This window comes from Roseburia sp. 499 (assembly GCF_001940225.2).
Lineage (GTDB): Bacteria > Bacillota > Clostridia > Lachnospirales > Lachnospiraceae > Petralouisia.
The window spans coordinates 1,903,158-2,133,843 of the sequence record NZ_CP135164.1; the positions used below are offsets into that span (position 1 = coordinate 1,903,158).

The 230,686-nt window shown below is 39.0% G+C and carries 199 protein-coding genes, 6 tRNA genes, 3 rRNA genes and 1 other annotated feature (2 of these 209 only partly in view); of the genes, 18 read left to right on the top strand and 190 right to left on the bottom strand.

Translation table 11 applies throughout. The features are described from left to right. The 11 genes from ung to BIV20_RS09505 form a co-directional block, all read right to left on the bottom strand. Positions 1–394: the 5' portion of a uracil-DNA glycosylase gene (gene ung, locus BIV20_RS09455; RefSeq protein WP_075720397.1), read on the bottom strand. Its footprint begins 281 nt before the window's first position; only the first 394 of its 675 coding nucleotides appear in the window; it begins with the start codon at positions 392–394; the stop codon falls past the left edge of the window. A gap of 10 nt (positions 395–404) precedes the next feature. Continuing rightward, on the bottom strand, positions 405–1,166 hold the full coding sequence (hisF, locus tag BIV20_RS09460; RefSeq protein ID WP_075720399.1) for an imidazole glycerol phosphate synthase subunit HisF: 762 nt from the start codon (positions 1,164–1,166) through the stop codon (positions 405–407). Between the two features lie 2 nt (positions 1,167–1,168). After that, the gene (gene hisH, locus BIV20_RS09465; RefSeq protein WP_075720401.1) at positions 1,169–1,783 is read right to left on the bottom strand and encodes an imidazole glycerol phosphate synthase subunit HisH; all 615 of its coding nucleotides are present in this window, start codon (positions 1,781–1,783) and stop codon (positions 1,169–1,171) included. 17 nt (positions 1,784–1,800) lie between these two features. Further along, positions 1,801–3,291 carry a hypothetical protein gene (locus tag BIV20_RS09470; RefSeq protein ID WP_075720403.1) on the bottom strand — a complete coding sequence of 497 codons (1,491 nt, stop codon included), beginning with the start codon at positions 3,289–3,291 and terminating at the stop codon, positions 1,801–1,803. Positions 3,292–3,357: 66 nt separating this feature from the next. Continuing rightward, entirely contained in the window at positions 3,358–4,722 is a 1,365-nt protein-coding gene (locus BIV20_RS09475; RefSeq protein ID WP_075720405.1) for a PFL family protein, read from the bottom strand. A 14-nt stretch (positions 4,723–4,736) separates the two neighbouring features. After that, complete coding sequence (locus tag BIV20_RS09480; RefSeq protein WP_075720407.1) at positions 4,737–5,021, bottom strand: ACT domain-containing protein; 285 nt, start codon at positions 5,019–5,021, stop codon at positions 4,737–4,739. Between the two features lie 76 nt (positions 5,022–5,097). Then, positions 5,098–5,895, bottom strand: coding sequence for an MBL fold metallo-hydrolase (locus BIV20_RS09485; protein ID WP_075720409.1), 798 nt, complete (start codon positions 5,893–5,895; stop codon positions 5,098–5,100). Then, the gene (coaE, locus tag BIV20_RS09490; RefSeq protein WP_075720411.1) at positions 5,892–8,753 is read right to left on the bottom strand and encodes a dephospho-CoA kinase; all 2,862 of its coding nucleotides are present in this window, start codon (positions 8,751–8,753) and stop codon (positions 5,892–5,894) included. Before coaE ends, BIV20_RS09485 begins: the two co-directional genes overlap by 4 nt. An 18-nt stretch (positions 8,754–8,771) precedes the next feature. Then, the gene (gene polA / locus BIV20_RS09495; protein ID WP_075720413.1) at positions 8,772–11,495 is read right to left on the bottom strand and encodes a DNA polymerase I; all 2,724 of its coding nucleotides are present in this window, start codon (positions 11,493–11,495) and stop codon (positions 8,772–8,774) included. A 19-nt stretch (positions 11,496–11,514) separates the two neighbouring features. Then, entirely contained in the window at positions 11,515–13,305 is a 1,791-nt protein-coding gene (locus tag BIV20_RS09500) for an aminopeptidase P family protein (RefSeq protein ID WP_075720415.1), read from the bottom strand. A 14-nt stretch (positions 13,306–13,319) separates the two neighbouring features. Then, positions 13,320–13,703, bottom strand: coding sequence for a RidA family protein (locus BIV20_RS09505; protein ID WP_075720417.1), 384 nt, complete (start codon positions 13,701–13,703; stop codon positions 13,320–13,322). 184 nt (positions 13,704–13,887) lie between these two features. Between BIV20_RS09505 and BIV20_RS09510 the strand changes: the two genes are divergently transcribed. Further along, positions 13,888–13,970: transfer RNA gene (locus BIV20_RS09510), tRNA-Leu, on the top strand. 231 nt (positions 13,971–14,201) lie between these two features. Here BIV20_RS09510 and BIV20_RS09515 read toward each other — a convergent pair. From BIV20_RS09515 to BIV20_RS09530, 4 genes are all read right to left on the bottom strand, one after another. Next, a complete protein-coding gene (locus BIV20_RS09515) occupies positions 14,202–14,492 on the bottom strand; it encodes a hypothetical protein (protein ID WP_075720419.1) in 291 nt (96 codons plus the stop codon). Next, on the bottom strand, positions 14,492–15,763 hold the full coding sequence (locus BIV20_RS09520; RefSeq protein ID WP_075720421.1) for a diaminopimelate decarboxylase: 1,272 nt from the start codon (positions 15,761–15,763) through the stop codon (positions 14,492–14,494). The genes BIV20_RS09515 and BIV20_RS09520 overlap by 1 nt, the downstream gene beginning before the upstream one ends. A gap of 22 nt (positions 15,764–15,785) precedes the next feature. After that, positions 15,786–16,496, bottom strand: coding sequence for a TrmB family transcriptional regulator (locus BIV20_RS09525; protein ID WP_075720423.1), 711 nt, complete (start codon positions 16,494–16,496; stop codon positions 15,786–15,788). Between the two features lie 98 nt (positions 16,497–16,594). Further along, positions 16,595–17,119, bottom strand: a complete 525-nt coding sequence (locus BIV20_RS09530) for a CarD family transcriptional regulator (RefSeq protein WP_075720425.1) — start codon at positions 17,117–17,119, stop codon at positions 16,595–16,597. Positions 17,120–17,387: 268 nt separating this feature from the next. On the opposite strand from BIV20_RS09530, the gene BIV20_RS09535 reads away from it, so the two are divergent. Next, entirely contained in the window at positions 17,388–17,936 is a 549-nt protein-coding gene (locus BIV20_RS09535; protein WP_075720427.1) for a prolyl-tRNA synthetase associated domain-containing protein, read from the top strand. A gap of 13 nt (positions 17,937–17,949) precedes the next feature. Here the strand turns inward: BIV20_RS09535 and BIV20_RS09540 are convergent, their stop codons facing one another. The 12 genes from BIV20_RS09540 to BIV20_RS09595 all read right to left on the bottom strand — a co-directional run bounded on the left by BIV20_RS09540 (position 17,950) and on the right by BIV20_RS09595 (position 30,941). Then, complete coding sequence (locus BIV20_RS09540; RefSeq protein WP_075720429.1) at positions 17,950–18,924, bottom strand: serine hydrolase domain-containing protein; 975 nt, start codon at positions 18,922–18,924, stop codon at positions 17,950–17,952. Beyond that, positions 18,921–21,209 carry an excinuclease ABC subunit UvrA gene (locus tag BIV20_RS09545; protein ID WP_075720431.1) on the bottom strand — a complete coding sequence of 763 codons (2,289 nt, stop codon included), beginning with the start codon at positions 21,207–21,209 and terminating at the stop codon, positions 18,921–18,923. Before BIV20_RS09545 ends, BIV20_RS09540 begins: the two co-directional genes overlap by 4 nt. A gap of 45 nt (positions 21,210–21,254) precedes the next feature. Further along, positions 21,255–22,184, bottom strand: coding sequence for an AraC family transcriptional regulator (locus tag BIV20_RS09550; RefSeq protein WP_075720433.1), 930 nt, complete (start codon positions 22,182–22,184; stop codon positions 21,255–21,257). A 12-nt stretch (positions 22,185–22,196) separates the two neighbouring features. Further along, positions 22,197–22,841 carry a helix-turn-helix domain-containing protein gene (locus BIV20_RS09555; protein ID WP_075720435.1) on the bottom strand — a complete coding sequence of 215 codons (645 nt, stop codon included), beginning with the start codon at positions 22,839–22,841 and terminating at the stop codon, positions 22,197–22,199. Then, a complete protein-coding gene (locus BIV20_RS09560) occupies positions 22,822–23,496 on the bottom strand; it encodes a DUF3990 domain-containing protein (RefSeq protein WP_075720437.1) in 675 nt (224 codons plus the stop codon). Before BIV20_RS09560 ends, BIV20_RS09555 begins: the two co-directional genes overlap by 20 nt. Positions 23,497–23,616: 120 nt before the next feature. Next, entirely contained in the window at positions 23,617–25,458 is a 1,842-nt protein-coding gene (locus BIV20_RS09565) for an ABC transporter ATP-binding protein (RefSeq protein WP_075720439.1), read from the bottom strand. Continuing rightward, on the bottom strand, positions 25,458–27,602 hold the full coding sequence (locus BIV20_RS09570; protein WP_075720441.1) for an ABC transporter ATP-binding protein: 2,145 nt from the start codon (positions 27,600–27,602) through the stop codon (positions 25,458–25,460). The genes BIV20_RS09565 and BIV20_RS09570 overlap by 1 nt, the downstream gene beginning before the upstream one ends. Before the next feature lie 15 nt (positions 27,603–27,617). Then, positions 27,618–28,100 carry a MarR family winged helix-turn-helix transcriptional regulator gene (locus BIV20_RS09575; RefSeq protein WP_075720443.1) on the bottom strand — a complete coding sequence of 161 codons (483 nt, stop codon included), beginning with the start codon at positions 28,098–28,100 and terminating at the stop codon, positions 27,618–27,620. Positions 28,101–28,223: 123 nt separating this feature from the next. Beyond that, a complete protein-coding gene (locus BIV20_RS09580; protein WP_075720445.1) occupies positions 28,224–28,694 on the bottom strand; it encodes a hypothetical protein in 471 nt (156 codons plus the stop codon). After that, a complete protein-coding gene (locus BIV20_RS09585) occupies positions 28,687–29,184 on the bottom strand; it encodes a PadR family transcriptional regulator (protein ID WP_083655163.1) in 498 nt (165 codons plus the stop codon). The genes BIV20_RS09580 and BIV20_RS09585 overlap by 8 nt, the downstream gene beginning before the upstream one ends. A gap of 71 nt (positions 29,185–29,255) precedes the next feature. Next, a complete protein-coding gene (locus BIV20_RS09590; protein ID WP_075720449.1) occupies positions 29,256–30,041 on the bottom strand; it encodes a Cof-type HAD-IIB family hydrolase in 786 nt (261 codons plus the stop codon). Positions 30,042–30,044: 3 nt separating this feature from the next. Further along, complete coding sequence (locus BIV20_RS09595) at positions 30,045–30,941, bottom strand: LysR family transcriptional regulator (protein WP_075720451.1); 897 nt, start codon at positions 30,939–30,941, stop codon at positions 30,045–30,047. Positions 30,942–31,097: 156 nt separating this feature from the next. Between BIV20_RS09595 and BIV20_RS09600 the strand changes: the two genes are divergently transcribed. Next, on the top strand, positions 31,098–32,633 hold the full coding sequence (locus BIV20_RS09600; RefSeq protein ID WP_075720453.1) for a nitrite/sulfite reductase: 1,536 nt from the start codon (positions 31,098–31,100) through the stop codon (positions 32,631–32,633). Positions 32,634–32,720: 87 nt separating this feature from the next. Here the strand turns inward: BIV20_RS09600 and rbr are convergent, their stop codons facing one another. From rbr to BIV20_RS09675, 15 genes are all read right to left on the bottom strand, one after another. Then, positions 32,721–33,260: a rubrerythrin gene (rbr, locus tag BIV20_RS09605; RefSeq protein WP_075720455.1), complete on the bottom strand. Its 540-nt coding sequence runs from the start codon at positions 33,258–33,260 to the stop codon at positions 32,721–32,723. 121 nt (positions 33,261–33,381) lie between these two features. Further along, positions 33,382–34,872: a glutamate synthase subunit beta gene (locus BIV20_RS09610; RefSeq protein WP_075720457.1), complete on the bottom strand. Its 1,491-nt coding sequence runs from the start codon at positions 34,870–34,872 to the stop codon at positions 33,382–33,384. 14 nt (positions 34,873–34,886) lie between these two features. Next, positions 34,887–39,428 carry a glutamate synthase large subunit gene (gene gltB, locus BIV20_RS09615; protein ID WP_075720459.1) on the bottom strand — a complete coding sequence of 1,514 codons (4,542 nt, stop codon included), beginning with the start codon at positions 39,426–39,428 and terminating at the stop codon, positions 34,887–34,889. A gap of 278 nt (positions 39,429–39,706) precedes the next feature. Beyond that, entirely contained in the window at positions 39,707–40,612 is a 906-nt protein-coding gene (locus tag BIV20_RS09620; RefSeq protein ID WP_075720461.1) for a CPBP family intramembrane glutamic endopeptidase, read from the bottom strand. 26 nt (positions 40,613–40,638) lie between these two features. Further along, the gene (locus BIV20_RS09625; protein WP_075720463.1) at positions 40,639–41,388 is read right to left on the bottom strand and encodes a hypothetical protein; all 750 of its coding nucleotides are present in this window, start codon (positions 41,386–41,388) and stop codon (positions 40,639–40,641) included. Positions 41,389–41,551: 163 nt separating this feature from the next. Beyond that, positions 41,552–42,202: an HAD-IA family hydrolase gene (locus BIV20_RS09630; protein ID WP_075720465.1), complete on the bottom strand. Its 651-nt coding sequence runs from the start codon at positions 42,200–42,202 to the stop codon at positions 41,552–41,554. A gap of 23 nt (positions 42,203–42,225) precedes the next feature. Beyond that, complete coding sequence (locus BIV20_RS09635; protein WP_075720467.1) at positions 42,226–43,731, bottom strand: ATP-binding protein; 1,506 nt, start codon at positions 43,729–43,731, stop codon at positions 42,226–42,228. Next, entirely contained in the window at positions 43,728–45,053 is a 1,326-nt protein-coding gene (locus BIV20_RS09640) for a vWA domain-containing protein (RefSeq protein WP_075720581.1), read from the bottom strand. The genes BIV20_RS09635 and BIV20_RS09640 overlap by 4 nt, the downstream gene beginning before the upstream one ends. Positions 45,054–45,078: 25 nt before the next feature. Beyond that, positions 45,079–46,008, bottom strand: coding sequence for a leucine-rich repeat protein (locus BIV20_RS09645; protein WP_075720469.1), 930 nt, complete (start codon positions 46,006–46,008; stop codon positions 45,079–45,081). A 10-nt stretch (positions 46,009–46,018) separates the two neighbouring features. Beyond that, complete coding sequence (locus tag BIV20_RS09650; protein WP_075720471.1) at positions 46,019–46,372, bottom strand: hypothetical protein; 354 nt, start codon at positions 46,370–46,372, stop codon at positions 46,019–46,021. Between the two features lie 103 nt (positions 46,373–46,475). Continuing rightward, positions 46,476–47,306 (bottom strand): 2-amino-4-hydroxy-6-hydroxymethyldihydropteridine diphosphokinase, encoded by an 831-nt coding sequence (folK, locus tag BIV20_RS09655; RefSeq protein ID WP_242939813.1) that lies wholly within the window; start codon positions 47,304–47,306, stop codon positions 46,476–46,478. Beyond that, positions 47,306–48,118: a dihydropteroate synthase gene (gene folP / locus BIV20_RS09660; protein WP_075720475.1), complete on the bottom strand. Its 813-nt coding sequence runs from the start codon at positions 48,116–48,118 to the stop codon at positions 47,306–47,308. The genes folK and folP overlap by 1 nt, the downstream gene beginning before the upstream one ends. 24 nt (positions 48,119–48,142) lie before the next feature. Beyond that, the gene (locus BIV20_RS09665) at positions 48,143–48,640 is read right to left on the bottom strand and encodes an HD domain-containing protein (protein WP_083655165.1); all 498 of its coding nucleotides are present in this window, start codon (positions 48,638–48,640) and stop codon (positions 48,143–48,145) included. 5 nt (positions 48,641–48,645) lie between these two features. Next, positions 48,646–49,203: a GTP cyclohydrolase I FolE gene (folE, locus tag BIV20_RS09670; RefSeq protein WP_075720477.1), complete on the bottom strand. Its 558-nt coding sequence runs from the start codon at positions 49,201–49,203 to the stop codon at positions 48,646–48,648. After that, complete coding sequence (locus BIV20_RS09675; protein WP_083655166.1) at positions 49,193–50,509, bottom strand: bifunctional folylpolyglutamate synthase/dihydrofolate synthase; 1,317 nt, start codon at positions 50,507–50,509, stop codon at positions 49,193–49,195. Before BIV20_RS09675 ends, folE begins: the two co-directional genes overlap by 11 nt. Positions 50,510–51,015: 506 nt before the next feature. Here BIV20_RS09675 and BIV20_RS09680 point away from each other — a divergent pair. Further along, positions 51,016–52,905 carry an LTA synthase family protein gene (locus BIV20_RS09680; RefSeq protein WP_242939814.1) on the top strand — a complete coding sequence of 630 codons (1,890 nt, stop codon included), beginning with the start codon at positions 51,016–51,018 and terminating at the stop codon, positions 52,903–52,905. Between the two features lie 59 nt (positions 52,906–52,964). Here the strand turns inward: BIV20_RS09680 and BIV20_RS09685 are convergent, their stop codons facing one another. The 30 genes from BIV20_RS09685 to BIV20_RS09830 form a co-directional block, all read right to left on the bottom strand. Further along, entirely contained in the window at positions 52,965–54,746 is a 1,782-nt protein-coding gene (locus BIV20_RS09685) for a methyl-accepting chemotaxis protein (protein ID WP_075720479.1), read from the bottom strand. Between the two features lie 182 nt (positions 54,747–54,928). Continuing rightward, complete coding sequence (locus tag BIV20_RS09690; RefSeq protein ID WP_143524528.1) at positions 54,929–56,071, bottom strand: MBL fold metallo-hydrolase; 1,143 nt, start codon at positions 56,069–56,071, stop codon at positions 54,929–54,931. A gap of 39 nt (positions 56,072–56,110) precedes the next feature. Further along, positions 56,111–57,205, bottom strand: coding sequence for an ArsR/SmtB family transcription factor (locus BIV20_RS09695; RefSeq protein ID WP_075720481.1), 1,095 nt, complete (start codon positions 57,203–57,205; stop codon positions 56,111–56,113). A gap of 16 nt (positions 57,206–57,221) precedes the next feature. After that, a complete protein-coding gene (locus BIV20_RS09700) occupies positions 57,222–58,472 on the bottom strand; it encodes an MFS transporter (protein ID WP_075720483.1) in 1,251 nt (416 codons plus the stop codon). A 171-nt stretch (positions 58,473–58,643) separates the two neighbouring features. Next, the gene (locus tag BIV20_RS09705) at positions 58,644–59,534 is read right to left on the bottom strand and encodes a hypothetical protein (protein WP_075720485.1); all 891 of its coding nucleotides are present in this window, start codon (positions 59,532–59,534) and stop codon (positions 58,644–58,646) included. 146 nt (positions 59,535–59,680) lie between these two features. After that, positions 59,681–61,108, bottom strand: coding sequence for a carbon starvation CstA family protein (locus BIV20_RS09710; RefSeq protein WP_075720487.1), 1,428 nt, complete (start codon positions 61,106–61,108; stop codon positions 59,681–59,683). A 146-nt stretch (positions 61,109–61,254) separates the two neighbouring features. Then, positions 61,255–61,974: a LytR/AlgR family response regulator transcription factor gene (locus BIV20_RS09715; protein WP_075720489.1), complete on the bottom strand. Its 720-nt coding sequence runs from the start codon at positions 61,972–61,974 to the stop codon at positions 61,255–61,257. 24 nt (positions 61,975–61,998) lie between these two features. Beyond that, positions 61,999–63,687, bottom strand: coding sequence for a LytS/YhcK type 5TM receptor domain-containing protein (locus BIV20_RS09720; RefSeq protein ID WP_083655168.1), 1,689 nt, complete (start codon positions 63,685–63,687; stop codon positions 61,999–62,001). 30 nt (positions 63,688–63,717) lie between these two features. After that, positions 63,718–64,155, bottom strand: a complete 438-nt coding sequence (locus BIV20_RS09725) for an RrF2 family transcriptional regulator (RefSeq protein WP_075720491.1) — start codon at positions 64,153–64,155, stop codon at positions 63,718–63,720. After that, on the bottom strand, positions 64,152–65,336 hold the full coding sequence (locus BIV20_RS09730) for a YibE/F family protein (protein ID WP_075720493.1): 1,185 nt from the start codon (positions 65,334–65,336) through the stop codon (positions 64,152–64,154). Before BIV20_RS09730 ends, BIV20_RS09725 begins: the two co-directional genes overlap by 4 nt. 4 nt (positions 65,337–65,340) lie before the next feature. Continuing rightward, positions 65,341–71,808 (bottom strand): CehA/McbA family metallohydrolase, encoded by a 6,468-nt coding sequence (locus tag BIV20_RS09735; RefSeq protein WP_083655169.1) that lies wholly within the window; start codon positions 71,806–71,808, stop codon positions 65,341–65,343. A 182-nt stretch (positions 71,809–71,990) separates the two neighbouring features. Next, positions 71,991–73,091, bottom strand: a complete 1,101-nt coding sequence (locus BIV20_RS09740; RefSeq protein ID WP_075720495.1) for a PucR family transcriptional regulator — start codon at positions 73,089–73,091, stop codon at positions 71,991–71,993. Positions 73,092–73,376: 285 nt separating this feature from the next. Then, the gene (locus BIV20_RS09745) at positions 73,377–74,489 is read right to left on the bottom strand and encodes an ABC transporter ATP-binding protein (RefSeq protein ID WP_075720497.1); all 1,113 of its coding nucleotides are present in this window, start codon (positions 74,487–74,489) and stop codon (positions 73,377–73,379) included. A 205-nt stretch (positions 74,490–74,694) separates the two neighbouring features. Beyond that, positions 74,695–75,339 (bottom strand): hypothetical protein, encoded by a 645-nt coding sequence (locus tag BIV20_RS09750; RefSeq protein WP_075720499.1) that lies wholly within the window; start codon positions 75,337–75,339, stop codon positions 74,695–74,697. 28 nt (positions 75,340–75,367) lie between these two features. Further along, positions 75,368–75,802 carry a dUTP diphosphatase gene (locus BIV20_RS09755; RefSeq protein ID WP_075720501.1) on the bottom strand — a complete coding sequence of 145 codons (435 nt, stop codon included), beginning with the start codon at positions 75,800–75,802 and terminating at the stop codon, positions 75,368–75,370. A gap of 13 nt (positions 75,803–75,815) precedes the next feature. After that, the gene (locus BIV20_RS09760) at positions 75,816–76,631 is read right to left on the bottom strand and encodes a lytic transglycosylase domain-containing protein (RefSeq protein ID WP_075720503.1); all 816 of its coding nucleotides are present in this window, start codon (positions 76,629–76,631) and stop codon (positions 75,816–75,818) included. Positions 76,632–76,644: 13 nt separating this feature from the next. Beyond that, positions 76,645–77,547, bottom strand: a complete 903-nt coding sequence (locus BIV20_RS09765) for a 30S ribosomal protein S1 (protein WP_075720505.1) — start codon at positions 77,545–77,547, stop codon at positions 76,645–76,647. Between the two features lie 109 nt (positions 77,548–77,656). After that, positions 77,657–78,709: a methyl-accepting chemotaxis protein gene (locus BIV20_RS09770; RefSeq protein ID WP_075720507.1), complete on the bottom strand. Its 1,053-nt coding sequence runs from the start codon at positions 78,707–78,709 to the stop codon at positions 77,657–77,659. Between the two features lie 113 nt (positions 78,710–78,822). After that, positions 78,823–79,533: a tRNA (N6-threonylcarbamoyladenosine(37)-N6)-methyltransferase TrmO gene (gene tsaA, locus BIV20_RS09775; protein WP_075720509.1), complete on the bottom strand. Its 711-nt coding sequence runs from the start codon at positions 79,531–79,533 to the stop codon at positions 78,823–78,825. Between the two features lie 85 nt (positions 79,534–79,618). Next, positions 79,619–79,691 (bottom strand) — tRNA-Thr (locus tag BIV20_RS09780). Between the two features lie 78 nt (positions 79,692–79,769). Further along, positions 79,770–80,381 carry an RNA polymerase sporulation sigma factor SigH gene (sigH, locus tag BIV20_RS09785; RefSeq protein WP_075720511.1) on the bottom strand — a complete coding sequence of 204 codons (612 nt, stop codon included), beginning with the start codon at positions 80,379–80,381 and terminating at the stop codon, positions 79,770–79,772. An 18-nt stretch (positions 80,382–80,399) separates the two neighbouring features. Next, complete coding sequence (rlmB, locus tag BIV20_RS09790) at positions 80,400–81,140, bottom strand: 23S rRNA (guanosine(2251)-2'-O)-methyltransferase RlmB (RefSeq protein WP_075720513.1); 741 nt, start codon at positions 81,138–81,140, stop codon at positions 80,400–80,402. Continuing rightward, complete coding sequence (locus BIV20_RS09795; RefSeq protein ID WP_075720515.1) at positions 81,140–81,574, bottom strand: Mini-ribonuclease 3; 435 nt, start codon at positions 81,572–81,574, stop codon at positions 81,140–81,142. The genes rlmB and BIV20_RS09795 overlap by 1 nt, the downstream gene beginning before the upstream one ends. After that, positions 81,559–82,977 (bottom strand): cysteine--tRNA ligase, encoded by a 1,419-nt coding sequence (gene cysS, locus BIV20_RS09800; protein WP_075720586.1) that lies wholly within the window; start codon positions 82,975–82,977, stop codon positions 81,559–81,561. The genes BIV20_RS09795 and cysS overlap by 16 nt, the downstream gene beginning before the upstream one ends. A 26-nt stretch (positions 82,978–83,003) precedes the next feature. Further along, a complete protein-coding gene (gene epsC / locus BIV20_RS09805; protein ID WP_075720517.1) occupies positions 83,004–83,705 on the bottom strand; it encodes a serine O-acetyltransferase EpsC in 702 nt (233 codons plus the stop codon). A gap of 182 nt (positions 83,706–83,887) precedes the next feature. Continuing rightward, positions 83,888–84,106, bottom strand: a binding site (T-box leader). Positions 84,107–84,153: 47 nt separating this feature from the next. Then, positions 84,154–85,179, bottom strand: a complete 1,026-nt coding sequence (locus BIV20_RS09810) for a GNAT family N-acetyltransferase (protein WP_075720519.1) — start codon at positions 85,177–85,179, stop codon at positions 84,154–84,156. Between the two features lie 44 nt (positions 85,180–85,223). Further along, positions 85,224–85,766, bottom strand: a complete 543-nt coding sequence (ispF, locus tag BIV20_RS09815) for a 2-C-methyl-D-erythritol 2,4-cyclodiphosphate synthase (protein WP_075720521.1) — start codon at positions 85,764–85,766, stop codon at positions 85,224–85,226. 87 nt (positions 85,767–85,853) lie between these two features. Then, a complete protein-coding gene (locus tag BIV20_RS09820) occupies positions 85,854–86,378 on the bottom strand; it encodes an adenine phosphoribosyltransferase (RefSeq protein ID WP_075720523.1) in 525 nt (174 codons plus the stop codon). A gap of 89 nt (positions 86,379–86,467) precedes the next feature. After that, the gene (glf, locus tag BIV20_RS09825; RefSeq protein ID WP_075720525.1) at positions 86,468–87,574 is read right to left on the bottom strand and encodes a UDP-galactopyranose mutase; all 1,107 of its coding nucleotides are present in this window, start codon (positions 87,572–87,574) and stop codon (positions 86,468–86,470) included. 451 nt (positions 87,575–88,025) lie between these two features. Beyond that, entirely contained in the window at positions 88,026–88,829 is an 804-nt protein-coding gene (locus BIV20_RS09830; RefSeq protein WP_075720528.1) for an NYN domain-containing protein, read from the bottom strand. A gap of 186 nt (positions 88,830–89,015) precedes the next feature. Here BIV20_RS09830 and BIV20_RS16685 point away from each other — a divergent pair, with 186 nt between their 5' ends. After that, positions 89,016–89,108, top strand: a complete 93-nt coding sequence (locus tag BIV20_RS16685; protein ID WP_242939815.1) for a putative holin-like toxin — start codon at positions 89,016–89,018, stop codon at positions 89,106–89,108. Between the two features lie 109 nt (positions 89,109–89,217). Further along, entirely contained in the window at positions 89,218–89,388 is a 171-nt protein-coding gene (locus tag BIV20_RS09835) for a DUF6774 domain-containing protein (protein WP_192848879.1), read from the top strand. A 64-nt stretch (positions 89,389–89,452) separates the two neighbouring features. Here the strand turns inward: BIV20_RS09835 and BIV20_RS09840 are convergent, their stop codons facing one another. From BIV20_RS09840 to BIV20_RS09890, 11 genes are all read right to left on the bottom strand, one after another. After that, positions 89,453–89,920: a hypothetical protein gene (locus BIV20_RS09840; protein WP_075720530.1), complete on the bottom strand. Its 468-nt coding sequence runs from the start codon at positions 89,918–89,920 to the stop codon at positions 89,453–89,455. Position 89,921: 1 nt separating this feature from the next. Beyond that, positions 89,922–90,275, bottom strand: a complete 354-nt coding sequence (locus tag BIV20_RS09845) for a hypothetical protein (RefSeq protein WP_143524529.1) — start codon at positions 90,273–90,275, stop codon at positions 89,922–89,924. A 60-nt stretch (positions 90,276–90,335) separates the two neighbouring features. Beyond that, positions 90,336–90,554 carry a hypothetical protein gene (locus BIV20_RS09850; RefSeq protein WP_075720534.1) on the bottom strand — a complete coding sequence of 73 codons (219 nt, stop codon included), beginning with the start codon at positions 90,552–90,554 and terminating at the stop codon, positions 90,336–90,338. Between the two features lie 14 nt (positions 90,555–90,568). Continuing rightward, positions 90,569–91,192, bottom strand: a complete 624-nt coding sequence (locus BIV20_RS09855) for a hypothetical protein (protein WP_075720536.1) — start codon at positions 91,190–91,192, stop codon at positions 90,569–90,571. 9 nt (positions 91,193–91,201) lie between these two features. Then, positions 91,202–92,089, bottom strand: a complete 888-nt coding sequence (locus tag BIV20_RS09860) for a hypothetical protein (RefSeq protein ID WP_075720538.1) — start codon at positions 92,087–92,089, stop codon at positions 91,202–91,204. 33 nt (positions 92,090–92,122) lie between these two features. After that, a complete protein-coding gene (locus BIV20_RS09865; protein ID WP_075720540.1) occupies positions 92,123–92,335 on the bottom strand; it encodes a hypothetical protein in 213 nt (70 codons plus the stop codon). Positions 92,336–92,355: 20 nt separating this feature from the next. Next, positions 92,356–92,634 (bottom strand): hypothetical protein, encoded by a 279-nt coding sequence (locus tag BIV20_RS09870; protein WP_075720542.1) that lies wholly within the window; start codon positions 92,632–92,634, stop codon positions 92,356–92,358. A 12-nt stretch (positions 92,635–92,646) separates the two neighbouring features. Then, positions 92,647–92,934: a hypothetical protein gene (locus BIV20_RS09875; protein ID WP_075720544.1), complete on the bottom strand. Its 288-nt coding sequence runs from the start codon at positions 92,932–92,934 to the stop codon at positions 92,647–92,649. Between the two features lie 28 nt (positions 92,935–92,962). After that, positions 92,963–93,376 (bottom strand): hypothetical protein, encoded by a 414-nt coding sequence (locus BIV20_RS09880; RefSeq protein ID WP_075720546.1) that lies wholly within the window; start codon positions 93,374–93,376, stop codon positions 92,963–92,965. A 79-nt stretch (positions 93,377–93,455) separates the two neighbouring features. Next, positions 93,456–93,529, bottom strand: a tRNA-Met gene (locus tag BIV20_RS09885). A gap of 14 nt (positions 93,530–93,543) precedes the next feature. Further along, a tRNA-Val gene (locus BIV20_RS09890) sits at positions 93,544–93,616 on the bottom strand. A gap of 192 nt (positions 93,617–93,808) precedes the next feature. Here BIV20_RS09890 and BIV20_RS09895 point away from each other — a divergent pair. Beyond that, positions 93,809–94,681: a Cof-type HAD-IIB family hydrolase gene (locus BIV20_RS09895; RefSeq protein ID WP_083655171.1), complete on the top strand. Its 873-nt coding sequence runs from the start codon at positions 93,809–93,811 to the stop codon at positions 94,679–94,681. 52 nt (positions 94,682–94,733) lie between these two features. Here BIV20_RS09895 and BIV20_RS09900 read toward each other — a convergent pair whose 3' ends face one another. Beyond that, positions 94,734–98,570 carry a phosphoribosylformylglycinamidine synthase gene (locus tag BIV20_RS09900; protein ID WP_075720548.1) on the bottom strand — a complete coding sequence of 1,279 codons (3,837 nt, stop codon included), beginning with the start codon at positions 98,568–98,570 and terminating at the stop codon, positions 94,734–94,736. A gap of 221 nt (positions 98,571–98,791) precedes the next feature. On the opposite strand from BIV20_RS09900, the gene BIV20_RS09905 reads away from it, so the two are divergent. Beyond that, positions 98,792–99,682, top strand: coding sequence for a LysR family transcriptional regulator (locus tag BIV20_RS09905; RefSeq protein ID WP_075720550.1), 891 nt, complete (start codon positions 98,792–98,794; stop codon positions 99,680–99,682). 21 nt (positions 99,683–99,703) lie between these two features. Here the strand turns inward: BIV20_RS09905 and BIV20_RS09910 are convergent, their stop codons facing one another. Both BIV20_RS09910 and BIV20_RS09915 read right to left on the bottom strand, forming a co-directional pair. Next, positions 99,704–102,043 carry an ATP-dependent DNA helicase gene (locus BIV20_RS09910; protein ID WP_075720552.1) on the bottom strand — a complete coding sequence of 780 codons (2,340 nt, stop codon included), beginning with the start codon at positions 102,041–102,043 and terminating at the stop codon, positions 99,704–99,706. Positions 102,044–102,153: 110 nt separating this feature from the next. Then, complete coding sequence (locus tag BIV20_RS09915; protein ID WP_075720554.1) at positions 102,154–102,381, bottom strand: HPr family phosphocarrier protein; 228 nt, start codon at positions 102,379–102,381, stop codon at positions 102,154–102,156. A 384-nt stretch (positions 102,382–102,765) separates the two neighbouring features. On the opposite strand from BIV20_RS09915, the gene larC reads away from it, so the two are divergent. Continuing rightward, complete coding sequence (larC, locus tag BIV20_RS09920) at positions 102,766–104,043, top strand: nickel pincer cofactor biosynthesis protein LarC (RefSeq protein WP_075720556.1); 1,278 nt, start codon at positions 102,766–102,768, stop codon at positions 104,041–104,043. A gap of 391 nt (positions 104,044–104,434) precedes the next feature. Here the strand turns inward: larC and BIV20_RS09925 are convergent. The 20 genes from BIV20_RS09925 to BIV20_RS10020 form a co-directional block, all read right to left on the bottom strand. Beyond that, positions 104,435–104,505, bottom strand: a tRNA-Trp gene (locus BIV20_RS09925). Between the two features lie 106 nt (positions 104,506–104,611). Next, positions 104,612–107,501 (bottom strand): 23S ribosomal RNA (locus BIV20_RS09930). 183 nt (positions 107,502–107,684) lie between these two features. Continuing rightward, a tRNA-Ala gene (locus BIV20_RS09935) sits at positions 107,685–107,757 on the bottom strand. A 7-nt stretch (positions 107,758–107,764) separates the two neighbouring features. After that, positions 107,765–107,882 (bottom strand): 5S ribosomal RNA (rrf, locus tag BIV20_RS09940). Between the two features lie 187 nt (positions 107,883–108,069). Continuing rightward, positions 108,070–109,602 (bottom strand): 16S ribosomal RNA (locus BIV20_RS09945). The 16S, 23S and 5S rRNA genes sit together here with 2 tRNA genes alongside, the layout of an rRNA operon. Before the next feature lie 460 nt (positions 109,603–110,062). Then, entirely contained in the window at positions 110,063–110,830 is a 768-nt protein-coding gene (gene map / locus BIV20_RS09950; protein WP_083655176.1) for a type I methionyl aminopeptidase, read from the bottom strand. A 17-nt stretch (positions 110,831–110,847) separates the two neighbouring features. Further along, a complete protein-coding gene (gene deoC / locus BIV20_RS09955; protein ID WP_075720588.1) occupies positions 110,848–111,513 on the bottom strand; it encodes a deoxyribose-phosphate aldolase in 666 nt (221 codons plus the stop codon). A gap of 16 nt (positions 111,514–111,529) precedes the next feature. Further along, positions 111,530–112,897, bottom strand: coding sequence for a DNA repair protein RadA (gene radA, locus BIV20_RS09960; RefSeq protein WP_075720589.1), 1,368 nt, complete (start codon positions 112,895–112,897; stop codon positions 111,530–111,532). An 81-nt stretch (positions 112,898–112,978) separates the two neighbouring features. After that, a complete protein-coding gene (locus tag BIV20_RS09965) occupies positions 112,979–113,395 on the bottom strand; it encodes an endosialidase (protein ID WP_075720590.1) in 417 nt (138 codons plus the stop codon). A 62-nt stretch (positions 113,396–113,457) separates the two neighbouring features. After that, entirely contained in the window at positions 113,458–115,905 is a 2,448-nt protein-coding gene (locus tag BIV20_RS09970; protein WP_075720591.1) for an ATP-dependent Clp protease ATP-binding subunit, read from the bottom strand. A 10-nt stretch (positions 115,906–115,915) separates the two neighbouring features. After that, positions 115,916–116,284: a GntR family transcriptional regulator gene (locus tag BIV20_RS09975; protein ID WP_075720592.1), complete on the bottom strand. Its 369-nt coding sequence runs from the start codon at positions 116,282–116,284 to the stop codon at positions 115,916–115,918. An 11-nt stretch (positions 116,285–116,295) separates the two neighbouring features. Further along, positions 116,296–117,978 (bottom strand): cadherin-like beta sandwich domain-containing protein, encoded by a 1,683-nt coding sequence (locus BIV20_RS09980; protein ID WP_075720593.1) that lies wholly within the window; start codon positions 117,976–117,978, stop codon positions 116,296–116,298. 245 nt (positions 117,979–118,223) lie between these two features. Beyond that, entirely contained in the window at positions 118,224–118,502 is a 279-nt protein-coding gene (locus BIV20_RS09985) for a hypothetical protein (RefSeq protein ID WP_075720594.1), read from the bottom strand. Continuing rightward, positions 118,495–119,502 carry an ABC transporter ATP-binding protein gene (locus BIV20_RS09990; RefSeq protein WP_075720595.1) on the bottom strand — a complete coding sequence of 336 codons (1,008 nt, stop codon included), beginning with the start codon at positions 119,500–119,502 and terminating at the stop codon, positions 118,495–118,497. The genes BIV20_RS09985 and BIV20_RS09990 overlap by 8 nt, the downstream gene beginning before the upstream one ends. Before the next feature lies 1 nt (position 119,503). After that, positions 119,504–120,670, bottom strand: coding sequence for an ABC transporter ATP-binding protein (locus BIV20_RS09995; protein ID WP_075720596.1), 1,167 nt, complete (start codon positions 120,668–120,670; stop codon positions 119,504–119,506). A gap of 9 nt (positions 120,671–120,679) precedes the next feature. Continuing rightward, the gene (locus BIV20_RS10000) at positions 120,680–122,413 is read right to left on the bottom strand and encodes an ABC transporter permease (RefSeq protein ID WP_075720597.1); all 1,734 of its coding nucleotides are present in this window, start codon (positions 122,411–122,413) and stop codon (positions 120,680–120,682) included. A 14-nt stretch (positions 122,414–122,427) separates the two neighbouring features. Next, positions 122,428–123,414, bottom strand: a complete 987-nt coding sequence (locus BIV20_RS10005; protein WP_075720598.1) for an ABC transporter permease — start codon at positions 123,412–123,414, stop codon at positions 122,428–122,430. A gap of 152 nt (positions 123,415–123,566) precedes the next feature. After that, positions 123,567–125,888 (bottom strand): ABC transporter substrate-binding protein, encoded by a 2,322-nt coding sequence (locus BIV20_RS10010; RefSeq protein ID WP_075720599.1) that lies wholly within the window; start codon positions 125,886–125,888, stop codon positions 123,567–123,569. 55 nt (positions 125,889–125,943) lie between these two features. Continuing rightward, a complete protein-coding gene (locus BIV20_RS10015) occupies positions 125,944–126,489 on the bottom strand; it encodes a hypothetical protein (protein WP_075720600.1) in 546 nt (181 codons plus the stop codon). 459 nt (positions 126,490–126,948) lie between these two features. Then, positions 126,949–127,185 carry a hypothetical protein gene (locus BIV20_RS10020; RefSeq protein WP_075720601.1) on the bottom strand — a complete coding sequence of 79 codons (237 nt, stop codon included), beginning with the start codon at positions 127,183–127,185 and terminating at the stop codon, positions 126,949–126,951. Between the two features lie 185 nt (positions 127,186–127,370). On the opposite strand from BIV20_RS10020, the gene BIV20_RS10025 reads away from it, so the two are divergent. Beyond that, the gene (locus BIV20_RS10025; protein WP_075720602.1) at positions 127,371–128,594 is read left to right on the top strand and encodes a 6-phosphofructokinase; all 1,224 of its coding nucleotides are present in this window, start codon (positions 127,371–127,373) and stop codon (positions 128,592–128,594) included. Positions 128,595–128,662: 68 nt separating this feature from the next. Here the strand turns inward: BIV20_RS10025 and BIV20_RS10030 are convergent, their stop codons facing one another. The 8 genes from BIV20_RS10030 to BIV20_RS10065 form a co-directional block, all read right to left on the bottom strand. Then, the gene (locus BIV20_RS10030) at positions 128,663–129,577 is read right to left on the bottom strand and encodes an alpha/beta hydrolase (RefSeq protein WP_075720603.1); all 915 of its coding nucleotides are present in this window, start codon (positions 129,575–129,577) and stop codon (positions 128,663–128,665) included. A gap of 8 nt (positions 129,578–129,585) precedes the next feature. Continuing rightward, positions 129,586–130,257 carry a DUF6320 domain-containing protein gene (locus tag BIV20_RS10035; RefSeq protein WP_075720604.1) on the bottom strand — a complete coding sequence of 224 codons (672 nt, stop codon included), beginning with the start codon at positions 130,255–130,257 and terminating at the stop codon, positions 129,586–129,588. After that, positions 130,254–131,540 (bottom strand): hypothetical protein, encoded by a 1,287-nt coding sequence (locus BIV20_RS10040; protein WP_075720605.1) that lies wholly within the window; start codon positions 131,538–131,540, stop codon positions 130,254–130,256. Before BIV20_RS10040 ends, BIV20_RS10035 begins: the two co-directional genes overlap by 4 nt. Further along, a complete protein-coding gene (locus BIV20_RS10045; RefSeq protein WP_075720606.1) occupies positions 131,537–133,537 on the bottom strand; it encodes a TIM-barrel domain-containing protein in 2,001 nt (666 codons plus the stop codon). The genes BIV20_RS10040 and BIV20_RS10045 overlap by 4 nt, the downstream gene beginning before the upstream one ends. Positions 133,538–133,613: 76 nt before the next feature. Then, positions 133,614–134,939, bottom strand: a complete 1,326-nt coding sequence (locus BIV20_RS10050; RefSeq protein ID WP_075720607.1) for an alanine/glycine:cation symporter family protein — start codon at positions 134,937–134,939, stop codon at positions 133,614–133,616. A gap of 71 nt (positions 134,940–135,010) precedes the next feature. After that, a complete protein-coding gene (locus BIV20_RS10055) occupies positions 135,011–135,799 on the bottom strand; it encodes an aminoglycoside N(3)-acetyltransferase (RefSeq protein WP_075720608.1) in 789 nt (262 codons plus the stop codon). Continuing rightward, on the bottom strand, positions 135,778–137,172 hold the full coding sequence (locus BIV20_RS10060) for an MATE family efflux transporter (protein ID WP_075720609.1): 1,395 nt from the start codon (positions 137,170–137,172) through the stop codon (positions 135,778–135,780). The genes BIV20_RS10055 and BIV20_RS10060 overlap by 22 nt, the downstream gene beginning before the upstream one ends. Positions 137,173–137,312: 140 nt before the next feature. Then, positions 137,313–138,320, bottom strand: coding sequence for a LacI family DNA-binding transcriptional regulator (locus BIV20_RS10065; RefSeq protein WP_075720610.1), 1,008 nt, complete (start codon positions 138,318–138,320; stop codon positions 137,313–137,315). A gap of 110 nt (positions 138,321–138,430) precedes the next feature. On the opposite strand from BIV20_RS10065, the gene BIV20_RS10070 reads away from it, so the two are divergent. Beyond that, on the top strand, positions 138,431–138,769 hold the full coding sequence (locus tag BIV20_RS10070; protein WP_075720611.1) for a PqqD family protein: 339 nt from the start codon (positions 138,431–138,433) through the stop codon (positions 138,767–138,769). Between the two features lie 24 nt (positions 138,770–138,793). On the opposite strand, the gene BIV20_RS10075 is transcribed toward BIV20_RS10070, so the two are convergent. From BIV20_RS10075 to BIV20_RS10110, 8 genes are all read right to left on the bottom strand, one after another. After that, a complete protein-coding gene (locus BIV20_RS10075) occupies positions 138,794–139,900 on the bottom strand; it encodes an HD-GYP domain-containing protein (RefSeq protein ID WP_075720612.1) in 1,107 nt (368 codons plus the stop codon). Positions 139,901–139,907: 7 nt separating this feature from the next. Further along, positions 139,908–140,480, bottom strand: a complete 573-nt coding sequence (locus BIV20_RS10080) for a PilZ domain-containing protein (protein WP_075720613.1) — start codon at positions 140,478–140,480, stop codon at positions 139,908–139,910. Positions 140,481–140,501: 21 nt separating this feature from the next. Further along, positions 140,502–142,514 carry a methyl-accepting chemotaxis protein gene (locus BIV20_RS10085; RefSeq protein WP_158024926.1) on the bottom strand — a complete coding sequence of 671 codons (2,013 nt, stop codon included), beginning with the start codon at positions 142,512–142,514 and terminating at the stop codon, positions 140,502–140,504. 98 nt (positions 142,515–142,612) lie between these two features. Further along, a complete protein-coding gene (locus tag BIV20_RS10090) occupies positions 142,613–142,927 on the bottom strand; it encodes a hypothetical protein (RefSeq protein ID WP_075720615.1) in 315 nt (104 codons plus the stop codon). A 356-nt stretch (positions 142,928–143,283) separates the two neighbouring features. Further along, entirely contained in the window at positions 143,284–144,963 is a 1,680-nt protein-coding gene (locus BIV20_RS10095; protein ID WP_075720616.1) for a recombinase family protein, read from the bottom strand. 12 nt (positions 144,964–144,975) lie between these two features. Further along, a complete protein-coding gene (locus BIV20_RS10100) occupies positions 144,976–145,758 on the bottom strand; it encodes a YecA family protein (RefSeq protein ID WP_075720617.1) in 783 nt (260 codons plus the stop codon). 2 nt (positions 145,759–145,760) lie between these two features. Next, the gene (locus BIV20_RS10105; protein WP_075720618.1) at positions 145,761–146,315 is read right to left on the bottom strand and encodes a hypothetical protein; all 555 of its coding nucleotides are present in this window, start codon (positions 146,313–146,315) and stop codon (positions 145,761–145,763) included. A 1-nt stretch (position 146,316) separates the two neighbouring features. After that, positions 146,317–146,637, bottom strand: coding sequence for a multidrug transporter (locus tag BIV20_RS10110; protein ID WP_075720619.1), 321 nt, complete (start codon positions 146,635–146,637; stop codon positions 146,317–146,319). A 318-nt stretch (positions 146,638–146,955) separates the two neighbouring features. Between BIV20_RS10110 and BIV20_RS10115 the strand changes: the two genes are divergently transcribed. Beyond that, complete coding sequence (locus BIV20_RS10115) at positions 146,956–147,903, top strand: Abi family protein (RefSeq protein WP_075720620.1); 948 nt, start codon at positions 146,956–146,958, stop codon at positions 147,901–147,903. Between the two features lie 169 nt (positions 147,904–148,072). Here the strand turns inward: BIV20_RS10115 and BIV20_RS10120 are convergent, their stop codons facing one another. From BIV20_RS10120 to BIV20_RS10150, 7 genes are all read right to left on the bottom strand, one after another. After that, on the bottom strand, positions 148,073–148,267 hold the full coding sequence (locus BIV20_RS10120; protein WP_075720621.1) for a hypothetical protein: 195 nt from the start codon (positions 148,265–148,267) through the stop codon (positions 148,073–148,075). A gap of 765 nt (positions 148,268–149,032) precedes the next feature. Further along, positions 149,033–149,203: a hypothetical protein gene (locus BIV20_RS10125; RefSeq protein ID WP_202817014.1), complete on the bottom strand. Its 171-nt coding sequence runs from the start codon at positions 149,201–149,203 to the stop codon at positions 149,033–149,035. Positions 149,204–149,316: 113 nt separating this feature from the next. Continuing rightward, entirely contained in the window at positions 149,317–150,543 is a 1,227-nt protein-coding gene (mef(A), locus tag BIV20_RS10130) for a macrolide efflux MFS transporter Mef(A) (RefSeq protein ID WP_075720623.1), read from the bottom strand. A 356-nt stretch (positions 150,544–150,899) separates the two neighbouring features. Beyond that, the gene (locus BIV20_RS10135) at positions 150,900–151,277 is read right to left on the bottom strand and encodes a TnpV protein (protein WP_009288846.1); all 378 of its coding nucleotides are present in this window, start codon (positions 151,275–151,277) and stop codon (positions 150,900–150,902) included. A 300-nt stretch (positions 151,278–151,577) separates the two neighbouring features. After that, a complete protein-coding gene (gene lnu(C) / locus BIV20_RS10140; RefSeq protein WP_075720624.1) occupies positions 151,578–152,072 on the bottom strand; it encodes a lincosamide nucleotidyltransferase Lnu(C) in 495 nt (164 codons plus the stop codon). A gap of 66 nt (positions 152,073–152,138) precedes the next feature. Next, positions 152,139–152,768 carry a hypothetical protein gene (locus BIV20_RS10145; protein ID WP_075720625.1) on the bottom strand — a complete coding sequence of 210 codons (630 nt, stop codon included), beginning with the start codon at positions 152,766–152,768 and terminating at the stop codon, positions 152,139–152,141. 47 nt (positions 152,769–152,815) lie between these two features. After that, entirely contained in the window at positions 152,816–153,019 is a 204-nt protein-coding gene (locus BIV20_RS10150) for a hypothetical protein (RefSeq protein ID WP_075720626.1), read from the bottom strand. Between the two features lie 214 nt (positions 153,020–153,233). On the opposite strand from BIV20_RS10150, the gene BIV20_RS10155 reads away from it, so the two are divergent. Both BIV20_RS10155 and BIV20_RS10160 read left to right on the top strand, forming a co-directional pair. After that, positions 153,234–153,533, top strand: a complete 300-nt coding sequence (locus BIV20_RS10155; protein ID WP_075720627.1) for a transposase — start codon at positions 153,234–153,236, stop codon at positions 153,531–153,533. A gap of 8 nt (positions 153,534–153,541) precedes the next feature. After that, positions 153,542–154,435: an IS3 family transposase gene (locus BIV20_RS10160; RefSeq protein WP_143524533.1), complete on the top strand. Its 894-nt coding sequence runs from the start codon at positions 153,542–153,544 to the stop codon at positions 154,433–154,435. Here BIV20_RS10160 and BIV20_RS10165 read toward each other — a convergent pair. From BIV20_RS10165 to BIV20_RS10230, 14 genes are all read right to left on the bottom strand, one after another. After that, positions 154,432–154,635 carry a hypothetical protein gene (locus tag BIV20_RS10165; RefSeq protein ID WP_075720629.1) on the bottom strand — a complete coding sequence of 68 codons (204 nt, stop codon included), beginning with the start codon at positions 154,633–154,635 and terminating at the stop codon, positions 154,432–154,434. The genes BIV20_RS10160 and BIV20_RS10165 overlap by 4 nt on opposite strands. 148 nt (positions 154,636–154,783) lie before the next feature. Further along, a complete protein-coding gene (locus tag BIV20_RS10170) occupies positions 154,784–155,614 on the bottom strand; it encodes a methyltransferase domain-containing protein (RefSeq protein ID WP_083655179.1) in 831 nt (276 codons plus the stop codon). Positions 155,615–155,859: 245 nt separating this feature from the next. Further along, positions 155,860–157,434, bottom strand: a complete 1,575-nt coding sequence (locus tag BIV20_RS10175; protein WP_075720631.1) for a recombinase family protein — start codon at positions 157,432–157,434, stop codon at positions 155,860–155,862. Further along, positions 157,419–158,690 (bottom strand): recombinase family protein, encoded by a 1,272-nt coding sequence (locus tag BIV20_RS10180; RefSeq protein ID WP_242939818.1) that lies wholly within the window; start codon positions 158,688–158,690, stop codon positions 157,419–157,421. Before BIV20_RS10180 ends, BIV20_RS10175 begins: the two co-directional genes overlap by 16 nt. After that, positions 158,690–158,905 (bottom strand): hypothetical protein, encoded by a 216-nt coding sequence (locus BIV20_RS10185; protein ID WP_242939819.1) that lies wholly within the window; start codon positions 158,903–158,905, stop codon positions 158,690–158,692. The genes BIV20_RS10180 and BIV20_RS10185 overlap by 1 nt, the downstream gene beginning before the upstream one ends. Positions 158,906–158,919: 14 nt before the next feature. Further along, positions 158,920–159,819, bottom strand: a complete 900-nt coding sequence (locus tag BIV20_RS10190) for a phage tail protein (RefSeq protein ID WP_075720633.1) — start codon at positions 159,817–159,819, stop codon at positions 158,920–158,922. Further along, positions 159,804–160,184: a putative minor capsid protein gene (locus BIV20_RS10195; RefSeq protein WP_242939844.1), complete on the bottom strand. Its 381-nt coding sequence runs from the start codon at positions 160,182–160,184 to the stop codon at positions 159,804–159,806. Before BIV20_RS10195 ends, BIV20_RS10190 begins: the two co-directional genes overlap by 16 nt. Continuing rightward, positions 160,117–160,506: a hypothetical protein gene (locus tag BIV20_RS10200; RefSeq protein ID WP_075720635.1), complete on the bottom strand. Its 390-nt coding sequence runs from the start codon at positions 160,504–160,506 to the stop codon at positions 160,117–160,119. Before BIV20_RS10200 ends, BIV20_RS10195 begins: the two co-directional genes overlap by 68 nt. Before the next feature lie 12 nt (positions 160,507–160,518). Beyond that, complete coding sequence (locus BIV20_RS10205) at positions 160,519–160,917, bottom strand: hypothetical protein (RefSeq protein WP_330554291.1); 399 nt, start codon at positions 160,915–160,917, stop codon at positions 160,519–160,521. Positions 160,918–161,040: 123 nt separating this feature from the next. Further along, positions 161,041–161,412, bottom strand: a complete 372-nt coding sequence (locus BIV20_RS10210) for a hypothetical protein (RefSeq protein ID WP_242939820.1) — start codon at positions 161,410–161,412, stop codon at positions 161,041–161,043. A 14-nt stretch (positions 161,413–161,426) separates the two neighbouring features. Beyond that, positions 161,427–162,038 carry a hypothetical protein gene (locus BIV20_RS10215; protein ID WP_075720636.1) on the bottom strand — a complete coding sequence of 204 codons (612 nt, stop codon included), beginning with the start codon at positions 162,036–162,038 and terminating at the stop codon, positions 161,427–161,429. Positions 162,039–162,087: 49 nt separating this feature from the next. Next, a complete protein-coding gene (locus tag BIV20_RS10220) occupies positions 162,088–162,369 on the bottom strand; it encodes a ribosomal-processing cysteine protease Prp (RefSeq protein WP_242939846.1) in 282 nt (93 codons plus the stop codon). Positions 162,370–162,439: 70 nt separating this feature from the next. Further along, positions 162,440–162,664 (bottom strand): hypothetical protein, encoded by a 225-nt coding sequence (locus BIV20_RS10225; RefSeq protein WP_075720638.1) that lies wholly within the window; start codon positions 162,662–162,664, stop codon positions 162,440–162,442. Then, a complete protein-coding gene (locus BIV20_RS10230) occupies positions 162,661–163,659 on the bottom strand; it encodes a phage minor capsid protein (RefSeq protein WP_075720639.1) in 999 nt (332 codons plus the stop codon). Before BIV20_RS10230 ends, BIV20_RS10225 begins: the two co-directional genes overlap by 4 nt. A 247-nt stretch (positions 163,660–163,906) precedes the next feature. On the opposite strand from BIV20_RS10230, the gene BIV20_RS10235 reads away from it, so the two are divergent. Continuing rightward, positions 163,907–164,809 carry a tyrosine-type recombinase/integrase gene (locus tag BIV20_RS10235; RefSeq protein WP_083655212.1) on the top strand — a complete coding sequence of 301 codons (903 nt, stop codon included), beginning with the start codon at positions 163,907–163,909 and terminating at the stop codon, positions 164,807–164,809. A gap of 79 nt (positions 164,810–164,888) precedes the next feature. On the opposite strand, the gene rlmD is transcribed toward BIV20_RS10235, so the two are convergent. The 3 genes from rlmD to pcrA all read right to left on the bottom strand — a co-directional run bounded on the left by rlmD (position 164,889) and on the right by pcrA (position 168,994). Continuing rightward, positions 164,889–166,286 (bottom strand): 23S rRNA (uracil(1939)-C(5))-methyltransferase RlmD, encoded by a 1,398-nt coding sequence (gene rlmD, locus BIV20_RS10240; RefSeq protein WP_075720641.1) that lies wholly within the window; start codon positions 166,284–166,286, stop codon positions 164,889–164,891. 100 nt (positions 166,287–166,386) lie between these two features. Beyond that, complete coding sequence (locus BIV20_RS10245; RefSeq protein ID WP_083655213.1) at positions 166,387–166,641, bottom strand: hypothetical protein; 255 nt, start codon at positions 166,639–166,641, stop codon at positions 166,387–166,389. A gap of 103 nt (positions 166,642–166,744) precedes the next feature. Further along, positions 166,745–168,994 (bottom strand): DNA helicase PcrA, encoded by a 2,250-nt coding sequence (pcrA, locus tag BIV20_RS10250; protein WP_075720643.1) that lies wholly within the window; start codon positions 168,992–168,994, stop codon positions 166,745–166,747. Positions 168,995–169,164: 170 nt separating this feature from the next. On the opposite strand from pcrA, the gene BIV20_RS10255 reads away from it, so the two are divergent. Beyond that, positions 169,165–169,845, top strand: a complete 681-nt coding sequence (locus tag BIV20_RS10255) for a DUF1836 domain-containing protein (protein WP_075720644.1) — start codon at positions 169,165–169,167, stop codon at positions 169,843–169,845. Between the two features lie 146 nt (positions 169,846–169,991). Beyond that, the gene (locus BIV20_RS10260) at positions 169,992–170,858 is read left to right on the top strand and encodes a CPBP family intramembrane glutamic endopeptidase (RefSeq protein ID WP_075720645.1); all 867 of its coding nucleotides are present in this window, start codon (positions 169,992–169,994) and stop codon (positions 170,856–170,858) included. Between the two features lie 72 nt (positions 170,859–170,930). Here the strand turns inward: BIV20_RS10260 and ychF are convergent, their stop codons facing one another. From ychF to gap, 33 genes are all read right to left on the bottom strand, one after another. Next, positions 170,931–172,028 carry a redox-regulated ATPase YchF gene (ychF, locus tag BIV20_RS10265; protein WP_075720646.1) on the bottom strand — a complete coding sequence of 366 codons (1,098 nt, stop codon included), beginning with the start codon at positions 172,026–172,028 and terminating at the stop codon, positions 170,931–170,933. A 146-nt stretch (positions 172,029–172,174) separates the two neighbouring features. Further along, a complete protein-coding gene (locus tag BIV20_RS10270) occupies positions 172,175–173,374 on the bottom strand; it encodes an ATP-binding protein (protein ID WP_075720647.1) in 1,200 nt (399 codons plus the stop codon). 556 nt (positions 173,375–173,930) lie between these two features. Further along, complete coding sequence (locus BIV20_RS10275) at positions 173,931–174,566, bottom strand: hypothetical protein (protein ID WP_075720648.1); 636 nt, start codon at positions 174,564–174,566, stop codon at positions 173,931–173,933. 14 nt (positions 174,567–174,580) lie between these two features. After that, positions 174,581–176,494 (bottom strand): hypothetical protein, encoded by a 1,914-nt coding sequence (locus BIV20_RS10280; protein ID WP_075720649.1) that lies wholly within the window; start codon positions 176,492–176,494, stop codon positions 174,581–174,583. A gap of 192 nt (positions 176,495–176,686) precedes the next feature. Then, entirely contained in the window at positions 176,687–177,337 is a 651-nt protein-coding gene (locus BIV20_RS10285) for a thiamine diphosphokinase (protein ID WP_075720650.1), read from the bottom strand. Positions 177,338–177,499: 162 nt separating this feature from the next. Next, complete coding sequence (gene rpe, locus BIV20_RS10290) at positions 177,500–178,153, bottom strand: ribulose-phosphate 3-epimerase (RefSeq protein WP_075720651.1); 654 nt, start codon at positions 178,151–178,153, stop codon at positions 177,500–177,502. 9 nt (positions 178,154–178,162) lie between these two features. After that, the gene (gene rsgA, locus BIV20_RS10295) at positions 178,163–179,041 is read right to left on the bottom strand and encodes a ribosome small subunit-dependent GTPase A (protein WP_075720652.1); all 879 of its coding nucleotides are present in this window, start codon (positions 179,039–179,041) and stop codon (positions 178,163–178,165) included. A gap of 27 nt (positions 179,042–179,068) precedes the next feature. Continuing rightward, a complete protein-coding gene (gene pknB / locus BIV20_RS10300; protein ID WP_075720653.1) occupies positions 179,069–181,132 on the bottom strand; it encodes a Stk1 family PASTA domain-containing Ser/Thr kinase in 2,064 nt (687 codons plus the stop codon). Next, on the bottom strand, positions 181,126–181,869 hold the full coding sequence (locus BIV20_RS10305) for a Stp1/IreP family PP2C-type Ser/Thr phosphatase (RefSeq protein ID WP_075720654.1): 744 nt from the start codon (positions 181,867–181,869) through the stop codon (positions 181,126–181,128). Before BIV20_RS10305 ends, pknB begins: the two co-directional genes overlap by 7 nt. Then, positions 181,866–182,921, bottom strand: coding sequence for a 23S rRNA (adenine(2503)-C(2))-methyltransferase RlmN (gene rlmN, locus BIV20_RS10310; RefSeq protein WP_075720655.1), 1,056 nt, complete (start codon positions 182,919–182,921; stop codon positions 181,866–181,868). The genes BIV20_RS10305 and rlmN overlap by 4 nt, the downstream gene beginning before the upstream one ends. 9 nt (positions 182,922–182,930) lie before the next feature. After that, positions 182,931–184,238, bottom strand: coding sequence for a 16S rRNA (cytosine(967)-C(5))-methyltransferase RsmB (rsmB, locus tag BIV20_RS10315; protein WP_075720656.1), 1,308 nt, complete (start codon positions 184,236–184,238; stop codon positions 182,931–182,933). Beyond that, on the bottom strand, positions 184,231–184,947 hold the full coding sequence (locus BIV20_RS10320; RefSeq protein ID WP_075720657.1) for a zinc metallopeptidase: 717 nt from the start codon (positions 184,945–184,947) through the stop codon (positions 184,231–184,233). Before BIV20_RS10320 ends, rsmB begins: the two co-directional genes overlap by 8 nt. Before the next feature lie 29 nt (positions 184,948–184,976). Then, a complete protein-coding gene (gene fmt / locus BIV20_RS10325; RefSeq protein WP_075720658.1) occupies positions 184,977–185,906 on the bottom strand; it encodes a methionyl-tRNA formyltransferase in 930 nt (309 codons plus the stop codon). A gap of 20 nt (positions 185,907–185,926) precedes the next feature. Further along, positions 185,927–186,406: a peptide deformylase gene (gene def / locus BIV20_RS10330; RefSeq protein ID WP_075720659.1), complete on the bottom strand. Its 480-nt coding sequence runs from the start codon at positions 186,404–186,406 to the stop codon at positions 185,927–185,929. A gap of 25 nt (positions 186,407–186,431) precedes the next feature. Then, positions 186,432–188,675: a replication restart helicase PriA gene (gene priA / locus BIV20_RS10335; RefSeq protein ID WP_075720660.1), complete on the bottom strand. Its 2,244-nt coding sequence runs from the start codon at positions 188,673–188,675 to the stop codon at positions 186,432–186,434. 65 nt (positions 188,676–188,740) lie between these two features. Next, positions 188,741–190,207: a UDP-N-acetylmuramoyl-L-alanyl-D-glutamate--2,6-diaminopimelate ligase gene (locus BIV20_RS10340; RefSeq protein WP_083655181.1), complete on the bottom strand. Its 1,467-nt coding sequence runs from the start codon at positions 190,205–190,207 to the stop codon at positions 188,741–188,743. Positions 190,208–190,620: 413 nt separating this feature from the next. Further along, positions 190,621–193,440: an ATP-binding protein gene (locus tag BIV20_RS10345; protein WP_075720662.1), complete on the bottom strand. Its 2,820-nt coding sequence runs from the start codon at positions 193,438–193,440 to the stop codon at positions 190,621–190,623. Positions 193,441–193,442: 2 nt separating this feature from the next. After that, positions 193,443–193,835 (bottom strand): response regulator, encoded by a 393-nt coding sequence (locus tag BIV20_RS10350; RefSeq protein ID WP_075720663.1) that lies wholly within the window; start codon positions 193,833–193,835, stop codon positions 193,443–193,445. Positions 193,836–193,979: 144 nt separating this feature from the next. After that, positions 193,980–198,500, bottom strand: coding sequence for an alpha-amylase family glycosyl hydrolase (locus BIV20_RS10355; RefSeq protein WP_242939821.1), 4,521 nt, complete (start codon positions 198,498–198,500; stop codon positions 193,980–193,982). A 263-nt stretch (positions 198,501–198,763) separates the two neighbouring features. Next, on the bottom strand, positions 198,764–200,083 hold the full coding sequence (locus BIV20_RS10360) for an aspartate kinase (RefSeq protein WP_075720664.1): 1,320 nt from the start codon (positions 200,081–200,083) through the stop codon (positions 198,764–198,766). Between the two features lie 199 nt (positions 200,084–200,282). After that, positions 200,283–201,182: a sensor histidine kinase gene (locus tag BIV20_RS10365; protein WP_075720665.1), complete on the bottom strand. Its 900-nt coding sequence runs from the start codon at positions 201,180–201,182 to the stop codon at positions 200,283–200,285. A gap of 9 nt (positions 201,183–201,191) precedes the next feature. Further along, the gene (locus BIV20_RS10370; protein ID WP_075720666.1) at positions 201,192–201,965 is read right to left on the bottom strand and encodes a hypothetical protein; all 774 of its coding nucleotides are present in this window, start codon (positions 201,963–201,965) and stop codon (positions 201,192–201,194) included. Then, complete coding sequence (locus BIV20_RS10375; RefSeq protein WP_075720667.1) at positions 201,959–202,903, bottom strand: ATP-binding cassette domain-containing protein; 945 nt, start codon at positions 202,901–202,903, stop codon at positions 201,959–201,961. The genes BIV20_RS10370 and BIV20_RS10375 overlap by 7 nt, the downstream gene beginning before the upstream one ends. An 83-nt stretch (positions 202,904–202,986) precedes the next feature. Continuing rightward, positions 202,987–203,682, bottom strand: coding sequence for a response regulator transcription factor (locus BIV20_RS10380; protein WP_075720668.1), 696 nt, complete (start codon positions 203,680–203,682; stop codon positions 202,987–202,989). Positions 203,683–203,764: 82 nt separating this feature from the next. Then, on the bottom strand, positions 203,765–205,504 hold the full coding sequence (locus BIV20_RS10385) for a methyl-accepting chemotaxis protein (protein WP_075720669.1): 1,740 nt from the start codon (positions 205,502–205,504) through the stop codon (positions 203,765–203,767). Between the two features lie 106 nt (positions 205,505–205,610). After that, positions 205,611–206,231, bottom strand: a complete 621-nt coding sequence (locus BIV20_RS10390; protein ID WP_075720670.1) for a hypothetical protein — start codon at positions 206,229–206,231, stop codon at positions 205,611–205,613. Continuing rightward, entirely contained in the window at positions 206,203–207,447 is a 1,245-nt protein-coding gene (locus tag BIV20_RS10395; protein WP_075720671.1) for a hypothetical protein, read from the bottom strand. Before BIV20_RS10395 ends, BIV20_RS10390 begins: the two co-directional genes overlap by 29 nt. A gap of 11 nt (positions 207,448–207,458) precedes the next feature. Continuing rightward, on the bottom strand, positions 207,459–208,349 hold the full coding sequence (locus BIV20_RS10400) for an ABC transporter ATP-binding protein (protein ID WP_075720672.1): 891 nt from the start codon (positions 208,347–208,349) through the stop codon (positions 207,459–207,461). 72 nt (positions 208,350–208,421) lie between these two features. Further along, on the bottom strand, positions 208,422–209,624 hold the full coding sequence (locus BIV20_RS10405) for a HAMP domain-containing sensor histidine kinase (RefSeq protein WP_075720673.1): 1,203 nt from the start codon (positions 209,622–209,624) through the stop codon (positions 208,422–208,424). Beyond that, positions 209,612–210,283 (bottom strand): response regulator transcription factor, encoded by a 672-nt coding sequence (locus BIV20_RS10410; protein WP_075721052.1) that lies wholly within the window; start codon positions 210,281–210,283, stop codon positions 209,612–209,614. The genes BIV20_RS10405 and BIV20_RS10410 overlap by 13 nt, the downstream gene beginning before the upstream one ends. Before the next feature lie 147 nt (positions 210,284–210,430). Then, positions 210,431–211,180 carry a triose-phosphate isomerase gene (gene tpiA, locus BIV20_RS10415; RefSeq protein ID WP_075720674.1) on the bottom strand — a complete coding sequence of 250 codons (750 nt, stop codon included), beginning with the start codon at positions 211,178–211,180 and terminating at the stop codon, positions 210,431–210,433. 218 nt (positions 211,181–211,398) lie between these two features. Beyond that, positions 211,399–212,610: a phosphoglycerate kinase gene (locus BIV20_RS10420; protein ID WP_075720675.1), complete on the bottom strand. Its 1,212-nt coding sequence runs from the start codon at positions 212,608–212,610 to the stop codon at positions 211,399–211,401. Between the two features lie 265 nt (positions 212,611–212,875). Then, entirely contained in the window at positions 212,876–213,892 is a 1,017-nt protein-coding gene (gene gap, locus BIV20_RS10425; protein WP_075720676.1) for a type I glyceraldehyde-3-phosphate dehydrogenase, read from the bottom strand. A 274-nt stretch (positions 213,893–214,166) separates the two neighbouring features. Between gap and BIV20_RS10430 the strand changes: the two genes are divergently transcribed. Then, positions 214,167–214,967, top strand: a complete 801-nt coding sequence (locus BIV20_RS10430) for a histidinol-phosphatase HisJ family protein (RefSeq protein ID WP_075720677.1) — start codon at positions 214,167–214,169, stop codon at positions 214,965–214,967. Positions 214,968–215,001: 34 nt separating this feature from the next. Here the strand turns inward: BIV20_RS10430 and BIV20_RS10435 are convergent, their stop codons facing one another. From BIV20_RS10435 to BIV20_RS10485, 11 genes are all read right to left on the bottom strand, one after another. Continuing rightward, entirely contained in the window at positions 215,002–217,386 is a 2,385-nt protein-coding gene (locus tag BIV20_RS10435) for a LuxR C-terminal-related transcriptional regulator (protein ID WP_075720678.1), read from the bottom strand. A gap of 102 nt (positions 217,387–217,488) precedes the next feature. Next, the gene (locus tag BIV20_RS10440) at positions 217,489–219,483 is read right to left on the bottom strand and encodes a beta-propeller domain-containing protein (RefSeq protein ID WP_075720679.1); all 1,995 of its coding nucleotides are present in this window, start codon (positions 219,481–219,483) and stop codon (positions 217,489–217,491) included. A 3-nt stretch (positions 219,484–219,486) separates the two neighbouring features. After that, positions 219,487–219,963: an RNA polymerase sigma factor gene (locus tag BIV20_RS10445; RefSeq protein ID WP_158024927.1), complete on the bottom strand. Its 477-nt coding sequence runs from the start codon at positions 219,961–219,963 to the stop codon at positions 219,487–219,489. Between the two features lie 155 nt (positions 219,964–220,118). Next, positions 220,119–221,414, bottom strand: coding sequence for a methyl-accepting chemotaxis protein (locus tag BIV20_RS10450; protein ID WP_075720680.1), 1,296 nt, complete (start codon positions 221,412–221,414; stop codon positions 220,119–220,121). 133 nt (positions 221,415–221,547) lie between these two features. Continuing rightward, on the bottom strand, positions 221,548–223,458 hold the full coding sequence (locus BIV20_RS10455; RefSeq protein ID WP_075720681.1) for an ABC transporter ATP-binding protein: 1,911 nt from the start codon (positions 223,456–223,458) through the stop codon (positions 221,548–221,550). Then, the gene (locus tag BIV20_RS10460; RefSeq protein WP_075720682.1) at positions 223,458–225,209 is read right to left on the bottom strand and encodes an ABC transporter ATP-binding protein; all 1,752 of its coding nucleotides are present in this window, start codon (positions 225,207–225,209) and stop codon (positions 223,458–223,460) included. The genes BIV20_RS10455 and BIV20_RS10460 overlap by 1 nt, the downstream gene beginning before the upstream one ends. Before the next feature lie 2 nt (positions 225,210–225,211). Next, positions 225,212–225,694 (bottom strand): MarR family winged helix-turn-helix transcriptional regulator, encoded by a 483-nt coding sequence (locus tag BIV20_RS10465; protein WP_075720683.1) that lies wholly within the window; start codon positions 225,692–225,694, stop codon positions 225,212–225,214. 102 nt (positions 225,695–225,796) lie between these two features. After that, a complete protein-coding gene (locus BIV20_RS10470) occupies positions 225,797–227,050 on the bottom strand; it encodes a sensor histidine kinase (RefSeq protein ID WP_075720684.1) in 1,254 nt (417 codons plus the stop codon). Between the two features lie 16 nt (positions 227,051–227,066). Next, positions 227,067–227,729, bottom strand: a complete 663-nt coding sequence (locus BIV20_RS10475) for a response regulator transcription factor (RefSeq protein ID WP_075720685.1) — start codon at positions 227,727–227,729, stop codon at positions 227,067–227,069. Positions 227,730–227,740: 11 nt separating this feature from the next. Continuing rightward, on the bottom strand, positions 227,741–228,514 hold the full coding sequence (locus tag BIV20_RS10480; RefSeq protein WP_075720686.1) for an ABC transporter ATP-binding protein: 774 nt from the start codon (positions 228,512–228,514) through the stop codon (positions 227,741–227,743). A 33-nt stretch (positions 228,515–228,547) separates the two neighbouring features. Then, a protein-coding gene (locus BIV20_RS10485; RefSeq protein ID WP_075720687.1) for an ABC transporter permease crosses the window boundary here: on the bottom strand, positions 228,548–230,686 show its 3' portion. Its footprint extends 231 nt past the window's final position; 2,139 of the gene's 2,370 nt are visible here — the last part of the coding sequence; its start codon lies off the right edge, out of view; its stop codon occupies positions 228,548–228,550.

Here is a 230,686-nt window from a genome sequence, read left to right on the forward strand (position 1 = left end):
CCTGATGTGCACGTACCGTCAACACTGTATTCAGCATTAGAACGCCCTGCTCTGCCCACTTTACAAGATAGCCATTATTAGGAATTTTGCACCCCAAATCTTCGTGAAGTTCTTTATAAATATTGTCCAATGATGGTGGTATTTCCACATCTGGTTTTACAGAAAAGCAAAGTCCATGTGCCTGTCCCTGATTATGATAGGGATCTTGTCCTAATATCAATACCTTTACCTGACTCAATGGTGTCAGATGTAACGCATTAAAAATATCATCTGCCGGCGGATAAATTACTTTCGTATTATATTCTTCTTTTACAAACTTATACAGCTGAGCATAATACGGCTTCTTAAATTCATCGCCGATTGCCTGTAGCCAATCATTGTCTATCATTCCCATGTCTTGCCTTCTATCTTCTAACTGGTATTTTACACTCAGCCAGATAATTCTTTAATTCCATAATTTCCAATTCCTTATAATGGAACAATGATGCTGCCAAAGCTGCATCTGCCTTTCCATCTGTAAGGGCTTCTTTAAAATGCTCCATAGTTCCGGCACCACCTGATGCAATCACCGGAATAGATACATTCTCTGCAATAGTTCTAGTCAGTTCTAAATCATATCCTGCCTTCGTTCCATCACAATCCATACTAGTCAAAAGAATCTCTCCTGCGCCAAGCTGATTTGCCTTTATTGCCCATTCTACAGCGTCCAGACCAGTATCGATTCTACCACCGTTTTTATATACATTCCAGCCGCTTCCATCCTCTCGTCTTCTAGCATCAATGGCAACTACCACACACTGACTACCAAACTTATCCGCTGCATCACTGATAAGACGCGGCGTATTGATTGCAGAGGAATTGATAGAAATCTTATCCGCACCTTCTCGCAACAATGCCTTAAAATCATCTACTGTACGAATTCCTCCACCTACGGTAAACGGAATGAACACCTTTTCGGCTACCTTTCGTACCATATCTACTACCGTATTTCTGGCATCAGAAGACGCTGTAATGTCTAAGAACACCACCTCATCTGCACCAGCCTTGTCATAAGCTGCTGCTATCTCAACCGGATCTCCTGCATCACGCAGATTTACAAAATTTACACCTTTTACTACCCGTCCGTTATTTACATCAAGACAGGGAATGATTCTCTTCGTAAACATCCTTATACCTCCCCTATCTTTGCAAAATTCTCTAAAATCTTAAGACCTACACTGCTGCTTTTTTCCGGATGGAACTGACATGCAAAAACATTTTCTTTCTCTACAGATGCATGAATGTTCACACCATACTCCGTTACTGCCTTTACAATGCTTTCTTCTCTTGCCTTCAAATAGTAAGAGTGAACAAAATAGACAAAAGCTTCCTGGGAAATCCCCTGAAACAATCTCCCATTATTCTGCAGTTTCAATGAATTCCAACCAATATGCGGAATCTTAAGTCCCGGCTCCTCCGGAATCTTTACAATCTCACCATCCAAAATATGTAAACCTTCAACACCGCTGCTCTCTTCACTTCCTTCAAACAACAGCTGAAGTCCTAAACAAATACCAAGAAACGGCGTCTTTTTTTCTGCCACCTCTTTGATTACTTTGTCCAACTCATATTTTTTCAAGTTCTCCATTGCAACCCCAAAAGCACCTACTCCCGGCAAAATCACCTTATCTGCCGCAAGAATTTCTTTTCTGTCACGCGTTATCACACTTTCCTGACCAAGAAAATTTAATGCCTTTTCCACGCTTTTGAGATTTCCTGCATCATAATCCACAATTGCTATCATGTCCTGTTTCTCCTGTCCTAATCTTCTTCTGGTTCCAACCCTAACTCACTTATCACATCATATACAGCATATGTAAATTCCTGCTTATCCTCCAGAGCGTATATCGCTCTAGCTTCATCAACAGACATCTGATAATTACTGCTCAACTTCTCTTCCATACTCTGTAGCATCTTGTTGTATTCATTATCTACACCTGCCTCTGTAGCATCAGAAATAAAACGATCATATCTGCCAACACCGCAAATCAAAGCTGCCAATGCTTCACTATACATATTCTGACTCTGATATGCATCATAACTGTTTAATTGTTGTTGCAAATAAGCGGTCAGTTTCACCTTATTGTAAAATTCTAAATCTGCCTCTTTCATGTCCTTCTCATTTAAGCAACCATAGGCTTCTACATATTCTCCCTGGGCATAATAATCCTTAGCCTCAGAAAGAGCAGTACTATATCCTGTCAGATTACTCAACAGATTTACCAAAACTACAATAGACAGACCAAATAGCACAATTAGAACTACCGGCTTTTTCGGAAGAGGCTTTGACTTTACAACCGGTTCTTGATTCTGCAGTTTCAAGGCTTTCTTTTCGGCTTTTTCTTTTGCCTTTTGTTCCTTTAATGCTTGTTTTGCAGCTTTCTTTTCCGCCTTTTCCTGTGCTTTTTGCTCTTTTAATGCCTTCTTTTCCTCTTCTTTTTCTTTCTTTTTCTTTGCTGCTTCCTCTTCTTCTGATGAAGTATTCTGATTCTCTAATTCCAGCAAAGCGCTCATTTCTTCTTCCGAGAGGTTTTCAATCTCACTAGGCGCTATTTCAACGGCAGGCTTTTTCACAACCTCTTCTTCCTCTTCTCCAAATAAGGCAGCAGAAAGTCTTGCAAAAAATCCTTTCTTTTTCGCTTTCTTTATGTCTTCTTCCAATGAATTTTCTTCCTCTATCGAACTCTCTTTTTTCGGTTCCGCTTCCTTTTTTCCGCTTTCTTCGACATCCAGATTCAGACCTTCAATCTCTCTTGCCAGTTTTTCCGCCTCTGAAATATCTTCCGATTCTCCCAGTTCATCCATTCCTTCTAGCGTATTTACGATATGGGAATCATCTGACGCATATCCCTGACCAATTTCATCTAGTGCCGGGTCATCTTCACTAAAATTTTTCAAAGATTCTTCAATGGATAAATCCCCATCTCCAAGTCCATCATCTAAATTACCATTTTTTACATTGTTTACGATAGAATCAATGCTGTCCATAAAATCGGGTGAGGTACTGTCGTCCATTCCAAATTCTGTTTCCAATTCACTATCACTTGTGTCTGCCTTTGAAAACTCTGTTTCCATATTGGAATCCAAATCGTCTCCAAGACTTTTCTCAAATTCTTTCAAAAAATCTTCTTCATCGATTCCTGCCAACTCCTTATCGAAATCATCCCATACCTCTGCTGTTTTTCCTTCTTGATCCTTCTCATCATCAATTTCTTTCAGCAATTCGTCCAGATATTCTTCTCTTTCGCCCAACTGCCGCACCTCCCGTATTTATTCTCTGACAATATTCTACCATATACCCAAATATTACACAATATTCTAATTCTTGAAGCTGTGAATTGGTGCCGGAATACGGCCTCCTCTATTTACAAAATCATCACATGAATACTTATTTACCGGCATAATTGGTGCATAACCAAATAATCCACCAAATTCTACAGTATCTCCTACATCCTTTCCAATAACCGGAATCAGACGTGCTGCTGTTGTCTTTTGATTTACCATTCCAAGTGCCATTTCATCTGCAATAATACCAGAGATAGTAGTTGCCTTTGTATCTCCCGGAATTGCAATCATATCAAGTCCTACGGAACATACACAAGTCATAGCTTCTAATTTTTCTAATGTAATAGCACCTGCTTCTACTGCATTAATCATACCTTGGTCTTCACTGACAGGAATGAAGGCTCCGCTTAAACCACCTACATAAGAAGATGCCATAACACCACCTTTTTTCACCTGGTCATTTAACAGAGCAAGTGCTGCTGTAGTTCCCGGTGCACCTGCATATTCAAGACCGATTTCGCACAAACAATCCGCCACACTATCACCAATTGCCGGTGTTGGAGCTAATGACAAATCTACAATACCAAATGGAATTCCAAGCAATCTGGAAGCTTCCTGTGCTACTAACTGTCCTACACGAGTAACCTTAAAAGCCGTCTTTTTAATTGTCTCGCATAATACCTCAAAATTCTCACCGCGCACTTTTTCTAACGCTGTCTTTACAACACCAGGTCCACTAACACCTACATTAATAATTGCATCTGCTTCTGTTACTCCATGGAAAGCACCTGCCATAAACGGGTTATCATCCGGTGCATTACAAAATACTACCAGTTTCATACAGTCTACGGAATCACGATCCTTAGAAAGTTCTGCCAGTTCTAACAGAATCTCACCCATTAATTTGACGCCATCCATATTGATACCGGTTTTTGTGGATGCAAGGTTTACGGAACTACATACACGCTCCGTACGACAAAGAGCCATAGGAATAGAACGAATCAATAACTCATCTGCCTTTGTCATTCCCTTAGAAACTAATGCAGAATATCCTCCAATCAGGTTCACGCCTACTGCTTTTGCTGCTGCATCTAAAGTGTCTGCAATTGTTGCAAAATCTTCCGATGTCTTACATGCTGCTCCACCTATCAACGCAATAGGAGTTACAGAGATACGTTTATTCACAATTGGAATACCAAATTCATTTTCAATGGTTGTTCCAACAGATACTAAATCCTTTGCTACTGTTGTAATCTTATTATAAATATTTTCATTTAACTTTTTTAAGTCAGAATCAATGCAGTCTAACAGACTAATACCTATGGTAATGGTACGTACATCCAAATTCTCCTGCTCTATCATCTTATTGGTTTCATTAACTTCCCATCTATTTATCATGTCTGTACCACTCCTTAAATTCTGTGCATTTTATTAAAAATTTCTTCTTTCTGGCATTTGATTGTTACACCGATTTCTTCTCCAACCTGCTCTAATTCTTTGGAAATCTGGTCAAAGGACTTAGAAGCTCTCTGAAAATCTGCAATCATCATCATATTAAAGAAATCCTGTACGATAGTCTGACTGATATCCAATACGTTAATCTGATTATCTGAAAGGTATGTACATACCTTTGCAATAATTCCTACAGTATCTTTTCCAACTACAGTAATAATGGTCTTGTCTGCTCTTTTTTCCATAATGGTTCTCCTCTTTTTCAAATATTCTTCTTTTTCTTTTTACTATACTAAAGTAAGTTTCTTAAACTTGCAAGTACTAAATTTCTACAATTTGAGATACACTATCCCTTTTTGCTACCTGAATCGGAAAATCAGATGCTTTATATGGATTATCTGCCATATCTACTTCCAATCGCACCGTTTCATAGGCAAGCTTTTCGTAATTGTTTTCTTTACTTAAATGTCCTAATATAACTGTCTTAAAATTATCATGAAGCACTTCACTTAACAACTGTCCGGACAATTCATTGGACAAATGCCCCTTGTCTCCTAAAATTCGCTGTTTCAAATAGTAAGGATATGTTCCAACCTGAAGCATATGTACATCATGATTTGCCTCCAACAATAAAACATCCAGATGTTGCAGTTTTTCTACGATATAGTTATCATACCTTCCTAAATCTGTCATAACCGCCATGGATTTTCCCGGCTGCCTAAGAATATATGCGGTAGGCTGCGCTGCGTCATGGGAAATTGCCACAGGACTTACCGTAATATCACCAATGGTAAAGTCCACGTCCGGCTCAATCTCCACAAACAAATCTTCCGGTATCTTTCCTACATTCTTTGTGTTCAATATGGCTTCCTTAGTACCTTTCGTTGTATAAATAGGAATCCCGTATTTTCTGGATACCACTCCAAGTCCACTGATATGGTCAGAGTGTTCATGTGTTACAAGAATTCCATCAACATCTTTTGTAGTATGTCCAATAAAATTAAGTCCTTCCTCAATTCGTTTTCCGCTGATTCCGGTATCAATCATCAGACTTGTTGTTTCGGAAGCTGCGAAAATACAGTTTCCGCTACTTCCGCTTGCAATGCTACACAATTTCATAAAGTTTCATTCTCCCAGTATATTTCAATTACATCACCTTCACCTAGCACTGCTGTGTAAGCTGGCATCTCACCATTTAACTTGGTAACAATTGCTCTTCCTCTTCCTTCATTTAGATTAAAATTGATTTTATCAAATACATCTACAAAAATATAAGAAGACTTTCCTGTCATGGTTATTGGCATACCATTTACCATAACATTTATTGTAGTAACTGCCTGTTCCGGTGCTTTTTCTTGTACTTCCGGCTTTTTCTGAATCGTTGGACGTATATCATTGTCTGATACCCGTTGAGATTCTAAGAACTTTGCCTCTAATTCTTCTTGCGTCAGTTCCCGCTCCTCTTCTTCCGTTTCTTCCTCTATCCAAGAAGTTCTTTCTGAAGCGTTCGTCATTACTTTCTGCTCTGTATCTTGTTCGACAACTTCTACATTACCGCTCTCTGCTGCTTCAGTCTCTTCTTTTGTTTCATCTTCCTGTGCAGTCCGATAGGACAACACTGCCCAATCAATAGAAAAGTTCTCATAGACCAACGTTCCCATATCTGCAGGCTTATTATTTACCAAAATCTCCTGGTCCATATCAACCTCTACATCCATGAACTCCATAACCTGACTAACAGTATAGAAACCTCTCATTTCAATATCATCATTTTCCTGAATCTCATAATATGGTGGTTCCAGACTGCCATTTACTTCTGCAAACTTTGGACAGGTAACCATTTTCCCATTCACCTCAAAAGTAAGTGTTGCTGTTCCATATTCTTCCAGTTGTTCCAATCGGTAAGTTGCTGCATCTCCTGTAGTGGATGGTTCAATGGTAATCTCCATATTTGGTTCAAGCGGTGTATTAATATTTCCCAATCTTCCATTCACACGAATGATTGCGGCATCTCCCGCATCTCCTCTTGCAATCCGCTTTCTTCCATTTACCGTAAAGTTAATTTCTTTTCCTCTCCGCGGGAACAACTGCTCTTTTGGAAATCCGGCCTGCAATGCCGCATCTACCACGGTCAGTTTGTTATTGTCATATAACTTAATTCTTTCTCCGTTAAAACGAACAAAGATGAAATTATTTTTCTGATCATAATAATTCAAACAGATTCCGATTGGAGTTACCAGAAGAGGGTCTTTCTTAATCTCCGGCTGTTCAAAGTGAATCTCCTGAAGCACCTCTTCACCACGAAGTGCCACACGTTCTTTCGGAAGTTCCAGTTCTTCTGCCAGATGTTCTACAAACCCATGCACTTTACCACCGCCACCTACTACAAAGGTAGCACTTACAGACTTATCACCGTTTAATTCCTTAATCTTATCCGCAATATCCGTGGTAAGCTTTTCTACCAGAGGCGCCACCAATTCCCATACCTCTGTGGCCGGAATAGTATGCTGAATCATCATAATATCCTGATATTCAATGGTCTCGTCTGTGGTAGACGCCAATTTAATATGTTCTGCAGTTTTAAAATCTACCAAGTAATGCTGTACAATAGCTTCTGTAATCTCATCTCCTGCACTCGGTATCATTCCGTAAGCGATAATACTTCCGTCTCTGGTAATAGAAATATCGCTTGTTCCTGCTCCTACATCCACCAATGCAATATTCAGCATACGAAATGCCTCCGGAATTGCAACATTGATAGCTGCGATAGGCTCTAATGTCAGATTTGCCACTTGCATTCCCGCAAATTCTACCGCAGAATACAAACCATCTACTACGTCCTCAGGCAAGAAGGTTGCTATAAGTTCTTCGCTGATAACCTCTGCTTTATGACCTTCCAAATTAGAAATCACATCGCCGTTCAAATAATATTTTACGACAGAATATCCTACACAATAAAACTTAAACTTAGTATCATTGTTCTCATTTAAAATTCTTTGTGCTTTTTCCACTCCCAACAAATCCATTGTATGAACATCTTCTCCGGTTACTACTGTTTCTTCCGGATACTCATATTCTACTGTAGTGTTTACCGTCTTTAACACACGTCCAGCGGCAGCAATACAGGTTTCTTCCAATTTTATATGGAGCTGCTCCTCTAACTGACGCTTCACTGCATGAATAGTTCTTCCTACTCTTCGGATATCATGAATCTGTCCGTCCAACATAGACCGGGTTTCATGCTGTTTTATACACTGCGCTGACACGATAAATTCGTTTTCTTCCTTATAGCCTACAGTTCCTACTACATTTCTTGTTCCAATATCAAGTCCAAATACCAATGGGACTCCGTTTAGCTGTTGTTCCATCTGTTTTGTATCTCCCTTACTTTTCATTACCTGTGCAATCTGATAAAAAGTCTCTTCTCTGGTACCATTATTATCAATCACTACCTGACATTTTTGCCGATATACTTCTTCGGAAAGCTGACTACTAAAAATCTGTTCCACCTTTTCTTCCGAATAACCTCTGGTTTCCATCAAGCGAGCCTTCCGATTCTCCTTCGATGTATAAATATACCACAATTCATCACATATTTCATCATAATGGTCTTCAATCAGAAGCGCAGCCTCAATCACAAGGTAATCCAATGATTCCATTTTTCTCTGTTCTGCAATCTCTTCCCGAATAAATTGCTTCACTGCCGGATGCACGATACCATTTACCTTTTTTCGCAATTCTTCGGAAGAAAAAAGTTCCTTCGCCAATGCCTTGCGGTCTATATTCTCGTTATCTTCCTCATACACATCTGCCGGAAGAACACGAAGCAGTTTCTCATAGCATTCTGTTCCCGGCTTCATCAAATCATGTGCGATTTTATCCGCAATGAGATTTTTTACTTTATAATTTTTTTCTAAATAATCCAGAATGGCGGACTTTCCTGCTCCTACTCCGCCGGTAATTCCAATTACCTGCATAGGCCAAACTCCTTCTCCTTAATGTGCTTCATACCAATCTTTTCCATGTTTCATGTCTATTTCCAATTTTACAGCCAAGTCTGCTGCCTGCTCCATTTCTTTTTCTAACAGTGCTTCCACTTGTTCTACTTCGTCTTTCCATGCTTCAATCAAAAGTTCATCGTGCACCTGCAAAATAAGTCTAGACTTAAGTCCTTGTTTTTTCAATCCTTCGTTGACTCGTATCATAGCTATTTTAATAATATCTGCTGCTGTTCCCTGAATTGGTGAATTCATGGCAACACGTTCCCCAAAGGAACGTTGCATAAAATTACTGGAAGAAAGCTCCGGTACCGGACGTCTTCGTCCAAACATGGTGGTAACATATCCCTGTTTCTTTCCATCCTCCACCAATTTATCTAAAAACACTTTGATATTCGGATATGTTTCAAAGTATCTTTCAATATATTCAGAAGCCTCTTTTCTTGTAATACTTAAATCCTGACTCAAACCAAAGGAGCTGATACCATAGACAATACCAAAATTTACCGCTTTTGCATTTCTTCTCTGTAGTTCTGTAACCTCATCAAAAGGAACATGAAATACCTGTGAAGCTGTCATACGGTGGATATCCTGCGCTTCCTGATATGCCGCAATGAGGTTCTTATCACCGGACATATGCGCCAGAACCCTTAATTCAATCTGAGAATAATCGGCATCTATCAATACACAACCTTCCTTCGGAATAAACACCTTGCGAATCTGTCTTCCCAATTCCATACGAATCGGAATATTCTGCAAGTTCGGTTCTGTACTGCTGATTCTTCCTGTTGCTGTAATGGTCTGATTGAAAGTAGAACGAATTCTGCCATCCTCTTCGATATAATTGGCAAGTCCATCTGCATAGGTAGATTTTAACTTCGTCAATTGACGGTACTCTAAAATCTTAGATACTAACGGATATTCCGGTGCCAGTTTTTCCAAAACATCGGCTGCTGTAGAATACCCTGTCTTCGTCTTTTTCCCATAAGGCATCTGAAGTTTTTCAAAAAGAATGACGCCTAACTGCTTCGGTGAATTAATGTTAAATTCTTCTCCCGCATCCTGGTAGATTTCCTGTTCCAGTTCCACAATCTTGCCCTGTAATGCAGTTCCATATTCCTTCAAGGCTCCTGCATCCACCAAAACGCCCTCTTGCTCCATATCAAACAGAGTATATACCAACGGCATCTCTATTTCACCATAAAGCTTGTCCATACCGCTTTCTTTCAGCTTTTCTGCTAAAACCGAAGCTGCTGCAAAACAGGTATAAGCTCCGAAGCACACAAAAGACATAAAGGCGTCTTCTTTTTCTCGAATTGCCTGTCCATCTGTTAATTTTCCAAGTAAATCCTGTCTGGAAGGAATCAACAAATCAAGATGTTCCTTTGCCACATCATCAATGGCATAATCATTTTTCAAAGGATTTAAAAGATATGCGCCAATCAGCACATCATCTATCCTACTTCGTTCCTCCTGTTTCGGGGTAATATAGGGTAACTGCGCTTTCAAATCAAAACATGCTGTCCTTCCCGGCTGTTCCAACAGTCTTTGCAACTGCTCTAACAAATATTCTCCCGTCAGTTCTGTTCCTGCCTGTAGGAAAAATATCTGCTCTCTGCCATAAGAAAGTCCCAATCCTAATACCTTTTCTGCACCATTTGCATTGTCGCTCCCTACATTACCGTTTAGCAGACTGTCCAGGGTTAACTGTCCCTCCGGTTGTTCTGCCTCCGGGTCTACGGACAACCAAAAACCTCTGTATTCTGCTTTTCCTGCTTCTGCAAAAATCTTATCTGCTTCTTTTTTGTCTGTAATTTTCTTAAAATACTGCTCTACCGGATTGACAGGTGCCTCCACCTGAAAACGATTCAGCATATTTTTAAATTCCAGCTTCTTCATCCAGACATATGCTTCCGGTGTAAAAAGGTTCCCGATTTTTGCATTTTCTATCTCACAAGAAATAGGCGCATTGGTCTCAATCGTAGCAAGAGTCTTACTCATCTGCGCCATGTCATAATACTCTCTTAAATTATTCTGAGCCCTTGGTGGCTTTATTTCGTCCACATGAGCGTATGCATTTTCGATACTTCCATACTGTACGATTAATGCCGTTGCGGTCTTTTCTCCGATTCCCGGCACTCCCGGAATATTATCTGCGGTATCTCCCATCAAAGCCTTTACATCAATAAATTCTGTCGGAGTTACCTGATACTTTTCCTTTACATCTACTGCATAATAGTCTTCAATTTCTGTTCCGGTTCGCTTTGTCTTTGGAATTCTTATTTTGATATGCTCACTGGCAAGCTGTAACAAGTCACGGTCTCCTGATACCAAAGACACTTCCATTCCCTGTGCTTCACTGCGCTTTGCTATTGTTCCTAAAATATCATCTGCCTCGTAACCTTCCTGCTCGACAATGGTGATTCCCATTGATTTCAGGACTTCCTTCATGACAGGAACCTGCTGGCGCAGTTCGTCCGTCATTGGCTTTCTTGTTCCCTTATAGGCATCATACATCTTATGTCGGAATGTAGGTGCATGTACGTCAAATGCAACCGTCAGATATTCCGGTTTTTCTTCTTCTAATATCTTAAATAAAATATTTAAAAATCCATACACCGCATTGGTATGAAGTCCTTCTGCATTGGTAAGGTCGGGAATTCCAAAAAATGCCCGGTTTAATATACTATGTCCATCTATTAAAACTATTTTCTCGCTCATGAGGTTCTGCTTTCCTTTTTTAAATTGCTCTGGTATATTCCTTCAACCATTCCTTTTCTTCCGTTGTTAGGTACGGAGAAATTTTTTCGTATACCATCTTATGATAATCATTGAGAAGTTTTCTCTCTGTTCCTGTCATTTCTTCCGGAATAATCGCATCCAAATCAATTGGTACATAGGTAATGGTCTCAAATTCCATAAATTGTCCGTACTCATTCTTCTCTGCTTTTTTACAAATCAGTTCGTTTTCCGTACGGATTCCATACTTTCCTTCCAGATATACGCCCGGTTCATCTGTGGTAACCATGCCTTCCTCAAGCACACAGCTATCGTTTCGTTCCGGTACGATTTTCCAACGAAAACCATTTGGTCCTTCATGGACATTCAATAAATATCCAATTCCATGTCCGGTTCCACATTTGTAATCCAATCCCAGATTCCACAATGGCCCTCTGGAAAGGATATCCAGATTGGTTCCACGGCATCCGTATAGGAACTTAGCAGCTGCCAGATTCAGATTAGAACGGCAAACTGTGGTAAAGTGGAATTTTTCTTCTTCTGTAAGTTTTCCCAGTGCTATGGTTCTGGTAATATCGGTACTTCCATCCAGATAATGTCCACCGGAATCCACCAATAAAAATCCCTCCGGTTTTAACTCTGCATCTGATTCCGGAGTTGCACAGTAATGCATCATAGCCGCGTTTGCTCCATATGCACTAATGGTTTCAAAACTCAAATCTACAAACAAATCCTGTTCTCTTCTTCTGGCTTCCAGATAATCGGAAGCAGAAATCTCTGTAATTTTCTGCTTTCCAATATTAGTTTTTAACCAATATAAGAACTTAGTGACTGCCACACCATCCTTAATATGGGCATTTCGGATATTTTTAAGCTCTGTTTCATTTTTTATTGCTTTCATAAGCTCTGTTGGGTTACTATCAGTAACAACTGTTACTTCCGGTTTCAAGCTGTGACAAATACGATAATTTACAATATTTTTATCTAATAATACTGTCTCTCCTGCCGGAATCTCTGCCGCATACTGATAAATCTCTTCATAAGGACGAATCACAATATGATTCTTCTCACAATATGATTTCAGTTTATCATCCAATACTTCCTCATGAATAAACCAATATGCTTCCTGCATAGTTACTGCTGCAAAAGACAATACCACCGGCACACATTCAATATCACCACCGCGAATATTAAAGAGCCATGCAATGTCATAAAGGGATGTCAGGATATGCACTCCTGCCTGCTTCTCCTGCATTTTTTCTCTTACCCGTGTCAGTTTACTCTGTGCACTTTCTCCAGCATATTTTTCTTCTAAAATAAAAACCGGATTCATTGGAAGTTGTGGGCGCTCTTTCCAAATAATTCCCACTAAATCTTCTGTTACATATACAGAGCCATTTTTCTTACCAACGATTTCTTCATAGCATGCACCGTCTGCGGCATTAATGACTCTTCCATCAAATCCCAGACATGCGCCTTCCGGAAGATTCTTCTCCACATATTCTTGAACGGTAGGCACTCCCTCTTCTCCCATTTTAAAAAGAGTAACCGGTGTTCCCTTCAACTGTTTTTCTGCCTGTATAAAATATCTTCCGTCTGTCCAAAGATCTGCCTCCGTCATGGTAATCACGGCTGTTCCGGCAGAACCTGTAAATCCGGTAATATATTTTCTCGCTTTAAAATAATCACCTACATACTCTGATTCATGAAAATCCGAAGTAGGAACGATATACATATCAATGCTTCTTTTTTTCATCTCTGCCCGTAAAGCATCGATTCTTTCTGCTATCATTACAAAATATCTCCTTATGCTTCTTTCTTCACTGCAATTACTTCAATCTCTACTAATGCGCCCTTTGGAAGCTTTGCTACTTCTACACAGGAACGTGCCGGAGTATCACCTGTAAAATACTCTGCATAAATTTCATTTACTTTTGCAAAATCATTAATATCATCAATAAATACACTAGTCTTTACTGCATGGTCTAAATCAGAACCCGCTGCTTCTAATACTGCCTGAAGATTCTTAAATACCTGATGTGTCTGTGCCTCAATTCCATTCTGAAGCTCTCCTGTTTCCGGAATTAACCCAATCTGTCCAGAAGTAAAAATCAATCCGTTTGCTTCTACAGCATGTACATAAGGTCCTACTGCTGCTGGTGCTTTTGGTGCGTTAATTGTTTTTTTCATAATTTATTTCCTCTTTTCTCTTTTTTATAGATTTACTGTTTTTTATTGTAACATTTTCACACCCAGTCTTCAATAGTTGTAACCAAAGATAATGAAACAAATCAAAATATTCTTAAAAAAATGCTTGCTTTTTCCATTTCCATATGATATTATATTATTCGTTCGAGCGATACGTTCGACAGATGCCGGTGTGGCGGAATGGCAGACGCACCAGACTCAAAATCTGGCGGTGGCAACATCGTGTGGGTTCAAGTCCCACCGCCGGCATTCTATTGAAACGCCGAAATCCTAGCAAACTTAAGGATTTCGGCGTTTTTACTTTTCTTAATTGTTCACCTAAAATCGAAATGGGGGAAGATTTATGATTAAATTATTATTAGAACTTGTTTGTTTACCATTTATCATTATAGGAAAATTATTGATAGGAATTTTAAAGTTGCTAGGTCTTACAGATATTTTCGGCGGCAAGGATTAAACCTGCCGCTTTATTTTTTTATCTCACCAATTTGTTTTCGCTTTTTTCCAGCGGTCCGGCTCTTTCTGCCAAACTTCATTTAACCATTCTACTCCCTGACAGATTCCTTCTTCGCTGAACTCCACGTTTGTTCTCTGCTTTTTTTCTTCCGGAGTAGAATCATACGCATAAGGCGCATCCCACGCGCAAACTTCCAAGTGTTCTTCCTCTTCTGTTTTTATTAAGGCAAACCGGAAGCGCATGCCTTCATAGCTTCCGGTAAATGTTGTTTTTTTCAAATATGGTATACTTAAAATATCTTTTCTTTCAATCATTAGTATTTCATATCCTTTAAAATATCAAAGCAGTCAAAGGTTGCAAAATAATCCTTCGGTGTTTCTGCACGTCGAATCAACTGAGTGCTTCCATCTTCCTTTAATAATACTTCTGCTGACTTCAATTTTCCGTTATAGTTATATCCCATTGCAAAGCCATGTGCTCCGGTATCATGAATAACTAGTAAATCTCCCATATCAATCTTTGGAAGCATACGGTCAATTGCAAATTTGTCATTATTTTCACAAAGAGAACCGGTAACGTCATACTTATGGTCGCAAACACTGTTATCCTTGCCCATAACGGTAATATGATGATATGCTCCATACATCGCAGGACGCATCAAGTTTACTGCACAAGCATCTACTCCTATGTACTCTTTGTGTGTATGTTTTTCATGAATTGCTGTGGTTACCAGACAGCCATAAGGTCCCATCATGAAACGTCCCATCTCTGTATAAATTGCCACGTCTCCCATTCCTGCCGGAACTAAAACTTCTTCGTATACTTTTCTTACACCTTCACCGATAGCACGAATATCATTCGGCTCTTGATCTGGTTTATAAGGGATTCCTACACCACCGGACAAGTTAATGAAACGAATATCTGCTCCTGTTTCTTCTTTTAATTTAACTGCAACTTCAAAGAGTTCTTTTGCAAGCATTGGATAATATTCATTTGTTACAGTATTACTTGCTAAAAATGCATGGATTCCGAAGTGCTTTGCACCTTTTTCTTTCAGCACTTTGAAGCCTTCAAAAAGCTGCTCTGTGGTAAATCCATATTTTGCATCTCCAGGGTTGTCCATAATGCTATTGCTGATTTTGAACAATCCGCCCGGATTGTAACGGCAACTAATGGTTTCCGGAATATGTCCAATCGTCTCTTCTAAGAAATCAATGTGTGTAAAATCATCTAAATTGATGATTGCTCCAATTTCATCTGCGAACTTAAATTCAGATGCCGGTGTATCGTTGGAAGAAAACATGATATCCTTTCCATCAAAATGCAGTGCATCTGCCATCATCAACTCTGTCATGGAAGAACAGTCGCAACCACAACCGTATTCCTTTAAGATGTTAATCAAATATGGGTTTGGTGTTGCTTTTACTGCAAAATATTCTTTAAACCCTTTATTCCATGAAAATGCTTCTTTTACTGCCTGAGCATTGGCACGAATTCCTTTTTCATCATATAAATGAAACGGAGTTGGGTATTCTTTCACAATTTCTTTTAACTGTTCATAGGTTACAAATGGTTCTTTTTTCATAATGACTGCTCCTTCTTCTCACTTATTTCTTATCTTTTACGCCTAATTCTATTAAACGTATCTCATTCTTCATGGAATCCTTAAATACTTGTACAAAATTCACTTGTCCGGAATACAGGCAAGTACTTTCCTTGCCTCTCCCCAGTTCACCAGTCAGTACATATCTGGAATCTGTAATAATTCCAATCTGATTTTTCTTATTCTGTGTCTGATAGACCTTTGCTCCACTTAATACAAAGGACTTGTCTGTCAAAATAACTACTTTTATCTTTTTTTCTACAAGAGCTTCTAACTCCGTTTTTATTCCTGCCAATAAATTCTGTGCCATAGAAATATAAACACGTTTTTCCGCTCTTTCCAGCATATTTTTTACCTTATCAGAAATATTTTCATCAGAACGGATAGTAATATACCCTTCCGTGTCTTCTTTTTCTCTCGGCATATGCTCAATCAGATATTCTTTTCGTTCCTGTAAGGTTCTTATCTTATTCTGACAAAATTCTTCAATTCCTACCGCCGTGTACTTTTTGGCAGTTCCCTCACTGACACAGGCAGCGCCCTTATCCACCAATCCTTCCAGTGCTTTATAGGCATTGGAACGAGAAATTCCAGTAACCTTAGAGACTTCATATCCTGTACTTTTTCCGGAACGATTCAGTTCCAAGTATACCAAAGCCTCTTGACCTGTCAAGCCAAAAGCAACCAGATATTCAATCAGATTCTTCGTATCCATAGGTTTCCTTTCATTAGTGGTACTTTTTAGGAACACTATAATATGTTTTATAGGAAATGTCAATATGATTTAATGAGATTATTTATCACAAAAAACTTTTATTTTACGATTTCCATCGCTTTTCTCTGCATTCGCTCAGTAATAAATTCTTCTACCTTTTCTTTTTCCATATCCAGTACAATTGCCAGTTCTCCATATAGGCTATCCTGTGCTATCTTGAAATACTTTCGGTCACTGTTGGTAATCTTCTTTCCTTCCGCCAGTCTTTCCTGCATTCTCTGATATACTGTCTTGATAATCTTTATCAATTCTTTGCAATCACAGGTTGCCAGTTCTTCCTTATATACTTCTTCACGCTGTTTTTCATTGCTTATCCACAAGGTTTCAATTTCTTCAATTCCATCTATCAGCTGCATTGCTTCCTCTTTTAAAATCAATGGACGAATCAAAACTTTCTGATTATCCACCGGGGTATATATGGTACTTCCTTTGATATAGAGAGGCTTTAGCGTATAATATATTTTATCCTTAGGAATGCCCGGAATGGTATCTATCGTACCTACGCTTTCTACCTGACATACTCCACTATTTCCATATATCATGTAATCACCTGTCTGAAACATGGCTTTCACTCCTTCTACACACTTGTACAATTGTTACTTTTATTTTAGCACCGAAAAATTTTTTTCGTCAGCGTTTTCTTCCGGATTGTAAAATTTTTGTAACAAATTACAATATATGCGTAGAAGGAAATTGTGCACTTTTATATAACTTTTTTCCATTTATATTATAGCCAAATCTTTCCTTCGCCCTTGACTTTCTTCCCGAACACCTTCAAAATAAAACTATTAAAATCTCAAAACATTACCATACCCTAAAGGAGAATGACTTATGGATATTTTACATACACCAATTTTTGAAGGACGACCAGAAAATACCACAAATCGTTTGGACAAGGAAATCCGTACATATGATTTATTGGATTCTCTTCATATCCCCTATCAACGTATTGACCACGAAGCTATGCCAACTATCGAGGCATGTCATGACGTAGATAAAAGGCTTGGAATCCACGTTTGCAAAAATCTTTTCCTGTGCAATACACAGAAAACTAATTTTTACCTGTTGATGATGCCTGGAGAGAAAAAATTCCAAACTAAAGTTGTATCGAAACAGCTCGGCGTTGCAAGACTTTCCTTTGCACCGGAAGAATATATGTTAGAACTTTTAGACATCACTCCCGGCTCTGTCAGTGTCATGGGACTGATGAATGATTCTGAAAATAAAATACAGCTTCTGATGGACCGGGATTTGCTGAAAGAAGAATATCTTGGATGTCATCCTTGCATCAACACTTCCAGTTTGAAACTTTCCACAAAGGATATTTTGGAAAAATTTCTGCCTGCGGTTCACCACGAAGCTGTATTTGTAGATTTATAATTTCTTATGCTACCTAATCCTCAAAAACTGGTTCGACATACGCTCGAATCAGTTTTATTCTATCTTTGGCATGTGGTACAAAAAGAGAAGCAATCGAAACTACCATTTCCTTCTCTTCATTAACATAAATCACATTTCCTCCATCTCCCATAGCTGCATAAGCACGTTCTTTCTCATCGATAATCCACCACAAATAACCATAGGATAGTTTCCATTGGTTACATCTGCTCTGTTCCCTGGTACTCTCTTCTATCCAATGGGACGATACAATTTGCTTTCCTTCCCACATTCCGTCATCTAAGTACAGCTGACCTATTTTTGCCATATCCATCGTGGTCAGATTGAGCCCCCAACCTGCTGTATTTATTCCGGTTGGGTCAGCCACCCAGCCACTCACATTTTTTGCTTTATAAAATGCCAGTTGTTCCTCTTCATCATGAAAAATAATATTATTCTCCACATGAATCCCCAATGGAGTGAATAAATATTCTGTTGCAAACTCAAGTACAGACTGCCCGGTTGCTTTTGTGAGAATCCCTGACAAAATATCCGGTCCAATGACTGGTGCATATCTGAATTCTCCTATTTTCCCCTTACCTCCCAATAAATCAAGGGCAGCTTTCACCCAACTATCACTTGAAAAATATTCCTTGTAAGGTTCTGACTTATATCTATATGGAGCTGTCATTGTCAGCATATCTTTCAACGTAACACTCTGTATTGTTTTTTCTCCTTTTTTCACCGTATAATCCGGAAAAAATTCCAATACTTTCTGTTCAACACTTTCGATGTACCCTTTCTCGATGGCAATACCGATTAATATTGAAACGATGCTTTTGGTTACTGAGAAAACATGAAATGTAGTATCTGCACTACATTCATTAAAGTAGTTTTCATATACGGTTTTCCCTTTTTTCTGTACAATGATACCTCCCATGTTTTTGTAACTGCTACTTATGATTCTTTCCATCTTTGTTTTTGGTGTCATATCAGATACCTCCCTGTCTTAGAATTGGCATTATTCCGTAGTTGCTCCGGTGTTCCCTCTGCAATAATTTCGCCACCTTTGTCTCCCCCTTCCGGTCCCAGTTCGATAATATAATCACAATTCTTTAAGACCTCTGTATTTTGCTCAATAACAATCACGGAATTTCCGCTGATAACCAGCTGTTCCAATAGCCTTAACAGCAATGCCGTATCATACATACTAAGTCCGGTTGTTGGCTCGTCCAGTACATAAAGCATATTTCCTCTGCGTTGTTTTCCAAGTTCTTTAGCAAGTTTAACCCTCTGTGCCTCACCGCCGCTTAAAGAAGAAGTTGGCTGTCCAAGCGTTAAGTATCCCATCCCCATCTGTTCTAAAATACGCAGCGGTTTTACAATACTGCTTTGGTCTGCAAAGAAAATGACTGCTTCAGCAATACTCATCTCTAATACATCGGCAATATTTTTCCCTCTATATTCCACCAAAAGACTCTCTTCCTGAAAACGCTTGCCATGGCACTCGGGACAGACCTTATCTACGGAAAAATCCGCTGTCAGAAAAATTCTTTCATAACCACTTCCGCCACACTCCGGACATGCTCCCTTCGAATGGAAGGAAAAGTGTCCTGCATCCATATCTCTATCCCGTGCTTCCGGTTGCTTGGCAAAAAGTTCCCGGATTTTATCCCAGATTCCTATATACGAAGCGGGTGTCGAACTGGCACTCTTTCCAATAGGCTCCTGCGATATCTTGACAAAACCATTGATTCGTTCTACTCCTGATATGCCATCCACATGACCATATTTTTTTGCGCTGGCAAGACGCTTTAAGAGCGTCTCCTCAATCAACGAACTTTTTCCACTTCCTGATAATCCGGCAATTCCAACCATCGCATGAAGTGGAAATTCTACTGCTAAATCCTTTAAATAATGGGTATTGGCATGTATTAACTTCAGACAATCTTCCTTTTCAAAGACCGTCTTATGCCCCTTTCGTTCCGGTACCACGCCTTTCACAAAAAGATACTTACTAAGTAGTGTATCCGCTTTCTCATATTCCTGACAGTCTCCCTGATAAACTACCCTTCCACCTTCAATTCCTGCTTTCGGTCCAATCTCTATGATATGATCAGCCTGACAAATCATCTCTTTATCATGTTCTACCACAATCACTGTATTCCACAAATCCCTTAATCTTTTTACGGCCTCTATCATACTCTGCTTCTCCGAGGGATGCAATCCTGCCATAGGCTCATCAAAAACATAAATCAGAGAATCCAGTCCCGATTCCATATGAAGATGTAGAAAAATACGTTGTACCTCACCGCCGCTTAAAGACGACATCTCTCGGTAAAGATTCAAATGTCCTAAACGAAATTCGATAAGATGCCTTAACTTTTTCCTCACATTTTTTACTACATTTCTTCCAAACTGGGACAGTTCCTCTTCCGCTATTCCATCTAGAAATTCAAGCAAACTGTTCAAAGTCATCTGTCCCAATTCCCCAATCCGTTTTCCACAAAAAAGGACTTCTCTCGCCTCATCACCCACTCTTTCCCCATGGCACTCCGGACAAATTGTTTTGACATAGACTTCCTCTACATCTTCCCCTTTTTCATATGCATTTCTCAGTGCCCGTTCCAGACAATAGCTCTGTTTTCCATTGTCATAAGTTCCATACACTACTTCGTCCCTAACATCTTCCGGAAGCTGCCAGAATGGTGTTTCAAAATGAATACCATATTTTTTCTTTAAAATCCGTAAAAAACCTGAAGTCACCTTTAGATTATCATAAACTTCTGCCAGAGTTGTTGTTTTGTCCGGGATTAACTTTTCCAGATTGACATCATAATAAGAACCTCTCCCCTGACAGTTGATGCACATACCGTCAGCTGTTGTATACAAAAAATCCCCCGGTGAAAGGTGCTCCCTATCCTCATCTAAGTTTTTTCCGTCACTGGCATAAACAAATGCCAATTGATTAAGAATTCCGGTCTTGGTGCCAACCGTAGAACGTGGATTACTCTGTCGAATGGTATTCTGGCGTACTGCTACCGTCGGACCAATACCTTCAATCATATCGAACCGGTCTTCGTTATCCAGTCCTGCCAGAATGCCAATCGACCGCAAATACTGGTTCTTGCCTTCTTCAAACAGAACATCAAATGCAAGGCTGGATTTTCCGGAACCACTCATACCAGTGATAACTACTAATTGATTTTTAGGAATGACTAGATTGATATTTTTTAGATTATGAATTCGCGCTCCCTGAATCTTGATTTCTTCCATATGCTTACCTCCGAATGATAAAATCAATCCGCAGCGTATTGTAATTTAGAAAGAAATGGGCTCAATTGGAACGTAGATATCCACCACATTGATATGTTTTTCATCCTCTTCAGGATTGTTACAATACACTTCAAAAGGATAAGAATTTCTCGGAACGTAACCACTGCAGGTAAGCCATTCCTGATACATATAATTCCATGCATCAGGATACTGTTCCGGTTGAATCCGAAAATGCCCAACCGCATACAGACCACCCTCTAACTTCATCTTTCCAAGAATCTCATCTTCATGCACTGCCACATCATCCGGAACTGTCAGACACAAACTGGTACGAAACTGACTTTCCTCTCCAAATTCCGGATTGTCATGATAAATCGCAAGCACCCAGTTCTGTCCATCCCAAAGAAGATTCTGTTTCTTTGCATGAGCAAATAGCTTCTGTATCAGCCCTGCATACTCTTGCGCTAAGGTCTCATAAGTACCGGTATGTCTGACGTAAACCAGTTGCTTCTCTTCCAGACTTTCTATGGTAATCTGCCCAGTCACCGGAAATGGATTATCTGCCACTTCTTTCTTTGCTGCCTTCTTATTGTATTCGGATAATAAAAAAGTTTCTTTGCAATTCTTGCTATATTCCTGCCGATATTCTCTTGGGCTGATGCCATAATAATTTTTGAATGTCCGGGAAAACACTGCAGAATCCGAAAAACCAAGTTCATAGGCAATATCCGTCATATTTTTATCTACCCGATGTGCCAGCAAAAACAATGCCAACTCCATACGAATGCGATTCACATAATGTGCCGGCGACTCATGTAACATTCCCTGAAAAATGCGGCTAAAATGATACTTCGAAAAACCGGCAGCTTCTGAAAGATCCTCAATAGACATTGACTGTCCAATATGTTGTTCAATATAATCCTGAACTTTATGAATTCTTCGCATGTATTCTTCCCTACATCTCTGATCTGACATATGGTTTCCTCCTCAATCAGTATGCTCTAGCAAATCTTCCGGTTCACAAACTAAAACTTTTGAAAGAGAAATTACATACTCAGCAGAAGCTTTGTTGATATTTTTCTGTCTTTGCTCGTACTGTTGAATGGTACGAAGTGGAATTTCCGACTGCTCTGCCAGTTCTTTCTGACTAAGACCTGCCCGCTTTCTCAACATTTTTAGATTTGTATCCGGCTTTGCTACTCTATACAGTTCGTTCATCTTATCTGCAAACTGTTGAATATCCATTTCATGGTATGGTGTATACATTTTTACTATTTTCTCAATCGAGATATATGTTACAATTTCAGAAAATGAAAGTGCTGTTTTCCACTGATAATATGCCAATGCCCAGCCCGTCCAATATTCTTCACTACGGTTGCCCGCATATCGTGGTTTTACCCTTTCTTCCATTTTCCCAACCTTTTCTAAAACCTCATACGCAAGTTCCACACCAGACTTTCCTACAAGAATTGTCGTATCTCCTTTTTCAAAACGCTCTGCCAGACCGGACTCTAAAAACATTTCAAAAAAATCCGAAATATTATAATGCAAATCATAGACTGCAAAATCAAGCATTCTTGCCAGAGAGGCTCTTGCCTTTTCAAGATATATCTTATCGTAAGCGTGAATCATCTGCCTTCATCTCCTCATCCATTATCTGTGTAATGTATAGATCACCTTTTTGACGCTTATTTCGCTCTATGTCAAAATATTCTCTTCTTGCCGACTTGTCACGAAGTTCTTTTTTTGCAAACCACTCATTACTGTCTGCCACTTCATATCCAACAAATTGAATTCTCTCAAATGCTTTCTCGCTTTTTAAGACAAATTGCTGTCCCTGCCTTCCAAAATGCATTGCATTATTTAACTGACGATACGAAATTGTACCATTGACAAAATCCTGTGCAAAAGAAAAATAACTGTCATCTGCCCGATACCCAATTATAATATCACTTCTTTTATAATCCACCTGAAAATATTTTAAAATGTATTCTTTTGCTTCTACCGCCAAGGCAGATGGCATATCAAATTCCCTGTTTTCAAGCAAAACCGCAAGCCAATGCAAAATACAATATTCTTCACTATTTAAATCAAGAATAGTCAGTCCATCACACTCAATCTCATACGCATTAGCATAACCATTCCTATTCCAACCTACACCCCATTCCTTTGCTAATTCCAAACTATCTGTGCAATAAAAACCCAAACCATAGTCATTATATTTTTTTCCTAAACCAAATATGGGTTTTTCAATAATATCTTTTGAACCATGATATATTTTTTTCATTGTGATTCCCTCTTTCCTGTTGTTTTCAACATACTCCCTTAGGAGTATATTGTCAAGTGATATAAAAAATCTCCATGCACCTCAAATTGACACATGGAGATTTTTCTCACACACTATTTCTTATGCTGTTGCTTCCTCAAACTGAGAATTATAAAGTTCTGCGTAAAATCCGCCCTGTTCAAGCAGTTCTTCATGATTTCCCTGTTCAATGATGTCTCCATCTTTCATTACCAGAATGATGTCTGCATCCTTAATAGTAGAAAGACGATGTGCTATAACGAAGCTGGTTCTTCCCTTCATCAGGTTATTCATTGCCTTCTGAATTCGTTCTTCGGTACGGGTATCTACAGAAGATGTCGCTTCATCCAGAATCAAAATAGGATTATCGGCTAAGATTGCTCTTGCAATAGTAAGCAACTGTTTCTGCCCCTGAGATACATTACTTGCATCTTCATTCAATTCCATATTATAGCCACCCGGCAATGTAGTAATGAAGTGGTGAGCATGCGCTGCCTTAGCTGCTGCAATGACCTCTTCTTCTGTAGCATCCAATCTGCCGTAACGGATATTTTCCATAATAGTTCCTTTGAACAACCAGGTATCCTGCAATACCATACCAAAGTTTTCTCTCAAATCTGCTCGATTGAAATTTCTCAAATCATGTCCATCTACCTTGATACTTCCACCGTTGACATCATAAAAACGCATCAACAATTTTACCATGGTAGTCTTACCTGCTCCGGTAGGCCCTACAATTGCTACCATCTGTCCCGGCTCAACCTTACAGTTGAAATCGTTTACAATAATTTTATCCGGATTGTATCCGAACTTAACATGCTCAAAGGATACATTTCCTTCCATATGTTCCAGTTTTACCGGCTGTTCTACCGTCAAATCCTCTTCCTCTTCGTCAAGGAATTCAAAGACACGTTCTGCTGCCGCTGCCGTAGACTGAAGCATGTTAGATACCTGTGCCACTTGTGAAATCGGCTGTGTAAAATTCTTTACATACTGAATAAACGACTGAATATCTCCTACTTCAATATGTCCGTTGATTACCTGAATTCCACCAACTACTGCAACTGCCACATATCCAAGATTTCCCACAAAGTTCATAATTGGCATCATCATTCCTGACAAAAACTGCGACTTCCATGCAGATTGGAACAAAATTCCGTTGGTCTCATCGAATTCTTTCAGCATATCTTCTTCTTTATTAAATGCCTTTACAATATTATGACCGCTATATACTTCTTCCACCTGACTGTTGATTTTTCCTAAGTATTTCTGCTGCGAAACGAAATACTTCTGGGAATGTTTTACTACAACACCTATCATGATACCGGATACCGGAAGAATAATTACTGCAATTAATGTCATCAGGGGGCTAATCGTCAGCATCATAATCAAAATACCGATAAGAGTCGTCACCGAAGTTATCAACTGTGTTACACTCTGATTCATTCCCTGTCCCAGTGTATCTACGTCATTCGTAATTCTGGATAACACTTCTCCGACTGTTCTGGATTCAAAATATTTCATTGGCATCCGATTGATTTTCTTTGAAATATCTTCACGGAATCTGAAACAAATCTTCTGTGTAATTCCACTCATAATCCATCCCTGTACAAAGGAGCATATTGCACTAATCAGGTAAACACCTAACAAGAACAACAAAATCTTTCCGATTTTATCAAAATCAATACCTCCAGCACCGGAAACCTTGGATACCAGTCCATTAAAAAGCTCTGTAGTAGCCTTTCCTAAGATTTTGGGTCCTGCGATACTAAACACGGTAGATGCAACCGCAAATACAAAAACTACCAGCACACCCAGTTTATATTTTCCCATATATTTTAACAGCTGTGCTACCGTTCCTTTAAAATTCTTTGCCTTTTCTCCCGGTGCCATTCCTGCTCCCGGTCCGTGTCCCATTCCAGAACGTCTCTTATGTTCGCTCATTATACAAGACCTCCTTTCAGTTCCTTTTCAGACAACTGGGACTTTGCAATTTCCTGATATGTTTCACAGGACTGCATCAGTTCCTCATGAGTTCCTTTTCCAACAACTTTTCCTTCATCCAACACAATAATCTGGTCAGCATGAAGAATTGTACTGATTCTCTGAGCTACAATAATCACAGTAGCATCTGATATTTTCTCATTTAATGCTTTTCTTAAGACCACGTCCGTCTTATAATCTAATGCTGAAAAACTGTCATCAAATAAAAATACTTTTGGATTCTTTGCAATGGCTCTTGCAATGGACAAACGTTGTTTCTGTCCACCGGATACATTCGTTCCGCCCTGTGCAATCGGGCTCTCATATCCCTCTTCTTTTGCAGAAATAAATTCTTCTGCTTGTGCAATTTGTGCGGCCTCCTGTATCTTTTCTTCTGATACCTCTCCCGCAAATCCGATATTCGTGGCAATCGTTCCGGAGAACAATACCCCTTTCTGCGGAACATATCCAAGTAAACTCCTCAGCTTGTTCTGAGTAATATCGCGAATATCCACGCCATCAACTGTAATTTTTCCTTCTGTCACATCATAGAATCTTGGAATCAGATTTAGCAATGTAGACTTACCACATCCTGTACTTCCAATAATAGCTGTAGTTTTGCCCGGCTCTGCCTTAAAAGAAATATGTTCAATTGCATTTTCATCTGCTCCCGGATACTGGAAGCATACATCATCAAATACAATTTCTCCCTTCCACTGCTCATTGACACCGTCCTTAGGTTCCTTCGGATCTAAAATCTCTGCTTCTGTATTTAAAACTTCATCAATACGATTTGCTGCAACTCCTGCTCTTGGAAGCATAACAGATACCATAGTAATCATCAAAAATGACATGACAATTATCATCGTATAAGTGATAAATGCCATCATGTCGCCTACCTGAAGATTTCCAAGGTCTACGCCCTTAGAACCAAACCACACAATTGCAACCGTAATACAGTTCATAATCATCATCATAAGCGGCATCATCATAGACATAACACGGTTGGTGAACAACTGTGTTTTCATCAATTCCTTATTCGCTCCTTCAAAACGCTTTTCCTCAAATTTTTCTCGGGAAAAAGCTCTGATGACAGGAACTCCTGTTAATATTTCTCTGGATACCAGATTCAAACGGTCTACCAAAGTCTGCATTTTCTTAAATTTTGGCATAGCAACAACCATTAATAATCCTACAACGAGAATGATTACTCCCACTGCTACTCCAATAATCCAGCTCATCCCTGTTCTGGTATTTGCCACTTTAATCACGCCACCAATACCAATGATTGGTGCATAAATTACCATACGAAGCAGCATAACCTCCACCATCTGTATCTGTTGAATATCATTAGTACTTCTTGTAATCAAAGATGCGGTGGAAAAACGTTCTATTTCACTATTTGAAAAAGAAACTACTTTTTTAAATACCTTATCTCTTAAATCTCTACCAACACCGGCTGATACATAGGATGCAAGCATACCTGCAAAAATCGCTGCTGCCATCATAATAACAGACATAGCAATCATCTTTCCACCGGTGCGAAGCATATAACTATTCTGGTAATCTCCCATATCCCAGCCTAATGCCTCATACTCTGATTTCACTCCCAGTAATGCCTTTTGATTAATAATGGTATCACTCATATCCCCGAGTTGTTCTTCTACTGCATCTTCCTGCTGCAGAATCTGCTCTTTGGTCATCATACCACTTTCCAATGCCGCCCGAATGGTTTCCATATCCATTCCTTCCTGTTCCTCCATCGAAGACATTACTAACATTGGCAAGCCCAGAATCTCATCCAGTTTTTCTATCTCATCCTTCTTTACTGTCAGTTCATAGTTTCCTTCTTCATTTTTTTCATAAGCTCCCTTTACTGTTTCAGCATCTTCATCAGACATAAATACACAGAGATTTTCCAATGTCTCTTCTCGCATCTCCTCTGGTGCTACATGTTCAATTCCTCCCTGCTGTATACCAATATCCACGATATCGGACATATACTGCGGCAGGGATAAATCACAGTATGCCTGTACAATCAGTAAAAGAATTATACCTGCAACAATCGCTTTATATTCCTTTAAGTATTTGAATATCTTTCCCATGCGTTTCTTCCTTTCTTAATTATTTTTTCTGTTTTCCTTCACTTGTTCTTTCAATTCCTTCTCCATAACATCAGATAATTCTCTACATAACCCAATCAACTCTTTCATTCTTTCCTCACCCATCTGGTTCAAAACCCCTTCAAAATAAACCTGCATTTTCTCATGAACACGTTGACAGACTTCTTTTCCATTTTCCGTTAAAAAAACATATGTATTTCTCCGATCTTTGGTATCAACGCTCCTTCCTATGAGTTCACGTTCTTCCAGATTCTTTAGCATTCTGGAAGTTTGGGATGATGCAATCCGCAAATTTCCTGCTATTTCTGACACATAAATTCCTTCCCGTTCCGGATACTTTTTCTGATACACTCCAATAATCTGTAATGCTAAAAATTCACCCTTTGATACTTCCATCATAGAAGAAATATTAACCTTCTGAATCCGGTGGAATGCTTCCATTAATTCGGTATGCATGATTTTTAAATTGTCATTTTCCATAGGCTCATCCCCTAAAAATATTTAACATTGTTATCTATTTACAAGATAACATATTATTCTTGTAACGACTATTTGTCAATGGGAGTAATTCTAAACTTTTTATAAAAATTATAAAAACAATATTTACTTATTATATAGCGAAATATACGATACGATATTATGTGCAATTCCGAAAATCACCATAAAAATTACAGCCACATAATTATGTAACCAAATTGCTGCAAACAGGTAATACAGTACAGGAAATATTGCTAAGGGCAGAGGAATAAACAAAAAGGATTTCCCCAAAAGTTTCACGTCGCGTCCTCCAATAAAATATCGCATCCACACAATGTAATACAAAATCAAAAACACCAATCCCAAAATAAACCATGGACTCTTAAAATTGATTTTCTGATTGCTTACTAAAATACAGATAGCAATTGCATACAAAACTCTTGTAATACCCTCTATGCTTTCCCAAATCTTATTTACATTTGTAGCTTCTTCTACCGCATTTATTGGTGGAAAGATTACATACACAATATTTATCAACATCGGAATCATAAAAACAATAAACCCAAAAAAAGAAAACTTAAACCGTAAATCACACATCTTTCTTACCTCCTGCTTTTAATACCTCTTCTACCTCTTTACACCATTCCAAATATGTTTCATATACCTTTACTCCAAATAATGCTGTCAACATAATGTATTTATGCTCCTCTTCCAAATCAGGTTCCTTAAGTTGGCTCACAGACGTTTTTAGAAATGGGAGTTCCTTTTCTATTTTTTCTCCAAACCTATGAATATGCTCCAATGTCATATTCTCCCCTATTTCACTCCCGAAAAAGAGTTTTAGTAAAGTTTCATACCTTAGTTCATCCTTTACAGCAGGTTTTTTCAGCCACTCCTTTAAAACATCTCTTCCATCTTCTGTAATTGTGTATCGGATTTTATCACGCCCTTTTTCCTCTAATTCTTCCTTTTTTACTAAACCCTCTTTTTCCAACTCATTTAATGTAGGATAAATACTCCCATAACTAGCATTCCAAAACAACCTCAACCGTGTATCCAATCTCTTCTTAATTTCATAACCTGTCAATGATTCTAATATATCAATCTGATATATTTGTCAAGAAAAAAAATTTCACAAGATAAGTAAAAAGGGTTGACCTAAATCAACCCATAATGTTTCAAACCGTTATAAATTCCATCTTCCCACAATGCTGTAGTCACATATTCTGCTGCATCCTTGGCTTCCTGCATCCCATCGCCCATTGCTACGGAATGTGCTACATACTGCAACATGTCTAAATCATTGGTACTATCACCAAACGCATAAGTATCTTCATGTGCAATTCCTAGAATCTTGCACATCTCCTGAATTCCGGTCGCCTTATTAAATCCCTTTGGCACAATTTCCATAAAACCGCCATCTCTATGAATAATAAAATAATCCTGTTCCAATTCCTGCTCTAACTCTTTCTGCCCCTGTTTTACATAATTGACGCAGAATTTACTAATCTCTATATTATCTTCATTTTCACTAACCCGAAGAAGCTTGTCCCCAAGTTCCTTGCTTATCTGATCATAAAATCTGTAATCCGGGTGAAAACATTCCCTATCCATGTAAAGGGCGTATCTTCCCTCAAGAACAAATCCTGTATTTAACTTTTTCAGATAGCCGCACAGTCTTTCCACCTGTTCCTTTTCTAACTTGTGATAAAACTTTGTCTCTCCCTGAAACTCTCCGTATGTACCACATCCTGCCACTATTCCGTCAAACCCAAGAGGCATTAACTCCTTATCCGGAATAAACACCCTAGTTCTTCCGCTACATATAAACAGATAATGTCCATTTTCTTTTAATAACCTAAGTGCTTCTCTCGTGCTATCCGGTATCTGCTGTTTTTCATCCCAAAGAGTTCCATCAATATCAAAAAATACTGCTTTTTTCATTTGCTATCCTCTCCATCTCTCAAAGTACTTGCTTATTGTATCATATTTTTTCGAAAAAATGCTATTTTTTAAATACACAAAGTTAAATTCTCTCTGAATCACAAAATCTTCTACCGGTATCTCAAAAATTCTTTCTAGCTCTAAATCTTCTTCCACTACCGCTTTATACAAAAAACTAATGCCACATTCTGCCATTACAAGTTTACGGATTGTCTCCATATTAGAAACCTCCAATACCCCTGCAAACTTATCTACAGACTGTTTATGCTCTTTTAAAAATTGTTCTAAAATCCCTCTGGTTCCGGACCCTTCTTCTCTTACAATAAGCCGCTCTTTCATTAATTCTTCCACGGATACATATCTTTTCTCCTTATGTTTTTCATAAAAATCCCTTCCACACACACCGATGTATTTTTCTTCTGAAATCCTGTGATATTCATAAGCACTTTTGTCGAATCTTCCCTCTATTACAGCAAATTCTATCTCGCCAGCCTCCAACATTTTCAGCAATATTTCTGTATTCTGAACCGTCACTGATATATCTGTTTCGGGAAAATCTTTTAAATATTCCGGTAACACCACAGGCACTACAAACTCTCCTACCGTAAGTGTAGCACCAAATCGAATGGTTTTCTTCTCTTGAACACTATCCCTTAGTTCTTTATGAATCTGCTGCTCATCCACACACATAGCCGATGCCATCTGCCGTAAAAGTTCTCCCTGCCTGGTCGGAAACATCTTCTTCCCTTTCATTTCAAATAATTTAACTTCATAAATCTCCTCCAGATAATGAATCTGTTGTGTCACTGCCGGCTGGGTAATATGAAGGTTTTCAGCAGTTCTGGTATAATTTAAAGTTTTACATACATCCAAAAATGTATATATCCTATTATCTATCATTTTCATCGCTCCTTATCCTGACTTCCTAATCATAACATATTTTTATTATTTTATAAATATTTATAATTTCATTTTATGCATTATTCATGCTACTATATCAATAGAATAAGAAAACAAACTTTTGCAAATACTATTATTATTTTTCAGGAGGTTATCATGGTAAAGGATTATGTAGCAGAGTTCCGCGAGGATTTAAAAGAATTTCATGAAATGACACAGAAATTTTATAAAAAGGAAATTACGGTTCCACAATATAAGGGATTTTCCGGTGGATTCGGTAGTTATGCACAGCGGGGTGGCAAAGCCAGTATGCTACGTCTGCGTCTTACAGGTGGTGAAGTAGATAAAGAGCAGCTTTCCTTCATTGCTGACAGCATCGAAAAATACAATATCAATCTGGCGCATCTTACCACCTGCGAAAGCATTCAACTTCATAACTTAAATGAATTACAGGTATGTTCCTTGATTGAAGAGGCCTTTGACCATGGTATTATTACCCGTGGAGGCGGGGGAGACTTTCCACGCAATGTAATGTGCTCACCTCTTTCCGGAGTACAAACAGACGAATATCTCGATGTGCTTCCCTATGCAAAAGCTGCCGGAGATTATCTCCTTGGCTTCATTAAAACGGTAAAACTGCCTCGAAAATTAAAAGTATGTTTTTCCAATGGTATTGATAACAGCATCCATGCTACTTTCCGTGATTTAGGATTTGTCGCTGAAAAGGATGGCACATTCACTGTCTACAGTGCCGGCGGACTTGGACGTAATCCTCGTATGGGTGCAAAAGTTGCAGAACATGTAGAACCTTCTAAAATTCTATATTATATCAAGGCAATGGTAGAGACTTTTATTGCTTATGGAAATTACGAAAATCGTGCTGCTGCAAGAACTCGTTTCATGCAGGAAACCCTTGGTACAGATGGCTATATCAAGGCTTATCAGGAAAAACTGACACAAGTTCTTGCTACTGAAAAACTGGATATTGAAATCACTCCCTCTACTGTTGCAAAGACTGGTGAAGGCAACATTAGCCACCCAAGAGCAATTGCACAAAAACAGCCGGGACTTTACGCAGTTGCTTATCATCCTCTTGGTGGCAATCCTGACCCTGAATTCTTCCGTAATCTCTCTAATACTATAAAGGATATGGAAGATGTAAAAGTACGAATTGCACCGGATGAAAGCCTTTACATTATCAATCTGACTGCTTCCGAAGCAGAAAAAATACTTGCCTTGACGAATGACGGTGCCAACACTTTATTCGAGACCTCTGTTGCCTGCATTGGTGCTTCTATCTGCCAGGTAGGCGCCAGAGATTCCCAAGGTCTTTTAGACGCATGCATTAAACGTGTTCGTCAGGAGAACTTTATGAATGGGGTGCTTCCTAAAATTCACATTTCCGGATGTCCTTCTTCCTGTTCTGCTCACCAGATTGGTGCCTTAGGCTTCCGTGGCGGTGTAAAACAGACTCCTGACGGTCCAAAACCTGCCTTTGCTGTATATGAAAAAGGCTCTGACTCCTTTGGAACTGAAACTTTCGGTACAGACTTGGGGGTTATGTTAGAAGAAGAAATTCCTGAATTTCTTGTGGAGCTTGGAAAAGCCATTACTGCTGTCGGAACTACTTATGATTCTTTCGCAAAAAATAATCGCGATGCATTTATGGCCATTGTTGAGAAATATATCTAAATCAAAAAGGGTATCCTTGCCATTTGTTTTACATACAACATCTGACTTAGGATACCCTTTCTTGTACTACTTTCTATTCTATTTTTTCTAATAATTCTCTGCCTTCACCTGGAAATATGCCTGTGGATGATTACATACCGGGCAAACCTCCGGTGCCTTCTTACCAATGCAGATATGTCCGCAGTTGGTACACTGCCAGATAACATCTCCATCTTTTGAAAATACTAAATCCCCTTGAATATTTGCCAGAAGCTTACGGTATCTTTCTTCATGTTCTTTTTCAATAGCAGCTACTCCTTCAAATAAGTCTGCAATCTCATCAAATCCTTCTTCTCTTGCTTCTTTTGCAAAGGTTGCATACATATCTGTCCATTCGTAGTTTTCACCATTTGCTGCCTCTACTAAGTTCTCCGGGGTACTCTTGATCGCCCCACCATTTAACAGCTTATACCACATCTTCGCATGTTCTTTTTCGTTATTTGCAGTTTCTTCAAAAATATTAGCAATCTGAACATAACCATCCTTTTTGGCCTTACTTGCAAAATAAGTATACTTATTTCTTGCCTCTGATTCTCCTGCAAACGCAGTCTTTAAATTTGCCTCTGTCTTGCTGCCTTTTAATTCCATAAGTCCTTCCTCCTTTATAGTAATTCCCATTTCAACCAATACACAAAAATGGTTTAATATTAGTAACTTTCACTAATATTAAACCATTTTTTCTTTTACTTGTCAACAATGTGCACAATCGTTATGCTTTCAGATTTGTATATCCCATTAAGCTTGCATCCACTTCGCGTGCAACCTCACGTCCTTCATGAATTGCCCATACGACCAGAGACTGTCCTCTATGCATATCTCCTGCAGTAAATACATTTTTTACATTTGTCTCATACTGTTCTTTTGCAGTTTCCACGTTAGTTCTTTCATTTAGCTTCAATCCAAATGCATCTGCAACATACTTCTCTGTTCCTAAGAATCCAGCTGCAATGAGTACCATATCTGCTTCCATTTTAGTTTCAGAACCAGGTACTTCTACCATCATCATACGTCCGGTCTTTTCATCCTTCTTGCTCTCTAACTTTACAATTACAAGACCACTTAAGTTACCATTCTTATCCTTTAAGAATTCTTTTACAGTAGTCTGATAGATTCTTGGATCATTGCCGAATACTGCAATAGCTTCTTCCTGACCATAATCTGTCTTGCAGACCTTTGGCCACTCTGGCCATGGATTGTTCTCTGCGCGGCTATCCGGCAGCTTTGGCATCATCTCTAACTGTACTACAGATGCTGCACCATGACGGATGGAAGTACCCACACAGTCATTTCCGGTATCTCCACCACCGATGATTACTACTTTCTTACCTTTTGCAGAAATATATTTGTTATCCTTAAGGTTAGAATCTAGCAAGCTCTTTGTTGTTGCTGCAAGGAAATCCACTGCAAAGTAAATACCCTTTGCATCACGTCCCGGAGCCTTGATATCTCTTGGATTTTTTGCACCACATGCTAAAATCACACGATCATAGTCCTTCAATAACTTTGCAGCCTTAATGTCTTTTCCTACATTCACACCTGTGATGAATTCAATACCTTCTTCCTTCATCACATTGATTTTACGGTCAATTATCTGTTTTTCCAATTTCATATTTGGAATACCATACATCAAAAGTCCACCTACACGGTCATCTCTTTCATATACAGTTACAGAATGTCCACGTTTATTCAGCTGGTCTGCTGCTGCAAGTCCGGCAGGACCCGAACCAATAACCGCTACCTTCTTGCCGGTTCTTACCTTTGGTGGTTTTGCTGCTGCATATCCCTGTTCGTACGCATTTTCAATGATTCCATGCTCATTTTCCTTTACGGAAACAGATTCACCGTAATGTCCGCAGGTACACGCTGCCTCACAAAGTGCCGGACATACTCTTGAAGTAAATTCCGGGAAGTTATTTGTTTTTGTAAGACGGTTATAAGCCTGCTCCCAATTTCCTGTGTATACCAGATCATTCCATTCCGGTACCAGATTGTGTAATGGGCAGCCGGAGGTCATTCCCATGATCTCCATGCCTGCCTGGCAGAAAGGTACACCACATGCCATACAACGTGCACCCTGCTTCTGCTGCTCTTCCTTTGACAGAGGGGTATGGAACTCGTTAAAGTTCTTAATACGCTCTTTTGGTGCTACCGCCTCTGCTGTCTGTCTATTATATTCCATAAATCCTGTTGGTTTTCCCATTTTGCGTTCCCTCCTTAATTCTTTGTATTTGCGTAAAACGCTTCAATCTGTGCCTGTTCAGAGCTTAATCCCTTTTCTTCCATCTGAACAATTGCCATCATCATTCTGTTGTAATCGTAAGGAACGATTTTCTTAAACTTCGGCAGATATTCACTGAAGTTGTCCAAAATCTCTTTTCCCTTCACGGAATTTGTCAAAGATACATGTTCCTTAATCATATCTTTTAATTCCATAACATCATATTTCGATGTAATTTCCTCAGAGAATACCATCTCTTTATTAATTCTGGTATACAGGTCATTATCTTCATCCAGCACATATGCGATACCACCGCTCATACCTGCTGCGAAGTTCTTTCCGGTTTTTCCAAGAACAACGACACGTCCACCTGTCATATATTCACAACCATGATCACCAACACCTTCTACGACTGCATTGGCACCAGAGTTACGAACACAGAAACGTTCTCCTGCTACACCATTGATAAATGCTTTACCACTGGTTGCTCCATACATTGCAACGTTACCAATGATAATATTTTCATCCTGCTTATATGTTACTCCTGTTGGCGGATATACTACCAGCTTACCACCGGAAAGTCCTTTTCCGAAGTAGTCATTACTGTCTCCTACCAGTTCCAGAGTCAATCCCTTTGGAATGAATGCTCCAAAACTCTGTCCACCTGCTCCTGTACATTTTACGATAAAGGTATCTTCTTCTAATGTATCATCATATCTCTTCGTAATCTCTGAACCGAAAATAGTACCAAAGGAACGGTCTGTATTGGTTACTTCCACATCAATACTTCTCTTCTGTCCACTTTCTAACGCTGGCTTTAACTGCTTCATCAGTACAGTTTCATCCTTTGTCTTCTCCAGTTCAAAATCATATACCTGTCTTGGATCAAAGGTTACTTTTTCCTTTGGTCCTGCAAATGGATTATTGATGATTCTGGATAAATCCAGTTCTTTTTCTCTTTCATTCAGGTCATCGCGTACCTTTAACAAGTCGCCTCTTCCTACCAGTTCATCTACGGTACGAACGCCAAGTCTTGCCATGTATTCTCTCAAATCCTGCGCAATGAACTTCATAAAGTTAATAACGTATTCCGGCTTTCCGCTGAAACGTTTTCTTAACTCCGGATTCTGAGTTGCAATACCTGCCGGACAGGTATCCAGATTACATACACGCATCATAACACATCCCAGTGTTACCAATGGAGCGGTTGCAAATCCGAACTCTTCTGCTCCCAGCATTGCTGCTACTGCTACATCACGTCCGGTCATGAGCTTACCATCTGTTTCAATTCTTACCTTATTACGAAGTCCATTCATAATTAAGGTCTGATGTGTCTCAGAAAGGCCTAACTCCCATGGAAGTCCTGCATTATGGATGGAACTGCTTGGTGCTGCACCGGTTCCTCCGTCATATCCGGAAATCAATACAACCTGTGCTCCTGCTTTTGCAACACCTGCTGCTACCGTACCTACTCCAGCCTCAGATACCAGTTTTACTGAAATTCTTGCATCCTTATTGGAGTTTTTCAAATCGTAGATTAACTGCTCCAAGTCTTCGATGGAATAAATATCATGGTGTGGCGGCGGTGAAATCAATGACACACCCGGAGTAGAAAGTCTGGTCTTTGCAATCCACGGATATACTTTCTTTCCTGGAAGATGTCCACCTTCACCTGGTTTTGCTCCCTGTGCCATCTTAATCTGGATTTCTTTTGCACTTACCAGATAACGGCTGGTTACACCAAATCGTCCGGAAGCTACCTGTTTGATAGCAGAACAACGATTCAATCCGTCTTTTCCAACAGTAAGACGTTCCGGGCTTTCTCCACCTTCACCACTATTTGACTTACCATGAAGTGTATTCATCGCAATTGCCAATGTCTCATGTGCTTCCTGAGAAATAGAACCGTAAGACATCGCGCCTGTTTTAAAACGTGTTACGATAGAATCTACACTTTCTACTTCTTCTAACGGAATTCCCTTTTTCGGGAAGTTAAAGTCTAACATACCACGGATATTTGCATTCTTCTCTTCTGCATTTACCGCATCTGTATACTGTTTGAACAGTTCATAATCTCCACGTCTGGTTGCTTCCTGCAACAGATGAATGGTCTTAGGATTATATAAATGACTGTCTGCACCACTTCTCATCTTGTGACGTCCGCGGCTTTCCAGTGTCAAGTCTGTCTCTAATCCAAGTGGGTCATATGCACTGGAATGTAATGCATTCACATCATTTTCAATATCTTTCATAGTAATTCCGCCAATACGACTTACTGTATCGGTGAAATATTTGTTAATTACATCAGAGTCAATTCCGATTGCCTCAAAAATCTTAGAACCCTGATAAGACTGGATAGTGGAAATACCCATCTTTGCTGCAATCTTTACAATTCCGTGAAGAATTGCATTGTTATAATCGGACACAGCTGCGTAATAATCCTTGTCCAACATATGCTCGTCTATCAGCTGTTTTACAGTATCCTGTGCCAGATACGGGTTAATAGCACAGGCTCCGTATCCTAACAATGTTGCAAAATGATGTACCTCTCTTGGTTCACCGGATTCCAGAATCATTGCTACTGCAGTTCTCTTCTTTGTCTTAATCAGATGCTGCTGTAATGCAGATACTGCTAATAAGGAAGGAATCGGTACATGGTTTTCATCCACACCACGGTCAGAAAGAATCAAAATGTTAGCTCCGTCACGGTATGCACGGTCTGCTTCTACATACAAATGCTCGATTGCTTTTTCCAGGCTGGTGTTTTTGTAATATATAATAGGAAGTTCTACTACTTTGAATCCTTCCACTTTCATATTCTTGATTTTCATCAGGTCTGTATTGGTCAAAATTGGATTGTTAACCTTTAATACCTGACAGTTGATTGCCTTTTCCTCTAATAAGTTACCGTCTTCTCCAATGTATACGGTAGTGGATGTTACCACTTCCTCACGAATAGAGTCGATTGGTGGGTTGGTTACCTGTGCAAACAACTGTTTAAAATAGTTAAATAATGGCTGATGGTCTCCTGCCAATGCTGCTAACGGTGTATCAATACCCATAGCTGCGGTACTTTCAGCACCATTCTGTGCCATCGGAAGAATCGCTTCCTTCAAAGATTCATAGGTATATCCAAAAGCCTTCTGCATTCTCTGACGTTCTTCTTTGGTATACTCCGGTACACGCTGATTTGGAATCTTTAAGTCTTCCAAATTAATTAGATTACGGTCTAACCATTCACCATAAGGCTGTCTACCTGCATATCTTTCTTTTAATTCATCATCATCAATGACTCTTCCCTGAACGGTATCTACCAAAAGCATTTTTCCCGGACGAAGACGTTCTTTTACTACAATCTTAGTTGGGTCGATATCTAACACTCCGACTTCGGAAGAAAGAATCAGGTAATCGTCATTGGTAATGTAATAACGGGAAGGACGTAATCCGTTACGGTCTAATACCGCACCCATTAAGTCACCATCACTAAATACGATAGAAGCCGGTCCATCCCATGGCTCCATCATAGTTGCATAATACTGATAGAAATCCTTCTTCTTCTGGCTCATGATACCATTGTTTGCCCATGGCTCCGGAATGGTAATCATAACTGCTAATGGAAGCTCCATACCACTCATTACTAAGAATTCCAAGGTGTTATCTAACATTGCAGAGTCAGAACCTTCGGTATTTACTACCGGAAGTACCTTCTGAAGTTCTCCCTCTAAATGTTCAGACTCCATGGTCTCCTCACGTGCTAACATCTTATCTGCATTACCGCGAATGGTATTAATCTCTCCGTTATGTACAATGAAACGGTTCGGATGTGCACGTTCCCAACTTGGATTCGTGTTAGTAGAGAATCTGGAATGTACTGTTGCAATTGCAGATACATAATCCTTATCCTGTAAATCTGCAAAGAACAGACGTAGCTGCTCTACTAAGAACATTCCTTTGTATACGATAGTTCTGCTGGATAAAGACACTACATAAGTATCATCATTAGACTGTTCAAATACACGGCGTGCCACATAGAGTTTACGGTCAAAATCCAGGCCTTTATTTACATTCGCCGGACGTTTTACAAATCCCTGCATAATATAAGGCATGCAATCTACTGCCTTCTGTCCCAACTGTGTTGGATCAATCGGTACTTCTCTCCAACCGAGGAACTCCATACCTTCCTTCTCTATGATAACTTCAAACATCTTCTTCGCCTGATTACGCTTCAATTCATCCTGTGGGAAGAAGAACATTCCGATACCATAATCTCTCTCTTCTCCGATTTCAATTCCTGCTTCCTTAGCAGCCTTACTGAAAAACTTATGAGAAATCTGTAACAGGATACCTACACCGTCTCCTGTCTTTCCCTCTGCATCCTTACCTGCTCTGTGTTTCAGGTTTTCAACAATCTTCAATGCATTTTCTACTGTTTCGTGGGTTTTGATACCTTTAATGTTTACAACAGCTCCAATACCACAGTTATCATGCTCAAACCGTGGGTCATACATACCTACTGCTGTTCTGTCCTTTTCCTGCATCTTCTCATCCTTTCTAAGCTATACGTTTTTCTGCTGTATACCCTATATATTGCTAAAATACTGTGTTGAAATAAATATACACCTATTTTTTCGTCTTGTAAACAACTTTTTTTGCTATATTGTCAGATAATTCGACTATTCAATATTTAACATCTTATTTTCTGTATTTTATATTATTTTTTTGCATCAAAATAGGCTGACAGAAACAATTTTAATTTGTTTTCAAAAAAACTTTTTAAAATTATTTTCTATCAGCCTTGTCAATTCTTTGATTTTTATTAAATTGTTTGGAAATTGTTTTCTACTTCTTTTGTACCATTCTTACTATATTTTCCAATAATGACCAGAAGTAATATTGTTATAACCACACAGATAACCGTTGACATAATAAAGCATGTCTTGCTGCTTTCCATCCACTTAAGTATTGGCGTTTCCATGCGTAATACAGACATAAGATTCGCACCAATATGCGCTATCACCGCTCCATACAAATGTCCTGACTTTTCTACGAACCACGACAACATGATTCCAAGAATCGTCGCATATATAAACTGGACAATATTCATATGCATCATACCGAAAATTAATGCTGTAAAGACGATTGCCATAATACGACTATTTCGATTCCGTTTCTTCTTCGCCTCCGTATCTTCCACCTGATACGGAATAAAAATATCACAGATTCTTCCATATAATACGCTTCGATAAAGCATCTCCTCTAAAATCGGTATTAATAGACACGAGCCTATCACTTCAAACAAAACTCCCCCGCCGAAGAATTGGCTTTCCACCTCCTGATACCCCTTAGACAGTTCCTCCAAAGCAGTCATTGCCATCAGATTATTTAAGGTAACTCCTGCCACTGCTCCTGTCAGGAACATCATAATTCCATCCCAAAGTTTTTCCTTTGTGGACTTCCCTTCAAATATCTCTGAAAGATGTTGTTGACATGCAGTAGGCTCCAACCTGTCCTTACGATAAAAATAAAAAACAAATGGAATAGTTACTGCTGTTGCTATTGTCTGCAACGCCATATACTGCTCTTTAGGATCTACTCCCATTTTCATTGCAATGGCGGTACAAATATTCATTGCAATGGTAATTACTACAAAATAAACTAACATTGGGTACACCACACCCGCTGCGGAGAATAAGCCTCCGTACATTGTGTTTTTCTGATTCATATTGTCTCCTTCTTCTTGTCCTTTTGTTATGCATAAAATGCCACGTCTTCACCTTTTTTCAGTACCTGAAGTCCACTGGTCTCATCCTCAATCTGCTGCTGAATCTGTTTTAGTTTGTTATACTGGGCAAGGGCGCGCATAATACGGTTCTGATCTTCCGGTGAAAACATTCCGATTGCCTTTGACAAACTATCAAGATTATCCAGATTCACCTTTAAATATCCTCCATCCGATAATTGTATCGTAAGTACATTATCAGGATTCGTCATATCCCCCAAACATAAGGAATTACTGTCCATATCTCCTACAAAGGTCACACCATTATATTCAATGATACCATTTTCATCAGCCAATGTAGAATACGGCATTTTACCACGATTTCCCACAATCTTTTGAATGGCCTCTTCAGAAACAAAATCATTTACGGAATTCTCCATATCTATGTTTTCTTCCTCTTCCTGCTCCGACGAAAACATACTTTCATTCAAACGTTGAAAGCGCATGCTCTGCAATACACCGCCACGCATGACATTTTGTTCAAATTCTTCATTAACATTTCTACATAAGGCAGCTGTTTCCGCTTTTTTCTTCTGTTGCTCTTTTGCTTCCTCTTCTCGTTCCTTTAAGTCCTCTTTATAAGCCTCCAGTGCATTATCTACTTTGCTTAACAGCTTGTCCCATTCTTCATTGGAGAATTCTCCGATTGTCTTACCCTTGGTTTCTCCAAAATCTGTACTAAATACGCTTCTTCCAGAATTTAACTTATCTAATAACATAATTTTCCTCCCACATCTTAAAGCAATATGCAGCCGCAAATTGACTTCTTGTTAATTGTATCATATAACCTGATAACACGCAAAAGGCACTTATATCTCTCCATAGAAATAAGTGCCATCCGTAGCTATTGTTTATATCGGTAATTTATGGAAAATCTTTACATTATTGTTCCAAGTACTCCACTACTTCCTCCAACGTCTCGCAAATATACGCTCCTGCCTCCCGCATGGTATCCATATCATGTTCAAAACCATAAGTAATTCCAATACAATCAATTCCAACTTCTTTTGCACCTTGCGCATCATATCTGGTATCTCCAATTAACAATACTTCTTCCTTATTCTCAACACCAAAACGTTTCAATGCATCTGTCAGAACCGCTGACTTTGTTCCTGCCTTTCCGTCGGACACTGCGCCGGCAATCACTTCAAAATACTGGTCAATCCCAAAATGTTTCATCAAAATCGGGCAAAACTTCTGAGGTTTAGAGGATGCTACTCCAATCCGATAACCTTTTTCAGACAAAAGTTCCAATGTTTCTTTCACATCCGGATAAAGTTCACACTCCCATACCCCAATATCATCATATCTTTCCCTATAATATGCAACTGCCTTCCAGGCATCTTCTTCCGAAAATCCATACTCACGCTGAAAAGAATCAGCAAGAGGCGGACCAATAAAACGTCTTATTTTTTTCTGGTCGTTCTCTTCAATTCCAAATTTTTCAAGGGCATATCTTACGCATTTTGAGATTCCCTCTTCTGTATTCAACAATGTTCCATCTAAATCAAATAGTATCACTTTCTTTTTCATGTCTTTCTCCTCATACTAGTCTTCTACTGCATACGTTCCAACAGTTTTTTTCTTTTATCATCAAAGAGCAGTTCCTTATTATACTGATAATAACGCTCGCAGTCTGTTTCCTGTAAAAATGCTACGCTATTGGCATTGGAATTCAATTCCGTAATAAACATTACCATCTCTTGACTATTGCCAAAAGCACCTTCCATAAAGTCAAAGGCATATTCTAACTTTTCTTCCGCTTCTTGCTGTTTTTTCTCATACTGCTCATTTTCTTGTTCAAACATTTCCTTTGCCTTGCAAAAACACTCACTTGCACCTTCTATGGATAGCAACTTCATTTCCTGCAGTATCTTTTCCAACATCCGAATTACCTGACGATACCGGTAATCCTCTTCTCTTGTCAACAATTCTGCTGTTTTCTTCCTCTTGTATTCCACAGATGCCTTCTGGCAAATGTTAAAAAACAACTGCTGACCATCCAACCCTTCTGTTATATTTTCCGTCACTTCCTTATATTCCAACAAGTAGGACTGTAACAATTCCATATAAGATTCTTTTCGTACCGCATTGCTGACTGCCTCATTTACTTTAGATAAAATCAGACCTACTACACTTAATTTTTCATCGAAGGAAGCATGAGATATCTTTTTCAACAGCACTTCGTCCAGTTTTCCCTGAAAAATCTCTTCTAGCTGATAATCTGTCTGGTATTTATAATAAAGTTCCAGATAATTAGCAAAGTCTTTTGCAATCTTCGGAAACTGAATATACTGTTCCACCACTTCCCGGTCTACGCATTTTTCCAGTTTTTCATAAACCTGAATGATATTAGACAAATCTTCCCATCCACGGGGGGTTGCAAAATGCATGCCATCTACCGTATTTTCCATCTGATAAAAATTTTGTTTTCTGGTATTTAAATAAGAAATCACTGCTCCATGCAGCTGGTGCTCATAAGCATATTCTTTCCATACACTAAAGTCTGCTTCTACCTCAATTTTCTTCACACGGTCCATGGTTACTACGTCAAATTCCCGCACAGACTTGTTGTATTCCGGCGGATTTCCAGCCGCTACAATCACCCACCCCTCCGGAATCTTGTGATTTCCAAAGGATTTACACTGTAAAAACTGTAACATAGCAGGTGCCAGAGTTTCCGATACGCAGTTAATTTCATCAATAAAAAGGATTCCTTCTTTTAATCCGGTCTCCTCCATTTTTTCATAAATGGAACCTACAATTTCACTCATAGTATACTCTGTAACAGCATACTCTTTGTCTCCAAACTGCTTTTTTGAAATAAAAGGAAGTCCTATTGCGCTCTGTCTGGTGTGGTGTGTAATCGTATACGCCACCAACCCGATACCACACTCCTTGGATATCTGTTCCATAATCTGTGTTTTTCCGATTCCGGGCGAACCTAATAAAAATACCGGTCGCTGGCGAATGGACGGTATCTGATAATTTCCGAATTCATCTTTTAACAAGTAAGCGGAAATAGTATTTTTAATTTCTTCCTTCGTTCGTTTTATATTCATGTTCTACTTGCCTCCACCGTATTTCCAATGTCTTCTTCACCTAATATCAACTTAATTGCCCAAGCCGGTACATCTACATCCAGATAGTCTTCTTTAAAAAACACAAATGCCACATCATATAATGGCTTCTTTAAGGGAAATGTTCCATATCCATCCGTAAAATAAATCAATCCACGCAGCTTCTGAAAAGCTTTTTCTGTCAGCAAGCGATTTACATATTCAAATGCCGGACGAAAATCCGTACCACCCATGCCTTTCACTTCGAACTGTTCCATATAGTCCCGCAACTGTTGCGCTTTCTCAATCACCACATCTGACTGCACCCGCTCATCACACTGAATTATATGAATCCGAAAACGACGGTAAAAAGATTCTGCCTGACTTAAAATACTATAGGTTTCTTCCAAAAATTTCTGTACCAGCTCTGTCTTACATGACATTGAGGTATCAATCACAATTACAAAATCTTCGATTTTCTTGACCTCTTTTGTCTCCTGCGGCTCAATCAATGGCATGTTTCCATACATCTCCATGCCGTAATTATAAAAAATATAGTCAAAGCTGTCCATATCTACCTGCATTTCTTCTTTTAAAACACAGAATTTTTTTAAGAAAGTCCGATAATCGTATCGTTCCCGATTTTCTACTTTCAACTGTTCCACCAGGCTTTTAGAGTCCTCCGCTGCTTCCTTGGAAAAAGTTTCAAGCTCCGTTTCCATCTTATCCCGAATATCCTTCCACTGGTTCTGCTGTTCCATTGGAGCATTAGGTGCATTTTCCTGTCTTTGCCACAAATCATGTTCATCCACCAGAAACTCCAGCATCAACCTTGCCTGCGCTCTGGGATCCATGGAATTTTTCTCTAATACATGGAACACTGCCTCTGCATTAATGACCGGCATCTGCTCCAGCAAATTATTGTACACCAACTTACGATAGGGATTAGAATGGTTTCTCAGACAACGATAATACAAATTATCCATAATGTATTCCACTGTAATATCACAAGCAAGATTCCATAAATCTTCCTTTTCTTTCTCTACCGGATGCCAAAGATGACCAAAAAGACAATGTAACACACTATGTAGATAACAACGATTTGTTTTCTGGCTACTCTCCTTGTACTGTTCTATCAAATATTCCGGATTAAAATAATATCCTACTCCGTCTGTTGCAGTACGCTCCCGTTCCATAGTAGACTGCAAAGAAAAGGTATTCAACGCCACATCCAGAAAACGCATATTCAGATATAATTCATTTTTCGTATCTCGTAAAATTTCCTGACAAATATTTACTTTTTCCAGTAACTGCTCTTCAAACATAGTAACCTCTTCTACTACACACTTTTTATAGGGAAAATTTCTTCTTTTTTTCTTGAAATCTGCCATGTTGAATATCCATCAACATACTTACTGCTTCCGTCTGTTCCTGGTCCATTGCCGCCTTCACAAAAACTTCCACCTGTTCCTTTGTAACAGCAAATTCTTCTGCCATCCAGCGAACTTTTTCCTTTTCTTCCTTTTCTAGTAACACACTTGCCGCCTGTTCCAAATGTTGTAGCAAAAATTCCCGATAACACTTTTCTACTTTTTCTTCCAATTCAATCGGATACATAAGCCTTGCTATTGAAATCTCTATTCCACTAATTAAATCAACATTATATTTTCCACTTTCAAACAATTTATCATATTCTCGAAAAATCACCTTCGTATCACGAAAAGCATTTCGATACTGAATCCCCATTCCATGAGTAACCGTATTGATAATCCTTGCAGGTGTATTCTCTTCTGCTTCTTCAAAGAATTCCGGATAAATCAATTCATACTGACAAACTTCTCCCCGATATACCTTTACCTGTACTGCCTGTTTTAAGTCCGAAAGAATTTCCCGAAGGCATGACTTTTCTTCCGGTACTTCTTGCATTCTCAAATAAGAAAGCCTTTCGCAACCGGTAAACGCTCCAGCTCCCATAAATGCAATATTACTATAAAAAAACAATTTCTGAAACTGGGTACAATTATAGAAAATATATCTGCCCAACCTTTTTATCGTTTCCGGCAAATGCAATTCCTGCAAATCTTCTCCACAAATACAGGACAGCCCACTGTTATTTTCCGGCTCACTGTCTATCTCTCTTGCAAAAGCATAATCAGCAAGCTCTGTTACGGGCTGTCCTTCTATCTGTTCCGGTATTCGTACACAGCCATTTCTTCCATAGCAACGTAGAATCCGAATTCCATATTCTGTTTTTTCATATGCAAATTTCTGATGTTCCATTTCTAATTACCTATTCTCTTCCATACGCCATAGCCATCTGATGTTTCCTCATCCTGCTTTCCTGTGCTTTTTTTTGATATGCAAGCTGCTCTTGACGTTCTTCTATAGAAACATTGCGTCCCTTCATCATTTCCATCTGCGTCAACAATGAGGAATAGGTATGAGTTCTATCTGCTTCCTTCGAAACACATTCTTCTGAAATTACCGAAGTCTGCTTTTTCTGCGTAGACGCATAATGCTCTACCTGTTTTTCCGCTTCTTGATAATTCCCCTGCTGCATTCTTCCTTTTTCCACACGAAACACTCGTATTTCTTTTTCACGATGCTTCTCTACAGGACTTACGATAAAATAGAATTCTCTCATACCTATTCCTCCTTCCCTGGATGGAATCTGTATTATTAGTTCCTCTTATCTATTTTATCGGTTAATTTTATATTTTACTTTAGTATTTTCTGTTAATTTCTTTCTATTGAACTAATTCTTCTAACAGTTTTTTCACCGTTTTTCCTAAAATCGGATGACGATACCATGGTGCTAATTCTGCTAAAGGTTCCAGAACAAATTTACGATTCTGCATATCAGCATGTGGGATGGTAAGCTTCGGAGTATCCAAAACCAAATCATCATAAAAAATAATATCCATATCCAATGTTCGTGGTCCCCAGTGAATGTTACGTTCCCGTTTAGCCTCTGCCTCTATTTCATTTAGCTTATTTAATAATTCTAACGGACGAAATAATGTTCTTACCTGAAGCATTCCATTCAAAAAATCCGGCTGATCCGTGACACCATAAGGTGCTGTTACAATCAGTTCCGATTCCTTTTCCACCACACAGTCCTCGCACGCTTTTAACGCTTCTATGCCCTTGCTAATATACTCTCCCCGGTCTCCCAGATTAGAACCGGTTGCAATAAAAGCCTGATGCCATCCTCTGCTGATTTCCACTGATACGGATTCCAATGGAAGTCCAATCGGCGCCCATGGTTTTTGAATCTCCAAATCAATCCACTTAAGATGTTCAAACTGCAATAGTAACGCCTTTGCAAGCTGTTCCGCCACAGTCTCAATCAATTGAAAGGTATGTTCCATCATATATTTCGTGATAAAATGAGATACCTCACCATAGTGAATAGATTTCGTCAAATCATCTGTTCTTCCCGCTTCTCTGGTACTTGTATAAAGCACTGCATTCACTAGAAATTTCTGTCCAAGCTTGTTTTCTTCCGGAAATACACCATGTTTTCCGAAAACCTCAAGATTCTTGATATGAATCTTGTCCCATGCTTCCTTTTCCACTATCTCCATCCCTCCCGGATTGCTTCTGCCATCTGAATTGCCCGTTTGTTTTCCTTTACGTCATGTACTCTTACAAAAGAATATTTCTTCATTACTGCTAACACTGTTGTTACAAGAGTTCCTTCTACGCGTTCTGTTACCGGAAGGTCCAGTGTCAATCCTATTACAGACTTTCTGGATGTTCCAAGCAACAACGGGTAGCCCAATTCGTCCAATTCTTCTAACTTATAAATTGTCTCCAGATTATGTTCATAAGTCTTTCCGAATCCCACTCCGGGATCTAACATAATCTTCTCATCTGCAATACCTGCCTTTTTGGCTAAAGCAATCGTCTCACGCAAATCCTGCTTCATATCCTCTATAAAGTTCTGATAATCATGGTTATCACGATTGTGCATCAAACAACATGCTACACCAGACTTTGCAATAACATCTGCTATTTTTTCATCATACTTAAGTCCCCAGATATCGTTCACCAAATCAGCTCCTGCATCTACTGCTGCCTGCGCCACCTTAGCCTTATATGTATCAATGGATATAGGTATATCAAATTCAGATTTAATTATTTCTATTATCGGTGCAGTACGCTCAATTTCTTCCTCTTCCGTTATCTGCACATGCCCCGGTCTGGTAGACTCTCCACCAATATCAATAATATCAGCTCCTTCTTCCATCATCTGCTCTGTATGCGCCAAAGCCGCATCTAAATGATTGAACTTTCCTCCATCAGAAAAGGAGTCTGGAGTTACGTTTAATATTCCCATAATATAAGTGTGTTTGTCTGTCTCAAAGTTCCTGTTTCCAATCTTCATTTTCTGTCTCCTCTATATCCATGCTTAATCTACAATTGTATCGTTCTTCCGTTCCTCACTCCACTTACATTCTTTCGTCACTTCGCAAAAAAAGCAATTTCGTGAGCTGTTATCTGCCTTCCTAATTGTATTTATAAAATCTTCATTTAATTTATTCTTATTTCGATGTTCTTCTATGGTTTCATAAATAAGTGCACATTTTTCTTTCGGATACCCAATCTGCTCTAAATACATTCTCGCCATAGTTACCCCTGCCTCATGATGCGGAATCCCTTTCTGATACTCTGCGATTCTTCCCAAATCATGCAGTAACGCCGTTAGATAAACCATTTCTTTTTCTAATGAAAGCTGTTCTTCCAGCACCTGTATCCACGCGATTCTTGCCACATCCAACACATGATTCAGACCATGCCGGCAAAATTTTCTCTCTTTTTCCAGCTCTTCTAACTGTTTCATCTGTTCCAGATAATCCGTTTCCTGAATCAGCCTTCTCACATACTCCATTTCATTCTGTCTTTCCATTTATTTTATCGTCCTAACATATGCCAGAAAGTATTTTGCAGTTTCTCATCTTCTGCAAATACTCCTCTTGTCACACAGGTTACAGTCTGTGCGCCGGGCTTTTTGATTCCCCGCATGGTCATACACATATGCTCTGCCTCAATCACAACCATAGCCCCCTGCGGTCCTAAATATTCCATCAGGGCATCTGCAATCTGGGCTGTTAACTGCTCCTGCAATTGCGGGCGCTTTGCGTATACCTCTACGGTCCTTGCCAATTTACTTAACCCAACCACTTTGCCATTTGGTATGTATGCTACATGTGCCTTACCATAAAAGGGCAGTAAATGATGTTCACATGTGGAATAGAATACAATATCCTTTTCCAACACCATATTGTTGTCCTTTACAGAAAAAGTTTTTGAAAGATGTTCTTCCGGAGTCTGTTCCAATCCGCCAAAAATTTCTTCATACATTCGGGCAATCCGCTGGGGCGTCTCCACCAGACCTTCTCGATTTATGTCTTCTCCCATTCCTTCTAGCAAAAGTTTTACACCTGCTTCTATTTTTTTCTTATCTACCATGTATTTTTATCTCCTTAAGAGCATTTTTTACTTCGCCAAGGTAAGACAACGATCCAAAAGAAAGTACCATTCCCTGTTCTTTATCTGCTGCTTCCATTGCCAGGCTTACTGCCTCTTTTATCTCCGAAACAAAAGTAACGTCCTTATGATATTTACCGGCTTCTTCTGCTAACAGCTTTCCATTCAGCGCCCTTGGATTATGTGGCGTAACCGTAAATACCTTTTCTGCAAGCGGAAGCATGAGTCTTAACATTTTTTCATGCTCTTTATCTGCAAGTACCCCTATTATATATATAATTTTGCATTTTGTAAAACCCATTTCCAAAGTTTCCCGTAATTTTTTTGCCGCATCCTCATTATGGGCCCCATCTATCACAAAAAAAGGTTTCTCCGAAAGAACAGAAAAACGCCCTTCCCACTCTGCCTGTTCTAGTCCTTTTTTTAACTGTTCCGCAGAAATAGCATACCCCTGTTTCACCAATTGTTTCACTGTTTCTATGGCACACAGCGCGTTCTGAACCTGATAGTTTCCTATCATTTTCAATTTTATCTCTCCTAATTCATCATGAAAGAAACACAGCTTATTCTCTGCAATATGTACATTATCAACCTGCTCTGACTTTGTATAAACTACAGATGCTTTTTTTCTCTTACAAGTTTCATCTATGACACGACGTACTCCTTCTTCCGGACATAGGGCAACAACTCTTCCATTTTCCTTCACAATTCCTGCCTTAACTGCTGCGATTTCTTCTAAGGTATCTCCCAAAAATCCCATATGATCCCGACTAATGGAAGTCAATACACTGACCAAAGACTTCCTTATTATATTAGTCGCATCTGTTGCTCCTCCCATTCCAGTTTCCAAAATGACAATTTCACAGTTTTCCCGGTAAAAATGCAAAAATGCTGCTGCTGTCTCCACTTCAAATACTGTAGGCTGATTCAAACCTCGTTCCACCATTCGGTCACAAGCTGCTTTCACTTGACTGATTACCTCTATATAGTCTCTCTCACCAATATTTCTTCCATTGACCCGATACCGCTCTGTATTCTCAAATACTGCCGGTGAAGTATACTTTCCGACCCGATACCCAGCCTCCATGAGAATAGACTCTAACATAGCGCATACGGAACCCTTTCCATTCGTTCCTGCCACATGAATGACAGACAGTTCATTCTGCACATTTGACAACTCTTTCATCAATTCACGGATACTGTCTAAACCAAGAATACTTCCTGTCTTTTCAATTTCCCTTATATAGTTATTTAGCTCCTTTTTGCTCAATATCTTGTATTTTTCCATTTCTTTACATGCCCTTTACTTATAATTTTCACCAATTTTTAAAGACTTTCTTAATTTTTATTATAATAAACGTAAATTTTCCCCCATTCTAGTTGACTTTTCCCCCATTTTGAGCTAATCTTTGCTATGGTAAACGAGATTATTTATTATTTTAACCACATATAATAATAGAGGATGAGGAGAATATGTACAAGAGTATAAAAGAAACTTTACACAATTTTTATTTAAATTACAAGTCATGGAAGGAGAAACGGGCTGCAAGGGGGAAAAAACATCTCCTGAAGCCACAGCAAAAAGAACGGCTGCTATACATACTAAATCGCTATTCCTTGATTTTTCATTACCTGTTAGCATGCCTTGTATGCTTTTTCATTGAAGTGATTTCCAGACATTCTTTTGCAGATGCATTTTCATTCATGTTTGACCGGAGTCTTGTATTCCTATACAACTCTCTGATTGTTTTCACTTCACTGCATTTGGTATATTTCTTCCGCAGAAGAGCCTTGATGCGTACATTGATTAGTGTCATCTGGCTGTTCCTTGGAACCATTAACGGATGTGTACTTTTAAAGCGTGTTACACCTTTTAGCTATACTGATTTGAAACTGGTAAATGATTTGTTTACCATGAAAAGTAACTACTTTACCAATACCGAAGCGTTTATTGTTATCACTTTAGTTATAGCTGTTATTTTATCCTTGATTGTTTTTTGGAAAAAGGGACCGAAATACACCGGAAAACAACATCGTGTCTTAAGCATTGTGTCTGTTGGCGCCTTTGCTTTGCTTATTCCAATGGTAACTCAAGCTGCTGTTAGCAACAACATTTTAGCAAGCTACTTTGAGAATATTGCACAAGGTTACAAAGATTACGGATTCGTATACAGCTTTTCCGCCAGTGTTGTTGACCGCGGTATGAGTGCTCCTGATGATTATTCTAATAAAACCGTTCAGGCTGCTCTGGATAAAGTAATAACACAGGAAACAGATGCTTCCGTGGAAAAGCCGAACATTATTTGTGTATTGCTGGAATCTTTTGTTGACCCAAATGAAATCAACTTCTTGGAATGTTCTGAGAATCCGGTTCCTAACTTTGAGAATCTGGCTGCTAACTACTCTTCCGGTTACCTTACCGTTCCGGTAGTAGGTGCAGGTACTGCCAATACAGAATTTGAAATTTTAACCGGTATGGGAATGCAATACTTTGGACTTGGTGAATATCCATACAAAACCATCTTAAAGACAAATTCTTGTGAAAGTATTGCCAGTGATCTTAAAAACCTTGGTTATGGTACAGAAGTTGTCCACAATAACGGTGGAAATTTCTACAGCCGTGCAAATGCCTTTTCTCAAATGGGATTTGATAACTTTACAAGTAAGGAAATGATGAATATTACAGAATATACACCACTTGGCACATGGCCAACCGATGATATTCTGGTAAGCGAAGTAGCAAAAGCTCTGGACTCTACTCCACAGCAGGACTTTGTATATACCATTACCGTACAGGGACATGGAGCATATCCAACCGAAAAAGTGATTGAAAATCCTGAAATCACTGTAACCGGTGCTGAAACAGAAGAGGCTAATAACGAATGGGAATATTATGTAAACGAAATTCACGAAGTAGATAAGTTTATTGCAAACTTAACCAATATGTTATCTCAGCGTGATGAAAAAACAATTGTTGTTTTCTTTGGTGACCACCTCCCTACTATGGGACTGGAAGAAAGTGATATGAAGAGTGGAAGTATCTTCAAGACAAGATATGTTACTTGGAACAATTTTGGTCTGGAAAAGGTTGACCGTGACCTTACTTCTTATCAGTTGCTTGCAGCTGTAACAAACCAGCTCGGCATCCACGAAGGTACTATGTTCCGTCTCCATCAGAACAATAACTTCCAAGATATTGACACTTACTCAAGCGATATGGAATTATTACAATATGATATTCTTTATGGTGATCGCTATACTTATGGTCAAAAAGACCTCTATCCTGCCTCTGACTTAATCATGGGTGTACAGGATGTCGTCATTGAGAATCTTTCTGTAGACAATAACGTTTTATATTTGACCGGACAGAACTTCACTCGTTGGAGTAAAGTATTTGTAAATGGAGAAAAGGTTTCCACCACTTATCTTGATGGAACCCACTTAAAGATTTCTCTCAACTCCCTTGATGAGGGAACAAACAGTATTATGGTAAATCAGATGGGCTCCTCGGATACAATATTCCGAAGCTCCAATGAAATAAGCTTTGATAAGCCAGAGATTGTAGAATCCGATACCACAGAAAATACCATAGAAGATTCTGATATCTTAAACGATGCAGAATCTGCCGATGAAACTTTAGAAAATAATATTTCCGGCGAAGTAGAAGATACACCTTTAGATTAGAACTAAAAAAGGATTGCTGTAACCCAGCAATCCTTTTTGTTTTTCGAAATATTGGCAATTTAAATATTGAACTTTTCAATTTCGTTTTTAAGAAGTTCTGCACTCTTTCGTGTTTTTGTTACCTGCTGTAATACTGCTTCTGATTCCTGTGCAATATCAGATGCCTTCTGTGCAATATCTGTAGTTCCTAAAGCTCCCTCATCCGCTGCTTTTGAAATATCCTGCATAGAAGTACGGATACCCTCCATATTGGCAAATAACTGCTGTGCGGTAGCACTGAAATCACTTACCAAACTTTCAATATAAATCGCATCCTGACTGTACTGTTCTCCGATTTCAAGAAACTCTTCATAATCCGCTGCCACATCAGTTACTACGAAATCCAATAACTTCTTTGCATTATCTGACAGATTTCCTACCGCTTCCGTTACACCCTGAGTAACGTTTTGAATCTTCATTACAGTTTCTCTGGACTGGTCTGCAAGATTTCCAATTTCTCCTGCCACTACAGCAAATCCTTTTCCTGCTTCTCCTGCTCTTGCCGCTTCAATAGAAGCATTTAATGCCAACAGATTTGTCTGTGAGGTAATCTCCATAATTGCATCTGCCAATTCGTATATCTGCTCTACTACTTTTACATTTTCTAAAGAGTTCTCCAATTCCTGCTGTATTTCTTTTCTAAGTATTGAAGTCTTTTCCTTTGCATCTATAACCTTCTGTTTTGTTTCCTCTGCCCGATTATTAATTTCTGCTGCCTTTTCTGCTCCATCCTGAGAACGCTGTGCAATATTTTGTACTGCCGCATGCATTTCCTCAGAAGATTCATTTACTACTGTTGTTGTGGCTGCAGTTTCTTCCATACCTGCCGATAACTCTTCAGTGGTAGCAGATACGCCTTCAATACCACCATTTAACTCAATTACCCGCTCATTTACCACACCTACTACCTGATTAATAGTCTCAGATTCCTCTTTTACCTTGCTAATCAATACTACTGTAGCATCTCGCATATCCGTAATACATTTTGCAAGTTCGCCAAAATCATCTTTACGATTTTTATATTTTTCAGGAAAACTATGTGTGTAATCTCCCTCTGCCATATGATTCATAAACTTCATGGATATTCTTAAGGAACCAGAAATATCCCTTACAATTGTAAGTGCCAGTAACATCAGCGCAACCATAATAACAACTACCGCTATAATTACTATCACTTTCGTTTGCTGGAACATTGCCTCCTGAGCTGCATTATTCTCTGCTACTATCTCTTCCAACTCATCTATATAATTACCGGTACCAATCACCCACTGATACGGTTCAAATGATTTACTATAGGCACGTTTCGGATAAACTTCTGTACTACCTTCCTTTGTAAAGTAATAATCCGTAAATCCGCCCCCCTCTTTTTGACCATTCTTAATGATATCTTTCACCATCTGATAACCATTCACGTCTACAGTATCCATACGATTAGTTCCTTCTGAATCGCCTCCCAGAAGAACTACATTATCTCCTTCATAAGTATCAATCCAAAAATATCCGCTCGTACCGTAACGAAGATCTCGTACGATATCAGCGGCCAGCTTCCTAGCTTCCTCTTCTGTATATTCTCCGCTCTGCTGTTTTGCATAAACCCCCTCCAACAACGTTATGACATTCTCCACCTGTCCCTGAATCTGTTCGTCATAATCGCTGTAGAGTTCCTCTCTCATAGACTCCACGGACTGTTTGTAAGATTCTTCCATCCTGGACATATTGACAATTTCCATAATAATCATGGACACAATTGCAATAACCACCAATAAAATTAGTTTTGTACGTACCTTTAAATTTGCAAACATTGCTCCGCCCTCCGTTCTTTTTATTATTCCTGTCTACAGCATACTCTCTTTATCCTTCTTTTTCAATCTTTTTTGGTCATTTTTCCTGTTTTTCGTGATTTTTCACTATTTCTTTTGTATTTTTCTACAAAAATAGACTATTGACAAAAAATTTTGTAATAGTCTATTTCTAATAACATATCTTACGGATTACACCTCTTACAAGGCTCATACCCCGCTTCTATCATTTCTTCCCTACTCTTATTAGTATATTCCCGATTTTTCTCTGATATCTGTTCTACGCTGCTACAAGAGGGCTTGTGAAACTTCCCTGTATTAGTATTTAGGACATAAGCCGCATTATCGACCTCCTGTCCTGGTTCTTTTTGTAGTTCTTCCTGTAGCTGTGACGTTTCTTGCCCTGCATCGCTAACAGTAGGTTCCCCTGCCTTCCAACTTTCACTTGCACTGCAATTCCAGATAATATTTTCGCCATCCGAATATACTACAATAGTTCCCTGCTCATCTGTCCGATAAACCTCTACTCCCATCTGCCGTAACTGATTCATAACTGCCGCCCGCGGATGTCCATAGCTATTTTCCACACCACAGCTAATTACTACTGCATCTGGATCTACCGTTTCCAAAAAATCCTCTGTATTCGCAGTATCACTTCCATGATGAGCTGCTTTAAACACATCTGCCGATAAATCCATTCCACTTGCCAGCATATCCTGTTCCGCTTCCTCTTCTGCATCTCCCGTAAAAAGAAAGTGATTCTCTCCGAACTCTAACCGAAGTCCAATAGAATAATTATTGCTATTATCTCCATAATCATTTTTCTGCGGGCAGACTATAGTAAATTCTGCCATACCAAGCGAATAGGTCTCCCCTGCCTTTGGTACTGTAACCTGCCTGTTCTTATCCTGAATTACTTTTATTACATCTTCATACGTTCTGGTATCCTTATCCACATCCGGCATCATCACTGTGTCCCACTCAAATTTATACAAAATAACATCCAAACCGCCAATGTGATCTGAATCAGGATGTGTTCCGATGACATAGTCCAATTTTTCTATATTCTGCATTTGCAGATATGCCTGTACTGCCGTTCCCTTGCTGTTATCTCCTGCATCAATAAGCATGGCATGTTCTCCCTGCCGAATCAGCGTAGCATCTCCTTGACCAACATCAATAAAATGCACTTCTAAATTCTCTTTCGACTCTGTGAACGCAGAATCTTCTGTTCTCTCTGTACTTTGCTGTTGGTTCTGCCCTATGCAGCCTGACAGTAAGAGCATTGATAGCACAACCGCAAGCAGTCTCTTCCCTTTATCTTTCACGTTTTGCTCTCTCCAATAATATATGATAAAGATATCCTCTTACAATAAAATTTTCTGCATTTTTTCCATTATACTCTGAATACCTTCCCTGTTCAGCTGATAATATGCTTTATTCTCTTCTTTTTCCATAAATACCAGTTTCAACAGAATTAAAGTATTCATATGATGAGAAATGGTAGCTGTCGTAAGGTTTAATGCTTCCGCAAGCTCGCTACCATACATTCTTTTCTCCTTCAGTAACAAAAGAATTCCTAACTTACTTTTATCCGATAAGCATTTCATTACCTGCATCAGATATTCCTTTTCATCTTGTTCCCTTCCTGTCGGATGCGTAAGTATTTTAAAATTTTCCAGGGTAGAAAACAGTGCTCCTATGCGAAGAATGTCCCTTTGCTTTTCTTTTACATCTGAAAAGTACCATAACTTATTGCAACTCATAATTTCGGGAATCAAAATCACTCCATTTGGATTCTCATCTAAGGTTACATTCATATATTCCTGAAACAGCTTCTTAAGTCCATATTCTTCAAGATACTCTTCCCAATTCTCTGCGATTTCCTGAATTAATGGCTGCCACTCTTTTTGATATTCAAAAAACAGTTCTTGCGCTTCTATCAGTAAAGGTTTTATCTTTTTAAAATGTTCTTTGGGCTTGGCAGCTACTTGCATAATCTGCCATTTTTGTTCCTTGGAAAGTCCTGTTTCCTCCAACACATCTATCACTGTGCTAAAAGAATCCTCTGTCTCTTCCATCTCCATCATTGTCAAAATTCTATGGCTGATAACTTTTTCTGACGCATTTTCTACTTCTTTTTCAATCTGCTCGAGCGCATTATCATACCGTCTTTCCGGTGCTAACAATGCAACCTCTGCCAAAGTCAGTATTTGCTCATCCTGAACAGTCATAGTTGAAAAAAATTCCTTTATCAGTTCCATTTTTCCAGCAAACTTTTTTTCCGCTTTTTTTAATATCTTTCCAACTACCGCAACCACCGGTTCATAGGTTTCTTCTGCAAGGTTAATTTCCATTAGCCTTGTTTTCATTTTTTCTATATTCTTTCCTTCTGCAAGCCATATCAGCAACTGTATTGCCTCTGACACCGCATCCGGTTCACGTTGTATTTTTACTCTCATTTTTACCTCCGGCAGATTATTCCTCTGCAAATTTTACTTTTCCTATTCCCATACAGATAAATAATACCATAGAAAGCACTCCACATACAACGAGAACTGTTTTTACATTCAAAACTGCCACCAATGGTGTAATAAGCACTGATATCACCGGTATGGCTGCGGTTCCAATTGCATTAAAGACAGAGCCCGCGCGAGCCATATATTCCTGATCTACCTGTTTCATAAACTGTACATTCAAAACTGCCATTAATATGCTGGCAGAAATTCCCAATCCCGCTGCACCAAGAATACAGATAATCAATACCAATTGTATATAATCCGCAAATCTTCCTGCCAATGGAAAACTCAAATAAAAGACTCCTATCATAATTCCACTAAGATACACCATTACATTGGATTTTATTTTCTGTGTCAGAAATGGATAACAAAAGGAACCGATTCCCATTCCAACGGAAAGTGCTATTCCTATTACACTTAAAAATTCACTATCCTGTTTCAGTACCTCTACGACAAGTGGTGTCAAAAGCGAATTCAAAGGTGTTAAAAGAGCATTTAACAAAAATCCCATGATGCAGAAGTTCATAACAATTCTCTTTTTCTTAATATACGAAATTCCTCCTTTGAGTAATTGGAAATATCCGTTCACATCAACCTTCTGCTTTTGCAACCGCTGTTCTTTATATCGAATTCCTGAAATAATTAAGGCAGATAGAAAAAAAGTAACTGCATCAATAAAAATCGCAGTACGAATACCAAATACTGCAATAATCCCTCCTGCTGCTCCTGTTCCCACCAATTCCATCACGGTAGAAAGGGTATTCCCTAATCCGGTTCCTACTTCGAAATACTTTTCTTCCAATATCTTAGGAACAAATGCCATTCCCGCCGGAATTCGAAACGCCTCTACGGTAGAAATAACCAGTGTAAACACCACAAGTACTGTGGGCGTTATCCTATCCATTCCATAGAGTACCGCTAATCCCGCTACAATAATGCCTCGCATAATATCTGTTACAATCATCAGCCTTTTCTTTTTCATTCCTTCCACTAACGCACCTGCAAAAGGTTGTATAAAAATCGTCGGGATGTGATTTAGTCCGAAAATTATTGCAGACCAAGCTGCACTCCCGGTAATGGCATAAACCATCCAGGTAAATGCCAATGCATCTACAGAATCTCCAAAACGATTAATCAGATTTGCCACTATCATCTTTAAATATTCTTTTTGCGTCACCAAATCCCGATATCTAATTTTTTTCTCACTCATGTTATCTGTTTCTCCTTTATCTTTAGATATTTATCTAATATATGTATTGATGTCATTCTATTATATTATTTGATTTTTGTCAACATTTATATTAGACGTATTTCTAATCATCAAGAAACAAAAAAGAAGCTCTACTGTTTTACCAATAGAACTTCCTTTCTCTTTCTTTTCTTATAATAGCGTATCTACATTAACCCCTTTTAGCTCTTCTACTAAAAGCTTCTGTTCTGCTGCAATTTTTTCTGTATTTTCTATAACTTCCTTATACTTTTCATTCATAGTATCCAATATTGCATCTACAGAACCACCTCTTCTTCTTGTACTGTTCACGTGGCTCTCTTCGGCATCTTCTTCTGCCTCCTGGGCTTTTTTCTTCTGCTCTGCCTGAATCTCCTCCAGCTTTGCTTCCATTTCTTCTTTCTTTTCCTTTTGTTCTTCGCCCTTTTCTACCGCATCCTTGATATCTTCCTCAATCTTATCTTTTGCCTCTTCGATGAGCATTCCGGTAACTTCTTTTGATGCAGCCTCTAGAGTAAGCTCCTTTGCCTTCTCCGCATCAATGATACCATGATGTTTTAAAACCTCTAACTTCATACCACGAATAGTCCCAGCCTGCATGGAAATATCCTCCTGCGCAGCCTTTTGCTGTTCCTGCCAAGGGGCTTTCATATTATCATATTCCTTCTCAATTGCCTTATATTCCTCACTACCTTCTTCATAATCTGCCAGCAATTGTTGTTTTTCCTCTTCTAATGCTGAAAGTTCCTTTTGCGCTTCTTTTAAACTCTCCTTGCTCTCAGCAGAACGTCTACGGCACGCTTCAAAGGTATCGTCAATCTCACCATCTGCCTCAAATTGGTTCTTGATAAACTTCATGGCATCCTGCATAGCTTTTTGCTTCTTATTCGCAATATCATCTTCAAATATACTTAATCCCGATGCATTGATAGAACCATTTTCCACCTTGACTGCTTCTCCGGCCTTGGCTCCACCTTCCATACGATTCTTGAGATACCCATTATTGATTATGCTCTCATTTCCAACTGTATTATTAACCTTCATAACTCTGCCCCTTTCAGACCTGATGCTTTTATTCTGACTTTAAAACATATATCGGTCTATTCAAGTCAATTCTTTAGAAGTACTTCCAAAAAAGGAAGCTACTCTCGCAGCTTCCTTTTCACTATTCCATTTTTTTAATTATACTCTCAGTCTTTTGCTTTTTTCCCTTGCATTGCCGGTATAAAACTTCTCCAAACAAAGATACCTGCACAAACAACTGCAAAGATAATTCCTACCGGATATGCAATCTTAGTACTTAACTTAAATCCCTCATCTGCATAAAGGATATATGTCATACTTACTGCCGACATAAAGGTTGCCGGAAGTGCAGCCATAAGGCTTGCCGGTGCACTGACATGACCTGCCAGATATACAGCGCCTGCCCAAAGTGCAATCATTGCTAATGTCTGATTTGACCAAGAGAAGTATCTCCAAACAACAGAGTAATCAATCAAAGAAATTAAGTATCCAACAACCAGCAATGGAATAGATAAGGTCAATCTCTTTTTCATATCCTTCTGATCAATCTTAAACCAATCTGCAATGGTTAAACGTGCACTACGGAAAGCAGTATCACCAGAAGTAATCGGACATGCAATAACTCCTATCATTGCAAGTACACCACCAACAGTTCCCAATAAACCAATAGACATATCGTATACTGTTTCAGAATTACCACCATTCATCGCAAGTAATCCACCTGTTCCATTATAAAATGCAATTCCTGCAGACGCCCAAATCAAAGCAATGATACCTTCCGCAACCATAGCACCATAAAATATCTTTCTTCCATCTTTTTCTCTCTTCAAACACCTTGCTACCATCGGTGACTGTGTTGCATGGAATCCTGAAATTGCTCCACAGGCTACTGTAATGAACATCAGTGGCCAAATTGGTTTTCCATCCGGATGAAGATTTTCTAATGTCAGTTCCATCATCGGATGACTTTCACTCCTTAAAATAGTTGCCCCTCCAATACCTACTGCCATGATAATCAAGCATGCACCAAAGATTGGATACAACTTTCCAATAATTTTATCAATCGGAAGCAATGTAGCCAGAAAATAGTAAAGTAATACAACAATCGTCCAGAACTTAATATCCAATACATTTGGTGTCAGTTTTGCCAAAAGACCTGCTGGTCCTACCATAAATACAACTCCAACCATAACCAGCAGTACAACAGAGAATACACGCATTACATTTTTCATAACCGGTCCCAGATATTTTCCTACAATTTCTGAAATGCTTGCTCCATCATTTCTTACAGATAACATACCACTTAAGAAATCATGTACACCTCCTGCAAAAATCGTACCAAATACAATCCAAAGATATACGCTCGGTCCCCAGATTGCTCCAGATAAGGCTCCAAAGATTGGTCCTAATCCTGCAATGTTCAGCAACTGAATCAAAAATGCACGTCCCGAACCCATTGGTACGTAATCTACTCCGTCTGGATGTTCCATACACGGAGTCTGACGTTCATCCGGTTTAAATACCTTCTCTACGATGGCGCCGTACACAATGTAACCTACAATAAGAATTGCTAACGATACAAAAAAAGATACCATAAAATTACCTCCTTTGTCCAAAAGTCTTTATGCATTTTTAATAATTTATTTATGACTTTTAGTTATTTTTTATACTTTTATGATAATACTTTTTTGTATTATTTCAATTACTTCTGCGTAAACTGCTAATTTTTCTGCATTAACTGTCAAAATTCAAACATTTTTCGCAATTCTTTACATTGATTTCTTCCTATTGGAAAAACTTCTCTTTCTACATACTTAAGACAGACCCCATATCCATTATTATATGAAGGCACAAACTTCTCAATATAGTCTAGATTAATAAGATAACTCTTATAAATTCGAAAAAAATGATATCGTTCCAAACGTTCCTCATAGTAATTCAGCGATTGATTTTGAAAAAAACTTCTATCCTTTAAATGAACTTTACACCCTCTATCCTCTGTACTGATATAAATAATATCTGAAATATCTACAAGTTCTACTCCGGTAGCTTCTGTTATGGTGAGTTTGGAAAATTCCTCTTCCGGCTTTTCTTTCTTAACACTCATACGCTCTTCCATTCGTTTTACTGCCCGTTCTACCTGATCCATAGAATATGGTTTTAACAAATAATCCAATGCGCCTAATTCAAATGCTTTTACTGCATACTCCTGATATGCAGTAGCAAATACCAACGCAAATTCGGGATTTTTCGTAAGTAACATAGAAGCTAAGGTAGTTCCATTCATATCGCCTAACTGAATGTCTACAAATCCCCCATCCAGCACTTCTGTTTCCATAATATGCATCATTTCTTCACAATCTGCAGCTTCTACAATTTTCCAATCCGGTCTGCATTGTTCTAATAAATATCTTAATTCGCTTCTTGCCGGTCGCTCATCATCTACTATAGCAATTTTCATTTGTACTTTCCCTTCCTTTCATGACTATAAGGGTATCTCCATACTTACTTCGCTTCCCCATTCTCCCGTCTCTATTCGCACCCCTTGTTCCTCTGGATAAATGCTGCACAATCGCTCATTTACATTCCAAAGTCCAATTCCTTCTGACACCTTTTTCCTCTTTTTTAATCCTTTGATTACTTCTTTTGGGATTCCATTTCCGTTATCTCTCACACGAATTACTATCTTATTTTTCTGCTGTTCTGCCACTATCTTTACAATCCCCTGGCGTTGTTTCATTGCTCCATGCTTCACTGCATTTTCCACTAATGGTTGTAAAATTAAATTCGGCACCATAACGCCCTCTGCTTCCGGTTCTATCTGGAACTCTACTTGAAGCCGTTCTTCAAACCTTGCTTTTTCAAGCTCTAAATAAGCTCCCGTATGTTGAATTTCCTCCTGCAAAGTCACCATATAATCAGTATTCTTCAAAGAGTTTCGAAAATAAGTACTAAGAGCCAGAATCAATTCTCTTGCCCGCTCCGGCTTTTCTCTGCAAAAATAGGAGATGGTATTTAATGAATTAAATAAAAAATGAGGATTAATTTGTGACTGTAATGCCTGAAGTTCTGCTTTTCGACGTAATTTCTTCTGTTCCTCAAGTTGCGCCAAACTCATCTGTGTAGAACATAAAGTTGCCAAACCTTCCACAAAACTACTATCTGCCTCCGAAGAAAAATCTCGTTTTCTTACCACCATAACCAAACTGGCAATGGATTTCCCGCCTAATTTCAAGGGTGCTCCTACTACAACATTCCTGTGAAACAGAGGTTCGAAAGGGTCTTTATAGCCTGCATATTCCCAACTTAATACACTATCCTGTTCTAATATCTTTTTTACAATTACAGGAGGATGTTCCTCTTCCCATGTAATATGACGAAATATGCTACTCTTTCCAAAATATTGTTTCAAATTCAGCACAGCTGCTCCAATACATTCTCCATTTTCCTCCATGAGAATATCCACGATTTTCTGAAAATTTTCCGGTTCTTTTTCTATTTTTCTAAGATAGGGAAGAGAACGCTCTGCAATACGAAAGGTAAGAAACAGCTTCTGGGCAATATTTTTATCCTGCATCTTATATACACTGGTAATTACCTGAAACAATATTACCATGCCTGCTGCATTTAACGTAATCATAGGAAGTGCAATAACTCTTACAATTTCTACCATCTCTTCTATTGGACCCGAAAAAAATAATGTCAGCAGCATATGTACACTTTCAAATCCTGCCGTAACAGCAAATAAAAAGGTTCCGCTATATCGATGCGTTTTCTGGTAATATTCCTTCCAGATGAAAGCTCCACCAACTCCTTGAATCATAGTAGACAAACAACAGGCAAAGGTCGTTAATCCATGTGGATCTATCAAATACCGGTGACAGACTCCTATCGTTGCCGCCAAAATCCCCGATATCGGACCTCCTAACAATCCTGCTGCTAAGGCTCCAATAACCCGTGCATTCAATAGTGCCCCATCCACTTGTATCCCCATAAGATTAGACATAATACAAAATGCCCCGAAAACAGCTCCCAGGGCAATTTGCTCCCGGATTCTTAATGCTCCGGGATGTAATAAAATTTTCTGCAGAAAAGGTGTACTCACCAATAGTGTCGCCACTGTTACTAATAAACTAATGTTTATAATAATATTATAAAATGCAGACCCCTGCATCTTCTCCACCTCCACAATGTATCTCAATAACTATATCACATAATCCATATTACCTTGAATTTCTCTTTCCCACTCTACCAAATCAGCCAAAGTTACCTTGTCCACCACTCCATTAATGGCATCATATATCATCTGCCACAATCGAAGTGTTACGCAAGAACTGCTTCTTTCACAGGAATTGACCTCTTCCTCCAGGCATGCTACCGGCGCAAGACTTCCTTCTATTTGTCGCAAAATCATACCTACTGTATATTCTTCCGGTCTCTTACTCAGCTTATATCCACCACCCGGTCCTCGCATACTCTTCACATATCCACATTTCTGTAGGACTGATATAATTTGCTCTAAATATTTCACGGAAATTCCCTGGCGTTCCGCCACATCCTTTAACTTTACAACCTGTTCCTCCTCTAGCGCAAGCTCCAACATTAAGCGTAACGCATATCTGCCTTTTGTCGAAATCTTCATTTTCTTTCCATCCTTTTCGATTTTTTCCCGTATACCTCTGCTGCAATTATGGCTACTAATGGAACCGTACACACAATACCAATACTTCCGGCAATACTTCGAATCACTTCTATCGCAACAAAATCCGTATTCATAAGTTGCTGAAAAGTCACACCATATGAATAAATCATCAGCATCATATTCAAAGATTCTCCTGCAAATGCCAAAATCAATGTATTGGACATGGTTCCCATTGCATCTCGCCCAATATTCATTCCAGACCGGAATAACTGCGTTTTTCCCAGCTCCGGATTTACTTCATGAAGTTCCGCTATGGAAGATGTTATGCTCATCGACACATCCATTACAGCTCCCATACATGCAATCAATATCCCACATATAAATAAATCCTGTATTTTCAACGCAGTTCCGGAGGATATGAGCAAAAGACTCTCTGCCTCATCCATCTGAAAGGTAGTCACATCCATCACTACTGCCGCAATTGCCGCAAACAATGTTCCACACAATACTCCTGCCATACTTCCCACAGAAGCTACCACTGTCTTAGTACTAATCCCATCCACCAGAAAAAATGTAATAAAATTACATATCAATATAATTCCAAGAGTAACTGCCAGTGCAGAAAATCCTTTTAGAGATAACGGTAATAAAATAAAGATAATACATACCATGGTAAAAATCAAGCCCAAGGCAGATTTTGCTCCTTTTTTTCCACCAATTAAAATTAAAAGTAGCACAAAAACCCCCACTACTCCTAAAATCTTTGGTACACGGTAGTAATTATAAATTGACACCTGATACTGGTTCTCACCCACAGTATCAATTCGCACTGAAACTTTATCCCCAGCCTCTACATTTACATTATACAACGCACTAAAATAATTTGTAACCTTTACTTTTTCTCCGGCATACCGCCCTGTCAGCACTTCTACCTCCAATTCCATTTCTCCGCGCAAAACATTTTCTGTTGTTTCATCTACCGTGGTATTATCTTCTATCACAGCCGTCACACGTGCTACTTCATATTCTATTCCGGTACTTTCTGTGGTGGTATAACATGGCTTATCTTTATTTGCAAAAAAGAGCAGCCACCCGAAGGCGGCTGCAGCCAGCACCAAAAGTACCAGACGAGCAATCCACTTTTTTTGTGTTCTGCTTTCTGTCTTTCCTTTTGTACTCATCTTTTTATCTCGCTCCTACTCTTCTTTTTTTTAACATATTTGCTATCAGCAATGCAGAAAATCCTAACATTAAAACTGTTCCTGTGGCTTCTGTATTGTCACCGGTCTTAGGCTTCTTTGTGGTTTCACTTGCTGCTACCGTATCCAATACGACGACATAATCTGATGCATGGGTAAAGGTAAAATCTGCATTTCCACTTTCATCCACCTTTACACTTCCTGACAATTCTAACTCTCCGGTAGCCGGGTTGTAATAGTACAAGTTCGCATACATTCCACTATATTCCTTTCCTATTGGAACCTCAATCATTGCTTTAAAGCCAAATTCACCATTATGTGACAAACTGAGCTGTATTGTTGTTTTTCCTTCTGCAACAGACTTGATAAGTTTTTCCGGTATTACTTTAACATTTAATGCAACATTCAAATCAATATCCTTCACTTCACCAGTAATATCTTTTCCATTAATTTTCCATGCTACCCCATTATTTAACCTGAAAACTAAATTCTTGTTCTGTCCTTTTACTGCATTCCACACCTCTGCAGGTACGACAGTATCTGTTCCCACTTTAATTGATATGGTACTTCCTTCCGGGTAATTGTGGATTGAAGCTGCAATATCTTTCCATCCCTCTACTCTTGTGTCTGCTATTTGTGGTATCTGTAGTGCCTCCGGTGTGTCTGGTGTCTGTGGCGTCTCCGGTGTGTCTGGTGTCTGTGGCGTCTCCGGTGTGTCTGGTGTCTGTGGCGTCTCCGGTGTGTCTGGTGTCTGTGGCGTCTCCGGTGTGTCTGGTGTCTGTGGCGTCTCCGGTGTCTGCGGTGCTTCCGCAACTAACTGGATTTCATCACAATTACGCACTCTCAGGCAAGTTACAGGTACATCAGAAGCACCCTCTGGATGTGCATATACCATACCTACGGCAGAAACAGTCGCCCCTTTCTTTACAAAGGATGCCAATTCATTCTTTCCTGTTGTTTCAGACAAAATATATCCATCAATAAATACATTTCCGATTGTACCGCTTCCATCTTCCAACCAGAACTGGGATACCCCTGTTCCTGATGCATTATAAATTACATCTACAACCTTACCTTGCATCTCAACCAATTTACCACCGGACTTCTCATAGTTCATGGCATCTGCTGCCGTCATCTTTTCCGGAGCAATAATATTCGGTTCCTCATCCAATATCTTATAGGACATGACCTGAATTTCCTTATCCCCCTGATACTGGTCTACATAACCTACAATTTCCATCTTAGTACCAATTTCAAGTCCATCCTCTGCAATTGGGAACACCGTAACACCTGCGGTCTCATCCTGTACATACATTGCATCGAAGAATGCATTGCCCTCTTTACGACTGGAAGTTGCATATCCTTGAATACGGAATACATCTTTGTAATTTCCATTACGCATTTCAGCGATTGTACTCACTGGAAGTTCTACCTTAATTCTCTCTAAAATATTTTCTGCAATAGTTCGGTTTGCATATGGCAAATCCCAAATATTATCTAATTCTGCCTTTACTTCAAAATCGGATAAAAATACTCCACCGGCAGTAAAAATCGTTCCACCATACACTGTATCCTGAGCTGCCAAGAACACTGCATTCCCCTTGCTTACTCCTCCTTTTCCGTCTTTATCACTGTCAATGGAATATGTGGTATCAAAACCTTTTACAAGCCACTCTGCATCCTTCACAACACCATTGCCGAATGCATTGGTGATATCGACAGTACATCCGCTATACTGGCTATAAGTCTGTCCCTCTACAATACCACTTGTCCATTTGGAATCAGAATTAAAGGTTGTCGGATAGAGACGATATGCCTGTCCTCCATTTTTCACTTCATCATATGCCTCATCATCATTGATTTTCGTGGTGGCACCGATACCTTCCAAAAGCTTATTCAACTGGTTTGCTGTATGGTAATCTGCATCTGTTGCCTTGGTGTCCTGATAATCAGCCAGACCGCATACTACTACATTTCCACCATTTTCCACATACTTCTTAACAGTAGCGATAAATGCATCATCAAAGTTGCTTGCTACATAGTCTCCTGCATTTGCAGTTCCTGCATTTCTTGCCGGTGCTGAGATGACCAGCAAACTACAATCTGAAAGCATTTCATCGGTAATCGTTTCTTTTACAACCTGTACTTCTACCATATTGTCCGCTGCAATACTAGTAAAATTATTCATATTACCACCATAGTATCCGGTCACATAATCATTGTAGTGACTTCCGTCTACAATCACCTTGCTTACCATTTGCGGAGATACATAATCCAGCTTTAACACTTCCTTATATACCTTCTGTACTCCGTCCATATTAGCAGTAACAATGGCATAGATATTCGTCTGTCCTAAACCACCATGTGTATATGAGAAAGTATAAGACGCTGTGCCCTTTTTTTCGACCTTTGACAAGTTGGTCAAGTCTGCTGTGTGGATGATTTCGTCATCAATGGTAAATACAATGCTTTCAATATTTAAATCTTTTTTCTCGTTATTGTACAAATCCAGTGTCAGATTCATTTCCCTATCCTGTACCGGAAGTACAGCATCGGTGGACAGGCCGGAAATTCCTGCTGCCTCTACCTCACCAACCCATACCGGAGCAGTTACTGCGATATCTCCATCCTTCTGTGTAACTTTAATGTAATAATAAGAATACTTGGATGGAACCTCAAAACTTACAGTTTCTTCGTTATCATTTACCTGTTTAGAAGCAGCACTTAAACCACCATTTACGATAACCTCCACCTTACCAACTGCGCTGTCTGTCGGGTCAGATAATTCTACGTTTAAGTTTACATTTTCACCTACATCATTTTTGTCGAGGATAGTTCCCATAACATTACCATCCAGAGAATACCGAATGGAAAGGTCATTATCTTCTGTGGAATAAACACGATAATTTCTCATAGCATCATAGATATCCTCCTCGGAAAGACTATCTGCCAGAACCACGCTTCGTGCCGTATTCGCATCTCCCCACTTTCCTTTATGGTTGTCTTGGTTATTGGTTGGTGCTACATGCCATCCTTTATCCAGCGCACGGGTATAGTACTCGTAGGACGGGAAATATCCTGAACTTCCTATCATACCTTCTCCGTTACCAACTTCAATCGTGGTAATAAGCTGGTCAATTTCTTCGTCGTAATAAGCAAAATCGCTGAAATCACCAAAAGTCGTACCCGGATGGTTAAACTGGCTAATAGAATCTGCATCTGTCTTTAAGGTTGTATAATAATTCTGCAACGCTGTTGCATATGTACTATAATCCTTCTGGGTACGGCTCTGGAATCCGTCTGTATTGAAGGTGTTAATATGTCCAAGACCATTGGACCATGTCATTTCATATCCAAACAAACCTACAAACTCATCATTTGTGTACTTCTTAGCAAGTTCATGCCCTTCTACCCACTCCGAACTCATAGATCCATCTGCCAGTGAGGCTTTGTCAGCATTATCAAAGGAATTTGAGTGGTCTGTTACCGCCAAAAAGTCCAGATTCTTAACATTCGATGCATGTTCATAAGCATCTTCTGCGGAGCCTGCACCATCAGAATAGCTGGTGTGGGAATGCAACTGTCCAAAATAAATATTATAATTCTCGCTGTTTCTCTCTATAAAGTTACGTGTTACAACTGCACTGTCATTAAATCCTTCTTTTACAGCGTAAGCCTGAATGATCTTCTTTCCAAAACCTTTCTCCAATAGAATCGGATTTGTGTATTCTGTATAATCTTCTGCACCATCCACTTTATAATAGATTGTTGCCCCCTGAGTTTCACAGGAAAGTGTTACACTCACAGCATCTCCGTCAATATAAACACCACCACCATTTGGTGTCATCTTAACCGGTACTACGGATCCTGCTGCATAGGAAAACATACGGGTAATACTGTCCGCTCTACCTGCACATGTAGCTTTTACTTCCAAAATGGTTGGTAACGTACTTGGCAATACCGGCTTACTTGCTACATCATAAGTCTTCCAGTCACCATTTCCGGATTCATCTACAAAACGATAAGAAATCACTGCTCCTTCTGTTGCAGACGTCATTGTCAGCTCTGTACCTGTTGCCACATCCTCTTCCTGTCCATCCGGTGCTACCGTTACATATCCTGTAATATTATCGTCTACAATTGGATGACCGGATAAGGTAACGGAATCAATACGGATGTTTCCGCTCACTGCTCCTGTCGTCCCATCTGCACGTTCTGTACCCGCTACAAGACGAATCAGCAGCTTATCTGCATTTTCTGCTCCCGCAGGTACATCAAAAGTATGGGTTACATAATTAGTTGCTGCCTTAGAAGGTCTTGCCATACCATCCGTAATTTTTCCGGAACCTGAAACCGGTTTGCTTCCATCACTTGTATATTGGGTATACTCATAGGAATATTCTCCTGTAGTGAAGTTTTTAAAGCTTGCACCATTGTCTGTAGAATACTGTAACTGGAAAGAACCCGGTGCTGTCTTTGTAGCACGGATACGGAAGGATAATTTCATATCACCATATCCTGCTGTATTCACTGCAAACTGCATATAATCTCCAGCCGCTTTACCGATATTAGTACCGCCCATGTAATAATTCGTACCACCTGTTGTTGTGCTGGTACTTGTCTGATAAGGTTGTCCTGCCGTACCATTTGCCAGTATTGTAAAGGTAGCATCGTTGTCCTGCATATCGCCTGCCTTATACTTATCCCCTGAAATGGCTGTAGAATTTGCAGCGGTATCGTATGGTCCGCCGCCTCCCCACTGCGCAACCTTCTCTTCCACGGAAGTATCGGTATCATAGCCCTTTACTGCCGGTGCAAATTTCAAAGCAAACATGCCTTCACTGCCGGAATTGATTTTATTGTATCCACTCCAGTATGACTTTGCGTCATACCACTCTATATAGCAACTGCGTCCTACATTCTTTACATAATAGCAGCCATTTCCAGCATCCTCAAGCACCCACTTATCATTTACTTCTCCCAATGTCAGACTGCTATAACTTGCTGCCATGGCAAGTTTCTTTCCACCAAAGGAAATGTTGTAGGTATCATCCTCATTTTTCGTTACATTCCAAATCTCTGCATTGGTGTAACCGGACAACTCAGTGCCATTTAATGTAACATCTACACCATTGTTATAGAAACCGCCATATACACTGGATAATGCTTTATTATAAGCAGGTGCCCAGATGACATAACTACCGCTTTCCGGCTTTCCGGTTTCAGTATTATCATCATCTTCTCCTGTAGACGGGTCAGATGAAGATGGGTTAGAAACTTTTGTTACATCAGAAGCAGATGCAACACGAAGCTGATAACCATTAAAATCTGAAACCACAGCGTACAGGCTTACGGTAGCACCTTCCGAAATATCAGAAAGTTCCGGTATCTTGAAAATATTGATGGTATTTCCATCCTGTGTCAACGTAGTACTGCCACTGGTATTAATCGCCCCAATAACTGCATTTTCAATGTAAACACGGGTACTCTCCAGATTTCCTGTACCAGCATCTGCCTTAATATCTGCAATTGTCTTAGTTACAGCCGGAAGTGTTGCTGCTGTATTTCCGGTTTTTGTATAAGTTACATTGCTCAACTGTTCCAGACCTTTATAGCTTGCTCTTTCTCCGGTAGCCTTTACCTCATCACCGAGGCTTAAATCTGTAGCTGCACTTGTGCAATAAAGGTTAATTCCCCCTGTACTATCCTGAACAGCAACGTTTTTACCATCAATCAAAACAACCGTACCTGTAACGGTGAAATTACCGCTTGCGGCTGCTCTTACATTTGCAATCGTTGTTACTGTATCATCTACAGGCTTACCGGTTTCACCACTATTACCGCCTGTACTTCCGGAATCACCGCTACCACTTTCACCTCCTGCTGAAGTGCCGACTTTGAATACCAGAAGGTCGAAGATATAATCTGTTTTGCCAGCATTTGAGGTAGCATATGCTCCAAATTTCGACGTGCCTGTACTATACGCAATTCCTCTCGACGTTGCTGCTGCAACAAACCGGAATGTATCTGTTCCTTCCTCTGTAACATTCCATGTATAAGCACTTTCATTACTTTTAAAGTTTGTACTACTATTATATGCCAGATAGTTTGTCCCATTTGACAAGCTTACTCTTGCATCTGCATCAGAAGCAGCAATTGTCCATACAGGAATACTATCTCCGGTTACTATACCGTCGGCAACAGTAACTGTCGTTGCATTTATTTTATTTCCAATCGTTGTCCCTAGCGCATAATAATTCTCTCCATTCTGCGCAACTAATACGAAATCACCTCCACCCGTGATTTCATTTACATCCGTTACCTGTGTATATGTGACCTCATCTGCTGCGTACACCGTGGAAGCCCATTGTGGCTTCGAAAAAAAGGATGTAAGCACCATGAGTACAGCCATCAACACAGCTATTCCTCTCTTCACTACTCTTTCTCTTCCCATTTCTTTTTCTCTCTTTCCTGCTAATTCTTAAATAATGTCTCTGTTTCTCCAATATCGAAGAAATCTATTTCCATAATAGGAAGATTTTGTATTAGCCACAAGTAGATTTTGGTAAAAGTTTTGTAAAATTAAAAAGATACTTTTTGATATTTTTCATTCAAAAAGTATCTTTTCCTCTATTCTTATTCCTCTTCTTTTGTCTCTATCAGGCTCTTCTGATAATTCATATGTGAAATTACCATCAATGCAATTTTAAATAACATAGCATCCTCAAAGGTACGGATATCCAGTCCCAGCATCTTTTCAATTCTCTCCAAACGATAAACCAGAGTATTTCTATGCACATATAGTTGACGTGCTGTTTCTGATATGTTCAGGTTGTTTTCAAAAAATTTCTGAATCGTTACCGTAGTTTCTTCATCAAAAATATCCGGTATTTTCTCTCCAAATACTTCCTTTAAGAACATTTCACACAGGCTGATTGGAAGCTGATAAATCAACCTTCCAATCCCCAACTTACTGTAAGAAATTGTATCACTTTCCGCATAGAAAATATTTCCTACCTCCAACGCCATCTTGGCTTCCTGATAGGAACGTGCAATATCTTGAAGAAGATCTACTCGATTACCGAATCCCACACGCACTTTTACCATAGCTTCTGCATGAAGGTTGTCCACTAGCATTTTAGCAAGTTCTACCAGTTTTTCATCCTCCGGCATATCCCGTACATCTTTAACCAGAATGACCGATTTTTCATCTACCTCAGTCACAAAATCTCTTGTAGTAGAAACAAAAAGATTCTTTACGGTCTCCATTACGATACCATCTTTTTTCCCGGACACCTCTATAATAAATACTACCCTTTGGGCAGGCTCAATATGCAACTTTTTCGCTTTATTATACATATCCACAACCAACATATTTCCCAGAACTACGTTCTGCATAAAGCTGTTGCGGTCAAATTGTTCACGATATGCACTCACCATATTACGTAGCTGACACACCGCAAGTCTTCCAATCATATAGGCTTCTTCACTAGTAGCTTTCGCCAAAAGAATATACTCCAGCTCATTCTCTATTAGTACTTTAAAAAAATGGCATCCCGACAACATCTGACTCTCCGCCATAGAATCTGCAAAAAAACGGATTGCCTCCTCCATGTCTCCCTCTTCCTCATAAGTGGACGCCAAAAGCTTTCCTTTATCACTATAAAGAGCAAGATCTATTCTGGAAATTTCCTTAATTTCCTCCAGGGTAACCTGCAATTTATGATTTGATAACATAAGATCTGTATTCCTTTCTTATTCGCGACTTTAAAACATATAACTATCCGCAATAATCTAAAAATCAACATATATTTCATACAATGCCTTTAATTACCTAATCTCTATAGGTGAAACATATGTTGCGCGCCGAGCACCGTCGTTTGCGACAAATTCCTTTGGTGCGAGTGCGCATCTATCTTCCCTCTCCCTATTATATTTACACCCAGTGGAAATATAATAGGGAGTAACACACTCATGTGTTACTCCCAAATCATGCATTGTGTATGAAATTATATTACCGAATTAGTGGGTAATTGTCAATTCTGTTTCCTTATCGAATACATGAATCTTCTCTACATCAATAGCTAAACGAACAGTATCTCCAAGACGTGCTGGTGTTCTGGAATCAACTTTTGCAGTCATGCTTGTTCCTTCTATATTGAAGTATAACAATACTTCAGAACCAAGTAATTCGTATCCTGTTACTGTTGTAGAGAAAGAACTTTCCTTACGTGTTTCAATAGCAATCTGGGAATCATCTACATCTTCTGGACGAATACCAAGTACAACTGTCTTTCCGTTGTATCCACCGTCTGCTAACTTTTTAGCTTTTGCTGGTGGTAATGTGATAGTAGTATCTCCAAAGGATAAGGTAACCTTATCTCCTTCTACTGCACATTTTGCATCGATGAAGTTCATCTGAGGAGATCCAATGAATCCTGCTACGAATAAGTTATCCGGCTCGTTGTATAATATCTGAGGAGAATCTACCTGCTGAATGATACCATCCTTCAATACAACGATTCTGGTTCCCAGTGTCATAGCTTCTGTCTGGTCATGTGTTACATAGATGATAGTAGCACCTAATCTCTGATGTAATGCAGCGATTTCCGCACGCATCTGAACTCTTAACTTAGCATCCAAGTTAGATAATGGTTCGTCCATTAAGAATACCTTTGGCTCACGAACAATTGCACGACCCATAGCAACACGCTGTCTCTGTCCACCAGATAAAGCCTTTGGTTTACGATCTAATAATTTCTCCAGGTCAAGAATTCTAGCTGCTTCTTCTACTTTCTGTTTAATCTCAGCCTTTGGAACTTTTCTTAATTTTAATCCGAATGCCATATTGTCAAATACAGTCATATGTGGATACAATGCGTAGTTCTGGAATACCATTGCGATATCTCTGTCCTTAGGTTCTACATCATTTACAACCTTTCCATCAATAGAAAGTTCTCCAGAAGAAATATCTTCCAAACCTGCAATCATACGAAGTGTAGTAGATTTACCACATCCGGATGGTCCTACAAAGATGATAAATTCTTTGTCTTCTACTTCAAGGTTGAAGTCCTTTACTGCTTCAAATCCATTTGGATATACTTTACAAACGTTCTTTAATGATAAACTTGCCATTTTCCTGTTACCTCCTGTGTGTTATTCTGTCCCGCAGAATTTATTTTCTGAAATAATACTACCAAATTCAGCTAAAAATTGCATCTGTCATATCCACAAAAAACGATATGCTTTCTTGTCAATTCCACCAAGAAAGCATATCGTTTTTTTTCTTCTTCGTCACTTTAACGAATTTCCTTCTCTTTTTTATACACTTTGACGAATACTATAACTTAGAATATCCGAAGCCATTCACCATAGCCTCCACTCTATGTCCCTTTTTACAAAATGGACATTCACTTGCAGGATATGTGGCATATCCCGGTACATCCTCCTCATTAAAAGCACACTCTACCTTGAATCCTTCTACTTCCCTAACGGTACTAAATGCAGAGACAACTCCAACTACACTTCCGCCATAATAACGGATACATTCCAGGCTCTGATGAATGGTAACTCCTGTCGTTGTAGTTGCAAGAAGTAACAATACATGTTTGCCCTGAATTGCAGGAATAGAATTATCTCGAAAAATCATCTGATTGTTGGAATTAAACTCCGGCGGAACTACATATACGGTTTCATGCAAATTGGTAATCGTCATGATATTAAGCTTTTCCAACTCTTCCGCCAGAAACGCTCCCACAACCTCCATACCATCCATACACACAATGGTATCCACTGTAATATTGCTTGTAAACTTTCCCGCCAACAACCTTGCCAATTCTCTTGCCTCACTTACACGGCTCTTAAGACTTGTAATATTAATGTAATAATTGATGTGCGAATGCCCAGTCGAAAAGTGCCCCGGTACTGCATGAATTGCCACCTTATTACTGTCTTTCGCGAAAAACTTTACCATTCGTTCCTCCATAGTAATCCCTCCTGCCTTACATTAGCTATTAATTTTTACCTGTACTTCCAAACCCTCCACGGTTTTCGTTTTTCAAAGAAGCCACCTGTTGAAACTCAATTTTCGGCTGGTTTTCCACAATACGAAACTGGCAGATTCTATCATTTTTCTGAATCACCGTATCTCTGGTAGCATATACCGGCATTCTCCACATATCTTCATCGCCACAATAGCTTCCGTCAATAATACCACAACTGTTCACCTGTAAAACCCCATAATTTTTAAAAGTTGAACTTCTTGGTACTACATGTGCTTCATACCCTGCCGGCAATTCCATTGCTACACCTAAAGGAATCAGTTTAAATTCTCCTGCCTTTAATTCTACCGTCTCACTGGCTCTTAAATCAATCCAATCAGACTTTCCGTCAATATAGGTGAGTTTGTCAATTTCTTCGGTAAAATATTTAATTTTAATTGTTTCCATTCTGTTCTCCTGACTAGTTATTACTGTTTATAATTCCAAGTACCGCCGGGTTGTACTTAATTTCCTGATAAGAATAATAGGAATCGGAAAGCCCTGCCTGTTTCTTCTCTTCTTCCTCTTCCTCGTCCTTTTCCTGTTGTTCCTGCTGCACTTTTGTATACAATTCTACAAATCGAAGATAATCTTCATAGGAAAATAATCGATTCATAATTTCTTTAAAATAATTATCCTCGGCCTCTTCCACAGAAGCTGCTGTAATTGTTCCACTTGCCGTACTTTCTGTAGCTGTACTTGCTGTTCCCGAAGTAGAATAATAAGCATCCGGAACCTGTACCCCGCCATTCATGAAATTCATAACCTTTACCACATAATTCTGTGTTTCTTTGAAAGGAGGTATTCCGCCATACTTAGCTACATTACCACTTCCTGCATTATATGCTGCAAGAGCCAGCTTCACATCACCATCATATTTATTTAACAGCTGGCTAATATATTTTGTTCCTCCCATAACATTCTGGTAAGGATCATATGCATCTGTAACTCCTAATTCCTTTGCAGTTGCAGGCATCAGCTGCATCAACCCCTGTGCCCCGGAACCTGATGTAGCATTTGGATTAAAATCTGACTCCGTCTTAGCTATTGCCTTAATCAAATCTTTCGGTACATTATAACGCTCAGATGCCTCTGTAAAAATTTCCTCTAAAGATGCAGTAGTCTGCAAGTAAGAAGAAAAGTCCTCTGTACTATTTACCGCATTACTTCTATCTACACCCATACTTGCATCCATTCCCTGAATTGCATTTACTCTCATCACCTGTACTCCTTCCATTGTACCTCTTGGTCTACAATTTCAACTTAGAAAGCAAATCACCAAGACTGGTAGATGCACTTTCGTTTGAAACATATTCTTCCACAGGCTCTGCCTGCTCTGTATCTACCATCTCTTCCTCTAATGCTTTCATACTGAGACTTACTTTATTATCATTGGTATTTAATATCTTAACCTTTACCTTCTGTCCTTCTTTTAAAACTTCAGACGGCTTTCCAATTCTCTTCTGGGAAATCTGAGAAATATGCACTAATCCACTAATTCCATCCCCCAAATCTATAAAAGCTCCATAAGGCATAAGATTCTCTACTGTTCCTTCCAGAATACTTCCCGGAACCATCATTGAAATCTTATGGTTGTGTTCTTCCTGTTCCTTTTCCTTTAATATCACTTTGGCAGAAAGCACTAGTTTTTTCTTAGATTCATCTACATTGATGACACGTACTTCCACCGTTCTTCCCAACCATTCTTCTGTCGCTTCTACATAGGAAAGTGCCAATTGAGATGCCGGAATAAATCCTCTCATGCCTTCTACATAAGCAATCACACCACTCGGTACGATTCCTGATATTTTCACTGAAAGCGTTGTTTCTTCTTCCTGATATTCCTTTAATTTTTCCCAAGCCAATACTTCATTCGCTTCCTTTCTGGAAAGCAGAATATTGCCTTGACCATCATCTGTACTTACTACAGTTGCCTCAAGTTCATCACCGATATGTACTTCTTCCATTACTTGAAAGTTCGGATCATTGCTTAAGTCTTCCTTCTTTATGACTCCTTGGGCATAATATTTCAAATCCAGAGTAACTTCTTCTTCCTTTACATCAATGACTGTTCCGGTAATGATATCCCCTTCCTGAATCTTACGGAAGGATGCCTCCAATTCTTCTTTATAATCTTCCATAGACTCTGCCATCTCAAACACTCCTTTATTTCTATTTTCTAAAGGGATTCCTAATGTTAGGAATCCCTGTCTATACATGTACTTTTATTGTATCAGAAACTATTTCAAAATGCCAGTATATTTATGCATATTCTTTCAACTCCTTGGCAAGTCTGTAAATGCCTTCCAGTATTTTTACAAATTCCTCCATCTGCTCCACTGCCGAACCAGAGTGTTTCAATCCTTCTGTAGATGATGCAGCTACCTCTTCACTGGTTGCTGACAGATGTGTAATATTCTCTGAAATAACACCGGTAGATTTGATAATCTGCTCCATATTATTCTCTGTTTTACTGATTACTTCAATCAATTCTGCAACTTCGTCATCAATTACCTGGAACTTATTCTTCGTGGTTTCAATCATCTCATTCTGCTTGTCTACTGATATGCTGGAATTTTCAATGCTCTTTGTTGCCTGATTCGTATACTCAGTCAATTCTTCAATAATATTTGTGATACGGTTAGAAGCTTCCTTTGTCTGTTCTGACAACTCACGTATCTGATCTGCCACAACTGCAAAACCCTTTCCGGCTTCACCTGCTCTGGCTGCTTCAATAGATGCATTTAATGCCAACAAATTTGTCTGGTTGGAAATCTCCAAAATGGTATCAATAATGCCTCGTACTTCCTGCACTTTATCCGTTACTTTCTCGGTTGCCTCTACGGTAATCTCACTAGCCTCTTTTACATTAACAGACTGTTCTTCCAATCCCTGAACTAATTTTGTTCCTTCTTCTACTGCCCGCATTGTATTCTGTGAAGTCTCTATCATCTGTCGTGTCTGTTGCTCTGCCATTGTAATATTTTCCTGGATACCATTGCACATATCAGCCTGTCTCTGAATCGCCTCCGCAGTACTTTCCGTACTTTCTGCAATATTTTCAACTGAGAAATTATTCGTGTCTATACTTTCTTTCACTCCAGACATCATGCTTTGTGTTTCATCAAAATGCTTCATAATATTATCTGCAACAAGAATAATATTATTCGCAATGTTCTTCTGTTCTTGCGCATTTTTCTCGATTACCGCCATGTTTTCTTTTCTAAAGCGAATCAATAACCTGGTGGCAGTAATACTTGCATAAGCACACAACAGAAAAACTACAAAACTGATAGCTATATCATCTGTTGACATAACCCCTTTCTCTTTATGTTTCGACATAAAGATACAATTTTCGTCTTCTGTGTGTATTATACTCCTTTTTTTCTAATAATGATAGACTTTTTTATACATCCGAACATTATTTATTACTTCACTCTTTTCCACTCAGAAGAATGGGTGTCCACAATTTCCCTTACAATCAATACTCCCTCTTCAACTACAAAACGAATATCATACCCCGCATAGTTCATACCATAAATATAATCCGGCTTTTTATTGTAAGCAGCTCTTGGATCCTGAGCAAGAACTTCCAATATTGCTTGTTGCAAATCTTTCGGAATTTTGCATTTCAATTCCTCCGGAAACACTACTTTAATGCCGTCTTCTCTGTGAGCTTCGCCAAAACTTCCCTTTGCCTCCGGATGCGCATCCGTGTAAGGAAGATATGGTTTAATATCATAAATTGGGGTACCATCCAACATATCCGCTCCTGATACAACCAGAACCGGTTCCCCGTTTCTCTCATATCGAACTTCTTCCAAGCGTACGCTAGATAAGCCAATAGAATTCGGTCTGAACGGAGAACGAGTCGCAAATACCCCCTTCCGCTCCTTTCCACCTAATCTTGGTGGAGCCACTGTCAAATTAATGACATCCTTTTTCGCCTTGGAAAATCCCCATAACAACCATAAATGTGAATACTCTTCGATTCCCCGAACAGCATCGGGATTTCGAAACTCTCCTTCAAAATGAATTTCTCCCCTTACAGACGGAACCAATCCACTCTGTCTTGGTATCCCAAATTTTTCTGGAAAATCCGTGTGAATTCTTGCCACTACAATTAATTTTTCATTCATTTTTTTCTTTCTCCTATTCAGATAACAAATAAAGGCCTTTCGAGGTTACTTTCCTCAAAAAGCCTTTATTTCCGCTATTTTACAAAGCTGTTAACGGGAATCGAACCCGTGACCTCCGCCTTACCAAGGCGACGCTCTACCGACTGAGCCATAACAGCACTCTGATTGCTCTCGCAACCGACTTGACTAATATACTATATGTTGTGCCTCTTGTCAAGATATTTTTTGCATTTTCTTTATTCTTCGATGTCCCATAACTTTCCTCGAATCCTCTGTAATGCATTGTCAATTGACTTTGGCTCACGCTCCATACATTCTGCAATTTGACGATAATTCATTCCCTGCAAATGGTACTCCAAGACTTCCCACTCCATCTTACTTAAGGTCTTTTTTGCTTTTTCCCGAATAGCAGCAACATTTTCTCTATCAATCAACATCTGCTCCGGATTCCCATTTTCAAAAGACTCCAGCAGGTCCAAAAAAGAATCACTTCCTTCTGTCCCTGCCTCACTATTCAAAGAAACATATCCATTTAATGGCTGATGCTTTTTCCGTTGAGATGCCTCTACCGCACTATAAATCTGCCTAGCAATACAAATGTCTGCGAAATGAAAAAAGGACGCATCCTTTTTCTTATTGTAATCACGTATCGCCTTAAAAAGACCAATCATCCCCTCCTGAATCAAGTCGTCTGTATCTCCACCAATTAAAAACATAGCATTGGCCCGTTTTCGCACCAAATACTTATACTTATCCATAATATAATCCGTAATGTCGGTCTGGCCTTTTCGTAACTGTTCTATCAATTCTTCATCTGTATATTTCTCATACTCTGTAAATTTTTGCATCTTCCCCTTGTGCTCCTCTTACTGGATTCTCTGTCTTACAATCTCATATGCCAGCACACCTGCTGCCACAGATGCATTCAAAGAATCAATGTCTCCTTTCATAGGAATGGATGCAATAAAATCACAATTTTCCTTTACCAGCTTGCTGACTCCTTCGCCTTCACTTCCAATCACAAGTCCAATCGGTCCTTTTAAATCTAACTGATACATACTGGTTCCACCCATATCTGCACATACAAACCATAACCCTTTATCTTTTAATTCCTTTATCGTATTAGAAAGATTGGTCACCTTTGCCACCGGTGTATAGTTGATTGCTCCTGCAGACGTCTTCGCAACCGTTGCAGTCAATCCTACCGCACGTCTCTTCGGAATAATGACTCCATGAGCGCCTGCCAGATTAGCGGTACGAATAATCGCACCTAGGTTATGCGGATCTTCAATATTATCTAACAATATGATAAAAGGCGGTTCCCCCTTTTCCTCTGCTAGTTTTAAAATATCATCTACTTCAGCATATTCATAAGCCGCTGCAAAGGCAATCACTCCCTGATGTTTTTTTGTTTCAGAGAGCTGATCCAACCGCTCTTTTGTTACATAATTAATAATCGTATCATGCTTCTTTGCTTCTCTGGTAATGGACTTAATTGGTCCATCCTGACATCCATCCAATACAAAAAGCTTGTCTATGGTTTTTCCTGAACGAAATGCTTCTAATACTGCATTTCTTCCTTCTATGGTCAATTCTTCGTATCTCACTATGGTTCCTTTCCTATTCCTGCTAATGCTTTTTTTATTAGTTCCATCATGCGCTCCATCTGGTTCTCCAGATACAAATATCCCATCAACGCCTCAAAGCCCGTAGCTCGTCTGTAATCTGTCATGGTCGCATTTTTTGCCATGGTTGGTGATTTGGCATTTCTTCCACGCTTGTATACCGCCATCTCTTCCTCCGACAGTTCCGGCAACAACACTTCAATCATTTCAGATTGTGTATGAGCTTTCACCAGTTGACTGGTCTGCCGATGGAGCTGATTTGCCTGCGTATTTCCTTTTCCTACAATCATGGAACGAATAACTAAATCATAAATACCATCTCCAATATATGCAAGTGCCAGCGGAGAATAGCTGCGAATATCCACATGTTCCATGCCAAATTGCCTTAATATATATTCATTTAAGCCTTTTTCCATTTTACCCCTTCTCTGGTATCTTCTAATATAATGCCTTTTTCTAACAGTGTATCACGAATTTCATCTGCCCGTGCAAAGTTTTTCTCTTTTTTCGCTGCTTTTCTTTCTTCTATCATCTGAAGGATATAAGCCTCCATTTCTGCATCTACACCGGTGTTTGCTTCTTCTACGGTAGCAGTGAGCAGATTCAAAGACAATACTCTGTCAAAGTCTTCCATCAATGCCCGCTTGGTAGCATCATTCATATCTGCCTTCAATAAATCATAAACAACAGTAATCGCCATTGCAGTATTTAAATCATTGCAAAGTTCATTTTCAAAACGTTCCTTATATTCCTGAAACTTTTCTTGCTCTACAGTTCCATCTTCTTTTAATTCCTGAATTCGTTTGATTAACTTCACATAGGCTGACTTAACATTGTCCAGCGCCTCGTAGGAAAATTCCAATGGTTTCCGGTAATGAGACTGTAAGCAGAACATACGGTATACCACCGGATCATATCCTTTTTCCTCCAACAGAGACACAGTAAGGAAGTCTCCCTTAGATTTGCTCATTTTACCAGACTTATCATTTAAATACTGTACATGGAACCAATAATTACACCACTTATGTCCGGTATAACTTTCTGATTGTGCAATCTCATTGGTATGATGTGGAAAAATATTGTCCACACCGCCGCAATGGATATCCATATATTCGCCCAAATGCTTCATACTGATACAAGAACACTCTATATGCCATCCCGGATATCCGGTTCCCCATGGACTATCCCATTTCAATGCCTGGTCTTCAAACTTTGATTTGGTAAACCACAATACGAAGTCATTTTTATTTTTCTTATTCGCATCTTCTTCCACATCATCACGAACACCTACCAGTAATTCTTTTTCACTTTGGGAAGAAAATACATAGTAATCCTCTAACTTAGAGGTGTCAAAATACACATTTCCACCTGCCTGATATGCATACCCCTTTTCCAAAAGTACCTCTATCATATGGATAAAATCATCAATACAATTAGTAGCAGGCTCTACTACGTCCGGTTTTTTGATGTTAAGTTTTTCACAATCTTCAAAAAACTTATCTGTATAGAATTTTGCAATTTCCATAACAGTCTTGTGCTCTCTTTTGGCACCTTTTAACATCTTATCTTCTCCGGTGTCTGCATCACTGGAAAGATGCCCTACATCGGTAATATTCATAACACGCTTTACATCATAGCCTAAGTAACGCAGTGTTTTTTCCAGTACGTCCTCCATAATATAACTTCGCAGATTTCCAATATGGGCAAAATGATATACAGTAGGACCACATGTATACATGGCAATTTTCCCATCTTCATTTGGAATTACAGTTTCTACCTTTCTACTCAAAGTATTATAAAACTTAAGTTTGTTTTCCATAGGTTTAACTCCATTTCTTATCTTAATTATTTCTGCTGTCCAGATTCCTGACATGATTTGCAGCGCAGTTCTTTTATCTCTTTTTCTAAATCAATCAATTTATTGCACAGTGCAGAATTCTCATGCTGTAATATGGTAATATCTTCCATGACCGGATCTGGCAGATGCACCTGATCCATGTCACTTGCCGGCACCTTCACATTATCTCTCCTCACAATTCTTCCGGGCACACCAACTACAGTACAGTTTGGTGGCACCTCTTCTATAACAACACTTCCTGCACCTATTTTACTATTTTCACCTACAGTAAAGGAACCAATAATCTTAGCTCCTGCACTTACCATAACATTATCACCAAGCGTTGGATGACGCTTTCCGGTTTCCTTTCCGGTTCCTCCCAGGGTAACTCCTTGGTACAATGTTACATTATCGCCAACAATCGCAGTTTCACCAATGATGACACCTGCACCATGGTCAATGAAAAATCCCTTTCCAATGGTAGCCCCCGGATGTATCTCAATTCCGGTTTTTCTGGCTGCACGCTGTGAAATCCATCTTGCACGCACATAATGTCCCTTTAAATATTGCTTATGCGCTTTCCTATAACTTAACATAACACGAAAACTTGGATATAACAAGACTTCCATAGGAGATTTTATCGCCGGATCTCTTTCCTTTATCACTTCAAATTCTTCCTGTATGTACTTGATAAATTTAATTAATCCCATTTTCATTCCTCTTTCCTATATGATTGAGACCAAAGAGTGCTTTGCACTCTTTGCGCGCTGATGCGCGCAAGCGTTAGCTTGCAATTTTCATCTGCGCATCAGTCGCATCCTTAGCGGAGCGTTTTTTTATGCTATAGGGATTGCAACGCAATTTCCTATAGCGTAAAAAAACTTCATCTCTATTTAGAGACGAAGTTATCCGCGGTTCCACTCTAAGTAAATGCACTGCTGCATTTCACTCAAAACACGTAACGTGCGCAAAACGTACCGAAATACTATCATTTCTTCCAGTCGGCTCCCGGAGGCACTTCAATCCTCTTCCTTCCAAAGTTGCTTTCAGCCTCTGGCAACTTCTCTCTGGGAAATTCCAAAAATCTACTCTTTCCGTTCTTTGCCTTTTTCTTATCCTATGTTAGTTTATGCACAAAATTTGTTTTTGTCAATAGATTTATCCCCATTCCCGAATAAAAATTGACATCTTTTTCACAATTTTTTCTGTCACTTCTGATATATCAAGTTTCTGCAAAACTTCCGCCTCGTTTTCCATATCTTCCTCTGACACTTTAGTAACGCTTCCACCTTTCGAATTCCACTCTATTCGCCATGTACCATTATTTTCCGGTACAATTTCATCCTTCACCGAAATCTTCCAAACTTCATTTTTCCCTTTTAACATTCCGGAAAAAGCCTGTAAATCCGTAATGCGAAACATCATCCGCATCTCTTCTTCTTTCCAACCGTTTTTTCCAAATATCCGGTCGCAAATATCCTGTCTGTTTCCCATCTGCTGCCCAGATAACAAAAACTCCTTTATCTCTGCCTGTTCGTCCTTACCGTATGACAAAATTCCAATGTTTTTTCCCTCTGATTCTATCAGTAATACTTCTCCTTGCTCACTTCTCACTTCCTGGACAAGCCGTTCATAGTAAGCAACATCTCTATGGATATACATATCATACTCTTCTGCTAAAATTGCATTAGCGACTTCCACCGCCTGTTGCATTTGTCTATGATTCATACCATCCAAAGGAATACAATTCCATTCCACTTCTTTTCCTTGCTCTTTTTCTACCTTTTTCTCGCCTTCTGACGCAAACACAAAGCCCTGTCCATAATAATATGCAGGATTCGCTGGGAGCAGAAAAGCAAAAGGACAATGCTGTTGTTGCAAATCCCGCAATACACGTTCCATCACCTGCTGCATCTTTCCCTGTCTACGGCAATCCGGTCTGGTAGCTACTGCAACAATATACGGAACCTCTTCTTGTCTCCCACTAATGCAAATCGTATAGGGATTTAAATGCATCATTACTTCATATCCCTTGCTATCCTCTAACACAACCATCTGATTATCTTTTATCTTCCACTGATAATAGTAATCCACAAATTCCTTAGAATCCTCTGCAAAAATGGTTTCATACATCTGCCTGGTATTCTGTTTTTCTTTCTGCTTCAGATAACGTATCTGCTCCACTTCTCTATACCCTCTCTGATATATATATACTGTTTTATATTATCTTACTTTTTCTGACATCCGGCACAACCTGCACAGTTTCTTTCAGTCCCACCTACTGCCATACTGCCCTCATAAAAACTCATAAGGGTACAAATTGCCTGTGAAGAAATTCCTTCCTCTGTTCCGGTAAATCCCAGTCCTTCCTCTGTAGTCGCCTTAACGTTTACCTGTTCAATCGATATTTTCAATACATCTGCTATATTTTTCTCCATCTCTTCGATAAAAGGACGCAGCTTCGGCTTCTGTGCAATCACAGTTGCATCAATATTTCCTACTACATATCCCTTTTCTTCTAAAAGTGCCCCTACATGTTCCAATAACTTCATACTGGAAATCCCCTTATATTTTTCGTCCGTATCCGGAAAATGTTTTCCAATATCACCAAGAGCTGCCGCACCAAGTAGTGCATCCATGATAGCATGCAACAGCACATCCGCATCAGAATGTCCCAATAATCCTAGCGAATGTGGAATCTTCACTCCACCTAGAATCAAATCTCTTCCCTCAACTAATTTATGAACATCATATCCCATTCCTACTCGCATTGTTCTCTCCTTTAAATTAACGTCTTCCTATGAAGTGAAAAAAGGAACTATTCCATATAGCTCCTTTTTCTTCTTAACGATAACCGCTTACTTTCCTTCGTATGTAATAAGACTTTCGATATCGTAACCCTTTAACTTTTCTCTTCCTTTTAAACCGGCAAGTTCCATCACAAAACAAATCTTAACCACTTCTCCGCCTAACTGCTCAATTAATCCGATAATCGCTTCGATTGTTCCTCCGGTTGCAATCAGGTCATCCACAATAACAACCTTCTGTCCCGGCTTAATAGAATCCTTATGCATCTCAATCACTGCACTGCCATATTCTAAATCATACTCTGCTGAAATTGTTTCACATGGAAGTTTTCCTTTTTTTCTTACCGGTACAAAGCTTTTATGTGCCGCATAAGCTACCGGAACACCAAAAATAAATCCTCTTGACTCCGGTCCAATTACTACATCATAATCTACATCTTTTAAAGAATCCAGTAATCCATCAATCGCCAAATGTAATCCATCTGCATCCTGCAAAATAGTGGTTACATCTCGAAAGATGATTCCAGGTTCTGGAAAATCAGGTATACTTCTTACATACTCTTCTAATTTCTTCATTTTGCGTTTCCTCCAAATATTCTTTGGTATTCTCTTCGCTACCCGCGTAAATTATAAACATTTTTCCCGCATTCGTCAACCATTATACACTATCTGGATAATACTTCCCGTGCACATGTTAAAGCTGCTTCTACCGTATCATCCATATCATAATATTTGTACTGGCCCAATCTTCCTCCGAAGATAACATTGCCTTCCTTCTTGGCAAGCTCACTGTATTTTTCATAAAGACTTGCATTTTTCTCATCATTCATTGGATAATAGGGCTCATCCCCCTTCTTCCAAGTCTTCGGATACTCTCTGGTAATTACTGTCTTTGGCTGAGTTCCATATTCAAAATGCTTATGCTCAATGATTCTGGTATACGGCACTTCATATTCTGTATAGTTCACTACTGCATTTCCCTGATAGTTCTCTTCCTCCAACACCTCTGTTTCAAAGCGCAGAGAACGATACTCTAATTCTCCGTAGCAATAATCAAAATATTCATCAATCATTCCGGTATACACCACTTTTTCTGCCAGTTCCTGATACTTTTCTCTGTTTTTCAAGAAATCATCCTCTAACTGCACTTCTGTTCCTTCCAACATCTTTTCTATCATCTTCGTGTAACCGCCTATTGGAATTCCCTGATAGTTATCGTTAAAGTAGTTATTATCATAGGTAAAACGCACCGGCAAACGTTTAATAATGAACGCCGGAAGTTCTGTTGCACGTTTTCCCCACTGTTTTTCGGTATAACCCTTTACCAGTTTGGTATATACATCAGGTCCTACCTGGTTAATGGCCTGTTCTTCCAGATTTTTAGGATTCTCTACCGAATATTCCTTCTTCTGAGCCTCGATTTTCTCTTTTGCTTCCTTTGGAGTTACTACACCCCAAAGCTTATTGAACGTATTCATATTAAAAGGCATATTGTAAATCTCGCCCTTGTAATTTGCAACCGGAGAATTGGTATAACGGTTGAATTCTGCAAACTGATTGACATAATTCCACACTTCTTTATTAGAGGTATGGAAAATATGCGCACCATATTCATGTACCTGAATTCCTTCTACTTCTTTTGTATAGATATTTCCTGCGATGTGACTACGTTTGTCAATCACGAGACACTTTTTTCCTGCTTTTTTTGCTTCCTGCGCAAAAACGGCGCCAAATAAACCGGCTCCTACAATTACATAATCATATTTTTTCATCTTATTTTCCTCATAATTTCTATTCTTGTAAACACAATATCTAGTATAACTCTTTCCATAATCTTCTACAAGTAGTTTTATTTTCCTATTTTTCCTACCAATTTTCTATCCTTTGCACTTTCTTAGCACCCGTTTTGTAACATTTCTGCTATAATATGTATGAGGTGATAAGGATGGCTTATAGCGGTATGTTAAAAAACGAGGATACTGAACTAATCCAAAAGCTACAATCTGAAAACACACTTTTGCTAGAAGAAAATCGGAAATTAAATGACACTATTAGCTGGATGCATGACACCATCTGGCATTTAATACGCACCCGTCATACTGACCGTTAACCCCCCTATGCAGGCTTTCAGCCTGCTTTTTCATATTCTAGGAAAGGCCTTGTTACATTAAAGTGTGAAAGTGAATAACTTTCCTAGAATATAAAAATTCATTTTTAATAACACTATGCTTCTTCTCTTTTCCGCACCAGAATAATCTTTGTAATTCCATTACTGGAATCATCTTTTCTAGTCTGAAGTTCCGGAAAAGATTCTATCATTTTTCCAAACTTTGTATACCCATAATTACGAAAATCAAAATCAGAATAGGTCTTCTGTATCATATTTCCAAGTTCAGATAGATACATCCACCCGTCTTCGTCTGAATTTTCATCCAATAAAGAAAAAATGGTTGCTTTTATAGCTTTTAAATTCGTGATAGGCTCTGCTATTGGTGCCTCCGATACATTTTCCGGCTCACTACTTACTACTTTTATCCGATTTCTTTTTGGCATATATTTTGGTGTTGGTCTCTTCTTCTGCTCTACCGCATTCTCGTATAAGACATCCAGCGTTTTAAACTGTTCACAGGCACGCACAAAGGGCGTAGGGGTCTTGCTCTCTCCCATTCCTACTACATGTTTGCCAGATTCTCTCAAACGCATTGCCAATTTAGTAAAATCACTGTCTGAAGACACCAAAATAAAGCCATCTACATTGTCAGTATACAAAATATCCATTGCATCAATAATAAGCGCAGCATCAGAAGAATTCTTTCTTGTGGTATAGCTGTACTGCTGAATTGGAGAAAGTGCATTATTCAGTAAGCACTCCTTCCACGAATTTTTCAAATTTGATGTCCAGTCTCCGTAGATTCTTCGAATTGTTACATTTCCAAAAGATTGTGCTTCCTTCGTTACAATATCAATATATTTTGATGATACATTATCTGCATCGATTAATAATGCATATCGCTTTTCTTCTTCCATATAATCCCCTTTCTTCGCATATAGAGATAGTATACCACAATCTTTCAGATATTGGATAGACACTTTGGAACATTTTTCCCATTTCTTTACCTGTAAAACTAAAATATGCAGTAATATGTCCTATTTTTCCGCATAAAATATGATAGGAGCAATATAATGTTTTCCCATTGAAAAAGGGGGCGCGCTATGTTTAATACATATGAGGTATTGACGCTTTTATTCCTATTTGGAGGTTTTATATTTGAACTACTTGAATATATCCAAAAAAAGGGAAAATAGAGGCCATTTTACACGCTGCACTCTTTTCTTGGGTGCAGCGCATGTACCTCATATACTGCTCCTGTCACGTTTTTGTTTTATTTGTATATTCTATGGAAGAGGTGATATTATGACTTCCTGCGAATTAGTTACTTTTGTTTCTTCTCTGGCATGTGCCATTTCAAAATCTTGTAACAAAGATGAACTTTCTGTTCTGGCAACCGTTTTTACACAACTTGGGGATTCTCTTGAGACGATTCTGGCACATGAAGCAGTGTGTATGAGAGATGATTCAGAATAAAAAAAGCCTATGATAACAGTATTTATATTGTTACCATAGGCATAATATCATTACATTTAATTCATTAATTACTTTCTTCTATTTGGCTCAAAATATCTTCGATTACCCTCAAAGTCATACGCATCAGAAATGGAGCATCTTGTAAATCACAACTAAAAGTCAAAAACAATTCCCTGCCTTCCATATTCATTATAGAAACTATATTGTATAAGTCTCGTGCAGGTGCGTTTGACTTGAACGTTAATATAGCAGCATTATGTGCCTTTCCCTTTTTCTCCAACAGCTCACCCATAACAAATCCTGGAGCCATACGCGCATAACTACTTTGATACTCTGCAATCCTCTTGCCAACCTGCTCTTTTTCCAATTCATTATTGTTTTTTACAATACCTAAAACTGCTTTTTTCTCCGGTTCTATAAATACACAATCAAATGTAATATTATTATAATACGTTCGGACTTCTTCTTCTGTCATAGTCCTGAATTCATCCGGCAATCTCACATTTATACCTTCATATAATATCTTTTCCATTCTATTTACTTGCCTCACAATCAGAGTCATCATATGTTAAACTTGCATCACTACTTCCGCTCTTTACTAACTTTCCTGTATCTGAATTGTAAATGTTGATAGCCACTCTCCAATCATCACTTCCTACACCTGAAAACAATTGGTAAGAGGCACATAACCATTCAGCATAAACAACATAACTTCCTGCTTTATCCCACGGAAGTTCCTGATTATAATAAACATCCACCTGCGTATATGAATCATTATGTTCTAAACGATAATTCTCGTCATATCCCTTTAACTGTTCTTGTAATTCTTCCAGCAATTCCCCTCTTGAAGTTAGCCAATATTCTTGTTGCCTTTTATTAATTTCCACTGTTATGGTTCCATCTTCATTTTCATAAATATCAAGGCAATTCCCACCGTCTTTCAGTTCCTAAATGGTTTCTTCCGCTGACTTTCCTGAAATATTGAGTGTTTTTTGAGATAGTTCTACTTTAACAATATCATCTTGGCTTTCTTCTTTCTGTCCAGAACTATCCTCAATTTTTAATTCTTTCTCCGTGCTTTTCCGCTGACCACATCCTACATTTGATATGCAAAGTACAAACGCCAGCAGTACTAGACCTATCCTATCTATCCACTTTTTTCTCATAAGTTAATCTCTCCCTATTTACTTGCCTCCCAATCAGAATTGTCGTATTCTAAATCAACATCACTATCTCCAGTTTTTACCAACTTTCCTGTGTCTGAATTATAAACATTGATTGTTACTTTCCAGCCTTCATTTTCTATTCCTGAAAACAATTGATATGATGCACATAGGAATTCAGCATATCTTACATAAACAATTGCTTTATCCGCAGGAAGTTCGAGATTATAATAAGCATCCACTTGGGTATAAGAATCATTATGCTCTAAACGATAGTTCTCATCATATTCTTTAAACTGTTCCTGTAACTCTTCCAATAATTCTCCTCGCGAAGTAATCCAATATTCTTGTTGTTCTTTGGTGATTTCTACTGTTACAGTTCCATCTTCATTTTTATAAACATCAAGACAATTCCCACCATCTTTAATTTCTTCTACTGTTTCCTCAGCTGTCTTTCCTGAAATGTTAATAAATTTGAGATCAAAATTCACCTTAATAATATCTTCTTCGTTCTTCTTGCTAACAACACTGTTCTTAACCTCTATATTTTCATCTTGTGTTTGACTATATCCACAACCTGAAATGCAAAGTGCAAGTACCAATATTAAAATACAACTGTTATTCATATATTTTCTTCTCATAATAACTCCTTACAACACACATAATCCCAAAGATGTTCCTCCTGTCGGTATCGCAAATATGAGGCCTCCTACAAACATGATTCCTCCTATTGCAAATACAACAGTCTCCCAATCATCATCCGTATTTTCAATCTTAGGTATCTCAACTACTTCTGGTTCATATACTGGAACTGGTGATGGAGTCCAACCATTATCATTGGTTTTCTCAATACCAATTGTAGAGGTAATAGTTCCTTTTCCAATTTCTGTTGCTACAGATTCCTCAAAAATTACTTTTTCAAAAGAAAATGATGTTTTTACAGTATATGTCGTATCTCCATCTGTATACGTTGCCATTCCTTCACAAGTACCATTAGCCCCAAATTTTATAGCACCTTTATCCGTCTCCGCAGAAACTTCTACATCTCCCCCCAATAACTCCCCACCAATTTCTATATTATCACCAATCTTACCAGAACCTGAAATCTCCTTAAGTTTCAGTCTCTGATCACTTATCACTAAATCAATGTCAATATCAGAATCATTATCATATTTTCCTGATACAGAATAATAGAGGGTTACATCCGGACCAATTGGAATTTCTATCTTCTCTCCAACTTTAATATTCGGAAGCACATCAATCACACCTGAAATCACTCTACTCAAAACATTTCTTAACTCTTCTTCATCTAAATTCTCTATATCTTCTTGTGTCAGTCCATTTTGACTTAAAATCAGTAGAATTTCCTTTGTTTTCTCATAATCTGTAAAATATGATGATAATCTTCCATTAATCTGGTCGATGCTAAACAATCCCATCGTCGGCTCTATAATCTGATTCAATTCTATAATTAGATTTGTGATAGATTCTAACTGGTTCTTGCATGCTGACATCCTCACTGCATAGCTGGAATCCACCTCTTTTACCTCATTAAAGATATTCTCAATTTCTTAAATTGTTGTATTATTTTTATCAATTACTTTTTTATGATATGCATTTACGTCATTGATATAATGCTGAATATCCAATGTTCCTATCCATGATTCAAAATCATACCATCGATCTCCAACCCAATCTGTAAAATCACACCATTTTTCACTTTCAACCTGAGAAACCAAACTAATTAATTCCTGTTTCGATGTTTCTGAAAAATCCCGTTTCATATTTTTATCCCCTTCTTATACTATTGTTCCCTCTTCATTTTCGTTGCCACTGCCTGATCGCTTTCCACGTAATTCTGCCTGGTATTCTCTAAAAATGATATTGTACTGGACATTAATCCACACATCCGCATATTCAAACCTACATACAGTCTGGCAATCTCTTCCAACTGACTCACAGTACCGCCGCCACCTACTACTGTCGGAGCATTCACTTCATTATTTAGCCAGTTACTCTTTAACGCTTTAAGCTCTGAAATCGAACTATCTAACGCATCAACATCAATGTTAATCTTCCCCATATTATAACCTCCCTAAAAAAGATACTCATCGGCATTATCTACCTGAGTCAAAAAATCATTTACCTGATTTTGGGCAATAACAGAAATCTCTTCTATTTGCTCATCCAGTTTTTTTACATATGTAATATAAACATCTAATGCCTCTGCCACTTCACCTTCTTTTATTGCATTACTCCTAACCTTTTCTACTGCTGCAATATAATCTTTCACCATGGTATTCAATGTTTGCCCCTGAGCGTAAAAATAATTTCCCATACTTTTACAATAATCATCATCAATTACTAATTCGTTTTCTGCCATTTTTTCTTCTCCTTATCCCTTACTTATACTACAAGTTTCTTAGTTGTGTCCTCCAATATGTAATTCTCTGTGTCCGATAATTTAATTTTCCTGATAAATCATCTAATTGCATATAAATTCTATCTAATTCTCTGGTAATAGTACCTTTTGCATCTTCTAGACCATTATACGCATTTATAAACTCAGTCCCATTAAGCAAATCATTCATTCCTGAATAATAACGTGATGCAATCTTTATTTGTGATACTCTACTAGAAACACTTGACAAACAGCGTTTTCTCGCATCTTGCCTTGAACCAAAATTAGTCTGGAGTGTTGTGAATTTATTTTTCAAACATTCCAGACTACTTATTTGTTCTTCCAGTTCTCTCATCTGACCCTGATAAGACTCTACTAACTCTTCATTATACCGTATATTACTTTTTATTTCCTGCTCTGTCACCCCCGTTTCCCCCTCTGTAATTTATTTTTGCTATTTTTTATAAAGCCTCGGAAAAATAATTTTCCGAGGCTTTCTTTCGTAGCGGAAGAGGGATTTGAACCCCCGACACCACGGGTATGAACCGTGTGCTCTCGCCAACTGAGCTATTCCGCCATTTTCAATATATATGGGACCTACAGGGCTCGAACCTGTGACCCTCTGCTTGTAAGGCAGATGCTCTCCCAGCTGAGCTAAGATCCCATATTTTTTCTGTCGTTCTTGACGACTGCTTGACTATTATATAATTATCTGGTGACAAAGTCAACCCCTTTTTTCAAAATTTTTGTAATTTTTTCATTTTTTTCTTTTTTTCTTTTATTCCAACAACTCTTTCCTTTTTCATGTTATACTATCTAACGTAATAAACGTATTTATATCGCCTGGAGGTATCTTATGAAAAACCGAATTCTACTTGCAGCACTTGACTTAGATGGAACTCTCTTTAATTCCAAAAGTTTAATTTCTGATAAAAATAAACAAGCTATTAAAGCAGCTTCTAACGCCGGTACCACTTTTGTCATTGCTACCGGAAGACCATATAGTGGCCTTCCTCTAGAAGATATGAAAGAACTCGGCATCCAATATGCCATTACTACCAATGGAGCCGCTGTCTACAAGGTTCCTGAGAAGGAATGTCTTTTGGAAAATTGTATGCCCTGGAAGGAAACCGCAGATCTGGTCGATGAACTGCTAACCCTTCCAATACACATGGATTTATTCCTACATGGAAGTGCTTACACTCCCGAAGTATGTAAAAAAGTCATTGAAACTGCAACGCACCTTCCAAAAGAATTGAAAGAATACATTTTATCCACCAGAACACTTATTCCTAATATTACAGAATTACTCCGTAACGAAAAGCAGGATGTCCAAAAAGTTACTATGAACTTTCCGGTTACAGAAGACAGTACTATTCTCTATCGAGACAAGGCTATGAAAATTTTAGACCGTTATCCCGATGTATGCTATCTCTCCGGTGGTTTTGGTAATCTGGAATTCACCAGAAAAGACATTTCCAAGGCAAAAGGACTTGCTTTCCTATGTGATTATCTGAATATTCCCATAGAGCAAACTCTTGCCTGTGGGGACAGCGAAAATGATTTAGACATTATTAAAGCCGCTGGTCTTGGCATTGCAATGGCAAATGCACCAGAACATGTAAAAGCAGAGGCAGATGAAATTGCTCCTTCCAATGACGAAGATGGTGTTGCTTCCATCATTGAAAAACGGATTTCATCAATGATTTTAGCTAAAAAGACCTTGTAGAAAGGATTCTCTCCTCTACAAGGTCTTTAAAAATTTCTTTTATTCTCAATTCCTACTTAAAGTAAGCAACTCCGCTTTCGAATATCTTCATATCCTGCTCTCCGTAAATATTAACAGCTACGCTGTCTCCTCTACGCTCGGAGTGAGCCATCTTACCAAGCACACGTCCATCCGGGCTGGTGATACCTTCGATTGCCATGTAGGAACCGTTTACGTTCCACTCTTCGTCCATAGTAGGCTGTCCAGCTTCATTTACATACTGGGTTGCTACCTGTCCGTTTGCAAACAGTTTATCCAACCATTCCTTCGGTGCAACGAAACGTCCTTCTCCGTGGGATGCAGGGTTACAATAGGTCTTTCCTAACTCTGCCTGTGCCAACCATGGGGACTTGTTGGTTACCACTTTGGTGTAAACCATCTTGGAGATGTGGCGACCAATGGTGTTGTAGGTCAATGTCGGTGAATCTTCTGTCTGCTGTCTGATTTCACCATACGGTACTAAACCTAACTTAATCAATGCCTGAAATCCGTTACAGATACCTAACATCAATCCGTCACGCTCCTGTAAGAGCTTGTTCACTGCTTCTGTCATCTTTGCATTACGGAATGCAGTTGCAAAGAACTTAGCACTTCCTTCCGGTTCATCTCCTGCGGAGAATCCACCTGGGAACATGATAATCTGAGACTGCTCAATTGCCTTTACAAATTCATCTACAGAATCACGGATATCTGCTGCATTCAAGTTCTTAAATACCTTAACGATTGCATTTGCTCCTGCACGCTCAAATGCCTTCGCACTATCGTATTCACAGTTGGTTCCCGGGAATACCGGAATAAATACGGTTGGCTTTGCTACTTTATTCTTGCAAACGTAAATGCTATCTGCCTTAAATACATCTGTCTTAACTTCTTCTTTTCCTTCTACTGCTACGGTCGGGAATACCTTTTCCAAAGTACCTGTCCATGCATTCAAAGCTTCCTCCATAGTGATTTCCATATCACCATAGATAAACTTCTGAACATCATTTACTTCACCGATTACCTTGCAGTATGCATCGCAGCCACAGCTATCACAACCCTTTGCAAATTCCTTCATAGCTGCTGCAACTGTTTCTTCTACCAATGCAACCTTATCTGCCGGAACTTCTGCTACCAGATTACCAAAACGAGGTGCAAACATACAGTTCTTGCATGCATCGCTGTCAATGGTAACACCTAATTTATTACCGAATGCCATCTTACTTACGGCTGCTGCAACACCCTTTCCGTCTAAGGCGTAAGCGGATACAATCGCTTTCTTCTGAATTAACTCATGAATCGCATCATATAACTTCATTACCTGTGCATAATCCGGTAAGTCATACTCATCCTTGGCAATCTTGAAGTTCATAATCTTATTGCCGGCCTTCTTCAATTCAGGTGTGATAATATCCTGTTCTTTTGCCACATCCACTGCAAAAGAAACCAGTGTAGGAGGTACATCGATTTCGTTAAAGCTTCCGGACATGGAATCTTTTCCTCCAATGGAAGGAAGTCCAAATCCAATCTGTGCACTGTATGCTCCTAATAATGCTGCAAATGGCTGACTCCAACGATGTGGATTTTCGCTCATTCTGCGGAAGTATTCCTGGAAGGTAAAGCGAATCTTCTTGTAGTCACCACCTGCTGCAACAATTCTTGCTACAGACTCTAATACTGCATAAACTGCTCCATGATATGGGCTCCAGGAAGACAAGTATGGATCAAATCCATAGGACATCATAGTAACCGCATCACATTTTCCAGTCATAACCGGAAGCTTTGCAACCATACTCTGGGTCTCTGTCAACTGATAACGTCCACCATAAGGCATGAACACACTTCCTGCTCCGATGGAACCGTCAAATCTCTCTACCAATCCCTTCTGAGAGCATACATTTAAGTCTGCCAAAGTGGTCATCCAAGCTTTCTTTACATCACCGGCTTTCAATGCTTCTTCCACGCCTGCAACTTCCTTCTTTTCAAAGAAGTTGTCTTCTTTTACCGGAATGTCCACTGCAACTTTTGTTTCCTGATGTGCTCCGTTGGTATCAAGGAATGCTCTGGAAATGTTTACGATTTCCTTTCCTCTCCACTCTAATACCAGTCTTGGTTCTTCCGTTACTACAGCAACTTCAACTGCCTCTAAATTTTCTTCTTTTGCATAATTTAAGAACTTCTCAACATCTTCCGGTGCAATAACAACTGCCATACGTTCCTGAGATTCAGAAATAGCAATTTCTGTTCCATCCAGACCAGCATATTTCTTTGGAACCTTGTCTAACTGTACGCGAAGTCCGTCTGCCAATTCTCCGATAGCAACAGAAACTCCACCTGCACCAAAGTCGTTACATTTCTTAATAATATGAGCCACTTCTTCTCTACGGAACAAACGCTGAATCTTACGCTCTGTAGGAGGATTTCCTTTCTGTACTTCTGCACCACATACAGAAGTAGATTCTGTGTTATGTGCTTTGGAAGAACCGGTTGCACCACCGATTCCGTCACGTCCGGTACGTCCACCTAAAAGAATAATCTTATCGCCCGGATCAGAAGTCAGTCTCTGAACAGCACGTCTTGGAGCTGCACCCATAACGGCACCGATTTCCATACGTTTTGCAACATAATCCGGATGATATATTTCCTTAACATATCCGGTTGCAAGACCAATCTGGTTACCATAAGAACTATATCCATGCGCTGCCTCACGCACCAACTTCTTCTGTGGCAATTTTCCTTCCATCGTATCTTTTACAGATACTGTCGGGTCTGCGGCACCTGTTACACGCATTGCCTGATATACATAAGTACGTCCGGACAATGGGTCACGGATTGCTCCACCAAGACAGGTTGCTGCACCACCGAAAGGCTCAATTTCAGTCGGATGGTTATGTGTTTCATTCTTAAAGTTTACTAACCACTCTTCTGTCTTTCCGTCTACTTCTACCGGAACGACAATAGAACATGCGTTAATTTCATCAGATTCTTCCTGATCATCCAGTTTGCCTTCCTTTTTCAGACGCTTCATAGCCATCAAAGCAATATCCATTAAGCAGACAAACTTATCGTCTCTTCCTTTATATAACTCCTTATGAGTATTCAGGTAATCCTCATAAGTTTCTTCCATTGGCTTCTTATAGAAACCATCACCAAATGCTACATCCTTTAATTCGGTAGAGAATGTGGTATGACGACAATGGTCAGACCAATAAGTATCCAATACACGAATTTCTGTCATAGAAGGATCACGTTTTTCCTCATTCTTAAAATAGTTCTGAATATGAAGGAAATCCTTAAATGTCATAGCAAGTCCCAAAGAATCATATAATTCCTTTAACTCAGCTTCCGGCATACTTTTAAATCCATCAAAAATCTGTACGTCTTCCGGCTCATCAAACTTCTGTACCAAAGTCTCCGGTTTCACAAGATCTGTTTCTCTGGAATCTACCGGATTGATACAGTGTTTCTTAATTGCCTCTAACTGTGCATCATCAATCTCACCTTCAATAACATATGTAGTTGCAGAACGAATAATCGGTTCTTCATTCTCATTTAACAACTTCACACACTGCTCAGCAGAGTCAGCGCGCTGGTCGAACTGTCCCGGTAAAAACTCTACGCTAAATGTTTTTGCATTTCCCAGTTCAAATGTTTCTTCATATACATCATCCACAGGTGGCTCACAGAAAACAGTCATTAATGCTTTCTTATAAGTCTCCTCTGAAATATTTTCAATATCATAGCGGATTAACACACGTACATTCGTTACGGTCTTAATTCCAAGATAACTTTTGATTTCAGACTGCAATTCTTTTGCCTGAATTGCAAATGCAGGCTTCTTTTCCACAAATACACGTCTTACGTTGCTCATAAATACCTCCTGAAATATAATGAAACAAATTTTCTTTCTGTTTTACATTTATAGTATAGCATAGGATGCTATAATTAGTATAATTAATATATTTAATTTCTTTTATAAGTATTATTAATTTTTATCTTTTGATTTATAAGTTTCCATCATGATTGACATACTTATAACTTACGCTTATAATTAAAGTAGTTGTATTTATAAAAAAAGAACGAGGTATATCTATGGATATTAATTATGAATTATACAAGGTGTTTTATTATGTAGCTTCTTCCTTAAGTTTTTCTGAAGCTTCCAAAAAACTTTTTATCTCTCAATCAGCGGTCTCTCAGTCCATTAAGACTCTTGAGAAAAAACTGGAACAGCCATTGTTTATCCGCAGCACAAAAAAAGTTCAGTTAACTCCTGCCGGTCAGATACTGTTAAAACATATTGAACCTGCCATGAATCTGATTCAGCGTGGAGAAAATCAACTGTTAGATGCCAATACCCTTGGCCTTGGACAGCTTCACATAGGAGCCAGCGACACTATCTGCCGTTACTTTCTGGTTCCCTATATCAAGCAGTTCCACAAAAAATTTCCAAATGTACCTATTAAGGTTACAAACGCAACTTCTCTAAACTGTGTATCTTTACTGGAACAAGGCAAAGTGGACCTAATTGTAACCAACTATCCGAACTCCCATATGAATGGCTCTTATATTCAAAAGACCGTTTCTACTTTCCGGGATGTATTTATTGCCAATCCTGCCTACTTTAACTTAAAGCAACAGGAAATTCCATTTTCCGAGTTGAATCAATATCCAATTCTGATGTTAGATCGCAAAAGTACTACCAGTGAATTTTTGCACAACATTTTTCTTCAGCACCAGTTAGAGTTGATTCCTGAGGTAGAATTAAGCAGTAATGACTTGCTTATCGACCTTGCCAAAATCGGACTTGGCATTGCCTTTATCCCAGATTATTGCCTTTCTAAGGATAGCCCGGAACTGTATGTTTTACAGACCAAAGAAAAACTACCGGAACGACAATTGGTAGCAGCCATCAACCCTGTACTTCCGGTCTCTGCTTCTACGGAAGAATTTTTGAAACTTCTTCCGGATGTAAATGCCTAAAAATTCTGGAGTGACTTTTTCTTAATCACTCCAGAATTTTTTTACTTTTTCCTGTACACTTTCTACTGTAACCGTCTCATAATCTTCCCACTCTTTTGGAAACATCCGCAAATACTCTCGCTGTAAAAAACGCTCATCCAATAACACAATAACTCCCTTATCCTCCATGGTGCGAATAACTCTTCCGGCAGATTGCAATACCTTGTTCATCCCCGGGTAACGAAATGCATAGTCAAAACCCTCCCCATAACGTTTATCATAATAATTTTTCAAAATTTCACGTTCGTTACTAATTTGCGGTAATCCTGTTCCTACAATAATAGCTCCTATCAAAGCCTCATTTTTTAAATCGATTCCTTCCGAGAAAATTCCGCCCATAACGCAGAAACCAACCAGTGTGTTCTCACGTTCTACACGGAAACTTTCCAAAAATTCCTCTCGTTCCTGCTCCCGCATTCCTGTTTCCTGCACCACACACTCCATTTCTCCCAGATTCAATGCATAGAACTTTTGAAGCACCTGCTCCATCATTTTATAGGAAGGAAAAAATGCCATATAATTTCCTTTTCTTCCCTTGGCAGTTTCATAAATATACTTAGCAATTTTAGTAAATTCGATATCATTTCTTCTGGTATATTTACTACTGACATCTGTTCCAATCACTAATAGCCTCTGTTCCTTTGAAAATACCGTTTTGGCATATACCGCATAATTATCTTCTTTTGTACTCAGCAGCTTTTTATAATACTGAATCGGCAACAAGGTTGCTGAGAAAAATATGGTGCTTCTTCCTTTATCCAGGCATTCCTGCAAATTTACCGCCGTATCCACACAGTAAAGTTTTAACTTAAATCTTCCATCTGCTTCATGCTCCGTGTAAATCACATAATTTTCGTCTACTCTCTCATACATATTCAGAAAATGCCGTAACTCCAGATAAAAATCCTGTACCTCTTTTTTCTCCGGAAAAGAAATATCCTTTAAGAAAAATTCCTCCAACGCCGCACCTAACTGCATCAATGCAAAAATCAGTGCCCCGATATTATCCAATATCTCATAATTTTCACATTCCCGCTTTAACTCCAACAAATGCGTGTTGCATTTATCAAAAGCTTTTACACATTTCCGACTGTATTCCTTCATGATTTTCTTCATTTTGAGAAAATCTTCTTTATAAAGAACCGCGCTGTACATCTCCCTGCCACGCTCTACCAAATTATGTGCTTCATCAATCAGAAAAAGATAATCTCCCTTTACCCCCTCTGCAAAAAAACGCTTCAAATAAACATTAGGGTCAAACACATAATTGTAATCACAAATAATATCATCTACCCAAAGAGTTGTGTCCAGACACAGTTCAAAAGGACATACCCGAAATTCTTCTGCCTGCTCTATCAGAACCTCTCTTGTAATATCCCTCTCGCGATTAATAAGGTTAAATACCGCCTCATTTACCCTGTCATAATGCCCTTCTGCATACGGACAATGTACCGGATTGCAATCCATCTCCTCACACATGCACAATTTTTCCTTGGCTGTAATGGTAATGACACGCCCCAAATATCCATGACTACGAAGTAGGTCAAACGCCTCTTTTGCCACTGTTCGGGTAATGGTCTTCGCTGTAAGATAAAATATCTTATCTGCCAACTCCTCTCCCACTGCCTTTACTGCCGGGAAAACAGTTGTAATGGTTTTTCCGGTTCCCGTAGGTGCCTGGATAAAAAGATTTTTTTCTCGTTTTATCGTACGATACACCCCTGCTGCCAATTCCCTCTGTCCTTCTCGATAAGGATATGGGAATTCCAATTTAGCAATAGATGCATTCCTCTCTATTCTTGCTTCATATTGGAAATCAGCCCATTTCTCATATAACTTTATTACCATTTCAAACCATGTATTAATTTCCTCAAAAGAATATGTTTCTTTAAATCTTCGAATTTCCTCCGTATCCAAATTGCAGTAAGTCATTTGAACACTGATTTCTTCTAATTCTTCCTTCAATGCAAAAATATAAGCATAACATTTTGCCTGTGCCAAATGAACCTCTACCGGTGATTCCATGGCATGAATGTCCATATAGACACCCTTTATTTCATCTATTGTAACTCCTGTTTCTTCTATAATAATACCATCTGCTCGCCCCTCCACAATGAGCTGGTATCTATCCTTTTGCATTTCTATCTTCAGAGGAACTTCCGGCTGATAAGATGCTCCCATTCTTCTCTGAATCTTCCGATGAATTCTGCTTCCCTCCTGCATTGCTTCCTTCTGAAGCCCTTTTCCCCTTCGGTTGTCAATATCTCCTGAACGCAGTACAAACTCCACCAGATTCCTTACTGAAATCTTTACTTGTTCCATATTCTGTCCTCATATTTCTATCTCAAATATTTCTGTATATACAAAAAAGATGCATAATAACTTTATTATGCATCTTTTCTTCTCTTTTGTCTATCTTTACATGTCCCAGTTTAAGCTACACTGTACTTACTCAATACATTTTCAAATTCAAAATCTTCTCCGCCGTACTTTACTGTCAGTTCCCTTTCCATTCCAAGGCCCATAACTCCTAAAATCGACTTTGCATCAATTACAATACGCTGATAGGATATGTCGATATCGAAGTCACAGTGACCAGCGGCGCGTACAAAATCTTGTACCTCTTCTGCATCTGTTAATTTAATGATTCTTTCATTCATTTTCTTCAATCCTTTCTACATGCCCCCATCGAACATGAAGCAATTATATCATCTTTTTATAATTTGTCAACATTTGGAGGTAAAATTTACCGCATTAAAGCGTTGATTTTTACTGCTTATTAAGTAAATTCTTGTCGAATTTTCTGTTTTAAACACGCAAACTTTTTTGTTTTATCAGGAATAATTCCTATTTTCTTCGTCAATTTGTTTTTTATTTCTACTATTATTCTCCTGTTTTTATTCATTTATACAGTTTTTGGCACTTCTCATTCCTTGACTAATTATTGATAAGATTCTATAATATTTCTTATCATAAAATACTATATGCTGTAAAAAAATAATTGACGCCCACAAGAAATGGGATTGACTAGGAGGTAATGCAAAATGAAAACACTTTTTATTGATTGCAGCATGGGTGCTGCTGGGGACATGCTCATGGGAGCACTTTACGAACTTTTAGAGCCAGCACAACAGGAGGACTTTCTGGATACTATGAATCATCTGCTTTCCCAGAATATTTCTCTAACTGCTTCTTCTTGTGAAAAATGTGGGATTTATGGAACTAAAATGGACGTTTCCATTTATGTAAAAAATGAGGATTCCCATACTAGTTATCCGGAAATTTTAGCACAAATTGACTCTCTTTCTATCTCTTCACGAGTAAAGGAACATGCAAAAGCAATCTATACATTAATTGGAGATGCCGAAAGCTCTGTTCATCACACTGATATTCAGCAGATTCATTTTCATGAAGTCGGCACTCTAGACGCAGTAATGGATGTTGTAGGATGCTGCATCTTACTAGACCTTTTGGCACCGGAACAAATTCTTGCTTCTCCAGTTCATGTTGGCAGCGGTACTGTTCCGTGTGCTCACGGAATTCTTCCTGTTCCAGCTCCTGCAACTGCTGAAATTCTTCAAGGAGTTCCTATTTACAGCGGCACTATCGACGGTGAATTGTGTACTCCTACAGGCGCAGCTCTTTTAAAACATTTTGTTGGACAATTTCTTCCTATGCCACCTATGACTGTACAAAAAACCGGTTATGGCATGGGTACAAAAGACTTTCCTACCGCTAACTGTTTGCGGATTTTTTCTGGTGATATGGACATCATGCCGGTTCCAACAAAACGGCAATTACCGCATATTCAACCTACTAGTACTGTTTCTGTTTCAAATGATTCTGAAACTCATCCAGATTTTTATACAGAGGGATTTCATAATTTAGATCAGATTTTAGAGTTATCCTGCAATTTGGATGATATGACCCCAGAGGCTGTTTCTTATGCTATAGACGTACTTTTCGATGCAGGTGCACTAGATGTATTTACTACTCCGGTCCACATGAAAAAAAATCGCTCCGGTCTTCTATTAACTTGCCTTTGTAACATGGAACAAGAAAGTATTTTCAGCCGCTTACTTCTGGAACATACCACCACTCGTGGAATCCGAATTCATCCTTGCTACCGCCGTATTCTGGATGCCTCTTACGAAAAAGTTTCTACACCTTTTGGTAACATTACCATCAAGGTTAACTCCGGTTATGGTATCCACAAATTCAAACCCGAATACGATGATGTCGCCAAAGCTGCCAAAGAACACGGTGTCACCTTCCAGGAGGTATGGAATTCCGCCAAAGATGCTTACCGCAAGAACAAATAAATAAAAAAATAATTTAATATATAAAGACGTCACAAGATACAAAAAATATCATCCTGTGACGTCTTTATTATTCTGCATTATAAAATACATTTTTATTCCGATACTTGTCTAATCTTCTGAGTCATCCTCATCTACCACACCAGCTACTGCCCCTGCAACAGAAGCCACTACTGCAATAATGACTGCAATCAAAACTACTCCGCCAATTAGAACTGCTAACATATGCTTCATCCCATTTCTTTCAAATTTTTATTTATTTTATGATAACATATCCATCATTATCTGTAAATATTTCACGCAACATTTTCTTCTATAAAAAGTGTTATAAGCAAAGGGGAAACAAATATTTAAGCGCACAAAAAAACTGAGAGTAAAGTACTCTCAGCTTGAGCAGGGGAAGAGGGATTCGAACCCCCGTGAACGGTTTTGGAGACCGCAATACTGCCGCTGTATGATTCCCCTTTACATATGAGACATTCCACGTAATATTATACGTGGAACTTATCTATTCTGTCAATAACTTTTTACATATACCTTAAAAAGTTCACACAGAAATCTTCATCCGTTCTTGGTCAAGCCCTCGACCGATTAGTAACAGTCAGCTACATGCATTACTGCACTTCCACCTCTGCCCTATCTACCTTGTACTCTTCAAGGGGTCTTACTTCCTAAGAATGGGATATCTCATCTTGAGGGGGGCTTCACGCTTAGATGCCTTCAGCGTTTATCCCTTCCGGACTTGGCTACTCTGCCATGGCATTGGTATGCCAACAGATACACCAGTGGTCCGTCCATCCCGGTCCTCTCGTACTAAGGACAGCTCCTCTCAAATATCCTACGCCCGCGCCGGATAGGGACCGAACTGTCTCACGACGTTCTGAACCCAGCTCGCGTACCGCTTTAATGGGCGAACAGCCCAACCCTTGGGACCTGCTACAGCCCCAGGATGCGATGAGCCGACATCGAGGTGCCAAACCACTCCGTCGATGTGAACTCTTGGGAGTGATAAGCCTGTTATCCCCAGGGTAGCTTTTATCCGTTGAGCGATGGCAATCCCACTTTATACCACCGGATCACTAAGTCCTAGTTTCCTACCTGCTCCACCCGTCGGTGTCGCAGTCAAGCTCCCTTCTGCCTTTGCACTCTACAAATGGTTTCCGACCATTCTGAGGGAACCTTTGAGCGCCTCCGATACCCTTTCGGAGGCGACCGCCCCAGTCAAACTCCCCGCCTGGCATTGTCCCACCGCCGGATCACGGCGGCTGGTTAGAAATCCAATACTGCAAGGGTGGTATCCCAACAGTGGCTCCATTGAAACTGGCGTTCCAACTTCTAAGCCTCCCACCTATCCTGTACATGCAGTACCGAATCCCAGTACCAAACTGGAGTAAAGCTCCATGGGGTCTTTCCGTCCTGGCGCGGGTAACCAGCATCTTCACTGGTACTTCAATTTCACCGGGTGCATTGTCGAGACAGTGCTCAAATCATTACGCCTTTCGTGCGGGTCGGAACTTACCCGACAAGGAATTTCGCTACCTTAGGACCGTTATAGTTACGGCCGCCGTTTACTGGGGCTTAAATTCAAAGCTTCGCTTGCGCTAACCTCTCCTCTTAACCTTCCAGCACCGGGCAGGCGTCAGCCCATATACCTCACCTTTCGGTTTTGCATAGACCTGTGTTTTTGCTAAACAGTTGCTTGAGCCTATTCTCTGCGGCCCATCAAAGATGGGCACCCCTTCTCCCGAAGTTACGGGGTCATTTTGCCGAGTTCCTTAACAATGCTTCTCCCGTCGGCCTTAGGATTCTCTCCTCATCCACCTGTGTCGGTTTACGGTACGGGTACAGTATAAACAATAGCGGCTTTTCTTGGTACATGGCTCACATGCTTCGCTACTTTAGTTCGCTCCACATCACGTCTTCGGATTGCTAAGCGGATTTGCCAACTTAACTCCTACCTCGCTTGTACCGGTCTTTCCATTCCCGGCTCATGCTTTCCACATACGTCCCCACAGTTCTGTTATACTGCAGTACAGGAATATCAACCTGTTGTCCATCGACTACGTCTTTCGACCTCGCCTTAGGTCCCGACTTCCCCAGAGCAGATCAGCTTTACTCTGGAAACCTTGGATATTCGGCCGGAAGGATTCTCACCTTCCTCTCGCTACTCATTCCGGCATTCTCTCTTCCTGACACTCCACAGCTCCTTTCGGTACTGCTTCGTCGCGTCAGCAATGCTCCTCTACCGATGTATAAATACATCCCACGGCTTCGGTGTCATGTTTTAGCCCCGGACATTTTCGGCGCAGGACCTCTCGACTAGTGAGCTGTTACGCACTCTTTGAATGAATGGCTGCTTCTGAGCCAACATCCTAGTTGTCTTCGAAATCCCACATCCTTTTCCACTTAACATGCACTTTGGGACCTTAGCCGGTGGTCTGGGCTCTTTCCCTTTTGACTATCCAACTTATCTCGTATAGTCTGACTCCCATGAATCATCTGACTGGCATTCGGAGTTTGATATTCTTCGGTAAGCTTTGACGCCCCCTAGGAAATTCAGTGCTCTACCTCCAGCAGACTCTCATGAGGCTAGCCCTAAAGCTATTTCGAGGAGAACCAGCTATCTCCGGGTTCGATTGGAATTTCTCCCCTACCCACACCTCATCGCCACCCTTTTCAACGGATGTGCGTTCGGTCCTCCATTGCCTTTTACGGCAACTTCAACCTGGACATGGGTAGATCACCCGGTTTCGGGTCTACTCCATCTGACTTAATCGCCCTATTAAGACTTGGTTTCCCTTCGGCTCCAGACCTTCAGTCCTTAACCTTGCCAGATGACGTAACTCGCCGGACCGTTCTACAAAAAGTACGCGGTTCACCACATAAGGATGTTCCACAGCTTGTAAACACAGGGTTTCAGGTTCTCTTTCACTCCCCTCCCGGGGTTCTTTTCACCTTTCCTTCACAGTACTATGCGCTATCGGTCACTAAGGAGTATTTAGCCTTACGGGGTGGTCCCCGCTCATTCCATCAAGGTTTCTCGTGTCTCGATGTACTCTGGATACCGCCATGTCAACTTATTTTTCGCTTACGGGGCTTTCACCCTCTCTGGCTGGCTTTCCCAAAACCATTCTGCTAAACTCGTTGAATCAATTATGCGGTCCGAACCCCGGAATGCACGCATTCCGGTTTGGGCTCTTTCGCGTTCGCTCGCCGCTACTTACGAAATCGATGTTTCTTTCTCTTCCTCCGGCTACTTAGATGTTTCAGTTCACCGGGTTCCCTTCCATACGTTATGGATTGGCGTATGGATGACTGGAGTCTCTCCAGCCGGGTTTCCCCATTCAGATATCTCCGGGTCATAGGATATTTGCTCCTCTCCGAAGCTTTTCGCAGCTTATCACGTCTTTCATCGGCTCTTAGTGCCAAGGCATCCACCCTGCGCTCTTATTTGCTTGACCTCTTTTACGCGCTGACATAGCGTTGTCATCGCGGGTCCGCATCTTTCGATGCTCGTATCTTTGATACTTGTTATTCTCGGATGTTTGATGTCTTGAATCTTATCATCAATCTTTCTATGTGAACTTTTCAAGGTACATTTCTGTTAGAAGTCTTTCCCGGAATCGCCAGGCACCTCTAACGAATGGAGACGGAGAGATTCGAACTCTTGACCCCCTGCTTGCAAGGCAGGTGCTCTCCCAACTGAGCTACGCCCCCGTTTGTAATCTGGCAGCCACCTGCTCTCCCATGCCGTCTCCAGCATAGTACCATCGGCCGCTTAGGTCTTAACCATCGTGTTCGGGATGGGAACGGGTGTGTCCCCTAAGCGCATCACCACCAGAAATTCCTGTCATTAAGTTTTTATAAGGAAGTTCGATTCACTAAATTCGACCTTCGCCTTAGGCTCGTTCTCATTAAGTTCCTTCGAACTAAGTTCGCACTAACTTCATCCTTCGCTTCTGCTCGGATTCACCAAGTGCTCTACTTAATAACTCAACAGTGAAACAACTTCTACTCGATTTTCCTTAGAAAGGAGGTGATCCAGCCGCACCTTCCGATACGGCTACCTTGTTACGACTTCACCCCAGTTATCGAACCTGCCTTCGGCAGCTCCCTCCTTGCGGTTGGGTCACTGACTTCGGGCATTTCCAACTCCCATGGTGTGACGGGCGGTGTGTACAAGACCCGGGAACGTATTCACCGCGACATTCTGATTCGCGATTACTAGCGATTCCAGCTTCATGTAGTCGAGTTGCAGACTACAATCCGAACTGAGACGTTATTTTTGGGATTTGCTCCACCTCACGGCTTCGCTTCCCTTTGTTTACGCCATTGTAGCACGTGTGTAGCCCAAGTCATAAGGGGCATGATGATTTGACGTCATCCCCACCTTCCTCCAGGTTATCCCTGGCAGTCTCTCTAGAGTGCCCGGCCGAACCGCTGGCTACTAAAGATAAGGGTTGCGCTCGTTGCGGGACTTAACCCAACATCTCACGACACGAGCTGACGACAACCATGCACCACCTGTCACCAATGCTCCGAAGAGATAGTACATTACATACTAGGTCATTGGGATGTCAAGACTTGGTAAGGTTCTTCGCGTTGCTTCGAATTAAACCACATGCTCCACCGCTTGTGCGGGTCCCCGTCAATTCCTTTGAGTTTCATTCTTGCGAACGTACTCCCCAGGTGGAATACTTACTGCGTTTGCTGCGGCACCGAAGAGCTTTGCTCCCCGACACCTAGTATTCATCGTTTACGGCGTGGACTACCAGGGTATCTAATCCTGTTTGCTCCCCACGCTTTCGAGCCTCAGCGTCAGTAATCGTCCAGCAAGCCGCCTTCGCCACTGGTGTTCCTCCTAATATCTACGCATTTCACCGCTACACTAGGAATTCCGCTTGCCTCTCCGACACTCCAGCCGAACAGTTTCCAATGCAGTCCCAAGGTTGAGCCCTGGGTTTTCACATCAGACTTGCCCTGCCGCCTACGCTCCCTTTACACCCAGTAAATCCGGATAACGCTTGCTCCATACGTATTACCGCGGCTGCTGGCACGTATTTAGCCGGAGCTTCTTAGTCAGGTACCGTCATTTTCTTCCCTGCTGATAGAGCTTTACATACCGAAATACTTCTTCGCTCACGCGGCGTCGCTGCATCAGGCTTTCGCCCATTGTGCAATATTCCCCACTGCTGCCTCCCGTAGGAGTTTGGGCCGTGTCTCAGTCCCAATGTGGCCGGTCACCCTCTCAGGTCGGCTACTGATCGTCGCCTTGGTGGGCCGTTACCTCACCAACTAGCTAATCAGACGCGGGTCCATCTCACACCACCGGAGTTTTTCACACTGCTTCATGCGAAGCTGTGCGCTTATGCGGTATTAGCAGCCGTTTCCAGCTGTTGTCCCCCTGTGCGAGGCAGGTTACCCACGCGTTACTCACCCGTCCGCCACTCAGTCACAGAACAATCAATTCCGAAGAAAATCAAGTTAAGTGCTTCGTTCGACTTGCATGTGTTAAGCACGCCGCCAGCGTTCATCCTGAGCCAGGATCAAACTCTCTAAAAAAGTTTTTCCTAACCAGAATTGTTTCTGGCTTTTACTGTTTTAAGGTCGCATCTTTTGGATGCTGTCCTGCAAAAATTCTGTCAGTCTTTATTGACTCTTTCGCCTTCTAAAAGGCGAAAACTCTTAGAATCTTTCAAGGTTGTTTCACTGTTCAGTTATCAATGTTGTTTGTTTTGTTGTCTCAAGCGACAACTTCTATATCTTATCACAGTCATCTGCTCTTGTCAACAACTTTTTTATTTTTTTACATATTTTCGTATTTTTCAGATTATTCTGTACAATACTAAATATTTGTATTTTTCATCGCCGTTCTTAGCGACGAATGTTATCTTATCACGTTTGTCGTTTGGTGTCAACAACTTTCTACAATAAAATTAAAGTAAGTTTTCATGCTGTTTTTAGTTGAATTGTTTGAATTGTCTGTATTTTTTATATTATTTTAAATTTTAGCATAATTTCCTTAATATGCCATAATTTCGTACCCCTCTTCGGTTACTGCCACCATGATTTCCCACTGAGCAGAAAGTTTGCCGTCCATTGTATATACTGTCCAGTTATTATTTCCATCGATGTAGATTCCATCCGTCCCCTGATTTACCATAGGTTCAATAGTAAATACCATCCCCGGTACAAACTTTGCTCCAGTTCCTGCTTTTGATACAAAACTTACAAATGGTTCTTCATGAAATTCCAAACCTACTCCATGTCCTCCTATTTGTCTTACCACCGTATAACCATGTTGTAATGCATATTTATGTACAGCATCTCCCATAGTTCCAAATCGATTTCCCGGATATACCTGTTTTAGTCCTTCATCCATAGCTTCTTTCGTAACTTCTACCAGTTTTTTAGCTTCTGCTGATACATTTCCAATACAGAACATTCTGGAAGAATCTGAAAAGTAATCCTTGTATATCGTAGATACATCTACGTTTATGATATCGCCTGATTTTAAAATCACTTTTTCTGATGGAATCCCATGGCATACCTGACTATTTATAGAAGTACATACACTTTTCGGAAATCCTTCATAATTCAATGGAGCGGGAATCCCTCCCAACTTTTTCGTTGTTTCATATACAATACGATCTAGGTCTTCTGTTGACATTCCTTCTTGAATTTTTTCTGCCACTGTATCTAGAATCTCAATATTTCTTTTTCCACTTTCACGTATTCCGTCCAATTGTTCTCTATTTTTCACTATAATCTGTGGCTTTTTTAATATCATGTTTCTACATCTCTTTTCTATATATTAGTATTGCTTTCTTCTTTTGCAAGTTTCACAATTCGACTTGTTCCAAGGCGGTCTGCTCCCAGTGAAACAAATTTTTCTGCATCTTCAAATGAAGCTATTCCTCCTGCTGCTTTTATTTTCACTTCTCGTCCTACATGTTCGGCGAATAACTTTATGTCCTCAAAAGTAGCTCCCTTAGTAGAAAATCCAGTAGACGTCTTAATATAATCTGCTCCTGCCGCTGTCACAATTTCACACATTTTTATTTTCTCTTCTTCGGTAAGCAGACAAGTTTCTATAATTACTTTTAAAATTTTATTTCCACAAGCGGACTTCAAGGTTTTGATTTCCTGTTCTATCAAATCAAACCTTTTATCCTTCACCCAGCCTAAATTAATAACCATATCAATTTCATCTGCACCATTAGCAATGGCATCTTTCACCTCAAATTCTTTTACTGCCGTGGTATTGTATCCATTCGGGAATCCAATTACAGTACAAACTTCCATCTTATCTCCCAAGTATTCATGTGCCTTTTTTACATAGGACGGCGGAATACATACAGATGCTGTACCATAGGCTACTGCATCATCACAAATCTGCTTAATTTCCGCCCATGTAGCTGTCTGTGCCAATAATGTATGATCAACTTTTCCGAAAATTTCTTTTCTTTCCATAATAAGCCTCCTGTTTTTACATTCTGCCAATCGCTTCTTGTATATTTTCTACACCAATGATTTTTATCCCAGCAGTATCTGTAAGTGTCGGTACGCATACTTTAGGCAAAATACACGCTGTAAATCCTAATTTTCGTGCCTCTGTCACTCGCTGTTGCGCCATATTTACAGCACGAACTTCTCCACTTAAACCTACTTCGCCAAAACAAATAGTTTTTTCATCAATAGGCTTATCCCGAAAACTGGAAGCAAGTGCCATAACAATTCCCAAATCAATTGCAGGCTCACTCATACGGATACCTCCTGCAATATTAACATAAGCATCACAATTTGACATAGAAAGCCCTGCCCTTTTTTCCAAAACTGCCATCAAAAGGTTTACACGATTTAAGTCCGTTCCCGCAGCGGTCCTTCGTGGAATCCCAAAACTACTGTGACACACCAACGCCTGTACCTCCAACAGCACCGGACGAGTACCTTCCATAGAGCATGCCACAACAGAACCAGAAGCTCCTTCCGGCTTCCCATTTAGCATAAATTCTGACGGATTTTCTACTTCCCGTAATCCCTCTTCACACATCTCAAATACACCAATTTCATTGGTAGAACCAAAACGATTCTTTACTCCGCGTAATATACGATAGGCTGCATGGCGGTCTCCCTCAAAATAGAGTACCGTATCTACCATATGTTCTAACACACGGGGACCTGCTACTACTCCTTCCTTCGTAACATGGCCTACAATAAACACCGTAACCCCCATTCCCTTTGCAATCTGCATCAAACGTCCGGTAGATTCTCTTACCTGTGAAACACTACCCGGAGCAGAACTTACTTCTTCGTTATACATAGTCTGAATGGAGTCGATGATTACCACACTTGGTTTCTGCCGCTCAATCACTTGTTCTATCCGTTCTAAATTGGTTTCACACAACAACTGCAAATTATCAGAAAAGTTTCCAATCCGCTGGGCACGCATCTTTATCTGTTGTAAAGATTCCTCACCTGAAATATACAAAACGCTCATGGCATCTGCAAGATTCCGGCACACCTGAAGTAAGAGCGTGGACTTTCCAATTCCCGGATCACCACCTACTAATATCATAGACCCCGGAACGATTCCACCGCCTAACACCCGATCCAATTCCGGAAATTGTGTCTTCATCCGTTCTTTTTCCTGCATATCAATCTCTGACAATTTATAGGACTTTAAATCCTGATTACCACCTACTACACTTTTCAGCTTTCCTGCAGTCTTCTTCTCTACGGTTTCTTCTACAAATGTATTCCATTCTTTACACCCCGGACATTGCCCCATCCATTTGGATGATTCGTATCCACAAGATTGACAAAAATATACAGTAACATTCTTCCCCTTCGCCATTTATTTCCTCCTATCCAGTTCCATTTACAAAAGACAAGGGCTGTTGTGGTACACAACAACCCCGTTTTCTTCTCATTGTTATTATTCAGCTGTCTTTTCTATTTTAACCTTTACTGATACGCCTTCATTCAGCTCTACACTTAAATTAAGCTTACCACCAAGATTCGTCTTCATATGTCCTACGTTCACATCATCTACAAATACTTTGTATTCTGCTTCATCTTCCAATTCCAAAGTAATCTGTGCATCTTCATTTCCTTCTACTTCAAATGATACACCTGCCTCTGTTTCCTGCAAATGATGTACTGCAGTTCCAGGTACAGACTCATATACAAACATTCCATTCTTCTCTAATTTGGTAATCTCTTTAAATGTCTTTACCTTATATAAATCTCCACCAAACTCAAAATCTTCCACTTTGGACTTGGATGCCAGTGTATAATTACCAAAACTGATGCTTCCGTCCTCTGTACGAATCAGCTCTTCTATTACAGCCATTTTATTATCCTCCTGTTGACAATCATTTGTCTTACGTTCTTTTTGTATCTAACATTATACAGCTATACCTTCACAAATGCAATTTCTTTTTTCTTTAAAACCACATTTACTGTATCCTGATTTTTTACTCTGCCTGCCAGCACTTCTTCTGCCAGTCCATCCTCAATCTTACTCTGTATCATTCGACGTAACGGTCTGGCACCATACTTCGGATCATATGCCTTATCTACAATATACTTCTTCACTCCGGAAGTAATATTTAAGTTAATTCCCATCTGGCTTTGGCAACGATTGATTAAATTCTTACTTAAAAGCGTCACAATCTTCTTCATGTCTTCCTTGGTCAAGGCATGGAATACAATGGTCTCATCGATACGATTTAAAAATTCCGGTTTGAAAATTCTTCTTACCTCTTCCATAACCCCATTTTTCATCAACTCATAATTATGTTTTGCATCCTCCACTGATGCAAATCCCAGCCGCTTCGGCTCAATAATAGATTGTGCCCCTGCATTTGATGTCATGATGATAATGGTGTTCTTAAAGTCCACTTTTCGTCCCTGAGCATCGGTAATATGACCATCATCTAATACCTGAAGCAGAATGTTGAATACATCCGGATGTGCCTTTTCGATTTCATCAAATAAAATAACAGAATACGGATTACGCCTTACCTTTTCGCTTAGCTGTCCGCCTTCTTCATATCCCACATATCCTGGTGGTGATCCAATCATTTTAGAAACACTGTGTTTCTCCATATATTCTGACATGTCTACTCGAATCATGGCACTTTCTGTTCCAAACATTGCCTCTGCAAGTGTCTTGGATATTTCTGTCTTTCCTACTCCGGTAGGTCCTAAAAACAAGAAAGAACCAATTGGCCGATTAGGATCTTTGAGTCCTACTCTTCCGCGTCGTACTGCTTTGGCAACTGCGCTAACTGCTTCTTCCTGCCCTATCACTCTCTTATGAAGTACAGATTCCAGTTTTCTCAATCGTGCAGTTTCTTCTTCTGCCAGCTTTTTCACCGGAATCTTAGTCCACTGCGAAACCACCTCGGCAATTTCATTTTCTCCCACCTGTGGCTTCTTTCTTCTGCTATCTTTTCCTGCCTTCTCCTGCAGTTTCTTATACTGTTCCTGTAATTCTTCTCTTTTCGTTTTTAACTCTGAGGCCTTATCCAGTTCCATTTGCTGAACTGCTTCTTCCAGTTCTTCTTCCAATTCACGAATTTGAATTTGCATTTCTTGTAAAGGCACTACTGTCTTTACGCCTTGCAGACGCACTCTGGCTGCTGCCTCGTCCATAAGGTCAATTGCCTTATCCGGAAGAAATCGGTCTGAAATATAGCGTTCAGAAAGCTTTACGGCTGCTTCTATTCCTTCATCTGTAATCTTCACCTGATGGTGCTTCTCATATAAACCACGCAATCCTTCTAAAATTTTTATGGTCTCCTCTGCAGATGGTTCTTCCACCATAACCGGCTGGAAACGACGCTCTAAAGCTGCATCTTTTTCTATATATTTCCGATACTCTTCAATTGTGGTTGCGCCAATCAATTGAAGCTCGCCTCTTGCCAAATACGGCTTTAAAATATTGGATGCATCCATGGCACCCTCTGCGCCACCTGCACCAATAATTGTATGAAGTTCATCTAAAAACAATAGAATGTTTCCGGCTGATACCACTTCTCTTATCACTTTTTTTATACGTTCTTCAAACTCACCACGATATTTAGAACCTGCAATCATGCTGGATAAGTCCAATGTTACCACACGTTTTCCTGCCACGGAATCCGGCACTGCTCCCATGGCAATCTGCTGGGCAAGTCCTTCTGCAATAGCTGTCTTTCCTACTCCCGGCTCTCCGATTAAACACGGATTATTCTTTCCTCTTCGACTTAATATCTGAATTACTCTGCGTATTTCCTGCTCTCTTCCGATTACCGGGTCCATCTGACCTTCCTGCGCCAATTTCGTTAAGTCTCTTGAATACTGATCCAACACCGGTGTTGCTTCCAAATTCTTTTTTCTGGACTTAGCGGATTTTAGTTCTTCTTTGGAAAAGCTTCCCTCTTCCCCCATAGCAACCAACAAGTCGATATATAACTTCTGCAGATTAATTCCCATGGTATGCAAAAGTCGTACCGCTGCTGATTCACTTTCCTTTAAAATTGCTAATAAAAGATGCTCTGTTCCTATTTCCTCGTTGCGAAAGCGTTCTGCTTCTTTCCCCGCATTTTCTAAAACATTCGTAGTTCGTGGAGAATAACCGTCTTCATCCAAAATTAATACATCTCCGGCCGGAGCAATCAATTCCTGAATCAAATCCAACAGTTTTTCTGCCTCTACCTTATTCTCCATCAGGACTTGTGCTGCCACTCCGGTTTTTTCCTGAATCAGCCCCAACAGAATATGCTCTGTTCCTATATAATTATGCTGCATCTTTTGTGATAAACGCGCAGCCAGTTCTAGTGCTCTTCTGGCCTTTTGTGTATACTGTTTCTGCATTGCTGTCCTCCTAATAATCCTCTTCAAATATTTCGTCTATCAACTCATGTACTTCTTCCCTCGAAATATTTTTGCATACTGCCTTTGCCAGGATTACCCGTAATGTTTCTTTCATTTCCTGCATTGCCTGTGCCTTTCCTTCTTCCAAAAAAATCACAGCTCCATTTCGCCGGTCTAACTTAATGAAGCCTTCCTGACGTAATACATGATATGCCTTATTTACCGTATGCATATTAATTCCAATACTCTCAGCTAACTGTCGCACCGAAGGGAGCGACTCTCCCTCTTGATACTGATTGGTAGCTATTCCAAACACAATTTGATTGCGCAGTTGCATATAAATAGCTTCATCACTATTAAAATCAATTTCTATATACATAGTATCACCTTTTACAGATCATCTAAATCGATTACTTCAAAATCATCTTCCGGCTTATCTTGTTCCGGTACTTTCTTCTCCGGCACCTTTTTTTCCGGTACCTTCTTCTTTTCTACCATATCGTCTTCCTGCTCTGATTCCTGAGAAGTTTTTTTCTTCCATATACCACGTTTTGGCTTTTCCTCCTCTTCCATATCCTCCGGAAAATCTTCATCTACTCCTTCTATATTCTCTGCTTTCTTTCGGAATCTCTTTGGCACTTCATTAAAATCATCTTCCCACTCATCTTCATTCTTTTTTCCTCGAAGAAAAAGATTTACAATAATAACGACAAGTACTGCTATTACAAAAATCAAAATAGCAATGGCTTTTCTTGTAAAATTTTTTTGACTTGTATACTGTGCATCTAACTTATCATATGCATTCTGCATACTCTTCATGTCAGCATTCAGTACCTCTTCATCTACTGTAGCTTCTTCGGTCTGCTGAACATAACGTTGCAACGTACCTTCCGTCTTATCGTACTGATACCATCCAGTATTTCCGGCATTGCTGACAGCATATATGAGGTAAAAATCACTCAAACTTGGTTCCTGGTTTCCATAGGCGGTCACAGTTCCGTACTCGCCAATTTCTACCGCAGATGCAGCATACATCTCCGGCATCTCTACGTCGGCCGGAGGATTTAATATAATATAGTAACTACTGCCTGCTTCAATTTTAACAAATGGATATATACTACCACTTTGTTGTTCATAAACAGCCAGTGTATTTTTCACCTCGGCATCCGGTGTAGTAAGATATACTAAGACCACATCTCCCATATTAAACTGAAGCGCTTCTACGTCCTGTCCCCTACAATTCGCTGTTACTTTTGTAAAATCTGCTGGCACCTTGTCCGCCGGAATAGTAGCTGACAAATTATATTCATGTCCATTTAGAATAATAGCATCCGGATTCTCTTCGGCTGTTCCTTCGTTTTGGATCTCTTCCGGTGTTTCAGTTGCGCCCCCCTTGTTTACTGCTATCTTATAGGTTGCCTTGGCACCATTCTCAGCTTTCACCACAATACTAATTGTATTGGTTCCTTCTTTTAAACCTGTATTTCCGGTAATGGATTCTATTGTTGCCTTAGCATTAGACGGCTTGGCATCTACAGAAATCTCATTTACATCAGCCCCTACACTTGCTGTATAACTGGTAGTCTTATAACTGAATGCCGGCGATAATGTTCCCGGAGAAATTTTTAATGAGGAAAGACTATTATCCCCTGACTGTGCTGTCGTACTTTCTGTTCCATCGTTTATCGCAATTTTTGTCCCACCTGCAGTTAATCCATCTGAACCACTAACGGAAACAGAAGCACTTCCTGATGCAGTTGCTTTTAAAGTAATAGATGCCTTTGCCGCTGTCACCTCAACCTTTCCGCCTTCACCGCCGGAATAATTGGAATCACTACAACTTACAAAAGAAAACTTACTGCTGTCATAACTAAATCCCAATGTAGTAGACACCTGTTCTCCATTGTCATTCTGAGCTGTTGCAGTTATGGTAACACTATCTCCTATATTTAAACTGGATGCCGACACTGCCACTACCACTTTTCCACTGGCATAAGTTGGCATGGAAGGCAGCACTGCAATTGCCATTATGATTCCCATTATAATCCCTAAATATTTTTTTAACCCTTTCATTCTAGTGCTCCTTTCTCTTCTATTTATTACAAAACATATATTTACCCATTTTCACTTAGTATCATTATAGTTTTTCCTGTCTGATATTGTCAAGGCTTATACGCTAAATATTGTGTGTTTTCGACATTTTTTACTAGATATAGGAACAAAGAGTGCTTTGCACTCTTTGCACGCTATAGGAATTGCAACGCAATTTCCTGTAAAGAAAAAAGAGCAGCCGTAATATACGACTACTCTTTCATAGCTTATGAAAACCAAACATTAGTACAAAACAGTAAAAACAAGAACATAGCGCCGATAAAAATCAAACCTATTACCAGTCCAGCTGCTGTAGCACTGACAATCATACGTCTGGTTTCCTGCTTTGTCAGTTGTTCCTCCTGCTTGTACATACTATCCTGCTGCTCTTTTTCCCGTTCTTCCGGTTCTTTCCGAAGTTCTGCTAACTCTTTTTCCTGATTTGCCAACAATTCATCTATATATCTATCTTTAGAGTTAAAACCTCTGAAATTACTCCTAGTCATACAGGTGACACCTTACCTTATGTCCATTTCCCATATCTTTGGTCTGTGGAGCTTCTTTCTTACAAATTTCCATGCATTCAGAACATCTGGTGTGGAATTTACAACCGGATGGCGGATTTGCCGGAGATGGAATACTTCCTTCCAGAATAATCCGGTCTAACTTTACATCCGGGTCCGGAATTGGAATTGCGCTAAATAATGCCTTGGTATAAGGATGCAATGGATTTTTAAATATATCCTCTGTTGCTCCTGTCTCTACCAATCCACCTAAATACATAACACCCACAGTATCAGAAATATGTTCTACAACTGATAAATCGTGAGAAATAAATAAGTAGGTAAGATTGTATTCTCGCTGCAAATCCTTCAGCAAATTGATTACCTGTGCCTGGATGGACACATCCAATGCTGATACCGGCTCATCACAAACAATAAATTCAGGATTCAACGCGATTGCTCTTGCAATACAGATTCTCTGACGTTGTCCACCGGAAAATTCATGTGGATATCTATCCTTATGATATTCCTGTAAACCACAGGAATTCATAATCTTAGTAATATATGCGTCATACTCTTCTTTTGGAACGAGATTATGCTCCTTCACAGCCTCTCCAATAATTTCTCCAATCGGAAGTCTTGGGGACAAAGAGGAATATGGATCCTGGAAAATAATCTGCATCTTTGTACGCAAATCACGCATTTCCTTTTTACTTACCTTATTAACATCAATTCCGTTAAACAATACTTGTCCGTCGGTCTTTTCAATCAATCTTAAAATAGTACGTCCCGTGGTAGACTTTCCGCAACCGGATTCTCCTACCAATCCCATGGTGGTACCTCTTTTAATGCTAAAACTTACATCATCTACTGCCTTTACAGATCCTTTGGCAGAACCAAGTGCACCTTTAATCGGAAAGTATTTTTTCAGATGACTAACTTCCAGTATATTTTCATCCTTGTGAATAAGAGGCTCCTGTATCTTTTCATTTTCTTTTGACATTTTACTTATCCTCCTTCACAGCATCATTTACATGGCGATAACAGCTTACATAATGTGTATCTGAAATCTTAATTTCTTCCGGATACACGCCATTACATGCTTCTACACACATCTCACAACGGTCCTTGAAATAGCAGTAATTTGGCATATCAATTGGATTTGGTACTTTACCCGGAATACTATAAAGTTTATCAACCTTTTTGCCAACTACCGGCTTGGAGTTCATCAAACCAATAGTATACGGATGACGTGGGTCTTTGAAAATCTCCTGTGCAGTTCCTTTTTCAACTACACGTCCCGCATACATAACTACAACATAATCTGCCATTTCTGCAATAACTCCCAGGTCATGGGTAATCAGCATAATAGAGCTGTTAATTTTATCTTTTAATTCACGCAGCAAATCCAGAATCTGCGCCTGAATAGTAACATCAAGAGCAGTTGTTGGTTCATCTGCAACAATCAATTTCGGATTACATGCAAGTCCCATAGCAATCATAATACGCTGACGCATACCACCAGACAATTCGTGCGGATACATGGAATAAACACCTTTACTATTGGCAATTCCTACTAATTCAAGCATTTCAATAGTTCTTTCTTTCACCTGTTCTTTTGTCATATCCGGATTATGCAATGCAATAACCTCATCTACCTGAGCTCCGATACGGAATACCGGATTCAAGGAAGTCATCGGCTCCTGAAAAATCATCGCCATCTGATTTCCTCTTAACTTCTGCATCTCAGATGTTGGAGTATTTACTACATTATATACCTCGGAACCGGTATTAAAACGAATTTCTCCTTCTACCGTCTGTCCGGTAGGTCTTTGTACCAGCTGCATCATGGAAAGACTGGTAACAGACTTTCCACAACCGGATTCTCCTACAATACCTACTGTCTTTCCTTCCGGTACTTCAAAAGATACACCATCTACTGCTTTTACAACTCCGATATCCGTAAAGAAATATGTGTGCACATTGTCAAATTCTACTACATTCTTCGGATTCTTCATCTTTGTAATATATTCTTCCTTCGGAATATGCTTACGATTTCTCTTTTTCTCTATTTCAGCAGTAATTTTACGATTTTCCTTGGAAATTCGTCTGGATTCTTTTGCTGAAATATAATTTGCACTCTTTTTATCTTTATTTCCAAATAATCCCATACTGCTCACCTACCTCTTCATCTTCGGGTCAAATGCATCTCGAAGTCCGTCACCAATAAAGTTAAATCCTAAAACGGTCAACAAAATCAGCATACCTGCCGGAATCCATACAAACCAGAAATTAGTCATAACATAAGAATCATTTACTGCATTGATAATATTTCCCCAGGAAGCAAATGGGAACTTAACTCCCAAGCCCAAGAAAGATAATGTCGCTTCCGTTAAAATTGTATCACCAAGTCCCATAGTTGCAATAACAATTAACTGTGGAACTACGTTCGGAATCAAGTGAACAAAAATTCTTCTATGGGTACTGATTCCAAGTGCTTCTGCTGCTGTCATAAACTCCTGTTCACGTAAGGACAGAATCTGACCACGTACCATACGTGCAACACCTGCCCATCCAAGAAGACCTAACATGGCACACAATACAAAAATACGAAGCTGTGGGTCAATCTTCCAGAAGTCCATAATGGCACCAAGTATAATGTAGAGTGGCATAGCCGGAATACAGTAGAAAATATCCACCAAACGCATTATCAAGGTATCTACCCAGCCGCCAAAATATCCGGCAACTCCTCCCATAATTACACCGATAAACACCTCTAAAATAACGGTAACAAATCCAACTAACAGAGAAATTCTACCACCAAACATCAAACGTGTCAGTAAATCCATACCATGTCCATCGGTTCCAAACGGATGTGCCTTAGACGGTTTCGCATAATTATCATTTACCTGAGTTTCCACATAATTTCTTACGGTATACTGCTCATTTTTACGTTTTAATACATATTCTGTTTCTTCCCCATTTTCATCCGTAAAGGTAAACTTTTCTGCGCCTTCATCAATTGCTTCTAATGCTGCTCTTCTAAAATCCAGTGTAAGGAATACACCATCATTTACAGCACTAATATTATAAGTAGATACCAGAATATATTCTTCACCATCTTTATAGAATAATGCACCTTCGTCATTTTCCTCGATGGTATAAGTAGTACCTTCTACTTCCATAGAGGTTTCTTTTGCCTCTACTGCTTCTAAAGCTGCGCATTTAAATGCAAAAGAAGCTTCTACATCCTTTGTTGCACCACTAAATACATATTTAGAAGCAATCGCAATGTTTTCTGCAACACTGATGCTGGTAACACGTCCTTCCTGGGTAATGCTGTAATGCACTCCATCTGCATCAAATTCTGTTGCATTTTCCGTAACCGCTGCTTCATAGGCTGCTTTTACACTGTCTGTAAGTGTTCCTGCCGCCACTTCATTATAATTTACTCTTCCGCGAACACTGGTTACTGTAGCAATTTGTTCTCCCTGTACAATATAATACAAATCATCACTCTTTTTCAGTAATCCATAGCTAACATCCTTCGCGCTGAAGCTTGTCTCTCCCTTATTAATTGCAAGAATCATCTGTGCCTGTGCTGCTGCCGGAAAATCCTTTCCCTCTGCTATACTGTATTGCCAGTCTGTATTTTCTGCTACACCGGCATAATCCTTAATAGCAGTTTCCGTTGTACGAAATACCTGTTCTTCGCTGTAAGGAGTAATCATTCCTCCTACAAAAGAAAATAAAAACATACAGACTATAATTACCAAACCAACCATCGCCAGACGGTTACGAAAGAAACGTTTTGCAACCATCATACCTGGTGACAGCACTTTTACTCTTTGCTCATCATCCAAAGAAGTAGATGTGCTACCTTGTTTTGTATCTAAATTCTTCTCTTCGCTCATCCTGCTTCTCCTTCCTAGTGAACTCTTACTCGTGGGTCAACCACTGCATAGAGTATATCTGCAAGCAAGTTTCCCAAAAGTGATAATATAGCTAAAAATGTCAGATAAAACATGGAAAACGGAATATCTCCTCGTGTCATACTTAAATAGGAAGTATACCCAATCCCCGGTATCTGAAATAACTGTTCCGTAATCATGGCTCCTGCAAATAATCCCGGTAAACTTCCACCTAAGATTGTTACAATCGGAATCAAAGTATTACGAAATGCATGATAATTGATAACACGCTTTTCTGAAAGTCCCTTTGCTCTTGCTGTACGGATAAAGTCAGAATTCAATACTTCTAACATGTTGGTTCTTGTATAACGCATCAAGCTTCCTATTCCTACAATGGTCAAAGTTGCAACAGGAAGAATTAAATGCTGTGCATAATCAAGGAACTGTCCAAAGGAACTTAACTGCTCGTGCATACGTCCCACACTACCATATAAATCCAGCCATCCAAGTTTTACAGAAAATATCATCTTCAATATGGTAGCAAAGAAAAAGCTCGGCAATGAAATACCAATCAATGCCAACACCGTAACAGCATAATCTGTTCTTGAATACTGTTTCCTTGCTGCAAGTATTCCTAATGGTATTGCTATGGCTATTTCCAATATGAAGGCACAGGCCCCCAATGCAAAAGAATACCATATAACCTCTTTAAACTTCTCAATAACAGGCATATTCCACTGCCAGGAATCTCCAAAATCACCTGTAAATACATTTCCTATCCAGACCACATATCCCTGAGGAATATTTACATCTAATCCATAAGACTCATTTAATTGGTCTAACCACTCTTCGTATGACTTTGCACCTGGTTTCTGAGACATCTCTCGTGCCTTATTTTCCACATAAGAGCTTGGCATACATCTCATAATGGAATAAATAATAAGTGTTACGAAGAACAGAATAATAACGCTTATTCCTAAACGCTTTGCTATGAACTTCTTCATCGTTCTTCTCTCCTATCTTTCTTTTCTCTTCTATCTCAAATACTTTATTTGCCTAATATAAGTATATTATTTTCTGCCTTAACAATAGCTTTGAGCCCACAATATGCGGGTTCAAAGCCATTTCATAAAATTGAATTATAGATTATATTATATTATTTCATTTCTATATTCTGAACCTCTGCTAACCATCCATAGAATGGTGTAACATCTTTTGTCATAGTATCTTCGTTAATTCTTTCAGGACTGTAAATCACACAGTTCTGTCTCTGATAAGTAGGAAGTTCTACTGCCCAGTCTAAGATAATATCCAAGCACTGCTTGTACTCTGCCTTACGGAATGCCTGATCATCGCTTGTACGTGCCTCCATAATTAAGGAGTCCAAATCTGCATCTGCAAGGTGGTAATGGTTGGAGTCTGTTCCACCCTTTCCTACAATATTAGTGCTGTAGTATACCTGATACATATCAGGGTCAATGGTTGCTCCCCAAGCTGCTGTCCAGAACTGCTGAGTTCCTGCATCTAAACTATCCCAAAGTACATTGGAATCACTTGGGTTATTGATATTTAATGTAATACCAATAGATTCAAAAGCTGCCTTTGCATCTGTTAACAGACCAAATGCAGGATGGTCAGAACCACCTTCTGCCGGAATAAGTGCTTCGTATTCTAAGCTTGCGCCTTCCGGAGCTGCTGTTACTTTACCATTTTCTACGGTATATCCTGCTGCTTCAAAGTATCCTAAAGCTGCCTGTTTTGCTGCTTCATACTTCTCATCTGCGCTCATTCCATCAGTGTAGATTGGATTGCCATCTACATCCTTAGAATATGCTAACTCATAGTCTGCATCAGACTTCTGAGGAGCAGCCCAAGAAGTATTGGAAATTGGGTAATTAATAATAGAAGCTGCATCTCCGTAATAAGAATCAATATTAACATCTCTGTATACAGAGAAAATTGTCATCATAGCTTTTCTTAAGTTCTTAGAAGCATCACTATCAGGTTCACCAGCAACATTTACAGTATCTGCATTACATCCAAGATATCCATATCCTAAATTATCAACGCTACTTGTGATAATCTTGTCTCCACTGGTCTCACCATTGCTGTTAATACCTGCAATCTGCTCAAAGGTTGATTTGCTTCCAGATGGATCTGTTAAATCTACAGTTCCCTGTTCTACAGCAGTAACTTTTTCTGTTTCAGCTGTTTCTTTGAACTGTACATTTTTAATCTTTGGAGCCCCTTTGAAATAATTTTCATTTGCTGTATAGTAAATGGTCTTATTTTCATATTTTTCGAATACGTAAGGACCTGCTCCCATTGGCTTCTCTGTTTTTTCACGTACGATAGATAAGTCTCCACGAGTGAAACCGAAAGAGTTGTTATCATAGTCATATAAACTCTTGTCACCATAGTAATGTAATGGAGCAATTTGAACTGCCAACTGGTAAATAGTTGTTGCGTCGAATCCATCGGTTACTACCTGCACAGTGTAGTCATCTACACGGGTAATACCGGAGATATTTGCAACTTCTTCACCCTGTCCATTTGCTCTCATTTCTTCGATAACTGCTGTTTCTGCAAGACTATTTACATCTTTATCGAAATAAGCCGCATCTCCATAAGCAGTTGCTAATGCTTTATAATCTGTACCATATGATGCAATAATATCTGCTAATACAGTCTCATCATCCTTACCAGTTACATCATAGTCCGCTGGTCCATAAAAAGCCGCAAATGCTTCTGCTGCTGTTACTCCTTCTTCTAATCCATAGGAAGTAGGATCTGTAACTACATCTGACTTTACCCATGCAAATTCGGAAGTAAGAAGCGGTGTAATAAGTTCTTCCTTAACCTGTGTTGCTAATGTCTCAGGCATTTCTTCAATCTTAGCCTCTATCATCTCAGGTGTAACAGAATCTGCTGCTGTAGAGTTGGCACGATATGCTTTCATACCTTTGATTGGCTGTGAATATAAAGTAGAACTTCCATCATAATCTGTGTCAGCTAAAACATACATACTAAAGATTACATCATCGATAGTTACCGGTTCTCCGTCACTGAACTTCATGTCATCACGCATTTTAATGGTGTAAGTAGTATCACCTGTTGCATCATCGATATCCACATCTACATCAGACGCACTGTAGTATGTATAGTCAGTACCGTTATAAGCTGCTGTCTGACCTTCGATACCATCATAAATAACTCCACCAGCTCTGTCAGTCTCGATAAGGGAAACCTGTGTCATTGCTACAGCATCCTGATCGTATGCTGTGTCTGCAAAGAACGGACTGAACTTTGCACTAAACTGTGAATAACCTGCTACCAATGGTGTTTCACCATTGCTTGACTCTTCTGTCTTCTTGTCACCAGAAGAAGTCTTTTTTCCATCGTCAGTTTTACCACATCCTGCAAGCATTCCTGCAGCCATGCATCCAACGAGGAAAAGAGAAAGTAATTTCTTTTTCATAATTTTTCCTCCTATGAATATAGTATATATAAACGCCAAAGCGTCCATATCAAAGTTATTTTGTATCTTTCCGCTCCTGTTTTTCTACTACGACACGCTTCTGCAATCTATTATGATATACCAATGCTACATAATCCATGACCGCCAAAACTATCATAATTCCCCAAAACAGTATCTCCGTCATTGCATCGATTTCATTTTTATTATTCATTAAAAATATTCCATCGGCACACACCGTAAAGACACATAAAAAAAATATTGCCAAAACAGACTTCATCATCCGAAACATAGTCACTTCATATTGATGTTTTTCCATTTTTTCCGGAATGCGAGAAAATCCAACAGCCCCCATTATATAATAAATAAGCGGAAGTATCATACAAAGATATGGTAGTACAATATACACCTTGTAACTTCCAGGACTATTCAATAAGCCTGCAACAACCAGCAATACCAACTGCAATGTCGCAAATAAAACCTGAAAAACAGCACGTCTTTTCTTCTCTGCCTCTTCCATATAAAAGATATAATAATCTCCTACATAAGAAAACTTTTCTTCTCCTGCTTTTCTTTTATAATCCTGGACAAATTTCTTCTTCATACAATCCTCTTCCATGGAATCTGTTTACCAACATCCACCAAACTTTACAATATCATTAGCGATTATAGCACAGCTTCAAATCAGCGACAAGCCAACGCGCTACCGCTTTACTGTTTTACCCTAGTGAATTTCTTGGTTTTGTCCTTTTTGTGGACATTCGTCTTTCTGTGGCAAACACTTTTTTCAATGTCCTAAAGTATATCATAAAGTTTTTCATTGTACTATATATTTCTTCTGGTATTTTTGGGTTATTTTAACTACTTTTTTGCATATATATACTTTTTAAAATTATTTTTATTCATTTCTTTATTTAGATACCGCAATACCGCGATAAATTGTGTGTTATTATTATAATATTTTAAAAACACATTTTCTTTTTTCTTCGTTTTTAGCCCAATTAGCATATTTATTCACTTTTATTTATTATTTATTCTTATAAATAGCTGTACTTTTATAAAGTTATGCTTTTTTAAGTCTTTTGTACTCCTTTTTATTTTCACTACTCAAAAAATACCACCAAAGCAGTCCACTCATGATTACAAATACAGGAATTGCTTTTGCTTTATCCCAAAGCATAATATCTGTATCCGTTACCATTGCAGCCAACATTAAAACAGAAAATGTCAAAACCATTGACATAATCCCTGTTAATAATAACGTTCCCATATCCAGATTTGTTTTCTTCTTATTTTTCATTTGCTTATCCTCTCTTTCTTTTCTCTCCTTAAATATCCCTTAAACATCTTTGATACCATTTTATCAGGATGTGTGTCCAATAAACCGTACTTTACTTTTCCCTGTTGCGTTTTTTTTCGTTCTGGTATAATATGAATACTTAGTGAGTGCAAGCTAAATATGATTTTTAATTAAGGAGAGTTCAAATGAAAAACTGTTTTGTTGCCCAATCTGGCGGCCCTACCGCTGCAATTAACGCCAGCCTTGCCGGCGTAATCAAAGGCGTATTAGAACATTCTGATTTTGACCGTATCTATGGTTCTTTAAATGGAATCACAGGAATTTTAGAAGGAAGATATCTTGATTTGACAGATATTTTTTATAAGGAAGAAACTCTGAATCTTTTAAAACGGACTCCTGCCATGTATCTTGGCTCCTGCCGTTTTAAACTGCCAAAACTCGAAGAAGACAGCAGTCCTTACCAGCTTATTTTTCAAAAATTTGAAGAAATGAATATTGGAGCATTTTTCTATATTGGCGGAAATGATTCTATGGATACTGTAGACAAACTCTCTGCTTATGGTGCTTCCATCGGCAGTGATATCCGCGTCATTGGTATTCCCAAAACAATTGACAATGATTTATGCGTTACTGACCATACTCCGGGATTTGGTTCTGCGGCAAAATACGTAGCTTCCTCTATTCTTGAAATCTCACATGATACTTTAATCTACCATGTAAAAAGTGTAACTATCGTGGAAATTATGGGACGTGATGCCGGCTGGCTTACTGCAGCCACTGCCCTTGCAAGAAATGAATATTCTACCGCTCCTCACTTAATCTACTTACCTGAGCGGGCTTTTGATACCGAAGAATTTTTATCTGATGTAAGCCGCGTGTTAAAGGAACGTAACAATGTAGTCATTGCTGTTTCTGAAGGTATTCGCGATAAAGATGGAAACTATATCAGTGCATCTGCCGGACCTGCCGACACTTTCGGCCACAGTCAATTAAGCGGTGCCGGAAAGGCTCTGGAGTATTTAGTACAAGAGCGTCTTCATGTAAAAGTACGTTCTGTTGAAGTAAATATCCTACAGCGTTGCGGTGGACACATTGCTTCCCTTACAGACCTTAACGAATCCTTTGAAGAAGGACGTTTTGGTGTAACACTTGCCGCAAAGGGAGAAACCGGAAAAATGATTACTATTTCCCGTACCTCCGATGCACCTTATACCGTTTCTTATGGTGCTTCTTCTATTGCAGAAATTGCAAATAAGGTAAAAGGCGTTCCAGACGAATACATTAACGAAGCCGGAAATGATGTAACTTCGGAAATGCTTACTTATCTGAAACCACTGATTCAGGGAGAGCCTGTAGTAGAATTCAAAGACGGACTTCCGGTGTATTTACCGGTCGCACATTTGGTATAAAATATTTTGTTTACAAAAACGGACGAAATTGCGCTTTTGCTTTTTCGTCCGTTTTGTTTCTAAAATCTCTATTTTCCTGTTAGCACTTCAAAATATTGCTTTACTTCCGCCCATGCGGCTTTTGACTCCGGCATCAACATCATTCCCATCTGAAACACATGAAACATTCCCTTGTAAATATGAAGACGTACCCGTACTCCCTGCTGTTTCGCCTTCTGTGCAACTCCTACCGAATCACTCAACAGCATCTCCATCTCACCTACTTGTATCAGCATAGGCGGAAATCCCCAATATTCACCAAACATGGGTGAAATATAAGGATGTCGCGGATCATTTGTTCCCACATAATCTTTGTTATAAATAAGACTATCCCTTGTATTTCCAAATAGTGGATCACATTCATAGTTATCTTCATAAGAAGGCCCACTTGCTGTTAAATCCGTCCAAGGAGACATCAGCACCAAACCACCCGGCAATTTTCGGTTATGATCCTTCAAGTACATGCATAACGCTAACGCAAGTCCCCCTCCCGCAGAATCTCCTACCACAATAATCTGTCTACTATGCCATCCGGCTTTTTTCAACCAATTAAAAGCAGCAACTGCATCCTCTATTGCTGCCGGATAAGGATACTCCGGAGCCACTCGATAGTCAATGGTCAGCACATTCATTCCCTTACTTGCTTCACAATACAATCCGGCGAAGGAACGATACGCATTGCGCATTGCTCCAACGTAACCACCACCATGAAGCTGTAAAATCACATAATCTTTTCTTGGTTTTTCCTTCCGAGACAGGTATTCCATAGTAAAACCCGGCATTTCGATTTCTTCCATCCGAAAACAATCCGGACAACGCCATTTGGGTTCTACCAGTTTCTTACGAAGTTCTCCGGTTTTAATTTTTCTACCAATCAAATTATCATTGGTAACATACGCAATCATTTCCCGGATTACTCTTCCTCTTGTGCTGATTTTTGCCATTTTTCCTCCTATACGTGAAATCTTCGCTTCAATTCTGCCTTTGCTTTACGGTCTCCAAATATTAGTGTTGCTAACAACAGACATGCAGATACCGCGGCTGCAATAATGGAAAGCACCGGTCTGGTAATCACTTCCAAACGCCACATAACAAGACATCCACTCGACACCAGTACCGTACATATCTGCATCAATAGATAACTCTGCCAGTTTGTCATATTTACCAACATCAGTATCATAATAGTGACATCCAGTAATAAAATTGCCCCGGGCATTACATAATTCACAGACCACCCGCGATAGCCAACAATATTATCCACCGCAATTCCCAACAACACTGCTCCAATCACCTGAATCCATATCACACTTCGATAACCTGCATTCTTCTGAATCGAATATTTCAATGTAATATAACAATATAAAATGCTAATACCGGCAATGGCTGACCACCATACACCCTGATATGTCACATAATTTATAATAATCAAAGCTATCTCTGTAACAATTGCAAGAAAGCTATATAGTCTCACCACAAAATTCAACTTTTTTACTGTCTTTTTTACATCAGGATACCCCACTGCTATTCCTTCCGGTTCTTCTGTTTGCTCCAACACATTCTTGCACAGGGGACATACCGCTGTCTCATCCAAAATTTCTACGTTACATTTCTTACATCTTCTCATTCCTCATATACTCCATTCGTTTCTATCTGTACTGCAATTCCATCCTCAGAAAGTCTATGAAAAAATCCCCTCTGTACAGAAGTTTCTGCCAGATTCGAACTTATGGTAAATACCAACTTATTCTTGTAAGAACAGATTGTTCCCTTCACATTCTGCCCCTTTGACATGGACAAAAATGCGGAAAACTGCTCAATATAATCCTCGTATTCCTCTTTCACCTGAATATTTCCAATATTCGTTACTGTGGTAGTATTTGCAAGGGCACTGGTACGGTATACATACTTCATTGCCAGACTCTTTATAAACAATGGAACTGCCCGCAGAATAAAATTCTTCTCATTAGAAACATTATACGCAAACAGATTTTCTAAATTTTCACGGGTAATCTGACTACGCAGACTTTCTGCCACAATCCCTACTACCTCTTCAAAAGTATAATTCTCCTTTTGTGGCTTAAATACCGCAGAAACAATAACAAAAAAGTTCTTCATAGTAATCGAATCAAAATAAGGTCTTAAGTTCACCGGAACACAAGAGCTAATAGGACGTCCATGCTTATTTTTAACACCATGAAGAGAATCCTGATAAATGCTCCACAAAAAAGCAGCTACCAGATATTCATTGATGGATACCCCATAACCTTTGCTGACTCTTTTCAGTTCTTCCACTGACATATATCCATGCATAACACCAAGTTGAAGCGAATCTAATTTTTCCCCTTTTACCATATATGCCCGTTCTGTTTTATACCCTTTTTTATGCCCTTTTTTGTAGTTTTCCAGATAACTATCTTCGCGGTTTAAAGAAGTTTCACTGCTAAGACCATCTCCCAGCTTTTCTGCTAATTCCGGATGCGCCAGGCGAAGATACTGATACGTTAATTCTTTTAAGAAGGTGATTCCACCCATTCCATCCGTCAATACATGAAATACTTCCAAATTAATTCGATTTTTATAATAATTTACCCGGAACAGGTAATTCCTGTTCCGGTTTGGTGAAATATACTGACAGGGATAACGATATTCTTCCTTTACTTCCGGTGCCGGCTTCTGGTTCGTCTCAAAATAGTACCAGAACACCCCGGAACGCATTCGCACATTGAAAACATCAAACCAAGGTAACACTCGCTCTAATGCTTCCTGCAATAGTTCCGGCTGCACCTGCTCTTTTAAGGTTACCGATATGCGGTACACATTGCTCATACTTTCTCCCGCTATAACAGGAAAAAGATGTGCTGTATTATCCAATTTATCCCACTTTATTTCACTTGATTTTCTTTTCATGCCTCTACCTTTATTGTTCTATAATGTTCTGGATTCTCATAATCCTTTTCATATCCATCGTCTTCATAAAGCTCATATTCTGCCTTGTCGGTTACAAAGTGCAAAAGCTTTAATTCCTGCTGTTCTGCCTCTTCCATGAACTGACCACCCATGGTATAAGGAACAATTTTCTCCGGACGGATGAAAAATACCACTTCATCCAGTGCCACATCGACATAGTAGTGTCCCTTTTCCAATACCTCTGTCTTGATGTCATTCATACTCTTCATACGAACCAATTTCATTTTTTCAGGCAAATATACATATCTTCCGGTTGCATTCTGCGTATAAACAGGCGCAATCATAATACTCTCGCCCATCAACAACTGGTCTTCCACCTGCTGTGCCTGTGTATCCTCCGGATATGCAAACGCCAACGGCGTAAACAGCATCTCATTGCGAAGTACTGCCTTCATGTATTCACTATACAAATATGGCATCAGACCATAACGAATTCCTATGATATTCTTGAATGCTTCTTTGTTAGTAAACTGATAAGCCTCCTGCTCTCTGGTTCCAATTGCAGAATGATTACGCATCAACGGTGTAAAGATGCCGAGTGCTAACCAACGCAATACCAAATCTTCTGTGGTATCTGCTCCAAATCCACCTAAATCAGCTCCTGTATATAAGAATCCACACATATTCATAGATGGCAACATCTGTAAATTCATCAGTAAATGAGACCACCAGGACTGGTTGTCTCCCATCCATGTTCCACCATAACGGTGCATTCCAATATAAGAAGCACGAGAATAGATAAGAATACGCTTTTCCGGACATAATTCTTCAAATGCTTCTCCTGCTGCTCTTGTCATATTATAACCATACAAGTTATGTACCTTATCATGGCATATCTTTTTTCCATCCATATTGTGATAAATAGATGCATAATCTTCCGGATTATTTGCAAGTCCATTTACCAAATCACGGAAACCGAATACTTCCCACATATCCATATCACGGTTATCCATTTTCTTTATTTTTTTCATCACTGCATCCAGATTCTTCTCGGAATAAAAAATTGCCGGCTCGTTCATATCATTCCAGAATCCTTCAATCCCCTGATCTAACAGAATCTTGTACTGCTTTCCGAACCATTCTCTGGCATCTTTATTTAAAAAGTCTGGAAAATGAACTCTTCCCGGCCATACAGCCCCTACAAAGTCACTGCCATCCTTTTCTTTACAGAAATATCCCTTTTCCACGCCTTCCTCATAAGTGTCATAGCCTTCTTCAATCTTAACACCTGCATCAATAATAGGTACCAGATGAATATGCTCCTTCTCCATTTCTTTTACAAATTCCGGGAAATCCGGAAAAGTCTCATCGTTTACAGTAAAGTCCTTAAAACGTTCCATGTAGTCAATGTCCATACATACATTGTCAATCGGGATTCCATTCTCACGATACCCCTTTACTACCTCACGGATATCGTCTGCACTTTTATAACCCCAACGGCTCTGAGTATAGCCAAATGCCCACTTTGGCGGAATATAACTGCGCCCGATTAAGGCACGGAATTCTTTTACAATATCAAGAATCTCTTTTCCCTCGATAATATATACATCCATATCCCAATCTTCCGGTGTAATTCGAATCTCATTCATTTTGGTATATCCCATGTCCAGAATCAGTTTCCCCGGATAGTCTATAAATACACCAAACCGCTCTTTTCCATCTACTACAAAAAAGTTATGTGCTCCATAAAGCGAATGCTGTGTTTCTGTATGATTTGGCTGGTCAGCACAATTACTCTCGTAAATCCAACCTCTTTTGTTGATTCCTCTTACATTTTCGCCAAGCCCGTAAATGCGGTCTTCTGTTCCTAACTTATAAACAAAGCTCTTATCTTCTTTTTTTAAATATGGTATCTTTCCCTTTGCTGCTGCAAGTTTTTTTTCAACAGCATCTGTATTAATTGGATTTCCAATACTAAATTTACGAATTTTGCTCATGTTTCTTCCTCCTGATTGCCTCTCCATTTTATCTAAATTACCCTACAGGCATTCTACCATATTATCATAAGAATTTCTATCCTTCTATTCCGGTTTCTTTGATAATTATTCTTTGAAGCATCCAAATACACACAATATTGGGAATTGCCATACAAGAATTAAATAAATCTGAAATTCCCCATACCAGCTCCAAAGACATGACAGCTCCCAGATACACCGCAAACAAATAAAGAATCCGATAATTCTCAATTCCCTTTTCTCCCCATAAATATTCTACTGCACATTCTCCATAGTAGTTCCAGCCAATAATTGTAGCAAAAGCAAATAACACCAAAGATATGGATAAAATCGTATCTCCTCGAACCGGTAGTTCTGAAAAGGCAATAAAACACAATCTGTCTTGTGGTGCATGTATATATTTTTCCGGACTTCGTATCATACTGCTGACAATGGTAATCCCTGTAATGGCACACATAACTACTGTGTCCCAAAAAGTTCCTGTCATAGACACCAATCCCTGCCGCACAGGGGAAATGGTTCTTGCTGTAGCAGCTGCCATGGGCACGGAACCAAGCCCCGCTTCGTTGGTAAATAGTCCCTTGGAAATACCAACCCGCATCGCAGTCATAACAGCAGTTCCGGTAATCCCACCAATGAAAGACTTAGAAGAAAATGCAGAACCTATAATCACTTTTAACGTCTCTGGCAGATAAGACGCATTTTTCCCCATAATAAAAAAGCATCCTCCCAGAAAAAAGATGCTCATTACCGGCACAAGAAAGGTACAGACCTTTGCAATCTGTTTTCCTCCTCCCAGAATCACCACCCCTGCCAGCATTGCTGTTATAATTCCAATGACATGGGGTGAAATCCCCACCTCGCCTCGGATTGCCGCTGAAATAGAATGCGCCTGCACACTGCTTCCAATTCCAAAGGAAGCAAATACTGCAAATACGGAAAAAAGTACCGCCGCCCACTTCTTATGTAATACCTGTTCCAACACATACATAGGTCCTCCTACATAGGAACCATCTTGCCGTCTTACCCGATACTTCACAGATAAAAAACTTTCTGCATAGCAGGTAGCAATTCCAAATACCCCCGTAATCCAACACCAGAATACTGCACCGGGTCCCCCTACGGCAATGGCTGTAGAAATTCCTATGATATTTCCTGTTCCAATGGTGGCAGCCAAAGCTGTTGCTAACGCAGAATAAGGGGAAACATTTCCTGTTTCCCCTTCTGTTTTGGTAAAACTTTTCCGTATACCTTCCGGAATTCTCTTTTGAATCACTCCTAGACGGAATGTAAAATAAACATGAGTTCCTAGCAAAAGCACCAGCATTGGAAAATTCCAGAGATAGGACTGTATGGTTTTGACTACTTTAAAAACTGTATTCATGAACCGCTCCTCTATACTTACTATAATTTAAGTATATTGGCGCCTGTCTCTTTCTATGAAACAAACTTCTACTATTTTCTATTTTCCTCCATCCACTTCACAGCAAAATCTACCAACTCCCGCTGCCGCATAAAGCAGATACTGCTGTTACCTAATGGCACTCTTGTGGTTGTGCCTAACTTTTCAAATGCTTCCCCAATCTCTTCGAAGTCTTCTCCATCTACATAAAGGGTGTCATAAGCTACCCATTCTCTTTTTCCATTTACCATCATAGCACTGTGTTCGGTAGACAAATGCTTTCCCGGATATTCTGCTCTTACATCTGCCAGATGTAAGGAAGTATTCTTGTCATAACCTACTCCAATAAGCAGTACATAACCATCTAATTCATACAACTTTCCAACAGGAGAATCCTCTCCGAAAATATTGGACAAATCATGATTTTCTGTCAGATATTCTGCATATTTTCCATGTGCTGCTACAGAACGTGCCGGATGGTCGCTACGCATCGTTCCCCGCCATTGACGGAACATTTCTGCCACTGCTCCCATGGTATTGGTAGGAGTAATATTCTTATCGTATGCCGGCCACTGTTCCCGAATGGTCTGCCACCATTCCTCTGGCTCTTCCCAATGTACGCCCACTTCCGGGTCCAGATTCTTCCATGACTGAGTCGGCATCATAATAGTTCCTTCTTCTCCGACACTTTCTAAAAGTGCCTCTATCACAATCTGCGCACCTCCGCATACAAATCCAAGGCTACTCAAAGAAGTATGTACCATGATATTCTGTCCCGTTTTTACTCCAACTTTCTCTAATGCTTTTTTAATGTCCTCTTTTAAGACAATTTTTCTTTCCATAATTCTACTTCCTTTCCACTACTCTCTTGTTTCTCTAAACTTCTCATCCAACTCTTTCTGTGGAACACTACCAATGAAATCACTAGTCGCACACATTCCTCTAAAGAAAGAATAAAATAAACATAAGGTATCGACAACTCCAATACAAATGCTGTCAACAATCCCAACGGCACTCCGAATCCCCATGTACCTAGAATATCTATACACATGACATACTTTGTCTTTCCTCCGCTTCGAAGAATTCCTCCGCCTAAAATCATATTAAGTACCTTGACCGGAGCCACCAACGCAAATGCAAAAAGTATCTGCCCTGCTGTTTCTTGTACGCTTTGCTCCACATTATAAATCTGTACATAATATCCTCGGCATACAATCAGTATCAGTGACAATATCAGCGCCCCGCCTAGGCCATACCACATCAGTTTTTTTGACTCCTGATATGCCTTCTCATATTCTTCACCGCCTAAGGACTTACCAATGAGAATTGCTGCTGCCTGGGAAAGTCCACTCAATGCTCCAATCAATAACACCTGAATGGATGATGTCAACGTCATCGCTGCACAGGCATCTGTGCCGATATGCCCATAAATTGCTGCATATACATTTTCCCCAAGACTCCATAAAAACTCACAAACTAAAATGGGCATTAAAATACCAAGATACTGTATTCTTCCACTTTTGTTCATACGAAAAACAAATTCCATATGCAGTAACTGCTGTTTCCGATAATGTCTGAAAAATAATCCCAGAATTAACAAACAGCTAGTACATTGAGATACCACTGTTGCGATTGCCGCTCCAGTCACTCCCAATCTTGGGAACCCAAATTTTCCAAAAATCAGCACATAATTCAACCCAGTGTTGAGCACTGCTGCCAAAATGGTAGAATACAATGGGATGACTGCTGCATCTATACATCGTAACAATGTAGACAGCAAGGTTCCTACTGCAATCGGAATATATGATATTGCAATAATCCTAAGATATCCCGCTGCTACCGCTTTTGTGGCACCATCCTTTGTATAGGCCCCCATAATCTGCCCTGGGAAAACAAGGCACATTCCGGTAAATAGTATTGCTAGTAAAAGTGCTATTATGATATTTACAAAAAAGCTACGGCTAACTTCTCTATCATCCTTTTTCCCCATATACTGTGCAATCATAATTCCTGCTACTGCCGCAATGGCAGAAACCAATACGGAAAAAATAGAATAAAACTTTCCACCCAGACCAATTCCTGCAATGCTTGTACTTCCAAGTTGTCCGGTCATCACCTGGTCGATGACACTAAACGAGGACTGTAATAATGATTGTAAAGTAATAGGAATCGCTATTTTCAATACTGATTTGTAGAATGAATTTTCCTGCTTCATAACTTGCCTCCATCTTAATCTTACTTCATATTTATCTTATTCTACAATCAGCATATTTACAATAGGTTAAACGCGTAACCTGTCACAAAAACACAAGACAGAATTTGTGCAATTTGACCATTTTTATTGCCTGTTTTCCGTTAAGTATGCTTAGCAACACTCTGACGCTCCACCAAAGTCACCGGCAACGTTATAGTCCCACCCGCATTTCCATCTTCCTTCAGTTTCTTTAACATATCAATAGCAATTTCTGCCCGCTTCTTCTTATCTTGACAAATTGTAGTAAGTGCCGGACAAACCATTTCACACAACGGAACATCATCAAAACCAGCAACAGAAATCTCTTCTGGAATTTTTATTCCCTGTTCCTGCAAAAACTGCATTAATTCAATGGCATAATAATCGGAAACTGCAAAAATTGCAGAATATTTTTTCAACACTTCTATTTTCTCCTGATAAAAACTTTTACGTTCTTCCCGTTCCATGGGAATCATAAGAAAATCCGCTCCATCCTCTGCCATACCTGATTGAAATCCCTGAAAACGTTCCTGATCCATACATATATCATTATCTGAAATACACAACACCTTTCTATGTCCCATTTCCCGAAAATATTTACCGACTTGATAACCGCCATCATAATTATCAATTACCAAATTGCATAGCCGCTGTGTCTCCTCTAGGTATCCATCATACACTACAAATGGAATGTGCATACTGTCTCGCAGTTTTTTATAATCCTGTTCACAGAATCCAATAATCACTAACCCTTCCATGTTCCACATAGACGCAAATCGTGGAATCTCCTTCCACTCCTTTGCTGTTTTCACCATCATAAAGTCTCCGGCTTTTTCTATTTCTACGGAAAGCTCGTTCAATGCAGAGGCAATAAAATTATCTTCTAATACATGGTCTTCATACTTTTCATGATTATTCACCACCACACCGATAATACGGGAATTGTTCTGTGCCAGCAAGATTCCCGCCATACTTGGAATATACTGTTTCTGCTCTAACAGTTCCTGCACCCTGTGCACCGTTTCATCTGAAATTTTCTTTGTTTTTCCATGAATTACATTCGACACGGTAGCTGTACTGACCCCTAATTCTTCTGCTATATCAACGATTCGGATTCGTCTGTTTTCCATTTCACTTCCTACCTTTTATCCACTTTTTACTTAAAATTATAGCACATCTCTTTCTAAAACAATATTTTATTTTCTGCATATTTTTTCACATAACTGCATATCCTTATATTATGAGAAAACGAAAAAACTATCTGGATTATATCCCAATGCATAATCCTTTATATGAATACACCTATAATTCAAAAAAGCATATTGAAATCCACGTCCATAATACAGGACTATTCCCACGTATTGCCCAAATACTCTGCAAATGCCCTGAGTACAGCAATATTGAATTGGATGACTTTGGCAGTTTTGTCTGGAAATGCGTTGACGGAAAACATTCCATTTATGAGATTGGAGATGATGTCAGAAAACAATTCGGCGAAAAAGCAGAGCCGCTCTATGAACGTCTCTGCTCCTTTTTCAAAATACTGCACCAGTATAGTTTTATCGTAATGCGTTCCTGACCTCGCCTGCCTTTTCTCCTTCTGTTACAACAAATTCCATTCATCAAATACTTTCTTACAATACCAGTGTTCATCCACCTGTTTTACTACATCCCCCACAGCAATTACCGGATGACTGATATCATTGGGTGGAATATATGCTACCGTTCCAACACTACCATCAGACATTACTACTTGCTTTTTTATAAAATGTTTTACCATATTTTTTACAAAAATAGCTGTCAATGTCTGATCTAATCCCACATAAGTATTTTCTGTAAACTTTTCTAAAATATCAAAAGGAAGACGTGCCTCTTTATAACTTCGTTTAGAAACCATCGCATCATAAACGTCACAAATTGCCGTAATTCTTGCGAACACTGAAACCTTCTCTCCTGAAAGTCCATCCGGATATCCGGTTCCATCCATTCTCTCATGATGATGGAGCACGGCATCTTTTACAACATCAACATACTGATTATCTAAAAGTTCATAAGAAAAAATTGGATGATGTTTAATTACCTCAAATTCCTCTTCTGTTAACTTTCTCGGTGCAAATAAAATCTGTTCCGGTATCTTAGTTTTGCCAATGTCATGCAAAAGCCCTGCCATAACCAACCTCTGAATTTTCTCATATGGTAATTTAAGCCAATATCCCATTATTCCATTCAAAAAAGCTATATTCAGTGAATGACGCTGCAACTCCTCATCCAACTTTCTCGGAACATGAATACATTGAAAAAAGTCACAAAAATCCATTATCTGAATCTTCTGTGCAACTTTCTCCGTTACGGACTCTACCATATCATGTTCTACTTCCGCCACATGTTCAATTATCTCAAGCAAATTCCGTACATCCTTCTTAAGCTCTGTATATCCGAAACGATCTTCTACCACTCTCTGCTGAATCTCCGGTGGCATATTATCCTGACTCATGATTTCACGATAAGAGGTTTCATAAGTCACAACACAATTATCCTCTGTACCCAGATTTTCCAAACGTCTTATGGTACTTTCTGTAATTTTTTCTCCAGCACGTATTAATAATACCCTTCCGTATTCATTATAAAGGTCATCTGACAGTACCATTCCACTCCATAAATATCTGATTGGAACTCTTCTTAACTTCTCCCTGCTCTTCTCTTCTGTCATATTTTACCTACACTTTCTCTTCCGGAACAATATAACGGCATCCATATTCTTCCGTCCACAGACTCTGATTCTGTACCCTTACTACCTCATAATTACCCTGTAACCTGTTATCGCCTAACTCGATAAGAACCTGTATCTGATTCTTTTTCTCAAAGCTTCCCGCCATGGTTTCAATGAGCAAACCATCAGCACTGATATTTCGTGTAGTAAACGCAATCGGCTTTTGCAGTTGAATTTTCTGTTGGTTTACGACAATGCCTTCAACCTTTCCTTCTGCTACAATTTCATACCGCTTTCTTTTTCTATCTTCCTTTTTTCCTCCGCTGTAAAGACTTATCTCATATTCATTTGCAATCATTACTCTCTTGAGATTTCCAAAATATTCAAATAGCTCATTCTTTGAAAAAACCAGCAGAGATACTTCTCTTTCTCCGAAACTATGTATGTCACTTGCACTAATTTTTACTATTTTCTTATTAGAATCATACGCATTAATCCTGGTATCTGCAATAAGCTGATTGCTTTGGATATCTTTCATCTGTGCTCTGCATCCAATTAAATCATTTGTAAATTCTACCACACTATCACGCTCTTTCCATTCTTATATTCTGAAGGTTTCCATGGTGCCCTGAAGGGACTTTATACTTCCTAACACCTCTCCGGTTTCTGTTGTTACATTCTCACTGGCAGAAGTAATCTGCTGAAGATTATCGTTGACTGCATGAACTGCTGCATTCAATTCACCCTGTGACTTTGTAATCATATCTAAAATGCTGTTGATATTCTGAATAGATGCACTGAGTTCCTCTGCTTCAGCCCCTAGTTCTGTACTGACCTCTGCATAATAGGATGCATCCTCTTTATAGCTTCCTGCCAATTCACCCAATCTGTCATAATCTTTCATAACTACCTCATCAAGAAATGATAAAATGGCATTACTTTCGGAAGAAAGTAATTTCACGCTTTCTAATACCTTAGCAGTCAAATCATTCACCTTGCCGATTTCCTGTCCTGTAACATTACTTAGATTCTTAATTTCATCCGCCACAACTGCAAAACCCTTACCAGCTTCTCCAGCTCTTGCGGCTTCTATCGATGCATTTAATGCCAATAAATTCGTCTGAGATGCAATCTCCTGAATTGCCTGAGACACCTCTACAATCTGATTGATAACCTCGGCACTTTTAATTGCCTGCGCAAGTCTTACACGGCTATCCTCCACCATTACAGAAGCACTCTCTTTATCCTGCATCATTTCCGGCACAAGTTTTTCCACTCTCTCCTGAATCTCTCCTGCCTTTGCTGTCATCTCCTGTGCCTCTTCTGCCAACTTATTTACTGCACCCGTTACATCTGCACAAGTTTCATCAATCCTTCGAATACTATTTGTTTGTAATTCCACGCTCGCTCCGGTTTCTTGCATTGTTGCGCTAATTTCCACAATATTTCCGCTGATTGTGGTCACTTTCTGATTCGCATTCGTCATCCTATCCTGTATCACCGAAGACTCCTGCTTTGTCTTACGTATCGTTGCAATAAACCGCTCTTCTAATTCTCCAATCAGGTACTCGATTTCATTTACTTCATTTTTCTGCTCCCTACTGTCTTCTTCTCCAATCACCTTTTCCTTCACAAATTTCTTCATTTTATCCATCGATCTTAACATTCTGCTAATAACCATGTTTAAAAGTGCCACAATGATAATTAGCAAAACTATTCCCATCACCAACGGAAAAATCAGATTATTCCATACCTGCTTATTAATAACACTCGTATTCCGGGTAACTCCTAATTTCCATCCGGTAGACTCAACCTCACCAATAACCCCATACTTCTTCTGACCATCATAATCCGTAAAGGTAAATGCCTTCTCTGAATCCAAATTTATCTTTACCCGGTCTGTCAAAATAGTGTTGCCGTCTTCCTTTGGAAGATACTCCTCATTGGCATGGGTAACAACACTTCCATCCTCTGCCAGAAGAAAAGTTTGCGTACTGTCATCTGTACTAATATTCCGGGTGATTTCAATTAATCTGTCTATCGTAATATCTGCCAAAAGTACCGCCTGTTCGCCTTCTATCTTCAATGGTTTCGCAATGCTGACAATCATCTGTCCGCTAGCAAAATCCGTATACGGTGCTGTATATATCAATCCATTTTCAGAAACAGCTTGTTTCCACCAATCTCTGGTCGTCGGATCTAAATCCAGTTTAGAATGGTCTGCGGGAAATACGCCTCCCTCATATCCAAAACAACAATAGTACATCAATGCATTTTCATTCTCATTCAAATTAACTTCCAGATAATCCATAATTGCATCTGTATCTTTGCTATCTATGTAGGCAAGGGCATTTGCCATAGTATCAACAATCTTTCCTTCTTCTTTTAACCATTCATTGATAATATCTGCGTTGGCTTTCGCTTCTTCCATCAGAAGGTTCTTCGCATCCTGCACCATGATATTTCTGGTAGTCATACTATTTGTCAACGTGTTTAACAAAATGATAAGAACTGTGCAGATTGTCACAAACATTGCAATCCTTCCTTTAATAGTACCCAAAAATCCTATCCCTGTTTTCGTTCTGTTACCCATGATTGTTACCATTCCTTTCATTTGTAAATGTCTACTACCGAATAGAATAATCTGCATATTTATGCAACTATTTTAACATTCTTTTCACTAAAAAGGAACTATCCAAAAGGATAGTTCCCTTACAAAATCTTTAAAACCATAATTTCTGCCCTTGCGCCAAAAACAACAGGAACTTCAACGCGTAATTTCTGGCTAATGGTAAATTTGCATACATCGCCAGGTTTTCTCGGACAGATATCGCAACCTGGGGTAACTACTGCCTTTCCCATACACTGTGTCTTTGCATTACCGGCTTCGCCGAACGGTTTGATTATAACCGGAATACAAACATTCACATCCTGATAGCCGACTGCTGTGCATCCTACTTTGTCTTTTTCTTTCTCTTTTTCGTCACACTCATCCTTATATATTTCCCGATTCAATTCATTGCTCATAATGGTCTCATTTCGAATTGGGAATTGTTTTCTTATTACTTCCCACAATTATGATATGATGAATCAAATAAAACAGTTCCTTTTATCTCCCATTGTTCAAGCGTATAGTACACTCCAAAGCTTCACATACTATCTGCGAAAGTATGGTGTGTTATATGAATCTTGATAAAATCGTATGTAACTGTATGAACATAACAAAAGGATAAAGCCTACTTTAGAAAAAGCTATCCCTTTTAGCAAAAGCCCGTTATTCAGCAGAGTCTCACCCCCACTGTTTCTATATTCAAATGTTTCATTTGAAGAACCAAAAACACACGTCCATTTTCGTTCCTTAATATCCCACAAACCGCAGAAAATCAAGGTTTCTTTGAAAGCAGGCACACAGTTTCAACGGTACTTTCATTGTCCCAATCAAGTTCATATAACTCCTGATCATTGAAAAATACAGGAAAACGGAACTTGAGACTTCTTAAAATCCTACCGTCCTCTTGTTCTGCCTCATAGATATTTACTTCCTCGAGAAAGCTCTTCATAAATGTCTTCTTCTCCATATCCGCAAATCTGTCATACAGCTTATCAAAGAATAATAAGAACTGATACACATTTTCACCGGATATCTTTTCCTGCTTAATATTATACAGTCTTGTCTCTATAGCTTCAATGGAAGTTTCAATTTCCTCTATCTCACCATAAAGCTTATCCAGTCTGACTTGCATATCCTCATACTTCTTGTCATAATGCTTGTCCGATACAGATAAGTTATCCATCTGATTTGCCAGCTTGTTCTTGGCACCGGTTACCTGCTTTAATCGCTCCTGTAAACCTGTATGCTCTCTGTCCAATTCTTCCGTATCAATGCTGTTACCGATGTGCTTCTGAATCTCAGTTTTGAACTTTGGATTGTTTACAAGCTTTCGGATAACTTCTTCCACCGCCGCATTGATTTTATCCTCACTCCACTGCTTACGGTAAGTACATTTGTGACCATTTACAAAGGTTCTGTGCTTGCAGGCATAGTAGAAATAATCTCTGTAATGCCCGCCGTCGGGATGCTTTTTTCGATTTACATTGCCATACATACCGCTTCCGCATATCGGACATTTAATGATACCGGATAAAATATGCTCGTGATCCAGACTGTGAGTTTTGATATTAGCAACACCTGTTTCCTGTCTCTTTTTGTGTACCTGATTCCACAATTCTTCCGAAACAATTGCCTCGTGAATACCATCATTTAACATATAGTTATTCTGCTTTACCACATGATACTCATTTCTTGTACCCGGAATCTTCTCATTCTTTCTTCTACCAAAGGCAAGCTTGCCGCAGTACACCGGATTATCAAGCACACCTTTTACAAAGGATGTGGAAAATCCTTCAATGGTATTGTTCTGGCGAAGCTTTTTCTTGTATCCGCTGTTGTTTAGGAATGTAGCAATTGCGGCAATTCCCATGGTTGTGTTGGCATACTTATCGTAAATAATTCGTATTACCTCAGCTTCATCCTCTGCAATATGCAACTCACCATTAATAAGCTGATATCCATAAGGAGCAAATCCACCATTCCACTTACCTTCTCTTGCCTTCTGTCTGCGACCTTCCATGGTCTGCACCAATATATTTTCACGCTCTATTTCAGCCACTGCGGATAACACGGAAATCATCAGCTTACCCGCGTCTTTAGAACTGTCGATACCATCTTCCACACAGATAAGATTAACACCAAAATCCTGCATTCGCTGAAGAGATGATAAAACATCCGCTGCATTTCGTCCAAATCGGGATAGCTTGAATACGAGTACGAAATCAATGTTGTCTTTACCTGTTTCAATATCCTGAAGCATCTGTTGAAATTGTGGGCGACCCTCCACGCTTTTACCGGATTTACCTTCGTCAGAGTATTCCCCAGCGATAATCATATCTTGGTAATCAGCGTATTTATGCAATTTGTCTTTTTGCGCATCTAAACTGTAGCCATCTACCTGCATGGAGGTGGATACACGGGTGTAGATGTAGCATTTTAGTTGTTTTTTCATAGGTACCTCCTTCTATTTTCTTCCGCAACATTTTTTATACTTCTTTCCCGAACCACACGGACAAGATTCATTAGGATAAATCTTTCTACCAGAATTAAGCTGTATTTTCTTCTCTAATTTCTCAATACTTTTCAAAAGGCTATCTCTATTAGCTCTTCTTTTTCTATCTACTTTCAGTTCATATTCTTCTTTCAAAGATTTTGAAATATTGCTTTCTTCCAATTCAGCAAATTCCTCTGACAATTCCCTATATAAATCTTCCGCATCACGATATTTATTCCCCGCTTTAATGTCAAAATACAAATCCTTCATTATGTCTATATAGTGAGGATTTTTCTGATCCTTAAACAAACGATAATATCCTATCCAACCCCAGCCCCATAAGGGATCAGACTCAAGATATCCTTCATATAACTTATATGCTTTTTCTATTTCACCCATATCTGCATATGTATCCGCAATCTCACGTTTTGCATTTTCGTGAAACAAATCCGTATCACCGTTTCTTGACCACTGAATCTTCAAAATCTGCTCATTAACCGCTATTACATCCTTATACCGTCTGGTATTTTGCAATATCATAGTTGTATCATTTGCCCAATTTCCAATCTGCCAATCTAAAACATTACTACCAAGTTGGTCAGAATAATTGTTTTCCCTTTCCATCAACCCCCATAACAGATTCCATGCTTCCAACGCTTTATCAGCTGTTTCGTCATTCTCGGGCAAATCTGGCAAAAAAGCCATAACAAAAGCATATTCAACTCTTTCTTCATCTCTTTCAGTAATAGCCATACTCATCCCTCTTCAACCCACGGTATTGAATAGTATTCTCCGGCTATAAAGTCATCCATGCCCCAACCAAAACCGGAAAATTTATGCAATATCGTTTCTAACCGATTCTTCCATAATTGATACAACTGTTCATCTCCACTTGCTATAATAACTGCGTCATGATATGCATCACCAAGTGCATCATAAAAAGCTTCATCTATATCGCCATAACACATAGTAAAGTCCGTTGCACATTCTGAAAAATACAATGCAAGGTCACCGTACCACCTGCCATCATCTCCCACACATACATCTGCAAAATCAGACAATACCATCTGTGCTCTTTCTAACGAAAATCCTGTTCTTACAATATCAGAGGGATTAAATATTCTATACAATTGGCTCTTGTATTTCTCTAACAATGTATTTCCATAGTCCTCGCCTAATATCATAAGGCTCAATCCTGCCTCTACAGCCTTATTGGTCTTATAAAAATCAACAATAATATTCATTAACTCTTCTTTTCTCAATGATTCCAATTTTTTAACTAGTGCCTTTTCTGTTAATTTTTTTGCCATATTACCACTCCTTACTGATAATAAAATCCACTTTTTCCTTTAAATCATCACTAAATCCATCTAAATCATCCTTCGAAATCACACCCAGGTTAATCAGAGAAACAATATCATAAATCATATTGCTTTTTCTTAATTCGATAAGCACTCCCGGATTTTTTCTGTCTCTTTTGATTCGTTCTTCCAAATTCCAAAACTTATCTGATGCATTCCCTTCCCCTTTCAGCAAATCAATATATTCTTTTACCAAACGTTCCATATAGTTTTCCTGCCATTCAGCAATACTTGATCTGAATAATTTCCAATCACTTTTTGAAACTTCCATGCAAACATCCTCCAATCTTATGCATAATTTCATACGCTTTATATAGTCCCAACAAAATTATATATCTGTTCCAACATTTTCTCAACCAGTTTTTCTCTTATCAGGTATAAACATATAAACTTCACATAATCCTTATCATAAACCCTTTAAAACTACATATAATATTATTGCAGATTTAGCCAAAATACCGCTTGCATTTAGCGGATAATAATGGTATCATATCTGTTAGTGATCAGGTTGCAGAAACTTGCGATGCCTGCGACCGGAAGGAAGACCTGCGGGCCTTCCTTTTTTTGTACAAAATATATGGAGAAAAATATGCCCAAAAAAGCAATCAAACCTTTTATTACATACTCTGATCAGTTAAATGTTCTGACTCAGAAAAAACAACTTAATATTTCTGATTTGTCATATGCTGAGGGAAAGCTGCATGATATTGGCTACTACTCCTTAATCGATGGATACAAAGATATATTCTACAATCCAATGACAAGAACATATGAGGAAGGCACAAATTTTACGGATATTGTTGCATTATATGAATTTGATGAAAATCTTCGTTCTCTTGTATTTAAATACATTTGTCATGTCGAGCAAAAAATCCGCTCATTGATTTCTTATTCCTTCTGTGAAGTTTTTTCTGAAAATCAGTCAGCGTATTTAAATCCTACCAACTACAATATTTCCAATAAAAACAGTCGTGATATTACTAAACTAATATCTATATTGACATACGAAGCCAATCAGAACACCGAACATAGTTATGTTGTATATCAGAGAAACACATATGGTAATGTCCCATTATGGGTAATCATGAAAACTCTTACTCTTGGACAAACTTCAAAAATGTATTCATTTATGCTCCCAAGCATAAAATCCAAGGTTAGCGTACATTATGGCAATATTACAGAAAAAGAATTAATACAGTATCTAAAGGTACTTACGGTCTTTCGTAATATATGCGCACATAACGAGCGTCTGTTTTCTTATGAATCTAGATTTGAGATTCCTGACACCTCGCTACATAAGAAAATGAGGATACCCCAAAAAGGAATCCAGTATCTTTATGGCAAACACGATATGTTTGCTTTGCTCATAGCTTTTCGATACCTACTGGATAAAGAAGATTTTAAATTTCTAAAGAAAGAATTAACCAAACTGTTTAATACTTTCTCCACTGCCACATCAGCAACCCAAAAAAGCAAATTACTTTATGCAATGCATTTTCCATCTAATTGGGCAAATATTACCCAATATAAACTATAATATATTAATTAACCTCCACCGTAACAGGTGGAGGACAACACTTTCAACCCGACCATTTATATACCACTTATCGGTCAGTTATAAACTTTCATTCTTTCTACATTTGAACGCTCATCCATATGTATACATCCTACTTAATCAATTAAATCTTGCAGGATGCCGGTAATCCTTATGCTACTTTCTGAAAACTCGTTTGAAAGTTCTTCACATAAGCCAAATACCGCAGTCTTTTTCCTTCTGCATCATAGCCCCAAGTTTCCGGATCATAGTGAAGCTCTTCAAGTATATCTTGCATAACCAATAGCCCATATTTCTCCATCATCTCAGCCAGAAATGTGCAACAGCGTTCAAATTCCTTGTTCAAACTGCTTCTCCTTCCATAGTTGCTTCTGCATCGTTTCTTACATATAAAATTGTAATTACTTCATATACCAATGATACAACCACGACTCAGAAAAAGCAATAATTCAAGCATATATAAAAATTTGTCGTTAAATAAAAATTTGTTTTCTGATTATCGAGCTCATAATTCGCTGCAATAATTTTCTCATGTCCATGGCAAGATACGCATTAGAGACGTCTCTGCCTCCTCCAATGCATCTTGTCAGGGAACTTCCCCTAAACCCCCTGTTATTTATACCTTTACTGAAAAATATGGAGTAAAATTGCTCATTTGCACCAAAATATGGAGTATTCCTGCCATTTTCCAGTAAAAAACGGGTGATATGCTTTTGCCCACAAATGAATGGATTTTTAAAGTACAGTAAAATTTGAAGTAAAAAATACATTTCACATTGAAATATGATGTATTTCAGAGCTTTTACCTAAAAAAATAATGTGCTCTTTTTTCCAACTATTTTAGCACATGAAAAACTGATGTAAAAATGAAATTTTACTGTAAAATACGCACCATTATAGTATTAATTTGCATCCATAAACTTTTCACAAAAGTTTAATTTTATGCTACCACAATTGTCGTTATGAGAAGGTTGCTTAATTACTGAATAAGTGTTTCTCCCACTGGATGTCTATACTAATTCGTTGGGACAAAGAAAATGATACAATCTTAACGATTGTACCATTTGGGGTGTTCAAAGGGGTGTTCATTTGAACACCCCTACTAAATGCATTATTTCTTGTTAAATTCAGTATCCTTAACAAAGGTCCAAACTGAAAGTTTTCTACGCATCGCTTTTCTATTTTGGGTGGAATTTGTTAACGAAACTAATTCATCTATATCTAAACAAGTGCGTCCTTTAAATTCCACACGAATGTCTTTTGCTTTTAATATCAATTCCATAACATTTTCCTCCTGTCTATAATCGCATGTTTTCATTTGCTTGTACGCAGGGAAAACCCTGCGATTTTAGCAGGAAAAATTACATGAAAATTAAATACATAAAAATGGCCCTCCTATGAATTTTGTTTTAAATCTAATTTTCTAATCTCAGTTATCATTGGGCAAACTATTGCAATGCAAATAATTAAAATACCTGATAGTAAAAACCAATGATTTACACCGATTCTATCAGCAAAGAATCCAGAAAGAATTAACCCAATTGGCATAGCAAGAGACATGATACTTCCAGTTAAAGAAAATACACGTCCTAAATATTCAGGCTTAATTTTCTCCTGAAAAAGAGCTGTTTGCACACCGCTGTAAAACGGAACCGAAAGCCCCATTATTGCACAGCAGACTACAAATATGAAAAATCCACTTTGGGGAAGTAATCCTGAAATGGTTAAGCTTATCCCCATCATAAAAATGGATGCCGTTATTAATAAGATTCGCTTTTGGTAATTCCCAAATAACCCTAATAATAGACCCCCTATCAACATACCAGAGGCATAAGCAATCTCCGTAATAGAACTATGCATCGGTGTACCATTAAAATATTCCATAGTGATTAAAGGATATAATGCATTTATGGGCATATAAACAAACATATATAATGTTCCAACGAGTAATAAAGCGAATAATCCTTTATTTTGCCGTAGTACAGCCATTCCTTCTTTCATTTCTCGTATGAAATTTGGTTTCAAACTTTGCACTTGATCACCCAGCTTAGGAATACGTACAATTGCTACCGTAATAGATGCAATCACAGCACCCAATACATCGATGGCAATAATAGCATTTAGTTCCCAAACGGAGTATAAGAGTGCTGCAACCGCCGGACTAACAATATAGCTTATAGACTGCAAAGACTGACTATAGCCTGCACATTTCGTAAGCTGTTCTTCTGGTACTAAAAGTGGCGTAACCGCATTGAGAGCCGGGGTGTGAAAAGCTGTTCCAATGCTACGGATAAACAATACTACCATAACCATCCAGATAGGTAGCTCCATATACAATGCAACAATAGCAAGCACTGCCCCAGCTGCTGCGATAATTAAATCAGCACCAATCATTATCTTCTTCCTATCATGACGATCCACTAATACACCAATAGCTGGTCCAAAGACCGCATAGGGTAAAAAACCTACTAGTGAAGCCATAGACAAGACCATCGCAGATCCTGTTTTCTCTGTAAGGTAAAAAATGATCGCCATTTGCAGGATGGCACTAGTGATTAATGATACTGCCTGCCCTGCCCATATTGTATAAAACTTAAGTTTCCAATTGTTGTATTTTTCCATTTATATTATCTCCTGCATATTATTTTGCTTGAATTTCTAACAACAAAAAAGCCTATCATCGGGGATAGATTCTGCTTTTTTTATTGCCAGCTTATCTTAAACGCATTGAGGCTGTCATAGTTTCGGTTCCTCCTAAACTCTTATTTGTATCAGCATATATTTTAACACAATAAGTTGTTTTAAGCAACGTTTAAAATTGAAAAAAGCCACGGACAGCGATATCAAAATACGCAATACCGTCAATGGTCTCGATGAACAGTGCAAGCACTGCCATTGACGGTATTTCTTTATTTTGCTTATGAGCAGACAAGGGCAGTAAGCCAAAAGCTGGCTTACCGCCCCAATCACTCATTCTGTTATGCGTAGATAATCTCGCTGTAAATGATTTCTCTAACTCTGGACTGAATTTCATTCATTTTCTGTACCCACAGCATAGCATTATCTGCTTTCAGTTGCTCGGTCACATTTTCCTGCTCTGCAATTTGCTTTGTCAGCAGGAGCAAACGCTCCTGTGCCTGTCTGTCAATATCTGCAAGGTAGGAGTTTAGTGTACCCTCAATCAGCATTGTGGTATAGAGGAACTGCTTATGCTCCTTTAGATACTGCTTGTGGCGTTGTCCCCACAAACCGATAGGCTGTGTTTCTTTTTCGGAAAGTATCAGACAAGGGATATAATAATCTCCCTGCAATTCATACCATAAACCATTACTCTCATCAAAAATGTACTTGTCCATATAATAAATCCTCCAGTATAATATATTCGCACATACGTCACAGTTCTCCGATTGCCACATTCTGTTATATCTTGTTATCAGATTTTCTTTCCCTTGTGTTTGCCCTTATCAGCTTCCAAGGGAAGAATAAGCATAAGTGAAATCGTATAATAAGTTAAGGTGAGCATTTTGCGATAAACTCTTTATTTTCAAGGCTTTTGGAGGATTTTATTAAAACCCTGTGAGGGTTAATAACCACTTATAAAATTGTGGTTTTCAAATTCAAATTTTTCTAACAGTTTGCTAAATTGGAATTTACAGTTATCTATACTCATTTGGAATTTCGATATGAAATGTCTCACACAACAGCTTCACATCATGTACATCATTTTCATCAAATTCATATCCCAAATGGAACATTACTTGACTATGTGGTTCAATACAAGAAACCTCTATCTCCTCAATTTTTCCTTTGCCAGAAAAAGTTTCTACCGGAAAGTAATCCCCCTCATAAAGAATTTCACCTTCGCCCGTATATTCAAAACAATGCAAATCAACAATCCTGTTTTTCGCATCTTTCCATACAGTATGGTTCAATGTTGTATATTCCATCTTAATCTCATAAAAGTCATTAGCTTTCATTATCTCTATAAAGTTCTGATAATCTTTCTTTTCTACAAAAATATCAATATCGTTATGGACTCTTGACTGATGTCCAAGCAACGCATCTACCCCCCAGCCACCATCAAGAAAGACTTTAATCTCGGCATCTATCGCGAGTTGAAGAATCTGTTTTACATCTGTAATATTGACCATCTTATCATCTCCACAAATTCAAGTTTTTCTAATTCTATTATATCATACGAAATTTAATTTTTCACTCTATATGTTCATGATTGGCTGTCTTTTCATACCATCAAGGATTTGTTTAACAGCCGATTCATAATCAGATTTTATTTTCTGAATCTCACTATATTCCAATGAAATGCTATACTTTGCATCTTCTGGCACATCAAAGTGTTCACTACTTTCAATCTTACCATCCGGGAAACTAAGTGTACCTATCGTAAGGCTTTTAAGTTCAAAAGTACGCTCTTCGTATTCACAAGCCAGCATATAAACTGTGCATCTAATAATCTTCTCTACTAATTCATCAGGAAAATATTGCAGAAAGGCAGCAATCAACAAATTCCCTTCAAAAACAATTCCATGACATTCTACATTACAGTCATTTAACTTTTTAGTCTTTGTCTGAAGACGCAATTTGATTATAAATGGAAGATTAAATTCCTCCCTATACTTATCAATCATTTTACTAACCTTCTTACGGAAGGCTTCCTTTGCCCTCTTCTGCTTATCATATTCCGTGGTACCAAGACCCATTATATGCTTAATAATCTCCTTATCATCACAGTTCTTTGGTGCCACTATTTCCAAGAGACCATTCTCATTCTGTGATGAACTCACTTCTTGACAATCTTCTTTTGTTACACGAAAGAATAAGTTATCCATAAAAACAACCCCATTTCTACCTAATAAATTATATTATACCATATTCATCATTTCCCGGATACAAGATATTCATGATATGCCTCTTCAAATTCGGCTGCAGTCATATTGTCTAACGCTTGTTGACACTCATATAACACTTCCGCTTTTTTATGAACACCACATCCAGATTCTCGTAAAGCTACTGTAACAACACCCATCACGATTCGATTGAAACTTCCGGTATCAAAAATTGCATTAATATCTTTTCCCATACTTTTCTCCTTAAATAAAAATCCTATCATCTAAAATATTCATTACAAAGTTTTTCTCTTCAATCGACCATGATTCATAGGTTTCTTCAATTATCTGACTTTCTTCCCATCTAATTTCATGAACCAACCTAGTGTTAGCATCTAATTAGTACAAAATAAAATGAGATATTCCCTTAAATGTATTATATAATCAATACAAGAGGAGGAACTCATTATGTCACGTAAAAAGCCACAACACACCAAGCAGTTCAAGTTGGATGCTATCAACTATCGCAAGGAACATCCCGACTTAACTCAAACAGAAGTAGCCAAGAATCTCGGTATAGGAGTCAGTACCCTGGCTCGCTGGGAAGCCCAATTCAGAGACTGTGATGGTGACATCCCAGTAAGAGGATCAGGTAACTATGAATCAGACGAAGCAAAGGAAATTGCTCGTCTTAAACGTGAGCTCCGTGATGCTCAGGATGCGCTTGATGTATTAAAAAAAGCCATCAGCATTCTGGGGAAAGATTAACGGAAGCTATCTATACAGAAGTTTCTGCAAAGGTAGAGGCGTCTAAAGTTACTGGACACCGCGTCTCTACTTCCGGAATGCTGAAATTTTTAGGTGTGTCTCGCTCTGGATATCGTTCTTTTCTTAACCGAACAGTCTCTGCTACCAGGCAGCGCAAGGAAGCTATGAAAAAGAAAATCCAGACCATCTATAATGATTCTAAACAGAATTACGGCGCCCCTAAAATAACCCGGGAACTTCGTAAATCCGGCGAAACCATTGCTGAACGCACTGTTGGTAAATACATGCGTGAAATGGGCATTAAAGCTCAGTGGATTAAGCCTTGGACTACTACAACCAGAGATTCTGATTTTAGCAATGAGCTTCTCAACATCCTTGATGAGCAATTCAACCCTGAACGTCCTAACGCTGTCTGGTGCACCGATATCACATATATTTGGACTCAAGACGGCTTTGTTTACCTCAATTGCGTTATGGACTTATTTGCCAGGAAAATCATTGCCTGGACTCTCGCGGACACCATGGAAGTGTCTACTGTTATTGAAACCATTAATAAAGCTAAGGCTCGTCGTAATACCGATTTACCTTTGATAATACATTCAGATCGTGGCAGCCAGTATGTTTCAAATGCCTGGCGTGAAGCCACTGAATCAATGCAGCGAAGCTATTCTCATAGCGGTTATCCTTACGATAATGCTTGTATTGAATCCTTCCATTCCTTGATTAAAAGAGAATGGCTAAACAGGTTCAACATCAGAAACTATAGCCATGCATACAGGCTTGTCTTTGAATACATTGAAACCTTCTATAACACCGTCCGGATTCATAGTCATTGTGACTATATGTCCCCTGACGAATTCGAAAAACTGTATGAAAGGGTGAATGTTCTGCCGGCTGCTTAGCTGGCGGAACCTCTCATTTTAATTTGTACTAAATCTTGACATAAGACCAACCCTTTATGCATATAATAATAGCTACCATATCTTTTTCCGAAGAGTGTGATGTCATTCTCGGATTCCAGTTGTTTCAAATATTCATTTACGAAATCATCGTACTTTTCCTTTCCTATATTATCTGCAATTATCTTCATTTCCTTAGCCATCTTAACACTCCCCCTTCTGTGCTAATAATTTTTTATCATTCTAACACCTAAAATATATTATGTAAACCAAAATAAGCCGACTGGATCCACTCCTGCCGGCTTATAAAACTTGTCACTATTTAATTAATAAAACTGAAAGTTTCAAGCGTTATAGACTTCCCACAAATATCTCTGCATCAATCGTCAAAGTTTTTAGCTTTTTGAAATCAATCTCAGTTTTATCTACATGGAAGAGCAGTGGGGTCATGTCTGCAAAAATTTTAATATCCTCTAACGGCATTTCATATGATTCTGAAACTCTTTTTTGGTAAATAACAGAATACTGCTTCTTGAATAAGTTAATCACATTCTCATTGGAATACTCTTGATTTTTCAAATGTTCTTTTGCAATGTTTCTGAACTCCATCAGATGTTTATTCCCAGGAATAACCTTTACAATATAGCCGCTATCCGTCAGAACTCTATTGAACTCCAAATAATTAGCTGGTGTAAATATGTCCAGTATACAGTCTACTGAGTGGTCTCTAATTGGCATATTTTCCAAATCACCCACAAACCACTTTATAGACTTACTACCGTCTCTTTTTGAAGCAAGGGAAATGGCATCTTTTGAAATATCAAAAGCAACTATATCTGCTTGAAATAGTTCTTTGATTTTTCTAGAATAATATCCTTCACCACATCCGACATCAAGAATAGTTGTTATGTTTTCAAGCTTGCTCAATATATGTGTTATCTCCGTAAGAATATGTGAATAGTATCCCTTTTCTAAAATATCCATTCTGCTTTCAAAAGAAGTTCTGCTATAATGCTTAGATTGCTTTTGATTTAATGCAAAATTCACATATCCTAATTTAGAAATATCGAAACAATGCTTATTACTACACAGCAAACTATTGCCTACCATCTTTAACTTTCGTTTACATATTGGACAACGAAAAAGCTTTTCGCTGTCATTAAATCTAATAATTTTATTCATGACATCCTCCATTATTACATTCTTGCCCGAAAGCGAGTTATGTAATACGGATGTACCGCAACACAACTCGCGGTATTATCTTAATCTCATATATGCTGTCATCTTATCACCTCCTCAAATTCAAATTTTAGCGAGCATATACTTTCGCTCATATAATAAAATATAATATCATAATAACTGTTATGTTTCTACCACAAAAAAATGACACCCAAGCATTTCTGCCTGAGTGCCATCAAATCCTATTTCTATACTCTTACTTCAAATCCGTTCTTGAATATGAATCTTATATCATCCTTGGTCTTAACAATCACTTCCTGCACAAGGCTACTCCAAATCCCGGCATCAAAATCTTCCATTAAGCCATCCTGCTTCTCCAAAGTTCGAATGAAGCCTTTAAATAATTCTCTCTTCGCCTTCTTGCTTTCTATCTGCTCTGCGATGTCATCATACTTAGCTTTTGCCTTTTCATACCTTGCCGTAAGTTCGGCATAGCGTTTTTCATACTCATCCTGGTCTAATGCTACCCGGCTGTTCTCTGCAATGGCAATCTGCATCTGCTCCGAGATGATATTAAGTTCTGTGATGCTATCCTGTAAATCCCTGTCAAGGGAATCCGTTTCACAGACCATTTCCATCATAACTTTGGTATTGGCAAGAATCTCTTCCCTTTCAGAAAATAACTCGTTGGCCGCCTTGATGAACAATTTCTTTAACTCATCCTCGTTGATGTGTGGTGTTTTACACTTGCAACCATCGGCATATTTGTTATTGCATCTGTAGATGACCTTTCTGTACTTATCATTGGAATGCCAAACCTTGGCACCGTACCAAGAACCACATTCTCCACACCTTATTATGGAAGAAAACAATCCCACACCACTATATTTCTGCATACCCTTTCGCCTTAAAATTTCTGCCTGAACTTGGTCGAACTGGTCGGCTGTCACAATGCCTTCATGGTGTCCTTCCACATAGTACTGTGGTACTTCGCCATTGTTAACTACCAGCTTATGAGTTAAGAAGTCCTTTGTAAATGTCTTCTGCAGAAGGGCATCCCCTTTGTACTTTTCATTCTGAAGGATACTCATCACCGAACTTGGATGCCATTTATCTTTCCCGGCAGGGGTCTTCACTCCCATTTCGGTAAGTTCACAGGCAATCTTATATGTGGAATACCCCTCAAGATAGCGCTTGTAAATATATCTGACGGTTACTGCCTGTTCTTCGTTGATGATAAATTCGCCATCGGGTCCTCTGTCATACCCAAGGAAATGTTTAAATCCAATGCTTGCCCTTCCGTCTGCGAACATTTTTCTTTTTCCCCATGTGGTATTCTCTGAAATAGATCTGGATTCCTCCTGTGCAAGGGAACTCATTATCGTAATAAGAAGCTCCCCTTTTGCATCAAGGGTCCAAATATTCTCTTTCTCGAAATAAATCTCCACACCTTTTTCCTTCAGTTCCCTGACTGTTGTTAGGGAATCAACGGTATTTCTCGCAAATCGGCTGACCGACTTTGTAATGATAAGGTCTATCTTTCCGGCAAGGGCATCCTCAATCATCTGATTAAAGCCTTCTCTTCTTTTGGTGTTTGTAGCTGTAATACCCTCATCAGAATACATCCCGACAAAAATCCAATCATCACGGGAAGTAATGTAATTAGTATAATAATCCATCTGAGCCTCATAGCTGGTAGCCTGTTCTTCATGCTCCGTTGAAACTCGGGCATAGCCAGCAACTCTACGCTTGGTCTTCTCTGCTATTGGCTTTGCTGTATATCTGTTGACCGATGCCGGGATTCTCGTTATCGTCTTTGCCATACCTTTTTGCCTCCTTCCTTCATATAAAATTCGATTCTGTCATTGTAAGATATGGTTTTCTCGATATGTAAGTAAATCTCCATATCCAAGTTTTCTTCCGTGCCGAGGATGGATTGGGCTGCACCATACAGTTCTCCATCCGACATAAGTTCATGCTCACATCCGGCTTTATCAGTTTTCTTTACACTACACATCCAACAGGTTCTTCTTTTATTGCCACCCATTCGCACAATACTCGAACCACAGTATCCACAGAAGATTTTTCTTGAAAATGGCGTTTTGTTAAATCCATCTCCCGAATATTTCCTAATGTGACTCTTTACTGTGCCGTCCTTCATAAGGAAATCAATGTGTCCGTCAAATAATGTAATTCGCTCCACATTCTCCCTGCACCCGGCTATCTGCTCCATTATGCCTTTTAACTCCAACTCTCTGATGGGAAGTAAATCACACTCCTTGGTCTTTCTTTTGTTACATTCAATATAAGCCTTGTCTGCAGGTTGCCTATGATAAAGAACATGGTTACAGGCATACCCACACTTACCGCATTTCACAAGTCCTGCAAAGAAAGTCTTTTCATATCCGTGGTTGTCTGCTGCCTTTGCCCTTCTATTTAGCCTTTCCTGAACCTTCGCATAATCTTCTCTGCTAACAAGCGGTTCGTGGGCATTCGATACAAGTATCTGCTCCATTTCACCTTCGTTCAGCTTTGGCTTATGGATTTCCGGGGAGAAATATCTTTGAAGAAGCAAATCTCCCACATAGGTTTCTGTAGAAAGAATCCTGCGAAGTGTTGTCCTTCCCATCAAATCTCCACGCTTACCCCTTACACCTTTTTCCTTTAGGTCAAGGGTTAGCCCTTTAATGGAAGCCCCGGCAAGATACTGTTCATAAATATACTTGACCCATTTACCTTCCTCTTCGTTGATGGTAAGGCTCTTTGTTTCAGGATTCCAATCATATCCAAAGCAAAGGATACCCGTGTTTGGTTCTCCTCTTTCAAATCTCTTTTGAACTGACCATTTCTCATTTGCAGAAATGCTCTCTGCCTCTGCCTGCGCAAAAGAAGCAAGAAGTGTAAGGAGCAACTCTCCCTCGCCCGACATGGAATGGATGCCTTCCCGCTCAAAGAAAACATCAATTCCTAAATCTTTTAGATGCCTTGTGGCATTAAGAGTATCAACCGTATCTCTTGCGAATCGGCTGATGGACTTTACCAGTACAAGGTCAATCTTCCCGGCATCGCAGTCTTTCATCAATCGATTGAACTCATCCCTTTTCTTTGTGGATGTTCCTGTGATACCTTCGTCAGCATCACACGCTCGGAGAACACACACCCAAGGTCAAGCAGTCCGTCTTTTCCAGCCATTGTAAGAGTGTTATTTCTCAAGTCTGGAATTCGATTTTCTGTTGTCATTCTTGTGGCAATTCCCATACTCTTTGAAGTAATACCATCAAAAGTAAATCCCACTGTCTCATCCTCCTTTAAGTAAATCCGTTAGCGCGTCTACCTTGCTGTAGCTGTCTGTATAGCTGTTGCGATATCTTTTTAATGTCATCATCATTTCGTACTGTCATTTCCTTAATTTCAATCAAAGGACCCGCAACAGAACCTGTATCAGATGAACTTGAAGTGCTACTTCTTTCGATAGCAAAATCAGATGGATTTACACTAGCCACAGGACTAATAATCATATCTGATGCAACACCCTCTACCGCTTTGGCAACAACGGCCTTACTCTTATTGATGCCTTTTGCTAGTCCATCCATAAAGTCTGGCATCCATGACTCGTAATCGGTAAGTGGTCCCTCGTCTGGCACAGAGAAGTGAAGGAAAGATTTAATCTTATCTGCCACTCCTTTTACAGCATTTCCTACTGCACTCATGCACGATTTAATACCATTTACGATTCCCATAATCATATCCTTACCCCACTGCAAAGCCTGTGAAGGAAGTGATGTGATAAATTTAATTGCTGTCTGAAATCCTGACTTTATAGCTGATGCAATATTTCCAACGGTACTCTTAATTGCAGACAGCATATTGTTAAACACATTACCTACTGTGGACTTGATACCATTAACAATCGATGTGATTGTAGATTTGATTCCATTCCAAAGATTTGAGATGGTATTTTTTATGGTATTCATCACAGTTGTGATAACCGTGCTAATTGCATTCCATACCGTAGTAATTACAGTTTTTATTGCGTTAATTACTGTGGTAACAGCTGTCTTTATGGCATTCCATATCGTAGAAAAAGTATTAGAAATCGCAGTAAGCGTAGTCGTAAAGAAAGTAGATATTGCTGTCCATACTGTAGTAACGCCCGTCTTTATAGCCTCCCACGCAGCGGATATCGCACCTTTTATCTTCTCCAACACGCCATCAATAAAATTCCTAAAACCTTCGCAATTGTCATACTGTGCTTTTGTCCATTAAAAATAATAATGTCATCCTCTGCAAACTCAATGTCCTTTGGTCTGCTGTTCCTACTGTCATAGAAAAGTGTGGCTGCAAGCTGAACCTCTGCATTATTCTTATCCCTTACCACCTTACCGGATGGCTCCATGCGTACATGAGTAATCTTCTGTTCATCTTTCAATGTCTCGGCTCCCCAGCGGTCATCATCGATTTTTGCATGAGTGACCGTATGAATGAGGAGTTTTTTAGGTATTGCCTTAATAACAGCCACCCCCTCGATAAAGGAATCCTGTAGGGGCAAGCAGGCGCATAGCACGCGGAGCATACATAGACTGTTGTGTACTTTCACTGGTACCAGATGCCTTGGTATAATTAAACTTACCAAGACTAGCACTCTGTAAGTCATTTCCATTGTCCATATCACTTCCACCATTAGCATTCAAATACTCTATCTGGGCGCACACTGCTTTTTTTACTCTTTCCTGCACTTCTTCCGGCATGGCTAATATCGTTACCGATGTCACCCGATACATGGTCATTTCTTCCACAATCTCTGATGCCCTTTCAGAAAGAGATGGGAAGTCGGCATCATCTACCGGCTCCCCGTGGAATGTATTCTTATAATAATCATCTGTCACATAAGACATTTAACCATCTCCTTAGGACGCTGCAACCTCTGTACGCTTAATGTATACAGTCTGCGGCTTTGAAATCTTACGACCCCAAATCTTACGACCCTGTACAGCAGAAGCACCAATATAATTACCGGAACCAGACAAATCCTGAGAATGAACATCTACAGCCCATTCCTGCACACGGTGGCACCAGTTCGGATGACCTGCGATAAACTCAGTGGTAGTCTTTTTACCGGAAGTAATTTTCGTATTTTCAAAAGCAAGGTTGTTTGATTCGAATACCGCAAATCCGGCTACGGAACCAACAGCACCCGCATTTTTCAATTCCTGAGATAAATCCCCCTGACGAATAAAGTGGTCATCCATCATAAGGGTTGACACAAACTCAGGAGAAACAATCAACCATCTTCCATCCTTTGGCACGCCCTGTCTGCCAAGATAGGTCTTAGCGGCAAGAACTTCTTTATATGCTGTAGTATCTGTTGCTGCTGTTTTGGTTGTTGCAACATTTGTTCCAGAAGTCGTTTCCAGACAGTCAATAGAATCCTAATCCATTGCAAGTGCCATAGAATATCCGGCTGAATCCAAACGGTCAGCAACAAGATTATCTGGAACAGATGCGGCATCGTATCCATCAATCAGTTCATTTACTGCCTTGTCTCTGTCGATATTTAAATCCATGTAAGTAGTTGTACCAGTCTCAAGGTCTACACCCTTTGCTTTGTCATAATCTTTTACGGTTACTTCCGTATCTCTTACTGGAATTTTAACCTTGCCAGCTTTTGGGCTTCCTTCGTAGTTGGTATTAAAAATATAATTGTCTCTGGTAACAAGGGTCTGTCTTAATTTTGCATCTACAAGAGAAGACCATCTCTCCTGGTGTGCATGTGCAAATAACTGCAAATTCATTTTAAACATAAAATCATCCTTTCCTAATCAATCTTTATTCCGGGGTTCTTCCTTAAAAAGGCGTCTTCTACTCCAGAAGTTTTCTTTCCTTTGCCTTTCTGTCTTTCGCCCCATGCTTTTCTTGGTTCTTCTTCCTCTTCATACGGGTCCTGCGCACCCTTTTTGAACTGAGGATATTTCTTTACTACTTTTTCAATAGCATCTTCCAAATCAAGGTCTTCATCAGTTGCCATATAAGAACGTGCAAGAGCAGCTACATCATCCACTGCATCCTTTGCAACATCAGCCTCATAACATGCAACCTTTACTTCAAGCTGAGAAGCCTTGCTAATAGCCTCTTGCTTTTCCTTGTCCTCTTTTTTGCCATCGTCTCCGGGCTCTTCTTCACTACCCGTTTTCTTCTGTTGCTCTCTCTGCCATTTACGACGTTCTCTTGCGATACGCTTTTTAATGGCTTCGTCAACATCCTTTTGGGAAAACTTCTTTTCCTCTTCTCCGTCTTCGTCCGATTCATCATCGTCCTGGTCGTCACCTTCTCCGGAATCGTCTCCGTCTGCACCATCATCACCGCTATCTTCTGCAAATAACTGTAAATCAAGTGTCTGGTATTTCTTCTTCATGTTCATGTACTTCATAATCGTACCTCCTTAAATCTAATCCGCTTAACGCCCGTACGGCGCCATGCTATTTTATTTGCACGTATTCTCTGCCATAAGATTCCGAAATGGAATTTATGCCAATAAAAAAAGAATCAACCAAGAGCTTTCCTCGCTCTGACAGATTCTTAAAATTTATATCAATATGCCCAGGCACCATCCGGTACTCAATGGAATCTCCTGTTAAATCCTTTAAGGATTCAATCAGATTCTGCGCTAGTACCGATACCGCGGCACACACGATATCTTTTCCCGGTTCTGCGTATTCTGCATGACCGTCTACTGTAATACAATTTTCTGTTACACTCACAACAATCAATGTAACCACCTCCTTAAAAATGTGTATAAAAATACCACTGAACTATTAAGACCAGTGGTATTTAATCAATATTTAGTTCCTCAGAAATTTCATCAAGAGATTTCCCATTGTAGAACTTATCTTTCATCACATCTTCAATATTACTGTATGTTTTTACATTATCTCCATATCCAACCTCTATCTTATTTTGATTCCAAGGATTTATGCACGCATACTTTCCTGCATATTGAAATGTGACATCTTGTGTTAAAGATAAAATCAATTCCTTAAGTTCACTAGCTTTCATAAAATATCACTATTCTCCTTTCTTTCCTTTTCCGTCAAATCACGAGTAGTACGATTTACAATTTTCCCATTTTCCCATTCGTAATCATGTGCGTGTTCTCCGTTTTTACCATATGGGTGCTGTTTCGGGTTTACATGAGCCCCAGAGTGAATCTGTTGGCACATTCTACCTTCATTGTCATAAAAGGTACGGTTAATCTGTGTCTGGTCAGCTTTCTTTTCTTCTGTTTCAATAATTGCATTCTTTTTATAGTTCTTGGGAATGGAAACATGACCTCGTGAATTCCAATGGTCAGTTACAATTACTGTCCCGTCTTCATTATATCTTACTTTTCCGTACTTCTCAACAAAATTATTTGCCGCGGTTGCTCTTGCGCTAACACCTCTGTTAAATCCTACTACCTGTTCTCTGTCTCTCCGTCTATGCAAATCATCATGACCATTTACATATTGTTTTAGCCTTTCTTCTTTTGCTTTTAGCTTAACGGCAGCATCATCGAAAGCCTCACTGTCTCCAATTTCATCATAAAGCATGCACTCTCTTTTCTGATTCCTAACATCTCGTTCCAGCGCCCTCTGTACCTGTGTTTCCTTGTACAACCTATCATTTTCTTCCATGTCATCCGCAGGGAAGTATCTCTGTATATTAACTCCAGGAACGAATGGCCACTTATGATGTCTGCAGTTAATGCCTAGGATTCCATCCGGTTTTCCATAGCTTGAAGAACTCCAAGGATAATAATTAATCTTCTTTCCATATAAATCCTCTGTTTCTCCGCTGGTATTATCCAAAGAGAATATTTTCCCTTCTTTGAGTAATGGTGTCATCTCTGTATTTACTTCTGCTGTAAGTAGCATATTTAAAGTCTTTCGGAAGTTTGCTTTTCTTCTTCTTGCTTCTCCAGATGCCTTCCCCCCCATCCTTGCCAGTTCACGTCGTTCTTCCGTTGTTCGACTATCAAAACCTTTCCCTTTTAAGTTATCCTCATTTGCCACAACACCACCTTCCTATCTGTTTGTTTATATATAAATTTTAATTAGTTCCTAACGGGAGGTACCGGACACCCTAAGTTTCATGCGCCCGGCTTTGTTTCCCCATACAAAAAGACACCATGCTTTTCAGCACAGTGCCTTTCGTAATAAAGGGGAGTCTATACGAAAAAATGTAAAGAGTAGTACGCCTTGTCTACCCAACTCGGCTTAATATCATATTACTATATTAAAAGCGGACAGTGTGGACATTATGGACAAAAACCTAATTTTTTTCAACATCCTGTCTACGCTCTCTGCTGCGCTTGACTATGCAATAGAGCCGATGCAATATATACAGTACAATCCGTGTAGCCGAATACGTCTTCCACAGTTTGAAAAAATTGCAAAAGAGAGAACTGTTATCCGCCCGGAAGAATTTCAACGAATTATCACCAGATTTCCGGTAGGTAGTAATTTTTACATTCCACTTGTGATTGGATATTATACTGGATTGCGAATTAGTGAGACATTTGGGCTTACATGGGACAATATTGATTTTGAAAATAGTACGCTTACCGTAAATAAGCAAGTGATAAAGCGCAATTACGGTGTTGATGTCCGCCAAGTACTAAAACAAAAAGGGAAAAAGGAAGAAAAATCCGCTTGGTACTTCGGAACTCCAAAAACGAAAAGTTCCATTCGAACTATTAAAATCGGAAATACATTATTCCAAGCACTGAAATCTGAGAAAATACGTCAACAGAAAAACCGGTTACGCTATGGGGAATATTATACAGAACACTATTTGTCACCAGAAACTGACGAAAAGGGCAACACAATCTACAGGATCATGCCGGGGGAACGTACACTTCGTTCTCCGCTTCAAAAAGTAGAAATGGTGTGTGTACGAGAAAATGGGGAATACATAAGTACAGATTCTTTCAAATACTGCGCAAGAGTTATTCACAATGAATTAAAATTGAAATTTGACTACCACTCTCTCCGGCACACGCACGCAACCATGTTGATAGAAAATGGTGCTAACCCTAAGGATGTTCAAGCAAGGCTGGGGCACTCCAACGTTAGTACTACCTTACAAACTTATACACATGACACAGAGAAGATGCAGAAGGAGACAGTAGAAATATTCGAAAAAGCTGTCTCAATAATATAAAACTTGTCCACGGATTTTTTTACCGTGGACAAATCGTGGACAAATTACCAAATTTAATATTTTGAAACATAAGTTTTCCCTATTTTTCAAGCGTTAGCAAGCAGACGGTTTCAATATTCGCCGTCGCCGGAAACATATCTACGCAACAAATCCGCTCTGCGCGATATCCTCTTGCCTGCAATACTTCCAAATCTCTTGCCAAACTGGTAGGCTTACAGGAAATATACACCAACCTGTCCACACCATAAGCAATAATCTTCTCCAATGCCTTCGGATGAATTCCATCTCTTGGTGGGTCTAACACAATAAAGTCCGGCTTTTCCTCAATTTCATCCAGAACCTTCAGTACATCTCCTGCTAAAAACTCGCAGTTATTTAAACCATTCAGTTCCGCATTTTCTCTTGCTGCTTCTACTGCCTCTTCTACAATCTCTACACCAATGACCTTCTTTGCCACCGGAGCTAAAATTTGAGCAATAGTTCCTGTTCCGCTATACAGGTCATACACTGTTTTTCCATTGCCTGCATCCGCTACATACTCGCGTGCAGTCTCATACAATACTTCCGCACCAAGAGAATTTGTCTGGAAAAAGGAAAATGGCGAGATTCGGAAACGAAGTCCCAAAAGTTCTTCATAAAAATAATCCTGTCCGTACAATACTTCTGTTCCTTCATTGATAACAGCATCTGCTAAACTATCATTATGGGTATTAAGAATTCCCACTAGAGTTCCATCCAATTCCAATGCTCCTAATTTCCCTACAAAACCTCTTAATAATTCCTGCTCTTCTTCTCCTGCTATCTGTGTGGTAGTTACCAAATCCACCAGTATCTCTCCTGTCTTTACTGCTTTACGCACCAGAAGATGACGCAGATATCCAATATGACGCATCTTGTGATAATAAGGCGTCTCTTTTTCCTGAAAATAGGATAATACCGCAGACAAAATCTTAGAATAATCCTCATCTACAATCTTGCATCCCGTTACCGTCACAATATCGTGAAAGCTTCCTCTCTTATGCATTCCAAGAGAAAGGGGCCCATCCTTCACCATATCTCCAAAAGAAAATTCCATCTTATTTCGATAAGCCAACTGTCTTGGACTTCCCTTGATTCCTTCAAAAATTCCTTCATTAATATCATAGTAAGGTGTACAGACTGGCTCTAACAACTCCTTTACCTGCTTTTCCTTCAGTTTTAACTGATTCTCATAATCCAGGCTTAAAAATGTACAGCCACCACAAATTCCAAAATGTTCGCATGGAGACTGTTCCATTTCCAATGGTGATTTTTCCAATACCTCTAACAGTCTGCCCTCGCCCTTCCCCTTTCTGACCTTATTTACGGAAAAAGATATCTTTTGTCCGGGAATCACATTCTTTACTACAGCTGTCTTTCCTTCTTCTAAACGTACAATTCCCTTGTTTGGAAACGCTACCCTTTCTACAATTCCTTCGCAAATCTGTCCTTTTTTCATAGTTCCTCCAATTTTCTCTTGTTCCAGTTCTACATTCTACTCCCGTAGAAAAAGCTCCCGCATCAGCTAATACGGGAGCTTCTTACTGGTCGTTCACTTTCTATTCTTCGGTTTCATCCTCATCATCAAAGAAATCGTCTTCAAAATCGTCGTCGAAGTCATCTTCGAAATCGTCTAAATAATCCGGTGTAAAGAAACGGTATACGCCGTATGCAATTGCTGCTACAGCAGCTACACCACCAATAATAGCAAATATCCAAAGTGTCTTAGACTTTTTTTCTTCCTTTTCTTTTTTGTGCAGTAAATCATTTAATTTCACTGTACTTATTATTTCGTCAATTTTTTCCTTATTCATAATTACCGCTCCTTTTCCATTTATATTTGTTGAAATTTTCAACATTTGAGTTATTTCTAGTATACCACATCTTTATAAGTTCGCATACCAATTTTTATAAATTTTATACTTTTTTTAGTTTTGCAAAGGATGCAAACATCTTCTTCGTTCCTACCTTGTCAAAGTCTACGGTTACCTCATAATCCCGTCCACCTTCTACAATCTGAGTTACAGTTCCTTCTCCAAACTTCATATGCTTCACACGGTCACCGGTTCCATAACTCAAGGAAATCTTACCGGTAGTGTTACTGGAAAAAGAAGTACTCTGATATGGCTTAGTCTCATAGGTATTTCTGGTACTGAATATTGGATTCACCTTGGAATTTGCCTGGCGGAAAGACTGTGTCGGCGCCTCTGACAATGTTTTTGTCACCGATGGATTCCGTACTGCTCCAGTCAGAAGATTCCTTGGGATTTCTTTTACAAACCTTGACACTTTATTATATTGCGTTTCTCCACGAATCATACGTTGTTTCGCACAACTAATTGTCAAATCCTTCATGGCACGGGTAATTCCTACATAGCACAGACGCCGTTCTTCCTCAATTTCTGACGGATCATCTGCGGTAATAGTCATATAACTTGGGAAAACACCATCCTCCATTCCCACCAGATATACATTAGGGAATTCCAGCCCCTTTGCGCTATGTAATGTCATCAATACCACATAATCGTTACCTTCCTGAAGGTCATCAATATCTGCAACCAGTGCTACTTCTTCTAAAAATCCGCTTAAGGTAGGATTCTCTTCGCCTTCTTCATAAGCAACTACTTTACTGATTAATTCGTCAATATTTTCAATACGAGCCTGCGCTTCTTCTGTATTTTCCGCTTCCAACTCTGCCACATACCCGGTTTCTTCAATAATATCCTTTAACAACTGTGATGGAGTCAAATATTCCACCTTACTGCGCATAGACTGAATAAAAGTCACAAATGGCTTTATTTTTACTCCTGCCTTTCCAATAGACGGAATATCCTCTGCCAGCTTCAATGCATTATAAAAACTTAAACCGTTTTCTTCTGCGTAAGTCTGAACTCTAGATAATGTGGTTGCTCCTATTCCTCGCTTTGGTACATTGATAATTCTGCGTACTGCAAGGTCATCCCGACCATTATCAATGGTTTTTAAATATGCCAGCAAATCCTTGATTTCCTTTCTGGCATAGAAATTTACACCGCCCACAATCTTATATGGCGTATTATTTACCACAAAACGCTCTTCAAACAAACGGGATTGTGCATTGGTACGATAAAGAATCGCGCAATCTCCATAATTGTAAGTGCCTTCTTTCACTTTTTTCTGAATATCTTTTATAACATAATCAGCTTCTTCATAGGCAGTATCAAACTGCTGAAAGTTAATTTTTTCTCCTTCGTCATTGTCTGTCCAAAGTACCTTTGACTTTCTTCCTACATTATTAGCAATGACACCATTTGCTGCATCCAAAATGGACTTGGTAGAACGATAATTCTGCTCTAACTTAATTACCTTAGCATTTGGATAAACTTCTTCAAAGTTCAAAATATTTTTAATATTAGCACCACGGAACTTGTAAATAGACTGGTCATCATCACCTACTACACACAGATTCTGATATTTTCCGGCTAGTAACTTAATCAACTGGAACTGAGCTGTATTGGTATCCTGATACTCGTCCACCATAATGTATTTAAAACGTTCCTGATAGTAATCCAATACTTCTGCATCCGTCCGAAACAGTTCTACCGTCTTTACAATCAAATCATCAAAGTCTAAGGCATTATTCTTCCGAAGTTCTGCCTGATATTCCCGATATACGGCAGCCTGTTTCTCCTTGGCAAAATCTCCTGCTGCACGCAAGGTAAACTCCTCCGGTGAAATCAGTTCATCCTTAGCGGAAGAAATCACGCCCATAAAACTCTTTTCCTTATATATCTTGGTATCAATCTGCAATCTTTTACAGATATCCTTCATCAATGTCTTCTGATCATCTGTATCATAAATGGTAAAATTGGTATCATATCCTAAACGGTCGATATAACGTCTCAAAATTCTCACACAGGTGGAATGGAACGTAGATACCCAGATGCTTTCCGATCCAAATCCTACCAGGTCATCAATACGTTCTCGCATCTCACCTGCTGCTTTATTTGTAAAGGTAATCGCCATAATATTATATGGGTTTACGCCCTTTTCTTCTATTAAATATACGGTTCGGTGGGTAAGCACTCTGGTCTTACCGGAACCTGCCCCTGCTAAAATCAGTACCGGTCCCTCCGTATGAAATACAGCCTCCTGCTGCATGGAATTTAGTGTGTCGTACATACTCATATCTTTTATCCTCTCAAAAAACTAGAGAAACCCAATAAATGAGTTTCTCAAATCAAACATATGTTTATTATAATGGATAGTGATAGAGATTTCAACCGTTTTCGAGAAAAGCAACAAAATACTTGTCATCTAGTTTTTAATACTATATAATAAAAGTCGAGGTGAAACGAATGACAATAGACGCAAAAGATTTACTCAACAGCATATTACAAAGTCTTTCCCGCATCGACTACGTAAAGCCGGAAGACCTTCCAAATATAGATTTATACATGGACCAGGTTACTACTTTTATGGATTCTCAGCTTGCTGTATCTAAACGACATCCGGAAGATAAAGTACTTACCAAAACCATGATTAACAACTATGCGAAGAACAACCTGCTTCCGGCACCGGTAAAGAAGAAATACTCTAAGGAACATCTTCTTGCCCTTATTTTTATTTACTACTTTAAAAATATTTTGAGTATCGGAGACATTCAGGAGATTTTAAATCCTATCACTGATAAGTATTTTGCTTCTGACTTGAATTTTAATCTGGAAGATATTTACTCGGAAGTATTTCGTCTGGAAGAAGCCGAGGTATTGAATCTTCAAAAGGATATTACCAAAAAATACAATACCAGCCATCAGACTTTCCAGGACATCCCGGAAGATATTTCCAAAGAAGATAAAGATGACTTACAGCAATTTGCATTTATCTGTATGTTGAGTTTCGATGTATATGTGAAAAAGCAGTTAATTGAAAAGCTCATTGACTTGAAAGTTACAGAACGTGAGAAAAAAGATTCAGAAGCTAATTCTAAGTCTGACTCAAAAAATAAATCTAAAGAAAATAAAAAGGATACAGAATAAGATTCCTTACTAAAATACAACCGGCCTTGACCTTATGTTCACAGGGCTGGCTGTATTTATTTTTTTCCCAAACTCTCTTGCATTTACATTATTGTACTGTTACAATAGTACAATAAACAACAATCTATTTGAAAGGAACGATTATTATGAAGAAAGTATTCAAAAAAATTGGCAGTATCCTGTTCTGTCTTCTACCTTTTTTACTGGCATTTGGTCTGCAACTCATTGTTTCGATTATAGCCGTCGTGGTAAAATCTTTTTCTCTGCTTGCAGAACATCCGGAATTGTTATCTGACATAGAACTTTATCTGTCTACTCTTATGAATTCTATCATGGGAGACTTTTCTATTTGGATTTCAGCTATTTATGCAGTAATTGCGGCTCTCGCTCTTGGATTCTGGTACTGGAAAAAATTCGCTCCTAAAAAGGTTCCAAAGCGTAAACCGGGAGAAATTATCAATCTAAAAATGTTTGTTGGTGTATTAGCACTGATGGTTGGTCTACAATACTTGTCCACCTATATTGTAGGTCTGGTATATCTTATTAATCCAAACTGGTATTACACTTACGAATCCCTGATGGAAAACGTCGGCTTTACAGATATATCTGTAATTCTGGCTATCTACTCCGTTATCATTGCTCCAATCAGCGAAGAACTTATTTTCCGTGGTGTCACACTACATTATGCGAAAAAGACAATGCCTTTCTGGGTTGCAAATATTTTTCAGGCACTTCTTTTCGGTGTCTTCCATGCAAATGTGGTTCAGGGAACTTATGCCTTTGTAGTAGGCCTATTCTGCGGTTATGTATGCTATAAAGGTGACAGTATTTACTTATCCATTTTGTTCCATATGTTATTTAACATTTGGGGCACTTTCGTTCCCGAAAATTTCTTATACAGCGGCAACTCCGTCATATTACAGTTTCTTATGTTTCTGCTTACTGTGGCAATTACTCTTCTTGGCTTTTATCTATACAGTAGCGGAGCGAAAAAGAAAGAAAATACCATATAAGAAAAACAAGGCAGCTCCAATGATGAATTGGATGCTGCCTATTCTTTCATAAACTATTTCAAATCAAAGCTCTTATACATTGAAACGGAATAAAATCACGTCTCCGTCTTTTACGACATACTCTTTTCCTTCTAATCCTACCAGACCTTTTTCCTTGGCTGCTGCAATAGAACCACAATCCAATAAGTCCTGATAATTCACAACCTCTGCACGGATAAATCCACGTTCAAAGTCTGTATGTATCTTTCCTGCTGCCTGCGGAGCCTTTGTTCCTTTCTTAATGGTCCATGCTCTTGTCTCATCCTCGCCGGAAGTAAGATAACTAATTAAGCCCAACAAACTGTAGCTTGCTTTGATTAACTTCTCCAGACCGGATTCTTTTAAGCCAAGTTCTTCTAAGAACATTGCTTTTTCTTCGTCGTCCAACTCTGCAATTTCCTGCTCAATCTGAGCACAGATGACAAATACTTCACAACCTTCCTTCTCTGCATTCTCACGAACTTCCTGAACAAAAGAATTATTTGCCCCATCATCTGCTAAATCATCCTCTGATACATTGGCAGCATAAATTACCGGCTTTGCAGTCAAAAGATTATATCCCTTGAACCACTCTTCTTCGTCCTCGTCTTCTAATTCAAAGGTCTTTGCCAACTGTCCGTTTTCCAGATGTGCCTTAATTCTCTCTAACAACTTCAGCTCTTTTGCAAGAGTCTTGTCCATTCTTGCTCCCTTGCTGGTCTTAGCAATTCTACGTTCCAGAATTTCAATATCAGAAAAAACAAGTTCTAAATTGATTGTTTCGATATCTCGTACCGGATTGATGCTTCCATCAACATGAACAATATTAGTGTCTTCAAAACAACGTACCACATGTACAATCGCATCCACTTCACGAATATTGGATAAGAACTGATTTCCCAGACCTTCTCCCTTGCTGGCACCCTTTACCAGACCTGCAATATCCACGAATTCGATAACAGCAGGTGTTACTTTCTTAGAATGATATAAATCTCCCAGCTTCTTCAGACGCTCATCGGGAACAGTTACGATTCCCACATTCGGGTCTATAGTACAGAACGGATAGTTTGCTGATTCTGCTCCTGCCTTTGTTAATGAGTTAAATAACGTACTTTTTCCTACGTTTGGTAATCCTACGATTCCTAATTTCATAATATATGTTCTCCTTTAAAGTTTCTTTCCCTTTAAATCTTTTTCCATATTATCACTCATTCTCTAACCAGAAAAGAGTCTAATACAACTCACTAAGTGTATCACAAACAGGCTCATTTTTCAATGATGATATATCTGTTACTCTTTTAATCTTTCCCCAATAGCCACTCCACAATATCATATACTTCAATTCCCTCATATGTGTACTTCGGATGCTTTGTTCTCGCAATGATCATCTTTGGGTAGGCATCCTTTACCTGTAATAGTGGAGAATACTCTCTCTCAAAAGTTTCCTGATTAGAAATATTATCGCTAACTTGAATATATATCTTCTCACTGCCACACTGAGCAACAAAATCTATTTCCTTTTGATAAAGCTTTCCTACATAAACCTCATAACCTCTACGCAAAAGTTCCACACATACAATATTTTCATATACACGTCCATAGTCCATATTTCGGCTACCTAATATGGCATAACGCATTCCTGTATCACACATATAGAACTTATCTGAGGTCTCCAAGTACTTCTTACCCCTTATATCATATCTCTTGATATCGTAGAAAACAAATGCTGTGCATAGATATTTAATATACTTTCCTATTGTTACATGATTTGTTGGCACTTCATTTGCCTTCAAAATATCACTCACTCTGTTCGGTGATGTCAAATTGCTGATATTATCCATCAAAAACTCACTCAGTTGACGAAGCACTTGTGTGTCCGGTATATTATACTTTTGCACCAAATCTCTATTCACAATAGTCTCATATACTTCTTTAATGTAGGTTGTTCGATCCAAATCAGTATTATATGCGTACGATCCTGCCAAACCACCTTTCATAAAATACTCATCAAACAATTTGTCTTTATCATTTTCTTCACTATAATATTCACAGTATTCCTTAAAACTAAATGGGAACATGTGAATTTCAATATATCTTCCAGTAAACAGCGTTGCTAGATCAGCACTGAGTAAGAAGGCATTGGATCCAGTTACATAAATATCATATTTGTTTTTTGAATATAGACTATTGATTGCCAATTCAAACTTTGGACATAGTTGTACTTCATCAACAAATAGATAATTTTTCTTATCTTTGTCATATCTATCTTCCACATACTTGTGCAAAGCATGGTATTCCTTTATTTCTTCAAAATCCAAATCCATATAGTCTATAAAGATAATATTTGCATCTTCGAAATTTTCTTTTAAATAATCTATATATACTTGCATTAGATTTGACTTTCCAGAACGTCTAATGCCAGTTATAATTTTTATATCAGGAGTATCTTTTAATGCCTTGATTCTTTCTAAATATCTTTCTCGAATAATTGTCTTCATTCGCTCACCGCTTTCGAAACTTTAATTATTTTATAATTTTGAAACTAACCATATTATACCACCCCCCTTACATGTTATTCAATATGTCACTTTCGAAATTTCAAAACATTTTTATTTTTGAAATAGTTCTGAAATCACACATAAAAAGCGCCACAAATTGAAGAACTTTTCCAATTTTGAAACTAACCATCGTGCGTATCGTTCGGTACACGGCAGTTCAATCAACTTAACAGGTAGTAATCTAACATAGAGATTAGTCCAAATGAGATTGTTGTGATATAACTTATCTCCCAGAATTTAGCCTTATATGTGATTTCTGTTCTTCAGACCAGAGGTTTGCCTACAACTTCTTTCAGATTCCACCTCACGCTGGACACCCTTGCTGTTCGGCTATACATTTCCCACTACCTAGGCATGTTCGGGACTTGTACCCGTTAGAGCGCGCCCATGGCGCGCAAACTAAAAACAGCGTAACAGCCAATAAAACTGCTACGCTTAAAAAGTCTAACTTTTGGGGGGGCACCTCATTACTGAGCTAATTTGATGCCATTTACAACTAATCACATTTTGCTTTTTTCTTCTGGTTACATATTACACAAGCGGACAAACCGATTCCTACAAACAACATAATCATACATCCTTCATAGAAAAATGTATCTCCTGTTTTTGGTGATTTCACCGCTTTCACTGATTCATTACCACCTGACACGTTATTGCTACCCGTTGTGTTAGCACTCGAATTACCTGAGCTATTGTTGGTTGACGAATTTACTCCCGAATTGCCTGACCCATTTCCACTCGACGGATTATCTCCTTCACTACCTGACCCATTTTCGCCCGAAGGAGTATTACTTGCTGCAACAGTTACCGTAGTCTCGGAATAAGTACCACCTTCATAATCAGCGACTTTAATCAGATAACTTCCACTAGCTAAATTAATTGTATCATTGAATGTATGATCATCCCTCACTGATACGGATTCCATAATAATAAGATTTGTACCTGTGCTATCATACACCATAATCGCTACTGCAGTTACCCCATTTTCTGCTGTACCACTGACAGTTGCTGAAGTACTATTTCCCGTTGCACTTACAGTAACAATATTAGCTGCAAATACTGTTTGCTTTTGTATACAGAGAATGCATACGAGAGCAAATGCCATAAAGAATACTTTAAATCTCTTTTTCATGCTTCCATGCCCTCCTAATATTTTATTTCTCTTGCATCAATATCATAGTAAGTACCTGTTCCAGAGCCCAAATATGCGCCTCCAAAGGTATTACCAGACAACGAACCTGCTTCTACTGCGTTATAGGCAATTCCCACCATATCACCGGTATAGGAAATCTCATATTCCGCAAAATACAATCCGGTACCACCATTATTATTCGTTGTAGTTGCTGTAAGTTTCTGCATTTTCTTGCTTCCATCACTATAGAAAATTGTTGCATATACATCGTAGTCAGATGCATTTTGTGAAGTTGGATAATACATCTCACAGATTATTTTTTCATCTTCCTCTTCCGTATTAGGTCCAAAATTGTCATGTACCTGAATCGCAACACGCTCTATTTCAACATAATATGTTTCCGTAGAAGTCTTAACTTCAAATACGACATGATCATAGAAGTTACTAGCATAATTGATTGTCCACTCACCATTTGACTCTGATACACTTACTGCGCCACTTGGCACATCAAGCGCTGTTACACTTGTAATCGCACCAAGAGAATTAGCACCTGTAGCAAACTTAATGTTTGGTTCCTCAACAAAAGCTTCATAAATAGCCGGATTTTCCTTTGTCGTATTGCTAATATCTACCGTACTGGTAAAGAGAATTGGATCCCACCAACCCGGAAAATATGTATAATCATTAGCATCAGCGCTAAATGAAATTGCTTCATATTTGGTATTATCAATAATAACTGCACGGAATTGACGATCCCCGTAAGTTCCTACGCAACTTCCACTATTTTCAAACCCGCAAGGGTCAATCGCATAACTTCTTTTCGTATTCTCATCCGCTTCCAATGTTTCTTTCATAGACGAATATGTCTGATAATTTGGCAAAAATTCTTCCGCATTATCCCACATCCAGTATACGGTATTGGCTGCTGACATTGTAAATGCTTCATTTGTGCTATCATCTTTCACATCTGAAATATTGAAATAATTTGTTGTATCATCCGTCCATCCAGATGTTAGATTTTCAAATTTATGAATGCACAATTTATCATCAATACCTTGCCATACAAAATAAACGGTACCGGAAAATGTATTTCCTCCCGGTTCGTTACCCCCCGGTTCATTTCCTCCCGGTTCATTTCCACCACCGGCATTATTCTTAGCTTCTACCACAAGTTTCAAATCATTTGGTAAACCACCATCACCTTGCTTATTTGCAAGCTTTGTCTTTCCATTTTCTACTGCTAAGGTTGTACTAAATCCATCACTTGCATAAACGCGGACCTGCATTGTCTCTGCATTATAATTGTCACTTAAAGTAATCTCATCATTTTCAGATAAGCTTGCCACGTTATTAGATAAATTGATTGTATCAGGCAAAGTAGCAGTAACCGTTGACTCCCCAATGGTATAGCTAATCACAGATCCGTTAATTGTTCCATCTGAGAAGTCAATATTATAGGTCTGATTTCCATTGTTGTTTCCGCCATTACCTCCTGGATTTTGCGATTGCTGGAACAATTCGAAATTATATTCACTTTGAAGTGCAGTGATTAAAATATATTTTCCTTCTGACCAGCCTTCATTTGTCACATCAGCTCCGTTTAATCGAATTCCCAAGCCTCCTGACTGAACCTGAATTTTCACACTATAGCTACCGTCAATATCTGTAAAGTTAATATTGGTGTAATCACTCGTAGTTACTTGTCCACTTGGAGCACCGTCAACCACAGTATGTGCTTCATCATTTTGCACCACTGTGTAATCCACCCCGTAATTCTGTGGTACGGTTGTACCATCTGCAATTGTAATTTTTACTTGCGTTGACTTAGTTACATTCTCTGCTCTTACTGATTGATTGCCCCCGTACAATCCTGCAATCATGAGTACCATGGCAAGCAGAACCGCCATAACCTTTTTTAGTTTTCTCATTCGTCTACCTCCTCCACCTAATATATAGTAAAATTCTACTATTCTCTCCCTCATTTTTATAGGTGACATATGTCTCAAACTGTGTATCTTTTTAAATTTTCATTCATTTAATTGAGACAAGAAATATCAGTAAGACGAATAATTCTGACTAATTAAAGTGTTTTTGCTTCATATTCTCTCCTTGTAGCTATTCTATTCCCTTGATTCCATCATTAACAAAATGCCGTCCTCAAAAGAAATTTCCGCTTCTTCCTGTGTAATTTCATTGCTGACTCCTAGGGAATGATAGCATTGCAATTCATACTTATGCAAAGGATATTTAAATCCTGTCAACGTTAATCCCTTAACAGTGGGGGTAAAAGGAAACAGCGAGATATAATCGCCGTACTGTTCTGCCTTTTTTAACCGAATCCCATGCTTCAGCATACGAATGCGGTTATGCGCATCCAGCATAATACATTCGCATCCTTGCTCCATTGCCATACCAAGGAGATGAATATTACCTAATACATGGTCCAGACGAGTTCCGGTTGCTCCCAGAAGCCAGATTTTCTCACATCCTGCTTCCATAGCAGTCCGTAAGGCAAGTTCCGTATCGGTCTCATCTTTTTCCGGCTGAAACTTCATAACCTTGATATCCGGATTATTCTTCCGAAAGTACTCTAAAACCCCTTCCTTTACGGAATCAAAATCTCCCACAATTACATTCGGCACTAGTCCGTTCCGATAAAAGAATTCCATACCACTATCTGCTGCTATCATCAAATCACAAGGATTCTCTTTTATAAAATTCAAGGTGAAAGCATCATCAATGTTCCCACCTGTTATAATCAATGTCTGCATATCTATCCCTTTCTATTTCTATCGCACTATACAAAGTTAAAAGACTACTATATCTTGTACAGTTTAGCATATTTAAGGCTCTAAGAAAATACTAAGAAGAGGATAATAAGCTTACTTGCTGATTATCCTCTTCTTTTAATAAAATTCAAGGTGAAAACCTTCTTATTTGTGCATGATATTCAAGAAATCTGTTACATTCTTCTGAACATCTCCATGGAAAATAGCACTTCCCGCAACAATAATATTGGCTCCCGCCTCCATCACGGTCTCTACATTCGAAAGGTTGATTCCTCCATCTACCTCTATATCTGTTTTCAAACCTCTTTCTTCTATCATCTGACGCAGTCTGCGAATTTTTTCGGTAGAATATTCAATATACTTCTGTCCGCCAAACCCTGGATTCACCGTCATAAGCAACACCATATCAAGCTTTGGCAAAACATATTCCAGAACACTCAGGTCTGTAGAAGGATTCAATGCTACTGAAGCCAAAATTCCCTTTTCCTTAATTGCTTCAATGGTACGGTCCAGATGTATGCAACTTTCTGCATGAACGGAAATAATATCTGCACCACAGTTTACAAAATCATCAATATAACGGATTGGCTCATCAATCATAAGATGCACATCAAAAATTTTGTCTGTACACGGACGTATGGACTGTATCACCGGCATTCCATAGGAAATACTGGGTACAAAACTCCCATCCATAACATCAATATGGACATATTCAGCTCCTGCCTCATCAATAAGTTGTACCTGCTCTCCTAACTTTGCAAAATCTGCGGATAATATGGATGGTGATAAACAATTCATAACTTCCTCCTAATATTTCTTTACGTTTTTTAATTCTTCATACATTGACACATAATTTTCATATCTAATTTGGCTTATTTTTCCTTCTTCTAATGCCTGCTTTACACCACAGTCCGGCTCATGAATATGACTACATCCCAAGAATCGGCACTCTGGCTCATACTCTTTGAATTCTTTAAAATATTCCTTTAATTCTTCTTTTTCGAATCCCATCAAATACAGGGAACTAAAACCCGGCGTATCCATAATATAGGTATTATCTTTTATATGAATCAATTGGGAATGGCGAGTAGTATGCTTTCCACGCTCAATTTTTTCACTGATGCTTCCGGTCTCCATTTCAATTTCCGGCTGAAGGAGATTAATGAGAGAAGACTTACCTACTCCGGAAGGTCCTGCTACTGTAGTAGTTTTGCCCTCCAACACTTTTTTCACCTCTTCTACTCCTTCTTCCTTCATAGCACTGGTAAAAAGAATATGATATCCACACTTTTCGTAGGTTTCCTCTAGTTTGCGAAGTTCCTCTTCGGTGGCAAGATCCTGCTTATTGAAGCAAATGACCGTTTCTACCTGCTGCTGTTCCATCATAATCAGAAACCGGTCCAACAAATTAAAATTGGGTTTTGGCTTTGCTGCTGCAAAAATCACCATCGCCTGATCAATATTTGCCACTGCCGGACGAATCAACTGATTCTTCCGTTCCAGAATCCTACTAATGTTTCCAGTCTTTTCTTCCTCACTGATAATATCAATTTCAACATTATCACCGACCAGCGGCTTTATTTTCTCTTTTCGGAAAATTCCCTTTGCTTTACATTCATATACTCCGGCTCCTATTACATGCACATAGTAGAAGCCGGCAATTCCTTTGATAATTTTTCCCTGCATATATACTTCCTGTTCATCTCTGGAAATTTAGTTCTTTGTAAAATTTACACCTTCGATTGTAGTCTGCTTTGTTTCATTTTTTACATTTCCACTTTCATCCGTCACAGTCCATGACCAATCTACTACAAAATATCCACTGCTGCAATTTTCGATATTTCCCTGACTTATATTAAATGGGAATGAAGTTGCAGTCCATGAGTTAATTTTGTCATTTCCCTCGGATTTATACAAGGTAATATTAGCTGAAACACCAGTAGCATTATCTGGAATTTCGCTTAACCTTTCAATCTTATAATTATTTAAAGAGTACGTTTCTACTTTTTTACCAAGGCTAATCGTCAATGTTACAGATGTACCCGGATTCACAAAAGTACCCTCTGAAATACTCTGACTAATCACACTACCTTCCGGTACGGTATCGCTGTAATCAGAACTTACACTTGATACACTAACATTAATTCCTGCCAAAGCATCTCTTGCCTGCTGTTCTGTCATTCCTAAGACATTAATCATCTTTACCTGTTCTGTTCCACGACTAATATAAATGGTAATAGCATCGTCCTTCTTCGCCTTAGCATTTCCCTCCGGAGTCTGACGAATAACATCACCTGCCGGAACATCACTGCTATACTCATACTCTGTCTTTACATTATTAAAGCCTGCTGACTTCAATTTGTCTGTTGCAGCATCTTTATCCAATCCTACCACACTTGGTACCTCAATCTCTCCGGCACCACTGCTTAAGTTAACGGTAATCGTAGTATTCTTCTCTACCATATCCCCGTCTTTTTCACTCTGTCCTACAATGAGACCTTCCTCATATTTATCCGAAGACATGGAATCTCCCTTTTTAATACCTAATCCAATCTCATTCAATGCCTTCTTTGCTTCATCGAAGGTCATTCCGGTGAGGTCAATCATTTCTACCTTATCCGCAGTTTCTTCCTTCTTCGTATCTGTATCTTTGTCTGTATCCTTATCATTACTCTTAAACTTCATTCCACCCATAAGACTGATGGCAATATATGCAACAATGAGTACAATGATTACTGCTGCAACAATTCCCATGATAGTAACGGCCTTTTCCATCTTCGGATTTAAAAAGCCGCCTTCTTCCTCATCATCCTCGTCGTCTTCTTCATTTTCATCTTCATCAGGTTCTTCGTAGTATACCCTTCCGGTCTGCTCCTTAATGGATTCTAATTCTTCCGGTTTCATCACTCTGGTCTTTTCCTGCTGTCCCACCGGAACCATTACAACAAAGTCTTCATCCGGACTAATCAATGCTTTCTTTAAGTCCATCAATAAATCGCTGATGGTCTGATAACGTCTATCCGGGCTCTTCTGTGTACATTTTAAAATAATCTTTTCCATACTGATTGGAAGATTCGGTGCATACGCGCTTGGCACTACCATTTCTTCCTGTAAATGCTGAATAGCAATTGCTACTGTAGACTCTCCATCAAATGGTACTCTTCCGGTTACCATCTCATACATTACAATACCCAGCGAATAGATATCACTTTTTCCATCAACGAATCCATTTCTCGCCTGCTCTGGGGATGCATAATGAACAGAGCCCATTACATCTGCATTAATGGTATTTGTAGTTGCCACTCTGGCAATTCCAAAATCGGTTACCTTTACTTTTCCTTCTGTAGATATAATGATATTCTGAGGCTTAATATCACGATGAATAATATGCTTATTATGAGCAGCCTCAATTCCTCTACCTACCTGAATGGCAATACTTACAGCCTCCTTAAAAGACAGCTGTCCTTTTTTCTCAATATAGGTCTTTAAGGTAATTCCTTCTACATATTCCATTACAATGTAGTACATTCCGTTTTCGCTTCCTACATCGTAAATATTTACAATGTTTGGATGTTCTAATCCTGCTGCGGATTGTGCCTCTGTACGGAACTTTGTCACAAAATTAACATCTTCCGAAAATTCCTGCTTTAATACTTTAATTGCTACGAAACGTCCTAAGGTATGGTCCTTTGCCTTATACACGTCTGACATTCCGCCTGCGCCAACTTTTCCTACTATTTCATATCTGTCTGCCAGATACATTCCCTCTTTTAACATGTCTTCACCTCGTCTGAAAATGGTTCTATCACGACTACCGTAATATTATCGTTACCGCCGTTTTCATTGGCTGTCTCTACTAAACATTCGATTCCTTCTGCCGTGGTTTTCTGTTCCTTTAGTATTTTAAAAATCTCTTCGTCTTCTATCATATCCGTCAATCCATCGGAACACATCAATATGCGGTCAGTATCCTTCAATTCTACTTCAAAGAAATCTACCTCTAACGGATTTCCGCCTCCAACCGCTCTGGTTATGATATTTCGATCCGGATGTACTCTCGCATCCTTCTCATTCAATTCACCTCTGCGGACCATTTCTTGTACATAAGAATGATCTTTCGTAATCTGTTGTATCTCATCTCCAATTACATACAAACGACTATCACCTACATTGGCTACATACATTTCATTCCCAATAATTGTAGTTACCACCACTGTAGTACCCATTCCATCCAAATCAACATCTGTCTTTGCCTTTTCCAGAATTGCCTGATTTGCCTCTTGTACTGCCTTCCCAATAATACATACCGGTTCCTTATCCGTATCCTTTTTTATGGCATCTACAACAGTTTCCACTGTATATCTGGAGGCATAATCTCCCGCATTATGCCCTCCCATTCCATCTGCTAAAATGCACAGATTCGGAAGATTACCAATCTTGCTTTCAGAGGTATATACATAGTCCTGATTCATTTCTCGTTTTTTCCCCTTATCCGTCTTGGAAAATGCTCTCATGATAATCCCTGCCTTTCTGCGTGAGATAGGAACCTCTTTCTCAATTGTCCACAAGCTCCATCGATATCTCTGCCCATTTCCCTTCTAATAGTAACATTTATTCCATATTTTTCAAGTTTATTTTTAAAATTGGAAATCACCTGAGGGTTCGATTGCACATAATCTCTCTCTTTTATCGGGTTTACCGGTATCAGATTCACATGGCAATTTAAGCCTTTTATCAGCCCCGCCAACTGAGCAGCATCCTCATCCGTATCATTGACGCCTCCTACCAGACTATACTCAAAAGTAATTCTTCTTCCTGTCTGTTCAAAATAGTACTTACATGCTTCAATTACTTCTTCTATTTGATATTTATTTGCTACCGGCATCAGTTCCAGACGCTTTTTCTGCGAAGAAGCATGTAAGGACAGTGCTAATGTAATCTGCAATTTTTCCTCTGCAAGCCTTCGCATATTTGGCACAATACCACAAGTGGAAACGGTAAGGTTTCTCTGACTAATATTCAGTCCATTCTCATCTGTCAAAAGATAAATAAACTTCAAAAGATTATCGTAATTATCCATTGGCTCTCCGGTTCCCATTACTACTACGTTAGAAACCCGTTCTCCAATATCCTCCTGTATCCGGTAAATCTGATCCAACATCTCAGAAGGCTTTAATCCTCGTACTAAGCCATCCAGTGTGGAAGCACAAAAACGACAGCCCATGCGGCATCCTACTTGTGAAGAAATACACACACTGTTTCCATGCTTATATTTCATCAAAACACTTTCGACCATATTTCCATCTGCTAAAGCAAATAGATACTTTCTGGTACCATCCAACTTAGACTCTTGCATTTCTACCTTCTGCAATGCCGTCAGTTCACAGTTTTCCTGTAATTGCTCTCTTAATTTTTTTGAAATATCCGTCATATCTTCCCAGTGACTTACATGCTTTACATGCAGCCAGGCGTAAATCTGCTTCGCCCGAAACTTTTTTTCGCCATGAGAAACCAGCAATTCCTCCAGTTCCTTCAGATTCAATGACTTAATATCTGTCTTTTCCATATGAATTCCTTATAACTTCCGCACCATTCTTGCCAAAAAGAATCCGTCATTCTTTCCCTTTTCAGGCAATATCTGCTGCTGTTTTTCTAATACAAATTCCGAATATTCCTTTAGAAACCATTGTACATTTTCTTCATTTTCCTGCTCATTTATAGTACAGGTACTGTACATCAACACTCCGCCCGGTTTCACATATCGCTGCACTGTATGTAAGATTTCTCTTTGTAGTTCCACCAGTTCTAAGCATTTTTCATTTGTCATCTTAAATTTAATATCCGGCTTTTTCCCAATAACGCCTAGTCCCGAACAAGGTAAGTCTGCAATCACGATATCCGCCGTACCTATTCTATCTTCTTCCAGTACTCTGGCATCGGCCTGTTTTGCACAAATATTTTTAAGTCCACATCGCTCTATGTTTTCTTCTATAAGAGACACCTTATATTCCGTTAAATCCCTTGCCTCTACCATACCGGTCCCATGAAGAAGCTGTGCCATGTGTATACTCTTTCCTCCAGGAGCTGCGCATACATCCAATACCTGTGCTCCTTCTTTCGGTTCTGCCCACAAAGACACCAGCATAGAACTTACATCCTGCACATAAAACTTTCCATCTATAAACGCCGGAATTCCTGCCAGAAAATCGTATCCACCAATGTACAATGCATCCGGAATCTCTTCGTTTTCCGTTACTGTAATCTTTTCTTGTTCCAGTTCTTCTTTTAATGCTTCCTTTGTAATCTTCTCTGTATTTACTCGAATAGAGGTTGCGCTTTTGTCCAAAAATGCCTGGAACATTTCCTCCAATTGAGATACCTCATAACATTTCTTCCATTTTTCTACCAACCACTCCGGAATAGAATAAGTAATGGAGAGCCACTTTACCGGCTCTTTTTCCTTATCCGGCATAGAAATATTTTCAAGATTTCTACTGATATTACGAAGCACGCCATTTACAAAACCTTTCAGATTATGAAACCCTTTCTTCTGCGCCAACTTTACTGCCTCATTACAAGTGGCAGATACCGGAACGGAATCCATATACTTCATTTCATAAACACTGCTTCGCAAAATACACCGAATTACCGGTTTCATTTTATTTACTTTTACCTTAGAGAATTGATTGATAATATAGTCAATTAATATCATATTCTCTAAAGTTCCTTCACATACCCGTGTAAAAAAACTGCGCTCCTGTTTTTCCAGATACTGATATTTATCCAATGTATTTTTTATGGCAATGTGACTATATTCCCCATCTCTTGTGACTTCCAAAAGTACATTCAATATCAGTTCGCGCACATTGACGCCATTAGTCATCGTCTCCTCCTCTTCCACCGAACAGGATAATCAGACGCAACAACTGTAAAATTGCAGATGCCGCTCCTGCCACATAGGTAAGAGCCGCCGCTCCTAGCACTTTCTTGGTTCCCTTCAATTCTTCATGTCCTAAAATCCCAGTATTTTCTAATATTTTTACTGCACGGCTGGAAGCATTGAATTCTACCGGAAGTGTAACCAACTGAAACAGCACCGCCAGAGAAAAGCAAATAATTCCGAGGTTGATTAAAAACATTCCCGTACTACTCGTAAAAAATAGACCAATCAAAATCAATGGCCATGCAATGGTAGATCCAAAATTTGCAATTGGTACAATAGCACTCCGAAGCGTAAGCGGTGCATAGCTTGTCTGATGCTGAATCGCATGACCACATTCATGTGCTGCTACTCCTACTGCTGCCACAGAAGCAGAATTGTAAGTACTGTCTGAAAGACTTAGTACCTTATTTCTTGGGTCATAATGATCTGTCAGATTACCGGAAATATGCTGTATACTTACATCATAGATTCCTGCGGAATTTAATATTCTCTCCGCTGCCTGCGCTCCTGTCATACCAGACATACTTCTTACTCTGTTGTACTTGTTAAAGGTAGTTTTTACCTTTGCAGATGCTGCCAGACAAATAACAGCTCCGATAATAACTAAAATATAAGTTGGGTCAAAATAGAATCCATATCTATATGGCATAAGTTATCACTCCTTCTACTTTTCGTTCACTAATTTCCGAGTATCATTCCTGTTTCCAAACTTACTCCCCGCAAAAATGCATCCGTCTGCATCCGTTTCTTGCCTTCTAACTGGATTTCCTCTAACTGTAACATTCCTTTTCCGGTCTGAACTGCAATCGTACTTTTTCCAACTTCTATTGTTCCCGGTTCTTTTCCGGTTTCTTTCTCCAATACAGAAGTTTTCCATATTTTTAATGTTTTCCCATTCAAATGAGTATATGCACTAGGCCATGGATTTAATCCACGTACCAGCCGTTCTAACTCCTGTGCAGATTTTGTCCAGTCGATCTCACCTAGCTGCTTTTTTATCATAGTCGTATGAGTAGCCTCCTCATGATTCTGAGGTGTATATGTTGCCGTTCCATTTTCAATGGCTGTTAAGGTTTTTACGCAAAGCTCTCCTCCGGTCTTTGCTAACCGGTCAAAAAGACTACCGCCTGTTTCCTCTGCATCAAGCTCCACTTCTTCTTTTAAAATCATATCACCGGTATCTATTCCTTCCGCCATCCGCATGGTAGTAACGCCCGTTACTTTTTCTCCATTGATGACTGCCCACTGAATCGGTGCAGCACCACGGTACTTCGGAAGCAAAGAGGCATGCACGTTGATACATCTATACTTCGGCATTTCCAGAATCTCTTTCGGCAATATCTGTCCAAATGCTACTACTACAATAATATCTGCCTCATATTTTCTCAAATACTCTATGCACTCCGGTTCCCGAACTCTTCTTGGCTGATATACTTCAATCCCATGTGCCAAAGCAGCCTCTTTTACCGGAGGATACTGCATAGACTTTCCTCTGCCCTTTGGCTTATCCGGCTGGGTTACTGCCAAGGTAATCTCATGTCCTGCTGCAATCAGGGCTTCCAACGTTCCTACCGAAAAATCCGGTGTTCCCATAAAAATTACTTTCATCTAAAATCTCCTTTCGGATATTATGCTTCTTCGTCTTCCTCATAAACTACATCATGAAGCTCGCCTTCTACCTTTTCTACATACATATGGCCATCTAAGTGGTCAATTTCATGGCAAAAAGCACGAGCAAGAAGCTCTGTTCCTTCCATTTCAAATTCCTGCATATTTTCATCAAATGCTCTTACTTTTACATAATTTGGTCTGGTTACTACACCGGATTTTCCAGGAAGGCTTAAACATCCTTCTTCTCCGGTCTGTGAACCATCTGTTTCCACAATCACCGGATTAATCAGAATAATTGGTCCTTCTCCTACGTCAATCACTACCAGACGTTTTAAAATTCCGACCTGTGGAGCTGCAAGTCCTACGCCATTTGCTTCATACATGGTCTCTAACATATCTTCGATTAATTCCTGAATTCTTGGAGTTACCTCCTTGATTTCTCTACATTTCTTGGTCAATACTTCATCGCCCATTTCACGAATTGTTCTTAATGCCATCTTATTATCCTCCTGCTTTCTACCTTTAGAATCCATTCATGGGATTAAAATCAAATTGTATTACTACATTGGCAAATTCCCGATGCCTGTTTACAAATAATTCTAACGCATCCTTAATCTTTACCAGTTGACTATAATCTTTGGATTTAAAATAAATTACTTTTTTGTATATATCTTTTACCTTTGCCACGGCTGCATCTGCCGGTCCAATGGTTCTTACTCCTGTTATTTTTCCATTTTCCATGGACTGCTGTATCTTTTTCGCCAGAAGTTCTGCACTTAATGCCGCGGTCATTTCATCCTTAGATGCTACTAGCATTACCATCATATGTCCTGCAGGCGGATACTGCATCATCTTGCGGAATTGAATCTCTTTTTCATAAAATCCCTTATAGTCCTGCTTTTCTGCTAAGGTAATACTATAATTATCTGGGCTGTAAGTCTGAATCACCACTTCACCGGGCAGTTTTCCACGGCCTGCCCTTCCTGCAGCCTGTGTTATCAACTGAAATGTCCGTTCCGGTGCATGATAGTCACTAACATAGAGGGATAAGTCTGCGGCCAACACTCCTACTAACGTAACATTTGGGAAATCATGTCCCTTTACAATCATTTGTGTTCCGATTAGCACATCCGCCTCTTGGTTTGAAAAGGCTGATAATATCTTCTCGTAACTATCCTTGTTTCTGGTTGTATCAAAGTCCATGCGGAGTACCCTTGCCTTTGGAAAACGTTTCTTTACAATTTCCTCTATCTTCTGTGTACCTGCTTTAAAACCGCTAATATATTTTGAACCACATTCCGGACACACCTCCGGCACCGGCTCCTCATAACCACAGTAATGGCACACCATTCTTCCATTATTGTGCTGGCTTAAAGACACATCACAGTGCGGACATTTTAACACATGCCCACAGGCACGACAAGATACAAATCCTGACATTCCTCGCCGATTGATAAAAAGCATAGTCTGCTGTCCTTTTTCCAATCGTTCTTCCATCAGTTCCTGCAACTTCTCACTTAGAATAGAACGGTTTCCATGCTTTAATTCTTCCCTTAAATCTATAGTATAACACTGTGGAAGCGGCTTTTCTTCAATTCTTTTTTCCAACTCCAAAAGAATGTATTCTCCATTTTGCGTTTTATAGTAACTGTCAATAGAAGGGGTTGCAGACCCAAGCAAAACAGATGCCCCTGCCATTCTTGCCCGTTCTATTGCCGTTTCTCTGGCATGATACCTTGGAATCGTCTCACTCTTATAGCTGGTCTCATGTTCCTCATCAATAATGATAAGTCCCAAATTTGAAAATGGTGTGAACAATGCTGACCTTGGACCTATCATCACATCCAATTCTCCACCTTTTGCCCGCTCAAACTGGTCGAAACGCTCTCCCGGTGACATCTTGGAATTCAGAATAGAAACCCTTTCTCCAAATCTTTGATAGAACCGTACTACAGTCTGATAAGTCAATGCAATTTCCGGAATCAATACAATTGCCTGCTTTCCTGCCTTTACTACCTTTTCAATCAGTTCTATGTAGACTGCTGTCTTTCCACTTCCGGTAACTCCATGCAATAAATAGGTGTGGTTCTTATTCTTAGAAAAGTTCTGCCATACCGTTTCTACAATATGACTTTGCTCCTCATTCAGTACAATCCGACTTTTTTCCTGCTTCATCTCGCCAAGTGGATTACGATAACTGCGACTGGTTTCTACTTTAAGGATTCCCAGTTCTTCCATTGCCCGTATGACCGTTGCTGTAATACTAAGTTTTCTTGTTACTACTTCGTAGGGCAATATAGGTTCTTCTATGAGCGCTTTTAACAATCTCGCTCTTGCCATACTGTGTTTTTTTTCAAATACTGCAAGTTGCTGTTTCGCCTCTTCCTCGGATAAAAGCAGATGCAAAGACCGCTGCTGTTTCTCTTTTGTCTTCTGCTTTACCGGAAGTACCGTTTTTAGCGCATGATTCATGGTTCCTCCATAATTCCTGCGCATCCACCCTGCTAATGCTATCAGCTGAGACTCTATCGGTATACTTCCTTCTGCTATGGAAATAATCTCCTTCAGTTTCTCAACCTCGTATTCCGGCGTATCCGTCAATTCAACTACATACCCGGTGGTCTTACGGCTGCCCTTTCCAAAGGGAATTTCCACCTGCATACCGATTTTCAGAACCGCTTTTAATACTTCCGGTATCTTGTATTGAAAGGTCTTATCCAGTTTTTCATGAGAAATATCAACAATGATATTGGCATATTCCGCCATCTTCCCACCACCTGTCAATTTAATGTCTGCAATAGAATAAGGTAAAAGGTTTTGAATTCCGACTTCTATTGCTGCAATTCCTGCAACACTTCCTGAATCAGCACGCGCTCATCCATAGGGTATTTCTTACCTTTAATCTCCTGATAATCCTCGTGTCCTTTTCCAGCCAACACGATAACATCTCCCGGTTCACCATGCTCGATAGCATACTTAATCGCTTCCTTACGGTCTGCAATCTCCACATACTTTCCATCTGTCTTTGCCATACCGATTTTAATATCGTCAATAATAGCTTGTGGCTCTTCAAACCTTGGATTATCGGATGTAATAATTGTTAAGTCTGCCAGTTTACCGGAAACCTCTCCCATCTCATAACGACGTAGTTTGGAACGATTTCCACCACATCCAAATAAACATACCAAACTTTTTGGATTATATTCTCTTAAAGAGGTCAGCAGACTTTCCAAACTCATAGCATTATGAGCATAGTCAATCATAAGAGTAAAATCGTCTGATACTTTAATCATTTCGATTCTGCCCTTTACCTTTGCTACCTTCAATGCTTTTTTCATATCCTCTTCTGTTACCTTAAAATGACGACAGATAGCAATAGCGGTCAGAGAATTGTATACACTGAACTTGCCCGGCACATCAATCTCCACATCCATATTTACCAATCCCTGTGCCTGATAAGATACACCAAGATATCCCGGTCTGCTTACAAGCTGTGTATTCACTGCACGCAAGTCTGCCTTTTCGGAAAATCCAAAGGTTTCTATGGTACAAGTATGACCTTCGATAACCTTTTCACAATGCTCATCATCAATATTTACAATACCGGTCTTACACTGTTTAAATAATAAGCCTTTGCATGCCATATATTCCTCAAAAGAAGCATGCTCATTTGGTCCGATATGATCCGGCTCAATATTGGTAAATATTCCGATTTCAAAAGTAAATCCTGCAGTACGATGCATCATCAGTCCCTGGGAAGATACTTCCATAACAACACACTGACATCCTGCTTCTACCATTTTACGGAAATACTGCTGTATGATATAAGACTCCGGTGTGGTATTACTTGCCGGAATAACTTCGTCTCCAATAATTGCTTCAATTGTTCCAATCAGGCCTACCTTATATCCGGCATTCTCCAAAATAGACTTTACCATATAAGTCGTAGTAGTTTTTCCTTTCGTTCCGGTAACACCGATAACCTTTAATTCCTCCGCCGGGTGATGGAACCATGCAGCGGATACCAGTGCCAGACCATAGCGGGTATCCTTTGTCTGAATAACAGTAAGGCTCTCCGGTGCCTCTACCTTATCCTGCACCAGTACAGCCGCTGCACCCTTTTCTGCTGCTTCCTTTACAAAAGTATGACCATCTACTACCGTTCCTTTAATACAAACGAAAAGACATCCCTTTGTAATTTTTCTGGAATCATATACTAAATCTGTAATCTCTATGTCTGTACTACCTTGTACTGTTTCATAGTCCAAACGCTCTAACAGGCTTGTCAACTTCTCCATTTTCATTCCTCTTTTCAAAAAGCATATTCATTTCATTATATGATAAAAATGGGGATTTGGCAAGTGACGGAGAATTTGCAGGAATGATATTAATTTTCCTAATTCGAAACTCGGTTTTTCCCTTCATGCAACTGAACCTGAATACAAAAAATTGGATTTTCATATGTTGAACACTTTGTGTTCTTCTTACAGCAGCATAAAAGAATGAATGGGTATGCCAGAAAGATGTTTGAGGACAGAGAAACATGTTCTTAAATGTGTATCTGTCCGAGTTCTTTTGGCATACCCTTATCAAACATTCTTGTTGCTGCTGTCTAGAAGAACTAGAAGTGTGGGTTCATATGAAAATCCAATTTTTTGTATCAGGTTCTTTGCAGAAGATGGAAAAACCTCAGACAACGAACTTAGAAAATTTATAACAGTACTTGCAACTTCTCCAACAGTTTTTCATAATCCTGCATCATTTCGTCATGATGTTCTCTAATATAAGATAGATTTCTCTCTTTCGCCGCCTGCTCTAGCATTTTTGCCTGCTCGGAAACATTGATTGCTCCGATGGAAAGTGAGGTACTCTTTAACGCATGCACCTGAATCTGATAGTTTTCCCAATCCTGCTTCTCATATAACTCTTTCAAAGCACTATACCGCCCATTATCACGATAAGTGGTCAACATTTCCAGATAAAATTCTTCACTGTCACAGCAATAAGAAAGTCCCATCTCTGTATCCAGGAAATCTAATTTTTCCAAAATGGAGACCTCTGTTTCTCTGTTTTCTACCTTTTCCTCTGGTTTCTTTCCCACATCCTCCTTTATAATCAACTCTTGAGGCAGATACTTCATTATCATATCCTCCAGCTCTGCTTCACGAATGGGCTTCGACAAATAATCATAGAATCCTGCCTTCAAATATTCTTCCTTTGCACCGATAATTGCATTTGCAGTCAACATAATAACCGGGGTATTTTTATTTAGATTGTTCTCCATCTTCTGCATATTATGTAACGTCTCTATTCCATCCATTTCCGGCATCATGTGATCTAAAAATATCATATGATACTGCTTTTTCGCCACCATCTGTATACATTCTTTTCCACTTCCTGCGGTTTCAATCTGCAATTTAGTACTCTTCAGCAATCCCTTCATAACCTTGAGATTCATAGGTACATCATCCACAATTAGAATTTTTCCTTCCGGCGCTTGGAATTTTTCATGATATGCTTCTATTTCACTACTATTCTTCACATATCTTTCTGAAAAATTGCCCAACGGCTCTTCCGAAAGTATTTCCTGGGGAATCTCTACATGAAATACTGACCCTTTTCCATACTCACTCACAACAGAAATACTTCCATCCATCATTTCCAACAGCTGCTTTGTAATTTTAAGTCCCAATCCGGTTCCTTCTATATTGCGGTTTCTCTTTTCCTCTACACGTTGAAAAGACTGAAAGAGTCTTTCCTTGTCTTCCTTGGCGATTCCTATTCCTGTATCCTCTACAGATATTTTCAATAACATTTTCTTTTCATCTATCCTTTCCCAATTCAAGGAAAGAGTAACACTTCCTTCTTTTGTATACTTTATCGCATTTGTCAAAAGATTTACCATAATCTGACGAATGCGAACTTCATCTCCAAATAACCGCCTTGGAATAGTACTGTCATTCTCAATGGTAAAATTTAAATTCTTTTCCCTTGCTCGCATAAATACCATATTATAGCTGTCATTTAAAAGGGAAGCCACCTCGTAATCAACCGGAATAATTTCCATCTTACCGGATTCAATTTTGGAAAAATCAAGAATATCATTTATTAAAGAAAGCAGATTCTGCCCCGCATTCTGGATATCTGCTGCATACTCCCTAATATTTTGTTCATTAGTTTCCCGCAAAATCATAGCATCCATTCCAAGTACCGCATTGATTGGTGTACGAATCTCATGAGACATATTTGCCAGGAAATTACTCTTTGCCGCATTTGCTTCTACAGCCTCTTCTTTTGCTATTACAAGCTGCTTATTCTGCCTTTCTACATTTTCTACTTCTCGTTGTAAAAGTCTTGCATTTTCTTCTACGCTGGCTGAATAACTTCTGATTACTCTTTTAATATGGACAATCGCCATAATCATACAAAATACAGCCGTTCCGTATCTGCTAAATTTCCCAAAATCTCCCACCTTTATAACATAAGATCGAACCACATCTATAACAGCTCCAAGTCCCATACAAAACAACGCAATACATTCGGGAGATATCCCTTTTTTCGCTTTTCTGTAAAAATCATGATAGCTTTTTAGCATCGTGACTATTGTTATAAAAATCAACAAATGGGAAACAAATACCATATTCATAAAATCTACAATATTCAGTATCTGAAGTAAAATCTGCACTATGTTGTTAGCATAAGAAAGGTATAGTAATACAGAAATTCTTTTTTCACACTCCTGTGGCAAATTCTTTTCACAATATAACAGCAAAAGTATTGGCATTCTCATCAAAATCAGAAATACCATAGCAGAATAAAATGTCTGGTTTCCAAAAAATATACTTAATGATTTTGTTTCTATAATCTGATAAAAAAAACATTCTACTCCGAACCATCCTAAATACCACATTCCTTCCGGATTCTTTTTGGATATTCTCTGCATTAAATTAAGTACAGCCAAAACTGTTCCCGCAAAAATAAGCACCATTCCACACAAGATGTTAAACATATTACTTTTAATTAAATGCAAAATAGCGATATCTCGTTTTGCAATTATCATTGTACTGATATTGGCGGCATAATCATCATAAGGAGATACCATTTCGATTCGAATATTTCCTTGTTCCAATTTGCTTGGAATATCTATAAAATTCGTAATACTTCCCGGGGTATGTCCAAAACCTCTTTTATCCTTTGTGCCAAATTCATACACCATTTCCCCATCTATGAATACCTTTAACACCTTGTCTGCCGAAAGAAACGACAGCGTCATCCCCCAATACTTCTCCGGTATGGTATTTTCAAGAACCACCATTTCATCTGCTTTACTCCCTCCGGCAAACGGCAGCTCCTCAATTTTTTCTTGGTCACCATTCTCCCAAAGAATCGTCCAATTCTTGTTAAAATCATAGATTTCACCCTTGTATAAAGTCATATCTCGTATCTGAAATCCAACCACCACATATGTTACTACCATAATCTGAATTACTACTACAATATATGCAAATTTTCGCGGCACCTTCCTGTTCATGTTTATTCACCACCCAGTAAACGATTCACACACTCAAACACATTATCCTTAACCAATGGTTTCGTAATAAATTCCAAAGCTCCCTTCTCCAGTCCCTTCTTCTTTACCTCCGGATCATCTTCTCCCGTAAGGAAAACAACAGGTATATCTTTATATATTTCTTCTGATTTTATTTTTTCTATTACCTCAAATCCATCCATTTCAGGCATACGCAAATCCAGTAAAATCAAATTCGGTCTACTTTTTTTCAAAAACTCCAATGCCTCTGCTCCCGATGCTACGCAACTTACCTGAAATTGTTTTCCTAACATCATCTCCGCAATTCGAAGATTCATCATATCATCATCCACTACCAAAATATGTGCAGATATTTTCTCATAATATGCAAGTGGCATTCTTCTCCCTCCCTTTCCATGTTTTCGAACATTTCAAAAATTTATCAACAAAAATATAACTATTATTATTATTTTATCAAAAATGTTAAAAAATAGCAAACAGGCTGCTGCACTTATCGTGCAACAGCCTGTTCATCTGTTTTTCTATGCTTTTTTTCTTTTTCTTCTTGTCACAACTACAACTGCCGCTCCTCCCACAAAGAGTAATACTACATATAACCCTATTGGTGATGTATCACCTGTCTTCGGTGCACTTGCTGTTGTTTGAGTTGTTGTTGTCTGAGTTGTTGCTGTTGTTGTCGTATTCTGTGTTCCGGAAGCTAATACCGGATTCATATCAGTATCACTGAACACAATTACATACTCAGAAGCATGAGTGAACTCAAACGTTACGGTACCATCTGCATTTACCTTGCAAGCCTGTGTATATTCTAGCTTTCCGGTACTCTCGTTGTAATAGTACAAGTTTGCATATTTTCCGCTGTTCTCTGTTCCAACTTTTAAATTCAAACTTGCATCAAATCCAAATGCTCCATCATGAGCCAAAGAAATCTCAAGTGTGTTATTATCTCCTGCCAGTGCCTTAATCTTATTTGTTGGAATAGAACTACTTCCCATTGTTACACCTAAATCAATTGGTGTTGTAACATTATTTTTAACGTTGTTACCATTTACTATCCAAGTTGCCACATCACTTACTTGAATATTAACAGTTACATCTCTGTTAGAAATAGCATTAAATACCTCTGCCGGTACTACTGCAGTGTTCGCATCTGTATCTGGCATAATTATGGTAATTGTGGTTCCATCTTCTACTTCATTGATGGTATCAATTACCTCTGTGAAGTCATTTCCCGAAACAGGAATCACCGTTCTGACATCCGCATTTTCTTTCTTTTCTCCCAAAACGATGGTACCACCATTCTTTGCTTCCGGAATTGTGATGGAAATCTTCTTATCTGCAGAAACGGTGTATTCCTTGCCATCATACAGATTCGTAAGAACAGTTCCTGCTTCTGCGCTAACCGGAATTACTACATTTTTCGCTGTTCCTGTGATATTCATACCAACATACAGTGTCTCTACGCCATAGCTTCTGCTGATTACTTCATATCCATCGGCATCAGACTGTAATACAGTTGCTCTGTCACCCTTCGCAAATACTTTGCTATAATCATTGCGGATTTTCAACATATTCTTATAGTGATTGTAGATGCTGTTACTGTCTGTTTTCTGTTTCTCCAGTTCTGCCCAATCAAAATCACGACGATTGGTCTGATATGGCCAATTGTTAGCTCCTGCCTGCCCAATTTCCTCACCATAGTAAATAACCGGCTGTCCTTTTGCCGTAATCTGCAATGTTGCTGCAACCTTCATCAAGTTGTATGCTTCTGTTTCAGATAATCCGGATTCATTCACTAATGTATACTGTAAACTGTCCTCATCATGGCTGCTCAGGAAGCTACCCATAGTTGCAGTGTTGTTAATTGCACCATTACGTTTCTGCAGATTTTCTTCAATTTTGGAAATACCTCCGGTCAAAAATTCCTTTGCCCATCCATTAAAATCAAAGTCTAATAAAGAATCCATGCTTCCGGTTCCAAGTTCACCTGCTGTATTAGCATAACCTGCACCTGCATACTCACCAATCATCTTGAAATCAGGATTTACCTTAGTAAGGGAGTTTTTGAACGCCGCCCATGTAGTGTTATCAACATGTTTTACCGTATCTACACGATAATAATCAATGTCAAATTCATCCATCCAATCTGTCTGCCACTCAATCAACTGATTTCTTACTTCCTCATTCTCTGTTACAAAATCCGGAAGTCCTGAAAGGGAATCCAACTTATCATCACCGGATACTGTATTGCCAGAATCACGAATCATATCAATTGCCGAACCGTCTTCTGCAGTCACTATACTATTAAAGTAATCTTCTGTGCCATATCCTGCATGGTTCAGAACTACGTCTACCATAATCTTCATGTTTCTGCTATGAGCTGCATCCAGAAGTGCTTTAAACTCTTCCTTAGTTCCCAGATGCTTGTTAAGTTCTGTGAAATCACTTGCCCAGTAGCCATGGTAACCATAAGTACCGAAACCAGTTTTTGAATCAGGCTGATTGTCTATAATATTTTCTACGATTGGAGTAATCCAGATTGTATTTACTCCCAAATCCTGCAAATAATCTAACTTAGCATTTAAACCTGCGAAGTCTCCTCCATGATAGGAAGAACCGCCATCTTCTCCTGTATTGTAATCTCCTACACCGTAGGCATCGTTATTACTTGCATTACCATCGAAGAAACGGTCTGTTACTGCAAAGTAGATTACAGCCTCATCCCAGTCAAAATCTCCATTACTCTTGTCTCTTGCTGTAACAGTAACAGATGCATTTGTTGTATATACATTACCATATATATCCGTTACAGTTACCGGAAGTGTTTTCACACCTGTAGTAGTCGTATCTTTACATGCAATGGACAGTTCCATCAGTTCTGTATTGATTGCCTGTGTGCTGCTTAATCCCAATGCACTTAAATCTACTGACGCATTTGCAACTTCAAATCCTGCCATAGACTGCCCTGCTGCCGGATTACACTTAACTTTTAAAACATTATTATCATTGTAATCCATGGATGACTGTGACATCTCTGCTGAGATTGTCATATCATATTTTTTATAGGTACACTTGCTACATTCTTCTGAATTGTAAGTACCTTTTTCGCCATTAAATGCATCTAACTGTTTCTCACCATTTATAGTGTAGTAATAATAGTAATCGCCTGGCTCGATACCGGACAAATCATATACGAAACGATCTGTTGCCGCATCATAGGTCATATCGTGAACAGTTCCATTTACAGTAATGCTTACCTTGCCATTCAAAGATGCAAGATTGTTATTTGCTGCTAATACATCATCTCTGTAGTAGAAATGAATCTTTCCATTCGCTCCGTCCATTTGGTAGCCGGTATTGTAAGGAAGAACCTCTGTGATACCTTGATCCTGTACGAACTTCGCCTTTACAACAGTCTGGTTAGCAGGAACATTTACATAATGGTCTCCGCCATCCTTTTTTGCCCAATCTTTTCCAGGTTCACTTCTTCTCATACAGAAGGATAACATTAAATCCGCTGTGGAATCTTTTACCGGAACCTTAGCAACCATCTTGCCACCCAGTTCTTCTACCGGGACAGATACGCTATTTCCAAATCCGCTGTTCCATGTAAAAATATTCCAACCTTCATAATCAGCTTCCGGTCTGTCATACTCTACCAGAACGTAACGTTCTCTTGGCGGAACCAGATCCGGAATAGAAGTGTATGCCTCTTTGCTGTTAGAAGTAAGGTAGATTGTTGTGTTTTCTGCCTGTGTGGTGTTGTCGTAGGAAATGGTATCATTCTGCCAATTCCATGCACCTGCACTTCTTGGAATAATTCTGATATTGTCGTAGAAAGGAACCGTTACTGTTGCCTTCAACCAAGTATTTCCATCTTTTTCTTCTGTTCCAGAGAAAGTATATGCAACTCCTCCTGCACCGCCCTCCTGCCAGAGCCACAAATCTGTAGCATCCGTTGCCATGTGGGTCGGATTAAAATCATAATAGTAAATAGTGTAAGTATATAATTTCTCTACTACCGGAATGGTAATATTTTTTTCAAATCCATTGCAAGTAGCTTTAACAGTCGCATCTGTTCCGGTATAGCTATTCGGAACAGTCAATGTAGTTCCGCTTACTGTCACTCCCTCAGATACTGGTGTATAAGTAACTGGTACTTCACTCTTGTTCCCTTCACCATCATAATATATACCAGTAGATGGTAGAGTCAATACACTATCCTTTTTTATCTGCTTTGCCACATCTACAACCAAGTCTTTGACATATTTGCAAGTGACTTTAATGTCATATGACGTATCTGTTAAATCAATTGTAAATGTAACATCTGCTGGCGCACTCACTTCTACACAACGGTTATACTTACCTCCCCAAGCAAGTTCCCAACCTTTATTAGCCGGATCCTGTAAGATTTGGTACTCATACTTACCTACAGGAACACTTTCAAATGTAATACTATAGATATTTTCATTACTTGTACTTTGCACTAATACATTGCTTGTATCTGTATTATTCCAAGCACTTCCCGCCAATCCAGCGTCTCCAACCAAAACAAAGATATTCTGAACTTCCGCCTCTTTTATTTCTTGAGTTTTATCAGAATCGGCATACCACACCTTATCACTTGTTGAATAATATGCTGTATCATATCCTTGTGCCGTAATTTGAGCATTCCAGCACTTGTATTCCTTTCCTTCTAAATTCACAAACTGTAAACCCTCTACGGTTCCTGATACAGTCACATATCCCCAGCCTGGCAAGTTGTCATCCGCTAGCAATGTAGGGTATGTAGCTCCCTCTCCCCAGTTAGTTGGTCGAAATGCATGAGCACTATCTCCTGAAACAGTAACATCATTCCATGCATTTACCGCCCAATCTGTTGCACTTGTATTTTCTGGTAATTCAAAATACAACTTGACGCTTCCTGCAGCATGCGCCTCCATCTTACCGCCTGGCAATGTCGGAGCCATAGTTACTATCATCGCCAATGCCATGATAAAACTCAGGACTCTGTTTGCCCATTTGTGTTTTGCTTTTCGCATCCTTTTCATACCTTCCTTTTTCTATAATCTTGAAAATTTTACCCCTGGAACAAAATCGTCTGTTCCAAATTTTCTCCATCAAGCATAATAACACATTCTTTTTGTATAAAGTATCGTTTTTTTATGTTTTTATATTGTTTTTTTATGACATTTGCACCGACATCTACAAAATCAAAAAAAGTCTTTCGGCAATCTGCTTTTTAAGACTGCCAAAAGACTTTCATTATTATAGTACTTTTTTTACCACTCTCAATACTTTCGCTTTAAATCTGTGTCATTACAAAAATATCATAAATTGCCTTTACCGCTGCTTCGAAGTCTTCATTTCTTACACCAATAATGACATTTAACTCACTAGACCCCTGGTCAATCATCTTAACATTAACATTAGCATGTGCCAACGCAGAGAAGATTCTTCCTGCTGTTCCACGAGTGGACTTCATTCCACGACCCACTACTGCAATCAATCCTAAGTTAGACTCAATTTCAATAGAATCCGGCTTTGCAAGACGATGAATTGCTGCCAAAACTTCCTGTTCTTTTCCTTCGAATTCTTCCTGATGAACGAATACGGTCATAGTGTCAATACCGGATGGTACATGTTCAAAGGAAATACCTTGTTCTTCGAATGCTTCTAAAACTTTTCTTCCAAATCCTACTTCAGAGTTCATCATAGCCTTTTCAATATTAACTGCTACGAAACCTTTCTTTCCTGCAATTCCGGTAATAGTATATGCAGACTGACGGCAAGTACTCTCTACAATCAGGGTACCTTCATCTTCCGGTGCATTGGTATTACGGATATTAATTGGAATTCCTTCCTTACGAACCGGGAATACTGCATCTTCATGAAGTACAGTTGCTCCCATGTAGGAAAGCTCACGAAGTTCTCTATATGTAATTACCTTGATTGATTCCGGATTTTCAATGATTCTTGGGTCAGCTACTAAGAAACCGGAAACATCTGTCCAGTTCTCATACATATCCGCATGAGCTGCTTTCGCAACAATAGAACCGGTAATATCAGAACCACCTCTGGAAAATGTCTTAACCGTTCCATCTTCCTTTGCACCGTAGAATCCAGGTATAACGGCACGTTCACATTTTGCCAAACGCTCTGATAAAATCTTGTTTGTCTTTTCTGCTTCAAATTCACCATCTTCGTCGAATACAATTACTTCTGCTGCATCAATAAACTCATATCCAAGATAATTCGCCATGATAATACCATTTAAAAATTCACCTCTGGATGCGGCATAATCGCTTCCTGCTTTTTTCTTAAAGTTCTCTGCTATCACTTTGAATTGCTCGTCCAAAGATAATGTTAAGTTCAATCCGTTAATGATAGAATTGTAACGCTCCTGAATCTTCTTCAATGCTGCACTAAAATCCTTATCTTCTTCTGCCAAGGCATAACATTGATACAGCATATCTGTTACCTTGGTGTCTTTGGAATTTCTTTTTCCCGGAGCACTTGGTACTACATATTTACGCGCTTCATCAGAACGAATAATATTTCCTACTTTCACAAACTGCTGGGCACTTGCCAGTGAACTTCCACCAAATTTTACTACTTTTACCATTTCTCTTTTCTGCAGAATTTCGTTATATCCTGCCTCTCCTTTTCCTTTTTGTGTCTAACTTGCATTTTATCACAAGATTTCCTATATAGAAACCCGTTTTTTTATTTTTTCTTAATTTTGCTACTGTACCGCGTTACAGTGATGTATTTTTGGGCAGAATGTACAGAAAATCCTAGTATATCACTGGTGGAACAAAGAATTAAATTCGTAGGAACGTAAGCGTTATTTTTAAAGCCTCTCCGTCTAATTCTGCCGTCATTTCTCCCTCCATAGATTCCATCAGCATTTTTGCAATGGTAAGTCCCAGTCCTGAACCTCCCACAGTTCTGGACTGCTCCTGCATATAGAATCGGTCAAATAAATGTAGTACCTCTTCTTCTGTAAGTCCTCCTGCCGGATTCCGAAATATTATTCTGACATTCTGTTCTGTTGATTCAAAATCTATTTTCCAATAATCTTTTCCATACTTTATGGCATTTCCAATTAAATTGCCGAATACCCTTTCCAAAGCTTGAGCATCTACCATTACCTCATACTGTTTTTCTTCCGGAAGAGTTACTTGTATTCCCTTTGTTTCAAAATCATGATAGTAATTCAGTATCTGATTACAGAAAAATCCATATAACTCCGTTTTTTCCAGATGCAGTGCTTCTGTTCTGTCCTTCATGCTGGCATATTCATACAACTGTCCCACCAGATATTGAAGCTGATTTGTTTTACGTTGAATCACTTCCAGATAACTTTTCCTCTCTTCCTCAGTAATATTCTTATCTTCCAGAAGTCTTAAATATCCTTTCATAGAGGTCAGTGGTGTACGCAAATCATGGGAAATATTCGCTATCTCATCCTTTAATTCCTGTTCTTTCTTCTTCACTGCAAGCTGATTCTCTTTTGTTTTTTCCAGATATGTATGAAATACTTCTAAAAACCTTTCCACATCAGAAGAAGGAGAGCCTAAATGAAGCTCCCCATTTCCTTCTTCTGTGATGAGCATTTGAAATTCCTTTGTCAATGCCCGTAGGTTTCTCTTATCCAATATAATTTTTACAACTGCTGCTAACAATAAAACAACCAAAACTACGATAATTACATTCTCCACATTCTCACCTTAGCGTATTTCCTTTTTCTGGAAACATCTCATACCTATAAACGAAAATACTACAATTGCACTAACTGCAGCAATCATACACTTTACAATTCCGATAGTCGTATCCCAGGTATATGCCCGCGCATATCCTGTTACAGTTTCCGTAAGTTTTACCTGCATCAGATTATACATCAACATATCACTGATTTCCTTCACCTGTGATATCTTATACGCCAAAATACTCATTCCCTTTGGCACAACAACCAGAATGATAATCATAATAGCTGCAGATGTTATACTATTCTTATTCAAAAGGATACAACAATGATAAGCAACCACTGCTCCCAAAAACATAGGAATACATACAAACGTACTTCGAATAAAAGTTTGCGATATCTCGCTTCCACTATCTTCTAACAACAGTTTTCCAAGGCCAAAATGTAATCCCATCAAATACAAGTACATCACCAGGCAAACGCAACTATACACAATTATTCTGCCAAAATAAATCACACTTCGATTTACCCCAAATGCCACAGAATTCTTCATATTTTTCATACTACTGCCATCCAGCATACTGCATATTACAATAATAATATAAATGAATGTCCCCATTGACATATCAATCATTCCATAAGAATGCCGGGTATTCGCATATTGAAAATGCGGTAAATTCTGACACAGATAAAGTATCACATTATATGCAGTGATTAACCCTGTAAAAATTGCAGTAAGGACATATACCTCTTTAGAATGTAAAATCCGATAAAATTCACTTTTGATATAATTTAACATGCCATACTCCCCCTTTCTGCACTTCCGTCTTCGCCAACCATATTCATATAGTAATTTTCCAAATCAACTGTCTTTTGTGACAGTCCCAGTAATCCGATACCATTCTGCACTGCCAATTGACTGATTTCCTGTGCTTTATCCTGATTCTCGTAAATATGAATCACATTCTGCGGATACACCCGGTATCGCATTTTAGGGAAATTCTGTTCTAATAGGACAGACATCTTTTCTCCATCTGATACTTTCAATTCCAGATAGGTCTGACATTTTTCTTCCAGTGCTTCTCTGCTGATTTCTTCTAATATTTTTCCCTTATCCATAAAGCAAAAATAAGTTGCAAGATTGGTAAGTTCTGCCAAAATATGACTGGAAATCAAAATGGTAACTCCCTTTTCTCGATTCAAACGTAAGAGAGTATTACGAATCTCAATAATTCCCTTTGGATCTAGTCCGTTGATTGGCTCATCCAATATCAGAAAATCCGGATGATTCAACAGTGCCAAGGCAATTCCAAGACGCTGTTTCATTCCTAAAGAATAACCTTTTACTTTCTTTTCCGCTGCTTCTGACAATCCCACCTGCATCAGCAATTCTTCTACACCCTGTTTTCCTGGAATCCCAAGCTGAATCCGATAATACTCCAGATTCTGTCTTCCTGTCAGATTTTCAAAAAACGCCGGTGTTTCCAAAAGAGAACCCAACCTTTTTCGCTCTCTTCCAATCTTCTGTGACTGTTCTTTTCCAAAGAGCTGGAGGCTTCCTCCATCCCAAAAAGCAGTTCCTGTAATCATTCGCATCAGTGTAGTCTTTCCAGCACCATTATTTCCAACCAATCCATATATCTGTCCCTGTTTTATGGAAATCGACACATGATTCAAAGCTACTTTTCCTTGGTATAGCTTGGTCATATCCGAAATCCTTAAAATTTCTTCTTCCATTTTCTTCCTCTCCTTCTGTCTCTTTTCTTTTCCTATTATAGGAAAAGAGTTTTTAAAAGTCATAAATGAAGTTTAAAGAAAGTTTAAAGATTTGCCAATTTAAATCCTATGCTCCATACGGTCTTAATATATTCTTCCTCATCCAAGGCTGCAATTTTCTTACGGATATTACTGATATGCACGCTAACCGTACTGTCTTCTCCTATATAATTCTCTTTCCACACTGCCTGATATATGTTTTCCTTAGAGTATACCTTGTCCGGATGTTCCAAAAGCAATGTTAAAATATCAAATTCCAGCACCGTAAGAAAAATCTCTTGTCCTTTTACCTGACAAGTTCTGGCTTCCTTATCCAACACCAGATTTTTAAATTGCAATTTCTGCCCTTCTTTATCTGCACTCTTATTCTTGCAAAACCTACGCAGTCTGGCATTGACTCTCGCCACAACCTCTTCATTTTCAAAAGGCTTTGTCAGATAATCATCTGCACCCAAATTTAATACTGAAACCTTATCTTCCAAAGATGCCTTGGCCGTCACTACCAAAACGGGAATTTCATTTTCTTTTTCCCGAAGTTGCTTTATGACTTCTTCTCCTGAGATTCCCGGAATCATCAAATCTAACAGCATCATATCAAAGTGTTCCACGGAAAGTCGCAGCAATGCTTCACTTCCGGAATAGGCACTTACTGTCTCGAATCCTTCTTTTTCTAAAATTTTACACAATAATCCGTTGATGTCACTGTCATCTTCCACAATTAGTATTTTTTCTTTTTCCATCATTCTCCTCTTACGAGAAAACCGACCAATGCTTTCGCATTTAGCCGGTTCTCTTTCAAAATCATCATTCTTTCAAAGCATTTTATACATTTGTAAAATTCTCCGATTCTTCCTTCAGATTTTTAGCAACTGCACTATTCTCCGTCATCTGTGTGCTAACCTGAGAAATTGACTGTACTAAAGAATCAATGTTCACGGCAGCATCTGTAACCCCTTTCGCACTTTCCTCTACAGCACTATTAATACCATCAATAGACTCTGTCATCTCTGTCATATTAGACATCACTGCTTTTACTTCCGTTGCATATTCTGCCATATTCTGATCAATTTGAGTAGCATCCTCATTATACTGCTGACCACCTTCTACAAAAGAGTCATAATCAAGAAGGATTGTCTCATTCACATATGTAATAATCTTCTCCGAAGCATTTACCAAACCATTTACAGACTGAATTACCATTTCATTAATACTCTGAATTTTATTGGCTGTTTCTCTACTAGAATCTGCAAGTTGACGAATTTCATCTGCAACAACTGCAAATCCTTTTCCAGCTTCACCTGCACGCGCTGCCTCAATGGATGCATTTAAGGCCAACAAATTGGTCTGACTAGAAATACTTAAAATATCCTCGGTAAGCTGTGCAACCTTTTCTACACTCTTGCTATTTTCAAGTGCAACATTCATCTCATCTGTAATTTCACCAACCACTTTACTTGTATGTTCTTTATTATCCTTGGCACTATTTTCAAGTTCAACAGCACGTGCTTTCATTTCTTGAGCATATTTAGAAATAACTTCTGTCTGCTCTGCCATATTTTGAACGCGCTTATTCACTGCCTCTGCATTTGTTGTAACATTATTCGTAGTAGCTGATACTTCCTCCATAGTTGCAGAAAGTTCTTCCATAATAGCAGAAATATCACTTGCATTGTCATTCGAAGTATTCACATTTGTTACAACATTTCCTACTATACCATCCAATACACTTGAATTGGTAATAATCTTTGACATAATATTCTGAAGAGTTTCAATAAATTCATTGATTCCTCTTGAAGAAGCCCCAATTTCATCATTGCTCTTAATCTCTAAACGCTTGGTTAAGTCTCCTCTTCCTTCATTAATCTCTCGAATAATGAGATGTAACTGCTCTGACTGCTTCTTCAGAGGCTTAATAACTAAACAATACACTAAAATTACAGTAATTACAAATGCCAATATAAGTATAATAATCAATACTGCCGATAGTATAAAGCTACGTTCAAAGACTTTTCTCTGATTAGAAACCAAATCATTAATCTGATTATCATTGCCCTCAGTCAACTTATCCAGATTGTCTCCAATCTGCTTAGACCATTCTGTCATTTTTTCATTAAAAACTTTCAATGCAACTTCCGGATTCTTGTCTGCAACTGCAAGTGTCTCTATAATTTCCCCTTGAGCCTGTGAAATCACCTCAAATGTCTCTTCCATCATTTGTTGTTCTTCTTCCGAGAAATCATCCTTGTTCTTCCGAAGTGTATCTTGATATCCTGTTATCTTCTCCGCATAATCGTACAATTCTTCCATTACATATTTTTTAAAATCCACACTATCAGAAGTACAATATGCCAGAGAAAGCTTCATTGTTTTCTCATATTCAAGATTAATCGCGTCCAATGCCGTTAAGTTATCCAGCCCTTCTCCGGTAATCTGGGCGCTAGAATGTTGATTCATATTCAATGCCTTTAGTGTAATGATTCCACCAGCTATTCCTGCCAGCCCTACTATAATCACCGGAATCATAATTTTCCATAATACACTTATGCTCTTTTGTTTTCTCATTTCAAAATTTCAACTCCTTAGTTCCAACTTCTCTTATGGTTTTCTTATATAACTATATAGTACTACAAAAAAGCATAAATGTCTAGAATTCACTACAAAGCTAATATTACCTATTCAATTTTTCTCTTACTACAATTCCTGCTATCAACAAAATCACTGTTCCCACTGCCATCCATGGAATAAAGGAAAAATTATCATTCATCATCCGGAATAACGCCAATTTTCCAAAGTATTTACTTCCGCCAATATTCCCAATAAAATATAGGACGGATACCATATACCCCAACACCACTTGATTGGTAATGCCACTTATACAAAATCCCACGCTTCCCAGAAAACAAGTTTCACAAAAGGAACCAATCCACAGTTTTTTTGTTTGAAATTCACTATTGCCCAGATGAAGAATTCCAATAAACACAGTTACAATAAGTGCCAATATTACTATCGCCTGAAAAACTCTCACCAGGTACACTTGCCATAACGCCATTCTTTTTGACTTCTCCAACAACCAGACTTCTCGATTCTGTTCCGGCATAAACAATGGTGTAAGCAATAATATTCCAACAAATATTACAAACATTTCCATTACCTTTGCAGCTTGCCTAGGCGACAGGTTCCGAAAACTCACAAAAAATCCGGACATAGCACAGAAGAACAATGTAACCAGAAGGTGAGGCAAATACTGTTTTCGAAGGAAACTACTTCCTACGCTTAAATATCTTTCCATAGATAGTCTCTCCCTCCCTACGCTTCTTCTCATATACCAAACAGGTCAATCCAAACAAAACCAGTGACAGTATAAAATAAAATCCCCTGTTGATATACAACTGAGATTTCTGCTGTTCGAACAACGCTGCAGCCCCCGCCTCATTCCAACGTACTATCAGCTTAAATCCAAAACTCCCCTTAAGGATCATACTACTGAATAGACTTGCAATAGCCCAGAATACCTGTACAAAAATAGATATTATATTTTCCGTCATCTCTGTAATAAAAAATGCTACTGCAAGCACTATCATAATTTCGGGCAACAGCCAAATTACATCGTATTTCAAAAATGCCAACACATCTGCTTTCACTCCTAACGTCTGTGCCTGATACTGCCATGGCAACTGAAGTATAAAAGATACAATCAACACCGGTAAAAATGTCATACACACATTTGCCAAATATCTGCTTCCCTGAATCACCCCTGCTCCTGCATTTCTTGCATAAATCACCTGTGAAACCTGGGAACGTTTATCCCTTAAGCATCTGGTTACTCCAAGAAAAATAGGAAGTACCCCTAATATAATTCCGGCATAATCGCAAAACAAACGCATATATGCTCCGGTTACTTTATCTTTTTTACAAATATTATTGTATTCTTCCAACTCCGTTTCATAGTTACTGCTTACTTCTACACCTCCCTCGAAATTTTTCTTCTCATAAGAAGACCCTTTTCCTATAATTTCACAAACTCTCTCCATCTTCTGGCAAAACTCTTCATATGTAAATCCTTTTTTTACTTTTATTCTGTTTTCTGCCATTGCCTGCATGGCACCTTCCATCGTGGTTTGGTCATATTGTTCATAATGTTCAGATACTTGTTTTTTCAAAATATCCATATCCTCTCCTGAACATTCCTCTATAATTCCCTCTAATTCTGCTAATTCTGCATCACTTAGAATAACCTGCTTATAAAATCCCATAGGATAGGTAGCAAATGAATTGATGTCAACCTCCTCAAATAACTCCGCCAAAGTCCGTTCCATAATATCTGTTTCATCCATAGAAACAACCATTCCATAATAGTCCTGCCCCTTTTCCGGCTCTTTTAAATCTTTTACACTATCTCCGCTCATCTGGCTGGTTAAAAATAAAATCAAAATAATCACATAAATATAATAAACCAGACTTTTCAATATCTGTTTACATTCATCTATAAATAATGTTCCAAACATGCTTCCACCTCCTAAGCTACCACTTTTTTGCTATTATGGTGTTTGTACATCAAGTACATATAGGCATCCTCTACATCTCCATTACACACTTGTGCCTCTTCCATCGGTGGTTTCTCAGATACAATTTTTATAGTAGAAGTACTTCCATTGGTAAGAATCCCTGTTACCAAATAGATATCTTTTATCATCGGAAGTTCCATCGTAGATACTTCCATTTTATACACTTTTCCCGTTACCATATCTAACAATTCTGACACCGTTCCTCGGAACAATATTTTGCCTTCATCTAAAACAGCGATATTCTCACAAGTAGCTTCAATGTCTCCTACGATATGCGTAGATAAAATGACGATTCGTTCTCTTGCAATTTCACACAAAAGGTTGCGGAAACGTACTCGTTCTTCCGGATCTAATCCGGCAGTAGGTTCGTCCACTACGATTACTTTCGGATTATGGATAATTGCCTGTGCAATACCTAATCTTCTACGCATACCACCAGACATTGCTTTTACTTTTGTTTTCTGCTGATGTTCCAGATTTACCTTTTCCAACATCTCCGGTACTTTTTTCTTTCTCTCCTTTTTGTCCATACCCGACAATACTGCCAGATAATCTAATGCTTCATAGGCATTCATATTGCCATACATAGAAAAATCTTGCGGCAGATATCCAATCATGCTTCTAATTTGCTTAGAATTTTCCACCGGAACACCACAAATACTTACCTCGCCGCTACTTTTTTTTAATAATGTAGTCAATACTTTCATTAAGGTCGTTTTCCCTGCTCCATTTGGTCCAAGCAATCCAAACATCCCTTGCTTAATCGTCAAATCCACATTAGATAAAGCCTGTTTCTTCCCAAAATTCTTAGAAAGTTGCTTAATTTCAATTTGTGTACTCATATTATATATCCTCCTTCATGATATCTATTATCATAAAAGAACTTTTCCTATAAATTTCCTATCAATCAAAAATTATCTCACTCCGATTCCAAAGGTAGCTGCCGCAATAGCTCCTTCTTTTATACTATTTTGAAAAGTGAGATTTCCATTATGATTTTCGCAAAGAATTTTACAAATAGACAATCCAATGCCAAAATGTTCGCTGCTATCCTTTTCTTCACTAAAATATGCTTGAGCTGCTATTCGCAGTGCTTTCTGTGAAAACCCCGGTCCGTCATCCTTTACATATATAATCAATTCCCTTTTTCCGATTTCTAATTGCACTACAATATGTTGTCGGGCATAACGCACCGCATTATTCAAAAGATTCTCTACAACCTCTTGAATACATTCGCAATCCGCAAAGATTTCCTGCTGTTTCTCCTTGCTCTCTGTTTCTTGCTCTGTGCATATAGAAATTGTTTTCCCATTCATCTGTTCCATGACTTCCATGGATTCTTTCAAACGCTGTTGTAAATCATAAAATTTCATCCACTTACAAGATATTTCCCTTTTCTCGATTCGCTGAAGCTCTGTCATGGTATTTGAAAACCGCAGCAAACGTTCCTCCTGATACTTCATGGTATCCAGTTTTTCCATCAATAATTCCTGTGAAACCTTTCCCTGCGGTACATATTTCTGCAAAAACTCTGTATACCCCCGAATGACTGTTAACGGTGTTCTCATATCATGGGCAAATGCTGCATTAATGTTACGCTGCTCTTCCTGCTGTTCCCATTGTCGGCATTTCTCCCGTATAAGTTTCTTTCTGAGTTCCTCCATCCCTTCTCCAATTCTTCCCATCTCATCGCCACTGTGATATACAATTTCCCTACTATAATCTCCCGCATTTAGGGCACTGAGCATATCCGATATCGTCTCCAATGCCGGATAAAGCTTTTTGGTCCAAAAGACTTTTCCTGCAATCACATATGCAATAAACATATAAATCACAAAACTATTATTATAAATAACAGACAATATCTTCAATATCATGCCATACTTTTTGCTTTGTGAAACAAATAACTTTCCTCCCATATCCAAATCATAATAGTGAATATTCTGAATTCGCATACCAATCACCTGCATCCATACATCACAAATATTTCTAGTAAAAAGCCACAATGCAACTGCACCTATTGAAGTAATACACAAATAACATATTAAACTTCTTACCAGACTGATATTTTTCAAATATTCTTTTAACTTTTCTGCTTTTTCTTCTATCCAATCCATCGGTATCCTACTCCCCACACTGTTTCTATATATGTTTTCTTACTGTATTTTCCAAGTTTATTACGGATTCTTCGCACATGCTCTGCTACGATTCCTGCATCTGCTTCTCCATCAAAGCCACGAACCTTCTCATATATCTGCTCTTTCTCAAATACCTGTCCACTATGGGTCAGCAACAATTCTAAAATCAGATATTCTGTTCTCGTAAATCCCAAATTTTCTCCATCATACAATACCTGATGTCCGGAAAAATCTACCGTCAAATTTTCTTTGATATACACATTGCTCTTTTGACTCTTTCGCTCTTCTCGTCGCAAATGTGCTTCCACTCTCGCCAATAATTCATCTATAGAAAAGGGCTTTATAATGTAATCGTCTCCTCCTGACTTCAACCCATTAACTCTATCTTTTTCTTCTGTTCGTGCTGTAAGGAAAAGAATCGGACAATTTACATAATCTCTTATCTTTTCACACACTTCGTATCCATCCATATCCGGCATATTCACATCCAATAATATTAAATCCGGATTATATTTGATGTTTTCTATGGCTTTACTACCATTTTCTACCGTATATACCAAATACCCTTCTAATTCCAGATATTCTTTTAATAATTTACGGATATCTGTTTCATCATCCACTACCAATATTTTCTTCATATTACAATCCTCCGCTTTTATCATATCTGGAAATTTCCTATACTTTTCCTATATTCTCATATCGCAAAAGGGACTATTGTAAAATATCCTACAATAATCCCTTTCGTCTTATATAGAGCTATCTGTCAGTTTATAGCAATCTGATACTTATTTGTAATTAACAATCTTACCAAAGTCAGCCTTTAAGGAAGCTCCTCCTACAAGACCACCGTCGATGTCTGGTTTTGCAAATAATTCTGCTGCATTTCCTGCGTTTACAGATCCGCCATACTGAATACGGATTGCTTCTGCTGTTGCTTCATCATATACTTCTTTGATGCATGCACGAATTGCTGCACATACTTCTTCTGCCTGATCGGAAGTAGCTGTTTCACCAGTTCCGATAGCCCAGATTGGCTCGTAAGCGATAACTGCTGTCTTAGCCTGATCTGCAGTTACGTTCTGGAACGCAATCTTAATCTGCATACGAATCCAGTCGATGTAGATGCCTTGTTTTCTCTGTGTTAAAGATTCTCCACAGCAGATGATTGGTGTAATACCATGTTCGAAAGCCTTTAATACTTTCTTGTTTACAGTTTCATCTGTTTCTGCGAAGTATTCTCTTCTTTCAGAATGTCCTAATACAACATATTTTACACCAGCGTCTGTTAACATAGCAGGGGAGATTTCTCCTGTGTATGCTCCGCTTTCTTCAAAGTACATATTTTCTGCACCAATGTTGATGTTAGATCCTTTTGCTGCTTCCATAGCTGGGATGATGTCGATAGCCGGTACACAGAATACTACGTCTACTTCATCATTTGCTACTAATGGTTTTAACTCGTTTACTAAAGCTACTGCTTCGCTTGGAGTTTTGTTCATTTTCCAGTTTCCTGCAATAATTTTCTTTCTTGCCATGATTTTATCCTCTTCTCATATTTTTATAAGGAAGTTCGCACTAACTTCACAGTTCGCCTTCGGCTCGTGTTCACTAAGTGCTCTACTTATTATTGATAAGAATTTCCGCCTGGGAATTCGCCGCGCCCGAGCGGTGCCCTTCAGGGCTATCTTCCTCTCCGCGAGGTGCGCAGTTCAAACAGCGGCTAATAACAAATAGATTAGCCGCTTGTGGCTATCTATTTGTTATTAGCTGCTGCTACTCCTGGAAGTTCTTTTCCTTCTAAGAATTCCAAAGAAGCTCCACCACCTGTGGAAATGTGGCTCATCTTGTCACCGAATCCTAACTGGTTAACAGCTGCTGCGGAATCTCCACCACCAATGATTGTTGTTGCATCTGTTTCAGCTAAAGCTTCTGCTACTGCGATAGTTCCTTTTGCAAGTACAGGGTTTTCGAATATACCCATTGGTCCGTTCCATACAACAGTCTTAGCAGATTTAACAGCGTCTGCATATAATTCTGCTGTCTTAGGTCCGATATCGAATCCTGCTTTATCTGCTGGCATAGCTTCTACTGCATATACTTCTACTGGAATCTCAGCATCAATTGGATCTGGGAATGCATCTGCTGCTACTGTATCGATTGGAAGTAATAATTTCTTTCCAAGTTTCTCAGCTTTTGCAATCATTTCCTTACAGTAATCAAGCTTTGTATCATCTACTAAAGATTTTCCGATTTCATATCCCTGTGCCTTTAAGAATGTGAATGCCATACCACCACCAATGATTAAAGTATCACATTTCTCTAATAAGTTGGAGATAACGTTTAACTTATCAGCAACTTTAGCTCCACCAAGAATTGCTACGAAAGGTCTAACTGGGTTTTCTACTGCATTTCCTAAGAAGTCGATTTCTTTCTGCATTAAGTATCCAACTGCTGCAGTGTCAACTAACCCAGCAACACCTACGTTAGAGCAGTGTGCTCTATGAGCAGTACCGAATGCATCATTTACGAAAACATCACATAAAGAAGCAAGTTCTTTAGAGAAAGCTTCTCCGTTCTTTGTTTCTTCTGCTCTGAAACGTGTGTTTTCTAATAAAATAACATCTCCATCATTCATAGCTTCTACAGCTGCTTTTGCATTTGGTCCAACAACCTCTGCATCTGCTGCAAATTTTACTTCCTGTCCTAATAATTCAGAAAGTCTTGTAGCTACTGGTGCAAGAGTCTTTGTTTTCTTGTCTTCGTCTGTCTTCACTTTTCCTAAGTGAGAGCAAAGAATTACTTTTCCACCATCAGCTACTAATTTTTTAATTGTAGGAAGAGCTGCTACCAGACGGTTTTCGTCTGTAATCTTACCATCTTTTAAAGGTACATTGAAATCGCATCTGCAAAGAACGCGTTTTCCTTTTACATTAATATCATCTACAGAAAGTTTGTTTAAAGACATAGTATTTTCTCCTTTTTTATTAAATTACAAAAAGGAGCCCGGTCCCTAAAGACCGGACCCCTTCCTGAGTCTTATCTGCACTCTGGTAGCCTGTCGCTTCACAAAAGTAGTCTACCGTGCAGTGTATTATCATTTGAATAAGGCAGTTCTGTTCGCTAACCTCAAGTTTCGCCAAATACAGGCTCGCTTTCGCTAATCTCACAGAACGGTTTTCATACTAACCTCGGACTTCGCTTTTGGCTCGTCCTCGCTAAGTATTCAATGCCTATGCTAATTCGCTGAAGTATTTGATTGTACGAACCATCTGGCTTGTGTAGCTGTTTTCGTTATCGTACCAAGAAACAACCTGTACTTCATATAAATCATCAGCAACTTTAGAAACCATAGTCTGAGTAGCGTCGAATAAAGAACCAAATCTCATTCCTACGATATCAGAAGATACGATTTCATCTTCGTTGTATCCGAAAGATTCGTTAGCTGCTGCTTTCATAGCTGCATTGATTCCTTCAACAGTTACGTCGTTACCTTTAACAACTGCTGTTAAGATAGTTGTAGAACCTGTTGGGGTAGGTACACGCTGTGCAGAACCGATTAATTTTCCGTTTAATTCTGGAATAACTAATCCGATAGCCTTTGCAGCACCTGTGCTGTTAGGAACGATGTTAACTGCTGCTGCACGAGATCTTCTTAAATCACCTTTTCTCTGAGGTCCGTCTAATGTCATCTGATCTCCTGTGTAAGCATGGATTGTACACATAATACCAGACTGAATTGCTGCATATTTGTTTAAAGCGTCAGCCATTGGAGCTAAGCAGTTTGTTGTACAAGAAGCTGCAGAAATAACTGTATCATCAGCTTTCAGTGTATTGTGGTTTACATTGTAAACGATTGTAGGAAGGTCATTTCCTGCTGGAGCAGAAATAACAACTTTACGAGCACCTGCTTTGATATGAGCAGAAGCTTTTTCTTTGGATGTATAGAATCCTGTACATTCAAGAACAACGTCTACTTTTAATTCTCCCCATGGGCAATTGCTAGCATCAGCTTCAGCGTAGATTTTGATTTCTTTTCCATCAACTGTAATAGAATCTTCTCCAGCTGTTACTTTATCTGCTAATTCATATTTACCCTGAGATGAATCATATTTTAACAAGTGTGCTAACATTTTAGGGCTTGTTAAATCGTTGATTGCTACTACTTCGTATCCTTCTGCACCGAACATCTGTCTGAAAGCTAAACGTCCAATACGTCCAAATCCATTGATTGCTACTCTTACTGACATGTTTAATTCCTCCTAGTTTTGAATGAATTTAATATTTCTTTTTGGATATCAAACCCAAAATCTGTTATCATTGTACCCAATCTTTGTCCAAAATTCAAGTAGGTTTTTTAACTTTGTTAATTTTTTCACTATTTTTTTACATGTAATATACTTTTACCCCACATTTTACTTATTGTGCTGACTTTGCTACTTTGTATTTTGACAAAATAGTGCATTTCATATATAGTAAACTGTGAAATATGAACAAAACCTTGTACAAAAAGGAGACTTTTCTATGCTTTGGGACACACATATGCACACACATTTTTCCGGCGACAGTGAAGCCGATTCACGCGAAATGGTTCATTCTGCCATATCAAAGGGATTGGATGGTCTATGCTTTACGGATCATCTGGATATTGATTATCCCAATGCCCCATCAGAATTTCTGATTGATTTCTCTGCTTATTTTGATGAACTGACTCAGGTGCAGGCAGATTTTTCTTCGGACTTTCCGGTTCTTATTGGTCTGGAACTTGGCTTACAAGCACACCTTTCCAAGAAACTTCCGGAGATTGTATCTACACACCCCTTTGACTTTATAATTGGTTCTTCCCATGTGGTACATGGTATCGACCCTTACTATCCGGAATACTATGTTGGAAAAACAGAAGATGATGCCTATCTGGAATACTTTGAATCCATCCTGGAAAACCTTTCCACATTCGATTGTTTTGATGTATATGGTCATATCGACTATGTGGTACGATACGGTCCTAACCGAAATACTTACTATACCTATGAAAAATTTGCCGATGTGATTGACGAAATCTTAAAAACCTTAATTCAGAAGGGAAAAGGCATTGAAATCAACACAGGCGGCTTCAAATACGGTCTTGGACATCCCAATCCTACGGAAGCAATCCTGAAACGCTATCATGAACTTGGTGGCGAAATTATTACCATTGGTGCTGACGCACACAAACCGGAGCATGTTGCTTTTGACTTTGCAAAGGTACCAAATATCTTAAAAGAAGCCGGATTTTCTTACTATACTGTATTCAAAAACAGAAAACCTGAGTTTTATAAGTTGTAAAAATACGAAAAGGAGCTGATTTGAAATAAAAATTTCAAATCAGCTTTCGCTTTCTAGCTTCCATAACAGCCTCTGCTTTTCCCCTAACTCCCAGTTTTTTATAATTTTCCCTGCAATGATACTTTACTGCACTCTCCGTAATTCCAAGCAACTCCGCAATTTGTGTATTAGAAAGACCTTCTGCCTGAAGCTTGAGAATTTTTACAGCATTATCAGAAAATACTTCTTCTTCCATACTTTTCACTTTCAGATAAGAGGGATAAGCAATGGCAACTGCTTCGGTCTCTTTCAGTACCTGTCTACGATATGCCTTCTGTTCCTTTATTTCTGCATCCTCTGCCTTCCAGCCCACTGACTTCAATAGTTCCCGAATAGCGGCTCCTTCTCTGGAAATAATTCTAACAAAATGATAATCCTCTGCTTCTCTCAACACCTCTAACAGTATCTCTTTCCATGCTACCTCTCCCATTCGATAAAGAGCAATACTCAAAAGTATCTTTGACTCCATGCGGATATACGGACGGTCCATGACCTTTGCGTAATACAAAAGCCGCTCCAACAGACTCTGTGCCCGCTCATACCTCCCATATAAAAGGTATCCTCTGACCTTTGCCAGATAATGATAACGGTTAAAAGTACAGAATTCCTCATCCTCTTTTGGAGCTTTCTCCATCCATTCCTCAATCTGTGCTTTTTCCCCCTGATACAGCGCCAAACGAAACAAAAAAGTATCTATATTCGGAAGAAGCTTGTCCCCATGCTCTTTTACTGCTACATTCCGAAAATGCTTCAAAATCTCTACCGCCTCTTCTATTTGTCCGTTAATCACATGAACCCTTGCCTGAATAGCAGCCGCCACAAAACACTGCTCTAATTTTCCTCCGGCTTCAGCCTGCATTCTTCCCCGACTCACAAGTGAAAGAATCTCATAGTTATCCCCGCCCTTTTCATAAAAACTCTCTGCAAGAGCAATATCTACAAAGCCCTTTCCATATTTTCCAAGCACGACAGCTACCGGCTTTCCTATCGTCTTTGCCAGTTCTCTGTCCCTTCTACTCCATTCACAGAAATCCTTTCCGCCGTTCATCTGCGACGGAAGATTACTGGTAACTGAAAATTCCGGCAGAGTAAGCTGGCGATTCGTGAGTAAAACAAATGCATTCTTCATAATATCAATAAGGCCACCACTTCCTCGATGAGGTAGCGCAATATCCAAATACGCAATCCAGCTTTTTACTGCCTTTCTTTCACTTCCGGTTCTTCTCTTTTCCTGTGCTACCAGATTATCATACCACCGTTCACTCTCTTCCGTATTCATTAGAATAGACTGAAGCATGCACATCCCCGCAGTCAACTCAATACTTTCTGCTATGGTTTCTTCGGGCAAGGTCAGATAATAATGACGTAATTCATATAAATATCCACTGCCCGGATTCTTTCTGGCATTGTCAATCAACAAACTTCCTACTCTGTTTTTGTTCCCGCAGGCTTTATACATACGAAGTGCATCCATTACCATGCCTTCCTGTTCATAAAACAATCCTGCATTGTAAAACAGTTCATCTCTCTGCTGCTTGTTATACCTATTCTGGAAGCTGCGTCTCAGGCTTTCCAACATGGCCGGTTCATAATGGTAAACCCCATTTTCTTCGTAAAGAAAGTTTCCCGTCTCCCATGATTTCTGGATTAAATAAGGTACGTTTGTCTTTCCTGTAATATGTTCTGCCATCTGCATCGTAAAGCTGTCTACCACACTCATCTGCATCAGGAATTCCAACAGTTCTGTATCCCACTGATCATATACATTATAATCCAGATAATCCCAAAATATCTGTTGCACCTGCTTTATCGTATCCTCTGTAAAGGTTTTCCCATCCTGCAACAGCTCTGCAACAATCCTGATTGCCATCCCATGTCCTCTGGCTACCTGATTTACTCGCTGCAGAGTATCTTCATTTGCTACAATACCACTCTGTTCAAAATAGCGTTCCAGCATACCACGATCAAATTTAAGTTCTTCTTCCTCTATTATCATAAATGGATACTGTTTCAAAGTAGCAGCCAGAAGCCACGATGGACAACGGCACCGTCCCACCAGTATAAGCCATATATCCCTTCTTCCGCTCAGTTCCACAATAGCACTTCGCACATCTTCCGGCTCTGCAAGCTGAATATCATCTATCACTACGATAGTTCTTCCCGATTCCCTGTCCCCAATACTTTCTGATATAGCAAGTTCATTAACAAGCACATTTCCTGCGTTGAAATACAAGTATTCCATACGTTTCAGATAGTTCCTGACCAAAGCCGTCTTTCCATATCCGGTAGCCCCATAGAGATACACTGTCTGCGCATTTTTTTGTGCTTCTTTTAGTTTTATTCTTGCCTTTCGTGGCGATATATAGATTTCTTCTTGCATCACCCAGATGCCCCTCCTCCGTATAAAAACATTATCATGACAATTATATTTTATCAGAAATAATTCAGAAATAAAACTGACCGAAAGGATAGTTCTCGTTTTTTACTCAGAAATCTGCTCCAGCAGACTGCCATCTTCAAGACTATAAGCCTCGATTCTTCCATCCCCATACATCAAATAGAAAACGTCTCCGATATACGTTCCACGCACGTCGGCATAAATTCCATCGGCATTTCTGTTACAAGATATTTTCATTTTCTGCAGGAAACCTCCATTTTCATAGGAAAATAGCAAATAGTCCTCTTTTTCCTCTTCTCCGCTCCATCCTTCTGCATAAAATCCAAACAGGTTCTTTTTCGTATCAATCATAACAGCTTTATAGTTGTATAATCCTTCCGAATAGTCATACTCAGAAAGAGCATACTTATCCTGTTCGGTTACATCTGCCGGATTGGAAATATCAAACATAGAAATTTTCATACCTTCTGTACGCCCTATTTCTTCATCTGCTTCCATTCCAATTCCAAGCAACAGATTTTCATTATAAAAATGCAGGTACTCGGAAAATCCACTGATTTTCAGTTCTCCTAATATTTCAGGATTCTTTGGATCTGATAAATCTACAGAGAACAGAGGGTCCGTCTGACGGAACGTAACAAAATATCCCGTATCTCCCATAAACCGCGCAGAATAGATTTGCTCGTCTTCTGCCAACCCTTCGATTTCTCCTACTATTTCCAGATTTTTATCTAAAACATAGAGACTGTTATACTGAGTAGAATCTATGGTCTCATATCCTAGGAAATCCTCAAAAATATCGTCTATTACCCGTTCTCTCTTATAAGAATTCACCGTGACCACCATTCTCAAATATCCATCATACTCATTGATTGCCATATCATCCAGAAGAATTCCTTTCACGCTTCCTTCCGCATCCTTATGCAAGATTCCATTTTCATAATAGAATCTTATTATACTAGTCTTATTGCTATAAACTCCATCCTCGTCCGTCTCACAGTCATAAACATTATCCAGCACATAAATATCTGAATCTGTCACATAGACCCTATCAGCCGCACTTACAACCGCCTTTGTATCTTTAAATTTTTCCGGATTGTCCAAGTCTACCGTTGCCATTACCAGATAACTAGAGCTATCAGCTTCTTCCGGAAAATAGATGGATGAGGCTGACATCGCCTTTCCTTCCAGAACGGGAACATAATCCTCATAATATTTTCGTCCCTGTAACTTATCTACACCACAATTCAAAAAGCAATACAAATATCCGTCTGTAATTCTGGAATCCAAATAGCTACCCTTCATGGTAAAAACATGTTCCTGTTTTGGCTTAGCACGGTCTGTAATATCGTAGATATAAACCTTTTGAAATGCCGTTCCGTACGCCACGTTCCGAACGGAAAATTCACCCCTATCGGCATCTTCATCCACGGTATCTTCTGACCAGCAGGATTCCATAATCACCAGACTGTCCTTCCATACATATAGTTCCAAAATATTATCAAATCCATCTATACGTGTAACTTCTTTTAATCCACCCTGGGTGTCTGCAATCTGTACGGACTGGGAATAATCTTCGTTGGTAACAATCTGATACAGATATCTACCATCATTTTTAATAATATCCGCCTCATCTACCCCTTCCTCTTGCTTGTTGGTATCTGCATACTCTCGATTTCCTTCAACATTTTGTTGATCCGCAGTTGCAGATTCCTCTACTGCATCCTCCATTATCATGTCACCCTTCATAGTGCTATATACCGTATATTCTTTCTCCCTCTTACGAAAGAAATCATACAATTCATCATAAGAAGTATTTTCCTGTATCTGCGCGAAATCTTCTTTCGTTTCTGATTTTGAATCGTTTGGCATGGTTCCTATATTTTTTCCTACAAACACAACTAATACCAGACAAGCCGCCGCTGCTGCCATGCTGTACCATGCGCGAAAATGTTTTTTCTGCTTCTTTCCTGCATTTTCCTCTAAAAACTTTCTCATATTTTCCGGCCTCAGACTTTCCGGTACGTTCTCCTGTTCTGTTGCATCCCTTATGATTTTTTCCAAATCTTTCTCTTCCATATGCTACACCTCCAACTCTTTTTTCATTTTCTGAAGTGCCCTGCGGTATCGGGAGCGTACTGTACTGTGATTTTTTCCGGTAATTTCTGCTATTTCTTCTCCCTTGTATCCGCCAAATAATGATAATCCTACAATCAGTCTTTCTTCTTCCTCCAATTGAAAAAACACCTGCTTTACTGCCGAGTTCATGGCAAAATCCTCTTCTTGCACAAGATTTCGTTCCTCTACTAGAGAAAGTTCCGTAATATCTTCTTCCTTACGAAACCACTTTTTCATTCTCCTTTTGCAACGGTTTACCAAAATTGTCATCATCCAGGAACGAAACTTTTCCTTATCCTTCAATTGATGTCTTTTCTCATAAGCTATTAACACTGCATCCTGAACGGCATCTTCTGCCTCCTGCTGATTTCTCATATAATAATAGGCAACCCGATACAATTCGGGATACACTGCTTCGTACCACTTCATAAATTCTTCCATAAACTCACCTCCGTCAAATTCAAGCATTACTGAAATGCATTTCATATATTAAGAGTCTTTTTTCTTTTAAAATGTTGCATCTATTTTACCAAAAAAAATTAATAAAAAAAAGGAGGCTGATATCAGCCCCTATTTTCCGTTGATTATCTCTAATCCTATATTTCTTTTTTTATGTTATTTACATTAAACTTACTAATATTTTCTACTAATTCATCTGCAACGGTTGTAAGTTGCATTGTAGAATTCTTGCAAGCATCTACTATTTTATCAAATTCTTCCATAGAATCGCTTGTCTCTTTTGCACTGACACTATTCTTCTCTGCTGCATTGCTCAATATCTCAATTCCATTTTCCATATCTTTCTTATATCCTTCCAAACCACTTACTTCAGAAGTAATCTCTGTAATGGAATCACTAACCTGCGCTATTTCAGTGTTCAAAGATGTAAAAATGCTCTCGGTTTCCCTTATCTTCTCATTCTGTTTTACAAATGCTTCTGATACCTGCTGTGTAATATCTACACTTACATTAGAATTCTCAATCAGCTCATTTACAATTGCATTAATCTGCTCTGACGATTCTCTGGACTGATCTGCCAATGTTCGGATTTCTTCTGCTACTACTGCAAATCCCTTTCCCTGCTCGCCAGCTCTTGCTGCTTCAATACTTGCATTCAATGCAAGTAGATTTGTCTGGCTGGAAATTCCGGCAATAATCTCTGTTACCGTACGAATCTGCATAGCCGACTGATTCGTAAGATCTGTCTGATTTCTTACATTTTCTACGGCTGTACTGCTTGTTTTACTGATGGATACCAGTTCTTCCATAATACTGTCTGCCATTCTATTACATTCTTTCATCTTTTCAGCACTATTCGTTAAAATTTCTACATTCTGAACAATTCCATCAATTGCATTGCTCATATCATCAACCTTCTGTTCCATGTCTTCGGTACGCTCGGCCTGTGAAATTGTATTTCCTATGATAGACTCTACTTCCGCGCTAACGTGAACCATAGATTCATTCATGTTTTCAAATGATTCTTGAAAATCCCCAGACACCTCTTTCAAAGTTGCAGAGGCATTATGTATTGCAGATACAATTTTGGCAAAAGACACCACTGTATCATTTACAGAATGTACCATTTCCCCTAATGCATCATTTCTTTCCGCCAATTTATTTTCTTTTACCTCCAGGGAACCATCTGCTATATTCCCTAAATTTTTCATAATCTTTCCTACTCGATCAAGCAACCATTTTACCGCCAATATAACCATAACTAACACCAATACCATTAGCAGTACGGTAAATATAGTTCCCAAAAATACGGACATGTTACCATCTTTCACCTGATTCAAGATAATAACGATAAATATAGCTGCTATAATAATTGGGCATACAATAACTCCGCTCAAAGTAAATAATAAATTCCTATTCTTCTCCTTCTCCATTTTCGTTTCCTCCGTCACGTATTTTTTTCATCCATATACTTTAGTTATCGGTAGTTTTTTAGATAACTTTAGCCTCAGTGCTGACTTCTGAATTAAATTTTGTCCCTCTGAGGCTTTCGTTAAAAACTATGTCTTATTCTGCTGCTAATCCGGGCTTTTTCCCTGTGTATAGCTGGTAATATCTGCCTTGTTCTTCGATCAATTCATCATGTGTACCACGTTCAATGATTCTTCCTTGCTCCAGTACCATGATGCAGTCACTATTGCGCACAGTAGACAATCTGTGTGCAATGACAAAGGTGGTTCTTCCCTTCATCAACTTATCCATACCATCCTGCACCAGGCGCTCTGTTCTGGTATCAATGGAACTGGTGGCTTCATCCAGAATCAATACCGGCGGGTCTGCCACCGCTGCTCTTGCTATAGCCAGAAGCTGTCTCTGCCCCTGACTTAAGTTTGCACCATCTCCGGTCAGTAAAGTGTTATAACCTTCCGGCAGTCTTCGGATAAATCCATCTGCGTTGGCAAGCTTCGCTGCTGCAATCACTTCTTCATCTGTTGCATTTAAATTTCCATAACGGATATTTTCCATAACCGTATTGGTAAACAAATGAGTATCCTGAAGTACGATACCAAGAGAGCGACGTAAGTCTGCCTTTTTTATCTTATTGATGTTAATTCCGTCATAACGAATTTTTCCATCCTGAATATCATAGAAACGATTTATCAGATTGGTAATAGTGGTTTTTCCGGCTCCGGTAGAGCCTACAAAAGCAATTTTCTGTCCGGCGTTGGCGTACATTTTCACATCATGAAGTACGATTTTATCCGAATTGTAACCAAAATCTACACCATCAAATACCACATCACCTGTAAGTTCAATATAATCTGTCGTCCCTTCTGCCTTATGGAAGTGTTTCCAAGCCCAATGTCCGGTACGTTTTTCTGTTTCTTTCAAGGTTTCATCGTCTGCTTTTTCTACATTTACCAGAGTGACATAACCTTCATCCGTTTCCGGTTGTTCATCCAGCAGTTTGAATACTCTCTGTGCACCTGCCAGCGCCATAACCACACTGTTAAACTGCTGGCTGACCTGATTTACCGGCATACTAAAGCTCTTGTTAAAGGTCAGGAAACTTGCAAGTCCTCCTAAGGTAAATCCACCTATTCCATTTAATGCAAGGATACCGCCTACCATGGCACATACTACATAACTTAAATTACCAATTTGTCCGTTCACCGGTCCTAAAAAGTTAACAAAACAGTTTGCCTTATTGGCACTTTCAAACAACTTATCATTCCGTTCATTAAAATCTTTAATGCTCTCTTCTTCATGGCAGAACACTTTAACGACCTTCTGTCCTTCCATCATCTCTTCAATGTAGCCATTTACCTTACCTAAATCTTGTTGTTGCTGAATAAAGTATTTACTACTCTTTCCGCCAAAAACTTTTGTAGCATACAACATAATTCCAATCATAACAAGTGTTACTACAGTAAGTGGAATGTTCAATACCAACATACTAATGAAAACACTGACAATTGTAATAATACTGGATAAAAACTGCGGTAAGCTCTGGCTAATCATCTGTCTTAACGTATCAATATCATTTGTATAAACAGACATAATATCGCCATGGGCATTCGTGTCAAAATAGCGAATCGGAAGACTCTCCATATGGGTAAACATGTCATCCCTTAAATTTCTAAGAGTTCCCTGGGTCACTTTTACCATAATGCGGTTATACGCCCAGGTAGATATCGCACCAATTCCATAAAAAATTGCAACTCTTGTAATAGCACGAGCTAATGGTGCGAAATCCGGATGCTCTGCTCCAATCATCGGAGCAATATATTTATCTATTAATGTCTGCATAAACATCGTTCCCTGCACATTTGCAAGAACTCCTACAAATATAAGAATAACAACAGATATTACATGCCATTTATACTGCGCAAAAATATAGCGCATTAATCGCATAAACAGTTTTCCCGGATTCTCAATCTTAGGCTTTGGTCCCTGTGGCTTTCTTGGTCCCGGCATTATTGCTCACCTCCATTTTCATCAAAATCCCCTGATCCTTTTGTCTGGGATTCATAAACATCACGATAAATCTCACAATTTTTCAATAAATTTTCATGGGTATCAAAATCAACTACTTTTCCATCATCCATTACAATAATACGGTCTGCATTCTGCACACTGGAAATACGCTGTGCAATAATAAGCTTTGTGGTATCCGGTATTTCCGTAGCAAAAGCCTGACGAATCTTACTGTCAGTGGCAGTATCTACCGCACTGGTAGAATCATCCAAAATCAAAATTTTCGGTTTCTTCAACAATGCTCTTGCAATACAAAGTCGTTGTTTCTGTCCACCGGATACGTTACTTCCGCCCTGTTCAATATAAGTATTGTATTTTTCTGGAAAACGTTCTATAAACTCATCTGCACATGCCATCTGACAGGCACGGATACATTCTTCCTCTGTCGCCTCTTTATTTCCCCAGCGCAAGTTTTCCAAAATCGTTCCGGAAAACAGTACGTTTTTCTGTAGTACCACAGATACCTGGTTACGTAGTACTTCCATATCATATTTCCGTACATCCAATCCACCAACAGATACGCTTCCGTCTGTCACATCATAAAGACGACTAATTAAATTTACCAGACTGGACTTGGCACTTCCGGTTCCACCAATAATACCGATTGTCTCTCCTGCATGAATATCAAGGTTAATATCTTTCAATACCGGTTCGTCACTTTCTTTGTTATATGCAAAATTCACATGTTCAAATGCGATGCTTCCATCCTTTACTTCCATTACCGGATTTTGCGGATTAGACAAATCACTCTTTTCATTTAATACCTCTGAAATACGTTTTGCACTAGCAGCACTCATGGTTACCATAACAAAAACCATGGATAGCATCATAAGATTCATAAGAATATTCATACAGTACGCCAGAAGACTCATAAGCTGTCCTGTGGTAAGACTGTCTGTTATAATCATTTTTGCTCCCAACCAGCTTATGATAAGAATACAACTATATACTGTAAGCTGCATTAATGGTGCATTCCATGTAATAATGTTTTCTGCCCTGGTAAACATCTTGTAAATATTTTCACTCGCCTTGGTGAAACGCTTATTTTCATAATCCTCTCTGACATATGCCTTTACCACACGGATTCCGGATACATTTTCCTGTACACTGGCGTTTAACTCATCATACTTTGGAAAAATCTGATTAAAATATCTGGTTGCCTTAATCATAATAAACAAAAGACAGCCACCTAGTAAAATAACAGCTATCAGATAAACACTTGCCAGCTTTGCATTAATCAAAAATGCCATTACCATAGCACATATCATACTAAAAGGCGCTCTGGCACACATTCTAAGCACCATCTGATAAGCATTTTGAACGTTAGTGACATCTGTTGTCAAACGTGTTACCAGACCTGCTGTGGAAAACTTATCAATGTTAGAAAAGGAATATGTCTGAATATTTTCAAACATCGCTCTTCGTAAGTTCCTCGCTAGTCCGGTTGATGCACTTGCACCAAACTTTGCTCCCAGCATACCTGCTACAAGCCCCAGTACTGCAAGTCCTGCCATTACCATACTCACCTTACATATGTAGTTCATATCGCCTTTTTCCACACCATTGTCAATAATTGCCGCCATTAAAAATGGAATCATGGTTTCCAGAATTACTTCCAGAATCATAAATATCGGTGTCAGAATAGAATCTTTTTTGAATTCCTTCACCTGCTTCAATATGGACTTTACCATAATTACATTTCCTCCTTATGCTCTGATTTTTTGTTTGATAAAATATCTTCTTCCAAATTATGTTTTAATTTTTCTGCTACTGCCCAGAAAGTTTTAATTTCTTCTTCGGAAATATTTCGCTGACAGCGTTCTTCCAAAACATCAACATCATTGATATGAAGTTCATGAATCTTACGCCCATTTTCTGTCAATACCAATTTCTTTAAGCGAGCATCCTGTTCTACACTTTCCCGCCTGATATATCCCTTCTTCTCCATTAGCTTTACAATACAGGTCACAGTAGACCTAGCTATGGAAAACTCCGTCTCTATATCCTTCTGGAATATATCCCTTTCCTCATTATCATAAAGAAACCCCAGAATCCAACCATGCATTACCGTTACTTCGTCCATATGCTTCTGTGCAATCTCATAGGACATCAAATTACGGAAAAACAGGTTATCCAGGGTCTTTATCTCATATCCCAGTGTCTCCTTATGCTTCATGGTTTCTCCTTATTTGTTTTATACAAAACTGTTTGTTACGGAATTGTTTGATATAAAACATATTTTATCATAAAAATGAGGAATGTCAATACTTACAACTGTTTATGCCATTCGAAATACCACAGTCACCTGCATCTCCCCTTCTTTTTCCCCCGCATAAATCTCCCCATCCATTTTTTGCATTAACTGACGACAAATATAAAGTCCTAAGCCACTTCCCAGCTGACTTCCCGTATTGGAACCACGCCAAAAACTGTCAAAAATATGTGGAATTTCTTCCTGTTTTAAGGTGCAGCCACTGTTTTTCACCGTAAATAAACGGCAGTCCTCTTCCTCTGCCATTTCAATACTAATATAACCGCCATCACCATACTTAATGGCATTTTCCATGATATTCTGAATCACTTCTACTGCACGTTCCAAATCTCCCTTTACCAAACAGTTCCCTTCCATTTTGCAGGAAAATGGAATCCGAAGAATTTCCAGTTTTTCCACATAATATCCCTTAATCTCATCTACAAGTTCCTGTAAATAAAACTCTTCTCTCTTTACTTCCAGATTTAGAAAATCTTCATTGGAGGCTTTCACGATTTCGCAGACAAATCCTTCGATTTCGTCTGCCTTTTTATTGATATTTTCTGCTATCTGTGTCTGTTTTTCTCTTGTATCATAAAGATTTCGTTCCAATGCCTTTGCATACAACTTAATGGCACTTAGTGGTGTTTTTATGTCATGGGAAATAGACAAAATCAACGTCTGTTTCTCCTTCTGTAAATCAAGCTCTTTTTTTCTCTCATCCTCAAGCTTTTCTCGTAATAAGTCCAGTCCCCAGACAAATTTTCCAAAATACCGATTCCTGTTTTCCTTTACTCCTGCCGTAAGATTTCCCTTGGATAATTCATAAGGAACTTCACTGATTCTTTGAAATGGTTTTATGAGATTATGTCTTATGTAGACTGTTAGGCCAAACATTGCAACTGCCATAATACTAAGTCCCAGATTCATTGTCCAAAACACATTCCGTTCTGTTACTTCCTCGGCTTCATACTCAATCCGATAATAAACACCATTAATCCGACGAATTACATAATCTTCGTCTTCTCCCTGAAAAAACGCATCCAGCTGAACCTGCGTAGCCTCTGCCGGCAACATTGCTATACTCTTTATTTCAGAATATTTCTCTAAAGATACGTTGCCATTTCCTTCTTCCAATTCATGGCAGACACGATTTATCTCTACACGGTATGTTCTACCACTTTCTCCCGTTTTTTGATTCCATACAATTATATTCGCTCCTGCAAAAACAAGAATTGTGATTCCAATTAGCAACAGCCATATACCTCGAAATTTTTTCATAACACTCCTTCATCCATTACTCAAAACGGTATCCTACGCCCCAGACGGTAAGAATCCTTTGGGGTTCTTTGGGATTTTCTTCTATTTTCTCTCGCAGCCACTTAATATGTACCGTCAATGTCTGCGGCTCACTGAAACTGTCAAAGCCCCATACCTTGTTAAACAGCCACTCTTTTTTCAAGGACTTTCCTTTGTTTTCCACCAAAAGCACTAATAACTCATATTCCTTTGCCGTAAGATTCAATTCACGTTCTCCCAGAAAAACAAGACGGCGTACCCGGTCAATCTTAAGATTTCCATCTACCAGACTATCTGATGCATAACGCCTTTTAAAAATTCCTTTTATTTTCGCTAGCAAAATATCGATATCGTAAGGCTTTTCCAAATAATCATCTGCGCCAAGAAGCAGACCATTTAACTTATCTTCCTTTCCAATCTTGGCGCTTAATATGAAAATAGGCGTGTCAGAATCCTCTCGGATTTTCTGACACACCGCAAAGCCGTCCATTCCCGGAAGCATAATATCCAGCACCACCAGACGCACCTGTTCCTGTTCAAAATACTCCACTGCATCTTCGCCTTTTGTTACATGATGCACTGTATAATTCTCTGCTCTTAAGAAGTCACAGAGCAGGTTTCCCAGCTCTGTGTTATCTTCTACTACTAAAATATCCGTCATAATTTCCCCTTTTACCAGCCCATTTCCAACAGCCAGTTATTCAGTGTCCGTTCTCGTTCTTTCAATGACTTTTCATCATTTACATCACATCTGTCTAAATGATACTCTCCTTTGATGTTTCCGTCAACAATAAACATGACTCTTGTACACTTTGCAGCAACCTTTACATCATGGGTCACAAGCATAATCGTAGTTCCCTCCTGATTGATTTTCTGCAATTCTTCCATAACTTCATTGGAAGCAGTGCGGTTCAACGCCCCGGTCGGTTCATCTGCAAAAATCATTTTGGGTTTATTTATCATGCTACGGCAAATGCAAGCACGCTGCAACTGTCCACCGGACACCTCATTGATATCATTTTCTGCAATATTCACGATTCCAAGCTTTCGCATCAGTTCCTGTCCACGGAGTATCTGCTCTCTCCGACTACTGTGGTTCTTTTTTGACTGACGTGCAGGCAGAATGATATTGTCCAGTACCGAAAGATTTTTCAGCATATACATCTTTTGAAAAACAAACCCCATCTCGTCTAACCGAAGTTGTGCCATTTTTTTCTGTGGCAGACTATGTATCTCTTTTCCTGCAAATTTTACATTTCCGGCAGTGATTCCGTCCATTCCGGATACGGCATAGAGCAGAGTTGACTTTCCACTTCCGGATGGCCCCATAACCGCTACCATTTCTCCTTCTTCTACTTGAAAATTTACGTTTCTTAATACATTATTCTGTCTTTTATTGATAATATAGGTTTTACACAAATCCTTTACTTCTAATATGTTTCCCATGTTTTTCCTCCATTTTATTGTTCTATATTGTGGTTACTCAATGTTATTTGTTTCCTGTGCAGAAATGCTGCGAATCTGCTGCATGGAAATAAATGCTCCAACAAGGGTTGCTGCCAATACCAGCAATGGATATTCGACATACACCTCAAATGGCTTTATGACAAATTCAATGTGGGTAGCACCCATCATTTCAAATACTTTTCCAGAAGAAATCTGTGCCACCGGCGTTGCCAGCAAAGCGCCCAATATCACGGATAATACCAGAATGACTCCTATCCTAAGTACCTGCCAACGAATTAAAACAGGATTGTTAAATCCGATTGCCTTAAGCATTCCGATTTCTCCTCTTTCTTTGGCAAGAAACGTCTTTGATACCAGAATCGTCACCAGCATATTGATTGCCATGATTACGATTACTATTAACTGCTTAACAGCATCCAAAGTATCTGCGATACCGCCCATCATATCACTTAGATATTCCCCGCAGGTATACACGGTATAATCCGGATAGAGGTCTGCAATTTTCTCTTCTCGTTCCGCTTTCTCCTTTTCATCCGGCTCATCTGTATAGGTAAGCTGTCTTGCAAAACTTCCTGATGTATAGCTATAATCTATCTCTGCTTTTTCTGAGAAACGAATTCCCTCTCCCATATTGTTCATAGATTGAAAATAGCCAGTGATTACAAACTCTTTCTTCTCTTCTCCCATGGTAATGGTAACAGTATCACCAATCTCTGCACCAATATGTCCGGCTGTCATTCTCGTGATAGCAATTTCATTTGCATATTTCGGAGCAGTTCCCTCTTCATATTTATATCCATCAACTTTGTTTCCTGTCCCCTGTAGGCAAAAAGCATTATATGACTTTTCTTTGAAAGAAACTCGTAAATTAAACATGATCTCCTGAGATACTTTTACCGGAATTCCCTGTTTTTTCAGTTTTTCTTCCATTTCTTTGAAATTGTCCTTCATTCCCTCTCTGCCTTCTTCGCGAACAATTCGGTTATCCTCTTCTTCATTCAGCATACAAATATCCGATTCCTGCATTCCAAACCATGCCACAAGCTTGTCACTTTTTAACGTATTTGCAGTATTTACCGGAACAATAATAAGCAAAATACCAATGGTAAAAATCAACAATAGCACTACAAAACTGCGAAATTTACTCAGAATGTCATTAAAAGCCAGAAATGATACCGGACCTCCATGCCATTTTTCCAATTTTATCAATCCTTTTTTGGTAAAACGCTCTCCGTTACTTCCTTCTCGTATCGCATCAATGGGTGAAAATTTCTTAAGTCTTCCAGTACAGCGATAACAGAATAATACGACAACCAAAAGAATCACTAGGGCACACGCCAAACTCAACAACCAGATGTTTCCTTCTGTCTCCATGACCATATTCCGAGATACCTGCGCCAGAAGCATTTTTCCAAATGGAATTCCTGCAAAAAATCCAATTCCTGCCCCCACCGCAGCAATCATCAAATACTTGATGAGATAGATTCCTCTAATCTGAGTTTCTGAAACTCCGATTGCCTTCATGACTCCGATTTCCCTGAATTCTTCATTCAGAGTAAATACAATGGTGAACCGTAAAATTATCATAGATATCACAATCAAGCAGATACTTACCACTAATAACAGTCCTGCGACTACCATGTCCATGACATAGGTCATCTTAATAAGTTCTCTGTTTCCACTAAACATTTTCTTGATATCTTCTTGATTAAAATCCTCTTCCAACTTTTCCGGCTTTTCAGAGCTTACAGAATAAATCATTCCTTTTAAATCTGAATATTCCTTTACTTTCTCATATCCTTCTTTACTTACCAATATGCGGACGCTTCCCATCATATCAGCACCAAGTAAAGCATCTTTACAACTTCCTGCAATTACAAACTCTGTTTTTTTATCTTCCTTACATAAATAAATGGAATCTCCTGATTTCAGATTATTCGTCTCCATAACTTTTAGTGGAAGATACATTTCATTTTCACCAATATGGGTAATTTTCTGATTCTCACTATTAAAAAACTTCTGTCCTTCAGAACTCATCTGCTGTACCAAAGGAGCACCTTGTAAGGTAAGTTCCTTTCCATCCCTTTTTTCCCACTTTCCTACCGGAACAGAAAGCAATTCTTCTGAATCCCAGTCTTCTACATAAGAATT

What these genes read in the sequence shown, in the direction of transcription:
- BIV20_RS09850 (WP_075720534.1), bottom strand. Translation starts at nt 90,554, where the DNA reads ATGAGAAAAAAGTGGATAGATAGGATAGGTCTAGTACTGCTGGCGTTT.
- BIV20_RS10145 (WP_075720625.1), bottom strand. Translation starts at nt 152,768, where the DNA reads ATGGATAACTTATTCTTTCGTGTAACAAAAGAAGATTGTCAAGAAGTG.
- BIV20_RS10475 (WP_075720685.1), bottom strand. Translation starts at nt 227,729, where the DNA reads ATGACGGATATTTTAGTAGTAGAAGATAACACAGAGCTGGGAAACCTG.
- BIV20_RS09770 (WP_075720507.1), bottom strand. Translation starts at nt 78,709, where the DNA reads ATGTCAACAGATGATATAGCTATCAGTTTTGTAGTTTTTCTGTTGTGT.
- BIV20_RS09990 (WP_075720595.1), bottom strand. Translation starts at nt 119,502, where the DNA reads ATGTCAAAAGAAAATGAAAAGATACAGGAGCCTCTTATTCACAAGGAT.
- BIV20_RS10005 (WP_075720598.1), bottom strand. Translation starts at nt 123,414, where the DNA reads ATGAAGAAGTTCATAGCAAAGCGTTTAGGAATAAGCGTTATTATTCTG.
- BIV20_RS09570 (WP_075720441.1), bottom strand. Translation starts at nt 27,602, where the DNA reads ATGGGAAAGATATTCAAATACTTAAAGGAATATAAAGCGATTGTTGCA.
- BIV20_RS09580 (WP_075720445.1), bottom strand. Translation starts at nt 28,694, where the DNA reads ATGTGTGATTTACGGTTTAAGTTTTCTTTTTTTGGGTTTATTGTTTTT.
- BIV20_RS09705 (WP_075720485.1), bottom strand. Translation starts at nt 59,534, where the DNA reads ATGAAGGTTAATAATACAGTTGGAAATGAGAGCATAATCAATAATGGG.
- BIV20_RS10270 (WP_075720647.1), bottom strand. Translation starts at nt 173,374, where the DNA reads ATGAAGACAATTATTCGAGAAAGATATTTAGAAAGAATCAAGGCATTA.
- BIV20_RS09530 (WP_075720425.1), bottom strand. Translation starts at nt 17,119, where the DNA reads ATGTTTCAGACAGGTGATTACATGATATATGGAAATAGTGGAGTATGT.
- BIV20_RS10235 (WP_083655212.1), top strand. Translation starts at nt 163,907, where the DNA reads ATGGACAAAAACCTAATTTTTTTCAACATCCTGTCTACGCTCTCTGCT.
- BIV20_RS09750 (WP_075720499.1), bottom strand. Translation starts at nt 75,339, where the DNA reads ATGGAGGAACGAATGGTAAAGTTTTTCGCGAAAGACAGTAATAAGGTG.
- rlmD (WP_075720641.1), bottom strand. Translation starts at nt 166,286, where the DNA reads ATGAAAAAAGGACAGATTTGCGAAGGAATTGTAGAAAGGGTAGCGTTT.
- BIV20_RS10135 (WP_009288846.1), bottom strand. Translation starts at nt 151,277, where the DNA reads ATGGACAAGTACATTTTTGATGAGAGTAATGGTTTATGGTATGAATTG.
- BIV20_RS10180 (WP_242939818.1), bottom strand. Translation starts at nt 158,690, where the DNA reads ATGAAAGACTGCGATGCCGGGAAGATTGACCTTGTACTGGTAAAGTCC.
- BIV20_RS10410 (WP_075721052.1), bottom strand. Translation starts at nt 210,283, where the DNA reads ATGAAGAAAATATTGGTAGTGGATGATGAAACAGATATCCGTAAATTA.
- BIV20_RS10115 (WP_075720620.1), top strand. Translation starts at nt 146,956, where the DNA reads ATGCCCAAAAAAGCAATCAAACCTTTTATTACATACTCTGATCAGTTA.
- BIV20_RS09555 (WP_075720435.1), bottom strand. Translation starts at nt 22,841, where the DNA reads ATGATTCACGCTTACGATAAGATATATCTTGAAAAGGCAAGAGCCTCT.
- BIV20_RS09875 (WP_075720544.1), bottom strand. Translation starts at nt 92,934, where the DNA reads ATGGCAGAAAACGAATTAGTAATTGATGATGATTATTGTAAAAGTATG.
- pcrA (WP_075720643.1), bottom strand. Translation starts at nt 168,994, where the DNA reads ATGAGTATGTACGACACACTAAATTCCATGCAGCAGGAGGCTGTATTT.
- BIV20_RS09745 (WP_075720497.1), bottom strand. Translation starts at nt 74,489, where the DNA reads ATGGCAAGTTTATCATTAAAGAACGTTTGTAAAGTATATCCAAATGGA.
- BIV20_RS10360 (WP_075720664.1), bottom strand. Translation starts at nt 200,083, where the DNA reads ATGGTAAAAGTAGTAAAATTTGGTGGAAGTTCACTGGCAAGTGCCCAG.
- BIV20_RS10285 (WP_075720650.1), bottom strand. Translation starts at nt 177,337, where the DNA reads ATGCAGACATTGATTATAACAGGTGGGAACATTGATGATGCTTTCACC.
- BIV20_RS09995 (WP_075720596.1), bottom strand. Translation starts at nt 120,670, where the DNA reads ATGGGATTATTTGGAAATAAAGATAAAAAGAGTGCAAATTATATTTCA.
- BIV20_RS09595 (WP_075720451.1), bottom strand. Translation starts at nt 30,941, where the DNA reads ATGATAGATAATAGGATATATACATTTTTGGATGTATGTAAAACTTTA.
- BIV20_RS10375 (WP_075720667.1), bottom strand. Translation starts at nt 202,903, where the DNA reads ATGGAAGAAGAAATTTTAAGGATTTCGGATATGACCAAGCTATACCAA.
- BIV20_RS10000 (WP_075720597.1), bottom strand. Translation starts at nt 122,413, where the DNA reads ATGAGCGAAGAGAAGAATTTAGATACAAAACAAGGTAGCACATCTACT.
- BIV20_RS09600 (WP_075720453.1), top strand. Translation starts at nt 31,098, where the DNA reads ATGGTAAAGGATTATGTAGCAGAGTTCCGCGAGGATTTAAAAGAATTT.
- BIV20_RS10435 (WP_075720678.1), bottom strand. Translation starts at nt 217,386, where the DNA reads ATGCAAGAAGAAATCTATATATCGCCACGAAAGGCAAGAATAAAACTA.
- tpiA (WP_075720674.1), bottom strand. Translation starts at nt 211,180, where the DNA reads ATGGCAAGAAAGAAAATTATTGCAGGAAACTGGAAAATGAACAAAACT.
- BIV20_RS10095 (WP_075720616.1), bottom strand. Translation starts at nt 144,963, where the DNA reads ATGAAAAAACAACTAAAATGCTACATCTACACCCGTGTATCCACCTCC.
- BIV20_RS10400 (WP_075720672.1), bottom strand. Translation starts at nt 208,349, where the DNA reads ATGAGTACACAAATTGAAATTAAGCAACTTTCTAAGAATTTTGGGAAG.
- epsC (WP_075720517.1), bottom strand. Translation starts at nt 83,705, where the DNA reads ATGGGATTAATTAAATTTATCAAGTACATACAGGAAGAATTTGAAGTG.
- BIV20_RS10010 (WP_075720599.1), bottom strand. Translation starts at nt 125,888, where the DNA reads ATGAAAAAGAAATTACTTTCTCTTTTCCTCGTTGGATGCATGGCTGCA.
- BIV20_RS10280 (WP_075720649.1), bottom strand. Translation starts at nt 176,494, where the DNA reads ATGAGAAAACTAAAAAAGGTTATGGCGGTTCTGCTTGCCATGGTACTC.
- BIV20_RS09865 (WP_075720540.1), bottom strand. Translation starts at nt 92,335, where the DNA reads ATGAAACGGGATTTTTCAGAAACATCGAAACAGGAATTAATTAGTTTG.
- pknB (WP_075720653.1), bottom strand. Translation starts at nt 181,132, where the DNA reads ATGTTAAAAGAGGGAATGTATCTGGCAGACAGATATGAAATAGTAGGA.
- BIV20_RS10030 (WP_075720603.1), bottom strand. Translation starts at nt 129,577, where the DNA reads ATGGCAAAAATCAGCACAAGAGGAAGAGTAATCCGGGAAATGATTGCG.
- BIV20_RS09760 (WP_075720503.1), bottom strand. Translation starts at nt 76,631, where the DNA reads ATGGAAGGAGTACAGGTGATGAGAGTAAATGCAATTCAGGGAATGGAT.
- BIV20_RS09740 (WP_075720495.1), bottom strand. Translation starts at nt 73,091, where the DNA reads ATGTTATCAAATCATAAATTGCAGGTTACCCTGGAGGAAATTAAGGAA.
- BIV20_RS10405 (WP_075720673.1), bottom strand. Translation starts at nt 209,624, where the DNA reads ATGGATTGGATAGAAGAAAAAGCAGAAAAGTTAAAAGAATATTTGAAA.
- BIV20_RS09730 (WP_075720493.1), bottom strand. Translation starts at nt 65,336, where the DNA reads ATGAGTACAAAAGGAAAGACAGAAAGCAGAACACAAAAAAAGTGGATT.
- BIV20_RS10465 (WP_075720683.1), bottom strand. Translation starts at nt 225,694, where the DNA reads ATGAAGCATAAGGAGACACTGGGATATGAGATAAAGACCCTGGATAAC.
- BIV20_RS09980 (WP_075720593.1), bottom strand. Translation starts at nt 117,978, where the DNA reads ATGAAAGGGTTAAAAAAATATTTAGGGATTATAATGGGAATCATAATG.
- BIV20_RS10085 (WP_158024926.1), bottom strand. Translation starts at nt 142,514, where the DNA reads ATGAAAGGAATGGTAACAATCATGGGTAACAGAACGAAAACAGGGATA.
- BIV20_RS09565 (WP_075720439.1), bottom strand. Translation starts at nt 25,458, where the DNA reads ATGAGCGAACATAAGAGACGTTCTGGAATGGGACACGGACCGGGAGCA.
- map (WP_083655176.1), bottom strand. Translation starts at nt 110,830, where the DNA reads ATGATATTAAAAAAGCCACAGATTATAGTGAAAAATAGAGAACAATTG.
- BIV20_RS10165 (WP_075720629.1), bottom strand. Translation starts at nt 154,635, where the DNA reads ATGGCTAAGGAAATGAAGATAATTGCAGATAATATAGGAAAGGAAAAG.
- BIV20_RS09840 (WP_075720530.1), bottom strand. Translation starts at nt 89,920, where the DNA reads ATGGAAAAGATATTATATGAAGGTATAAATGTGAGATTGCCGGATGAA.
- coaE (WP_075720411.1), bottom strand. Translation starts at nt 8,753, where the DNA reads ATGCAGGTAATTGGAATTACCGGCGGAGTAGGAGCAGGAAAGTCCGCC.
- BIV20_RS10070 (WP_075720611.1), top strand. Translation starts at nt 138,431, where the DNA reads ATGAGAAAACGAAAAAACTATCTGGATTATATCCCAATGCATAATCCT.
- BIV20_RS10215 (WP_075720636.1), bottom strand. Translation starts at nt 162,038, where the DNA reads ATGAAGTACATGAACATGAAGAAGAAATACCAGACACTTGATTTACAG.
- hisF (WP_075720399.1), bottom strand. Translation starts at nt 1,166, where the DNA reads ATGTTTACGAAGAGAATCATTCCCTGTCTTGATGTAAATAACGGACGG.
- BIV20_RS10340 (WP_083655181.1), bottom strand. Translation starts at nt 190,207, where the DNA reads ATGGAGAAGTTGACAAGCCTGTTAGAGCGTTTGGACTATGAAACAGTA.
- BIV20_RS10390 (WP_075720670.1), bottom strand. Translation starts at nt 206,231, where the DNA reads ATGGAAAGATATTTAAGCGTAGGAAGTAGTTTCCTTCGAAAACAGTAT.
- BIV20_RS10055 (WP_075720608.1), bottom strand. Translation starts at nt 135,799, where the DNA reads ATGGAAAGAAAAATTGTCTTAAAAGAGGACATTAAAAAAGCATTAGAG.
- BIV20_RS10015 (WP_075720600.1), bottom strand. Translation starts at nt 126,489, where the DNA reads ATGAAGAAGAAATTTGTCCAGGATTATAAAAGAAAAGCAGGAGAAGAA.
- radA (WP_075720589.1), bottom strand. Translation starts at nt 112,897, where the DNA reads ATGGCGAAGGGGAAGAATGTTACTGTATATTTTTGTCAATCTTGTGGA.
- BIV20_RS10175 (WP_075720631.1), bottom strand. Translation starts at nt 157,434, where the DNA reads ATGGCAAAGACGATAACGAGAATCCCGGCATCGGTCAACAGATATACA.
- BIV20_RS10150 (WP_075720626.1), bottom strand. Translation starts at nt 153,019, where the DNA reads ATGGGAAAAGATATTAATGCAATTTTTGATACCGGAAGTTTCAATCGA.
- BIV20_RS10275 (WP_075720648.1), bottom strand. Translation starts at nt 174,566, where the DNA reads ATGAAAAAGAGATTTAAAGTATTCTTTATGGCATTTGCTCTCGTATGC.
- BIV20_RS16685 (WP_242939815.1), top strand. Translation starts at nt 89,016, where the DNA reads ATGTTTAATACATATGAGGTATTGACGCTTTTATTCCTATTTGGAGGT.
- BIV20_RS09835 (WP_192848879.1), top strand. Translation starts at nt 89,218, where the DNA reads ATGACTTCCTGCGAATTAGTTACTTTTGTTTCTTCTCTGGCATGTGCC.
- BIV20_RS10100 (WP_075720617.1), bottom strand. Translation starts at nt 145,758, where the DNA reads ATGGCTATTACTGAAAGAGATGAAGAAAGAGTTGAATATGCTTTTGTT.
- BIV20_RS10480 (WP_075720686.1), bottom strand. Translation starts at nt 228,514, where the DNA reads ATGGGAAACATATTAGAAGTAAAGGATTTGTGTAAAACCTATATTATC.
- BIV20_RS09535 (WP_075720427.1), top strand. Translation starts at nt 17,388, where the DNA reads ATGGATATTTTACATACACCAATTTTTGAAGGACGACCAGAAAATACC.
- BIV20_RS10105 (WP_075720618.1), bottom strand. Translation starts at nt 146,315, where the DNA reads ATGGCAAAAAAATTAACAGAAAAGGCACTAGTTAAAAAATTGGAATCA.
- BIV20_RS09590 (WP_075720449.1), bottom strand. Translation starts at nt 30,041, where the DNA reads ATGAAAAAAGCAGTATTTTTTGATATTGATGGAACTCTTTGGGATGAA.
- def (WP_075720659.1), bottom strand. Translation starts at nt 186,406, where the DNA reads ATGGCATTAAGAACAATTCGTGAAATGGGCGATGAAGTATTGACCAAG.
- BIV20_RS10195 (WP_242939844.1), bottom strand. Translation starts at nt 160,184, where the DNA reads ATGCTCCGCGTGCTATGCGCCTGCTTGCCCCTACAGGATTCCTTTATC.
- BIV20_RS09715 (WP_075720489.1), bottom strand. Translation starts at nt 61,974, where the DNA reads ATGAAAATTGCTATAGTAGATGATGAGCGACCGGCAAGAAGCGAATTA.
- BIV20_RS09820 (WP_075720523.1), bottom strand. Translation starts at nt 86,378, where the DNA reads ATGAAGAAATTAGAAGAGTATGTAAGAAGTATACCTGATTTTCCAGAA.
- BIV20_RS09830 (WP_075720528.1), bottom strand. Translation starts at nt 88,829, where the DNA reads ATGGAAGAAGAAAAGCGATATGCATTATTAATCGATGCAGATAATGTA.
- BIV20_RS09480 (WP_075720407.1), bottom strand. Translation starts at nt 5,021, where the DNA reads ATGGAAAAAAGAGCAGACAAGACCATTATTACTGTAGTTGGAAAAGAT.
- BIV20_RS09620 (WP_075720461.1), bottom strand. Translation starts at nt 40,612, where the DNA reads ATGAATCAGAAAAACACAATGTACGGAGGCTTATTCTCCGCAGCGGGT.
- BIV20_RS09665 (WP_083655165.1), bottom strand. Translation starts at nt 48,640, where the DNA reads ATGGAAAGACAGAATGAAATGGAGTATGTGAGAAGGCTGATTCAGGAA.
- glf (WP_075720525.1), bottom strand. Translation starts at nt 87,574, where the DNA reads ATGAAAAAATATGATTATGTAATTGTAGGAGCCGGTTTATTTGGCGCC.
- BIV20_RS09700 (WP_075720483.1), bottom strand. Translation starts at nt 58,472, where the DNA reads ATGAGTGAGAAAAAAATTAGATATCGGGATTTGGTGACGCAAAAAGAA.
- BIV20_RS10025 (WP_075720602.1), top strand. Translation starts at nt 127,371, where the DNA reads ATGAAAAACTGTTTTGTTGCCCAATCTGGCGGCCCTACCGCTGCAATT.
- BIV20_RS10020 (WP_075720601.1), bottom strand. Translation starts at nt 127,185, where the DNA reads ATGAAAAATAAGAAGAAAACAAATCTGGATATGGGAACGTTATTATTA.
- BIV20_RS09505 (WP_075720417.1), bottom strand. Translation starts at nt 13,703, where the DNA reads ATGAAAAAAACAATTAACGCACCAAAAGCACCAGCAGCAGTAGGACCT.
- BIV20_RS09500 (WP_075720415.1), bottom strand. Translation starts at nt 13,305, where the DNA reads ATGATAGCAGAAAGAATCGATGCTTTACGGGCAGAGATGAAAAAAAGA.
- BIV20_RS10350 (WP_075720663.1), bottom strand. Translation starts at nt 193,835, where the DNA reads ATGCCACTTGCATATTATGAGAAAATATCTGCACATATTTTGGTAGTG.
- BIV20_RS09610 (WP_075720457.1), bottom strand. Translation starts at nt 34,872, where the DNA reads ATGGGAAAACCAACAGGATTTATGGAATATAATAGACAGACAGCAGAG.
- polA (WP_075720413.1), bottom strand. Translation starts at nt 11,495, where the DNA reads ATGAGCGAGAAAATAGTTTTAATAGATGGACATAGTATATTAAACCGG.
- deoC (WP_075720588.1), bottom strand. Translation starts at nt 111,513, where the DNA reads ATGGAAAGAAAAGAAATTTTCGGAAAAGTTGATCATACATTATTGGCA.
- BIV20_RS10355 (WP_242939821.1), bottom strand. Translation starts at nt 198,500, where the DNA reads ATGCGAAAAGCAAAACACAAATGGGCAAACAGAGTCCTGAGTTTTATC.
- BIV20_RS10125 (WP_202817014.1), bottom strand. Translation starts at nt 149,203, where the DNA reads ATGGAATTGATATTAAAAGCAAAAGACATTCGTGTGGAATTTAAAGGA.
- BIV20_RS10110 (WP_075720619.1), bottom strand. Translation starts at nt 146,637, where the DNA reads ATGGAAGTTTCAAAAAGTGATTGGAAATTATTCAGATCAAGTATTGCT.
- rsgA (WP_075720652.1), bottom strand. Translation starts at nt 179,041, where the DNA reads ATGCAGGGAAAAATTATCAAAGGAATTGCCGGCTTCTACTATGTGCAT.
- BIV20_RS10440 (WP_075720679.1), bottom strand. Translation starts at nt 219,483, where the DNA reads ATGGAAGAGAAAGATTTGGAAAAAATCATAAGGGATGCAACAGAACAG.
- gap (WP_075720676.1), bottom strand. Translation starts at nt 213,892, where the DNA reads ATGTCAGTAAGAGTAGCAATCAATGGATTTGGACGTATTGGACGTTTA.
- BIV20_RS09520 (WP_075720421.1), bottom strand. Translation starts at nt 15,763, where the DNA reads ATGAAAAAAGAACCATTTGTAACCTATGAACAGTTAAAAGAAATTGTG.
- BIV20_RS10040 (WP_075720605.1), bottom strand. Translation starts at nt 131,540, where the DNA reads ATGAAAAGAAAATCAAGTGAAATAAAGTGGGATAAATTGGATAATACA.
- BIV20_RS09630 (WP_075720465.1), bottom strand. Translation starts at nt 42,202, where the DNA reads ATGAAAAAGAAAGTGATACTATTTGATTTAGATGGAACATTGTTGAAT.
- BIV20_RS10090 (WP_075720615.1), bottom strand. Translation starts at nt 142,927, where the DNA reads ATGAGCAATGAATTGAATCGGGAAATATATAAGGATGAGTGTGACGAA.
- BIV20_RS09645 (WP_075720469.1), bottom strand. Translation starts at nt 46,008, where the DNA reads ATGGAACATCAGAAATTTGCATATGAAAAAACAGAATATGGAATTCGG.
- ychF (WP_075720646.1), bottom strand. Translation starts at nt 172,028, where the DNA reads ATGAAATTAGGAATCGTAGGATTACCAAACGTAGGAAAAAGTACGTTA.
- BIV20_RS10050 (WP_075720607.1), bottom strand. Translation starts at nt 134,939, where the DNA reads ATGAATACAGTTTTTAAAGTAGTCAAAACCATACAGTCCTATCTCTGG.
- BIV20_RS09525 (WP_075720423.1), bottom strand. Translation starts at nt 16,496, where the DNA reads ATGGATACGAAGAATCTGATTGAATATCTGGTTGCTTTTGGCTTGACA.
- BIV20_RS10370 (WP_075720666.1), bottom strand. Translation starts at nt 201,965, where the DNA reads ATGTTAAATTATATCAAAAGTGAATTTTATCGGATTTTACATTCTAAA.
- BIV20_RS09725 (WP_075720491.1), bottom strand. Translation starts at nt 64,155, where the DNA reads ATGAAGATTTCGACAAAAGGCAGATATGCGTTACGCTTAATGTTGGAG.
- BIV20_RS09985 (WP_075720594.1), bottom strand. Translation starts at nt 118,502, where the DNA reads ATGACTAGGAGTAATTTCAGAGGTTTTAACTCTAAAGATAGATATATA.
- BIV20_RS09485 (WP_075720409.1), bottom strand. Translation starts at nt 5,895, where the DNA reads ATGAAATTGTGTAGCATTGCAAGCGGAAGTAGCGGAAACTGTATTTTC.
- folE (WP_075720477.1), bottom strand. Translation starts at nt 49,203, where the DNA reads ATGGTAGATAAGAAAAAAATAGAAGCAGGTGTAAAACTTTTGCTAGAA.
- BIV20_RS10460 (WP_075720682.1), bottom strand. Translation starts at nt 225,209, where the DNA reads ATGGTAAAGTCCATATTGAAGCAGGTGAAGGAATTCAAAAAAGATTCT.
- cysS (WP_075720586.1), bottom strand. Translation starts at nt 82,977, where the DNA reads ATGGAAAACAAACTTAAGTTTTATAATACTTTGAGTAGAAAGGTAGAA.
- BIV20_RS09870 (WP_075720542.1), bottom strand. Translation starts at nt 92,634, where the DNA reads ATGGGGAAGATTAACATTGATGTTGATGCGTTAGATAGTTCGATTTCA.
- BIV20_RS09895 (WP_083655171.1), top strand. Translation starts at nt 93,809, where the DNA reads ATGAAAAACCGAATTCTACTTGCAGCACTTGACTTAGATGGAACTCTC.
- BIV20_RS10245 (WP_083655213.1), bottom strand. Translation starts at nt 166,641, where the DNA reads ATGAATAAGGAAAAAATTGACGAAATAATAAGTACAGTGAAATTAAAT.
- rbr (WP_075720455.1), bottom strand. Translation starts at nt 33,260, where the DNA reads ATGGAATTAAAAGGCAGCAAGACAGAGGCAAATTTAAAGACTGCGTTT.
- BIV20_RS10430 (WP_075720677.1), top strand. Translation starts at nt 214,167, where the DNA reads ATGCTTTGGGACACACATATGCACACACATTTTTCCGGCGACAGTGAA.
- BIV20_RS09975 (WP_075720592.1), bottom strand. Translation starts at nt 116,284, where the DNA reads ATGTATATAGAAATTGATTTTAATAGTGATGAAGCTATTTATATGCAA.
- hisH (WP_075720401.1), bottom strand. Translation starts at nt 1,783, where the DNA reads ATGATAGCAATTGTGGATTATGATGCAGGAAATCTCAAAAGCGTGGAA.
- BIV20_RS09560 (WP_075720437.1), bottom strand. Translation starts at nt 23,496, where the DNA reads ATGAAAAAAATATATCATGGTTCAAAAGATATTATTGAAAAACCCATA.
- BIV20_RS10210 (WP_242939820.1), bottom strand. Translation starts at nt 161,412, where the DNA reads ATGTTTAAAATGAATTTGCAGTTATTTGCACATGCACACCAGGAGAGA.
- BIV20_RS09755 (WP_075720501.1), bottom strand. Translation starts at nt 75,802, where the DNA reads ATGGAAACAATTAAAATTAAATATTTTACCGAAGAAATTGACAAACTC.
- BIV20_RS10445 (WP_158024927.1), bottom strand. Translation starts at nt 219,963, where the DNA reads ATGGAAGAATTTATGAAGTGGTACGAAGCAGTGTATCCCGAATTGTAT.
- BIV20_RS09475 (WP_075720405.1), bottom strand. Translation starts at nt 4,722, where the DNA reads ATGATAAATAGATGGGAAGTTAATGAAACCAATAAGATGATAGAGCAG.
- rsmB (WP_075720656.1), bottom strand. Translation starts at nt 184,238, where the DNA reads ATGACTAATGGCGTCAATGTGCGCGAACTGATATTGAATGTACTTTTG.
- BIV20_RS10065 (WP_075720610.1), bottom strand. Translation starts at nt 138,320, where the DNA reads ATGGAAAACAGACGAATCCGAATCGTTGATATAGCAGAAGAATTAGGG.
- BIV20_RS10075 (WP_075720612.1), bottom strand. Translation starts at nt 139,900, where the DNA reads ATGACAGAAGAGAAGAGCAGGGAGAAGTTAAGAAGAGTTCCAATCAGA.
- BIV20_RS10455 (WP_075720681.1), bottom strand. Translation starts at nt 223,458, where the DNA reads ATGCCGGGACCAAGAAAGCCACAGGGACCAAAGCCTAAGATTGAGAAT.
- BIV20_RS09625 (WP_075720463.1), bottom strand. Translation starts at nt 41,388, where the DNA reads ATGTTATTAGATAAGTTAAATTCTGGAAGAAGCGTATTTAGTACAGAT.
- BIV20_RS09650 (WP_075720471.1), bottom strand. Translation starts at nt 46,372, where the DNA reads ATGAGAGAATTCTATTTTATCGTAAGTCCTGTAGAGAAGCATCGTGAA.
- BIV20_RS09735 (WP_083655169.1), bottom strand. Translation starts at nt 71,808, where the DNA reads ATGGGAAGAGAAAGAGTAGTGAAGAGAGGAATAGCTGTGTTGATGGCT.
- larC (WP_075720556.1), top strand. Translation starts at nt 102,766, where the DNA reads ATGAAAACACTTTTTATTGATTGCAGCATGGGTGCTGCTGGGGACATG.
- BIV20_RS10380 (WP_075720668.1), bottom strand. Translation starts at nt 203,682, where the DNA reads ATGGAAAAAGAAAAAATACTAATTGTGGAAGATGACAGTGACATCAAC.
- BIV20_RS09855 (WP_075720536.1), bottom strand. Translation starts at nt 91,192, where the DNA reads ATGAGAAGAAAATATATGAATAACAGTTGTATTTTAATATTGGTACTT.
- BIV20_RS09680 (WP_242939814.1), top strand. Translation starts at nt 51,016, where the DNA reads ATGCGTACATTGATTAGTGTCATCTGGCTGTTCCTTGGAACCATTAAC.
- BIV20_RS09910 (WP_075720552.1), bottom strand. Translation starts at nt 102,043, where the DNA reads ATGGAACAAGTAAAGATTTCAGTAAGGAATCTGGTGGAGTTTGTACTG.
- BIV20_RS10170 (WP_083655179.1), bottom strand. Translation starts at nt 155,614, where the DNA reads ATGAATAAAATTATTAGATTTAATGACAGCGAAAAGCTTTTTCGTTGT.
- BIV20_RS09905 (WP_075720550.1), top strand. Translation starts at nt 98,792, where the DNA reads ATGGATATTAATTATGAATTATACAAGGTGTTTTATTATGTAGCTTCT.
- priA (WP_075720660.1), bottom strand. Translation starts at nt 188,675, where the DNA reads ATGGCGGAATATGCCAATATCATTGTTGATATTTCTCATGAAAAACTG.
- BIV20_RS09795 (WP_075720515.1), bottom strand. Translation starts at nt 81,574, where the DNA reads ATGGAAAAAGGCTTAAATGAATATATATTAAGGCAATTTGGCATGGAA.
- BIV20_RS09685 (WP_075720479.1), bottom strand. Translation starts at nt 54,746, where the DNA reads ATGTTTGCAAATTTAAAGGTACGTACAAAACTAATTTTATTGGTGGTT.
- BIV20_RS10450 (WP_075720680.1), bottom strand. Translation starts at nt 221,414, where the DNA reads ATGGAGAAGGAGAAGAATAGGAATTTATTATTTACTTTGAGCGGAGTT.
- BIV20_RS10225 (WP_075720638.1), bottom strand. Translation starts at nt 162,664, where the DNA reads ATGAAAGCTAGTGAACTTAAGGAATTGATTTTATCTTTAACACAAGAT.
- BIV20_RS09515 (WP_075720419.1), bottom strand. Translation starts at nt 14,492, where the DNA reads ATGATTGAAAGAAAAGATATTTTAAGTATACCATATTTGAAAAAAACA.
- BIV20_RS09635 (WP_075720467.1), bottom strand. Translation starts at nt 43,731, where the DNA reads ATGAATATAAAACGAACGAAGGAAGAAATTAAAAATACTATTTCCGCT.
- BIV20_RS09550 (WP_075720433.1), bottom strand. Translation starts at nt 22,184, where the DNA reads ATGTCAGATCAGAGATGTAGGGAAGAATACATGCGAAGAATTCATAAA.
- BIV20_RS10320 (WP_075720657.1), bottom strand. Translation starts at nt 184,947, where the DNA reads ATGCCATATAGATATGGATTCTATTTTGACCCAACTTATATTTTAGTT.
- BIV20_RS09900 (WP_075720548.1), bottom strand. Translation starts at nt 98,570, where the DNA reads ATGAGCAACGTAAGACGTGTATTTGTGGAAAAGAAGCCTGCATTTGCA.
- BIV20_RS09545 (WP_075720431.1), bottom strand. Translation starts at nt 21,209, where the DNA reads ATGGAAGAAATCAAGATTCAGGGAGCGCGAATTCATAATCTAAAAAAT.
- BIV20_RS09540 (WP_075720429.1), bottom strand. Translation starts at nt 18,924, where the DNA reads ATGACACCAAAAACAAAGATGGAAAGAATCATAAGTAGCAGTTACAAA.
- BIV20_RS09710 (WP_075720487.1), bottom strand. Translation starts at nt 61,108, where the DNA reads ATGGTATCTTTTTTTGTATCGTTAGCAATTCTTATTGTAGGTTACATT.
- BIV20_RS09575 (WP_075720443.1), bottom strand. Translation starts at nt 28,100, where the DNA reads ATGGAAAATGACAATTTAAAAATCATGCATACCGAATTAATGGAAGCA.
- BIV20_RS10060 (WP_075720609.1), bottom strand. Translation starts at nt 137,172, where the DNA reads ATGAAGCAGGAAAATTCATTCTACAAATCAGTATTGAAAATAGCGATT.
- BIV20_RS10035 (WP_075720604.1), bottom strand. Translation starts at nt 130,257, where the DNA reads ATGAGAAGATGTAAGAAATGTAACGTAGAAATTTTGGATGAGACAGCG.
- BIV20_RS10200 (WP_075720635.1), bottom strand. Translation starts at nt 160,506, where the DNA reads ATGTCTTATGTGACAGATGATTATTATAAGAATACATTCCACGGGGAG.
- BIV20_RS09965 (WP_075720590.1), bottom strand. Translation starts at nt 113,395, where the DNA reads ATGGCTGTAATAGAAGAGCTGATTCGTACAGAGGACGGAAGCATCAGT.
- BIV20_RS10420 (WP_075720675.1), bottom strand. Translation starts at nt 212,610, where the DNA reads ATGTCTTTAAACAAACTTTCTGTAGATGATATTAATGTAAAAGGAAAA.
- BIV20_RS10385 (WP_075720669.1), bottom strand. Translation starts at nt 205,504, where the DNA reads ATGAGAAAACAAAAGAGCATAAGTGTATTATGGAAAATTATGATTCCG.
- BIV20_RS09720 (WP_083655168.1), bottom strand. Translation starts at nt 63,687, where the DNA reads ATGCAGGGGTCTGCATTTTATAATATTATTATAAACATTAGTTTATTA.
- BIV20_RS09675 (WP_083655166.1), bottom strand. Translation starts at nt 50,509, where the DNA reads ATGGAAAAATACAAGATATTGAGCAAAAAGGAGCTAAATAACTATATA.
- BIV20_RS10395 (WP_075720671.1), bottom strand. Translation starts at nt 207,447, where the DNA reads ATGTTTGGAACATTATTTATAGATGAATGTAAACAGATATTGAAAAGT.
- BIV20_RS10260 (WP_075720645.1), top strand. Translation starts at nt 169,992, where the DNA reads ATGAAGAAAGTATTCAAAAAAATTGGCAGTATCCTGTTCTGTCTTCTA.
- BIV20_RS10305 (WP_075720654.1), bottom strand. Translation starts at nt 181,869, where the DNA reads ATGAGAGCATTTTCCAAGACGGATAAGGGGAAAAAACGAGAAATGAAT.
- fmt (WP_075720658.1), bottom strand. Translation starts at nt 185,906, where the DNA reads ATGAAAGTAATTTTTATGGGAACACCGGATTTTTCGGTAGGAACGTTG.
- folP (WP_075720475.1), bottom strand. Translation starts at nt 48,118, where the DNA reads ATGAAGATTGGAAACAGGAACTTTGAGACAGACAAACACACTTATATT.
- BIV20_RS10345 (WP_075720662.1), bottom strand. Translation starts at nt 193,440, where the DNA reads ATGAACAGGAAGGTGCCGCGAAAATTTGCATATATTGTAGTAGTAATT.
- BIV20_RS10255 (WP_075720644.1), top strand. Translation starts at nt 169,165, where the DNA reads ATGACAATAGACGCAAAAGATTTACTCAACAGCATATTACAAAGTCTT.
- BIV20_RS09765 (WP_075720505.1), bottom strand. Translation starts at nt 77,547, where the DNA reads ATGGCAGAGTCTATGGAAGATTATAAAGAAGAATTGGAGGCATCCTTC.
- gltB (WP_075720459.1), bottom strand. Translation starts at nt 39,428, where the DNA reads ATGCAGGAAAAGGACAGAACAGCAGTAGGTATGTATGACCCACGGTTT.
- BIV20_RS09970 (WP_075720591.1), bottom strand. Translation starts at nt 115,905, where the DNA reads ATGCAGAAACAGTATACACAAAAGGCCAGAAGAGCACTAGAACTGGCT.
- sigH (WP_075720511.1), bottom strand. Translation starts at nt 80,381, where the DNA reads ATGCAAAAATTTACAGAGTATGAGAAATATACAGATGAAGAATTGATA.
- BIV20_RS10155 (WP_075720627.1), top strand. Translation starts at nt 153,234, where the DNA reads ATGTCACGTAAAAAGCCACAACACACCAAGCAGTTCAAGTTGGATGCT.
- rlmN (WP_075720655.1), bottom strand. Translation starts at nt 182,921, where the DNA reads ATGGAAAAGACAGATATTAAGTCATTGAATCTGAAGGAACTGGAGGAA.
- BIV20_RS09915 (WP_075720554.1), bottom strand. Translation starts at nt 102,381, where the DNA reads ATGAATGAAAGAATCATTAAATTAACAGATGCAGAAGAGGTACAAGAT.
- rpe (WP_075720651.1), bottom strand. Translation starts at nt 178,153, where the DNA reads ATGAATTGTTTATCACCATCCATATTATCCGCAGATTTTGCAAAGTTA.
- BIV20_RS09695 (WP_075720481.1), bottom strand. Translation starts at nt 57,205, where the DNA reads ATGAGAGTAAAAATACAACGTGAACCGGATGCGGTGTCAGAGGCAATA.
- ispF (WP_075720521.1), bottom strand. Translation starts at nt 85,766, where the DNA reads ATGCGAGTAGGAATGGGATATGATGTTCATAAATTAGTTGAGGGAAGA.
- BIV20_RS10045 (WP_075720606.1), bottom strand. Translation starts at nt 133,537, where the DNA reads ATGAGCAAAATTCGTAAATTTAGTATTGGAAATCCAATTAATACAGAT.
- BIV20_RS09640 (WP_075720581.1), bottom strand. Translation starts at nt 45,053, where the DNA reads ATGTTTGAAGAGCAGTTACTGGAAAAAGTAAATATTTGTCAGGAAATT.
- BIV20_RS10470 (WP_075720684.1), bottom strand. Translation starts at nt 227,050, where the DNA reads ATGAAAAAATTTCGAGGTATATGGCTGTTGCTAATTGGAATCACAATT.
- tsaA (WP_075720509.1), bottom strand. Translation starts at nt 79,533, where the DNA reads ATGAATGAAAAATTAATTGTAGTGGCAAGAATTCACACGGATTTTCCA.